Origin of the sequence: Sulfitobacter sp. 1A10359 (assembly GCF_043558145.1) — a bacterium.
Lineage (GTDB): Bacteria > Pseudomonadota > Alphaproteobacteria > Rhodobacterales > Rhodobacteraceae > Sulfitobacter > Sulfitobacter faviae.
The window spans coordinates 1-220,122 of the sequence record NZ_JBIFGB010000003.1 but is presented as its reverse complement, the minus strand read 5'-3'; the positions used below and the strand labels follow the sequence as shown (position 1 = coordinate 220,122).

233 protein-coding genes, 2 tRNA genes, 1 other RNA gene and 1 riboswitch (1 of these 237 only partly in view) are annotated in these 220,122 nt (G+C 64.3%); of the genes, 125 read left to right on the top strand and 111 right to left on the bottom strand.

Translation table 11 applies throughout. The features are described 5' to 3' along the window. Positions 1-163, top strand: a riboswitch (cobalamin riboswitch); it begins 55 nt to the left of the window's first position. Positions 164-196: 33 nt separating this feature from the next. From ACGYK2_RS09495 to cobJ, 10 genes are all read left to right on the top strand, one after another. Next, on the top strand, positions 197-367 hold the full coding sequence (locus ACGYK2_RS09495; RefSeq protein ID WP_082849519.1) for a CbtB-domain containing protein: 171 nt from the start codon (positions 197-199) through the stop codon (positions 365-367). A gap of 212 nt (positions 368-579) precedes the next feature. Then, on the top strand, positions 580-1,263 hold the full coding sequence (locus ACGYK2_RS09490) for a CbtA family protein (protein ID WP_271688498.1): 684 nt from the start codon (positions 580-582) through the stop codon (positions 1,261-1,263). Between the two features lie 11 nt (positions 1,264-1,274). Next, entirely contained in the window at positions 1,275-1,787 is a 513-nt protein-coding gene (locus ACGYK2_RS09485; protein ID WP_271688497.1) for a hypothetical protein, read from the top strand. Positions 1,788-1,859: 72 nt separating this feature from the next. After that, on the top strand, positions 1,860-2,234 hold the full coding sequence (locus ACGYK2_RS09480) for a DUF1636 domain-containing protein (protein ID WP_271688496.1): 375 nt from the start codon (positions 1,860-1,862) through the stop codon (positions 2,232-2,234). Then, positions 2,231-3,265 carry a cobalamin biosynthesis protein CobW gene (cobW, locus tag ACGYK2_RS09475; protein ID WP_271688495.1) on the top strand — a complete coding sequence of 345 codons (1,035 nt, stop codon included), beginning with the start codon at positions 2,231-2,233 and terminating at the stop codon, positions 3,263-3,265. Before ACGYK2_RS09480 ends, cobW begins: the two co-directional genes overlap by 4 nt. Before the next feature lie 6 nt (positions 3,266-3,271). Continuing rightward, entirely contained in the window at positions 3,272-6,514 is a 3,243-nt protein-coding gene (cobN, locus tag ACGYK2_RS09470; RefSeq protein ID WP_271688494.1) for a cobaltochelatase subunit CobN, read from the top strand. Then, on the top strand, positions 6,511-7,659 hold the full coding sequence (gene cobG / locus ACGYK2_RS09465) for a precorrin-3B synthase (RefSeq protein ID WP_271688493.1): 1,149 nt from the start codon (positions 6,511-6,513) through the stop codon (positions 7,657-7,659). The genes cobN and cobG overlap by 4 nt, the downstream gene beginning before the upstream one ends. Further along, positions 7,649-8,278 carry a precorrin-8X methylmutase gene (locus tag ACGYK2_RS09460; protein WP_271688492.1) on the top strand — a complete coding sequence of 210 codons (630 nt, stop codon included), beginning with the start codon at positions 7,649-7,651 and terminating at the stop codon, positions 8,276-8,278. The genes cobG and ACGYK2_RS09460 overlap by 11 nt, the downstream gene beginning before the upstream one ends. Before the next feature lie 2 nt (positions 8,279-8,280). After that, entirely contained in the window at positions 8,281-9,012 is a 732-nt protein-coding gene (cobI, locus tag ACGYK2_RS09455) for a precorrin-2 C(20)-methyltransferase (RefSeq protein WP_271690009.1), read from the top strand. Then, positions 9,009-9,743, top strand: a complete 735-nt coding sequence (gene cobJ / locus ACGYK2_RS09450) for a precorrin-3B C(17)-methyltransferase (protein ID WP_271688490.1) — start codon at positions 9,009-9,011, stop codon at positions 9,741-9,743. Before cobI ends, cobJ begins: the two co-directional genes overlap by 4 nt. On the opposite strand, the gene ACGYK2_RS09445 is transcribed toward cobJ, so the two are convergent. Next, on the bottom strand, positions 9,719-10,468 hold the full coding sequence (locus ACGYK2_RS09445) for a cobalt-precorrin-6A reductase (protein WP_271690008.1): 750 nt from the start codon (positions 10,466-10,468) through the stop codon (positions 9,719-9,721). The two genes, cobJ and ACGYK2_RS09445, sit on opposite strands and share 25 nt — an antisense overlap. Here ACGYK2_RS09445 and cbiT point away from each other — a divergent pair. Genes cbiT through cobF form a run of 7 tightly spaced genes read left to right on the top strand, consistent with a single transcriptional unit; the run spans position 10,467 to position 15,893 of the window. Then, entirely contained in the window at positions 10,467-11,648 is a 1,182-nt protein-coding gene (cbiT, locus tag ACGYK2_RS09440) for a precorrin-6Y C5,15-methyltransferase (decarboxylating) subunit CbiT (protein ID WP_271688489.1), read from the top strand. The two genes, ACGYK2_RS09445 and cbiT, sit on opposite strands and share 2 nt — an antisense overlap. Continuing rightward, positions 11,645-12,013 carry a cobalamin biosynthesis protein gene (locus ACGYK2_RS09435; RefSeq protein WP_271688487.1) on the top strand — a complete coding sequence of 123 codons (369 nt, stop codon included), beginning with the start codon at positions 11,645-11,647 and terminating at the stop codon, positions 12,011-12,013. Before cbiT ends, ACGYK2_RS09435 begins: the two co-directional genes overlap by 4 nt. A gap of 5 nt (positions 12,014-12,018) precedes the next feature. Then, positions 12,019-12,804, top strand: a complete 786-nt coding sequence (gene cobM / locus ACGYK2_RS09430; RefSeq protein ID WP_271688486.1) for a precorrin-4 C(11)-methyltransferase — start codon at positions 12,019-12,021, stop codon at positions 12,802-12,804. Continuing rightward, positions 12,801-14,123, top strand: a complete 1,323-nt coding sequence (locus ACGYK2_RS09425; protein WP_271688485.1) for a cobyrinate a,c-diamide synthase — start codon at positions 12,801-12,803, stop codon at positions 14,121-14,123. The genes cobM and ACGYK2_RS09425 overlap by 4 nt, the downstream gene beginning before the upstream one ends. Next, a complete protein-coding gene (cobA, locus tag ACGYK2_RS09420) occupies positions 14,123-14,848 on the top strand; it encodes a uroporphyrinogen-III C-methyltransferase (RefSeq protein WP_271688484.1) in 726 nt (241 codons plus the stop codon). Before ACGYK2_RS09425 ends, cobA begins: the two co-directional genes overlap by 1 nt. Further along, positions 14,845-15,147, top strand: coding sequence for a DUF1636 domain-containing protein (locus ACGYK2_RS09415; protein WP_271688483.1), 303 nt, complete (start codon positions 14,845-14,847; stop codon positions 15,145-15,147). The genes cobA and ACGYK2_RS09415 overlap by 4 nt, the downstream gene beginning before the upstream one ends. Next, on the top strand, positions 15,144-15,893 hold the full coding sequence (cobF, locus tag ACGYK2_RS09410) for a precorrin-6A synthase (deacetylating) (RefSeq protein ID WP_271688482.1): 750 nt from the start codon (positions 15,144-15,146) through the stop codon (positions 15,891-15,893). The genes ACGYK2_RS09415 and cobF overlap by 4 nt, the downstream gene beginning before the upstream one ends. A 3-nt stretch (positions 15,894-15,896) precedes the next feature. Here cobF and arfB read toward each other — a convergent pair whose 3' ends face one another. From arfB to ACGYK2_RS09380, 6 genes are all read right to left on the bottom strand, one after another. Next, a complete protein-coding gene (arfB, locus tag ACGYK2_RS09405) occupies positions 15,897-16,319 on the bottom strand; it encodes an alternative ribosome rescue aminoacyl-tRNA hydrolase ArfB (protein ID WP_067267837.1) in 423 nt (140 codons plus the stop codon). Between the two features lie 330 nt (positions 16,320-16,649). Next, a complete protein-coding gene (locus tag ACGYK2_RS09400) occupies positions 16,650-17,270 on the bottom strand; it encodes a queuosine precursor transporter (RefSeq protein ID WP_271688480.1) in 621 nt (206 codons plus the stop codon). A 63-nt stretch (positions 17,271-17,333) separates the two neighbouring features. Further along, positions 17,334-18,248, bottom strand: coding sequence for an esterase-like activity of phytase family protein (locus ACGYK2_RS09395; protein ID WP_271688479.1), 915 nt, complete (start codon positions 18,246-18,248; stop codon positions 17,334-17,336). Next, complete coding sequence (gene mepA / locus ACGYK2_RS09390) at positions 18,221-19,165, bottom strand: penicillin-insensitive murein endopeptidase (protein WP_067267832.1); 945 nt, start codon at positions 19,163-19,165, stop codon at positions 18,221-18,223. The genes ACGYK2_RS09395 and mepA overlap by 28 nt, the downstream gene beginning before the upstream one ends. Beyond that, positions 19,162-20,535 carry an MFS transporter gene (locus tag ACGYK2_RS09385; protein ID WP_271688477.1) on the bottom strand — a complete coding sequence of 458 codons (1,374 nt, stop codon included), beginning with the start codon at positions 20,533-20,535 and terminating at the stop codon, positions 19,162-19,164. The genes mepA and ACGYK2_RS09385 overlap by 4 nt, the downstream gene beginning before the upstream one ends. Before the next feature lie 103 nt (positions 20,536-20,638). Beyond that, the gene (locus tag ACGYK2_RS09380; protein WP_271688476.1) at positions 20,639-21,217 is read right to left on the bottom strand and encodes an acyl-CoA thioesterase; all 579 of its coding nucleotides are present in this window, start codon (positions 21,215-21,217) and stop codon (positions 20,639-20,641) included. A gap of 132 nt (positions 21,218-21,349) precedes the next feature. Between ACGYK2_RS09380 and ACGYK2_RS09375 the strand changes: the two genes are divergently transcribed. The 5 genes from ACGYK2_RS09375 to ACGYK2_RS09355 all read left to right on the top strand — a co-directional run bounded on the left by ACGYK2_RS09375 (position 21,350) and on the right by ACGYK2_RS09355 (position 26,210). Beyond that, a complete protein-coding gene (locus ACGYK2_RS09375) occupies positions 21,350-21,637 on the top strand; it encodes a YggT family protein (protein ID WP_067267829.1) in 288 nt (95 codons plus the stop codon). Between the two features lie 109 nt (positions 21,638-21,746). Then, the gene (gene recQ, locus ACGYK2_RS09370; protein WP_271688475.1) at positions 21,747-23,792 is read left to right on the top strand and encodes a DNA helicase RecQ; all 2,046 of its coding nucleotides are present in this window, start codon (positions 21,747-21,749) and stop codon (positions 23,790-23,792) included. 30 nt (positions 23,793-23,822) lie between these two features. Then, the gene (gene yaaA / locus ACGYK2_RS09365) at positions 23,823-24,602 is read left to right on the top strand and encodes a peroxide stress protein YaaA (RefSeq protein WP_271688474.1); all 780 of its coding nucleotides are present in this window, start codon (positions 23,823-23,825) and stop codon (positions 24,600-24,602) included. A gap of 91 nt (positions 24,603-24,693) precedes the next feature. Further along, positions 24,694-25,344 carry a DUF1007 family protein gene (locus ACGYK2_RS09360; protein ID WP_271688471.1) on the top strand — a complete coding sequence of 217 codons (651 nt, stop codon included), beginning with the start codon at positions 24,694-24,696 and terminating at the stop codon, positions 25,342-25,344. Then, positions 25,329-26,210, top strand: a complete 882-nt coding sequence (locus tag ACGYK2_RS09355) for a nickel/cobalt transporter (RefSeq protein ID WP_271688470.1) — start codon at positions 25,329-25,331, stop codon at positions 26,208-26,210. The genes ACGYK2_RS09360 and ACGYK2_RS09355 overlap by 16 nt, the downstream gene beginning before the upstream one ends. On the opposite strand, the gene ACGYK2_RS09350 is transcribed toward ACGYK2_RS09355, so the two are convergent. The 4 genes from ACGYK2_RS09350 to ACGYK2_RS09335 are packed head-to-tail and all read right to left on the bottom strand — an operon-like array spanning position 26,207 to position 32,902. After that, positions 26,207-28,249 (bottom strand): hypothetical protein, encoded by a 2,043-nt coding sequence (locus ACGYK2_RS09350; protein ID WP_276154341.1) that lies wholly within the window; start codon positions 28,247-28,249, stop codon positions 26,207-26,209. The genes ACGYK2_RS09355 and ACGYK2_RS09350 overlap by 4 nt on opposite strands. Continuing rightward, positions 28,246-31,014 carry a DUF4159 domain-containing protein gene (locus tag ACGYK2_RS09345; RefSeq protein ID WP_276154340.1) on the bottom strand — a complete coding sequence of 923 codons (2,769 nt, stop codon included), beginning with the start codon at positions 31,012-31,014 and terminating at the stop codon, positions 28,246-28,248. The genes ACGYK2_RS09350 and ACGYK2_RS09345 overlap by 4 nt, the downstream gene beginning before the upstream one ends. Beyond that, positions 31,011-31,898 carry a DUF58 domain-containing protein gene (locus ACGYK2_RS09340; protein WP_271688467.1) on the bottom strand — a complete coding sequence of 296 codons (888 nt, stop codon included), beginning with the start codon at positions 31,896-31,898 and terminating at the stop codon, positions 31,011-31,013. Before ACGYK2_RS09340 ends, ACGYK2_RS09345 begins: the two co-directional genes overlap by 4 nt. Then, positions 31,895-32,902 (bottom strand): MoxR family ATPase, encoded by a 1,008-nt coding sequence (locus ACGYK2_RS09335; RefSeq protein WP_271688466.1) that lies wholly within the window; start codon positions 32,900-32,902, stop codon positions 31,895-31,897. The genes ACGYK2_RS09340 and ACGYK2_RS09335 overlap by 4 nt, the downstream gene beginning before the upstream one ends. A gap of 70 nt (positions 32,903-32,972) precedes the next feature. On the opposite strand from ACGYK2_RS09335, the gene ACGYK2_RS09330 reads away from it, so the two are divergent. Further along, positions 32,973-33,548 carry a DUF1285 domain-containing protein gene (locus tag ACGYK2_RS09330; protein ID WP_394374289.1) on the top strand — a complete coding sequence of 192 codons (576 nt, stop codon included), beginning with the start codon at positions 32,973-32,975 and terminating at the stop codon, positions 33,546-33,548. 18 nt (positions 33,549-33,566) lie between these two features. Beyond that, positions 33,567-34,331 (top strand): hydroxypyruvate isomerase family protein, encoded by a 765-nt coding sequence (locus tag ACGYK2_RS09325; protein WP_271688464.1) that lies wholly within the window; start codon positions 33,567-33,569, stop codon positions 34,329-34,331. On the opposite strand, the gene ACGYK2_RS09320 is transcribed toward ACGYK2_RS09325, so the two are convergent. The 4 genes from ACGYK2_RS09320 to ACGYK2_RS09305 form a co-directional block, all read right to left on the bottom strand. Then, positions 34,320-34,937 carry a glutathione S-transferase gene (locus ACGYK2_RS09320; RefSeq protein ID WP_271688463.1) on the bottom strand — a complete coding sequence of 206 codons (618 nt, stop codon included), beginning with the start codon at positions 34,935-34,937 and terminating at the stop codon, positions 34,320-34,322. The genes ACGYK2_RS09325 and ACGYK2_RS09320 overlap by 12 nt on opposite strands. Positions 34,938-35,165: 228 nt before the next feature. Beyond that, positions 35,166-35,372, bottom strand: a complete 207-nt coding sequence (locus ACGYK2_RS09315) for a YdeI/OmpD-associated family protein (protein WP_271688462.1) — start codon at positions 35,370-35,372, stop codon at positions 35,166-35,168. Then, complete coding sequence (gene polA / locus ACGYK2_RS09310) at positions 35,372-38,170, bottom strand: DNA polymerase I (protein WP_271688461.1); 2,799 nt, start codon at positions 38,168-38,170, stop codon at positions 35,372-35,374. Before polA ends, ACGYK2_RS09315 begins: the two co-directional genes overlap by 1 nt. 123 nt (positions 38,171-38,293) lie before the next feature. After that, positions 38,294-38,473, bottom strand: a complete 180-nt coding sequence (locus ACGYK2_RS09305; protein WP_067263007.1) for a zinc-finger domain-containing protein — start codon at positions 38,471-38,473, stop codon at positions 38,294-38,296. Positions 38,474-38,641: 168 nt separating this feature from the next. Between ACGYK2_RS09305 and gpmI the strand changes: the two genes are divergently transcribed. Genes gpmI through ACGYK2_RS09290 form a run of 3 tightly spaced genes read left to right on the top strand, consistent with a single transcriptional unit; the run spans position 38,642 to position 42,636 of the window. Then, positions 38,642-40,159, top strand: a complete 1,518-nt coding sequence (gene gpmI / locus ACGYK2_RS09300) for a 2,3-bisphosphoglycerate-independent phosphoglycerate mutase (protein ID WP_271688460.1) — start codon at positions 38,642-38,644, stop codon at positions 40,157-40,159. Further along, positions 40,156-41,292 (top strand): murein hydrolase activator EnvC, encoded by a 1,137-nt coding sequence (locus ACGYK2_RS09295; protein WP_209216699.1) that lies wholly within the window; start codon positions 40,156-40,158, stop codon positions 41,290-41,292. Before gpmI ends, ACGYK2_RS09295 begins: the two co-directional genes overlap by 4 nt. Before the next feature lie 3 nt (positions 41,293-41,295). Further along, complete coding sequence (locus ACGYK2_RS09290; protein ID WP_271688459.1) at positions 41,296-42,636, top strand: S41 family peptidase; 1,341 nt, start codon at positions 41,296-41,298, stop codon at positions 42,634-42,636. Positions 42,637-42,718: 82 nt separating this feature from the next. Here ACGYK2_RS09290 and ACGYK2_RS09285 read toward each other — a convergent pair whose 3' ends face one another. The 4 genes from ACGYK2_RS09285 to ilvD form a co-directional block, all read right to left on the bottom strand. Then, positions 42,719-43,093: a hypothetical protein gene (locus ACGYK2_RS09285; RefSeq protein ID WP_271688458.1), complete on the bottom strand. Its 375-nt coding sequence runs from the start codon at positions 43,091-43,093 to the stop codon at positions 42,719-42,721. A 9-nt stretch (positions 43,094-43,102) separates the two neighbouring features. Next, entirely contained in the window at positions 43,103-43,876 is a 774-nt protein-coding gene (locus ACGYK2_RS09280; RefSeq protein WP_271688457.1) for a DUF6478 family protein, read from the bottom strand. Positions 43,877-43,994: 118 nt separating this feature from the next. Continuing rightward, a complete protein-coding gene (locus ACGYK2_RS09275) occupies positions 43,995-44,594 on the bottom strand; it encodes a hypothetical protein (protein ID WP_271688456.1) in 600 nt (199 codons plus the stop codon). Beyond that, on the bottom strand, positions 44,575-46,341 hold the full coding sequence (gene ilvD, locus ACGYK2_RS09270; RefSeq protein WP_271688455.1) for a dihydroxy-acid dehydratase: 1,767 nt from the start codon (positions 46,339-46,341) through the stop codon (positions 44,575-44,577). The genes ACGYK2_RS09275 and ilvD overlap by 20 nt, the downstream gene beginning before the upstream one ends. A 210-nt stretch (positions 46,342-46,551) precedes the next feature. Here ilvD and ACGYK2_RS09265 point away from each other — a divergent pair, with 210 nt between their 5' ends. The 4 genes from ACGYK2_RS09265 (at position 46,552) to ACGYK2_RS09250 (ending at position 50,017) form a co-directional block, all read left to right on the top strand. Then, positions 46,552-47,451, top strand: coding sequence for a CPBP family intramembrane glutamic endopeptidase (locus tag ACGYK2_RS09265; RefSeq protein WP_271688454.1), 900 nt, complete (start codon positions 46,552-46,554; stop codon positions 47,449-47,451). 56 nt (positions 47,452-47,507) lie between these two features. Next, positions 47,508-48,467 carry an acetyl-CoA carboxylase, carboxyltransferase subunit beta gene (gene accD, locus ACGYK2_RS09260; protein WP_136720227.1) on the top strand — a complete coding sequence of 320 codons (960 nt, stop codon included), beginning with the start codon at positions 47,508-47,510 and terminating at the stop codon, positions 48,465-48,467. Continuing rightward, on the top strand, positions 48,464-49,735 hold the full coding sequence (locus ACGYK2_RS09255) for a folylpolyglutamate synthase/dihydrofolate synthase family protein (RefSeq protein ID WP_271688453.1): 1,272 nt from the start codon (positions 48,464-48,466) through the stop codon (positions 49,733-49,735). Before accD ends, ACGYK2_RS09255 begins: the two co-directional genes overlap by 4 nt. Before the next feature lie 96 nt (positions 49,736-49,831). Continuing rightward, the gene (locus ACGYK2_RS09250) at positions 49,832-50,017 is read left to right on the top strand and encodes a hypothetical protein (protein WP_271688452.1); all 186 of its coding nucleotides are present in this window, start codon (positions 49,832-49,834) and stop codon (positions 50,015-50,017) included. An 18-nt stretch (positions 50,018-50,035) separates the two neighbouring features. On the opposite strand, the gene zapE is transcribed toward ACGYK2_RS09250, so the two are convergent. From zapE to ACGYK2_RS09230, 4 genes are all read right to left on the bottom strand, one after another. Further along, a complete protein-coding gene (gene zapE / locus ACGYK2_RS09245) occupies positions 50,036-51,094 on the bottom strand; it encodes a cell division protein ZapE (RefSeq protein WP_271688451.1) in 1,059 nt (352 codons plus the stop codon). A 228-nt stretch (positions 51,095-51,322) separates the two neighbouring features. Then, positions 51,323-52,228 carry a LysR family transcriptional regulator gene (locus ACGYK2_RS09240; RefSeq protein WP_067261147.1) on the bottom strand — a complete coding sequence of 302 codons (906 nt, stop codon included), beginning with the start codon at positions 52,226-52,228 and terminating at the stop codon, positions 51,323-51,325. Positions 52,229-52,372: 144 nt separating this feature from the next. After that, positions 52,373-53,314 carry a zinc transporter ZntB gene (locus ACGYK2_RS09235; RefSeq protein WP_271688450.1) on the bottom strand — a complete coding sequence of 314 codons (942 nt, stop codon included), beginning with the start codon at positions 53,312-53,314 and terminating at the stop codon, positions 52,373-52,375. Positions 53,315-53,390: 76 nt separating this feature from the next. Further along, positions 53,391-55,418 carry an NADPH-dependent 2,4-dienoyl-CoA reductase gene (locus ACGYK2_RS09230; protein ID WP_271688449.1) on the bottom strand — a complete coding sequence of 676 codons (2,028 nt, stop codon included), beginning with the start codon at positions 55,416-55,418 and terminating at the stop codon, positions 53,391-53,393. 181 nt (positions 55,419-55,599) lie between these two features. On the opposite strand from ACGYK2_RS09230, the gene ACGYK2_RS09225 reads away from it, so the two are divergent. Beyond that, the gene (locus tag ACGYK2_RS09225; RefSeq protein ID WP_271688448.1) at positions 55,600-56,082 is read left to right on the top strand and encodes an RNA pyrophosphohydrolase; all 483 of its coding nucleotides are present in this window, start codon (positions 55,600-55,602) and stop codon (positions 56,080-56,082) included. Beyond that, entirely contained in the window at positions 56,079-56,561 is a 483-nt protein-coding gene (locus ACGYK2_RS09220) for a hypothetical protein (protein WP_271688447.1), read from the top strand. The genes ACGYK2_RS09225 and ACGYK2_RS09220 overlap by 4 nt, the downstream gene beginning before the upstream one ends. A gap of 13 nt (positions 56,562-56,574) precedes the next feature. On the opposite strand, the gene ACGYK2_RS09215 is transcribed toward ACGYK2_RS09220, so the two are convergent. The 3 genes from ACGYK2_RS09215 to nth are packed head-to-tail and all read right to left on the bottom strand — an operon-like array spanning position 56,575 to position 58,801. Beyond that, a complete protein-coding gene (locus tag ACGYK2_RS09215) occupies positions 56,575-57,168 on the bottom strand; it encodes a GNAT family N-acetyltransferase (protein WP_271688446.1) in 594 nt (197 codons plus the stop codon). 2 nt (positions 57,169-57,170) lie between these two features. Beyond that, complete coding sequence (locus tag ACGYK2_RS09210; protein ID WP_271688444.1) at positions 57,171-58,160, bottom strand: adenosine kinase; 990 nt, start codon at positions 58,158-58,160, stop codon at positions 57,171-57,173. Continuing rightward, positions 58,157-58,801, bottom strand: coding sequence for an endonuclease III (nth, locus tag ACGYK2_RS09205; RefSeq protein WP_271688443.1), 645 nt, complete (start codon positions 58,799-58,801; stop codon positions 58,157-58,159). The genes ACGYK2_RS09210 and nth overlap by 4 nt, the downstream gene beginning before the upstream one ends. A gap of 111 nt (positions 58,802-58,912) precedes the next feature. On the opposite strand from nth, the gene ACGYK2_RS09200 reads away from it, so the two are divergent. Together ACGYK2_RS09200 and ACGYK2_RS09195 are read left to right on the top strand one after the other, a co-directional pair. Next, on the top strand, positions 58,913-59,815 hold the full coding sequence (locus tag ACGYK2_RS09200) for a bifunctional helix-turn-helix domain-containing protein/methylated-DNA--[protein]-cysteine S-methyltransferase (protein WP_271688442.1): 903 nt from the start codon (positions 58,913-58,915) through the stop codon (positions 59,813-59,815). 98 nt (positions 59,816-59,913) lie between these two features. Then, on the top strand, positions 59,914-60,570 hold the full coding sequence (locus ACGYK2_RS09195) for an OmpA family protein (RefSeq protein WP_067265672.1): 657 nt from the start codon (positions 59,914-59,916) through the stop codon (positions 60,568-60,570). A gap of 56 nt (positions 60,571-60,626) precedes the next feature. On the opposite strand, the gene ACGYK2_RS09190 is transcribed toward ACGYK2_RS09195, so the two are convergent. Further along, on the bottom strand, positions 60,627-61,664 hold the full coding sequence (locus ACGYK2_RS09190; protein ID WP_271688440.1) for an FAD-binding oxidoreductase: 1,038 nt from the start codon (positions 61,662-61,664) through the stop codon (positions 60,627-60,629). Positions 61,665-61,722: 58 nt separating this feature from the next. Here ACGYK2_RS09190 and mnmD point away from each other — a divergent pair, with 58 nt between their 5' ends. Beyond that, positions 61,723-62,397: a tRNA (5-methylaminomethyl-2-thiouridine)(34)-methyltransferase MnmD gene (gene mnmD / locus ACGYK2_RS09185; RefSeq protein WP_271688439.1), complete on the top strand. Its 675-nt coding sequence runs from the start codon at positions 61,723-61,725 to the stop codon at positions 62,395-62,397. Further along, positions 62,394-63,272 carry a DMT family transporter gene (locus tag ACGYK2_RS09180; RefSeq protein ID WP_271688438.1) on the top strand — a complete coding sequence of 293 codons (879 nt, stop codon included), beginning with the start codon at positions 62,394-62,396 and terminating at the stop codon, positions 63,270-63,272. The genes mnmD and ACGYK2_RS09180 overlap by 4 nt, the downstream gene beginning before the upstream one ends. On the opposite strand, the gene ACGYK2_RS09175 is transcribed toward ACGYK2_RS09180, so the two are convergent. Beyond that, entirely contained in the window at positions 63,237-65,201 is a 1,965-nt protein-coding gene (locus ACGYK2_RS09175) for a lytic transglycosylase domain-containing protein (RefSeq protein ID WP_271688435.1), read from the bottom strand. The genes ACGYK2_RS09180 and ACGYK2_RS09175 overlap by 36 nt on opposite strands. A 125-nt stretch (positions 65,202-65,326) precedes the next feature. Here ACGYK2_RS09175 and dapA point away from each other — a divergent pair, with 125 nt between their 5' ends. Beyond that, positions 65,327-66,202, top strand: coding sequence for a 4-hydroxy-tetrahydrodipicolinate synthase (dapA, locus tag ACGYK2_RS09170; protein WP_067265665.1), 876 nt, complete (start codon positions 65,327-65,329; stop codon positions 66,200-66,202). 60 nt (positions 66,203-66,262) lie between these two features. Here dapA and ACGYK2_RS09165 read toward each other — a convergent pair whose 3' ends face one another. The 6 genes from ACGYK2_RS09165 to ACGYK2_RS09140 all read right to left on the bottom strand — a co-directional run bounded on the left by ACGYK2_RS09165 (position 66,263) and on the right by ACGYK2_RS09140 (position 75,192). After that, positions 66,263-67,138, bottom strand: a complete 876-nt coding sequence (locus ACGYK2_RS09165; protein WP_271688434.1) for a DmsC/YnfH family molybdoenzyme membrane anchor subunit — start codon at positions 67,136-67,138, stop codon at positions 66,263-66,265. After that, positions 67,138-67,896 carry a 4Fe-4S dicluster domain-containing protein gene (locus ACGYK2_RS09160; protein WP_271688433.1) on the bottom strand — a complete coding sequence of 253 codons (759 nt, stop codon included), beginning with the start codon at positions 67,894-67,896 and terminating at the stop codon, positions 67,138-67,140. The genes ACGYK2_RS09165 and ACGYK2_RS09160 overlap by 1 nt, the downstream gene beginning before the upstream one ends. 49 nt (positions 67,897-67,945) lie before the next feature. Further along, complete coding sequence (locus tag ACGYK2_RS09155; protein WP_271688432.1) at positions 67,946-70,762, bottom strand: molybdopterin oxidoreductase family protein; 2,817 nt, start codon at positions 70,760-70,762, stop codon at positions 67,946-67,948. Beyond that, the gene (locus ACGYK2_RS09150) at positions 70,759-71,853 is read right to left on the bottom strand and encodes an acetate/propionate family kinase (protein WP_271688431.1); all 1,095 of its coding nucleotides are present in this window, start codon (positions 71,851-71,853) and stop codon (positions 70,759-70,761) included. Before ACGYK2_RS09150 ends, ACGYK2_RS09155 begins: the two co-directional genes overlap by 4 nt. 3 nt (positions 71,854-71,856) lie before the next feature. Beyond that, the gene (gene xsc, locus ACGYK2_RS09145) at positions 71,857-73,632 is read right to left on the bottom strand and encodes a sulfoacetaldehyde acetyltransferase (protein WP_394374288.1); all 1,776 of its coding nucleotides are present in this window, start codon (positions 73,630-73,632) and stop codon (positions 71,857-71,859) included. A gap of 96 nt (positions 73,633-73,728) precedes the next feature. Beyond that, positions 73,729-75,192, bottom strand: a complete 1,464-nt coding sequence (locus ACGYK2_RS09140) for a PLP-dependent aminotransferase family protein (RefSeq protein ID WP_271688428.1) — start codon at positions 75,190-75,192, stop codon at positions 73,729-73,731. A gap of 118 nt (positions 75,193-75,310) precedes the next feature. Here ACGYK2_RS09140 and ACGYK2_RS09135 point away from each other — a divergent pair, with 118 nt between their 5' ends. After that, positions 75,311-76,198 carry a BadF/BadG/BcrA/BcrD ATPase family protein gene (locus ACGYK2_RS09135; RefSeq protein ID WP_271688427.1) on the top strand — a complete coding sequence of 296 codons (888 nt, stop codon included), beginning with the start codon at positions 75,311-75,313 and terminating at the stop codon, positions 76,196-76,198. Further along, positions 76,198-77,328 carry an N-acetylglucosamine-6-phosphate deacetylase gene (gene nagA / locus ACGYK2_RS09130; protein ID WP_271688426.1) on the top strand — a complete coding sequence of 377 codons (1,131 nt, stop codon included), beginning with the start codon at positions 76,198-76,200 and terminating at the stop codon, positions 77,326-77,328. The genes ACGYK2_RS09135 and nagA overlap by 1 nt, the downstream gene beginning before the upstream one ends. Here nagA and ACGYK2_RS09125 read toward each other — a convergent pair. The 4 genes from ACGYK2_RS09125 to ACGYK2_RS09110 all read right to left on the bottom strand — a co-directional run bounded on the left by ACGYK2_RS09125 (position 77,325) and on the right by ACGYK2_RS09110 (position 82,384). Next, positions 77,325-78,086 carry a sulfite exporter TauE/SafE family protein gene (locus ACGYK2_RS09125; protein WP_271688425.1) on the bottom strand — a complete coding sequence of 254 codons (762 nt, stop codon included), beginning with the start codon at positions 78,084-78,086 and terminating at the stop codon, positions 77,325-77,327. The genes nagA and ACGYK2_RS09125 overlap by 4 nt on opposite strands. A gap of 144 nt (positions 78,087-78,230) precedes the next feature. Continuing rightward, complete coding sequence (locus tag ACGYK2_RS09120; RefSeq protein WP_209216644.1) at positions 78,231-78,494, bottom strand: glycine zipper 2TM domain-containing protein; 264 nt, start codon at positions 78,492-78,494, stop codon at positions 78,231-78,233. A gap of 207 nt (positions 78,495-78,701) precedes the next feature. After that, entirely contained in the window at positions 78,702-80,099 is a 1,398-nt protein-coding gene (locus ACGYK2_RS09115; RefSeq protein ID WP_271688424.1) for an aspartate aminotransferase family protein, read from the bottom strand. Positions 80,100-80,299: 200 nt separating this feature from the next. Continuing rightward, complete coding sequence (locus tag ACGYK2_RS09110; RefSeq protein ID WP_271688423.1) at positions 80,300-82,384, bottom strand: DEAD/DEAH box helicase; 2,085 nt, start codon at positions 82,382-82,384, stop codon at positions 80,300-80,302. A 290-nt stretch (positions 82,385-82,674) separates the two neighbouring features. Between ACGYK2_RS09110 and selD the strand changes: the two genes are divergently transcribed. After that, positions 82,675-84,846: a selenide, water dikinase SelD gene (selD, locus tag ACGYK2_RS09105; RefSeq protein ID WP_394374287.1), complete on the top strand. Its 2,172-nt coding sequence runs from the start codon at positions 82,675-82,677 to the stop codon at positions 84,844-84,846. On the opposite strand, the gene mnmH is transcribed toward selD, so the two are convergent. The 7 genes from mnmH to ACGYK2_RS09070 all read right to left on the bottom strand — a co-directional run bounded on the left by mnmH (position 84,830) and on the right by ACGYK2_RS09070 (position 90,865). Beyond that, on the bottom strand, positions 84,830-85,885 hold the full coding sequence (gene mnmH / locus ACGYK2_RS09100; RefSeq protein ID WP_271688422.1) for a tRNA 2-selenouridine(34) synthase MnmH: 1,056 nt from the start codon (positions 85,883-85,885) through the stop codon (positions 84,830-84,832). The two genes, selD and mnmH, sit on opposite strands and share 17 nt — an antisense overlap. 52 nt (positions 85,886-85,937) lie before the next feature. Beyond that, positions 85,938-86,288, bottom strand: a complete 351-nt coding sequence (locus tag ACGYK2_RS09095; RefSeq protein WP_271688421.1) for a RidA family protein — start codon at positions 86,286-86,288, stop codon at positions 85,938-85,940. 71 nt (positions 86,289-86,359) lie between these two features. Then, entirely contained in the window at positions 86,360-86,746 is a 387-nt protein-coding gene (locus tag ACGYK2_RS09090) for a rhodanese-like domain-containing protein (RefSeq protein ID WP_271688420.1), read from the bottom strand. 13 nt (positions 86,747-86,759) lie between these two features. Further along, a complete protein-coding gene (locus tag ACGYK2_RS09085; RefSeq protein ID WP_271688419.1) occupies positions 86,760-87,938 on the bottom strand; it encodes a lytic murein transglycosylase in 1,179 nt (392 codons plus the stop codon). Positions 87,939-87,951: 13 nt separating this feature from the next. After that, positions 87,952-88,860, bottom strand: coding sequence for an adenosylcobinamide-phosphate synthase CbiB (gene cbiB, locus ACGYK2_RS09080; RefSeq protein ID WP_271688418.1), 909 nt, complete (start codon positions 88,858-88,860; stop codon positions 87,952-87,954). Further along, the gene (gene cobD / locus ACGYK2_RS09075) at positions 88,857-89,810 is read right to left on the bottom strand and encodes a threonine-phosphate decarboxylase CobD (RefSeq protein WP_394374286.1); all 954 of its coding nucleotides are present in this window, start codon (positions 89,808-89,810) and stop codon (positions 88,857-88,859) included. Before cobD ends, cbiB begins: the two co-directional genes overlap by 4 nt. 80 nt (positions 89,811-89,890) lie before the next feature. Further along, positions 89,891-90,865: a glutathione S-transferase family protein gene (locus tag ACGYK2_RS09070; protein ID WP_271688416.1), complete on the bottom strand. Its 975-nt coding sequence runs from the start codon at positions 90,863-90,865 to the stop codon at positions 89,891-89,893. A 174-nt stretch (positions 90,866-91,039) separates the two neighbouring features. Between ACGYK2_RS09070 and ACGYK2_RS09065 the strand changes: the two genes are divergently transcribed. Further along, positions 91,040-91,396 (top strand): hypothetical protein, encoded by a 357-nt coding sequence (locus tag ACGYK2_RS09065; RefSeq protein ID WP_271688415.1) that lies wholly within the window; start codon positions 91,040-91,042, stop codon positions 91,394-91,396. A gap of 39 nt (positions 91,397-91,435) precedes the next feature. Here ACGYK2_RS09065 and ACGYK2_RS09060 read toward each other — a convergent pair whose 3' ends face one another. Next, positions 91,436-92,605, bottom strand: coding sequence for a MalY/PatB family protein (locus ACGYK2_RS09060; RefSeq protein ID WP_271688414.1), 1,170 nt, complete (start codon positions 92,603-92,605; stop codon positions 91,436-91,438). Between the two features lie 96 nt (positions 92,606-92,701). On the opposite strand from ACGYK2_RS09060, the gene def (ACGYK2_RS09055) reads away from it, so the two are divergent. The 4 genes from def (ACGYK2_RS09055) to fmt are packed head-to-tail and all read left to right on the top strand — an operon-like array spanning position 92,702 to position 95,155. Beyond that, positions 92,702-93,220 carry a peptide deformylase gene (gene def, locus ACGYK2_RS09055; RefSeq protein WP_067264635.1) on the top strand — a complete coding sequence of 173 codons (519 nt, stop codon included), beginning with the start codon at positions 92,702-92,704 and terminating at the stop codon, positions 93,218-93,220. Then, positions 93,217-93,714 (top strand): peptide deformylase, encoded by a 498-nt coding sequence (gene def / locus ACGYK2_RS09050; protein WP_271688413.1) that lies wholly within the window; start codon positions 93,217-93,219, stop codon positions 93,712-93,714. Before def (ACGYK2_RS09055) ends, def (ACGYK2_RS09050) begins: the two co-directional genes overlap by 4 nt. After that, positions 93,711-94,208 (top strand): peptide deformylase, encoded by a 498-nt coding sequence (def, locus tag ACGYK2_RS09045; RefSeq protein WP_168612657.1) that lies wholly within the window; start codon positions 93,711-93,713, stop codon positions 94,206-94,208. The genes def (ACGYK2_RS09050) and def (ACGYK2_RS09045) overlap by 4 nt, the downstream gene beginning before the upstream one ends. 38 nt (positions 94,209-94,246) lie before the next feature. Then, positions 94,247-95,155, top strand: a complete 909-nt coding sequence (gene fmt / locus ACGYK2_RS09040) for a methionyl-tRNA formyltransferase (RefSeq protein WP_271688412.1) — start codon at positions 94,247-94,249, stop codon at positions 95,153-95,155. Positions 95,156-95,164: 9 nt separating this feature from the next. Here fmt and ACGYK2_RS09035 read toward each other — a convergent pair whose 3' ends face one another. The 5 genes from ACGYK2_RS09035 to ACGYK2_RS09015 all read right to left on the bottom strand — a co-directional run bounded on the left by ACGYK2_RS09035 (position 95,165) and on the right by ACGYK2_RS09015 (position 98,852). Next, positions 95,165-95,788 (bottom strand): trimeric intracellular cation channel family protein, encoded by a 624-nt coding sequence (locus ACGYK2_RS09035; protein WP_271688410.1) that lies wholly within the window; start codon positions 95,786-95,788, stop codon positions 95,165-95,167. Next, positions 95,785-96,249, bottom strand: coding sequence for a ribonuclease HI (gene rnhA / locus ACGYK2_RS09030; RefSeq protein ID WP_271688409.1), 465 nt, complete (start codon positions 96,247-96,249; stop codon positions 95,785-95,787). Before rnhA ends, ACGYK2_RS09035 begins: the two co-directional genes overlap by 4 nt. Before the next feature lie 54 nt (positions 96,250-96,303). Further along, complete coding sequence (ispH, locus tag ACGYK2_RS09025) at positions 96,304-97,254, bottom strand: 4-hydroxy-3-methylbut-2-enyl diphosphate reductase (protein ID WP_271688408.1); 951 nt, start codon at positions 97,252-97,254, stop codon at positions 96,304-96,306. A 60-nt stretch (positions 97,255-97,314) separates the two neighbouring features. Further along, complete coding sequence (locus ACGYK2_RS09020) at positions 97,315-98,052, bottom strand: LuxR family transcriptional regulator (protein WP_209216623.1); 738 nt, start codon at positions 98,050-98,052, stop codon at positions 97,315-97,317. Between the two features lie 251 nt (positions 98,053-98,303). Next, entirely contained in the window at positions 98,304-98,852 is a 549-nt protein-coding gene (locus ACGYK2_RS09015; RefSeq protein WP_209216621.1) for an NYN domain-containing protein, read from the bottom strand. Positions 98,853-98,975: 123 nt separating this feature from the next. Between ACGYK2_RS09015 and folK the strand changes: the two genes are divergently transcribed. From folK to recO, 12 genes are all read left to right on the top strand, one after another. After that, complete coding sequence (folK, locus tag ACGYK2_RS09010; protein ID WP_333909900.1) at positions 98,976-99,587, top strand: 2-amino-4-hydroxy-6-hydroxymethyldihydropteridine diphosphokinase; 612 nt, start codon at positions 98,976-98,978, stop codon at positions 99,585-99,587. A gap of 70 nt (positions 99,588-99,657) precedes the next feature. Further along, complete coding sequence (gene rpoZ / locus ACGYK2_RS09005) at positions 99,658-100,011, top strand: DNA-directed RNA polymerase subunit omega (protein ID WP_067264606.1); 354 nt, start codon at positions 99,658-99,660, stop codon at positions 100,009-100,011. A 36-nt stretch (positions 100,012-100,047) separates the two neighbouring features. After that, positions 100,048-102,186, top strand: a complete 2,139-nt coding sequence (locus ACGYK2_RS09000; protein WP_271688405.1) for a bifunctional (p)ppGpp synthetase/guanosine-3',5'-bis(diphosphate) 3'-pyrophosphohydrolase — start codon at positions 100,048-100,050, stop codon at positions 102,184-102,186. 37 nt (positions 102,187-102,223) lie between these two features. After that, entirely contained in the window at positions 102,224-102,880 is a 657-nt protein-coding gene (locus ACGYK2_RS08995) for a DUF2062 domain-containing protein (RefSeq protein ID WP_067264597.1), read from the top strand. 100 nt (positions 102,881-102,980) lie between these two features. Next, a complete protein-coding gene (locus ACGYK2_RS08990; protein WP_209216617.1) occupies positions 102,981-103,733 on the top strand; it encodes a pyridoxine 5'-phosphate synthase in 753 nt (250 codons plus the stop codon). A gap of 113 nt (positions 103,734-103,846) precedes the next feature. After that, complete coding sequence (locus ACGYK2_RS08985) at positions 103,847-104,290, top strand: PA2169 family four-helix-bundle protein (RefSeq protein WP_067264591.1); 444 nt, start codon at positions 103,847-103,849, stop codon at positions 104,288-104,290. Between the two features lie 147 nt (positions 104,291-104,437). Then, positions 104,438-104,842 carry a holo-ACP synthase gene (gene acpS / locus ACGYK2_RS08980; protein ID WP_271688404.1) on the top strand — a complete coding sequence of 135 codons (405 nt, stop codon included), beginning with the start codon at positions 104,438-104,440 and terminating at the stop codon, positions 104,840-104,842. A gap of 131 nt (positions 104,843-104,973) precedes the next feature. Then, positions 104,974-105,810: a signal peptidase I gene (lepB, locus tag ACGYK2_RS08975; RefSeq protein ID WP_271688403.1), complete on the top strand. Its 837-nt coding sequence runs from the start codon at positions 104,974-104,976 to the stop codon at positions 105,808-105,810. Next, a complete protein-coding gene (gene rnc, locus ACGYK2_RS08970) occupies positions 105,807-106,493 on the top strand; it encodes a ribonuclease III (protein WP_271688401.1) in 687 nt (228 codons plus the stop codon). The genes lepB and rnc overlap by 4 nt, the downstream gene beginning before the upstream one ends. After that, positions 106,490-107,398: a GTPase Era gene (gene era / locus ACGYK2_RS08965; protein ID WP_271688400.1), complete on the top strand. Its 909-nt coding sequence runs from the start codon at positions 106,490-106,492 to the stop codon at positions 107,396-107,398. The genes rnc and era overlap by 4 nt, the downstream gene beginning before the upstream one ends. Before the next feature lie 15 nt (positions 107,399-107,413). Further along, positions 107,414-107,743: a DUF1491 family protein gene (locus ACGYK2_RS08960; protein WP_271688399.1), complete on the top strand. Its 330-nt coding sequence runs from the start codon at positions 107,414-107,416 to the stop codon at positions 107,741-107,743. Then, the gene (recO, locus tag ACGYK2_RS08955; protein WP_271688398.1) at positions 107,743-108,465 is read left to right on the top strand and encodes a DNA repair protein RecO; all 723 of its coding nucleotides are present in this window, start codon (positions 107,743-107,745) and stop codon (positions 108,463-108,465) included. The genes ACGYK2_RS08960 and recO overlap by 1 nt, the downstream gene beginning before the upstream one ends. On the opposite strand, the gene ACGYK2_RS08950 is transcribed toward recO, so the two are convergent. Then, positions 108,449-108,841 carry an META domain-containing protein gene (locus ACGYK2_RS08950; RefSeq protein ID WP_271688397.1) on the bottom strand — a complete coding sequence of 131 codons (393 nt, stop codon included), beginning with the start codon at positions 108,839-108,841 and terminating at the stop codon, positions 108,449-108,451. The two genes, recO and ACGYK2_RS08950, sit on opposite strands and share 17 nt — an antisense overlap. Positions 108,842-108,908: 67 nt before the next feature. Continuing rightward, positions 108,909-110,591 (bottom strand): acyl-CoA dehydrogenase family protein, encoded by a 1,683-nt coding sequence (locus ACGYK2_RS08945; RefSeq protein WP_271688396.1) that lies wholly within the window; start codon positions 110,589-110,591, stop codon positions 108,909-108,911. 142 nt (positions 110,592-110,733) lie between these two features. Here ACGYK2_RS08945 and ACGYK2_RS08940 point away from each other — a divergent pair, with 142 nt between their 5' ends. Continuing rightward, positions 110,734-111,498 (top strand): sulfite exporter TauE/SafE family protein, encoded by a 765-nt coding sequence (locus ACGYK2_RS08940; protein ID WP_271688395.1) that lies wholly within the window; start codon positions 110,734-110,736, stop codon positions 111,496-111,498. A 260-nt stretch (positions 111,499-111,758) separates the two neighbouring features. Here ACGYK2_RS08940 and ACGYK2_RS08935 read toward each other — a convergent pair. Both ACGYK2_RS08935 and ACGYK2_RS08930 read right to left on the bottom strand, forming a co-directional pair. Next, positions 111,759-111,834: transfer RNA gene (locus ACGYK2_RS08935), tRNA-Ala, on the bottom strand. 99 nt (positions 111,835-111,933) lie between these two features. Then, complete coding sequence (locus ACGYK2_RS08930) at positions 111,934-112,263, bottom strand: TIGR02300 family protein (RefSeq protein WP_269342735.1); 330 nt, start codon at positions 112,261-112,263, stop codon at positions 111,934-111,936. Between the two features lie 111 nt (positions 112,264-112,374). Here ACGYK2_RS08930 and ACGYK2_RS08925 point away from each other — a divergent pair, with 111 nt between their 5' ends. Then, the gene (locus tag ACGYK2_RS08925) at positions 112,375-113,061 is read left to right on the top strand and encodes a M48 family metallopeptidase (RefSeq protein ID WP_067264558.1); all 687 of its coding nucleotides are present in this window, start codon (positions 112,375-112,377) and stop codon (positions 113,059-113,061) included. On the opposite strand, the gene ACGYK2_RS08920 is transcribed toward ACGYK2_RS08925, so the two are convergent. After that, positions 113,058-114,179, bottom strand: coding sequence for an aminodeoxychorismate synthase component I (locus ACGYK2_RS08920; RefSeq protein WP_271688394.1), 1,122 nt, complete (start codon positions 114,177-114,179; stop codon positions 113,058-113,060). The two genes, ACGYK2_RS08925 and ACGYK2_RS08920, sit on opposite strands and share 4 nt — an antisense overlap. Before the next feature lie 8 nt (positions 114,180-114,187). Further along, positions 114,188-114,481, bottom strand: a complete 294-nt coding sequence (locus ACGYK2_RS08915; RefSeq protein WP_271688393.1) for a Dabb family protein — start codon at positions 114,479-114,481, stop codon at positions 114,188-114,190. Between the two features lie 126 nt (positions 114,482-114,607). Here ACGYK2_RS08915 and ACGYK2_RS08910 point away from each other — a divergent pair, with 126 nt between their 5' ends. Further along, complete coding sequence (locus ACGYK2_RS08910) at positions 114,608-115,258, top strand: GntR family transcriptional regulator (protein WP_067264652.1); 651 nt, start codon at positions 114,608-114,610, stop codon at positions 115,256-115,258. A gap of 177 nt (positions 115,259-115,435) precedes the next feature. Continuing rightward, positions 115,436-115,882, top strand: coding sequence for a GNAT family N-acetyltransferase (locus ACGYK2_RS08905; RefSeq protein ID WP_271688392.1), 447 nt, complete (start codon positions 115,436-115,438; stop codon positions 115,880-115,882). Here the strand turns inward: ACGYK2_RS08905 and ACGYK2_RS08900 are convergent. Both ACGYK2_RS08900 and ACGYK2_RS08895 read right to left on the bottom strand, forming a co-directional pair. After that, positions 115,879-116,841: an acetyl-CoA carboxylase carboxyltransferase subunit alpha gene (locus ACGYK2_RS08900; protein ID WP_271688391.1), complete on the bottom strand. Its 963-nt coding sequence runs from the start codon at positions 116,839-116,841 to the stop codon at positions 115,879-115,881. The genes ACGYK2_RS08905 and ACGYK2_RS08900 overlap by 4 nt on opposite strands. Positions 116,842-116,999: 158 nt before the next feature. Next, on the bottom strand, positions 117,000-117,959 hold the full coding sequence (locus ACGYK2_RS08895) for an L-malyl-CoA/beta-methylmalyl-CoA lyase (protein ID WP_067264541.1): 960 nt from the start codon (positions 117,957-117,959) through the stop codon (positions 117,000-117,002). A gap of 257 nt (positions 117,960-118,216) precedes the next feature. Between ACGYK2_RS08895 and dgcN the strand changes: the two genes are divergently transcribed. From dgcN to ACGYK2_RS08880, 3 genes are read left to right on the top strand one after another with little or no spacing between them, the layout of a single operon-like run. Next, positions 118,217-119,218, top strand: coding sequence for an N-acetyltransferase DgcN (gene dgcN, locus ACGYK2_RS08890; protein WP_271688390.1), 1,002 nt, complete (start codon positions 118,217-118,219; stop codon positions 119,216-119,218). Between the two features lie 2 nt (positions 119,219-119,220). Then, on the top strand, positions 119,221-120,186 hold the full coding sequence (dgcA, locus tag ACGYK2_RS08885; protein WP_271688389.1) for an N-acetyl-D-Glu racemase DgcA: 966 nt from the start codon (positions 119,221-119,223) through the stop codon (positions 120,184-120,186). Between the two features lie 2 nt (positions 120,187-120,188). Beyond that, positions 120,189-121,049: a D-amino-acid transaminase gene (locus tag ACGYK2_RS08880; RefSeq protein WP_271688388.1), complete on the top strand. Its 861-nt coding sequence runs from the start codon at positions 120,189-120,191 to the stop codon at positions 121,047-121,049. 3 nt (positions 121,050-121,052) lie between these two features. Here the strand turns inward: ACGYK2_RS08880 and ACGYK2_RS08875 are convergent, their stop codons facing one another. Continuing rightward, positions 121,053-121,496, bottom strand: a complete 444-nt coding sequence (locus tag ACGYK2_RS08875) for a DMT family transporter (protein WP_209216582.1) — start codon at positions 121,494-121,496, stop codon at positions 121,053-121,055. Between the two features lie 106 nt (positions 121,497-121,602). Here ACGYK2_RS08875 and ACGYK2_RS08870 point away from each other — a divergent pair, with 106 nt between their 5' ends. Beyond that, positions 121,603-122,061: a MaoC family dehydratase gene (locus ACGYK2_RS08870; protein WP_271688387.1), complete on the top strand. Its 459-nt coding sequence runs from the start codon at positions 121,603-121,605 to the stop codon at positions 122,059-122,061. Positions 122,062-122,147: 86 nt separating this feature from the next. Here ACGYK2_RS08870 and ACGYK2_RS08865 read toward each other — a convergent pair whose 3' ends face one another. After that, positions 122,148-122,459: a DUF1244 domain-containing protein gene (locus ACGYK2_RS08865; protein WP_067264526.1), complete on the bottom strand. Its 312-nt coding sequence runs from the start codon at positions 122,457-122,459 to the stop codon at positions 122,148-122,150. A gap of 152 nt (positions 122,460-122,611) precedes the next feature. Between ACGYK2_RS08865 and pyk the strand changes: the two genes are divergently transcribed. The 5 genes from pyk to ACGYK2_RS08840 all read left to right on the top strand — a co-directional run bounded on the left by pyk (position 122,612) and on the right by ACGYK2_RS08840 (position 126,468). Then, entirely contained in the window at positions 122,612-124,057 is a 1,446-nt protein-coding gene (gene pyk / locus ACGYK2_RS08860; RefSeq protein ID WP_271688386.1) for a pyruvate kinase, read from the top strand. Between the two features lie 26 nt (positions 124,058-124,083). Beyond that, positions 124,084-124,308: a hypothetical protein gene (locus tag ACGYK2_RS08855; protein ID WP_271688385.1), complete on the top strand. Its 225-nt coding sequence runs from the start codon at positions 124,084-124,086 to the stop codon at positions 124,306-124,308. 126 nt (positions 124,309-124,434) lie between these two features. After that, positions 124,435-124,635 carry a 50S ribosomal protein L35 gene (gene rpmI, locus ACGYK2_RS08850; protein WP_067264506.1) on the top strand — a complete coding sequence of 67 codons (201 nt, stop codon included), beginning with the start codon at positions 124,435-124,437 and terminating at the stop codon, positions 124,633-124,635. A 15-nt stretch (positions 124,636-124,650) separates the two neighbouring features. Further along, positions 124,651-125,016, top strand: coding sequence for a 50S ribosomal protein L20 (rplT, locus tag ACGYK2_RS08845; RefSeq protein WP_067264504.1), 366 nt, complete (start codon positions 124,651-124,653; stop codon positions 125,014-125,016). A gap of 255 nt (positions 125,017-125,271) precedes the next feature. Then, positions 125,272-126,468: a Hint domain-containing protein gene (locus ACGYK2_RS08840; protein ID WP_271688384.1), complete on the top strand. Its 1,197-nt coding sequence runs from the start codon at positions 125,272-125,274 to the stop codon at positions 126,466-126,468. On the opposite strand, the gene ACGYK2_RS08835 is transcribed toward ACGYK2_RS08840, so the two are convergent. Both ACGYK2_RS08835 and ACGYK2_RS08830 read right to left on the bottom strand, forming a co-directional pair. Beyond that, the gene (locus tag ACGYK2_RS08835) at positions 126,457-126,669 is read right to left on the bottom strand and encodes a hypothetical protein (RefSeq protein ID WP_271688383.1); all 213 of its coding nucleotides are present in this window, start codon (positions 126,667-126,669) and stop codon (positions 126,457-126,459) included. The two genes, ACGYK2_RS08840 and ACGYK2_RS08835, sit on opposite strands and share 12 nt — an antisense overlap. A gap of 94 nt (positions 126,670-126,763) precedes the next feature. Beyond that, on the bottom strand, positions 126,764-127,438 hold the full coding sequence (locus ACGYK2_RS08830) for a type 1 glutamine amidotransferase domain-containing protein (RefSeq protein ID WP_271688382.1): 675 nt from the start codon (positions 127,436-127,438) through the stop codon (positions 126,764-126,766). 173 nt (positions 127,439-127,611) lie between these two features. On the opposite strand from ACGYK2_RS08830, the gene pheS reads away from it, so the two are divergent. The 6 genes from pheS to mscL all read left to right on the top strand — a co-directional run bounded on the left by pheS (position 127,612) and on the right by mscL (position 134,141). Then, positions 127,612-128,685, top strand: coding sequence for a phenylalanine--tRNA ligase subunit alpha (gene pheS, locus ACGYK2_RS08825; protein WP_271688381.1), 1,074 nt, complete (start codon positions 127,612-127,614; stop codon positions 128,683-128,685). A 41-nt stretch (positions 128,686-128,726) separates the two neighbouring features. Then, positions 128,727-129,416, top strand: a complete 690-nt coding sequence (locus ACGYK2_RS08820; protein WP_271688380.1) for a hypothetical protein — start codon at positions 128,727-128,729, stop codon at positions 129,414-129,416. Between the two features lies 1 nt (position 129,417). Further along, positions 129,418-131,814, top strand: a complete 2,397-nt coding sequence (pheT, locus tag ACGYK2_RS08815) for a phenylalanine--tRNA ligase subunit beta (RefSeq protein WP_271688379.1) — start codon at positions 129,418-129,420, stop codon at positions 131,812-131,814. Between the two features lie 20 nt (positions 131,815-131,834). Next, the gene (locus ACGYK2_RS08810) at positions 131,835-132,278 is read left to right on the top strand and encodes a YtoQ family protein (protein WP_209216571.1); all 444 of its coding nucleotides are present in this window, start codon (positions 131,835-131,837) and stop codon (positions 132,276-132,278) included. Positions 132,279-132,399: 121 nt separating this feature from the next. Then, entirely contained in the window at positions 132,400-133,587 is a 1,188-nt protein-coding gene (locus ACGYK2_RS08805; RefSeq protein WP_346348275.1) for a histidine kinase dimerization/phosphoacceptor domain -containing protein, read from the top strand. 122 nt (positions 133,588-133,709) lie between these two features. After that, positions 133,710-134,141: a large conductance mechanosensitive channel protein MscL gene (gene mscL, locus ACGYK2_RS08800; RefSeq protein ID WP_271688378.1), complete on the top strand. Its 432-nt coding sequence runs from the start codon at positions 133,710-133,712 to the stop codon at positions 134,139-134,141. Between the two features lie 62 nt (positions 134,142-134,203). Here the strand turns inward: mscL and ald are convergent, their stop codons facing one another. After that, positions 134,204-135,322, bottom strand: coding sequence for an alanine dehydrogenase (gene ald / locus ACGYK2_RS08795; RefSeq protein ID WP_271688377.1), 1,119 nt, complete (start codon positions 135,320-135,322; stop codon positions 134,204-134,206). Between the two features lie 138 nt (positions 135,323-135,460). On the opposite strand from ald, the gene ACGYK2_RS08790 reads away from it, so the two are divergent. Next, the gene (locus ACGYK2_RS08790) at positions 135,461-135,919 is read left to right on the top strand and encodes an Lrp/AsnC family transcriptional regulator (protein WP_120351940.1); all 459 of its coding nucleotides are present in this window, start codon (positions 135,461-135,463) and stop codon (positions 135,917-135,919) included. A 256-nt stretch (positions 135,920-136,175) separates the two neighbouring features. Here ACGYK2_RS08790 and rpsU read toward each other — a convergent pair whose 3' ends face one another. After that, complete coding sequence (rpsU, locus tag ACGYK2_RS08785) at positions 136,176-136,382, bottom strand: 30S ribosomal protein S21 (protein WP_007118112.1); 207 nt, start codon at positions 136,380-136,382, stop codon at positions 136,176-136,178. A gap of 110 nt (positions 136,383-136,492) precedes the next feature. Between rpsU and ACGYK2_RS08780 the strand changes: the two genes are divergently transcribed. The 4 genes from ACGYK2_RS08780 to ACGYK2_RS08765 all read left to right on the top strand — a co-directional run bounded on the left by ACGYK2_RS08780 (position 136,493) and on the right by ACGYK2_RS08765 (position 139,170). Then, a complete protein-coding gene (locus tag ACGYK2_RS08780; RefSeq protein WP_271688376.1) occupies positions 136,493-137,185 on the top strand; it encodes a COQ9 family protein in 693 nt (230 codons plus the stop codon). Positions 137,186-137,257: 72 nt separating this feature from the next. Then, the gene (locus tag ACGYK2_RS08775; protein WP_271688375.1) at positions 137,258-137,992 is read left to right on the top strand and encodes an energy-coupling factor ABC transporter ATP-binding protein; all 735 of its coding nucleotides are present in this window, start codon (positions 137,258-137,260) and stop codon (positions 137,990-137,992) included. Then, a complete protein-coding gene (locus ACGYK2_RS08770) occupies positions 137,967-138,563 on the top strand; it encodes an energy-coupling factor transporter transmembrane component T (protein WP_271688374.1) in 597 nt (198 codons plus the stop codon). Before ACGYK2_RS08775 ends, ACGYK2_RS08770 begins: the two co-directional genes overlap by 26 nt. 61 nt (positions 138,564-138,624) lie before the next feature. After that, complete coding sequence (locus ACGYK2_RS08765) at positions 138,625-139,170, top strand: biotin transporter BioY (protein WP_209216564.1); 546 nt, start codon at positions 138,625-138,627, stop codon at positions 139,168-139,170. A gap of 31 nt (positions 139,171-139,201) precedes the next feature. On the opposite strand, the gene ACGYK2_RS08760 is transcribed toward ACGYK2_RS08765, so the two are convergent. Together ACGYK2_RS08760 and ACGYK2_RS08755 are read right to left on the bottom strand one after the other, a co-directional pair. After that, positions 139,202-140,308 carry a thiolase family protein gene (locus ACGYK2_RS08760; protein WP_271688372.1) on the bottom strand — a complete coding sequence of 369 codons (1,107 nt, stop codon included), beginning with the start codon at positions 140,306-140,308 and terminating at the stop codon, positions 139,202-139,204. Then, positions 140,305-141,534: a class I adenylate-forming enzyme family protein gene (locus ACGYK2_RS08755; protein WP_271688371.1), complete on the bottom strand. Its 1,230-nt coding sequence runs from the start codon at positions 141,532-141,534 to the stop codon at positions 140,305-140,307. The genes ACGYK2_RS08760 and ACGYK2_RS08755 overlap by 4 nt, the downstream gene beginning before the upstream one ends. Before the next feature lie 97 nt (positions 141,535-141,631). Here ACGYK2_RS08755 and ACGYK2_RS08750 point away from each other — a divergent pair, with 97 nt between their 5' ends. Further along, complete coding sequence (locus tag ACGYK2_RS08750; protein WP_271688370.1) at positions 141,632-142,642, top strand: NAD(P)H-quinone oxidoreductase; 1,011 nt, start codon at positions 141,632-141,634, stop codon at positions 142,640-142,642. Between the two features lie 162 nt (positions 142,643-142,804). Here ACGYK2_RS08750 and ACGYK2_RS08745 read toward each other — a convergent pair whose 3' ends face one another. Beyond that, positions 142,805-143,449: a ribonuclease T2 gene (locus ACGYK2_RS08745; protein ID WP_271688369.1), complete on the bottom strand. Its 645-nt coding sequence runs from the start codon at positions 143,447-143,449 to the stop codon at positions 142,805-142,807. A 123-nt stretch (positions 143,450-143,572) separates the two neighbouring features. Between ACGYK2_RS08745 and ACGYK2_RS08740 the strand changes: the two genes are divergently transcribed. From ACGYK2_RS08740 to ACGYK2_RS08730, 3 genes are all read left to right on the top strand, one after another. Further along, the gene (locus ACGYK2_RS08740; RefSeq protein ID WP_067268570.1) at positions 143,573-144,352 is read left to right on the top strand and encodes a DUF1013 domain-containing protein; all 780 of its coding nucleotides are present in this window, start codon (positions 143,573-143,575) and stop codon (positions 144,350-144,352) included. Between the two features lie 119 nt (positions 144,353-144,471). After that, a complete protein-coding gene (locus ACGYK2_RS08735) occupies positions 144,472-145,593 on the top strand; it encodes an endonuclease/exonuclease/phosphatase family protein (RefSeq protein ID WP_271688368.1) in 1,122 nt (373 codons plus the stop codon). 186 nt (positions 145,594-145,779) lie between these two features. Further along, positions 145,780-146,958 (top strand): type III PLP-dependent enzyme, encoded by a 1,179-nt coding sequence (locus tag ACGYK2_RS08730; protein ID WP_271688367.1) that lies wholly within the window; start codon positions 145,780-145,782, stop codon positions 146,956-146,958. A gap of 75 nt (positions 146,959-147,033) precedes the next feature. Here ACGYK2_RS08730 and recR read toward each other — a convergent pair whose 3' ends face one another. From recR to ACGYK2_RS08710, 4 genes are all read right to left on the bottom strand, one after another. Continuing rightward, positions 147,034-147,627, bottom strand: a complete 594-nt coding sequence (gene recR / locus ACGYK2_RS08725; protein WP_067268574.1) for a recombination mediator RecR — start codon at positions 147,625-147,627, stop codon at positions 147,034-147,036. Between the two features lie 54 nt (positions 147,628-147,681). Continuing rightward, the gene (locus ACGYK2_RS08720) at positions 147,682-148,026 is read right to left on the bottom strand and encodes a YbaB/EbfC family nucleoid-associated protein (RefSeq protein WP_007118099.1); all 345 of its coding nucleotides are present in this window, start codon (positions 148,024-148,026) and stop codon (positions 147,682-147,684) included. A 51-nt stretch (positions 148,027-148,077) separates the two neighbouring features. After that, positions 148,078-149,844, bottom strand: coding sequence for a DNA polymerase III subunit gamma/tau (locus ACGYK2_RS08715; protein WP_394374285.1), 1,767 nt, complete (start codon positions 149,842-149,844; stop codon positions 148,078-148,080). 77 nt (positions 149,845-149,921) lie between these two features. Beyond that, the gene (locus tag ACGYK2_RS08710; protein WP_271688365.1) at positions 149,922-150,284 is read right to left on the bottom strand and encodes a YidH family protein; all 363 of its coding nucleotides are present in this window, start codon (positions 150,282-150,284) and stop codon (positions 149,922-149,924) included. Positions 150,285-150,347: 63 nt separating this feature from the next. On the opposite strand from ACGYK2_RS08710, the gene ACGYK2_RS08705 reads away from it, so the two are divergent. Then, positions 150,348-151,181 (top strand): neutral zinc metallopeptidase, encoded by an 834-nt coding sequence (locus ACGYK2_RS08705; protein WP_209216555.1) that lies wholly within the window; start codon positions 150,348-150,350, stop codon positions 151,179-151,181. Between the two features lie 130 nt (positions 151,182-151,311). On the opposite strand, the gene ffs is transcribed toward ACGYK2_RS08705, so the two are convergent. Further along, positions 151,312-151,409: signal recognition particle sRNA small type (gene ffs, locus ACGYK2_RS08700), an RNA gene on the bottom strand. A 37-nt stretch (positions 151,410-151,446) separates the two neighbouring features. Continuing rightward, positions 151,447-153,291: a 5'-nucleotidase C-terminal domain-containing protein gene (locus tag ACGYK2_RS08695; RefSeq protein ID WP_271688364.1), complete on the bottom strand. Its 1,845-nt coding sequence runs from the start codon at positions 153,289-153,291 to the stop codon at positions 151,447-151,449. A 165-nt stretch (positions 153,292-153,456) separates the two neighbouring features. Here ACGYK2_RS08695 and nudC point away from each other — a divergent pair, with 165 nt between their 5' ends. Next, on the top strand, positions 153,457-154,425 hold the full coding sequence (gene nudC / locus ACGYK2_RS08690; RefSeq protein WP_271690004.1) for an NAD(+) diphosphatase: 969 nt from the start codon (positions 153,457-153,459) through the stop codon (positions 154,423-154,425). A 72-nt stretch (positions 154,426-154,497) separates the two neighbouring features. Further along, the gene (locus ACGYK2_RS08685) at positions 154,498-154,971 is read left to right on the top strand and encodes an SRPBCC family protein (RefSeq protein ID WP_271688363.1); all 474 of its coding nucleotides are present in this window, start codon (positions 154,498-154,500) and stop codon (positions 154,969-154,971) included. Between the two features lie 16 nt (positions 154,972-154,987). Here the strand turns inward: ACGYK2_RS08685 and ACGYK2_RS08680 are convergent, their stop codons facing one another. Then, the gene (locus tag ACGYK2_RS08680) at positions 154,988-155,845 is read right to left on the bottom strand and encodes a prephenate dehydratase (protein WP_209216552.1); all 858 of its coding nucleotides are present in this window, start codon (positions 155,843-155,845) and stop codon (positions 154,988-154,990) included. A 154-nt stretch (positions 155,846-155,999) separates the two neighbouring features. Between ACGYK2_RS08680 and ACGYK2_RS08675 the strand changes: the two genes are divergently transcribed. Next, entirely contained in the window at positions 156,000-156,500 is a 501-nt protein-coding gene (locus ACGYK2_RS08675) for a cytochrome c family protein (protein WP_271688362.1), read from the top strand. A 124-nt stretch (positions 156,501-156,624) separates the two neighbouring features. After that, positions 156,625-157,446, top strand: a complete 822-nt coding sequence (locus tag ACGYK2_RS08670) for an alpha/beta fold hydrolase (protein WP_271688361.1) — start codon at positions 156,625-156,627, stop codon at positions 157,444-157,446. A gap of 41 nt (positions 157,447-157,487) precedes the next feature. Here the strand turns inward: ACGYK2_RS08670 and ACGYK2_RS08665 are convergent, their stop codons facing one another. Beyond that, the gene (locus ACGYK2_RS08665) at positions 157,488-158,741 is read right to left on the bottom strand and encodes a GAF domain-containing sensor histidine kinase (protein ID WP_271688360.1); all 1,254 of its coding nucleotides are present in this window, start codon (positions 158,739-158,741) and stop codon (positions 157,488-157,490) included. Between the two features lie 266 nt (positions 158,742-159,007). Between ACGYK2_RS08665 and ACGYK2_RS08660 the strand changes: the two genes are divergently transcribed. From ACGYK2_RS08660 to ACGYK2_RS08645, 4 genes are read left to right on the top strand one after another with little or no spacing between them, the layout of a single operon-like run. Next, positions 159,008-160,936 (top strand): extracellular solute-binding protein, encoded by a 1,929-nt coding sequence (locus ACGYK2_RS08660; protein WP_394374284.1) that lies wholly within the window; start codon positions 159,008-159,010, stop codon positions 160,934-160,936. Between the two features lie 9 nt (positions 160,937-160,945). Further along, entirely contained in the window at positions 160,946-162,037 is a 1,092-nt protein-coding gene (locus ACGYK2_RS08655; RefSeq protein WP_067268603.1) for a microcin C ABC transporter permease YejB, read from the top strand. Beyond that, complete coding sequence (locus tag ACGYK2_RS08650) at positions 162,037-163,143, top strand: ABC transporter permease (RefSeq protein ID WP_271688359.1); 1,107 nt, start codon at positions 162,037-162,039, stop codon at positions 163,141-163,143. The genes ACGYK2_RS08655 and ACGYK2_RS08650 overlap by 1 nt, the downstream gene beginning before the upstream one ends. Continuing rightward, positions 163,140-164,720 (top strand): ABC transporter ATP-binding protein, encoded by a 1,581-nt coding sequence (locus tag ACGYK2_RS08645; protein ID WP_271688358.1) that lies wholly within the window; start codon positions 163,140-163,142, stop codon positions 164,718-164,720. Before ACGYK2_RS08650 ends, ACGYK2_RS08645 begins: the two co-directional genes overlap by 4 nt. A 125-nt stretch (positions 164,721-164,845) precedes the next feature. Here the strand turns inward: ACGYK2_RS08645 and ACGYK2_RS08640 are convergent, their stop codons facing one another. Both ACGYK2_RS08640 and ACGYK2_RS08635 read right to left on the bottom strand, forming a co-directional pair. After that, entirely contained in the window at positions 164,846-166,309 is a 1,464-nt protein-coding gene (locus ACGYK2_RS08640; RefSeq protein WP_271688357.1) for a D-alanyl-D-alanine carboxypeptidase family protein, read from the bottom strand. Positions 166,310-166,572: 263 nt separating this feature from the next. Then, positions 166,573-167,280, bottom strand: coding sequence for an HAD family hydrolase (locus ACGYK2_RS08635; RefSeq protein ID WP_276155000.1), 708 nt, complete (start codon positions 167,278-167,280; stop codon positions 166,573-166,575). 156 nt (positions 167,281-167,436) lie between these two features. On the opposite strand from ACGYK2_RS08635, the gene clpS reads away from it, so the two are divergent. From clpS to ACGYK2_RS08600, 7 genes are all read left to right on the top strand, one after another. Then, complete coding sequence (gene clpS, locus ACGYK2_RS08630; RefSeq protein ID WP_067268646.1) at positions 167,437-167,760, top strand: ATP-dependent Clp protease adapter ClpS; 324 nt, start codon at positions 167,437-167,439, stop codon at positions 167,758-167,760. A gap of 3 nt (positions 167,761-167,763) precedes the next feature. Then, on the top strand, positions 167,764-168,756 hold the full coding sequence (locus tag ACGYK2_RS08625; protein ID WP_271688356.1) for a class I SAM-dependent methyltransferase: 993 nt from the start codon (positions 167,764-167,766) through the stop codon (positions 168,754-168,756). A gap of 19 nt (positions 168,757-168,775) precedes the next feature. Further along, positions 168,776-169,576: an SDR family NAD(P)-dependent oxidoreductase gene (locus ACGYK2_RS08620; RefSeq protein ID WP_067268615.1), complete on the top strand. Its 801-nt coding sequence runs from the start codon at positions 168,776-168,778 to the stop codon at positions 169,574-169,576. An 89-nt stretch (positions 169,577-169,665) separates the two neighbouring features. Further along, positions 169,666-169,742 (top strand) — tRNA-Met (locus ACGYK2_RS08615). A 137-nt stretch (positions 169,743-169,879) separates the two neighbouring features. Beyond that, positions 169,880-170,311, top strand: coding sequence for a thioesterase family protein (locus ACGYK2_RS08610; RefSeq protein ID WP_271688355.1), 432 nt, complete (start codon positions 169,880-169,882; stop codon positions 170,309-170,311). Positions 170,312-170,386: 75 nt separating this feature from the next. Continuing rightward, positions 170,387-171,355, top strand: coding sequence for a Gfo/Idh/MocA family protein (locus ACGYK2_RS08605; RefSeq protein ID WP_276154334.1), 969 nt, complete (start codon positions 170,387-170,389; stop codon positions 171,353-171,355). Then, positions 171,352-172,287 (top strand): acetamidase/formamidase family protein, encoded by a 936-nt coding sequence (locus ACGYK2_RS08600; RefSeq protein ID WP_271688353.1) that lies wholly within the window; start codon positions 171,352-171,354, stop codon positions 172,285-172,287. Before ACGYK2_RS08605 ends, ACGYK2_RS08600 begins: the two co-directional genes overlap by 4 nt. A gap of 68 nt (positions 172,288-172,355) precedes the next feature. Here ACGYK2_RS08600 and ACGYK2_RS08595 read toward each other — a convergent pair whose 3' ends face one another. The 7 genes from ACGYK2_RS08595 to hmgA form a co-directional block, all read right to left on the bottom strand. Next, positions 172,356-174,035, bottom strand: a complete 1,680-nt coding sequence (locus ACGYK2_RS08595) for an ABC transporter substrate-binding protein (RefSeq protein ID WP_271688352.1) — start codon at positions 174,033-174,035, stop codon at positions 172,356-172,358. 235 nt (positions 174,036-174,270) lie between these two features. After that, positions 174,271-174,459 (bottom strand): DUF2783 domain-containing protein, encoded by a 189-nt coding sequence (locus ACGYK2_RS08590; protein ID WP_271688351.1) that lies wholly within the window; start codon positions 174,457-174,459, stop codon positions 174,271-174,273. Continuing rightward, entirely contained in the window at positions 174,456-176,063 is a 1,608-nt protein-coding gene (locus ACGYK2_RS08585; protein WP_271688350.1) for an FAD-dependent oxidoreductase, read from the bottom strand. The genes ACGYK2_RS08590 and ACGYK2_RS08585 overlap by 4 nt, the downstream gene beginning before the upstream one ends. A gap of 10 nt (positions 176,064-176,073) precedes the next feature. Further along, positions 176,074-176,328 (bottom strand): hypothetical protein, encoded by a 255-nt coding sequence (locus ACGYK2_RS08580; protein ID WP_271688349.1) that lies wholly within the window; start codon positions 176,326-176,328, stop codon positions 176,074-176,076. Next, the gene (locus tag ACGYK2_RS08575) at positions 176,328-177,278 is read right to left on the bottom strand and encodes an MBL fold metallo-hydrolase (protein ID WP_271688348.1); all 951 of its coding nucleotides are present in this window, start codon (positions 177,276-177,278) and stop codon (positions 176,328-176,330) included. Before ACGYK2_RS08575 ends, ACGYK2_RS08580 begins: the two co-directional genes overlap by 1 nt. Positions 177,279-177,324: 46 nt before the next feature. After that, the gene (gene fahA / locus ACGYK2_RS08570) at positions 177,325-178,578 is read right to left on the bottom strand and encodes a fumarylacetoacetase (RefSeq protein ID WP_271688347.1); all 1,254 of its coding nucleotides are present in this window, start codon (positions 178,576-178,578) and stop codon (positions 177,325-177,327) included. Between the two features lie 23 nt (positions 178,579-178,601). Beyond that, the gene (gene hmgA, locus ACGYK2_RS08565) at positions 178,602-179,963 is read right to left on the bottom strand and encodes a homogentisate 1,2-dioxygenase (RefSeq protein ID WP_394374283.1); all 1,362 of its coding nucleotides are present in this window, start codon (positions 179,961-179,963) and stop codon (positions 178,602-178,604) included. Positions 179,964-180,029: 66 nt separating this feature from the next. Between hmgA and ACGYK2_RS08560 the strand changes: the two genes are divergently transcribed. Then, positions 180,030-180,479 carry a MarR family winged helix-turn-helix transcriptional regulator gene (locus ACGYK2_RS08560; protein WP_067268636.1) on the top strand — a complete coding sequence of 150 codons (450 nt, stop codon included), beginning with the start codon at positions 180,030-180,032 and terminating at the stop codon, positions 180,477-180,479. 26 nt (positions 180,480-180,505) lie between these two features. Beyond that, positions 180,506-181,390 (top strand): DMT family transporter, encoded by an 885-nt coding sequence (locus ACGYK2_RS08555; protein ID WP_271688346.1) that lies wholly within the window; start codon positions 180,506-180,508, stop codon positions 181,388-181,390. A gap of 2 nt (positions 181,391-181,392) precedes the next feature. Here ACGYK2_RS08555 and ACGYK2_RS08550 read toward each other — a convergent pair whose 3' ends face one another. Continuing rightward, a complete protein-coding gene (locus ACGYK2_RS08550; RefSeq protein ID WP_271688345.1) occupies positions 181,393-182,202 on the bottom strand; it encodes a division plane positioning ATPase MipZ in 810 nt (269 codons plus the stop codon). A gap of 235 nt (positions 182,203-182,437) precedes the next feature. Here ACGYK2_RS08550 and ACGYK2_RS08545 point away from each other — a divergent pair, with 235 nt between their 5' ends. Continuing rightward, the gene (locus tag ACGYK2_RS08545; protein ID WP_209216530.1) at positions 182,438-183,112 is read left to right on the top strand and encodes a hypothetical protein; all 675 of its coding nucleotides are present in this window, start codon (positions 182,438-182,440) and stop codon (positions 183,110-183,112) included. Between the two features lie 186 nt (positions 183,113-183,298). Here ACGYK2_RS08545 and rpmE read toward each other — a convergent pair whose 3' ends face one another. From rpmE to ACGYK2_RS08485, 12 genes are all read right to left on the bottom strand, one after another. Next, on the bottom strand, positions 183,299-183,520 hold the full coding sequence (rpmE, locus tag ACGYK2_RS08540) for a 50S ribosomal protein L31 (protein WP_271688344.1): 222 nt from the start codon (positions 183,518-183,520) through the stop codon (positions 183,299-183,301). 11 nt (positions 183,521-183,531) lie between these two features. Further along, on the bottom strand, positions 183,532-183,915 hold the full coding sequence (gene rplS, locus ACGYK2_RS08535; protein WP_067262249.1) for a 50S ribosomal protein L19: 384 nt from the start codon (positions 183,913-183,915) through the stop codon (positions 183,532-183,534). A 272-nt stretch (positions 183,916-184,187) separates the two neighbouring features. Next, the gene (locus ACGYK2_RS08530; protein WP_082849512.1) at positions 184,188-184,349 is read right to left on the bottom strand and encodes a DUF1328 family protein; all 162 of its coding nucleotides are present in this window, start codon (positions 184,347-184,349) and stop codon (positions 184,188-184,190) included. 69 nt (positions 184,350-184,418) lie between these two features. After that, positions 184,419-185,207, bottom strand: a complete 789-nt coding sequence (trmD, locus tag ACGYK2_RS08525; RefSeq protein ID WP_271688343.1) for a tRNA (guanosine(37)-N1)-methyltransferase TrmD — start codon at positions 185,205-185,207, stop codon at positions 184,419-184,421. Next, a complete protein-coding gene (locus tag ACGYK2_RS08520; RefSeq protein WP_271688342.1) occupies positions 185,204-185,995 on the bottom strand; it encodes a hypothetical protein in 792 nt (263 codons plus the stop codon). The genes trmD and ACGYK2_RS08520 overlap by 4 nt, the downstream gene beginning before the upstream one ends. A 15-nt stretch (positions 185,996-186,010) precedes the next feature. Then, positions 186,011-186,538, bottom strand: coding sequence for a ribosome maturation factor RimM (gene rimM, locus ACGYK2_RS08515; protein WP_271688341.1), 528 nt, complete (start codon positions 186,536-186,538; stop codon positions 186,011-186,013). Continuing rightward, entirely contained in the window at positions 186,535-186,684 is a 150-nt protein-coding gene (locus ACGYK2_RS08510; protein ID WP_169306052.1) for a hypothetical protein, read from the bottom strand. Before ACGYK2_RS08510 ends, rimM begins: the two co-directional genes overlap by 4 nt. Further along, positions 186,684-187,313 (bottom strand): 5,6-dimethylbenzimidazole synthase, encoded by a 630-nt coding sequence (bluB, locus tag ACGYK2_RS08505; RefSeq protein WP_271688340.1) that lies wholly within the window; start codon positions 187,311-187,313, stop codon positions 186,684-186,686. Before bluB ends, ACGYK2_RS08510 begins: the two co-directional genes overlap by 1 nt. A 16-nt stretch (positions 187,314-187,329) precedes the next feature. Beyond that, on the bottom strand, positions 187,330-187,716 hold the full coding sequence (rpsP, locus tag ACGYK2_RS08500; protein WP_067262240.1) for a 30S ribosomal protein S16: 387 nt from the start codon (positions 187,714-187,716) through the stop codon (positions 187,330-187,332). Positions 187,717-187,759: 43 nt separating this feature from the next. Continuing rightward, on the bottom strand, positions 187,760-188,068 hold the full coding sequence (locus ACGYK2_RS08495) for a chorismate mutase (RefSeq protein WP_067262239.1): 309 nt from the start codon (positions 188,066-188,068) through the stop codon (positions 187,760-187,762). Beyond that, positions 188,065-189,576, bottom strand: a complete 1,512-nt coding sequence (ffh, locus tag ACGYK2_RS08490) for a signal recognition particle protein (protein WP_271688339.1) — start codon at positions 189,574-189,576, stop codon at positions 188,065-188,067. Before ffh ends, ACGYK2_RS08495 begins: the two co-directional genes overlap by 4 nt. Before the next feature lie 270 nt (positions 189,577-189,846). Beyond that, positions 189,847-190,431: an FMN-dependent NADH-azoreductase gene (locus tag ACGYK2_RS08485; protein WP_067262237.1), complete on the bottom strand. Its 585-nt coding sequence runs from the start codon at positions 190,429-190,431 to the stop codon at positions 189,847-189,849. 126 nt (positions 190,432-190,557) lie between these two features. On the opposite strand from ACGYK2_RS08485, the gene ACGYK2_RS08480 reads away from it, so the two are divergent. Both ACGYK2_RS08480 and ACGYK2_RS08475 read left to right on the top strand, forming a co-directional pair. Then, complete coding sequence (locus tag ACGYK2_RS08480) at positions 190,558-191,445, top strand: LysR family transcriptional regulator (protein ID WP_271688338.1); 888 nt, start codon at positions 190,558-190,560, stop codon at positions 191,443-191,445. Continuing rightward, positions 191,433-192,335 (top strand): DMT family transporter, encoded by a 903-nt coding sequence (locus ACGYK2_RS08475; RefSeq protein WP_271688337.1) that lies wholly within the window; start codon positions 191,433-191,435, stop codon positions 192,333-192,335. The genes ACGYK2_RS08480 and ACGYK2_RS08475 overlap by 13 nt, the downstream gene beginning before the upstream one ends. A gap of 232 nt (positions 192,336-192,567) precedes the next feature. Here the strand turns inward: ACGYK2_RS08475 and ACGYK2_RS08470 are convergent, their stop codons facing one another. Then, the gene (locus tag ACGYK2_RS08470; RefSeq protein WP_271690001.1) at positions 192,568-192,924 is read right to left on the bottom strand and encodes a helix-turn-helix transcriptional regulator; all 357 of its coding nucleotides are present in this window, start codon (positions 192,922-192,924) and stop codon (positions 192,568-192,570) included. Positions 192,925-193,164: 240 nt separating this feature from the next. On the opposite strand from ACGYK2_RS08470, the gene ACGYK2_RS08465 reads away from it, so the two are divergent. The 7 genes from ACGYK2_RS08465 (at position 193,165) to smc (ending at position 199,860) form a co-directional block, all read left to right on the top strand. Next, entirely contained in the window at positions 193,165-193,515 is a 351-nt protein-coding gene (locus tag ACGYK2_RS08465) for an AtpZ/AtpI family protein (RefSeq protein ID WP_067260640.1), read from the top strand. 1 nt (position 193,516) lies between these two features. Then, on the top strand, positions 193,517-194,278 hold the full coding sequence (locus tag ACGYK2_RS08460) for a F0F1 ATP synthase subunit A (RefSeq protein ID WP_067260637.1): 762 nt from the start codon (positions 193,517-193,519) through the stop codon (positions 194,276-194,278). 64 nt (positions 194,279-194,342) lie between these two features. After that, positions 194,343-194,567 (top strand): F0F1 ATP synthase subunit C, encoded by a 225-nt coding sequence (locus tag ACGYK2_RS08455; protein ID WP_007118046.1) that lies wholly within the window; start codon positions 194,343-194,345, stop codon positions 194,565-194,567. Positions 194,568-194,657: 90 nt separating this feature from the next. After that, complete coding sequence (locus ACGYK2_RS08450; RefSeq protein WP_136720208.1) at positions 194,658-195,215, top strand: F0F1 ATP synthase subunit B'; 558 nt, start codon at positions 194,658-194,660, stop codon at positions 195,213-195,215. Positions 195,216-195,230: 15 nt separating this feature from the next. After that, entirely contained in the window at positions 195,231-195,791 is a 561-nt protein-coding gene (locus ACGYK2_RS08445) for a F0F1 ATP synthase subunit B (RefSeq protein WP_209216985.1), read from the top strand. A 95-nt stretch (positions 195,792-195,886) separates the two neighbouring features. Then, complete coding sequence (locus ACGYK2_RS08440; RefSeq protein ID WP_271688333.1) at positions 195,887-196,177, top strand: hypothetical protein; 291 nt, start codon at positions 195,887-195,889, stop codon at positions 196,175-196,177. Positions 196,178-196,404: 227 nt separating this feature from the next. Further along, positions 196,405-199,860, top strand: coding sequence for a chromosome segregation protein SMC (gene smc / locus ACGYK2_RS08435; protein WP_276154331.1), 3,456 nt, complete (start codon positions 196,405-196,407; stop codon positions 199,858-199,860). 135 nt (positions 199,861-199,995) lie between these two features. On the opposite strand, the gene ACGYK2_RS08430 is transcribed toward smc, so the two are convergent. Then, positions 199,996-200,352 carry a helix-turn-helix domain-containing protein gene (locus tag ACGYK2_RS08430; protein WP_271688330.1) on the bottom strand — a complete coding sequence of 119 codons (357 nt, stop codon included), beginning with the start codon at positions 200,350-200,352 and terminating at the stop codon, positions 199,996-199,998. Positions 200,353-200,516: 164 nt separating this feature from the next. Here ACGYK2_RS08430 and ACGYK2_RS08425 point away from each other — a divergent pair, with 164 nt between their 5' ends. Continuing rightward, complete coding sequence (locus ACGYK2_RS08425; RefSeq protein WP_271688329.1) at positions 200,517-201,425, top strand: LysR family transcriptional regulator; 909 nt, start codon at positions 200,517-200,519, stop codon at positions 201,423-201,425. Between the two features lie 74 nt (positions 201,426-201,499). On the opposite strand, the gene ACGYK2_RS08420 is transcribed toward ACGYK2_RS08425, so the two are convergent. Further along, positions 201,500-203,098: a phosphoenolpyruvate carboxykinase gene (locus tag ACGYK2_RS08420; RefSeq protein WP_271688328.1), complete on the bottom strand. Its 1,599-nt coding sequence runs from the start codon at positions 203,096-203,098 to the stop codon at positions 201,500-201,502. A 379-nt stretch (positions 203,099-203,477) separates the two neighbouring features. Here ACGYK2_RS08420 and ACGYK2_RS08415 point away from each other — a divergent pair, with 379 nt between their 5' ends. Genes ACGYK2_RS08415 through ACGYK2_RS08385 form a run of 7 tightly spaced genes read left to right on the top strand, consistent with a single transcriptional unit; the run spans position 203,478 to position 208,855 of the window. Further along, positions 203,478-204,179: a response regulator transcription factor gene (locus ACGYK2_RS08415; protein WP_394374282.1), complete on the top strand. Its 702-nt coding sequence runs from the start codon at positions 203,478-203,480 to the stop codon at positions 204,177-204,179. A gap of 42 nt (positions 204,180-204,221) precedes the next feature. Then, positions 204,222-205,910: a sensor histidine kinase gene (locus tag ACGYK2_RS08410; protein WP_271688326.1), complete on the top strand. Its 1,689-nt coding sequence runs from the start codon at positions 204,222-204,224 to the stop codon at positions 205,908-205,910. A gap of 21 nt (positions 205,911-205,931) precedes the next feature. Beyond that, positions 205,932-206,360, top strand: a complete 429-nt coding sequence (locus tag ACGYK2_RS08405) for an HPr kinase/phosphorylase (protein ID WP_271688325.1) — start codon at positions 205,932-205,934, stop codon at positions 206,358-206,360. Further along, complete coding sequence (rapZ, locus tag ACGYK2_RS08400; protein WP_271688324.1) at positions 206,357-207,262, top strand: RNase adapter RapZ; 906 nt, start codon at positions 206,357-206,359, stop codon at positions 207,260-207,262. The genes ACGYK2_RS08405 and rapZ overlap by 4 nt, the downstream gene beginning before the upstream one ends. After that, complete coding sequence (locus tag ACGYK2_RS08395; RefSeq protein ID WP_067260606.1) at positions 207,259-207,651, top strand: PTS sugar transporter subunit IIA; 393 nt, start codon at positions 207,259-207,261, stop codon at positions 207,649-207,651. Before rapZ ends, ACGYK2_RS08395 begins: the two co-directional genes overlap by 4 nt. A gap of 16 nt (positions 207,652-207,667) precedes the next feature. After that, positions 207,668-207,937: an HPr family phosphocarrier protein gene (locus ACGYK2_RS08390; RefSeq protein WP_067260603.1), complete on the top strand. Its 270-nt coding sequence runs from the start codon at positions 207,668-207,670 to the stop codon at positions 207,935-207,937. A gap of 33 nt (positions 207,938-207,970) precedes the next feature. Beyond that, positions 207,971-208,855 carry a lysophospholipid acyltransferase family protein gene (locus ACGYK2_RS08385; RefSeq protein ID WP_271688322.1) on the top strand — a complete coding sequence of 295 codons (885 nt, stop codon included), beginning with the start codon at positions 207,971-207,973 and terminating at the stop codon, positions 208,853-208,855. Positions 208,856-208,934: 79 nt separating this feature from the next. On the opposite strand, the gene ACGYK2_RS08380 is transcribed toward ACGYK2_RS08385, so the two are convergent. Next, positions 208,935-209,810, bottom strand: coding sequence for a 3-hydroxybutyryl-CoA dehydrogenase (locus ACGYK2_RS08380; protein ID WP_168612495.1), 876 nt, complete (start codon positions 209,808-209,810; stop codon positions 208,935-208,937). A gap of 156 nt (positions 209,811-209,966) precedes the next feature. On the opposite strand from ACGYK2_RS08380, the gene ACGYK2_RS08375 reads away from it, so the two are divergent. Further along, positions 209,967-210,800: a DUF6473 family protein gene (locus ACGYK2_RS08375; protein WP_276154330.1), complete on the top strand. Its 834-nt coding sequence runs from the start codon at positions 209,967-209,969 to the stop codon at positions 210,798-210,800. Between the two features lie 73 nt (positions 210,801-210,873). On the opposite strand, the gene ACGYK2_RS08370 is transcribed toward ACGYK2_RS08375, so the two are convergent. From ACGYK2_RS08370 to ACGYK2_RS08340, 7 genes are all read right to left on the bottom strand, one after another. Next, positions 210,874-211,800 (bottom strand): electron transfer flavoprotein subunit alpha/FixB family protein, encoded by a 927-nt coding sequence (locus tag ACGYK2_RS08370; protein ID WP_271688320.1) that lies wholly within the window; start codon positions 211,798-211,800, stop codon positions 210,874-210,876. Further along, positions 211,800-212,558, bottom strand: a complete 759-nt coding sequence (locus ACGYK2_RS08365; protein WP_067260591.1) for an electron transfer flavoprotein subunit beta/FixA family protein — start codon at positions 212,556-212,558, stop codon at positions 211,800-211,802. The genes ACGYK2_RS08370 and ACGYK2_RS08365 overlap by 1 nt, the downstream gene beginning before the upstream one ends. A gap of 161 nt (positions 212,559-212,719) precedes the next feature. Beyond that, the gene (locus ACGYK2_RS08360; protein WP_271688317.1) at positions 212,720-213,295 is read right to left on the bottom strand and encodes a cob(I)yrinic acid a,c-diamide adenosyltransferase; all 576 of its coding nucleotides are present in this window, start codon (positions 213,293-213,295) and stop codon (positions 212,720-212,722) included. Next, a complete protein-coding gene (locus ACGYK2_RS08355; RefSeq protein WP_067260586.1) occupies positions 213,295-213,501 on the bottom strand; it encodes a twin transmembrane helix small protein in 207 nt (68 codons plus the stop codon). Before ACGYK2_RS08355 ends, ACGYK2_RS08360 begins: the two co-directional genes overlap by 1 nt. A gap of 57 nt (positions 213,502-213,558) precedes the next feature. Continuing rightward, complete coding sequence (locus tag ACGYK2_RS08350) at positions 213,559-214,392, bottom strand: SDR family NAD(P)-dependent oxidoreductase (RefSeq protein WP_271688315.1); 834 nt, start codon at positions 214,390-214,392, stop codon at positions 213,559-213,561. 57 nt (positions 214,393-214,449) lie between these two features. Next, positions 214,450-215,142 (bottom strand): SH3 domain-containing protein, encoded by a 693-nt coding sequence (locus ACGYK2_RS08345; RefSeq protein ID WP_271688314.1) that lies wholly within the window; start codon positions 215,140-215,142, stop codon positions 214,450-214,452. Then, positions 215,139-215,366, bottom strand: a complete 228-nt coding sequence (locus tag ACGYK2_RS08340) for a hypothetical protein (RefSeq protein WP_271688313.1) — start codon at positions 215,364-215,366, stop codon at positions 215,139-215,141. The genes ACGYK2_RS08345 and ACGYK2_RS08340 overlap by 4 nt, the downstream gene beginning before the upstream one ends. On the opposite strand from ACGYK2_RS08340, the gene ACGYK2_RS08335 reads away from it, so the two are divergent. After that, a complete protein-coding gene (locus tag ACGYK2_RS08335; protein ID WP_271688312.1) occupies positions 215,356-217,797 on the top strand; it encodes a DNA topoisomerase IV subunit A in 2,442 nt (813 codons plus the stop codon). The genes ACGYK2_RS08340 and ACGYK2_RS08335 overlap by 11 nt on opposite strands. A 25-nt stretch (positions 217,798-217,822) precedes the next feature. On the opposite strand, the gene ACGYK2_RS08330 is transcribed toward ACGYK2_RS08335, so the two are convergent. Next, positions 217,823-219,181, bottom strand: a complete 1,359-nt coding sequence (locus ACGYK2_RS08330; RefSeq protein ID WP_271688311.1) for a cytochrome P450 — start codon at positions 219,179-219,181, stop codon at positions 217,823-217,825. A gap of 127 nt (positions 219,182-219,308) precedes the next feature. On the opposite strand from ACGYK2_RS08330, the gene ACGYK2_RS08325 reads away from it, so the two are divergent. Next, positions 219,309-219,887 carry a hypothetical protein gene (locus ACGYK2_RS08325; RefSeq protein WP_067260571.1) on the top strand — a complete coding sequence of 193 codons (579 nt, stop codon included), beginning with the start codon at positions 219,309-219,311 and terminating at the stop codon, positions 219,885-219,887. A gap of 48 nt (positions 219,888-219,935) precedes the next feature. Here the strand turns inward: ACGYK2_RS08325 and ACGYK2_RS08320 are convergent. Further along, the coding region (locus tag ACGYK2_RS08320) for a hypothetical protein (RefSeq protein ID WP_394374281.1) at positions 219,936-220,122 on the bottom strand (187 nt) is incomplete at its 5' end.

Here is a 220,122-nt window from a genome sequence, read left to right as displayed (position 1 = left end):
AGGGAATTCAGTAAGGGGTCGCCCGACCCTGAAGCCGAAGCCGCCCCCGCGACTGTAAGCGGTAAGCCAATGCCCCTCGTGCCACTTGTCCTTTCGGACGGGGAAGGCGGGCAAAGGCCACGACCCGCGAGCCAGGAGACCTGCCAGGCAAATGAAACGCTAGATCCCGTCGGGTGTGACGGTAAGGAGATTGAAGATGACGACGATGATTAAGACCGCCGGTGCCACGCGCAGCAAACTCGTACCGGCGCTGTTTGCCGCCGTATTGGGTGTGGCTCTGATGGCGCTGACCGGCCATGTGCAGGCCGCAGCACTGCATGATGCCGCCCATGACGTGCGCCACGCGACAGGCTTTCCCTGCCACTAAGCGCCGCGTTCGGTATCACTGGGGTCCGGGCTGCCATGCCGCAGTCCGGCTGTCTGTGATTCTGCCATTTATCAATGCCTGCCTTTCGCTGTTTTGCCCGCGCCCGCCGTTCGCTGCGTCGGGAGGGCTTTGGCACATCTTGAGGCTGGCTGATGGCTCGGCCCGCGTTTCGCGCGGCGCTGAGTATCATTTCGCATCTAAGGATCATTGCGATGTTTTCACGTTTTCTGACTTCCGCCCTGTTTGCCGGGGCCTCTGCCGGCCTGTTGACCGGCCTGCTGCAACTCTATTTCGTGCAGCCCGTGCTGCTTCACGCCGAGCTTTATGAGACCGGCGCGCTGGTGCATTTCGGGGCCGACCCCGTCAGCGCGCACCCCGATTTGCCCGGTTTCGATGCCGTCCGCGATGGGTTGAGCCTGATCTTCACCATGCTGACCTATACCGCCTATGCGCTGATCCTTCTGGCCGCGATGAGCCTTGGCGAAGAGCGCGGCGCGGTAATCGATGGCCGCTGGGGCATCCTTTGGGGTGTCGCCGGTTTCGTGGCCTTCCACCTCGCGCCGGGGTTCAGCCTTGCGCCCGAAGTGCCCGGCGTCGCCGCCGCAGACATCACTGCGCGGCAGATCTGGTGGTTCGCCACCGCAGCGGCAGCGTTGGTAGCGCTTTGGCTGCTCGCCTTCGGCAAAGGCTGGGGCGCGTGGATCGGCGCGGCGGTTCTGCTGATGGCCCCCCATGTCGTCGGCGCACCCGAACCCGAAAGCTTCAGCGGCCCGGTACCGACAGAGATCGGCGCGCTCTTCGCCGCGCGTGCGCTTGGCATCGGCTTGGCCGCATGGGTGTTGCTGGGCAGTTTCGCCGGGTTCTTTTGGCAACGTGAAGGCGCGCAGAGCGCCTGAGGGAGGTCGAAATGGACAGATCACTGGCGCTTTTCGCCATTGGATTGGTCTTTGGCGGTGGCATCGGTTTTGCCATCGCCGCAAGCAACGGTGTGACCTTCGACGGCCATGACCACGGCGACCCTGCCGCCCATGGCGGCGGCGGGCATGTGGCCATGGATCACGGTGGCGCGGATCACGCGCGCATGCATGGCCAGCCCATCGCGCTGGCCGCCGAAGAGGCCCCCAGCCTTGCAATCCGCGTGACCCCCGACCCGATGTCAGGCCATAACCTTTTTGTTGAGACCGAAGGCTTCGCCTTTGCCCCCCAGAACGCCAGCGGCGAAAATCAACCGGGCGAGGGCCATGCCCATGTCTATGTCAACGGTGCCAAGATCGGGCGGCTTTATGGCCCGTGGCTGCATCTGGCTGACCTGCCCAAGGGCGAGGTCACGGTAGAGGTCACGCTTAACGCCAACGACCACCGCCCCTTGGCGGTGAACGGCGCGCCGATTACAGCCCGCGAGGTGCTGACAGTTGAATAATCGCACCGCCTCCCCTTTTCATGGCGGGCCGGAGCGCATACCCGGCACGCATAACTCGATGGGACAAGATCAATGAGCGCAACCCTACATGTCTGCAGGACCTGCCGCGCAGGCGAGGTGCTGGAGGAAGACGCCCCGCGCCCCGGTGCGCAGCTTCATGCCGCCCTCGACGCCGCAGGCGCGCCAGAGGGCGTGACCATCGTGCCAGTGCAATGTCTTTCCGCCTGTTCGCAGGGGGCCGCCGTGGCGCTGTCTGCGCCGGGCAAATGGTCCTATGTCTATGGCCGCTTGACCAAGGAAGACGCCGCCGACATCCTTGCCGGAGCCGCCGCCTATGCCGCCACCCAAGACGGGCTGGTGCCATGGCGCGAACGCCCGGTCATCTTTCGCAAGCAAAGCCTTGCGCGTATCCCCCCTTTGACCCTGCCGCAGGAGCCTACCGCATGAGCGATCTCGCCAAAATTCCCGTTACCGTCATCACCGGCTTTCTCGGCGCTGGTAAAACCACGCTCATCCGCCATTTGATGACCAATGCAGGCGGGCGCCGCCTTGCGGTTCTGGTCAATGAGTTCGGCACCGTGGGGGTGGATGGGGACATCCTGAAATCCTGCGCCATCGACGACTGCCCGGCGGAGAATATCGTCGAGCTGGCCAATGGCTGCATCTGTTGCACCGTGGCCGATGATTTCATCCCCACCATCGAAGCGTTGATGGCCCTGCCGACGCGCCCCGATCACATCCTGATCGAAACCTCTGGGCTGGCCCTGCCAAAACCGCTGCTCAAGGCCTTCGACTGGCCCGCGATCCGGTCCAAGATCACCGTCGACGGCGTCATCGCGCTGGCCGATGCCGAGGCCGTGGCCGCTGGCACTTTCGCCGCCGATGTCGCCGCCGTGGACGCGCAGCGTCTGGCCGACGACAGCCTCGACCACGAAACGCCGCTCTCCGAAGTGTTCGAAGATCAGATTTCCTGCGCCGATATCGTGCTGATGTCCAAGGCCGATCTGGCCGGTCCCGATGGCCTCGCCAAAGCCCGCAAGGTGATCGAAGAGGAAAGCCCGCGTGAGATTCCGATCCTTGAGATGACCGAAGGCGTGATCGACCCCAAGGTCGTGCTGGGCCTCAACGCCGCCGCCGAAGACGACCTCGCCGCGCGCCCTTCGCATCATGACGGCCACGACGATCACGAGCATGACGATTTCGAAACCGTGGTGATCCCGATGCCGGAAGTGTCGGATGTCGATGCGCTGGTGGCCTCGATCGAACGGCTCGCGCGCGAGCAGAACATCCTGCGCGTGAAGGGCTATGTCGCGGTCGAGGGTAAACCGATGCGCCTGTTGGTGCAGGCCGTGGGCGCGCGGGTGCGCCAGCAGTTCGACCGCCCTTGGGGCAGCGACACGCGCGCCGGGCATCTGGTGGTGATCGCCGAGCATGACGACATCGACCTTGCCAAAATCCGCGAGACTTTGGGAGCCTGACCGCCCATGCATGTCGTCTTTCGCGAAAGCCACGGGTTGGAGGATACCGACACCCCCTATGATCCGGGGCAAACCCCCGCCGATCTGGTGGTGCTGTCGTTTTCCGACAGTGACCTCGGCGCTTTCGCGGCAGGCTGGCATCGCGGCGGCGGCAAGGAGGGCAAGCTGCCCTCGCTGCGGCTGTGCAACCTCGTGGCGCTGCGGCACCCGGCCTCGGTCGACAACTATATCGAACAGACGCTGACCGGGGCCAAGGGCATTTTGATCCGCCTCATCGGGGGGGAGAATTACTGGCCCTACGGCATCATGCAGGTCCAAGACTTCGCCCGCCGCCATGATATCGCGCTGGCCGTCTTGCCGGCCGATGGGCGCGAGGATCCGGGGCTCGACGCGCATTCGACTTTGCCGGTTTCCACGCTGCGCCGTCTTGCGCATCTTTGTGATGCGGGCGGGCCGGTGGCGGCGCAGGCCGCGCTGGCGCAGATGGCGCTGGCGGCGGGCTTTTACGCCGGGCCGGTCATGGGCACGAAAACGGTGCCCGATTGCGGCTATTACGACCCCGATCAAGGGGTGCTCCCCCTCGCCGACGCGGCGGGGGAGACTGTCGCGGTTACCTTTTACCGCAGCTATCTTCTGGCCGCCGATACCGCGCCCGTCGACGCGCTGATCCGGGCGTTGCGGGCGGCGGGGCTGAACGCCATCGGGCTTTTCGTACCCTCGCTCAAATCCGATCCTGCGCGGGGCTTTCTGGACGATGCCTTGGCGGCGATGAAACCCGTGGCCATCGTCAACGCCACCGCCTTTTCGGGGCGCGGGGATGATGGCACCTCCCCGCTCGACGCGCCGGGCTGCCCGGTGTTTCAGGTGGCCCTCTCCACCGCCCGGCGGCGCGACTGGGACGAAAGCGAGCGCGGCCTTTCCCCCGCCGATCTGGCGATGCATGTGGTCCTGCCCGAGGTCGATGGCCGCATCTTCGGTGGCGTCGTCAGCTTCAAGAGCCCCGGAAAGCGCGACCCCGATCTGCAATATTCCCGCTTTGCCCACCGCGCCGAAGAGGCGCGGATCGAGGCTGTCGTCGCCCGCGTGCTGGGCTGGCATCGGCTGGCGCAGACCCCGGCGGCCACGCGCAAGCTGGCACTGGTGCTCTCGACCTATCCGGGGCGGGACGATCAGCTGGCCCATGCGGTCGGGCTCGACGCGCTGGCCAGTGTCGAAGACATGCTGATGCGTTTGGCGGGCGAAGGCTATGGCGTCACGCCTCAGATCGGCTTTGGCCGCAGCCTGACCGAAGCGCGCATCACTTGGCCCCTTGCCGACTATGAGGTGGCGCTGGCAACTTTGCCGCAGGCGTTGCGTGATGATCTGGCGCAGGCTTGGGGCGCGGCGGAGGACGATCCGCTGGCTCAGGACGGCGCCTTCCACTTCGCCGCGCAAACCTGCGGCAACGCGCTGGTCGCGCTGCAACCCGAGCGGGGCGATCTGCAAGACCGCGAAGACAGCTATCACGACCTCGCCCGCACGCCGCGGCATTCCTATGTGGCCTTCTACCTCTGGCTGCGGGCGCAGGGGCATCATGCGCTGGTGCATATCGGCGCGCATGGCACGCTGGAGTGGCTGCCGGGCAAGGCGGTGGCCCTTTCGGGCGATTGCTGGCCCGAGGCGCTGACCGGTGATCTGCCGGTGATCTACCCCTTCATCGTTAACGATCCCGGCGAAGCGGCACAGGCCAAGCGGCGCATCGGGGCGGTGACGCTCGGCCATCTGCCGCCCCCGCTGAAAGACAGTGAAACGCCCGATGGGCTGTTGCGGCTGGAACGGCTGCTGGACGAATATTCCACTGCCGACGGGCTCGACCCCGCGCGCCGCGACCGGCTGGTCGACACGATCCGGGCCGAGGCGCAGGCGGCGGGGGTGGAAGATGACCTCGGCCTCGACGCCGCCAGTTCCTCGGCCGAGGCGCTAACCCGGATCGACGCCTTCGTTTGCGACATCAAGGAAAGCCAATACGGCGATGGTTTGCACGTCTTCGGCGCGGGGGCGGGCGAATGGGACGGGCTGCTGACCGCACTGGCGGGGCGGCGCGTCACCTCCGGGCCCTCCGGCTCGCCCTATCGCGGGCGGTCGGATGTGCTGCCCACGGGGCGCAACCTCTATGCCGTCGATCCGCGCGGGGTGCCCAGCCGGGCCGCCCATGCGCAGGGGGTGAAACTGGCCGAGGAACTGCTCAGGCGGCATCTGCAAGACAATGGCGACTGGCCGCGCGGGCTGGTGATCGACCTTTGGGGCTCGGCCACCATGCGCACGGCGGGCGAAGAGGTCGCCATGGCGATGCATCTCGCCGGGATCGCGCCGAAATGGGATGAGGGCAGTGAACGGGTGTCGGGTTTCGAGGTGATCCCGCTGACCCTGCTGGACCGTCCGCGCATCGACGTGACCCTTCGCATCTCGGGCCTGTTCCGCGATGTCTTTCCCGGCCTCGCGCAGCTTTTCGAAGCCGGGGCGGCGGCATTGGCCGAACGCGAAGAAGCGCCGGATATGAACCCCTACCTCACCCGCACGCCGCGCGTTTTTGGCCCCAAACCGGGCCTTTACGGCGTGAATATGGAAGCAGCCTTGCAAGACTATTCCGACGCGGGTCGCGCCGCGGCGGGCGAGGCGTGGCTTGCGGGGTCGGAATGGGCGATCAATGCCCAAGGCGAGGCGCATCAGGACCGCGCCGCGCTGGAGGCGCAGTTGCAGCGCGCCGATGGCTTTGCTCATGTGCAGGACTTGGCCGAAAGCGATATCCTGCTCGCCTCGGACTATGCCAGCCACGAAGGCGGCTTTGCCGCCGCGATGGCGCATCTGGGCGCGCAGAAACCGGCGATGTACCACCTTGACCACACCCGTGCAGGCAGCCCCCGCGCGCGCTCCATGCCCGAAGAGATCGCCCGCGTCGTCCGCGCCCGTGCGGCCAATCCCAATTGGGCCAGCGGCATGATGCGCCATGGTTTCCGCGGCGCGGCAGAGGTGGCCGCGACGCTCGACAACCTTGCTGCCTTTGCGCATCTGACGCGCGAGGTGCCTGCGCATCTCTTCGACCTTTATTTCGACGCCACGCTGGGGCGCGAAGATCTCGTGGCCTTCATGGAGGCCGAGAACCCCGCGGCCTTGCAAGCCATGCGCGACCGTTTTGCGGCGCTGCGCGAGTCCGGCCTCTGGCTGACCCGCCGCAACTCGATCTCGGCCACGTTGGACGGGGTGACGTGAGCGCGGCCCCGGCGATCAAGGGCTGGTGCCCCGGTGCGTTGCGCCCGATGCTCTCGGGCGATGGGCTGGTGGTGCGTCTGCGGGTGCCGCAGGGGCGCTTGACCCCGGCCCAAGCCCGCGGCGTGGCAGGGCTGGCCGCGCGCTATGGCAATGGCATGCTCGACCTGTCGAACCGGGGCAATCTGCAACTGCGCGGCGTCGATCCCGCGCGGCATGAAGGGCTGATCGAGGCGCTGCGCGCGCTGGCGCTGATCGATGTGGATGAGCGGACGGAGCGACGGCGCAACATCATGGTCAGCCCCTTTTGGCAGGCGGGCGATGATACCGAATTCCTGAGCCATGCCCTCTCATCCGCCGCGCAGTCCCATGCGCTGCCGGATGTCTCCGCCAAATTCGGCTATGCGGTCGATGCGGGGCCGCAGCCGGTGTTGCAGGCCGATCCCGCCGACATCCGTTTCGAGCGGTCGGCGAAGGGGCAACTGCTACTCTGCATCGAAGGGGCGCCGCGGGGCAAACCCGTAACCCGCGCGACTGCGGTGGCCGAGGCCATCGCGCTTGCCGAATGGGTGCGCGCGCAGGGGGTGACCCGCGCTGCGCGCGCCACGGCCACGGGGGCACCGCTTCCCGCCGGTTTCGACCATCCACGGCAGACAGGGCAGGGCACACCCGCCCTCGGTGCCTATCCGGCGGGGGCGCTTGCTGCCTGTGCTTTCGGGCAGATGGAGGCCGAGACGCTTGCCGCGCTCGCCGAGCTTGGCCCGCTGCGCCTGACCCCGTGGCGGAGGATGCTGATCGAAGGTGCCACGCGGTTGCCTGATCTGTCCGGTCTTATCACCGCCGCCGATGACCCGTTGCTGCGCGTCATTGCCTGTATCGGTGCGCCGGGCTGCGCACAGAGCCGGGGCGAGACGCGCGCGCTGGCCCGCCGCCTTGCCGCCGTGGTGCCAAAGGGTCAACGCCTGCACGTCTCGGGCTGTGCCAAGGGCTGCGCCGCGCCGCGCGCTACCGACCTCACCCTGACCGCCACCGCGCCAGCGCGCTATGACCTCATCCACGATGGCCGCGCCGATGCCCCGCCTGATCTGCGCGGGCTGACCCCCGCCGCCATCGCCTCTCACCTTAGAAAGTCCGCCGATGCCCCATAGCTATATCACCGACGGTGCCGAGATTTACCGCCAGTCCTTTGCCACCATCCGCGCCGAAGCGGCGCTGGCGCGGTTCACCCCCGAGGAAGAGATCGTCGCCGTGCGCATGATCCACGCCGCGGGCATGGTGGGACTGGAGGAACACATCCGCTTTTCCGAAGGCATGGCCGTGGCCGCGCGGGCGGCGCTGGAAGACGGTGCGCCGATCCTCTGCGACGCCTATATGGTCAGCGAAGGCATCACCCGCAAACGGCTGCCGCGCGAGAATGAGGTGATCTGCACCCTGCGCGACCCCTCGGTGCCGGATTTGGCCGCGAAGATGAGCAACACCCGCTCTGCCGCCGCGCTGGAACTGTGGCGGCCCCATCTGCAAGGTGCCGTGGTGGCCATCGGCAATGCGCCCACGGCGCTGTTTCACCTGCTCAACATGCTCGAAGACCCCGATTGCCCGCGCCCGGCGGCGATCATCGGCTGTCCGGTGGGCTTCATCGGCGCGGCGGAATCGAAAGAGGCTTTGATGCAGGACCTGCCGGTGCCCTCGATGATCGTGCAGGGGCGTTTGGGCGGTTCGGCGATCACCGTGGCGGCGGTGAACGCCTTGGCCAGCAGGGTGGAATGACGATGGGCAAGGTTATCTGCGCGGGCCTTGGTCCCGGCGACCCCGAACTGATGAGTGTGAAATCCCACCGTGCCATTCGCGGCGCGCGGCATCTGGCCTATTTCCGCAAGAAAGGCCGCGCGGGCCAAGCACGCCGGATCGTTGAGGGGATGCTGCGCGACGACGTGGTGGAATATGCGATGGAATATCCCGTCACCACCGAGTTGCGCTTTGATTCGCCCGAGTATCGCGCCCAGATGGTCGCATTTTACGAGGAATGGGCCGACCGGCTAGAAGCCTTGGCGCAGGATCACGAGGTCGTCGTGCTCTGCGAGGGTGACCCTTTCTTCTACGGCTCCTTCATGCATCTGCACACGCGGCTTCAGGGCCGCGCCGAGGTTGAGGTGCTGCCCGCGATCCCCGGCATGGTGGGCTGCTGGAATGCGCTCGATACGCCCTTCACTTGGGGTGACGACGTGGTAACCGTTTTGATGGGCACGCTGCCCGAGGCCGAGTTGACCGATCACATGAAGCGCGCCGATGCGCTGGTGGTGATGAAGACGGGCCGCAACCTGCCCAGCGTGCGCCGCGCGCTGGCGGCGGCGGGCAAGTTGGAGGACGCTTGGCTGGTCGAACGCGGAACCATGCCCGACCAGCGGGTGGCAAGGCTTTCTGACGTGGCGGATGACGACTGCCCCTATTTCGCGATCGTCTTGGTCCATGGCCAAGGCCGCAGACCGGAGGCGGAGACATGAGCGGCATCCTTCATATCGCGGGCCTCGGCCCCGGTGACGACGCGCTTGTCACGCCCGAGGTGACCGAGGCCTTGGCGCAGGCCACTGACGTTATCGGCTATATCCCTTACGTCGCCCGCGTCGCCCCGCGCGACGGGCTGACCCTGCACCCCAGCGACAACCGGGTGGAGTTGGACCGCGCGACCCATGCCCTGCAACTGGCGCAGGCGGGCGCGCGGGTGGTGGTGGTCTCTTCGGGTGATCCGGGTGTTTTTGCCATGGCCTCAGCCGTGTTCGAAGCGGTGGAGCGGGAACCGGCGTTTGAAAGCGTCGACGTCCGCGTGCTGCCCGGTATCACGGCGATGCTGGCGGCGGCGGCGCGGCTTGGGGCGCCTTTGGGTCATGATTTCTGCGCGATCAACCTCAGCGACAACCTCAAGCCCTGGGCGATGGTGGAGCACCGTTTGCGGATGGCCGCGCGGGCGGATTTCGCCATGGCCTTCTACAACCCCCGCAGCAAATCCCGCCCGCATCAATTCGCCGAGGCGTTGGAGATTTTGCGCGCCGAATGCGGGCCGGAGCGGCTGATCACCTTCGCCCGCGCCGTGACCACGCCGGAAGAGGCGTTCAACACCGTCACATTGGGCGAGGCGACGCCCGAGATGGCGGATATGCGCACCGTGGTGATCGTCGGCAATTCCGCGACGCGGCGGGTCGGGCGCTATGTCTATACGCCGCGCAGCGCGGTATGATGTAGCCAATGCATCACTTCGGTCACATCATTGGCGGCCACTTCGCCCGGCAGTTTCGGCCGCTCGGCCAAGATCACCGGCAGGCCAAGGCTGCGGGCGGCATCCAACTTGGCCCGCGCGCCAGCGCCTCCGGCGTTCTTGGCGACCACATGGGTGATTGCATGGGTCTGCATCAGCGCGGTATCGCCCGCCACGTCAAAAGGCCCGCGCGCCAGCACGACCGTCGCCCGCGGCAGCGGCAGCGGGTCGCGTGGCGGATCGACGAGGCGCAGGAGGTAGCGGTGCTGCGGTTTCGCGGCGAAAAGCGCCAGCTGCTGCTTGCCGATGGCCAGAAACACCCGCGCCGGGCTGTCGGGCAGGGCGGCGGGCAGCGCGGTGAGGTCGGGCACGAAGGTCCAGTCGTCACCCTCCTGCGGCTCCCACGCGGGGCGCTCGAACCGCACGAGCGGCAGGTCTTGCCGGGCGCAGGCGACGAAGGCATTGTTGCTCATCCCCGCGGCGAAGGGGTGGGTTGCGTCGACGACATGGGTGATCGCTTCGGCTTTGAGATAGGCCACCAGCCCCGACACGCCCCCGAAGCCGCCGACGCGGGTGGGCAGGGGCTGGGCCACGGGGCTGTCGGTGCGCCCGGCATAGGAAAACACCGCGTCGATCTCGGCTTTGGCCAAGGCGCGGGCCAAGGCGCTGGCTTCGGTGGTGCCACCCAAAAGAAGGACGCGCATAATGGGTGACCCTTGGCTCAGCATCATCGGAATGCCCGACGATAGCGCGGATGCCTTGCCCCCGGCAAGCCGCGCGGCGCTGGCAAAGGCCGAGGTGATCTTTGGCGGGCCGCGTCATCTGGAGCGGGCAGGCGCAGGCGCGCGCGGGCGCGCTTGGCCGGTGCCCTTCTCGGTCGAGCCGGTGTTGGCCGAGCGCGGCAAACGCGTGGCGATGCTGGTGTCGGGCGATCCCTTCTGGTTCGGCGCGGGCGGCAGCATCGTCGGCGCGTTGCAGCCCGACGAATGGCACAGCCTGCCCGCGCCCTCGACCTTCTCGCTGGTGGCCAATGCGCTCGGCTGGCGGTTGGAGGAGGTTACCTGCCACGGGTTGCATGCCGCACCGCTGGCGCAGTTGCGCGGTGCCCTGCGTCCCAACGGGCGGATGATCTGCCTGCTGCGCGATGGGAAAGCCCCTGCGGCGCTGGCGGAGTTTCTCTGCACGCAAGGCGCGGGCACGGCCACGCTGCATGTGGCCGAACGGCTGGGCGGCCCCGATGCGCGGGTGCGAGAGGTGCGGGCGGATCGCTTCGATCTGACGGATGTGCAAGCGCCGGTGGCGGTCGGGGTCGCGCTGCCCAAAGGCATCGGCCTGCAGCGCTCCCCCGGCCTGCCGGATGACCATTTTGCCAGCGACGGCCAAATCACCAAGGCGCCGGTGCGGGCGCTGACGCTGTCGGCCCTCGCCCCTCGGCCCGGCGAGTTGCTGTGGGACATCGGCGCGGGCAGCGGCTCGGTCTCGGTCGAGTTCTGCCTTGCCGGTGGGCGCGCCATCGCCTTTGAGCAGCACGCCACGCGGGTCGAGAATATCACCCGCAACATCGCAGATTTCGGCCTGAACGCGCGTATGCAAGCGTTTCATGGCCGCGCACCAAATGTCTGGGCGGGGCAGCCTTTGCCTGATGTCGTCTTTGTCGGCGGCGGCGGGAACGCGGCGCTTTACGATGCCCTCCTGCCTGCGCTACCAGCGGGCACGCGGCTGGTCGCCAACGGTGTGACGCTGGAAACCGAAGCGCTTTTGGCGCAGTTGCAAGCGGCCCATGGCGGTAACCTGTTGCGGATCGAACTGGCGCAGGCCGCACCTTTGGGCCGGATGCGCGGCTGGCAGCCGCTGCGGCCCGTGGTACAATGGAGCGTGACACTATGAGGATGGCCGGGATCGGATTTCGGGGCGCGGCAAGCGTGGCGTCATTGCGCGACGCGCTGGAGCGGGCCAACCCCGATGGCACCAAGATCGACGCGTTGGTGACCGAAGCCGCCAAGGCCCGCGCCACCGTCTTCCGCGAGTTCGCGCAAGAGTTGGGCGTGCCGGGGCTGGGCATCACCACCGAAGACTTGGCCCGCATGATAACCCCCACGCAATCGGCCCGGATCGAAGACCGTTTCGGCACCGGCTCCCTGTCCGAGGCCGCCGCATTGGCTGCCGCCGGGCCGGGGGCGGTATTGGTTGCCGAACGCGTCGTTTCGGGCGATGCCATGGCCACCGCGGCGATTGCCGAGAGGAAAGGATAGATACCGTGACTATACATTTCATCGGGGCCGGGCCGGGGGCGGCGGATCTCATCACCCTGCGCGGGCGCGACCTGATCGCGGCCTGCCCGGTCTGCCTCTATGCCGGGTCGCTGGTGCCCGAGGCGTTGCTGAGCCACTGCCCCGAAGGCGCGCGGATCGTCAACACCGCACGGCTGTCGCTGGATGACATCATGGAGGAAATCGCCGCCGCCGATGCCGCAGGTCATGACGTGGCGCGGCTGCATTCGGGCGACCTGTCGGTCTGGTCGGCGATGGGCGAACAATTGCGCCGCTTGCGCGAGATGGGCATCGCCTATGACGTGACGCCGGGGGTGCCATCCTTTGCCGCCGCCGCGGCGGAACTGGGGGCCGAACTGACCCTGCCGGGCGTGGCGCAATCGGTGATCCTGACCCGCACCTCGGGCCGCGCCACGGCGATGCCCGAAGGCGAGACGCTGGCCAATTTCGCCCGCACCGGGGCGACGCTGGCCATCCACCTGTCGGTGCATGTGCTTGATAAAGTCGTCGAAGAACTGACCCCGCATTACGGTGCCGATTGCCCCGTCGCCGTGGTCTGGCGTGCAAGCTGGCCCGATCAGCGCATCGTCAAAGCGACGCTTGCGACCCTGCGCACCGAAGTGGGCGAGGAAATGGCCCGCACCGCGCTGATCCTCGTGGGCCATGCCATCGGGGCCGAGGATTTCGGCGAGAGCCGCCTTTACGCCGCCGATTATGACCGCCGCTTCCGCCCCGTCGGGGCCGAGCCGCGCTTTCCGGAGACCTCCTCATGATCCCGCCCGGCCTGCTGATTTCCGCCCCCGCTTCCGGCACGGGCAAGACGACCTTGATGCTGGGGCTGTTGGCCGCGCTGCGCGCCGAAGGTGTCGCGGTGCAGCCGTTCAAAAGCGGCCCTGATTACATCGACCCTGCCTTTCACACGGCGGCCTCGGGCCGGGCGTCTTTCAACCTCGACAGTTGGTCGATGGACCGCGCGCGGATCGAAGGGCTGGTCGGCAATGCCGATGGGGCCGAATTGATCCTCGGCGAGGGGTCGATGGGGCTGTTTGACGGTGTGGCCAAACCGGGGGCCTGCGGCAATGGCGCCAGCGCCGATGTCGCGGCGCTGATGGGCTGGCCGGTGGTGCTGGTGCTCGACGTATCGGGGGCGGCGCAATCGGTGGCGGCCACGGCGCTCGGCTTTCGCGAGATGCGGCCCGATGTGGAACTGGCGGGCGTGGTGTTGAACCGCGTCGCCTCCCCCCGGCATGAGACGCTGGTGCGCGCGGGGATGGAGGCTGTCGGGATCAAAGTCTTCGGCGCGCTGCCGCGCCGGGTGGAAATCGAAATGCCCGAGCGTCACCTCGGGCTGGTGCAGGCCGGAGAGCAGGAAAACCTGCCCGATCTGTTGGGGCAGGCGGCGGCCTTCGTCGCGGCCCATGTCGATGTCCCCGCCCTGCGGGCCGCCGCGCGGGGCACGTTGCAGAACCCACCCGCACCGGCGCAGATCACCCCGCCCGGGCAGCGCATCGCGCTGGCGCAGGACAACGCTTTCGCTTTTGTCTATCCGCATCTTTTGGCCGGATGGCGCGCGGCGGGGGCAGAGGTTCTGCCCTTCTCCCCGCTCGCCGATGAAGCGCCGGACGACAGTGCCGATTGCTGCTGGCTCCCCGGTGGCTACCCTGAACTCCACGCCGGCAGGCTGGCCGCCGCCGCGCAATTCCGCGACGGGCTGCGCGCCTTTGCCGAGACCCGCCCCGTGCACGGCGAATGCGGGGGCTATATGGCGATGGGCGCGGGCCTCATCGACAAAGAGGGCGCCCGGCACGAGATGGCGGGGCTTCTGGGGCTCGAGACCTCTTTCGCCAAGCGCAAGATGCATCTGGGCTACCGTCAGGCCGACCTCAACGCGCCGATCCCCGGCCATTCCGCACGGGCCGAATTGTGCGGGCATGAGTTCCACTATGCCACGATCCTTGCCGAGCCGGACGCCCCGCTGGCGCGGATCACCGACGCCAATGATCTTGAAGTGCCCGAGACCGGCTCGGTCCGCGATTTCGCGGGGGGCGGGCGTGCCACGGGCACCTTCTTTCACATGATCGCGGCGCTGTGATGGGGGGCTTTGTTTCCTTCGTCTCCTCCGGCCCGGGCGACCCGGAGCTCTTGACCGTCAAGGCCGTGGCGCGGTTGCAGGCGGCCGATGTGGTGCTCTTCGATGACCTCAGCGCGGGCCCGATTTTGGAGCACGCGCGCCCCGATGCGGACCTGATCGGCGTCGGCAAACGGGCCGGGCGCGCCTCGCCCAAGCAAGACCATGTGAGCCGCGTTCTGGTCGATCATGCGCAAGCCGGGCTAAAGGTCGTGCGGTTGAAATCCGGCGACAGCGGCATGTTCGGACGGCTGGAGGAAGAGATCATCGCCCTGCGCGCGGCGGATATCCCTTTCGAGATCGTGCCGGGCGTGACCGCCGCCTCTGCCGCCGCAGCCACCGCAGGCATCCCGCTGACCCGCCGCATGACGGCGCGGCGCGTGCAATTCATCACCGGCGCGGATGTGACCGGCGAATTGCCGCGCGACGTGAACATGGCCGCCTTGGCCGATCCGATGGCGACCACCGTGGTCTATATGGGCAAACGCACCTTTGCGGGCCTTGCTGCACGATTGATCGAACACGGGCTGCCAGGCCACACGCCCGCGCTGCTGGCCGAGGCGGTTTCGACCCCGGCGGAGAAGGTGCAGCGCTTCACGATCGGAACGCTGGCGCGCCATCTGGAGAGCACCAGCAGCACCACGCCCGCGCTGATCTTTTACGGACCATTGGCCGAGTTCGAGACGTGAAGGCGTTTGTCTGCACCTCCTGCACCGCTGATGGCGGCTTTCTGGATGTGGTCCGCGCGGGTCTGTCCGAGGTGGAGGTCGAAGGCATCGACTGTATGTCAGGCTGCACGCGGGGCCAGACCATCGCCTTTCGCGCGCCAGGCAAGGTGGCCTATCTGTTTGGAGAGATCACCGAGGCGGATATGGATGACCTGCGCCGTTTCGTGGTGCTCTACCGTGCGTCGCCGGATGGCAAATTCCCCGATGCGCGGGTGCTCGGCGGGCTGCGGCTGAAAGCGATTGCGAGGATACCGGGATGAGCGCGCTTGAACTCACTTTGATCGGCATCGGCACCGGCAACCCTGAGCATCTGACGCTGCAAGCGATCCGGGCGATGAACGCGCAAGACCTGATCTTGATCCCGCAAAAGGGCGCGGGCAAGGATGATCTGGCGGGGCTGCGGCGGAGCATCTGCGACGAGGTGTTGACCAATGAGGCGGTGCAGATCGTCGGCTTCGATCTGCCCGTGCGCGACCCGGCGATCGAGGATTACCGCGCCCGTGTCGACCACTGGCATGATGCGATTGCCGAGGCGTGGCGCGGGGCGATGGCCCAGCATCCGATCGCCCGGCGGGTGGCGCTGCTGGTCTGGGGCGACCCGTCGCTTTATGACAGCACCCTGCGCATCGCCGCGCGGCTGGAACCTGCGCCGCGCATCACCGTGATCCCCGGCATCACCTCATTGCAAGGGCTGACGGCGGCTCATGCGATCCCGCTGAATGAAATCGGCGCGCCCTTCATGGTGACCACCGGGCGGCAATTGCGCGATCACGGCTGGCCCGAAGGGGTCGATACGTTGGTGATCATGCTTGATGGCGATTGCGCGTTTCAGACGTTGGAGCCTGCGGAGGTGACGATCTGGTGGGGCGCCTATGTCGGCATGGCCGAAGAGATCATCCGCCACGGCCCGCTGGCCGAGGTTGCCGAAGACATCATCGCCACCCGTGCCGCCGCCCGCGCGGCGCATGGCTGGATCATGGACATCTACCTGCTGCGGCGCGGCTGATCCTTAACCGTCGGGATCGACCTTGCCGCGCATCGCCTTGACCTCGCCGCGTACCTTCTTGGCCTTGAGGCGGCGCTTTTTCGACCCCAGCGTCGGGCGGGTGGCGATGCGGCGTTTCGGCGGGGTGAGGGCGCGGCGGATCAACTCGGCCAGACGCTCGCGCACCAACTCGCGGTTGCGGGCCTGACTGCGGGTCTCGTCACATTGCAGCACCAATGCGCCTTCGGTCGTCCAGCGCCGCCCGGCCAGACGGCGCAGCCGGTTCTTGACCGGTTGCGGCAGGGAAGGCGAGGTCGCGGCTTCGAACCGCAATTCCACCGCCGAGGAGACCTTGTTCACATTCTGCCCGCCGGGGCCGGAGGCGCGCATGAAGCTTTCCGTCAGTTCCCAATCCTGAATGGCGATGTCATCGTTGATGTGCAGCATGGGCTCTCCTTGCCCCGCAACATGCCAGCCCGCGCGGTGAGGGTGAAGGGGGAATGCGAAATGGGCCGCCCCTTGCGGAACGGCCCAATCGAATGGTTTCAGGAGGGGGATCGGTTAGACCGACGTCCACCAGGTGGTTGCATTGCCAGGGGCTGCCCTAGCAGGAAACCCCGCTGGCTGTTCCGACACCTCGCTCCAATACCTTTCTTGACACTGGATCACCTCCTTTACATTTGTTGAACTCACCCTGAGCGTTGCACAGGTTTTGAAATTCGCAAAGCGTTTTTTTAGAGGGGTGCGGCGGCAGGGGGGTGGCCCCCTGCGCCGGTATCACGCGCGGGCGGTCAGCCGTGCGGTCAGCAGCCGGAAGGGGATCAGCGCGATCAGCGCGATGGCCAGTTTGACCGACCAATCCGCCACAGCGAGCGAGACCCAAAGCGGCGCGAGCGGGCCCGTGCCCAAAAGCGGCAGTGTCTCAGCGGCCCAAGCCACATCGGTGGCGGGGTGGATGAACGACAGGCTGGCCGAAAAGGCGATGGAGAAAAACAGCGCCGTGTCGATCGCGCTGCTGATCAAGGTGCTGACCAAGGGCGCGCGCCACCATGCGCCATCGCGGAAACGGTTAAAGATCGTCACGTCCAACAGCTGTGCCACGAGGAAGGCGGTGCCCGAAGCCACGGCAATGCGGATCGTCACCAGCGGGCCGAACTCGCCCATGATCTGCGTCCCAATGAGCGAGCAGATCAGGCCCACGACAAAGCCCACCAACACGACCCGGCGCGCGGCAGAGGCGCCGTAGAGACGGTTCATCACATCGGTGACGAGGAAGGCCAGCGGATAGGTGAAAGCCCCCCAGGTCAGCCATTGGCCAAAGAGAAACTGAACAAGGATATTCGAGGCCACGACGATGGCGGCCATGGCAAGGATGCCGGGAAGATAGGTGCGTGTCATATGTGAACCGTTTTGTGCAAGGGTGCGGCGACTTGGCCTGCGGGGATCGCAGACCGGACGGCTTTAGCCCTCGGAAGCCGGTTTGGCAAGGATCAGCTCGACCACCTCATTGCGCTGCATGACGAAGAAATTGTCGTCCGACAGCAGGGTCAGCCGGGTTTGCCCCGCCGCATCCTGCCAAGTGCTGAGCGCTTCGAGGTTGTCATACTGACCGGGGCCGGAGGTCAGCAGTGTCTCTTCGCCAAGCCCGGGCGCGGTGAGGTCGAAGCTGCGGATGCGGCTGCGAAACCCCAGCGGCGTGATCGTCCGCTCCAGCAGATAAAGCGTGCCGTCTTGGGCAAAATCGGCATCCACCGGCAGGAACGGCCCCCGGCGCGGGATCTCTGCGGTGATCGTCCAACTGCTGCCGTCAAAAGCATAGAGCGGGAAATCATCCGAGGCCGGGCCGCCGCCTTCGGGGATCGCAAAGAGCCGCCCATCGGGGTGGGCGGCCAAAGTCTCCATCCCCGCGTTTGGCTCGAACTTGGCGAAGTCGTCGTGTCTGGGCAGCGGGGTGGTGACGCCGCTCTCGGGCGACAGCCGCGCGACATGATGGTCGTGTTCGAATGAGACGTAGAGTTGCCCGCCGCCGTCACGCGCCAATGCTTCGGCATCGCGCATCTTGTCGCGCAGGGGCTTGCCATCGGCATCTTTGAGCGGCGCATCCTCCTCAATCTCAAGCGCGACCAAACGGCCCGCCTCGCGCAGCATGCGCGCTTGCACAACGCGGCCCCGGTCCGACACCGCCGTGAGGCGGGTGCCATCGGCATTCACCTCGACCCCGGAAAAGCCGCCGAACCACGGCGCCGGATGGCGCCATGTCAGCACGCTGTCCACCTGCACCACCGGCCCTGTCTGCGCGGCGGGGGCCACGCAGGCGATGAGCAGGAAGAACGGGAGGCAGGCGCGGATCAGTTTGCGTTCAAAACGGCGTTGCATTGTGCAGGCAGGTCCGCAAGCAGGATATCGCGCTTGGGCTTCGGTTTTACTTTGGGCGCATTCGGGTCGGGCTTTGGCGGGTTCAGGATATTGGCCTGCCACTGGCGCGCATCGGCGCAGCCGTCACCGGGCGGGGGCGGGGCCTGATCCACACAGCCGCGCGCGCCTTTGGGGCAGCTGATGCGGATGTGGAAATGATAGTGATGCCCGTACCAAGGCCGGATTTTGCGCAGATAGCTGCGGTCGCCTTTCTCATCGGCGCACATTTGCACCTTGGCGCCGGGGAAGACGAAGATACGCGCGGTGCGGGGGTCTTGGGCCGCGGCTTTGATCACCTCGTGATGCGCAGGGGTCCAAGAGGAATTCACATAGGCCCCGCTGGCCCGGCGCATGGAGATCGACGAGATGTTCTCGCGCTGTGCCCGGCTGAGGTTCAGGGATTTGGGCGGCAGCATCCAGATGTCGGCATCAAGCCCGATCTGGTGGCTGGCGTGACCGGTCAGCATCGGCCCACCGCGCGGCTGGCTCATATCGCCGACATAGACGCCTTCCCAACCGGGCTGCTGCGCGGCCTTGCGGCTGAGCTTTTTAACCATGTCGATCATCTCGGGGTGGGCCCAGTTGCGGTTGCGCGACAGGCGCATGGCCTGCCATGTCGGACCAGTCTCGGGCAATTGCTCGGCCCCGGCAAGACAGCCTTTGGAATAGCTGCCGAAAGCCGCCGGAGACTGCGCGGAGGCAAAGCTCTTGGCCCCGAAAAGCCGCTTGGCCTCGACCGTGCTCAATGCGCCGCCCGAAGAGCCGATGGTCGGCAGGGCGACCTTCTCACCGCTGATGTCGGTCTCGGTCCGGCCGCCCCCGCAAGAGGCAAGCGCAAAGGCCAGCGCCACGGAGGTGAGGGTGCGAAGCAGCGTCATGTGGCGAAATCTCCCTTGGGTTTGACCCAAGCTAACAGGATCAAACCGACGATGAAAAGCCCCACGACAGGGGTGATGCCAAGCCGTTGGCTGCCGGTGAGGTCGCTGGTCAGGGCAATCAGCGCCGGTGCGAGAAAGGAGGTGGCCTTGCCCGAGAGGGCGTAGAGGCCGAAAGCTTCGGTCATCCGATCGGGGTTTCCCTGCCGGGTCAGCATGTTACGCGATGACGCCTGGAGCGCCCCACCCGCCGCCCCGATAGAGGCACCGGCGACGTAGAAGAGGATATCGGGCAGGGCGGAGCCTTCGGGCAAAGAAACGCCCATGACTGAATTCGGTCCCAGCGAGATGATTAGGCAGGCGGTGGCGATGAGGATGACGCAGCAGGCCACGATCACCGGCATCGGCCCGATGCGCCGGTCGATCCGCCCGCCCAGCACGCAGAACACCGCGCCCGAGATGGCGGCGAGGATGCCGAAGATGCCGATCTCTTGGATCGACCAATCCAGCACCCCAAGCGCATAGACCCCGCCAAAGGTGTACATCCCGTTCAGCGCGTCGCGGTAGAACATCGAAGAGCCGAGATAGGCCAGCAGAGACGGGTGCTTCGGCAGCCCCCGCAGGGTGCGCGCCAAATCCGCAAGGCCTGCGCCTACGCGATACCGCACGGCGCCGGGTTTCGGCCTGTCGCGCACATAGAGAAAGAAGGGGATCATAAAGACCGCGTACCAGATGGCCGTCAGCGGCCCGACGATGCGGGTGTCGGCCTTTGTCGCCGGGTCGAGCCCGAAAAGCGGCGTCAGCCCCGCCATGGTGCGCCCATTCGCGCCGCTTTGAAACAGGGCGATCATCGCGATCAGCGCCAGCACCCCGCCCGCATAGCCAAAGGCCCAGCCATCGCCGGAAATGCGCCCCCGCTCATCCGCGTCGGGGTGCAGCTCGGGCAGGTAGGCATTGGTAAAGATCGTTGCGAACTCCATCCCGACCAAGCCGATGCCGAAAAAGAACAGCGCCCAAAGCAGAGAGAAATCCGCCGGGGCCGTCCACCACAGCGCGCCCGCGCCGACCACATACATGGCCGAGAAGAGCCTGATCCAAGGCATCCGCCGCCCCGAGGAATCCGCCACAGCGCCCAAAATCGGGGCCAGCACCGCAATCGCGACGCCCGCCAGCGCCAGACCATAGCCCCAGTATGCCTGCGCTTGGGCTTTGGCGGCGCCAAGCTCCATCCCGCCTTCGACCAGCGCATTGGTCGCGGTCTGAGCAAAGTAGGGGCCGAAGATGAAAGTCAGAATCAGGGTGTTGTAAGGCTGGCTGGCCCAGTCAAAGAAATACCATCCCCAGATGCGCTTGCGCCCGCCTGTCTGTGCCATGTTGCGCCCTTTCGCGGCCTGCCCTTTTTCAAGTTAGAGCAGGGCAGGGCGCAAGGCGCAAGCGTCAGTAAGGGCGGGGGTGAGGCAGAGGAGGGCGGTCAGCTCAGGCCGAAAGCGGCCCTGCCGCAGCGGGGGCCGGGGCCGCGTCCTGCATCGGCGGCCAAGGGCGGTGCGCATCGGCGCGGATCCATTCGGCCACCCAGCCCGGCACCTCAGGCGAAGCTTGCTGCCGTCCCATCGCTTGCAGGACCTTTTCCGGCGGGATCAGGCCGTTGCGATCCGTGACAGCGGAACGGTAGAGCACATGGCTCGCGCATTCGCCGTTCTTCTTCCACATGGATTGCTCAAGATAGATGAACTTGCCGTCCCAACACAGTGTCCGGCTGCGCATCTCGAATTTCTCAAACATGCGGATGCGGCGGCGGAACCGCGTGCTGGACCCCGCGATGGTGATCGCCCATTTGTTCTGTCGCAGCAGCGTGATCAGCCCGGCCCGCTGGGCCATGGCGGTGCGGCCCAGATCATAGAGCGACAGCGCCCGCCCGTTGTTCAACTCCATCCAGATATCGAGGTCATGCGGCCAGCAGATGTGGTGGCTGACATGGGTGTCGGTCAGATTGTCCAGCGGCGCCTGCCGCGCGGCGACGATGACGTCTTTGGCCATGCGGATGATCGGGAACATGAGGCTTTCCTTTGTCGTGACGCCGCGGATTTGCGGCGGAAGCGCAGCGCGGTCAAGCATATACGTCGCGGCACTCTTGCCCTTTGAGGGCGGGGCGCTTAACTGTCTTGCGTCAAACCAAGGGGATATTCCATGACGTCGCTGTTCCAGATCCTGATGCTGCTTTTGAACATCGTTTGGTTCATCGTCATCGCCCATGTCATCATGTCTTGGTTGATCAACTTTCAGGTGCTGAACCTGCGCCAACCGCTGGTGGCGCAGATCTGGGACGGGCTGAACCGCATTCTTGAGCCGGTCTATAGCCGCGTGCGCAATGTGATTCCGCCGATGGGCGGTCTGGACCTCGCCCCCCTGATCGTGCTGATCGCCGTTGCCATGGCGCGGATCGTGCTGACCAACAACGCAGCGGCCTTCTACTGACCCGTGCCCCAGCCCGCCCGCGCGCCGATGCCGCGGGCATCTGGCCTTGTTCACGCTTTGTTAGTGTGGGAGTCTGCATAAAAAGAGCAGACAATCTTACAGGTTCTCCATGACAGGCGCTGCCACGCTTCTTCGTGATGTTTTCGGTTTCGACGGGTTCCGCCCCGGCCAGCAAGAGATTGTTGAGGCCGTGACCGAGGGCGAAAACGTGCTGGCCATCATGCCCACAGGCGGCGGCAAATCCCTGTGTTTCCAATTGCCTGCGCTGATGCGCGAGGGCGTGACGGTGGTCATCTCGCCGCTGATCGCCCTGATGCGCGATCAGGTCCGCAGCCTGCAGGAAGCGGGCGTGGCGGCGGGCGCGCTCACCTCAGGCAACACGCCCGAAGAGACCGATGCGGTTTGGGAGGCGTTGGAAGCTGGCACGCTCAAACTGCTCTACATGGCGCCGGAACGGCTGGCGGCAGGCTCCGCCATGGGGATGCTGCGCCGGGTTGGCGTCAATCTCATCGCCGTGGACGAGGCGCATTGCGTCAGCCAATGGGGCCATGACTTCCGCCCCGATTACCTGCGCATCGGCGAGCTGCGCCGCACGCTCGACGTGCCGCTGGCGGCCTTCACCGCCACGGCGGATGCTGAGACTCAGGCCGAGATCGTTGAAAAGCTCTTCGACGGTACCCCGCCGCGCGCCTTCCTGCGCGGTTTCGACCGGCCCAACATCCACCTCGCCTTTGCCGCCAAGAACAAGCCGCGCGACCAGATCCTCGCCTTCGCCGGGGCGCGGCGCGGCCAATCGGGCATCGTCTATTGCGGCACCCGCGCCAAGACCGAGGGGCTGGCCAAGGCGCTGCGCGATCAGGGGCAGGAGGCGCTGCATTACCACGGCGGGATGGAGGCAGAGGACCGCCGCATCGCCGAGCGCCGCTTTCAGCAAGAGGACGGGCTGATCGTCTGCGCCACCGTGGCCTTTGGCATGGGGGTCGACAAGCCCGACATCCGCTGGGTCGCCCATGCCGATCTGCCCAAGTCGATCGAGGCTTACTATCAGGAGATCGGCCGCGCCGGGCGCGATGGTGCGCCGGCCGAGACGCTCACTCTTTTCGGCCCCGATGACATCCGCCTGCGCCGCAGCCAGATCGACGAAGGCCTCGCCCCGCCCGAACGCCGCGCGGCCGACCACGGGCGGCTGAACGCGCTTTTGGGTCTGGCCGAAGCGCTGGAGTGTCGTCGCAAAACCCTTCTGGGATATTTCGACGAGGCCGAGGTCACCTGCGGACGTTGCGACCTTTGCGATAGTCCGGCGGAGGTGTTCGACGGCACCACGGCGGTTCGCAAGGCGCTTTCGGCGATGCTGCGCACGGATGAGTGGTTCGGCGCGGGGCATCTAATCGACATCCTCTTGGGCAATGAGACCGACAAGGTACGCCAGCGCGGCCACCAGTCGCTGCCGACATACGGCGTGGGCGGCGAATACAGTCGCAACGAATGGCAGGCGGTGTTCCGGCAGATGATGGGCCATGATCTCGTGCGCCCGGATGCCGAACGTCACGGCGCGCTGCGCATGACCGATGCCGCCTTGCCGATCCTGCGCGGCGAGGCCAGCATCAAGCTGCGCCGCGACACGATCAAGGCCGCGGGCGCCAACCGCCGCCCCGCGGTCAAAGCCATGGTCAGCGACGAGGATGCACCGCTTTTGTCGGCGCTCAAGGCCAAGCGCCGCGCGCTGGCCGAGGCGGCCCGCGTGCCCGCCTATATCATCTTCACCGACCGCACCTTGATCGAGATGGCCGAGGCACGGCCCGCCGACCTCGACGCCATGGCGCGGATCGGCGGCGTAGGCGCCAAGAAGCTGGAAAATTACGGCGCGGCCTTCCTCGAAGTCATAAACGGCGAGGCGCAACCGATGCATAAGGCGCGGCGCAAGCTGGCGGGGCGCGAGGCGGGCAATGTCTATGACCAACTCTTGCAGGTGCAAGCCGACCTCGCGCGCGGCGCGCAGGGCACCGAAAAGCCGCTGAGCTGTTCTGCCGCGATGCTTGCGAAAGTGGCCCAACTGCGCAGCGCCGACCCTTCGGCCATTGAACGATTGCTCGGCGATAAACGCGCTGAACGCTTTGGTCCGGCCTTTCTGGACGTTCTGCGCGACGCGGGCTAGATCACCCCGAAACGCCCCAAGGAGACTGCCATGCTCGTCGTTATTTCCCCCGCCAAACGCCTTGATTGGGCTGAGCGCAATGTCGCCGTTACCCAGCCCGATTTTCAGGAAGACGCCGTGCGGCTGGCGACGACTGCGCGCAATCTCAGCTTGGGCGATCTCAAAAGCCTGATGGGGCTGAGCGACGATCTGGCGCGGCTCAACCGCGACCGCTTTCAGACGTTCGAGGCTGAGCCCACAGCCGAGGTCACCCGCCCCGCCGCGCTGGCCTTCGCCGGCGACACCTATCAGGGGCTGGAGGCCACGAGCCTTGATGCCGATGAGATGACCTATGCCCAAGATCACCTGCGCATCCTGTCGGGGCTTTACGGCGTGCTGCGTCCGCTCGACGCAATCCAAGCCTACCGGCTGGAGATGGGCAGTAAGCTAAAAACCCGCCGCGGCGGCAACCTTTATGACTATTGGCGTGACAGCCTGTCAAAGGCGTTGAACGCACAGGCCGAGGCGACCGGCAGCGATGTTCTGGTGAACTGCGCCAGTCAGGAATACTTTGGCGCGGTGGACCTCAAGGCGCTGAAACTGCGGGTGATCACCCCGCAGTTCATGGAAGATAAGGGCGATGGCAAGGGGCCGAAGATCGTCAGCTTCTTCGCCAAGAAGGCGCGGGGTGCCATGGCCCGCTACATCGTGCAGCACCGGGTGAATGACCCGGAAGGCTTGCAGGATTTCGACAGCGGCGGCTATGCCTATCAGCCCGACGCCTCGACGCCCGAGCGTCCGGTCTTTGTCCGGCCCTACCCGTCGAACTGACCCGCGGGCGGGGCGGCGATGCGCGCCTTCCCGCCGTGCGCCGCCCGCCGGGCGATTGCCGCGCTTGGCGAAGGGGCGTAGACCTAGCGCCATGAAATACCCGCTCGTCACCGCCGCTGTCATCGCCTGCGCCACGCCGCTTGGCGCGCATCCGCATATCTTCGTCGATACCGGGTTCGAGGTGATCGTTGATGCCAAGGGTCGGTTGTCCCATCTGCGGATCACATGGGCCTATGACGAATTCTACTCTCTCTTGGTGACCGAGGATCGCGGGCTCGACCCCGATTACGATGGCGTGTTGACGCAGGCGGAAGTCGCCTCTCTCAACGGATTCGACATGCAGTGGATCGAAGGGTTCAACGGCGATACGGTCTTGCTGGAGGGGGGCGAAGAGGTCGCGCTCTCGGGTCCGCAGGACGTGGAAACCCGCTTTGCCGACGGTCGGATCATCACCAGCCATCTGCGCGCGGTTGAAGGCCCGGCTCCCTCGGCGGATGGGCTGATCATCAAACCCTATGATCCGACCTATTACACCGCCTATGAGGTGACCCAGAAAGTGACCATCCAAGGCAGTGAAACCTGCCGCGCGCGGGTCAAGATGCCGGATATGAATGCCGATCTGCGCGCCCTTCAGCAAGACTTGAGCACGCTGGACGCCAATACCGATCCAAGCGATGTGGGTCTGCCGGAGATCGGTGAAGCCTTGGCCAATGAAGTGGTGATCACATGCGACGCATCATAGCGCTGGCGGCATTGGCGACCCTTCTGGCGCTGGCGGCGCTGTGGTGGTCAGGCGGGTTCAACGCCCTTGCCCATTGGGCCGCGGGGCAGCAGCGCGGGTTTCAAAACAGCATCGCCAGCGGGCTGCGCGCCACGCGGGGCGGCGATACGGCGGCGTTCTGGACGGTGCTTCTGGCGTCTTTTGCCTATGGCGTCGTCCATGCAGCGGGGCCGGGGCACGGCAAGATCGTGATCGGCGGCTATGGGTTGGCGCGCGCGGTGCCGGTGCTGCGGCTCACGCTGATCGCGCTCGCGGCATCTTTGGGCCAAGCGGTGACCGCCGTGGTTCTGGTCTATGCGGGGATCCTCCTCTTGGGTCTTGGGCGGGAGGCGCTGGTCGGCGTGACCGAAGACATCATGGCCCCGGCAAGCTATGGCGCGATTGCCCTCATCGGGTTTTGGCTGATCTGGCGCGGGCTGCGCCATGCGCGGCAGGACAGATCGGCGCATTCCGGTGAAGTATGCAGCCATTGTGGCCATGCCCATGGGCCCAGTCTGGCGCAGGTTCAGCGCGCGGGCAGACTGCGCGACGCGCTGCTTTTGATCGGCGGGATTGCCATACGGCCCTGCACCGGCGCGCTTTTCGTGTTGGTGATCACTTGGCATATGGGGATCGGCGGGGTCGGCATCTTGGGGGCCTTTGCCATGGCGCTCGGCACCGGCTTGATCACCATCGCCACTGGCTTGGCCGCAACGGGGCTGCGCGCCGGGGTCTTGGGCGGGCTGGCCGGATCGCCGAGGCTGGCCCAAGCCGCAGCGGTGGCCGAGTTGACGGCGGGCTTGGTCGTGGTGACGCTGGCGGGCGGCTTGCTGCTGCGGGCGCTTTAGCGGCGGCCCTCGCGCAGCCATGCGGCAATGATGAAGAGCGCCGAGAGCAAGAGCACCAGCCACCCTGGCAGCAGCGGCGTTTGTCGCACATCGCGCGTCTCGTAAGCGCCGCGCGGGGTCAGCCCCAGCCAGCCGCGCCCGGCGGCGGGACGGCCAAGGCGCACGTCGCGCAGGCGGGGGAGCCCATCCTCCATCCGTGCCACCCCACCGCGCAGGCTGTCGATTGCCGGGCGCAGGGCCGCGTCGCTGGCGATGGTCTCGACAAACTCGCGCGGGGCGGCGGGGCCGAGGCCGATGACGGTGACCTCATCGCCGTTCTCCAGCCGGTAGAGGCCAATCTCTTCGCCGGTATATTCCGCCTCGAACCGGCCCGGCCCGGCGGGGGCGAGGGGCAGTTCGGTCGTGCTGCCATCGGGGGCGGTGATCGTGACGGGGGGCACGGTCTCGTCCAAGGTGCGGCGGGTGATGCGCATGGTCCGGCCTTGGGCAGAGGCCATCAGCGCCTCTTCCTCAAGCTCGGGTTCCTTCATCATCCAATGGGCCAGACGACGAAGCAATTCCAACTGCGGGCCGCCGCCCTCATAGCCGCGGTTCCACAGCCATGCGTGGTCAGAGGCGAGCAGCGCCACGCGCCCCTCATCCACGCGATCCAGCACCAGAAGCGGGCGGTCGTCCGCGCCGGTCATGACCACGTCACCGCTGTCAGCCGTCACGTCGATCTGGCGCAGCCAGCGGCCCCAGTCGCCCTTGCCGGGCAGGTCTGAGGTGACGGGATGGCGCTGGCCGATGTCGGTGACGACCGGGGGGAAGGCTTCCTCCAACACCCGCGCGGTGGGGGTGGCGGGCAGCACCGTGCCGAGCGGCGACCGGTAGAGGCTGTCGGCACTGGCAAAATCCGGCCCGGCGGCGACCAGCACCGCCCCGCCCTTGCGCACATATTGCGCCACATTATCAAGGTAAAGCGCAGGCAGGATGCCGCGCCGTTGGTAGCGGTCAAAGATGATGAGATCGAAGTCGTCGATCTTTTCCATGAACAACTCGCGCGTCGGGAAGGCGATGAGCGACAGCTCGTTCACCGGCACCCCATCCTGTTTGTCGGGCGGGCGCAGAATGGTGAAATGCACCAGATCGACCGCGCTGTCGGACTTCAGCAGGTTGCGCCACGTGCGCCCGCCGGGATGCGGCTCGCCTGAGACCAAGAGCACGCTGAGCCGGTCGCGCACGCCGTTCATCTGGATCAGCGCGGCATTGTTGCGGTCGGTCAACTCCCCCTCGGCTTCGGGCAGGGAAAAGCGGATCACGTTGCGCCCGCCGTGGGGCAGGGCCACGGGCAGTTCAAGGTCTTGGTCAATGGGCACGTTGAAACTCTGCGGTTCTTCCCCTTCGACAGAGATATCAAGCTGGGTCAGCCCGCCACCCTCGGGCGCGGCGCCCAGATCGTCGATGCGCAGGGTCAGGGTCACCGGCTCTCCGATGATGGCAAAAGCCGGGGCATTGCGCACGGTCAGGCGGCGGTCCCAATCCTCGGTCCGGCCGGTTTGCAGCAGATGCAGCGGCGCGGGCAGGTCGAGCGGCAGGTCCGCATCATGCACCCGGCCATCGCTGAGCGCCAGAATGCCCGCGATCCGCGCGCGTGGCTCTTCGGCCAACGCATCGGCCAGCGTGGTCATCAGCCGGGTGCCGGCATCCTCGGCCCCATCGGGGACGGTGATCCGGCGCAGCTCGGTGTTGGGGCGGGCGGTGATGCGGGCAGAGAGCGCCTCTGCCGCCGCGTCGGTCTGCGCGGCACGGTCGGAGAGCCGCTGGCTGGCGCTTTCGTCTTCCAAGAGCAACACGATGTCCGACAGCGGCGCGCGGTCTTCGGTCTGGTAGGACGGCCCGGCGAGCGCGGCCAGAACCACCGCCGCCGCCAAGCCCCGCAGGGCCCAGCCCGACAGGCCGCGCCACAGCGCCAGCAGAAGGCCGAGCGCGGCCAGCACCGCAAGGCCGATCAGCAGCGGCAGGGGGATCAGCGGGTCGAAAAGCACGGTTCCGGTCATTGGCCTAACCTATCCAGCAGCGCAGGCACATGGACCTGATCGGATTTGTAGTTGCCGGTCAGCACATGCATGACAAGGTTCACGCCAAAGCGATAGGCCAGTTCACGTTGCCGCTCTCCGGCAAAGCCGCGCCCGATGGGCAAAAGCGGCGCGCCATCGCGGCGCACGGCCCAAGCGGCGGCCCAGTCGTTGCCCCCGATCACCACCGGCGTCACCCCGTCATTGAGGTTGCGAAAGGGCATCCCCTCAATCCGTTCGGCATCGGGCGGCGAAGCCTCGACCCAGACATCGCGGCTGCTGTAGCGGCCCGGGTAGTCTTGCAACAGGTAGAAGGTGCGCGTCAGAACGTGATCGCCCGGCAGTGGCTCCAGCGGTGGGATGTCGAGCGGCGCGGCCAGTTCCTGCAACTTGCGCCCATTCGGGCTGGCGGCACCGTAGCTGGCGATATCCGCGTCCCGCGTATCGAACAGGATCAGCCCGCCCGAGCGGAGGTAGTCGTTCAGCTTGCCATAAGCCTCGGACGAGGGCTGCGGTTGGTCGGGGGTCACCGGCCAATAGAGGATCGGAAAGAAGGCCAGTTCGTCCTGTTCAAGATCAACGCCGGTGGGCAGGTCGGGCTCCACCGTGGTGCGGAAATAGAGCGTGTCCGACAGGCCGATCAGCCCGGCGCGGGCGATCTCGTCAACGTCGCTGTTGCCGGTCAGCACATGGGCCAGCGTCACCTCAGAGGCCGAGCGTATGGCAAAGCTTTCGGGGTCATTCTCCTGCGCGTCGCCCATCTGCGGGGCGATGGCCAGCCCCAAGGCCAGCGCCAAGCTGCCAGTGGAGCGGCGCAGCAGCAGCCCCGAAAGGGCGAGAGAGGCCAGCACATCGGCCACGAGCAAGAGGATGGCGAGGCTCAGAAGCGCCCCGGCGAGTGGCTGTTCCGGCGGCAGGGCAAGGCCGCGCAGCGGCACATCGGGGGGCCATGTGGCGGCGGTGAGGGCGGTCTCGCCGGTCAGCACATTGCGCGCAAGACGCCTTTCTTCGGCGCCGTAGATGCCGGGCGGCAGGGCGGGGCCTGCGGGGGCCGAGATTAGGTCAGGCCCCGCAACGCCCGGCAGGTTGCCCGCGTCCGACAGGATGCCGAAACCGTCCATCACCCGCAGCGGGGTCCATGTGGTGCCCTCAAGGCTCTCGGCCTCGGGGGCGCTGGCACCCGATGACACGGCCAGCCGTTCCATCATCTGCACGAAAAGACCCGAGAGCGGCAGGGTGGACCATTCCGCCGTGGCGGTGACGTGGAACAGCACGATCTGCCCCTGACCCACCGCTTTGCGCGTGACCAGCGGGGTGCCATCGCTCAGCGCGGCGATCACCCGGTCGGCCAACGTCGGGTCGGGTTGCGCCACGACTTGGGCCGAAACGGTCACATCTTCGGGCACCGTCAGCCCGAAGAATGGCGACCCGTTGCGGAAAGGGGCCAGCGCCTTGGGCTCCCCCCAAGACATCGCGCCGCCGACACTGCGGCCCCCGGCGCGCAGGCGCACGGGCATCAGCGGGTCTTCGTCGATGCGGCTGACATCGCTCGCCGCCACGCGCGGCCCGGCGAAACGGATGAGCATGCCGCCCGCGTCGATCCACTCTTGCAGCGGCTCGGCCTCAGCAGGGGCGAGGGTGGCCACATCCGCCAGCACGATCACATCGGGGTTGGCGGGCAGCACCTCGGTCAGGGTGCCGTCGATCAGATCAGCACTCGGGGCCAGCGCCTGTTCGATGTAATGCAGCGGTGAGAGCAGTTGCAGCCCCTCCTGCGCCCCGCGCCCCCGGATCAGCGCGACTTCGCGGCGGCGCAGCCCGTCATCGACCAAGCTGCGCGCCCCGGCGGAACGCTGGCCCGCGATGTCGAAAGAGGTGAGCCGCGCGCGCATTTCGGCGGGCAGCGAGAGGGAGGTGCTGGCCTCGGTCGCGCCCGCCTCGAATGTCGTATTGGCGGTGGCGAGCACGCGGGCGTTGCCCGCCGGATCGCGGCCATGGGCCTGCACCACCGCCGCGCGTTCCGGTCCGGGCGCGGCGCGGCGCAGGGTCAGGTCGATCGCGCCGTCTTGGTAGACTGCGGGCGCGATGCCGATGACATTGCCTGCGGAATGATGCACCTCGACCGCGCCTTTGGATTGCAGCGCGGCAAGCAGATCATCGCGGCCCGGATAGTCCAACCCGTCGCTGAACCACAGGGTGTCGAAAGCGGGCAGGGCCGCCATGATCTCGGTCGCGCGGGCGATCTCTGCCGGGGCGGGTTGCCACGGGGCGGGGCTCAGCCCCGCCAAACGGCTGCGCCACGCATCGGCGGATTGGAAGGTCGGCACCTGCGGGTCGGTGAGGCTGAGGATGCCCACCGTCCGCTCCGCCCGTCCGGCGCGGGTGAGTTGCGCGTCAACGGCGGCCATCTGTCGGTCCCAGCCGCTGGCCCCGGCCCATGAGCCGTCGAGCAGGATCAACAAGGGGCCGCTGCCCTCTTCCGCCTCGGCCTGTGGGTTCAGCACCGGCCCGGCAAGGCCAATGATGATCGCGGCCACGGCCAGCATCCGCAGCAAAAGCAGCCACCACGGGGTGCGGTCGCTGGTGCTGTCGTCATCCGCCAACCCCAAGAGCAGCGCCACGCCGGGAAAGCGGCGGCGGACCGGGGCGGGCGGCACGGCCCGCAGGATCAGCCACAGAATTGGCAGCGCCAGCAGGGCCAGCAGCAGCCAAGGCGCGGTGAAACCGATGCCGCCGAAAACGCTCATGCAGCACTCCCCTGCCGCGCGTCCAACGCGCCATAGAGCCAGAGCAGCGCCGACTGCGCCGTGGCATCGGTGTGGTGCAGCCCGTAACGCCAGCCGGTCCGGGCGCAGAGTTGCTGCAAGGCGTCTTTGCGCGCCGCCAGCCGATCGAGATAGCGGTCGCGCAGGTCATTCGCCTTGAGCGTCTCATGGCGCAGGCTGCCGCCGACGCTTTCGAAAATGGTACGGCCCGCGAAGGGGAAGGCTTCCTCCGCCGGGTCCAACAGGTGATAGAGCACGCCACGCACGCCACGGTCGGCGGCCTTGGTCAGCGCGGTCTGCACCGGGTCGAGATCGCCCATGAAATCCGAGATGAAAACCGCCCGCGCATGGGGGATCATGCCGCGATGTTCTGGCGGGGCGTAGTCTTGGCCATCGTCTTGGCAGAGCAATTCGGCCAGTCGCAGCACCTGGGGATTGCCGCGCCGTGGGGGCAGGGCGATGCCAGTCAGGCCCACACGCTCCCCCCCGCGCAACAGCAGGATCGCCAGCGCAAGGCCCAGAAGGCGGGCGCGATCGGCCTTGTCAGGCAGCGCCTTGTCCGAGGCAAAGCGCATCGAGGCCCCCTGATCAACCCAGAGCATGACGGACTGCGCAATCTGCCACTCGCGCTCGCGCACGAACTCCTGATCGCCACGGGCCGAGCGGCGGTGGTCGACCATGCGGCGGCTGTCACCGATCTGTGCCGGGCGGTATTGCCAGAAATCATCCCCCGTCCCCGCGCGGCGGCGGCCATGGGCGCCGGGCAGAACGGCACCGGCCAAATGCTCGGCCCGCGCCAGCAGGGCGGGCAGCCGGGCCGCTTCGCCCTCGGCGCTGGCTCTGAGGGACAGGGGGCTATGGGTCACGCGGCGGCCTTTTTCCCGATCAATTGACCGGCGGTGGCGTCGATCAGCCCTTGCAGGCTTTCGCCGCGCGCGCGGGCGGCAAAGTTCAGCGCCATCCGGTGGCTCAGCACCGGGCGGGCCATGGCGAGCACATCTTCGGCAGAGGGGGCCAACCGCCCCTCCAGCAGCGCACGGGCGCGCACGGTCAGCATCAGCGCCTGCGCGGCACGGGGGCCGGGGCCCCAAGCGACGCTGTCGCGCACGGGCTGGGTGGCTTCAGGCTCATCGGGGCGGAAGGCGCGGACAAGGTCGAGGATCAGTTCCACCACGCTATCGCCCACCGGCATCCGCCGCAGCAGGGTCTGGGCAGAGAGCAGTTCTTCGGTGGTGAAGACCGGCCGCACCGTGCCCTCTTCGACACCGGTGGTGGCCAGCAGAATGTCCCGCTCGGTCGCGCGGTCGGGGTAGGCCACGTCGATCTGCACGAGGAAACGGTCAAGCTGCGCTTCGGGCAGGGGGTAGGTGCCTTCCTGCTCGATCGGGTTTTGCGTGGCCAGCACATGGAAGGGCTGGCCAAGCGCGCGGTCCTGTCCTGCGACGGTCACGGTCTTCTCTTGCATCGCCTGCAACAGGGCGGATTGCGTGCGCGGGCTGGCGCGGTTGATCTCATCGGCCATCAGAAGTTGGCAAAAGATCGGCCCTTCGACAAAGCGAAAGGCGCGGCTGCCGTCGGGCGCGGTGTCGAGCACTTCGGAACCCAGAATATCGGCGGGCATCAGATCGGGGGTGAATTGCACGCGGTTGCCGTGCAGGCCCATGACCGTGCTCAATGTCTCAACCAGCCGGGTCTTGCCCAAGCCCGGCAGGCCGATCAGCAGGCTGTGCCCACCACAGAGCAGCGCTGTCAGCGCAAGGTCGACGACCTGCTCTTGCCCGACGAAACGCCCGGTGATCGACTGCTTCGCCGCGGCGAGCTTTTCGGTCAGCGCTTCGATTTGCGCGATCAGATCATCCGCTTCGGCCATGACATTTCTTTCCCCGGAGTTATATCTTTCAGGTGTAAGTGTATCGCGACCAAAGGGAATGGCAAAACCAATGAGCGGACAAAATACCGTGACACCCATGGCAGACAGTTTGATCGAAGCCGCCAAGGCCGCAAAAGCGCGCGGAACCCCGCCGCTTGAGAAGTGGAACCCGGAATTTTGCGGCGATCTGGCCATGCAGATCAAACGCGACGGGACGTGGTTCTATCAAGGCACACCCATTGGCCGGATCGAAATGGTCAAATTGTTCGCATCGATTCTCTGGCGCGAGGGGGATGACTATTTCCTCAAGACTCCGGTGGAGAAGGTGGGCATCACCGTCGAAGACGCGCCATTCGTCGCCGTGGATTTCGAGGCCGAGGGCGCGGGCGAGGCGCAGCAGTTGCGGTTTTTGACCAATCTGGGCGATGTGGCCGAGGCAGGGGCGGCCCATCCGATCCGCGTGGTCCGCGATGAAGAGACGGGCGAACCTGCGCCCTATGTGCTGGTGCGCCGCAATCTGGAGGCGCTGATCGACCGCAAGAGCTTTTATCGCTTGGTCGATCTGGGCCAGCACCGCGATGGCTGGTTTGGTGTCTGGTCGGGTGGGCAATTCTTTGGCATCATCCCATCGGAAGACCTGCCGTAAGTCCACCGAAAGACCCGAATGCCGATCACCCCCGCCGCCAACCTATCGCTGCTTTGGCCCGAACTGCCCTATCTGGACCGGTTCGACGCAGCGGCGGAGGCGGGGTTTGGCGCGGTTGAGGTCTTGTTCCCCTATGACATGCCCGCGAAAGAGACGCAGCGCGCCTTGCTGCGCAATGGCTTAACGCTCGCCCTGATCAACGCGCCGCCGCCGAATTACACGGGCGGTCCGCCCGGTTTCGCCGCCCAGCCGGGAGGGGAGGCGCGTTTCGCCCATGATATGCGCCGGGTCTGGCGCTATGTAGAGGCGCTGCGGCCCAGAATGGTGCATGTCATGGCCGGGGAGGCCGAGGGGCCAGCGGCGGCAAAGGCTTTTGTGGCGAGCCTGCGCCATGCCGCAGCAGAGGCGCCGCCGGGGGTCACCCTGATGATCGAACCGCTCTGTCCGCAGGCCAAACCGGGGTATTTCTTGAACGACTACGCGCAGGCGGCGGAGCTGCTGGCGGCGGTAGATGCGCCGAATGTGGCGCTGCAATTCGACAGTTTTCACGCGCAGATGATCCACGGCGATGCCGTGGCGGTTTTCGAGGAATATCGCCCCCTGATCCGCCATGTGCAGCTAGGTGATGCGCCAGAGCGCGGCGCGCCGGGCAGCGGTGATGTCGATTTCGACGGGCTCTTTGCCGCGCTGCGGGCGGGCTATGACGGTTTCGTCAGCGGGGAGTATAGTCCGGGCGGCCCGACGGAGCGGTCCTTGGGCTGGGTGACCGCCTTAGGGGAATGACACCGGCGTATCCCCGGGCTGCCACTGGGGGTATTTATCCATCACGCTTTCAAAGCGGGGCGACGCGAGGAAGCGGTCGAGCCAGCCGCGCAGCGCGGGCCAGTCCTGCGCGTCGAACCAAGCGCGGTCGATAAAGGCGAACTGCCGCACGAAGGGCAGGATCGCGTAATCCGCCAGCGTGGGGCGGTCAAAGATCCAGTCCCCCAGTTGCGCGTCGAGGTCATGGAGGAAGGTTGCCGCCTTGGCGCGTTGCTCTTCGGGGTCCGCCTCGGGGTAGCGGGTAGCGTATTTGGTGCGGTCCAGCGCGTCTTTGAACGGGCCGTCGGCGCGGGCGATCCAGTCGTGGCCTTCGGGCGGCATGTCGCGCCAGCCCTCGGGATCGTTCTGGGTCAGCGCCCATTTCATGATGTCGAGGCTTTCGTCGATCGGGTCGGTTTCGGTGACGAGGCAGGGCACGGTGGCGGTGGGCGAGGCGTCGAGGAAGGCTTGCGGTTTGTCGCGCAGGACGACTTCGCGCAGATGGACAGGTGTTTGCGCGGCCGCGAGGGCGAGACGCGCGCGCATGGCATAGGGGCAGCGGCGGAAGGAGTAGAGGACAGGGGTCATGCTGCATGATTTAGCGCATGGGGGACGCGTGTACAAAGGGCCATCGCCCGAGAATGGGGCCAACCCGGAATCAAGCCGCAGGCGCCGGGCTATCGCCTGCCCGCCCCACCGGGTAGGCGATTTGGTGGGGCCGGGCGTAACCTTGAGGCCGCACATCATGGCTGAGAGATAAAGTGGCAGGAACTGAGCTTGGATCGCCAACCCGCGGGCAGGCGATGGCCCTCCACCCTACTGAAACGGCGTCGGCGGCAGCCCCTTGCCGGCAAAGCGCGCCACGTCATCCACCCGCTTTGACCGCGCCGTCGTGGTCCGCGCCGCGTCGATCCACGCCAGCGCATCGGCGCGCAGCGCGTCGCTGTAGCTGTCCCAACCGGCCTGCGCGCCGGTCTCTTCCAGCGCTTGGGCGAGGTCTGCGGGAAGGGCCGCGTCATCCATCAGTGCGCCTCCGCCCAATTGGCCCCCACACCGGCGTCGACGATCAGCTTCACGTCAAGCTTCACCACCGGGTCATTGGCATTCTCCATCACCTCACGCGCGGCGGCGATCAGTGCGTCTTCGGCACCCTTTTCGACCTCGAACAGCAGTTCATCGTGCACCTGCAACAGCATGGTCGCGGGCAGATCGGCGATCGCCTCGGGCATCCGCACCATGGCGCGGCGGATCACATCGGCAGCGGTGCCTTGGATCGGCGCGTTGATCGCCGCCCGGGCGGCGAAGCCCGCCTGCGGTCCCTTGGCGCCGATGTTGGGCGTGTTGATCTTGCGGCCAAAGAGCGTCTGCACGTAGCCGTGCTCTTTCGCAAAGGCCTTGGTGTCGTCCATGTAGGTCCGGATGCCGGGGAAACGCTCGAAATAGCGGTCGATGAAGCCCTGCGCCTCGGCCCGCGGGATGCGCAGGTTGCGCGCAAGGCCGAAGCCCGAGATGCCGTAGATCACGCCGAAGTTGATCGCCTTGGCGTTGCGGCGGATCTCAGGGGTCATCTGATCCATCGGCACGTCAAACATCTCGGACGCCGTCATGGCGTGGATGTCGTCGCCGCGGTGAAACGCCTCCTTCAGCGCGTCGATCTGGGCGATATGCGCAAGGATGCGCAGCTCGATCTGGCTGTAGTCCAGCGCCACCAGCACCTTGCCCTCGGGGGCGACGAAAGCCTCGCGGATGCGGCGGCCTTCCTCGGAGCGGATCGGGATGTTCTGCAAGTTCGGATCGGTCGAGGCGAGCCGCCCGGTCGCCGCCCCGGCGATGGAATAGCAGGTGTGCACCCGGCCCGTCTCGGCGTTCACATGGTCTTGCAGCGCATCGGTATAGGTCGATTTCAGCTTGGACAGCTGCCGCCAGTCCAGCACCCGGCGGGCGAGGTCATGTTCGGTCGCCAAATCCTCAAGCACATCCGCGCCGGTAGAGTATTTCCCGGTCTTGCCCTTCTTGCCGCCCGGCAGCCCCATTTTGCCAAAGAGGATTTCGCCAAGCTGGGCGGGGGAGCCGACGTTGAAGCTCTCGCCCGAAAACTCGTGAATATCCGCCTCCAGCCCGGCCATTTTCTGGGCAAAGGCGTTGGACATGCGGCTGAGCGTATCGCGGTCGACCTCGATGCCCGACCGCTCCATCTGCGCCAAGACCGGCACCAGCGGGCGCTCCAGCGTTTCGTAGACCTTGGTGACCTCGGCGCGGTGCAACTGTGGTTTGAAAAGCTGCCACAGGCGCAGGGTGACATCGGCATCTTCGGCGGCATAGGGGACGGCATCGGCCAGCGGCACCTTGTCGAAGGTCACGGCGGATTTGCCGCTGCCCAAAAGCGGTTTGATCGGCATCGGTGTGTGACCGAGGTAGCGTTCCGACAGCGTGTCCATCCCATGGCCGTGCAGGCCCGCGTGCATCGCGTAGGACATCAGCATGGTGTCGTCGATGGGCGCGACCGCGATGCCCAGTTGAGCGAAAATCTTGCTGTCGTATTTCATGTTCTGCCCGATCTTGAGGATCGCGGGATCCTCCAGCATCGGGGTCAGCAGTTGCAGCGCCTCTTCGACCGGCATCTGACCGGGGGCTAGCCCCTCTCCGCCGAAGAGGTCGTCGTCGCGGCTGGCTTTGTGGGTCAGCGGGATGTAGCAGGCCTGCCCGGGCTCCACGGCCAGCGAAACGCCGACCAGTTCCGCGGTCATCTCATTGAGGCCGGTGGTTTCGGTGTCCACCGCGACATAGCCCCGCTCGTAAATCCGGTTGAGCCAGACGCGCAGCGCTTCGGCGTCGCCGACCTGTTCGTATTTGCCGTGGTCAAAGGCCACCTCGGCCACCTGCGGCGCATCGGCCACGGCGGGGGCGGGCGCTTCGGGGATGGCCGGGGCCTCGCGGCCCAGCACCTCGGCAACGCGTTTCGACAGGGTGCGGAACTCCATCTCGGACAGGAAACCCAGCAGGCGGTCCGCATCGGGGTCGCGCACTTCGAGATCGTCGATGGTGAAGTCGAGCGGCGTGTTCTCGTCCAGCAGGACAAGATTGCGGCTCAGGCGGATTTGCTCGGCATGGTCGATCAGGGTCTGGCGGCGCTTGGGCTGTTTGATCTCGCCCGCCCGTTCAAGCAGCGCATCCAGATCGCCGTATTCATTGATCAAAAGCGCTGCCGTCTTAATCCCGATGCCGGGCGCGCCGGGCACGTTGTCGACCGAATCGCCCGCCAGCGCTTGCACGTCGACCACGCGTTCGGGATAGACGCCGAACTTCTCGAACACCCCATCGCGGTCGATGGTCTTGTTCTTCATCGCGTCGAGCATTTCCACCCCGTCGCCCACAAGCTGCATCAGATCCTTGTCGGAGCTGATGATGGTGCAACGCCCTCCGGCGGCGCGGGCCTGCACGGCGAGGGTGGCGATGATGTCATCGGCCTCATAGCCCTCAAGCTCTTTGCAGGCGATGTTGAAGGCTTCGGTCGCGGTGCGGGTCAGCGGGATCTGCGGGCGCAGGTCTTCGGGCATCGCATCGCGGTTGGCCTTGTACTGGTCGTACATGTCGTTGCGGAAGGTGTGGCTGCCCTTGTCGAAGATCACGGCGACATGGGTGGGCGCGTTGGGGCCGGTGTTGCCCTCTACATAGCGGTGCAGCATGTTGCAGAAGCCCGCCACGGCGCCAATCGGCAGGCCGTCGGATTTGCGCGTCAGCGGCGGCAGGGCGTGATAGGCGCGAAAGATGAAGGCAGAGCCGTCGATCAGATGCAGGTGGTGGCCTTTGCCGAATGTCATAGGAATGCTCCGCTGGGTTGGCGACCCTTTTGCCACGAAGCATGGCCCACGGCCAGACGCCAATGCGCCGCGCGGGCAGGTTCGTGCCGTCGGTTCAGTTGTTCAGATGGGGGCCGGAAAGGCTCAGACTTTGCCTTCGAAATCCGCATGGACGAATTTGCAGTCGCAATAGCCGCATTCGACCCAGCCGCGATCCTGGGGAATTTGCAGCCAGACGCGCGGGTGGCCAAGCGCGCCTTCGCTGCCGTCGCAGGCCACGCGCCAAGTGTTCACGATGCGGGTTTCGGGCGCTTGCAGGGTCATGGAGTTGGTCCTCGGCTCAGGCGAAAGTTGCCACTCGTTATGACCAAAGCAGCCGCGCGGGGCAAGGGCTCTGCGCGGGAATGGGGGGCTTGTGCACAAAGTGGTTCAAGTGCCAGCCCACAAGGGGTAAAAGGCGCTGAACAGCCACCAAGCCGGAGCAACAGTCTGATGAGCGCCCCCAAACCTGTCGTATTGTGCATCCTTGACGGTTGGGGCCTGAGCGAGGTGCGGGAAGGCAACGCGCCCCTGCTGGCCAAGACGCCAAATTTCGACCGGATCATGCAGGCGGGGCCGAAGGCGCAGTTGATCACCCATGGCCCCGATGTGGGGCTGCCGCGCGGGCAGATGGGCAATTCCGAGGTCGGCCACACCAATATCGGCGCGGGCCGGGTGGTGGCGATGGATCTGGGGCAGATCGATCTGGCCATCGAAGAGGGCAGCTTTGCCGAGAATGAGCGGCTGCGGGGTTTTATCGCTAAGCTGCAAGAGACCGGCGGCACCGCGCATCTGATGGGCGTCGTCTCGGACGGGGGGGTGCATGGGCATCTCAGCCATATGATCGCCGCCGCCCGCGCGCTGGATGCGGCGGGGCTGCCAGTGGTGATCCATGCGGTGACCGATGGGCGCGACGTGGCGCCGTCCTCAGCCCTTGGCTATTTCGAGACGCTGGAGCCGGCGCTGCCCGAGGCCGTGAAGATCGTCACTGTGACGGGGCGCTATTTCGCGATGGACCGCGACAACCGTTGGGACCGGGTCAGCAAGGCTTCGGCGGCGATCCTGCATGGCGAAGGGGAGGGGTACTCCGATCCCCGCGCGGCGGTTGAGGCGGCCTATGGGCGGGGCGAGACGGATGAATTCATCACCGCCAGCGTGATCGAGGGCTACGCGGGGGCGGCTTCTGGCGACGGATTCTTCTGCCTCAACTTCCGCGCCGACCGCGCGCGGGAAATCATGGCGGCTTTGGGCGATCCGGGCTTTGACGCCTATGACACCGGCCCGCGCCCCGAATGGGCGGCGCTGATGGGCATGGCGGAATATTCCAAGGACCACGCCGCCTATATGACCACGATGTATCCCAAGCCGGACATCAAGAACACGCTCGGCGACTGGGTGGCGCAGCACGGGCTGCGCCAGTTCCGGCTGGCCGAGACCGAGAAATATCCCCATGTGACCTTCTTCCTCAATGGCGGGGTTGAGACTCCGGCCACGGGGGAGGACCGCAACATGCCCAAATCGCCCAATGTGGCGACCTATGACATGCAACCCGAGATGTCCTCTGCCGAGGTGACGGATCAATTCGTGCAGGCGATCGAGGCGGGCTATGACCTGATCGTGGTGAACTACGCCAACCCCGATATGGTCGGCCATACCGGCGATCTGGAGGCGGCGATTGCGGCTTGTGAGGCGGTGGATGCGGGGCTGGGCCGGGTGCTGAAGGCGCTGGAGGCCGCAGGCGGCGCGATGATCGTCACCGCGGATCACGGCAATTGCGAGATGATGATCGACCCCGAGACCGGCGGCGCGCATACGGCCCATACGCTCAACCCCGTGCCGGTGGTGGCGGTGGGCGCGCCCGAAGGGGCGGCGCTGCGCGACGGGCGGTTGGCCGATCTGGCGCCCACGGTGCTTGATTTGATGGACCTGCCGCAGCCCGAAGAAATGACCGGGAAAAGCCTGCTTTCATGAAACATCTTGCCGCGGCTGTCCTTTTTGCCTGTCTGCCCCTGATGGCACAGGCGCAGGCCGATGAGGCCGCCGCGGAGGCACGCGCGGCCGCGACCGCCTTGGAGGCCGCATCGGCGCGGTTGGATCAAGCCGATGGCGCGCGCGACCGGGTGAAGGCGCTGACCGAGACGATTCAGGCGTTTGAGGCAGGTCTCGCGGCGATGCGGGCCGGGCTGCGGCAGGCCGCGATCAACGAGGCGCAGCTCAGCCGCAAGCTACAGGCGCGCGAGGGTGAGGTGGCGCAGTTCTTGGGCGTCTTGCAAAGCATCGGCGGTGACCCGTCGCCCGTGGTGCTGCTGCACCCCGACGGACCGATGGGCACCGCCCGCGCAGGCATGTTGCTGGCTGAATTGACGCCCGCGCTGAACGCCCGCGCCGATGCGCTGCGGCAGGACTATGAGGACATCAAGACCCTGCGCGCGCTCCAAACCGATGCGGCGCAGCGCCTGCAAGACGGGCTGACCGAGCTTCAGGCCGCGCGCACCGCGCTCAATCAGGCCATGGCCAACCGCACCGATCTGCCTATGCGCTTTACCGAAGACCCGGTGCGCACCGCGATCCTCATCGCCTCGACCGAGACGTTGGACGGCTTTGCCAGCGGCCTGTCCGAGATCACCACCGGCGCGGTTGAGCCTGCGCCGGTGAACCTCGACGGGCAGGTGGGCGATCTGCCATTGCCCGCGCAGGGGCTGGTGATCCGCAAGGCCGGAGAGACGGATTCGGCGGGCGTGACGCGGCCCGGTATGATCCTTGCCACCCGCCCGCGTGCCATCGTCACCAGCCCATCGGCGGCGACGATCCGTTATGTCGGCCCGCTGCTCGATCTGGGCAATGTGGTGATCCTTGAGCCGCAGGTCGACACGCTTTTCGTGCTGGCGGGGCTGGATGTGGTTTACGGCCAAGCCGGGCAGGTGATTGCCGGTGGCACCCCCATCGGGTTGATGGGCGGGCCGGAAAGCGGCACAACTTCTCAGATGTCACCAAATGGTGAAGCCACTGGCACTGACCGGACGGAAACGCTCTATATAGAAGTCAGGCAAGACAACACACCTCAGGATCCGGCAGACTGGTTCCGCACCGACAAGGATGGATAGCAGATGAAGAAATTCGTGATGGCAGCCGTTGCAGGCACGGTGGCGGGGGTGGTCGCCACCACCCAGATCGCCGGGCCGCTGCTGGCGCAAGAGGCCGAGAAGACGACCAATGTTTACGAACAACTCGATCTCTTTGGCGATATTTTCGAACGCATCCGCGCCCAATATGTCGAAGATGTTGATCCCGGTGACCTGATCGAAGCTGCCATCAACGGTATGCTGACCTCGCTTGATCCGCATTCGTCCTACCTGTCGCCGAAAGACGCCGAGAAAATGCGCGAGCAGACGCGCGGTGAGTTTGGCGGCCTTGGCATCGAGGTCACCCAAGAAGAGGGTTTTGTCAAAGTCGTCTCCCCCATCGACGGCACGCCTGCTGCTGAGGCCGGGATCGAAGCGGGGGATTTCATCACCCATGTCGATGGCGAAAGCCTGCTGGGTCTCGGCCTCGACGATGCGGTCGAGATGATGCGCGGGCCGGTGGGGTCCGAGATCCTGATCACCGTGGTGCGGGAAGGGGAGCCGGAGCCCTTTGACGTCTCCATCGTACGTGACACGATCCAATTGACCGCCGTGCGGGCCCGCACCGTGGGCGATACCGCCGTGCTGCGCCTGACCACCTTTAACGAGCAGACCTATCCGAAGATGAAGGAAGGGCTGGAGCAGCAGATCGAAGAGGCGGGCGGCATTGAGAATCTCAACGGCATCGTCATCGACATGCGCAACAACCCCGGTGGCCTGCTTAATCAGGCAATTGCCGTGTCGGATGCCTTTCTTGAGGAGGGCGAGATCGTCAGCACCCGGGGCCGCGACATCGAAGACGGTGACCGGGTGAACGCCACGCCGGGTGATCTGGCGATGGGCAAGCCGATCGTCGTGCTAATCAACGGCGGTTCGGCCTCGGCTTCCGAGATTGTCGCGGGCGCTTTGCAGGACCACCGCCGCGCCATCGTCATCGGCACCAAGAGCTTTGGCAAAGGCTCGGTCCAGACCGTGATGCCGCTGCGCGGGGACGGGGCCATGCGCCTGACCACGGCGCGTTACTACACGCCCTCGGGCCGGTCGATCCAAGCGCTTGGCGTATCGCCCGATATCGTCGTGGCCCAACCTCCGGTCACGCCAGAGCCCGAGGAAGACGACGACGCATTGTCGGCACGCCCCCTCCGCTCCGAAGCCGATCTGCGGGGCCGGTTGAACAACGACAGCCTGACCGACGATCAGATCAAACAGATCGAAGACGACCGCGAAAAGGCCCGCAAAGCGGCAGAGCTGCGCGAAGAGGATTACCAACTGGCCTATGCCATCGACATCCTCAAAGGTCTGTCGGCTCTGGGTCCGAACGAGTGATCTCTTTCACATAGATGCACAAAGCCCCGCTGGAGGCAGCGGGGCTTTTTGTTGGGCGCGGTCCTGCGGGAGGGCGTTTCGCTCATTCCGTCTCGCGGCAGTGCCGCCGAAAGGCGCGTTTCAGCATGTCGAGTTCGGCGCGCAGCAGGTCCATCTCGGCCCGTATGTCATCGCCGAGCGCTTCATCCGCGATCAGGGTCACATGACCCAAGAGCGCCCCGCTGGCCTTTTCGGTGATGACAAGGGTCTGGACCCCATCGGCAATCGCCTCTGCCGGGACCGGGAAGGAGATATGCCAGCGCCCTTCGGACCCTTCGGCCTCTAACGTGATATCCGTCACCTCCTTGCCCTCATGGGTCACGCTGATCTGCGGCGTGTCTGCACCCTCTTTGGCGGTCAGCACGCCCTGCCAGACGCCTTGGCGCAGCACGGTTTTGGTCAGGTCATATCGGCTCATCACGGGGTCCTAGATCTGGGCGCGGGGGGAGCGGGAAAAAGTGAGGTCGCGCAGCACGACTTGGTTCATCTCCGGCCCTTCAAAGATCAGGTCGATCCATGCCGCCTCGATCCGCTTTTCGTTGAGCTTGCTATAGGCCAGATCGAATTCGACGCTGATGCTTTCCTGACCCACGGGCATTTCGCGGACGATCTGTTCGGTGTTCGGACCGTGGCGGATGTTGAGCCGGGCAAAGATCTCCAGCGGGTGTTCCAATTGCACGATCGTATCCATGCGGATGACATGGCGGCGTTTCAATCCGGTGATGGCCTCGGGCGGCAGATCAACAACCAGCGACAGGAATGACCCGTCGAATTTGAACACGTCGAGTTGTAGGCCAAAGGGGGCCAGGTCGGCTTCGCGCAGGTTGCGCAATTGGCGCAGAGTCAGTTCCGACTGCGCGCAATCGTGGAACAGGGTCACCTCTTCGCCCAGTTTGGATTTCGTCGCGACCGAGGACAGCCCCGGCGTGGCAAGCGGGCCGCGCCACAACTCGGGCCGCCATGCCCAATCGGCGTTATGTGGTTTCGGGAAGCCGCTGGCCCCGATGGCAGGCAGGGCAAGGCGGTCTTCGGCGCGATGGATCAGCCGGTTCAGTTCGGCCCGCAGCAGCCGGGCGCGGCTGCGTTGGCGGCGCAGGGTGGCAAGGTCAGCCGTGGCCGCTTTGCGGGCCGCAACCGCCCAGCGTTGCAGCGCGCGGGCAAAGAGCTTGCCCTCAAGATAACCGCTGCGGAAGTTGACCATGGCCCTGCGCCTCTCGTTTGCTCGCAGTCTATGCAAGGCGGGGATTTCGTTCAAATGAATAGCCCCCGTGATTGTTTCCGGCCCCGGGCAGTGTTGCCGATTTGGAAACAAAGGCCAGTCAGCTGCCGGGGGCGGTGGGCTTTGCGCTTTTGCTGCGGCTTTGCTGGATCAGCTCTGCCACCAGCGCGCGGCCTTCTTCGGAAATGGCGCGGCTTTGCGGCGCGCCGTAGAGGGTGACGCTGGCCACATGGCCGCCGATCCGCGCCATGCCGCGCCAGTGGCGGGGGGACATGCCCTCGGCGGGCACCGGCCCTTGAGCCACAAAGATTGACGCCCCTTCGATGCGACCGGCCTCTTGCAACTGGCTTAGCCCTGCCGCCTCGGCAACCTGTTGCGGGGTGGGCAGGGGCGCGTCGGCCTCGGCTTCGATCAGCGCGAGGGTGAGAATGCCGCGCGGCGCGGCGCTGACCGCATCCGGCAGACCAAGTGCATCGCAGCGCGCCATCAGCGCAAAGCGACGTTTGAGGCTTTTGGGGTCGATGCAATAACCCTGCGGCGGCACCACCTGCACCGCGCCCCCGGCCAGAGCTGTTTGCAGCAGCGGTTTCTCGGGCGTGTCGGGGCTGCCGCCAAAGGAAAAACCCTGACCGCCTTCGCAGGCGGACAGGGTGAGCATCGCAAGCGCCGCAAGCGGGCTTTTAGAGGTCCATGTAATCATGGGTCTCCGCCTTGGCGCCGGGATGTGTTACCGCGCCAAGGTAGGTGGGGCCGACGAGTTTCGCGTATTTCCACAGCGCGCCGCTTTCGTAGTTAGTGGCACGCGGGCCAGCCCATGCCTTGCGGCGCTCGGCCAGTTCCTCGTCCGACAGATCAACGGTGATGCTGCCCTTGATGGCGTCGAGGGTGATCATGTCGCCGTTTTTCAACAGCGCGATCGGGCCGCCATGTGCCGCTTCGGGGCCGACGTGGCCAACGCAGAAACCACGGGTGGCACCCGAAAAACGACCATCGGTGATCAGCGCCACCTTCTTGCCCATGCCCTGACCGGAAAGCGCGGCTGTAGTCGCCAGCATCTCGCGCATGCCGGGGCCGCCTGCGGGGCCTTCGTTGCGGATGACGAAAACATCGCCTTCGGAATAGGCGCGGTTTTGCACCGCCTCGAATGCGTCCTGTTCGCATTCGAACACCAGCGCCGGTCCGGTGAAGACGATGTCTTCCTCGGCCATGCCCGCGATCTTCACGATGGCGCCTTCGGGGGCGAGGTTGCCTTTCAGGCCCACGACGCCGCCGGTCTTGCTGATCGGGGTCGCGACCGAGTGGATCACCTTGCCGTCGGCCTCGCGGTCGATGCGGTCCAGTTCTTCGCCGATAGAACGGCCCGTGGCGGTCAGACAGTCGGTGTGCAAAAGCCCCGCCTTGCGCAGCTCCTTCATCACCACAGGAACGCCGCCCGCGTCATAGAGGTCTTTGGCCACATAGGCGCCGCCCGGTTTCATGTCGACGAAGTACGGCGTGTCGCGGAAGATTTCGCAAACGTCTTCGAGGAAGAAGTCGATCCCGGCCTCATGGGCCATCGCAGGAAGGTGCAGGCCCGCGTTGGTGGAGCCACCGGTGCAGGCGACGATACGCGCCGCGTTCTCGAAGGCTTCGCGGGTGCAGATGTCGCGGGCGCGGATGTTCTTCTCGATCAGGTTCATCACCGCGGCACCCGAGGCTTCGGCATAGGCGTCGCGGCTTTCGTAGGGCGCGGGCATGCCCGAGGAGTTCGGCAGCGCGAGGCCGATGGCTTCGGACACGCAGGCCATGGTGTTGGCGGTGAACTGGCCACCGCAGGCCCCGGCAGAGGGGCAGGCGACGCGCTCCAGCACGTCGAGCGCGGCCTGCGACATGGAGCCGTTCTGGAAGCGGCCCACGGCCTCGAACATGTCCTGCACCGTGAGATCGCGGGTGGCGAAATCTTCCGGCACATCGGCGCCCGCAGGCGCCTTGCCCGGCAGGATCGACCCGCCGTAGAGGAAGACCGATGGCACGTTCAGCCGCAGCATCGCCATCATCATCCCCGGCAGCGACTTGTCGCAGCCCGCCAGCCCGACAATGGCGTCATAGCAATGGCCGCGCATGGTCAGCTCAACCGTGTCGGCAATCGCCTCACGCGAGGCCAGCGAAGAGCGCATGCCCTCGTGTCCCATGGCGATGCCATCGGTGACGGTGATGGTGGTGAACTCGCGCGGGGTGCCCTGTTCGGAGTGCACGCCAACCTTCACCGCCTGCGCCTGACGGTTCAGCGCGATGTTACAGGGGGCGGCTTCGTTCCAGCAGGTGGCGACGCCCACCAGCGGCTGGTGAATCTCTTCTTCGGTCATGCCCATGGCATAGTAGTAGGACCGGTGCGGCGCGCGGGCCGGGCCTTCGGTCACATGGCGGCTGGGCAGCCGGGATTTGTCGAAGCGGGGCGTGGTGGACATCGGTGGGCTCCTTGAAACGTCGTGAATGGAATAGTCGGGCGGCGGCTATGCTGCAAGGCTTTGGCGCGTATGAGGCGGGGGAACTGTTGTATTGCAGCGTGTTAGGGCATAGGTTCTGACCTTCTGGCGCGGTCGGTTCGGCCCGCCCGCAAGCGTGAAGGCCCGGTATATGCTCTGCAAGCACCACCTCCGATTTGAACGGCGCCGCTGATGAACTGGCGGCCCGATTACAGCGCCCACGCGGCCTTTGTCGCGCCCGCACGCAGCACCTCGGCACTGTGGCGGTTTTTCTTGGGGCTGTTCGTGGCCGTGGTGGCCTATGTCGCGCTGAACGAGCTTTACTTTCAAACGGTCTATGGGCTGGCGGGATCGGCGGCCCCCTCGCTGCATGGCGATCTTCTGAAAGGGGCCACGCCGCAGGCGATGTATCTGCTGCTGTTCAGCTTTGGCACCATGGCGATGGCCGTCGCCGTGACCGTGCGGATCGTGCACCGGCGCAGCGCGGGGAGCCTTTTTGGCCTGCCGGGGCGGCTCTGGCCCAGTTTTCGCGCGGTTTCCGGGGCGATGTTGCTGCTGGGCGTTGCGCTTGCGGTATTGCCGCCGTGGAGCATGGGCGGTGAGTTGACGCCGAACCTGCCCCTAAGCCGCTGGTTGCTGCTTTTGCCGCTGTCGCTGCTGGCCGTGCTGGTGCAGGTCAGCGCCGAAGAGATCGTCTTTCGCGGCTATGTGCAGCAGCAACTCGCGGCGCGGTTCAACGCGCCGCTGATCTGGATGGTGCTGCCGTCGGCGCTGTTCGCAGCGGGCCATTACCTGCCTGCCGAGGCGGGGGAGAACGCGCTAATGGTGGCGCTTTGGGCTGGGTTTTTCGGCATCCTGATGGCGGACCTCACCGCGCGCTCCGGCTCGCTTGGGCCGGCCATCGCGGTGCATCTGTGGAACAACGTCTCGGCCATTCTCATTGTCTCTCTGCCGGATGATCTTTCGGGGCTGGCGCTTTATCTCACGCCCTTTTCGATGGATGACGCGGCGGCGTTGCGCTCATGGTTGCCGGTGGACTTCGCCTTGATGCTGGTCTCATGGCTGGCGGCGCGGCTGGCGATACGCCGCTGATTGCAATTTCCCCATGCGGGGATTATCTGGGACGGAACCACAGCAGAGGCCTGCCAATGAACTGGATCACGAACTACGTCCGCCCGCGAATCAACTCGATCTTCTCGCGCCGCGAGACGCCGGACAATCTGTGGACCAAGTGCAACGAATGCGGCACCATGCTGTTTCACCGTGAGTTGGCAGACAATCTGAACGTCTGCACCAACTGCGGCCATCACATGCACATCAGCCCCCGCGCGCGCTTCAAAGCGCTGTTCGACGGTGGTATCTTTACCGAGGTGAAGGTCCCGGCGCCCACGCCCGACCCGCTGCATTTCAAAGACCAGAAGCGCTATCCCGACCGGATGAAGGCCGCGCAAAAGCAGACCGGTGAGCATGAGGCGATGCTGGTCGTGACCGGCGATATTGGTCGCACGCCGATCGTCGCCTGCGCGCAGGACTTTTCCTTCATGGGTGGGTCGATGGGCATGTATGTCGGCAATGCAATCATTGCCGCCGCCGAGGAAGCCGTGAAGCTGAAGCGCCCGCTGGTGCTGTTCTCCGCCGCCGGTGGCGCGCGGATGCAGGAGGGTATCCTCAGCCTGATGCAGATGCCGCGCACCACCGTCGCCGTGCAGATGCTGAAAGAGGCGGGGCTTCCTTACATCGTCGTGCTGACCCATCCCACCACCGGGGGCGTCACCGCGTCCTACGCAATGCTGGGCGACGTGCAGATCGCCGAGCCGAACGCGCTGATCTGTTTTGCCGGGCCGCGCGTGATCGAACAGACCATCCGTGAGAAACTGCCCGAAGGGTTCCAGCGGGCGGAATATCTGCTCGACCACGGGATGCTCGACCGGGTGACCAAACGGACCGAGATGCGCGATGAGTTGATCACCATCACCCGCATGTTGATGGGCCTGCCCCCTGCCGTGCGCGGCGACTTGCCCGCCCCCGAAGAGCTTGAGGTGGCCGAGGCCGCCGCCGCCGTTCAGGCCGCAGCGGATTTGCCCGCCGACACGCCAGAGAAGAAATGAGCACGCCTTCATCCGACGTCATCCTTGAACGGATGATGGCGCTGCACCCCAAGATCATCGACCTGACGCTCGACCGGATGTGGCGGCTGCTCGATGCTTTGGGCAATCCGCAGAACGACCTGCCGCCGGTGATCCATATTGCGGGCACCAATGGCAAAGGCTCGACCCAAGCGATGATCCGCGCAGGCCTGGAGGCGGCGGGAAAGACGGTACACGCCTATACCTCGCCGCATTTGGCGCGGTTTCACGAGCGTATCCGGGTCGCGGGGGCGTTGATCTCAGAGCCCGACCTCGCCGCCGTGCTGGACGAATGCCATGCTGCCAATGGCGGCGAAGAGATCACCTATTTCGAGATCACGACCTGTGCCGCGATCCTCGCTTTTTCGCGGGTGCCTGCCGATTATACCCTGCTCGAAGTCGGCCTTGGCGGGCGGCTCGACGCGACGAATGTGGTCGATCCCGCCTTGACCGTGATCACCCCGGTGTCGGTCGATCATCAGCAGTATCTTGGCGAAACACTGGCCGAGATCGCCGGCGAAAAGGCGGGTATCATCAAGCGGCTTGTCCCTTGCGTGGTCGGCAAGCAGGAAGAGCCCGCGCTTGAGGTGATCGAAGACCGCGCCGCGAAACTCGGGGTACCGCTCTTGGCCTATGGTCAGCAGTGGCATGTCGCGCCCGAAGCCGGGCGCGTGGTCTATCAGGATGAGCGCGGCCTGCTTGATCTGCCGCGTCCCAATCTGCCCGGCGACCACCAGATCATGAACGCCGGGGCCGCGCTGGCCGCGCTGCGCCAGCTTGGCATTGACGCAGAGGCTTGCGAGGCTGCGGTGACGCAGGCGCAGTGGCCCGCACGGATGCAGCGGCTGTCAGACGGGCCGCTTGCCCGTATGGCGCCGGAGGGCGAGTTGTGGCTCGACGGCGGCCATAACCCGGCGGCGGGGGCGGCATTGGCGGCCACGCTGGCCACCCTGCCGAAACGCCCGACGCACCTGATTTGCGGCATGTTGAACACCAAGGACATCGCCGGATACCTGCGCCCGTTGGCGGCAGAGGCGGCTAGCCTCACCGCCGTGTCGATCCCCGGCGAGGCGGCGACCCTGCCTGCCGAGGCGACAGCAAAGGTGGCGCGCGATGTGGGGTTCGAGACCGCAGAGGCCGAGACCGTCACCGCGGCGCTCAAGGCGATCATCGCCCGCGAACCCCATGCGCGTGTGCTGATCTGCGGCTCGCTCTACCTTGCCGGTAGCGTGTTGCGTGAAAACGTCTAATTAACCATATTTGGGTGTGCCGCTGCTGCGAGGTGCAGATGTGGTATATCTTGGTCCATGGAACTCTCCCCTTTCGAATTTGACCGAGGTCTCCCCATGCGCAATTTCAGCCGGTCCGCGCGTCACGATCAGGACGATGCACGGAAGTTTCAATTTATCTTCATGGCCGTAGGTCTCGCAATTATCGCGGGCGGCCTGTGGTGGCTTTATGAGGTCGAACGGCCTTACCACCCTTTCCTGCAGGGCAATGACCTGCATATGCAGCCGGTCAGTGATTCCTGATCGGTTGGCCGGGGGCGGTCAGCGCCCCCAGTCTTCCCCCTGCATCTCCCGCAGGCGGGAGGCTGTACGCTCGAATTCAAAGGTGCCTTCACCTTCGAGGTAGAGCATTTCCGGCGCGGCGGCGGCGGAACAGATCAGCCGCACCTTCGCCTCGTAAAGCGCGTCGATCAGGGTGACGAAACGCTTGGCCTCGTTAAAGTTTGACCGGCCAAGGGTGGGGATGTTGTCCAGCAGCAGTACCCGCACAGCCTGCGCCAGCGCGAGGTAATCCGCCGCGCCCAGAGGTTGGCCGCAGAGGGCGTGAAAACCGGCGCGGGCCATGGCGTTGTGATATTGCGGAATGGTCACTTCGCGGCCCTTGACGTGTAGGGTCAGCGGTTCGCCCTCGGTCCCTGCAAGATCGTCCCAGACCGCGTCCATCGCGGCCCGGCTTTCGGCATTGACGGGGGTGAAATAGACCTGCGACCCTGCCAGCCGGTCTTGGCGGTAATCGGTCGGGCTGGCCAATTCATGGACCACCATCCGCTCTTTGATGAGGTCGATGAAGGGCACGAAAACCTCGCGGTTGATGCCGTTTTTGTAGAGGTCATCGGGCAGGCGGTTCGAGGTGGTGACCACTACGACGCCCGCGGCAAAGAGCGCTTCGAACAGGCGGCCTACGATCATCGCGTCGGTGATGTCGGTGATCTGCATCTCGTCGAAGGCCAGCAGGCGGACGCTTTCCGCGACGTCGCGGGCCACGGGCGCAATGGCGTCATCCACGCCGGTCTTGCGGACCTCATGCATGGCGTTGTGGATTTCCTGCATGAAGGCGTGGAAATGCACGCGGCGCGCAGGCACGTCGGGCAGATGCGCCACGAACATGTCCATCAGCATGGATTTACCGCGCCCGACACCGCCCCAAAGGTACAGGCCCTTGGGGGGCTCTGGGGCTTTGCGGAAAAAGCTTTTCTTCGGCGGGTTGGCCAGCGCATCGCGGATGCGGTCGAACTCGGCCATGACGGTTTCTTGGGCCGGGTCGGCCTGTAGTTTGCCCTCGGCGACAAGCCGGGCGTAGGTTTCGCGCATGTTGCTCATGGCGGGAGAGATAGCGTGCTGGTGGGGGAGAGGAAAGGTGGTCTTGTGAAAGGGCCAGCGCCTGCCCGCGGGTCGGCGATCAGGCGGTATGGCGTTGCCACTTTATGGCTCAACCATTGTGTGCGTTCGCAAGGTCGTACCCAGCCTCGCCCAATCGCCTACCCGGGGGGCGGGCAGGCGATGGCCCGGCGACCGCCACTCGTTCCGGCTGGGTGGCTCTCGCGACCCTTACCAGTCCGCCGGCCCCTTCTCGGCGAACTCATGCACCAGAAAGTCGATAAACGCCCGCACCTTGGGCTGGGTGAAGCGGCCCGGCGGATAGACGGCATAGATGCCCTGCGTCTCCAGCGGCAGATCGGGGATCGCGTCCTCGACCAGACCTTTCTCCATCGCCTCGGCGTAGAGGAAGCTCGGCAGATAGGCGATGCCTAGCCCCGAGATCGCGGCGTTCAAAAGGCTCTGCCCGTCGTTGACCGACAGCCAACCGGCGGTGCGCACCTGCCGTTTCTCGCCCGAAGGGGCGGTCAGTTTCCACACGTTGCCCGAAGACTGGTTCGAATAATGCAGCAGCTTGTGATTGTTCAGATCGTCGATCTTTTCCGGCCGCCCGTATTGCTCGAAATACTTCGGGCTGGCGATCATGCGTTTGGTGGTCTCGGTCAATTTGCGCGCGCGCAGGGTGCTGTCTTCCAACTCCCCGATCCGCACGGCCATGTCGAAGCCTTCCGAGATCAGCTCGACGTAGCGGTTGTTCAGCACCATGTTCACGGTGATATCGGGAAAGTCTTGCAAGAACTCCGACAGCGCGGGGGAGAGGTGGTTCACCCCAAAGTCCGTCGCCACCGAAATGCGCAGAAGCCCCGAGGGCGCGGATTGCATCGAGGTGACCAAGGCATCGGCCTCGCCTGCGTCGTTCAGCACGCGACGGGCGCGGTCGTAGTAAGCAAGGCCAATCTCGGTGGGCGAGACGCGGCGGGTGGTGCGGTTCAGCAATCGTGCGCCCAAGCGCGCCTCAAGCGAGGAGACATGCTTTGAAACGGCGGATTTCGAGATCCCCATCTTCTTGGCAGCATCTGTAAAGCCGCCTTGATCCACCACAGTGGCAAACGCTTCCATTTCCGTAAGGCGGTCCATTGCCTGTCCCTTCGCATTGATCTTGTTGCGGTCAGGTATGGGCGTCAATTCGGGCAGGATCGGGGCGGAGGCAAGACAGTCCCGTGGTCTTTGCGGGGATCGTTCATGGCATGGAAACGGCAGAACAATCCGTTTCCCCGCCCGTCACAGCCAGCGCAGCCATTTCAACACGGCCAGCATGATGGCAGCGAGGCCGACCATGGCAAGGCAAAGGATCGCGAAGGCATGCGGATCGTCCACGCCCGGCATCCCGCCCACGTTCACGCCGAAAAGTCCCGTCAGGAACCCCAGCGGCAAAAAGACCGCGGCGGCGATGGAGAGCATGTAGCTGTGCCGCGCCTGTCGCTGCGCGACCTGGTTGTCGTGTTCGTCCTGCACCGTGACGATGCGTTCCTGCAGCGCGTCCAATTCCTCGACCACGATGGCGGTGCGGTTGGCCAGTTCGCGCAGCTTCATCGCGTCCACGCCCGGCACCAGCGGCAGGTTCAGCGTGGCTAGCCGCTCCAGCGCATGGCGCTGCGGGGCGAGGTAGCGTTCCAGCCGGATTGCGCTGCGGCGGGTCACCGGCAGTTCCTTCGGCGGCGGGGTGCTGTGGTCCTCTAGATCGGTCTCGTAGAAGGCCGTCCGATCCGCCAGCCGCGCCACTTCGACCTGCACCCGGGCGGTCAGCCGAGACACCAGCGCCTCGACAAAGGCCGAAGGCCGGGGCGGCGCGTTGTTCTCGGCGGCCAGCGCGCGCAGCTCATCTATGGCAAAGACCCGGCGCATCCGCACGGTGATCACCACCGCATCCGTCACCCACATCCGGACCGAAACCATCTGGTCGGCCTGTTGCCCTTCGTTGAGGTTGATGCCCCGCAGGTTGAGGATCAGCCCGTCGTCATATTCGTCACAGCGCGGGCGGGTTTCGGGCTGTAGCAACGCACCCGCCGGGATCTCGGGCAGGTGTTCGGCCAGCCACGGTGCCAGCGCCGGATCAGCCATGTCGTAGTGCCACCAGCGGTAGCGCCCCGGCCCGGTGAGATTGTCGTCGGAGGGCACCTTGGCTGTGCCGTCCTCAAAGATGTCGAAGACGCAAAGGGGCATGGGGACCTTGGATCGTTTTAGCAATCCTGCGGCGATCTAGGGCGCGGCGCAAGGGGGCCAAGGCCCCGCCGGTTGCCTAGAGCCCCGCTGCCAGCCGCGTGCCTTGGTTGATAGCGCGTTTCGCGTCGAGTTCCGCCGCCACATCCGCGCCGCCGATCACGTGGCAGGTCTGCCCCCGCGCCTCCAGTGCATCGGCGAGGCTGCGCTCGGACAATTGCCCGGCGCAGAGCACGATGGTGTCGGCCTCGATCACCGTGGGGTTCTCGCGCGCCTCGCCAAAGGAGATATGCAGGCCGGCGTCGTCAATCTGTTCGTAGTTCACCCCCGCGATCATCTTCACGTCGCGCATGGTGAGCGAGGCGCGGTGAATCCAGCCCGTGGTCTTGCCCAGACCCTTGCCGGGCTTGCTGGTCTTGCGTTGCAGCATGGTGATCTGGCGTGCGGGTGCTGGCGGTTGCGGCCCTTCGGGGGCAAGGCCGCTGCGGTGTTCGCCCGGGTCCGTGACGCCCCATTCGCGCATCCATTCGGGCAGGTTCATCGTGCTGCTCTCGCCATCGTGGACCAGATGCTCCGACACGTCGAAGCCGATCCCGCCCGCACCGATCACCGCGACCCGCTGGCCGACCTTCGCAGTGCCGTTCAGCACGTCGATGTAGCTCACTACGTTGTCGCGGTTCTGGCCGGGAATCTCCGGGTCGCGCGGCACGACGCCGGTGGCGATGATGACCTCGTCGAAGCCTGAGAGCGCCTCGCTCGTGGCTTCGGTCTCAAGCTGCACGGTCACGCCGTGCACGTCCAGCATGGTGCGGTACCAATCGACGAGGCCCCAGAACTCCTCCTTCCCCGCGACTTGTTTGGCGAGGTTGAGTTGCCCGCCGATCTCGCTTGCGCGGTCCATCAGGGTGACCTTGTGGCCCCGCTCCGCCGCCGTGATGGCCGCCGAGAGGCCGGCAGGGCCGGCACCGACAACGGCAATTGTTTTCGGGCTTGCGGCGGGTTCGATCCGCAATTCCGTCTCGTAACAGGCGCGCGGGTTCACGAGGCAGGTGGAGATCCTGCCGCCGAAGGTATGGTCGAGGCAGGCTTGGTTGCAGGCGATGCAGGGGGCGATGCGCTCGGCCTGACCGGCCTTCGCCTTGGCGAGGAAACCGGCATCTGCCAGCATTGGACGCGCGAGGCTGACCATGTCGGCGCAGCCCTCCGCCAGCACCTCTTCGGCCACTTGCGGCGTGTTGATCCGGTTCGAGGTGATCAGAGGGATGCCGACCTTGCCCATCAGCTTTTTCGTGACCCATGCAAAGGCCGCGCGCGGCACCGAGGTGGCGATCGTGGGGATGCGCGCCTCGTGCCAGCCGATGCCAGTGTTAATGATATTTGCACCCGCCTTCTCGACCTCTTGCGCCAGTTGCACGACCTCTTCGAAGGTCGAGCCGTTGGGCACGAGGTCGATCATCGACAGGCGGTAGATCAGGATGAAATCCTCGCCCACCGTCTCGCGCACCCGGCGCACGACTTCCAGCGGCAGGCGCATGCGGTTCTCGTAAGACCCGCCCCAGCGGTCTTCGCGCTTGTTGGTATGGGTGACGAGGAACTGATTCAGGAAATACCCCTCGGAGCCCATGATCTCGACCCCATCGTAGCCCGCCTCGCGGGCGCGCAGGGCGCAGGCGGCGATGTCGCTGATCTGTTTCTCGATGCCTTCCTCGTCCAACGCCTTGGGCGCGAACATCGAGATCGGGGATTTCACTGCGCTCGGGGCCACGCATTCAGGCGTGAAGGCATAGCGGCCCGCGTGCAGGATCTGCATGGCGATCTTGCCGCCCGCCTCATGCACCCGCTGGGTGATGATGCTGTGGTTGTCCACGTCCTTCTGGCTGACCATCATCGCCGCGCCATGGGCCACCGCGCCTTCGCGGTTCGGCCCGATGCCGCCCGTGACCATCAGCCCCACATCGCCCCGCGCCCGCGCCGCATAGAACTCCGCCACGCGGTTCCAATCGCCCGTCTCCTCCAACCCGGTATGCATCGAGCCCATCAACAGCCGGTTCTTCAGCGTGGTGAAACCAAGGTCGAGCGGGGCAAGCAGGTGGGGGTAGTCGGACATGGCTTTACCTTTCTGGGTGGGCTGGGTCACTGTGACACCATCGGAAACGGCAGGGCAAGTCACGCGAAACGCCGCGTCAACGATGCCGCTGCCGAAACGTCATAGCCGCAATGTGACCGCTTTGAGCCGCGCCTTGGTCGTGCTAACTCCCTCATGAACGCCATTCAGGAGACCTGCCCCCATGACCCCCGAAGAGATTGCCAAACTGCCCTACCGCTCTTGCGTCGGCGTGATGCTGGTGAATGCCGAGGGGGAGGTCTTTGTCGGCCAGCGGCGCGACCGGGATCAGGACGCTTGGCAGATGCCCCAAGGCGGGGTCGACAAGGGCGAGGCCGCGCGCGATGCGGCCCTGCGTGAGCTAGAGGAAGAGACCGGCATTCCCAGCAATCTGGTGCGGATCGAAGCCGAGACGACAAGCTGGCTGCCCTATGATCTGCCCCATGAACTGGTGCCCAACATCTGGAAGGGCCGCTACCGGGGGCAGGAACAGAAGTGGTTCCTCATGCGTTTTCTGGGGCAGGACGATCAGGTCAACATCCAGACGGCTGAGCCTGAATTCTCGGAATGGCGCTGGATGCCCGCAGATCAACTGGTCGCGAATATCGTGCCGTTCAAACGTGCGGTCTATGCGGCGGTTCTTGAAGAGTTTGAGGAGAAGTTATGACACGGATCATCGCCTGCGCCCTCGCCACTTTGGCCCCGCTGCCCGCGCTTGCGCTCAGTTGCCTGCCCCATTCGGTCGAGGCGACTTATCAACGCGCGGCCACGGCCGAGGAAAACTATGTCGTGGTGCAGGGGCGTCTGACCTTTGACGCCAGCGCCCTGCCAAAGGGTGGCACCATCGGGATCAACCCGCCCGAAGAGACGCCGATCCGGGCGCAGATCAGCGGCAAGGCGCTATCCGAAGGGGGCTTTGACGTGCCCTTTGACCAGCCCTTGACGCTCAACGTTCAGTGTTTCGGCCCTTGGTGCGGCTCCGCCGAAGAGGGGGATGTTCTGGCCTTCCTCGAACGCAAACCGGATGGGGCCTATGCGCTGGAAAGCAACCCCTGCGGGGGCGATCTTTTCGGCTCTCCGAAGCCTGCCATGGTGGATAAGGTGATCGCCTGTTTCCAAGGGGCGGAGTGCACGCCGGTTCGGTGATCCGGCGGCAGTCTTATGCCTCGATAAGCGGCACTTGCGGTGCGGCATCGCGGGGCAGCAGCCCTGTGAGACGCGGGTCGTCGTCGATCTCAACCTGGCGGCGCACTGGGATGAAACCTGACCGCACATAAAAGCCAAGCGCCTGTGGGCTGTCGTTGGTGCAGGTATGCAGGTGCAGTCGGGTGATCGGCTTTTCCCATGCCAGCGTGATCGCTTGGTTCATCAGATACCGCCCCGAACCGCTGCCGATCAGCGCAGAGGTCAGCCCGAAATAGGCCAGCTCGCAGCTGCCGTCTTCGGGGAAGTTCAACTCAAGCAGCGCCTCGTCCTTGCCATCGCGGGTCAGCGTATAGAAGTCCCGCGCCGGGTCTTGCAGCAGCGCGCAGAGGGCCGTGTCATCCAATTTGAGCCGCCCGTACCAGAGCCAATCCATCCCGACGCGCCGGAAAATGCCCCGAAACCAGTCGGGCGTCGGTGAGACCTTTCGAAAGGTGACACCCTCGGGCAGGGGCACCTCCCGCAGGCTGGGTTTGGCGTCCATCTCAAGATGGGTCACCACCACGGCGAGTTTGCCGGGCGGGACATCATGAAAACCGTTCTCGATCATGGTCAGACCAGCCCTTCGGCCTTGAACAGGGCCATGATGTCAGTTTGGGGGCGGGGGCCGATGTGGCGGATCACTTCGCCCGCGCAGATGTTGCCCATGCGGCCACAGGTCTCAAAATCGCGGCCCGTGGCGAGGCCATAGAGGAAGCCCGCCGCGAATTGATCGCCCGCGCCCGTGGCATCCACCGGCACGACCTTTTCGACCGGCACGTCGACCCGTTCCTCGCCCCGCACCAGCGTGACACCGTCGCCCGACCGGGTGCAGACCACCAGCGGGCAAATCTCGGCGGTCTTGGCCAGGGCGGCTTCGGTGTCGTCGGTTTCCCAAAGGGCGCGAATCTCGGCCTCATTACCGATGACATAGCCCAGATCGTTTTCGATCAGCGCGAGGAAGTCGTCGCGGTGACGCTCCACGCAGAAGGGGTCGGATATGGCGATGCCTGCCATGCCGCCGCCCGCCGTCGCGGCCCGCGCGGCTTCGCGAAAGGCGGTTTTGCCCGCCTCGTGGTCGAAGAGGTAGCCTTCGAGGAACATCAGCTTGGCCTTCTCCGTCACCGCCTGCGGCACATCGGCCGAGGTCAGCCCGGTCGAGATGCCGAGGTAGGTGTTCAGGGACCGCTCCCCATCGGGGGTGACGAAGATCATGCAACGCGAGGTTGGGTTCTCGCCCTCCGCCACGGGGGCGTTGACGAAATCGATCCCGATATCGGTCATCGCCTTGGCATAGAACTGGCCCAACTCATCATCGCGCACCCGCCCGATAAAGGCGGTCTTGAGGCCCAGCGCGCCCGCGCCCGCGACGGTATTGGCGACCGAGCCGCCCGGCGTCTGCACCCGGTCTTGCATTGCGGCATAGAGGTCTTCGGCGCGGTCACGCTCGATCAACTGCATGATGCCTTTCTCGATACCGTTGTCGGCAAGGAAACTGTCATCGGCATGGGAGATCACGTCGACGACGGCGTTGCCGATGCCAACCACTTCGTATTGGGTCATTCTGTCTTGTCCTCGTATTGGCACAGGTCACGGATGATGCAGGTGCGGCACAGGGGTTTGCGGGCTTTGCAGTGATAGCGGCCATGCAGGATCAGCCAGTGATGGGCATGGCGCTGGAAATCGGCGGGAATGTTGTCCTCGATGGCGCGCTCGACCGCGTCGACCGTCTTGCCCGGTGCGATCCCGGTGCGGTTGCCAACGCGGAAGATATGCGTGTCCACCGCCTGCGCGGGCTGGCCCCACCACATATTGAGCACGACATTCGCGGTCTTGCGCCCGACACCCGGCAGCGATTGCAGCGCGGCGCGGGAATTGGGCACCTCGCCGTCGTAATCGTCGACAAGGATTTGGCTCAGCTTGATGACGTTCTTGGCCTTCTGACGGTAGAGGCCGATGGTCTTGATATGGCCGATCAGCCCCTCAAGCCCCAGATCGAGCATCTTTTGCGGCGTGTCGGCGATTTTGAACAGCTCGCGCGTCGCCTTATTGACACCCGCGTCGGTCGATTGCGCGCTCAGCGCCACGGCCACGACGAGCGTATAGACATTCACATGCTCCAACTCGCCCTCGGGCTCAGGCTCTGCCTGTTGGAAGCGGGCGAAGATCTCGCGGATGGTATGATAATCAAGTTGGCGGGCCATGGCTCAGGGTATGCGATGAATGGCGCGGCAGGGCAAGCGGGGGCGGGGCGTGGGGTGCGATGGCGCAAGAAACGGGTCGCACGGGGGCAGGGGCGCGGCTAATCTGGTGGCATGACACAGATCGCACAGCTCTCTCCCGCGCCCGAAGATCAGGGGTACCACTATCAGGTGATGCGCCGCGCCATCGCCCTGATTGACGAGGCCGAGGACCCCAAGCAACTCGATTGGATCGCGGGCGAGATGGGCATGTCCGCCGCGCATTTCCAGCGGCTGTTCTCACGCTGGGTGGGGGTCTCGCCGAAGCGATACCAGCAGTATCTGATGCTGGATCAGGCCAAGGTCATGCTGCGCGACCGTTTCACCACGCTGGCGGCGGCGCATGAATTGGGGCTGTCGGGCAGCGGGCGATTGCATGACCTTTTCCTGCGCTGGGAGGCGATGAGCCCCGGTGAGTTCGCCCGCAAGGGCGCGGGGCTGACGATCTACTGGGGTTGGTTCGACAGCCCCTTCGGCCCGACACTGGTGATGGGCACCGACAAGGGCATCTGCGGGCTCGCGCTGTCGTCGGAAGTGGGGGAGGATGCGGCGATGGCGGATCTTTGTAGCCGCTGGCCGCTCGCCGATTTCAAGGAGGCCCCCGCGCGGTTGCAGGCATGGGTTGACGCCGCCTTTGGGCGGCGGAAAGACCCCGAGGCGAAGGCGCCGCTCTACCTCATCGGTGCGCCCTTTCAAATCAAGGTTTGGGAGGCGCTGCTGAGCATCCCCTCGGGGCAGGTGACCACCTATTCCGAAATCGCGCAGAGCATCGGCAGCCCCCGTGCCGTGCGCGCCGTGGGCACGGCGGTTGGGCGCAATCCGGTGAGTTGGCTGATCCCCTGTCACCGGGCGCTGCGCAAAAGCGGGGGCTTGGGCGGCTACCACTGGGGGTTGCCGGTGAAACGCGCAATGCTCGCCTTCGAGGCGGCACGGGCAGAGGCGCAAACAGCCCCCTCTGGGCGGGTTTCTGCCGAATAGCGGTTATATGTAATGTTTTTGGGAACTTTGCGTGCCTATATTGCGTTCACGTCAAGATGCCCCGCCCGAACGGGGCCGCAAACATGAAGGCAGTAGACATGATTTCTTCGAAGATGACTTTGGCCGCCGCTCTGGCTGGCGCGATGACACTGGGTGCCTGTACGCAGCCGATGCAGCCGGGCAATGGCGATCCCAACCAGCGGACCAAGAATGGCGCTTTGATCGGTGCGGGCGTCGGGGCCCTTGCCGGTGCGATTTCCGAAGGTGACGGCAAAGGCGCGCTGAAAGGCGCTTTGATCGGCGGCACGATCGGCGCGGGCGTCGGCTATTCGCTCGATAAGCAAGAGGCAGAGTTGCGCGCCGCGATGGACAGCCGTGTGGTGATCACCAACACCGGCGACCGTCTGATCGTGACACTGCCGCAAGACATCCTCTTTGCGACCGACAGCACCAGCGTATCGCCCGCCCTGCGTGACGATCTGGCCGCGCTGGCGCAGAACGTGAACATCTATCAGAACTCCACCCTGCAAGTCGTGGGCCACACCGACAGCGATGGCGAAGCGGCCTACAACCAGCAGCTTTCCGAGCGTCGCGCGCAGGCCGTGGGCAACATCCTTCTGTCCAACGGCGTGCCGCAGCAGCGTTTGCAGACATTCGGCCGTGGCGAAAGCCAGCCCGTGGCAAGCAACCTGAGCGCCGCTGGCAAAGCGCAAAACCGCCGGGTCGAGATCGTGATCCTGCCCAACGCGCGCTAAACGGCAGGTTGAAAGTGACAGAGAACCCCGGCCAGTGGCCGGGGTTTTTTGTTGGTCTAGAGGTTGTCCTCGACCCTGAAACCCTTGGGGATGGCATCGCGCCCTTCGAGCAGAAGATCGGCCATAACCTCTGCCACTTTGGGGGCCATGCCGAAGCCGATTTTGAAGCCGCCGTTGGCGATGTAATGCCCCGGTCTGCCCGGCCACGGGCCCAGCATCGGCGCGCGGCTACGGCTGCGCGGACGCAGCCCGGCCCAGCGTTCGACGACCGGCGCGTATTGCAATGCGGGGACCGCCGCGCGGGCCTTGGCGATCACCGCGTCGAGCTGTGCATCGGTGCTGTCGGGGCTGTCATATTCTCGCTCAGTGGTGCCGCCCACAGCCACCGTGCCATCCAGATGCGGGATCACATGGACCCCATCGGCAAAAAGCTGCGCCGCGCCGCCCCGGTCCAGCCGCAAGAGCGCGGCCTGCCCTTTGATGCCCGCGCCAACCAAACGCGGATGGCCCGCATTCAGCGCCTCCAGCCCCGCGACCCCAGTGGCCCAGAGGGTCAGACCTATATCGGGGGCCTCGGCCACGATCTCAACGCCTTTGGCCGCCAGCGCCGCGACGAGGGCGGCACAGGCGTGGCGCGGGTGGACGAGGGCGCTTAGCGTGTCGCGGATCAGCCAGCCGGTGGGGCTCTGCGGGGCCCAATCGCGGCTCTCGGCGCGGATCAACTCCCACCGGGCGCGGCCTTGCCAAAGCGCGGCTGCCGTGTCCTGCCGTTGCCGCGCCAGCGCGAGGGCCGCGTCATCCGCCACCGGCTGCAACCGCCCGCTGCGGATATAGCCGGGCGCGCGACCGCCCTCGGCCTCGACCTCGGCCCAGAAGGCTTCGGCGCTGAGCAGGCTCTCAAGCTGAAAGGCTTTCTTGGTGTTCCAATTCTCTGGCACATGCGGCGCCAGCGCGCCCACGATCCCGCCCGAAGCCCCCGCTGCCGGTCCTGACGGATCGACCACACGCACCACAGCCCCGCGCCGGATGCAGGCCCAAGCCACCGACAGGCCAAAAATCCCGGCCCCTCTTACGGTTACATCCACCATTGCCATTCCCCGCCAGCTTGCGCAGTGTCTGCGCGACTTCTTTCCCCCTCTAGCAGGACGTGCCGTGCCAGACCAGAATGCCCAGATCACTTGGCGCGCGGGCCAAGTGCCCGTCTCGACCCAGTTCGATGACCCCTACTTCAGCTTGGAAGATGGCGCGGCTGAGACGGCCTATGTCTTTCTGGCGGGCAATGACCTGCCCGAGAGGTTCCGCCCCGGCTTTCACATCGCTGAACTTGGCTTTGGCACCGGGCTGAACCTGTTGCTGGCTTGGGATGCTTGGATGCGGGCGGGCCATGACGGGCCGCTGCATTTCACCAGTTTCGAAGCCTACCCGATGCACCGCGAGGATATGGCGCAGGCCCATGCGGCCTTTCCCGCGCTCGACGGGCGGCGCGATGCGCTGACAGCGGCGTGGGATGGCGCGGGTGGCGTGTTGGAACTGCCCGGCCTGCGGGCCGAGATCATCATTGGGGACGCGCGCGAAACCCTGCCCGCATGGCAGGGGCAGGCCGATGCTTGGTTCCTTGATGGGTTTTCACCGGCCAAGAACCCCGAGCTTTGGGGCGATGATCTGATGGCCGAGGTGGCACGCCATACCGCACCGAGCGGCAGTGCGGCGACCTATACCGCCGCGGGCTTCGTGCGCCGGGCCCTCGCCGCGGGCGGTTTCGAGGTTTCCCGCATCCCCGGCTATGGCCGCAAACGCCATATGACCCGCGCACGGATGCCCGCATGAGCCAGTCTAACAATATCCCGCTCGGCATCATGCTGATGATCGCCACGACGATGGTCTTCGCCGTTCAAGATGGGCTGTCGCGCCATCTTGCCGAAAATTACAATGTGCTGATGGTGGTAATGATCCGCTATTGGTTTTTCGCGGCCTTCGTGATTGCGCTGGCATTGCGCAAGGCAGGCGGCATCCGCCGCGCCGCCGCCACAACACAGCCCGCGGTGCAAATCCTGCGGGGCGTGCTGCTCTCGGCGCAGATTTGCACGATGGTGCTGGGCTTCACCATTCTGGGGTTGGTGGAGAGCCATGCGGTCTTTACCTGCTACCCGCTTTTGGTGGCGGCGCTGTCTGGCCCGATCTTGGGTGAGAAAGTCGGCTGGCGGCGGTGGGCCGCGATTGGTGTGGGCTTTGTCGGGGTGCTGGTGATCTTGCAACCCGGGCTTCGGGTGGTGGACCCTGCCGCTGCGATCCCGCTGGCAGGGGCGGCGATGTTTGCGGTCTATGGCCTGCTGACCCGCTATGTCGCGCGGCGCGACACGACGGCGACGAGTTTCTTTTGGACAGGCGTGACCGGTGCGGCGGTCATGACGGCAGTCGGCATCTGGTTTTGGGAGCCGATGACCCCGGGCAACTGGCTGTTGATGGGCACGCTTTGCATCACCGGGGTCACGGGCCATTGGCTGCTGATCCGCTGCTACGAGGTGGCCGAGGCCAGCGCGGTGCAGCCCTTCGCCTATACCCAGTTGATCTTTACCGTGATCATCGGCCTGTCGGTCTTTAACGAAGTGCTGCGCCCCAGCGTGGTGCTGGGCGCGGGTATGATCGTGGCGGCGGGGCTGTTCACCCTATGGCGCGAACGCCTTCAACGTCGATCCGGTTAACTCTTCGCTAAAGGGGATCGGCAGCGGGTCTTTTCCCAGACGGGCGCGATAGACGGGCAGGCTTTCGGTCACCCGCATGACGTAGTTCTGCGTCTCACGAAAGGGGATCATCTCGATCCAATCGACGATGTCGATCTCACCCTTGCGCGGGTCGCCATAGGTCGCCATCCAGCGCCGCGGGCGGCTGGGGCCCGCGTTATAGGCCGCCGACATCATGGAGACATTGCCGTCGAAAAGCCCCGCCATCTGCGACAGATAGGTCGCGCCAAGCCGCGCGTTGTAATCGGGGTCGGCGGTCAGGCGGTCCGTCGTGTGTTGGCCTGAGATGTCAAGATCGCGCGCCACGTCCCGCGCCGTGGCAGGCATGATCTGCATCAAACCGCGCGCGCCGACGCCGCTTTGCACATTGGGATCAAATTCGCTTTCACGCCGCGCGATGGCGAGGGTCATTTCGGTCGCCATCGGCAGGTCTTTCTCCACCAGACTGTGCAGCGCGTAATAGGGGGCGGGCACCTCCAGCCCCCGCTGCGCCGCGCGTTTGCCGATCATCACCGCGATATGCGGCTGGCCCACGTCGATGGCGGCTTGCCCCAGCAGGGCGATGTCTTCGGGGACGAGTTGTTCAGCCAAATGGGTCCAGAACCGCTCGGCGGTGGACAGCTCGCCCGAGGCTTGCAGCAGCAATCCGGCCTCAAACAGGGGCGCACGGGCCAGCGGAGAGCTGCGCCAGTCTTGCTCAGGTGCCGCGCCTGCGAGCTTTTCGTCAAAGGGGATGCCGCCCCGTTCGGCGGCCAGCAGCCCGTAGAAGGAGGTTTGGTATTCCGCCCCCATGGCATAGGCTTTCGCCGCGCCTTGGGCATCGCCCATCGCCTCTAACGCGCGGCCTTGCCAATAGCCCGCGCGGCCTTGGCTGATGGGGGATTCCACGGCGTTGTCGTGGTTCTGGAAATGGCCCAGAGCGGTGGTGGGGTCGTCCAAGAACCGCAGCGCGATATAGCCTGAGAGCCATTCGAGATCGGCATAGTTCGAGCCATCGGTCAGGAAATGCTGCGATGCCAACCGGTAGGCCGTCCGCGCCTCGCCATTGCGCATTTCATCCCGCGCCAAGGCACGGCGGCGATTGGCCCATGCGGGGGGCTGTCCGAGATCGGCAGCCGAGGTCGAGCGCGCCAGCATCAACTCTTTGGCGTCTTCGCGTAGGCCCTTTCGGATGCGCCATTCAAAGCGGTCATGGGCCAACCCCGGCGCATCGGCCTTTGAGGCGGGCAGGGCGTCAATCTTGGCGTTCACATCGCTTTCCAGCTTTTGCAGGGCGATGCGGGTCTCGGCCAGCGCCTTGTCGGCGCTTGAAACCAGATCGAACATTTGCCGCGCTTCGGAATGTTCGCGCTGCCAGAGCATCTCTTCCAGCCGCGCCGCGTGATGTGGGGCCAGAAGGCTCCCGTGGGCCTCGGTGAAAAGGGCCTGACTGCTGGCGTTCATCGGCATGGTGCGCCACGCCAGAACGAGGTTCGCCTCGGCCTCACCGCGCTGGCCGCTGTTGATCAGCGCCTCGGCGTGGGCCAGCACGCCGCGCGGGGTCTGCGGGGCCATGGCCGAGAAGAAATCCAGTATCTCGCTCTCACCCTGTTTGATGACCGCCGCTTCGCTCTGCCGGCGCAGATACGCCTCACCGGGCCAGTCGGGTCTGCGGTTCAGGAAATCGCGCGTGTCGGCATAGGAGCCGCGCCCGGCGCGCAGCCGGTGCCATTCGATCACATCGGCGGCGACCTGCCCGTCACGGGCGGCCAGCGCCGCAGCCGCGTCCCAATTGCCGCTGCGCATCGCATCCATCGCCCAGCCCAAAGGCCGCGGGCGCTGCGCTTCCGCAGGCACGGTCAGGACAAAAACACTCATGAGGATCGCCATCAGGCGCGTCATCGCTTGCATTTCCCACGTCTCCGAGGCTAGAGCCTTGCAACATATGGCTCGGGCGCCGTTTATCAAACCGTAGCGCCCGCAAAAGCCCTCATCCAGTCCGGTTTTCCGCCGGCCAGCACTTAAGGAGCGTGCACATGTTCAAAGGCTCTCTGCCTGCCCTCGTCACGCCGTTTCGCAACGGCGCGCTGGATCTGGATACGCTCAAGAAACTTATCGAATGGCACATCGGCGAAGGGTCGAGCGGGCTTGTCCCCGTCGGCACCACTGGCGAATCCCCAACGCTGAGTCATGCCGAGCATGAGACCGTCGTAGAAGAGGTGGTCAAAGCCGTCGCGGGCCGCATTCCGGTCATCGCGGGCGCCGGGTCGAACAACACGGTCGAAAGCATCCGCCTTGCCCGCCATGCCGAGAAAGTCGGCGCGGATGCGCTGTTGGTGGTGACGCCCTATTACAACAAGCCGACGCAGCGCGGGCTGGTGGCGCATTTCACTGCCGTCCATGACTGCTGTGAGTTGCCGATTATCATCTACAACATCCCGGGTCGTTCGGTGGTGGATATGATGCCCGAAACGATGGGCGAACTGGCCCAGTTGCCGCGCATCGTCGGCGTCAAGGACGCCACCGGCGATCTGGCGCGCGTCTGCGATCAGCGCATTACCTGCGGCCCGGATTTCTGCCAACTCTCCGGCGAAGATGCCACGGCGCATGGGTTCAACGCCCAAGGCGGCGTCGGCTGCATCTCGGTCACCGCCAATGTCGCGCCGCGCCTTGTGGCGCAGATGCAGGCCGCCTGTCTTGAGGGCGATTATGCCAAGGCGCTGGAATTGCAGGACCGTCTTATGCCGCTCCACAAGGCGATCTTTACCGAACCGGGGCTTGTGGGTGTGAAATACGCCATGTCGCGGCTCGACCTCTGCTCGGACGAGGTGCGTCTGCCGCTCACGGAACTGACCGACCCGACCAAGGAACTGGTCGATGCGGCCCTGCGCCATGCGGGGCTGATGAACTAAACCTAATGTAAACAGGTTGGCCGATACGAAGAGGGGGTGAAGACACCCCCTCTTTTGCGTTCAGCGTTTGCCGTAATAGAGGCCGACCACATGTTCGGCTTGGGCAAAGAACAGCCAGCGCGCGGTCAGCACCCCTGCCGCATGGCTGAGCACCGCGAGACCGGCGGCAAGGTGGTGGAACACGGGCGAGAGCAACAGCAGCAGCGGCAGCAGCACCATCAGCGCAATCGCGATCACCCGCAGTTTCAGCGCATGTTTGCGCCCGATCTGATAGACGAATTCCCGCAGCAGATAGTTGGTGCCGGTATGGGGCGGCTCCAAGGCGCGGACGCTGCCATGTTCCCCCAGCCGCGTCGCCGTCGCGATATCGCTGCCCGAGGTTGCAAGCGCCCGATCCCCGCGCCACCATGTGGCGATCTGCACCACCCCCGCCAGCGCCAGCAGGATCATCGCCGCCGTCACCTGCCCCGCCAGCAGGGCACCGCCCGCGATGCTGAGCGACAGGAAATTCAGCGGCGTCATCACGCTGTGCCAGCGCGGCACGGTTTTCATCTGGGTATAGATCATCGCCGTGGTCAGCACCGTCAGCAGCGACAGCGCCGCACCGATCACCCCCAAGGGCCAAAGCCGCGTGTCGTAAAACACCAGCCCCGCGCCATAGGCGGCCATGGTCAGCAGCGCCGCGACCGAGGCCCAAGCCTCTCGGCTGAGCCAAGAGCTGCGCCATTGGGTGAAGGCTTTGAGCGCACGCTCCGGGTGGCCGAGGTGGAAGGTCGAGGCGATGAGCCCGCCCACGGCCAAAAGATAGGCCAGCGCGAAGAAGACGAAAGCGACCCAGCCGGTCACCGCAGGCAGGCCGATCCCGAGCCATGCAAGCAGGCCAAATCCCATGCCCGACAGGCTGCTGAACAGAATAACGGAAGGCGCCGGATGCATCAGAGCTTCTCCAAAGTGCGGTCGAGCCAGCCGAGAAAGCCCTTCGGCCCCTCGTCCACCGGGGCGAGGAAGGGGGAGAGCACGTCGATCTCGCCCTCGGGAGGGCCAAGCGTGTCACGCGGGCGCGGCGGCAGGTATTTGTTGACCGGTTTGGTGCCCTGCTCGGGCATCAGGTCCACGCCGCCACGCTCTGCTACCAACTGGCTGACAGCGCTGTCGGGATCGCCCAGATCGCCGAAATGCCGTGCGCCCGCGGGGCAGGTGCGCACGCAGGCGGGCTGGCGGTCTTCTTCGGGCAGGTTCTCGTTGTAGATCCGGTCGACGCAGAGGGTGCATTTCTTCATCACGCCGGCTGCCTGATCCATCTCGCGCGCGCCGTAGGGGCAGGCCCAAGCGCAGAGGCCGCAGCCGATGCAATCGCTTTCGTTGACCAGCACGATGCCGTCCTCGACCCGCTTGTAGCTGGCCCCCGTCGGACAGACGGTGACGCAGGGCGCGTCTTCGCAATGCAGGCAGGATTTGGGGAAATGGACCAGTTGCGCCGCACCCGCCTCGGGCTGGACCTCGTAGCTGTGCACGCGGTTGAGGAAGGTGCCCGAAGGATCGCTGCCATAGGCGTCTTGGTCCGACAGGGGCGCGCCGTAATTCTCGGTGTTCCAGCCCTTGCAGGAGATCACGCAGGCATGACAGCCGACGCAGGTGTCGAGGTCGATCACGAGGCCGAGTTTGCGCTCGGTTTGGTCGGGAAGGGTGGTCATGTCTGGCGGTCCTGAAGGGTCGTTCTCGCGGCGCGGGGGGCGAAGGGGGTCATTTGCCCACCTTCCACGCGATGTCGCGCGGCGCGGGCGGGATAGGCGAGCGTTGCGGCGGTATTTCGGGCTGGGCCTCGGCGGGGGCCTCGGTCTTTTCGATGTGGACCTTGAGGTCGAACCAAGCGGCCTGTCCGGTGATCGGGTCGGAGTTGGACCAGCGCAGCCCGTCGCCCTTGGGCGGCAGAAGCTCATGGATGAGGTGGTTCAGCAGGAAGCCGCGGGTCGCTTCGGGCGCGTCTTTGTCGAGCGCCCAGGCCCCCTTGCGCTTGCCGATGGCGTTCCAGGTCCAGACGGTATGGGGGTTCAGCGCCGCCATTTCCTGCACCGGCACGGTGATGCCGCCGTGCGGAGAGGTGACGCGGGCCCAATCGCCGTCCCGCAGGTCCTTCTCGCGCATGATCTTGGTGGGCAGGTAGAGCGGATTGTGCCCGTGCAACTGCCGCAGCCAGGCGTTTTGGCTGCCCCATGAGTGATACATCGCCATCGGGCGTTGAGTAAGCGCATGGACGTCGTAGCCCTGCGCGCCTTCGGGATCGCTCTCGTACCAATGCGGAAGCGGCGTCATGCAGCGTTTGATGCGGTTGCGCAGATGCTCGGGGGGCTGGCGGTCGCCGTGGCCCTCGGCGGCCAGTTGGAAGCGGCGCAGCGGCTCGACATAAAGCGAGAAGAGGTAGGGCTGGGCTGCGTCGAAGAGGCCCATGCCCACGGCCCAATCCTGATAGGCAGCGTTCCAGGGCTTGTAGTATTGCGCCTCGGCGGGGATGTGGTGGGTCGAGAAGCCGCCGTTTTCAATGTAGCGGTCGATCTGCTCGGGGTTCGGGGCGCCGCGGCCGCTTTGGGTGCCGTCCTCTCCGCGGAACCCCGCCAGCGGGCCGATGCCGGGGCGGCGTTCGTGGTTGGTGATGTAATCGGCGTAGTCGCGGTACTTTTGACTGCCGTCCTCGTTCACGAACCCGGGCAGGTCCAGCCGCGCGCCAAGATCGCAGAGCACCGACTGGAAGCCGCGCACGTCGCGGTTCGGCTCAACGACCGGCCAGCGGATCGCATCGGCGGCGGCGTCGGCCTCGCTGATCGGGCGGTCGAGGAGCGAGATGCAGTCGTGACGCTCCAGATAGGTCGTGTCGGGCAGGATCAGGTCGGCATAGGCCACCATCTCCGACGAATAAGCATCGGAATAGATGATGCGCGGGATCACGTAGTCGCCGTTCTCATCCGTGTCGGTCAGCATCTCCATCACCCCGCCGGGGTTCATGGAGGAGTTCCACGACATGTTGGCCATATAGAGAAACAGCGTGTCGATCTTGTAGGGATCGCCCGCATGGGCGTTGGAGATCACCATATGCATCAGCCCATGGGCCGACATCGGGTTTTCCCAAGTAAACGCCTTGTCGATCCGCGCGGGGCTGCCATCGGGGCACAGCGCCAGATCGTCGGGGCCTTGCACGAAGCCCAAATGCGGCCCGTCGAGCGGCCCGCCCGGCGTGGCCTTGCAATGGGGCTTGGGATGCGCCGTGGCGGGCTTGGGGTAGGGCGGTTTGAAGCGGAAACCGCCCGGCACCTCCACGGTGCCGAGGAGGATTTGCAGCACATGCAGCGCGCGGCAGGTCTGGAAGCCGTTGGCATGGGCCGAGATGCCGCGCATGGCGTGGAAGGACACCGGGCGGCCGGTCATCTTCTCATGACGCTCGCCGCGGAAATCGGTCCAGGGCTGGTCGATCTCGAAGGCCTCGTCGAAGGCCACCCGCGCCAGTTCGGCGGCGATGGCGCGGATGCGCGGCGCGGGGATGCCGCAGCGTTCCGCCACGGCCTCGGGGGTGTAATCCTCGCCGAGGTATTCCTCGGCCATCTTGTGAAACACCGGGCGGTGCGTGATGCCGCCCGCGCGGTAGGTGGCCGACAAGTCGGGGCGCACGCCGGGTTGGTCGAAGGGGGTGAGCTTGCGGGTCTTGCGGTCGATCACCAGTGCCTTGCCGTCCGCGTCGCGCAATTGCAGGCCGAATTCGGGCGACTTCGGGTCGCTGTTCAGCAGCACCGGCGCGTCGGTATAGCGCGCGAGGTAGTCCAGATCGATGCGACCGGCCTTCATCAGGCAGTGGATCAGCGACAGGATGAACAGCCCGTCGGTCCCGGGCGTGATGCCGACCCAATCGTCGGCGATGGCGTTGTAGCCGGTGCGGATGGGGTTCACCCCGATCACCCGCGCGCCGCGTTTCTTCAGCTTGCCCAGCCCCATCTTGATCGGGTTGCTGTCGTGATCCTCGGCCACGCCGAAAAGCATGAAAAGCTTGGTGTGGTCCCAATCGGGCTGGCCGAACTCCCAGAAGGCGCCGCCCATGGTATAGATCCCCGCCGTCGCCATGTTGACCGAGCAGAAGCCGCCATGCGCCGCATAATTCGGCGTGCCGAAGGCCTGCGCCCAGAGGGAGGTGAAGCTTTGCGACTGGTCGCGCCCGGTGAAGAAGGCGAGTTTCTCTGGCGCCTCATGGCGTAGCGGGGCAAGCCAGCCGGTGGCGATCTCAAGCGCCTCGGCCCAGCTGATGTCCTCGAATTCGCCCGAGCCGCGGGGGCCCACGCGTTTCATCGGGTTGCGCAGCCGCGCCGGGGAATTGTGCTGCATGATCCCCGCCGAGCCCTTGGCGCAGAGCACGCCGCGGTTCACCGGGTGGTCGCGGTTGCCCTCGATATAGGCGACCTTGCCCTTCTTCATATGCACGTTGATGCCGCAGCGGCAGGCGCACATGTAGCAGGTCGTGCGGCGGACCTCGTCCGAGACCTTGGGCGACAGATCGAGCGGCGGCTGGGAATGCGTCATGAGGGGGCGGGGGCTTTCAGCAGGGCAAGCGCTTGGCGCGCGATATGTTTCTCTTCGGCGGCGGGGATGACCCACGAGGGAATATTTCCCGCCCAGCGGAGGTTTGCAAGAACCTTTTCCCTCACCGCGGAATCGTTCTCGCCAATCCCGCCGGTGAAGGCGATGCCGTCGATCCCGCCCATGGCGGCGATCATCGACCCGGCCTGACGGGTGATCCAGTAGCAAAAGTGGGCGCGGGCGAAGCGGGCGGCCTCGCTGTCGCTCTCCGCCAATTGCCGCATGTCGGCGGTCTGACCCGACAGGCCGAGCAACCCGCTTTCATGGTGCAGCAATCTCTGCGCGGCTTCCAGTCCAAGATCGCCCACCAGATGCAGCACCGCGCCCGCGTCGATCTCTCCCGCGCGGGTGCCCATGGTCAGCCCGCCCAAGGGTGAGAATCCCATGGTGGTGGCGACCGAGCGGCCCTCGCGGATCGCGCAGAGGGAGACGCCGTTGCCCAGATGCAGCGCCAAGAGGCGGTCGGGCAGGGGGGCGCCGGTTTGGGCGGTGAAATTCCGCGCGAGGCTCTCGTAGCTGATCCCGTGGAAGCCGTAGCGGCTGAGGGCGGCGGTCTCGGGCTTCTCGGGCAGCGCGTAGCGGCGCGCCACGTCCGGGTTGGTGCGGTGAAAGCCGGTGTCGAAAGCGGCGAATTGCGGCAGCTCCGGCATCAGCGCTGCAAGGGCGTCGATGGCGCTGAGGTGATGCGGATTGTGCAGCGGGGCCAACGGTTGCGCCGCGGCGATGGCGGCGCGCACGGCGGGGGTGACTTCTGTCGTCTCGGTCAGGTCCGGGCCACCGTGCACCACGCGATGTGCTGCAATGCTAAGGTCGGATGTCGCGATACCTGCGTCACGCAGTCCCGCAAGAATGGCGGTGAAGGCGGTGCGGTGATCGGGCAATGCAAGAGGCTGTCTCGGAGCGCTTCCCACACGTAGGGCGCCAGTCTGGCCGATGCCCTGCGCCTCAATCCGCAGGGTTTCGGACAGCGCGCCGTCAAAGACCGCCGCCTTGATCGACGACGAGCCTGCGTTGACGACGAGCACCAGCGCCATGGCTCAGACCCGTTGCGGGCGCATGTCATCCCGGCTGATCCCGGCGATGGAGACCGGTTTCTTCATCGCGTCGCGGCGGAAGGGCTCGCCCAGTTCCTGGTTGAGCAGCACCTCAATGAAGGTCGTCTTACCGTCATTCATCTGCGCCTTGATCGCGCGGTCCAACGCCTCGGTCAGTTCCTCCATCGACGAGACCTGCACCCCCTCGACCCCGCAGGCCTTGGCGATCCCGGCATAGGAGACTTCCTGCGCCAGTTCGGTGCCGACGAAGTTGTCGTCGAACCAAAGCGTCGTGTTCCGCTTCTCGGCGCCCCATTGGTAGTTGCGGAAGATCACCATGGTCACGGCGGGCCAGTCGTCGCGGTTCACGCTCACCATCTCGTTCATGGAAATGCCGAAGGCCCCGTCGCCGGCAAAACCCACGACGGGCGTGTCCGGGCAGGCGATCTTGGCGCCGCAGATCGCCGGGAAACCGTAACCGCAGGGGCCGAAAAGCCCGGGGGCGAGGTATTTGCGGCCCGCCTCAAAGGTCGGGTAGGCGTTGCCGATGGCGCAGTTGTTGCCGATGTCGGAACTGATGATCGCCTCGGTCGGCAGCGCCTTCTGGATCGCGCGCCATGCCATACGGGGCGACATTTTCTCGGGCTCGCGGTCGCGGGCGCGTTCGTTCCACGTGGTGCCGGGGTCGTCGTCTTCGTGGTCCATCGAGGTCAGTTCTTGCGCCCATGCGGATTTGGTCTGGGCGATCAGGTTGCGCCGTTCGTCGCGGCCCGCATCGCCTGCATCCTCGGTCAGCCGGTCGAAAATGCTCCGTGCCACCTTGCCCGCGTCGCCGACGATACTGACGCTGACCTTCTTGGTCAGACCAATGCGGTCGGGGTTTATGTCGACCTGAATGATCTTGGCGTCCTTGGGCCAATAGTCGATGCCATAGCCCGGCAGGGTTGAGAAGGGGTTGAGCCTTGTGCCGAGCGCCAGAACCACATCGGCCTTGGCGATCAACTCCATCGCTGCTTTGGAGCCGTTGTAACCCAGCGGCCCGACCGAGAGCGGGTGCGAGCCTGGGAAGGCGTCATTGTGCTGATAACCGCAGCAGACCGGCGCATCGAGACGCTCGGCCAGTTGGCGCGCGTCGTCGATCGCCCCACCGATCACCACGCCCGCCCCGTTCAGGATCACCGGGAATTTCGCCTTCGAGAGCAGTTCAGCCGCCTCGGCAATCGCCGTCTCCCCGCCCGAGGGGCGTTCAAACTCGACAATGGCGGGCAACTCGATGTCGATCACCTGTGTCCAGAAATCGCGGGGGATGTTGATCTGGGCGGGCGCGGAGTGACGCTTGGCCTGAAGGATCACGCGGTTCAGCGTCTCGGCGATGCGGCTGGGGTCGCGGACCTCCTCCTGATAGGCGACCATATCGCGGAAGAGCGCCATCTGCTCGACCTCCTGAAAGCCGCCCTGACCGATGGTCTTGTTCGCCGCCTGCGGGGTCACCAGCAAAAGCGGCGTGTGGTTCCAGTAGGCGGTCTTTACCGGCGTCACGAAGTTGGTGATGCCCGGCCCGTTCTGGGCCACCATCATCGACATCTGCCCCGAGGCGCGGGTGTAGCCATCGGCCATCATGCCAGAATTGCACTCATGCGCGCCGTCGTAAAAGGTGATCCCTGCGGCGGGGAAAAGGTCGGAAATCGGCATCATGGCCGAGCCGATAATGCCAAAGGCCGTGTCGATCCCATGCATCTGAAGGGTTTTGACGAAGGCTTCTTCGGTGGTCATTTTCATCGCGCGATCCTTTGGGCATGGGGCAAAGCTATCGGCAAATTACGGGCAGGTGCAGGCCGGGGTTAGGGCCAGAAATGCGCCAGCCCTAAGGCCAGATCAGCGCAGGCGGTCAATCTCTTGCGCGATCAGCCCGAGGCCCTCTTCGATCCGCGCGGCGGGGATCGAAGAATAGGCCAGCCGGTAGTAATTCGTGGCCTTCTCAGCCCCGGCGAAAAAGCCATGTCCCGGCTCCAGCAGCACATCCTGCGCGCGCAGGTTTTCGGCCAGTTCCGCCGTGTCCACGCCCTCCGGCGCGCGCATCCAGAAAGACGAGCCGCCATAGGCCCCCCGGCCCGACACGCGCAGGCCATGGGTCTCTAGCGCCGCGTCCATGACCCGGCGGCGTTCGTGCAGCGCCAGCCCCATGCGGCGGATCTGGGCGTCGTAATGGCCAAGCGACAGGAAATAGGCGGCGGTGCGCTGGATATGCCCCGGCGGGTGCCGCAGGACCGAGGCGCGCAGCGCGCGGGCCTCGCGGATGAAGGGTTCGGAACCCACCAGATACCCCAGTCGCAGCCCCGGAAAGAGCGATTTGGAGAAACTGCCAACATAGATCACTCGCCCCTCGTCATCGAGCGATTTGAGCGCGGGCGAGGCGGGTTTGAGAAAGGACATCTCGAACTCATAGTCATCCTCGACGATCAGCGCCTCCAGCGCGCGGGCGCGGGCCAGCAGCGCGCGGCGGCGGTCCATCGGCATGGTCGCATTGGTCGGGCATTGGTGGCTGGGGGTTGCGAAAATCACATCCGTATCGGGGGGGATCGCCTCGGGCGGGAGGCCGTCTTGATCCACCCGCACGGGCGTGATGTGGCAGCGGGATTGGCTGAGAATACCGCTGAGTGCCGGATAGCACGGGTCTTCGAGCACGGCGCGGCGGCGTTGGGTCAGCAGCACCTGCGCGGTCAGCCAAAGCGCGTTTTGCGCGCCGAGGGTGATAAGGATCTGCTCGGGCCGGGCCGAGACGCCGCGCCGGGGTAGGATGTGGCGGGCAATGAACTCGATCAGCTGCGGGTCGTCCTGATCGTAGTAATCGGTCGTCATTGAGGTGAAATCGCGCTGGCCGAGGGCTTGCAAGGCGCAAAGCCGCCAGTTGGCGTGATCAAAGAGCGTCGGGTCGGCTTGGCCATAGATGAACGGGTAGCGGTAGCTGGCCCAATCCTGCGGTTTGGCGGCCAGCCCGTTGGCGCTGAACCGCTGCCCGATGGCGCGGGTCCAGTCGATGGCGTCATCCGCCTCGGCCCGGGGGGCGAAGGCGGGCGGGGCGGGCGCATTGTCCGAGACGAAATACCCCGACCGCCCGCGCGAGGTGAGGTAGTCATTCGCCAAAAGCTCGGTATAGGCGATGGTCACGGTGATCCGGCTGACGCCGAGATGCGCGGCGAGTCTGCGGGTCGAGGGCAGCTTCTCCCCCCGCTGGAACCGGCCCGAGAGGATGCCTTGGGCGATCATCTGCTGGATCTGCTGTTGCAGGGTGCCTTGCGCATCGGGGCGCAGGAAAAAGGTTTCGACGGGCAGGGCCATGGGGCGAAGGTTAGGCTGGCCCTAGGGGGAGTTCAATCTGGCATTACGGCTGGACGAATTTATCCTCGGGGCCGCGCCCGCACTTCCGTTCGCCCGGCCCCTCGCCTAGAACGATCGCATGAGCATTTCCGCCCCTCTTTTGATCGCCGTGGACGGCGGTGGCACCGGCTGCCGTGCGGCCATCGGCACGCAGCGCGATGGTATCCTTGGCCGGGCCTCTGGCGGGCGGGCGAATATCGGCAATGACCCGGACCAGACCCTGATCAATATCCGCACCACGGTCGAAGCGGCGGCGTCCTCGGCGGGGCTGCCTGCCGAGGCGCTTGCCGGGGCCACCGCCTTTCTCGGCCTCGCCGGGATGAACGTCGCGCGGGACGCAGCGCGGCTGCGCGCGGCGCTGCCCTATGCCCGGATCATTGCGGAGGATGACCGCCCCGCCTGCGTGGTCGGCGCGCTTGGCGAAGGCGCGGCGGGCTGGGTCTTGGCCATTGGCACCGGCACGATCGTGGCCGCGACCGATGGCACGGCGTTTCGCTATGTCGGTAGTTGGGGGTTTCATCTGGCGGATCAGGGATCGGGCGCTTGGCTGGGCCGCGGCGCGCTGGATCTGGCGTTGCAATCTCATGACGGGGTATTGCCCCACACCGACCTAATCCGCGCATTGTTGGCGGATTTCGGAGATGATCCTGAGGCTTTCGTGGCCTTCAGCCTGACGGCGCAGCCGGGGGATTACGCGGCATTCGCGCCCAAGGTTATCGCGGCGGCTGAGGCCGGGGACGATCACGCGCAGGCGTTGATGCGGGAGGGCGCGGCCTATTACACCCGCGCGTTGAAGGCGCTGGATTTCGCGCCCGGCGATCCGCTCTGTCTGCTCGGCGGGGTCGGCCCGCATTACGCGCCTTTCCTGCCGGAAGACCATTTGGCAGGACGGATCGTGGCGCGGGGCACGGCGCTGGACGGGGCGTTTCATCTGGCCTGCAAGGCCGCGGCGGAGGAAGTTCAGTGATGAGCGAGATCGCGAAGGTTTTCACCGGGGCGCAGATCCATGACGGCAAGCGGTTGCACCCCGGCAAGGTGCTGGCGCAGATGCAGGACGGCAGCCGCCGCATCCTCACCGCCGAAGAGGTGCCGCAGGGCATCGTGGCGGAGCCTATGACGGGCGGCGTGCTTTGCCCCGGCTTCGTCGATCTTCAGGTTAACGGCGGCGGCGGGGTGATGTTCAACGACAGCCCCGATCTGGCGACCCTGCGGCACATGGCCGACGCGCATCGCAGCACCGGTGTCGCGGCGCTCTTGCCCACATTGATCACCGACACGCCCGACAAGACCGAAGCCGCCATCGACGCCGCTGTCGACGCCATCGCAGAAGGGGTGCCGGGCATCATCGGGCTGCATCTGGAAGGCCCGCATCTGGCGCTTTCGCGCAAGGGCGCGCATGACGGGGCGCTGATCCGCCCGATGCGTGAGGCGGACCTCGCCTTGATCCTACGCGCCGCCGCGCGTCTGCCGAATCTCATGGTCACCGTCGCGCCAGAGAACACCAGCACCGCGCAGATCGCCGCGATGGCCAAGGCGGGGGTCGTGGTCTCGCTCGGCCATAGCGATGCGGATTACGAGACCTGTATGGCGGCCTTCGACGCGGGCGCGTCCTGCGTCACCCATTTGTTCAACGCGATGAGCCAGATGGGCAACCGCGCGCCGGGGCTGGTCGGGGCGGCGCTGTCGCGAGAGGGGGTTCATGCCGGGCTGATTGCCGATGGCATCCATGTGCATCCGGCGTCCATGCGCAACGCGCTGGCGGCCAAGGGCGACGGTATTTTCCTCGTCAGCGATGCCATGGCGACGGCGGGGTCGGATATCACGGGCTTCACCCTCAATGGGCGGGAGGTTTACCGCGCTGAGGGGCGGTTGACCTTGGCCGATGGCACGCTGGCGGGGGCTGATCTGAAAATGGGCCGCGCGGTCCATACGCTGACCCATGCGGTGGGAGAGCCGCTGGAGGTGGCCCTCGCGCGGGCGATCTCGGGGCCGGTTGCGCTGTTGCGTGATGACATGGGGCTGGGCCGGATCGAAAGCGCGACCCACCCCTTGGTGCTTTTCGATCCCGAAAGCGGCGCGGCGCGGGTGGTGGGTTAGCCTGCCACGAGCCGCCAGAAAAACACCGCGCTCATGCCGAACCCGATGGCCGCGATCAGCCAGCGCACGGTCTCTTTCGGCAAGGCCCGCGCCAAGGGCGCCCCGGCATAGCCGCCCGCCGTGGCCGCCAGCATCATCAGCAGCGCCTGCGGCCATGCAACCAGACCGGCCAAGGCAAAGACCGCCACGGAAATCGAGGAGAGCACGAAGCTCAGCCCGGTCTTGAGGCCGTTCATCCCGTGAAGATCGGTCATTCCCCAAAGCGCGAAAAGGGCCAGCAGAACGATGCCCAAACCCCCGTTAAAATAGCCGCCATAGACACTGACCGCAAAGAGGCCGAGCGCGCCTTGGGGCGTCACGGCGCGAGCACGGGCGGCGGCGAAAGCGCGGATGCGGTCGCCCAGCAGAAACACCAGCGTCGCCGCGAGCAGTAGGAAAGGCACGACAACGGAAAACGCCGCGTTGGAAGAGATCAGAAGCAAACCCGAACCGACCACACCGCCCGCCAGCGTGATGAGGGACAGCCGCAGCAGCGCGCGGCGGTCGAAGCGGCCAAGCTCGTTGCGAAAGCCAAGAGCGCCTGCAAGGTAGCCCGGAAACACCGCCACGGCGCTGGTCGCATTGGCGGCCACGGGGGGCATGCCGGTAAAGACCAGCGCGGGAAAGGTCAGAAAGGTGCCGCCCCCGGCGATGGTGTTCAACACCCCCGCGCCGAAGGCCGCGATCAGCAAGATCGCGATATCGCTTAAAGTTGTCATGGTTCCTCCCCGCGCCCTTGGGGCGCTTGACCCCTGTTAGGATCAAATCATGCCGGTGCCAAGGTGGGGGAAGGGCGGAAACGAAAAAGGGCTCCGACCTATGGTCGAAGCCCCGATAACGCGAAAACGCGCGAAGTCAGCCGTTTATGGGCAAGCCGCGACGTAGCGCTGGCCGTTGGCGTTCTGGTAAACGCATTTGCCGGACTGTGTCTGGCCGATGTAGTTGCCAGCCGCCGCACCTGCGAGACCGCCGATGATTGCGCCTTGAACCTTGTCGTCACCGCCTGAAACGGCAGCACCGGTGGCAGCTCCGAGAGCCGCGCCAGTCAGAGCACCTTGGTTCGAGGTGGTGCCGTCACAAGCGGCGAGACCGGCGATCATCGGAATTGCGATAAGAAACTTCTTCATGTCTTTCTCCCAGTTTACTCATTTGCCAACGCGGGGGGATTGGAAGAGGTTCCCGCGAAGGCGCTACATTTTCAGAAAAATCCCGCGGGTTTCGATCTGCGGCGATCTTTCGGTGCGATGTCATGTTCGGGCAAGACAGGGGTTTAGATAGACGAAGGCGGCACCGGGTCAACCGATGCCGCCTGTCGCATGCCGCAAGACGCGGTTTTACGCCGAAGTGAAGACCCGGCCCAAGGCGCCATCGACTGCTGTGATGATCTCATCAATATCATCGCGGGTGGCGATCAGCGCGGGCGAGAAACACAGCGTGTTGTTCTTGCCGGGCAGGGAGCGGTTGGTAGCGCCGATGATCACCCCTTGGGCCATGCAATCGCCCACCACGGCCTGAATGCGCTTTTCCTCAACAGGGGCGCGGCTGTCGCGGTCCGTCACCAGTTCGGCCCCCAGAAACAGCCCTTTGCCGCGCACATCACCGATCACCTTGTGCTTGTCGGCCAGCGCGTGAAGCTGCTCTAGCATGTAGTGGCCCATGTTGGTGGTGTTCTCCAACAGGTTCTCACGCTCGATGATGTTCATGTTTTCGATGCCCGCGGTCGGCCCCGCGGTGCAGCCGCCAAAAGTCGAGATGTCGCGGAAATAGTTCAGCGGATCGCTGGCATCGTCCTTGAACATGTCAAAGACCGCATCGGTCGTGACCAGACAGGCGATTGCGGCATAGCCCGAGGCGACGCCCTTGGCCATGGTCACCATGTCGGGCTGGATGCCGTAGTGCTGATAGCCGAACCATGTGCCGGTGCGGCCCACGCCGCAGACGACCTCGTCAATGTGCAGCAGGATGTCGTATTTGCGGCAAATCTCTTGCACGCGTTCCCAATAGCCCTCGGGCGGGCAGATCACGCCGCCGCCCGCTGTGACCGGTTCGAGGCAAAGCGCGCCCACGGTTTCGGGGCCTTCGGCGAGGATCACCTTTTCGATCTGATCGGCGGCCCAGACACCGTAGTTTTCCTGCGGCGCGCCGTCCTGTTCAAAGCTGCGGTATTCAAGGCAATGCGGCACCCGCACGAACCCCGGTGCGAAGGGGCCGTATTGCGCATTGCGCTCGTCCTGACCGCCCGCCGAGAGGCAGCCAAGCGTGGTGCCGTGGTAGTCGCGGTCGCGGTAGAGGATCTTGTGCTTCTTGCCGCCATAGCGCTTGTGCGCGATCTGACGGACCATTTTGAAGGCTTTCTCGTTCGCCTCGGAGCCGGAGTTGCAATAGTAGACGCGGTCCAGCCCCGGCATCTTGTCGAGCAATTTCTCGGCGAAATGGGAGCCGGGGATCGAGCCTGCGGAACCGGCGAAATAGTTCAGCTTGATCAATTGGTCGCGCACCGCATTGGCGATGCTCTCGCGGCCATAGCCGACGTTGACCGTCCAGACCCCGCCCGAGACGGCGTCGAGGTGCTCTTTGCCCTTTTGGTCCCAGACCCGGATTCCCTTGCCTTCGACGATGATGCGCGGGTCGGTGGTTTCATAGGGTTTGTGCTGGCTCAGGTGGTGCCAGATATGCGCGCGGTCGGCTTCGACAACGCGGGAGATGTCGTTCTCGTTGAAATTGCCGTCCATGGGGCAAACCTTTCTTTACGGGTGGGCGAGCCCACGAATGAAGCCCGCGCAAAGGCGGGGTAAACTGTTCCAAGAACACCGCGAATAGGCAAGATCCAGTAGTGCCAGTTTGCCCCCTTTGGTGAGGCCAGAGGGGGCGATTTCTTTAAAGAAATGACGCCGGATGCAAAAACGCCGGGGTGAGGCCCCGGCGTTTGGTCTTATTTCGATTTCGGGCCACCCTTGCCGCCCTGTTTGCCGATCTTATTCGGCGGGGTGAAGCGTTTCGACGGGTCGGAGGCCCGTTTGTAGGACTTCTCTCCGCCCGGCGTGGTGGCCGAGGTGGTCGGTTTGCCCTTGCCCTTGCGCGGGGCGTCGCCCGCGGGCTTTTCCTTTTTCCAAACGGCCTTTGCCTTGGGCTTGCCGCTCGTGTCGCCGCCCGATTTGGGCTTGGGCGTCGCGCCGGGTTTCATCGGGCTACGCTCGGTCTTATGCGACTTCGGCGGGCGTTCGCCCTTGGGCGCGCGGGGTTTATCGAATTTCGGCTTGTCGTATTTCGGCTTGTCGAAAGACGCAGCACCGGGGCCGTCGCTGGATTTCGCGCGGGGTTTGCGCGGGGCGGGGGCGGCATCCGGGTCATAATCGCCGCGCGGTTTGCGGGGGCCGCGGTCGCCTTTGAAACCGCCGGGTTTCGGGCCACGTTTGCCGCCGGGCTTGGGGCCGCGCGGCAGATCGGGCGCTTTGTCCAGCTTGGTCAGCACCACGCCGTCTTCCAGTTTCATGTCGCCGCCCAGCGTGTCGAGCAGACCGGGCACCGAGGCTTCGGCCACCTCCACGAAACTATGGCTGTCTTGCACGCGAATCGCGCCGATGTCGTCCTTGGTCAGGTCGCCGCGGCGGCAGAGCATCGGCAGCAACATGCGCGGCTCGGCCCCGTCTTTGCGCCCGGTGGAGACCGAGAACCAGACCGATGGGCCAAAGTCGCGGCGCGGCTTGTCCTCGCCCGGCGCGCCGGGGTCGCTCAGCTCTTCCGGGGCGGACTGGCGCTTGCGGTAGAGGTTGACGAAAGCGGTGGCCAATTGCTCGGCGCTGAATTTCTCGACCAGCGAGGTGACGAATTCCGCCGCATCCTCGGGCGCAGGCTCCACCCATGCGGAATCGGCCAGCAGGCGGGCTTCGTCAGCGGCGTTGACCTCGGCGGCGGAGGGCGGTGCGGCCCATTCCACTTTCAGCTTGGCCCAGCCCAGAAGCCGGTTTGCCTTGCTGCGCATCTTGGGCGGCACGATCAGCGCCGAGACCCCCTTGCGCCCGGCGCGGCCCGTCCGGCCCGAGCGGTGCAGCAGCGTGTCGGAGTTGCTGGGCAGGTCGGCGTGGATCACCAGTTCGAGGTTCGGCAGGTCGATGCCGCGTGCAGCCACATCCGTCGCGATGCAGACACGGGCACGCCCGTCGCGCAGCGCTTGCAACGCGTTGGTGCGCTCGGACTGCGTCAGTTCACCCGACAGCGCCACGACCGAAAAGCCGCGGTTGGTGAACCGCGTGGTCAGTCGCGCCACGGCGGCGCGTGTGTTGCAAAAGACGATGGCGTTCTTGGCCTCGTAGAAGCGCAGCACGTTAATGATCGCGTTCTCGGTGTCGCGCGGATGCACATTCAGCGCGCGGTATTCGATGTCGCTGTGCTGTTTGGCCTCGCCCACGGTGGTGATGCGCTGCGCGTCGCGCTGGTAGGATTGCGCGAGCTTGGCGATGGCCGCGGGCACGGTGGCCGAGAACAGCAGCGTGCGGCGTTCCTCGGGGGATTCCGACAGGATGAACTCGAGGTCTTCGCGAAAGCCGAGGTCGAGCATCTCGTCAGCCTCGTCCAGCACCACGGCGCGCAAGGAATCGAGGTCGATGTTGTTGCGTTTGATGTGGTCACACAGACGCCCCGGCGTGGCGACGACGATATGCGCGCCGCGGTCCAGCGCCCGGCGCTCGGTCCGGGTGTCCATGCCGCCGACGCAGGTGGTGACCACCGCGCCCGCTTTGCCGTAAAGCCAGGTCAACTCGCGGCTAACCTGCATGGCCAATTCGCGCGTCGGCGCGATGATCAGCGCCAGCGGCGCGCCTGCTTGGCCGAAATGCGTGTCCTCGCCCAGAAGCGTGGGCGCGATGGCAAGGCCGAAGCCCACCGTCTTGCCCGACCCGGTTTGGGCCGAAACCAGAAGGTCTTGATCGTTCAGCGCGGGGTCTGTGACGGCCTCCTGTACGGCGGTAAGTGTTTCATAACCCTGTTGGGCAAGGGCATCGGCAATAGTCTGGATCACGAAGGCTGTCCTGTCTTGAACGTTGTGCGGGGGGCGGGCACGTGGGGTGCTACCAGCCACGGCAAAGGAATCCGGCCGTCGGTAGAGGGTCGGGGATGGAATGTACATGGGGGTTTTGTGGCGAATTGTCACCCTTTTTACCGGTTTGGCGGCTTTCCGGGCCCGAATGGGCGGGGAAGCGCCATTTCCGCGCTGATCCGGCCCGCTCACATCTCGGTCAGGCCGATGGCGCGGGCGGGCGGCTTGGGGTAGCTATGATCCAAAGCGGAAAGAGAGAGTGAGGCTATCTGGTGCAAAGCGATCTGCCCCTGACGCGGGATTTGGTGCTGGTGGGGGGCGGGCACGCCCATGCGCTGGTGCTGCGCAAATGGGGGATGGACCCGCTGCCCGGCGCACGGCTGACGGTGATCAACCCCGGCCCCACTGCGCCCTATACCGGCATGCTGCCCGGTCATATCGCCGGGCATTACGACCGCGATGCATTGGAGATCGACCTCATGCGCCTTTGCCGTCACGCCGGGGCGCGGTTGATCCTTGGGGCGGCGACGGGGATCGACCGCGCGGCGCGGGAGATCACGGTCGAAGGGCGCGGGGCCGTGGCCTATGATGTGGCGTCGATCGACATAGGCATCACGGCCAAGATGGATCCGCCGGGATTTGCCGAGCACGCGGTCGGGGCCAAGCCGCTCGATCTCTATGCCGCGCGTTGGCGGGAGTTTCTCGCGGCGGTCAAGGCGGGGGAGCAGCCGCCCGAGGTGGCGGTGATCGGCGGCGGTGTGGCGGGCTGCGAGCTTGCCATGGCGATGGCCTTTGCCCTGCGCGACGCGGGGGGGCAGCCTGCGGTGACGGTGGTGGAACATGGGCCGCAGCTTTCCGGCATGGCCCCCCGGACCGAGGCGATGGTGCGGCGGCAGATGGCGGAGCTTGGGGTGACCGTGGCGCTTGAGGCCAAGGTCACGCAGATCACCGACCGGCAGGTGCTCTTGGCGGATGGCGCGCCGATCCCTGCAGCGCTTTGCGTGGGGGCTGCGGGGCCGGTGCCGCAGGGCTGGCTTGCCCAGACCGATCTGCCGCTGCACGCGGGGTTCATCCGCGTCGGGGCCGATCTGGGGGTGGTAGATGATGACAGGCTCTTCGCCGTTGGCGATTGCGCACATATGGAGGCCAGCCCGCGCCCCAAGGCCGGTGTCTTTGCCGTGCGGGCGGCACCGGTGCTGCACGACAACCTGCGCGCGGCGCTCAGCGGCGGGGCACGGCGGGCGTTCAAACCGCAGCGGCATTATCTCAAGCTGATCTCACTCGGCAAGAAAGCCGCCGTGGCGGAGCGGAATGGGCTGGCCCTTGACGGTGGGCTGCTGTGGCGGTGGAAGGATCGGATCGACCGGAAGTTCATGGACGGGCTCGATGACCTGCCCGAGATGAAGACCGATGCGCTGACGGGCCCGGTGGCCTCGGGCGTGCAGGAGGCGCTGGCGGGCAAACCGCTTTGTGGCGGATGCGGGGCCAAGGTGGGCGGCGCGGTGCTGGGCGATCTTTTGGCCGAGGTGCAGCCGCCCGTCTCGGGCGATGTGCTCACCGGGGCGGGCGATGATGCGGCGGTGCTACGCCAACCGGGCGGTGGTTTTCAGGTGATGAGCACGGATCATCTGCGCGGCTTTGTCGAAGACCCCGCAATGATGGCGCGGATCGCGGCGGTGCATGCTTTGGGCGATGTCTGGGCCATGGGGGCCACACCGCAGGCGGCGCTGAGTTCGATCATCCTGCCGCGCATGTCGCCCGAATTGCAGGCCCGGACCCTGCGCGAGATCGCGGTGGCCGCGCAGGAGGTGATGGCGGGTGCAGGCGCGCAGATCGTGGGCGGCCATACGACCATGGGCGCGGAACTGACCATCGGCTTTACGGTCACCGGTACGCGGGACGCGAGGCCCATCGGCCTCGGTGGCGCGCAGCCGGGCGATCTGCTGATGCTGACCCGGCCCATCGGGTCGGGGGTGATCCTTGCAGGCCATATGGCAGGGACCGCGCCGGGGCGGGTGGTGGCCGAAGCGCTCGGCGTCATGGCCACCCCGCAGGCGCGGGAGGCGGAGATTTTGAGCAAGGCCCATGCGATGACGGATGTAACGGGCTTTGGCCTTGCCGGGCATGTGCAAGCGATCTGCCGCGCCTCGGGATTGGCGGCGGAGCTTTGGGGGGAGGCGGTGCCGATCTACCCCGGCGCGCAGACGTTGTCGGATCAGGGGGTGGCCTCTTCCCTGCTGGCGGTCAATCAGGCAGATGCCCCGATCGCGGCGGCAGGCCCGGTGAACCCGCTTTTCCACGATCCGCAAACCGCCGGGGGGCTGCTGGCAGCCTTGCCCGAGGATGCCGCGAAAGCGGCGCAGGCGCGGTTAAAGGCCGAAGGCTTGGCGGGCCATATCATCGGGCGGCTTGAGGCGGGGGCGACCTCTATCCGCCTGCGGTGAAACGGCTGTGCAGCGTGGCGGCGGTTTCGGCCAATGTGCTGTCATCAAGCCGGTCGAGCGTCAGCCGGGCGCGCGGGGCGGGGTTGCGGCTGGCGGCCTTGGCATAGCGCGGATCGTAGTGTTGGCCGATCAGCCCTTCGGCGAGGCTGGCCCAATCACCCGCGCGGGCTTGGGTCTGCCACTGGGTGATCGTCTCTCCGCTATGATAGGGCCGCAGCTTGTCGATGCGGTTTTCGAGCATGGCGGGGTCGGTGGTCAGGTCATCATAGGCCCGGCACAGAAAATCCGCCCGCGCGGCCAAGGGGGCGGCGATCTCAACCCGCGCGGCGTCGCGCATCGCGGCCCAAAGCGCAGGCGGAAGGGTGATGTCGCCGATCTTGCTGCTCTCGGCTTCGACCCATGTCACCTGCGCGGGGTCGAGCGGCAATAGCGCTTGGGCGAGCCGAGATTCGAACATCTTTTGATGCGGCTGCCCGCCGTCCACCGCACCGAAAAGCGAGCCGCGGTGCTGCGCCAGCCCTTCGAGGTCAAGCACCTGCGCGCCTGCCTTGGCCAGATGGTGCAACAGCCGTGTCTTGGCCGTGCCGGTGCCGCCTTCGATCAGCATCAGCCGATGCGGCAGGGGCGTGTCGTAGAGCGCCGCGACCACCAAGCGCCGGTAGCTGCGATAGCCGCCGCGCAGCAGTTGCACGCGCCAGCCGACCTGATCGAGGATCGTCGAGAACGCCCCCGACCGCTGCCCGCCGCGCCAGCAATAGACCAGCGGTTGCCAGCTGCCGTCTTTATCCGCCAGTGCCGTTTGCAAATGGTGGCCCGTGTTCTGCGCCACCAGCGCCCCGCCGATCTTGCGCGCGTCGAAGGGGCTGACCTGCTTGTAGATCGTGCCCACTTCGGCGCGCTCCGCGTCCGACAGCACGGGCAGGTTAATGGCACCGGGCAGATGATCCTCGGCAAACTCCATCGGCGCGCGCACGTCGATGATTGTGTCGACGTTGAGCGTGGCGAGGTCCGACAGGGCGGTGAGGGTGCAGGGGGTCATCTGGGGGTCCGGCAAAGCCCCGCGCCCCGTGACAGGGCGCGGGGGGAATGGCTCAGGCCTTGGCGGCGATTACCAGCACTTCGACCAGATATTCCGGCGTGGCGAGTTTGGATTCGCCGCAGGCGCGAGCGGGGGCTTGGCCCTCGGGCACCCATGCGTCCCAGACGGCGTTCATGGCTTCAGAATCGGCCATGTCGGCCAGCCAGATGGTCGATTGCAGGATGCGGGTCTTGTCGCTGCCGACTTCGGCCAGAAGTGCGTCGACCTTATCAAGGCAATCTTGGGTCTGCTGGGCCACATCCGCCCCCGCCGTGCCGACCTGACCGGCAAGGTAGATCACATCACCATGCTCGACGATTTGGCTCATGCGGCTGTTGGTGTGGTGGCGTTTGATCTCGGTCATTCTGTCTCTCCTTTGACGTTGCAAAACTTGTGGCAGCTTTACGTGGGGGAGGCCAGATCAAAGCCTGCGCTTCAGGACCTCTCGATCGGGCCGCCCACTTTTTCCCAGCCGCCGAAACCGTCCTTCAGGTGAGCCGCGTCAAAGCCCATGTCTTGCAGCGTCGCGACCGAGATGGCCGAGCGCCAGCCAGAGGCGCAGTGAAAGACGAACTTCTTGTCTTGGGCAAAGACCTCTTTGAAATAGGGGCTGTCGGGGTCGACCCAGAACTCCAACATGCCGCGTGGGCAGTGGAAGGCACCGGGGATGAACCCGGTGCGTTCGCGTTCGCGGGGGTCACGCAGGTCGACGAATTGCACGTTTTCGTCCTCCAGCATGGCGATGGCCTCAGCGCTGTCGATCTCTTCGATCCGGGCGCGGGCCTCGGCGACCATTTGCGCGGCGGTTTTCTTGAGGGCCATCGGGGTCTTCTCCTTACAGTTGGTTCAGCAGGTCGGGCGTGGGCCAGCCATCGACGGGCATGCCAAGACGGGCCTGTTCCGCGCGTACGGCGGCTCGGGTGCCGGAGCCGAGGATGCCATCCACATCGCCCACGTCATAGCCCTTGGCTTGCAGTTTGCGTTGAAGCGTTTTCATCGCCTCGCCGCCAAGGCCGGGGGCCGGGTTGCCCGCATCATAAACCTGCGCGCCCTCAAGCCGTGTGGCGAAATAGGCGGCGGTCATGACGTAGGTAAAGCTCTGGTTCCACTCGAAATAAACGCGGAAGTTCGGATAGGCGATGAAAGCAGGCCCGCCGCGTCCCTGCGGCAGCAGGACAGAGGCGGTCAGCCCCTCGGCCAGCGGCCCGTTGCGGGGGGAGACACCCATGGCCTGCCATTCGCTGACGGGTTTTGTGGTCTCCAGCCCGGTTTGCGACCAGTCGAAATCCTGCGGCAGGGTGACCTCGGCCAACCAAGGCTCGCCCGCGCGCCAGCCGAGGCTTTGCAGCATCTTGGCACCCGACAGCAGCGCATCGGGGGCAGATGTCTTGAGCGAGACCGCGCCGTCGCCGTCGCCATCCACCCCGTTCTCTAGGATGTCGCGCGGCAGCATTTGCACCATGCCGATCTCACCGGCCCAAGCGCCGGTGGTGGTGGCCGGGTCGAACGCACCGCGCTCGAAAAGCTCCAGAGCGGCGAAAAGCTGTGGGCGGAACAGTTCGGGGCGGCGGCAGTCATGGGAAAGGGTCGCCAATGCGTTGGCAGTGTTAAAGTCGCCTTGGAACGCGCCGTAATCCGTCTCAAACGCCCAGAAGGCCAAGAGCACGCCACGGCTGACGCCATACTCGGCTTCTACCCGGTCGAAGACGGCGTCGTATTTCTCGGCCATGGCGCGGCCCCGGTTGATCCGGTTTTCCGAGATTAGGCGGCGCGAGAATTCGATGAAGGGCTTTTGAAACACCCCTTGGGCCTGATCGGCGCGCAGCACGGCGGGGTCTTGGCGCAGGCCGGAAAAGAAACGCTCGGCCTTGGCGGGGTCCGCGCCGTTCGCCACGGCCTCGGCTTTGGCATCGGCAATGAAACTGGAGAAATCCCCGCCGCATTTGGCTTGCGCATAGGCGCTGGCGGGAAGGGTGAGCGCCGCGAGTGCGGCGGCGAGAAACGTGGGGCGCATGGTTACCTCTTTGTCACAGACAGGCCAGAACTAGGGCGATTGCCCACATCACCAACCATGCCTGCCAGAGGCGGGTGATGGCCGCATCGATCTCCAAAGGTCCGATGACGCGCGCCCCCGCGCCATGCACCCAAGGAAACTGCTGCACCTGCCCATCATAACTGCGCGGACCGGCGAGGGCCACACCTATGGCCCGCGCCATGGCGGCTTCCGGCCAACCGGCATTGGGCGAGCGGTGCAGCGCCGCGTCGGCCTTGATGTCGCGCCAAAGGTGCAGCACCCCGCCGGGCAAGGCAATCAGCAGGGCGGTCAGCCGTGCGGGGGCGAGGTTCAGAAGGTCATCCATCCGCGCCGCGGCCCAGCCGAAATCGGCATAGCGCGGGGTGCGGTAGCCGATCATACTGTCGGCGGTGTTGACGATTTTATAGACCAGCAGCCCCGGCAGCCCGCCTAGCAGGAACCAAAAGGCAGGGGCGATGATCCCGTCGCTGAGGTTCTCCGCCCCGCTTTCGATGGCAGAGCGGGCGACGGCCTCTGGCGGCATCGCGGCGGTGTCGCGGCTGACGATCATCGCCACGGCGCGGCGCCCTGCGGGCAAGGACTGGCGCAGCCCGTCGGCCACGGCGCGCAGGTGCTCGACGAGGGAACGTTGCGCCAGCAGGATGGCGGTGAGGATGATCTCGACGAGGGGGCCAGCAAGGCTGAGCGCCCAGCCGAGCAGCGCGGCCCCGATCATCAGGGCCAGCAGCAGCGCCACGCCCTTGGCGCGGCGGGCTTGGCCGCGGTTCAACCGACGATCCCCCCAGCCGATCAGCCGCCCCATCAGCACCGCCGGATGCGGCAGGCGACGCCAGAGCCAATCCGGCTCTCCAAGCGCGGCATCGAGCAGCATGGCCAGCGCGAGGATCGCCGCCGTGCTCATGCCAGCGCCTGCTCCAACCGCGCCCAACCTATCGAGGGCGGCAGGCCAAGGCGCAGCCAGCGCGGATTGTAGGGGAAGACGCGGCTCCAGATCTGGTGCCGGGCGAGGCGGGTTTGCCAAGCCTGCGCGTCTTCGACCTCATAGAGCCGGAAAAGCGGGGTGCCGCCGACGATCTCTGCGCCTGCTGTGGTCATCAACCCGTCGAGGCGCGTGGCCTCGGCCCCCAGCCGCGCCCGCGTGGCTTCGGCCCATGTTTCGTCCCGCAGCGCCGCTGCACCGATATGCAGCGCGGGGCCACTGACCGGCCACGGCCCGAGCATCTGTTCAAGCCGCGCGACCAAGGCCGGATCGCCTATCACGAACCCCAGCCGCAGCCCGGCCAGCCCCCAAAATTTGCCAAAGCTCTTGAGGATCAGCGTGCCGGGCACCGTGGCCTGCACCATCAGGGTGGCGTCGGGCGTGATGTCGCAAAAGCTCTCATCAACGATGCTGAGCGGGGCTGTCGTCTTTGCCATAGGCCAAATGCGCCCGTCGGGGTTGTTGGGATGGACGTGAACGGCGGCTTCGGCCTCGCCCGTCTCGACCACTTGCCAGCCGTTCTCGGCGAAGCTGGCGGCATGTTCGTTATAGGTCGGCCCGGGGATGCGCACGCGGCCCTTCGGGGCCAGCGCCGGGATTCGCGCGATGGCCGAGGAGGCCCCCGGCACGGCGAGGATCGCGGCCCCTTCGGGCACCTTCCAAAAGCCGCGGGCGGCGGCCAGCAGCGCGTCTTGCGCCGCGGCGTCGGGGAGGGCAGACCATGCGCCCGCAGGCAGGGCAGGTATTGGGTAGGGCGCGGGGTTGATCCCAGTGGAAAGGTCGATCCAATCCGACCGCTGCCCGCCGAAACGCGCCGCTGCCGCATCGACACCGCCGCCGTGGTCGCGCTGGTCTGGCTTTTGCATGATCATCCCCCTGCCGTCGTCGCTGCGGTGAAAGCGCAAAAGCGCTGCGCGATCAAGCGCCTTCCACGCGGCAGGGGGAGGGGAGGTCAGCCGCGCCCGTGCGGCGCGTCGAAGTCCAGCACCGGATTGATCGGGATGATGCGGTGCGGGTTAATCGTGTCATGGCTGTAGTGATAGTGCCGCACGATATGGTCGAAGTTCACCGTCTCGGCCACGCCCGGCACCTGATAGAGTTCGCGCGTATAGGCCCAGATGTTCGCGTAATCGACGATCCGGTGGCGGTTACATTTGAAGTGCAGGTGATAAACCTTGTCGAAGCGCACCAACGTGGTGAAAAGCCGCCAGTCGGCCTCGGTCATCCGGTCGCCCGTGAGGTAGCGGTTCTGCGACAGGATGTCTTCGATCCAATCCAGCGTGTCGAAGAGCGGATGCACGGCGGCGTCATAGGCCTCTTGCGTGGTGGCGAAGCCAGCTTTGTAGACGCCGTTGTTCAGCGTGTCATAGACGCGGGCGTTCACCTTTTCGATGCGGTCGTGCAGCTGCGCGGGGTAATAGTCATCACTGTTGCCGGTGATCGCGTTGAAGGCGCTGTTGAACATGCGGATGATCTCGGCGCTCTCATTGCTGACGATGGTCTCGCGCTCTTTGTCCCAGAGGATCGGTACGGTAACGCGGCCGGTGAACTTGGGATCGGCGCGGGTGTAGATGTCGCGGGCATAGGGCAGGCCGAAGAGCGTGTCGCCCGTGGCACCGGGGAAATCCGTGTCAAAGGTCCAGCCCTCGCCCAACATCTCGGGATGCACGACGGAGACGCCGATGTGATCCTCAAGCCCCTTCAACTGGCGGAAGATCAGCGCGCGATGCGCCCATGGGCAGGCATAGCTGACGTAGAGGTAGTAGCGGCCCGATTCTGCCTTGAACCCGCCTTCTCCGCTTGGTCCGGCGCTGCCATCGGCGGTCACCCAGTTACGAAACTTGGCCTCGCTGCGCTCAAACTTGCCGCCCGAGGATTTGGTGTCATACCATTTATCTTGCCATTTACCGTCGACCAATAGGCCCATCTTGTTCTCCTTTCCGCGTTTGAGGGTATATTTAGGGCAGGGCGCGGGGGCCGCCCAATCTTCATAGGCGCGCAGCCGCTCTGCGCTGATGCAGACTGCCCAAACGTCACCAATTCTTAACTTGAATTTTCTACGCTTTCCGCCAGCTTAGAGGCATCAGCGGGGGAATTGCGCATGGAAGAATTTCTGTCGAAAGAAATACAGGCGGGGCTGGATGCCGCGCGTATGGCAAGCCTGCGCAAGGGCGCGCGCCTGCGGCTTGAGGCGGGGGGTGATGTCTACCGCGTGCTGCGCATGTGGAAGACTGGTTTCTCCGTCGATGCACAGGATGCGCCGAAGCTGCGCGGGCTGGTCGATCTCTATGACGGCAGCCTGCATCTGTTCCAATGTCTGATCGTGGCGAGCGAGGAAGAAGCGGGCGAGATGCGCTATGAGTTCAAACGCGCCACCGCCGTGGCGGACCGTCCGCCGCTTGATTTCGAACGCCCCGCCGATGCGCCGCTGGGGCTGATCGAAGACGGCCGCACCTGATAGGGCGGCACGGCGGGGCTGCCCCGCCGCGCCGTTTCGTTACTGCAAATCACTGAAGGCTTTGGCGAGCCGGTCGCAGGCTTCCTCGACCCGTGCGCGCGGGGTGGCGAGGTTGAAGCGCATGAAGCTTTCGCCGCCGGTGCCAAATGTCGCGCCGTGGTTGGCAGCGATGGCGGCGCTTTTCTCGACACGGTCCTGAAACTCCGCGGGCGCCATGCCGGTGCCCGAAAAGTCCACCCAAGCCAGATAGGTCGATTCCAGCGGCATCGAGCTTAGCCCCGGGATCGCGTTCACCGCCTCGTCGAAGATCTGCCGGTTGCCGTCGAGATAGGCGGTCAACTCATCCACCCAAGCAGCCCCTTCGGGCGAATAGGCGGCGGTCGCCATGATCAGCCCGAAGGAGTTTGCCGAAACACCCAAGGCCGCCATGCGCCGGGCAAAGCGCTCACGCAGCTTGGGGTCGTGGATGATGACGTTTCCGGTATGGCCGCCCGCGATGTTGAAGGTCTTGGTCGTGGCGGTCATCATCACCAGACGGTCTTCGATCCCGTCGATCTGGGCCATGGGGATATGCTTGTGCCCCGGCATCACCAGATCGTGGTGGATCTCATCCGAGACCAGCACCAGATCGTGCCGCTTGGCGAAGTCGGCCACGCCCTGCAGTTCCTCACGGCTCCAGACCCGCCCGCCGGGGTTATGCGGCGAGCAGAGGATCACCATCTTCTCATCCCCGGTCATCAGGGCGTCATAGGCATCGAAATCCATCTCGTAACGGCCCGAAGCATTGGTCAGCGGGCATTCCACCACCCGACGCTCGGCGGCGTTAATCACGCGGGCGAAGGCGTGATAGACCGGGGTGAACAGCACCACCCCATCGCCGGGCTGGGTGAAAGCATCGACGCACATGGCGGTGCCGTTCACCAAGCCATGCGTGGTAAGGATCGCCTCGGCGTCGACCTTCCAGCCGTGGCGATTTTCCATCCACCACTGGATCGCGGCAAGGTATTTGCTGTCATCGCCGAAATACCCGTGCACCCCGTGATCAATCTGGGCCTGAAGCGCGTCCTGCACCACTTGCGGGGGGCGGAAATCCATGTCGGCCACCCACATGGCGATGCCGGTATCCGCGGGCACGCCATAGATCGCTTCCATCTTGTCCCATTTCGCACAATGGGTGCCGCGCCGGTCGATGATGTCGTCAAAGCTCATGCTGGTCTCTCCTGATATTGCGGCCAAGCTAACGGCTGCCGCAGGCGCTGCAAGCCCCCGGTTGCGCGATGCACGGGCATGGCCTAAATGAGCGGGATGAAACGCCCGATCCTTTTGCACCCCGATCCACGGCTCAAGAAAGCCGCAGCCCCCGTCGCCGATCTCAGTGACGAGCTGCGCGTGCTGGGCGATGATATGTTGACCACCATGTATGATGCGCCGGGCATCGGCCTTGCCGCGCCGCAGATCGGCGTGTTGAGCCGGGTGATCGTGCTGGATTGCGTCAAGGAAGAGGGCGAAGCGCCCCGGCCCTTGTTGATGTTCAACCCCGAAATCGTGGCTTCTTCGGACGCGCTTAACACCTATGAAGAAGGGTGTCTCAGCATCCCCGACCAATATGCCGAGGTGACCCGCCCGGCGGAGGTTGAGGTGCGTTGGCTCGACCGTGATGGGAAAGAGCAGCAGGAGGCCTTTGACGGCCTTTGGGCGACCTGCGTGCAGCATGAGATCGACCACCTCGATGGGAAGCTTTTTATCGACTACCTCAAGCCGTTGAAGCGCCAGATGATCACCCGCAAGATGGTCAAGCTCAAGCGCGAGCTGGCGCGCGGATGAGCGTGCTGGAGGTTCTCCGCTGGCCCGACCCGCGACTGGCCGAGATCTGCGCCCCGGTCGAAGAGATCACGCCCGAGATCGAACGCCTTGCCGCCGATATGCTGGAAACGATGTATGCCGCACCGGGGCGTGGCCTTGCCGGGCCACAGGTGGGCGCGATGCTGCGCATCTTCGTGATGGATGCGGGCTGGAAAGAGAATAAGTCCGACCCGCTGGTCTGCATCAACCCGATGTTTCAAGAGATCGGCGAAGAACGGGTGACCAATACCGAAGGCTGTCTTAGCATCCCCGGCATCAGCACCGATATCTCGCGCCCCGCTCAGGTCCAGATGGTTTGGACCGGTCTGAACGGGGGCCGCTATGTGCAGAGCATGGAAGGCGCCGCCGCGCTAATCGCGCAGCATGAGATGGATCACCTTGATGGCGTGGTGACCTTCGATCACCTCGACGCGGAGACCCGCGCGGCCAAGATTGCGGAGTTCAACGCACAATGACCCTACGCCGCTATGTTCCATGGCCCGACAAACGCCTGCGCAGCCCCGCCGAACCCATCGATGCGGTGACGGATGAAATCCGCACCCTCTGGGACGACATGATCGAGACGATGGACGCCATGCCCGGCGTCGGCCTTGCCGCGCCGCAGATCGGGGTGATGTTGCAGGTCGCCGTCGTCGATGCCTCGGAAGCGCGCAACAAACGCATCCGGCTGGCGAACCCGGTGATCGTCGATGCCTCTGCCGTGTTGCATCCTTACGAGGAAGCCAGCCCCAATCTGCCCGGTTTCAGCGCCGTGATCCGCCGCCCGCGCGGGGTGAAGGTACGGTTCCTTGACGAGACGGGGGCCGAGGTGGAGCGTGATTTCGTCGGGCTGGAAGCGGTGAGCGTGCAGCACCAGATCGACCATCTGGCGGGCAAGATGTATTTCGATAACCTCAGCAAAACCAAGCGCGACATGCTGTTGCGCAAGGCGCGCAAACAGAACGGCTGACAGCGCTCTCCAAGGCGCTGTCCGGCAGGAGTGAACAGATGCGACTGATCTTCATGGGCACGCCCGATTTTTCGGTGCCGATCCTCGATGCGCTGGTGCAGGGCGGGCATGAGATCTGCGCGGTCTATTGCCAGCCGCCCCGCCCCGCCGGGCGCGGCAAGAAGCCCCGCCCCAGCCCGGTGCAGCAACGCGCCGAAGCGCTTGGACTGCTGGTGCGCCATCCGGTATCGCTCAAACATCCTGAGCCGCAGGAAGAATTCGCCGCGCTTGAGGCCGATGCGGCGGTGGTCGTGGCCTACGGTCTGATCCTGCCGCAGCCCATTCTCGACGCGCCGAAACATGGCTGTTTGAACATCCACGCCAGCCTGCTGCCGCGCTGGCGCGGGGCGGCGCCTATTCACCGTGCAATCATGGCGGGCGACGATAAGACCGGCGTGTGCATCATGCAGATGGAAGCGGGGCTTGATACCGGGCCGGTGCTGCTCTGTGAAGAGACCGAGATCGGCGCGGCAGAAACCACGGCACAGTTGCACGACCGGCTGAGCACCATGGGCGCGGTGGCGATCAACAAGGCGCTGTCGCAACTCACCGATCTGACACCGCAGCCCCAGCCCGAAGAGGGCGTCACCTATGCCGCCAAGATTGACAAGGCCGAAGCGCGGATCGACTGGACCCGCCCGGCGGTCGAGGTGGACCGGCTGATCCGCGGGCTTTCGCCCTTTCCGGGGGCATGGTTCGAGATTGACGGCCAGCGCGTGAAAGTCCTCGGCTCGGTGCTGGACGAGGGCACCGGCGCGCCGGGTGAGGTGCTGTCGGACGCGCTGCGCATCGCCTGTGGCGAGGGGGCGGTGCGGCTGACGCGGCTACAGCGCGCGGGCAAGGGCGTGCAGGATGCGGATGTGTTTCAACGCGGTGCGCAGATCGCAGTGGGTGCGCGTCTTAGCTGAGGCCGAGGTTCAGCTTTTGGGCGGGGTGCTTTTGTAAACCGGCAGGTGCCAGCCGAAATAAAGCGACCCGGCGCGCAGCACCCAAGTCGTCGCAGCGCAGGCCAGCAGCGGGTAGAGCGTGCCATCGAAATAGGGCGACAGCAGCACGGCAACGGCGGCACCTGAGAGCGCTGCGGTGGCGTAAAGCTCGCCTTGGGTCAGCACCAGCGGCAACTGCCCCACCACCACATCGCGCATCAGCCCGCCCATACAGCCGGTGATCATGCCCATGACGATGATGATTGGCGCCGATTGCTCTTGCGCCATCGCCACACCGACACCCGCCGCGACAGCGACGGCGAGCGCCAGACTGTCGAGCCAGATCAGAGTGCGAAAGCGGCTTTCGAGCAGGTGGGCGGTGAAAAACACCACCAGCGCCGCCACGATGGCCACGCCGAGCATGCTGGGCGTCTCGATCCAGAAGATCGGGTTGCGGTCGAGCAAGAGGTCGCGGATCGTGCCGCCGCCCACGGCGGTCAGGCAGGCGATAAAGGCAAAGCCCACGATATCAAGCTGCGCCCGGCTGGCGACAAGCGCGCCGGTGATGGCAAAGACCAGCACGGCGGCATAGTCCAGCAGGGCCAGCAGGGTCACTTCTTGCTGCCCGGTTTGAAGGGGGCCATGCCCGCGCGGGCTAGTTCATCGGCGCGCTCGTTCTCGGGGTGGCCAGCGTGGCCCTTGACCCATTTCCACGTCACATTGTGCCGCGCATTCGCGGCGTCCAGCCGTTGCCAAAGCTCGGCATTCTTGACCGGCTTCTTAGCCGCGTTCTTCCAACCGTTCTTTTTCCAGCCGAAGATCCAACCGGTGATGCCGTTTTTGACATAGTTACTATCGGTCACCAGCGTGATCTCGGTCGGGCGGCTGAGCGATTCCAAGGCCGAGATCGCGGCCATCAACTCCATGCGGTTGTTGGTGGTCTGCGCCTCGCCGCCCTTCAACTCGCGTTCCTTGACGATCTTATCGTCGTCCATGGCGCGCATCAGCACGCCCCAGCCGCCGGGGCCGGGATTGCCCGAACAGGCACCGTCAGTATAGGCGTAGAGGTCAGGCATGGGTATCTCCGGCAGTTTCCAGCGCGGTTTAGGCGGCTGGCGCGCGGCGGTCAATCAGGCGGGTTGGCGCAGAACGCGCGGCACTTTGAATTCGACGTTCTCCTGCGCGGTTTCGACCAGATCGGTGGTCACGTCATAGCGCGCTTTGAAGGCTTCGATCACCTCATTGATGAGCACTTCGGGGGCCGATGCGCCCGCCGTGATGCCGATGCTGCCGATGCCCTCCAGCGCGCGCCAGTCGATGTCATCGGCGCGCTGCACCAGTTGCGCATAGGCGCAGCCCGCGCGGGCGCCGACTTCGACCAGCCGTTTTGAGTTCGAGGAGTTGGGCGCGCCCACCACGAGCATCGCGTCGCATTTCGGGGCCATGGCTTTGACCGCTTCCTGACGGTTGGTCGTGGCATAGCAAATGTCTTCTTTATGCGGGCCGATAATGGCGGGGAAACGCGCCTGTAGGGCGGCCACGATATCGGCGGTGTCATCAACGCTGAGCGTGGTCTGGGTGACATAGGCCAGACGCGCGTCATCGCGCACGGCGACTGTGGCCACATCCTCAGGCGTTTCGACGAGCAGCACATCGCCTTCGGGCAATTGGCCCATGGTGCCGATCGTTTCAGGGTGGCCCGCATGGCCGATCATAATGATCTGAAGGCCCGCATCTGCGTGGCGCTGCGCCTCGATATGCACCTTGGAGACCAGCGGGCAGGTCGCGTCGACATAGATCATGTTGCGCGCTTGCGCCGCCGAAGGCACGGATTTCGGCACGCCATGGGCCGAGAAGATCACCGGGCGGTCGTCGGGGCATTCGCTGAGTTCTTCGACAAAGACCGCGCCCTTGTCGCGCAGCCCGTCGACGACAAACTTGTTATGCACGATCTCATGGCGCACATAGACCGGCGCGCCCCATTTCTCGATCGCCATTTCGACGATCTTGATCGCCCGGTCCACGCCCGCACAGAATCCGCGCGGCGCGGCGAGGTAGAGGGTAAGAGGCGGTTTGGTCATGGCGAAGTCTCCGGACGGTTGGCGCAGAGGTAAGGGCTTGGGCCCGCTTCGTCCAGCCCGTCAGTCCGACTTGGGCGCAGGCTCGCCCGCTGTGGCGTGCACCAGCGCGGCGGCCTGCGCCCGGTTGCGGATGCCGAGCTTGCGGTAGCCAGATTTCGCATAGTCCGACACGGTGTGGATAGAGAGATTGCAGCGGTGCGCGGTCTGCTGCCGGGTGTAGCCATGGGCCAGCAGATTTACCACTTCGGCTTCGCGCGGGCTGAGTTTGTCGAAAGCCGAAGGGTTTTCGGGCAGGGGCAGGGGCGCGGTGCCGGTCAGGTCTTCGATCCGGCGGTGCATCAGCAGGCAGAAGAGGCGCAGATCCTCGGCAATGTCGCTGAAGGCGCGCTCGAACTCTTCGGCCTCCATCCCGTTACCGACGATGAAGCCGCCAAAGCGTTCGGAGCCCTTCAGCCGCATGGGCACGGCAAAGGCAGCATGCAGACCTTCGCGCCCCGCGCGGGCGATCAGCGAATGCTCGGACGGGGTGACATCGGGGTAGAGGTGTACGAAGGCTTGGCCGATCGTCAGCACATCATAACTGTTGCACGAGTGGTGCAGGAATGGGTCATCCTCGGGCGGGAGGTCATCGTAAAGGTCGGGTATGGTCGACAGAAACTGAGCGTCTTTGAAATCCGCACCCACGCTGATGTGGATGGCGTGGGTAAAGCCGGTCTTTCGAAATGTCTTTACGATCCCATCCCAAAGCGCGCTAACATCTTGCAGCTTTTCCAAACGTACAGCGGCATCGAACAGCATCTTCCCTCACTTTTACCCCCCTTTTTCGGGGGATCGTCTACTTCTACGGGAGCAGGTAGTGTGGGATCAAGGGGAACGCATGGTTTCATGTGCTGTATTGTATCTTCCCTGGGGTATTTTAGAAATTTCACAGGCCAGTGACGCCACAGTCGCTGGCCTGGTATTCGTTCGCCCATCACCCAGACACTGCGCACAATAAGACCGCTGCCGCACGGGGCGGCATGGTTCTGCGCGAAATGGGTCTATGTCGTTCAGTCCTGCGGTGCGGGGTCGCGCGGCGGGCGGCCGATAACGTCACGCAGATCGTCAAGCTCGATAAAGTTGTCGGCTTGGCGGCGCAGATCATCCGAGATCATCGGCGGCTGGCTGCGGATCGTGGAGACGACGGAGACGCGCACGCCTTGGCGTTGCAGGCTTTCCACCAGCGGGCGGAAATCACCATCGCCAGAGAAGATCACGATATGATCGACACGCGGTGCCAGTTCCATCGCATCAACGGCCAGTTCGATGTCCATGTCGCCTTTGACTTTGCGGCGGCCCATGCTGTCGGTGTATTCCTTGGCCGGTTTGGTGACCATGGAAAAGCCGTTGTAGTTCAACCAGTCGACAAGCGGGCGGATCGGCGAATATTCATCGTTTTCCAAAAGCGCGGTATAGTAGAAGGCGCGCAGCAGCTTGCCGCGGCGCATGAACTCTTGCCGCAGCAGCTTGTAGTCGATGTCGAAGCCCAGCGTCTTTGCCGCGGCGTAGAGGTTGGAGCCATCTATAAAAAGCGCCAACCGCTCATCTTTGTAGAACATTAAACTATCCTTTCGGCAGGCTTCGCCGTATTCCCGGTTTGAACTGTAATCGCCGCGGATTAATAAATCCGTGACCTCTGGCGATGCCCCCACATCAGGGTGCATAACTAAGGCTTTTTAACGATGTCGCAAGACCCCGAGGGTATGGAATTAAGCAGTAGAGACCCTATACGAAAGTATAGTCTTCTGGTTGCGCTCGGCGGTAACCTTGCATCTTCTGTGGGTAAACCTCAGGAAACGCTAAAATCGGCTTTAAAGCTATTGCAGACGTCCGGCGCGGTGATTCGCGCCACGAGTGCATTCTATCACACTCCGGCCTTTCCCGCAGGGGCGGGGCCAGACTATGTGAATGCCGCCGCCTGGCTTGAAGCACCGTGGGATCCGCAGACCGCGCTTGGCGTCTTGCACCGGATCGAGGCGCAGATGGGCCGTGAGCGGGTGCAACGCTGGGGGCAGCGGACCTTGGATTTGGATCTTTTGGCCTGTGATGATATCGTGTTGCCAGACCGTCAGACCCACAAGATATGGCGCGAGTTGCCTTTGGAGGCACAGATTGGCCGCACGCCGGATCAATTGATTCTGCCTCATCCCCGGCTACAGGATCGCGCCTTCGTCTTGGTGCCGCTGGCCGATGTGGCCCCCAATTGGGTGCATCCGCTGCTTGGAAAGCCCGTGCGCGCCCTGCTTGAGGCCCTGCCTGAGCGGGATCGTGCCGAGGTGCGGCGGCTGCAATAACGGCTTGTAAATCTGCCCGAGGCGGCTTAAATACGGCACTTCTGGCAGCAAATGAGATATTGGAGGCTTCATGGCCCGCGTCACCGTCGAAGATTGTGTGGATAAGGTTCCGAACCGTTTCGAACTCGTCATGCTGGCCGCACATCGTGCCCGCGAGATCTCTGCCGGATCGCAGTTGACCGTTGACCGTGACAACGACAAGAACCCCGTCGTGTCCTTGCGCGAAATCGCTGAAGAAACACAGTCGGCCGATGATCTGCGCGAACGTCTGATCGAAAGCAACCAGAGCCAGATCGAAGTCGACGAGCCCGAAGAAGACGCCATGGCGCTTTTGATGGGTGCCGAAGAGGACAAGCCCGAAGAAGACAGCATGTCCGAAGAAATGTTGCTGCGCCAGTTGATGGCCGCACAGGGACAGGGCTAACCCCCGCGCCCCGGCCGGGGCTATGAGGCAGATGGCATGAACAGCGCCGACATCACTGCCGACGACCTGATCGCTCTCGTTCAAGGCTACAATCCGCGTACCAACGAACCCCTGATCCGCGCCGCTTTCGACTATGGGGCGCGGATGCATGAGGGGCAGTTTCGCCATTCCGGTGAGCCCTATTTCACCCATCCCGTCGCCGTCGCTGCGATCCTCACGGAACAGCAGCTTGACGATGCGACGATCATCACCGCCCTGCTGCATGACACGATCGAAGACACCAAAGCGTCTTATGCCGAGGTGCAAAGCCTCTTTGGCGGAGAAGTGGCGGAATTGGTCGATGGTGTCACCAAGCTGACCAACCTTCAGCTAAACTCGACCGAGACCAAACAGGCCGAGAATTTCCGCAAGCTTTTCATGGCGATGTCCAAGGACTTGCGCGTCATCCTCGTCAAGCTCGCCGACCGTCTGCACAACATGCGCACGATCAAATCCATGCGCCCGGACAAGCAGATCAAAAAGGCGCGGGAGACGATGGACATCTATGCGCCGCTGGCGGGCCGCATGGGCATGCAGTGGATGCGCGAAGAGCTTGAAGACCTCGCCTTTCGGGTGCTCAACCCCGAGGCGCGCGCCTCGATCATTCGCCGCTTCATCACCCTGCAACGCGACACCGGCGATGTGATCCAGCGCATCACCGGCGATATGCGGGTAGAGTTGGAAAAGGCGGATATCGAAGCCGAGGTCTTTGGCCGGGCCAAGAAACCCTATTCGATCTGGCGCAAGATGGAGGAGAAGGAGCAGAGCTTCTCTCGCCTGTCTGACATTTACGGTTTTCGCGTGATTACCGCTTCTGAGGAAGACTGCTACCGCACCCTCGGCGCGATCCATCGCCGTTGGCGCGCGGTGCCGGGGCGGTTCAAGGATTACATCAGCCAGCCCAAGACCAACGGTTATCGGTCGATCCACACCACCGTCTCGGGCCGTGACGGCAAGCGGGTGGAGGTGCAGATCCGCACCCGCCAGATGCATGACGTGGCCGAGACCGGCGTTGCCGCCCATTGGTCCTACCGCGACGGTGTGCGCAGCCGAAACCCCTTTGCCGTCGATCCCGCCAAGTGGATCAGCCAGCTGACCGAGCAGTTCGACGCCGAGACCGATCACGAGGATTTCCTCGAAGCCGTGAAGCTTGAGATGTACGCCGATCAGGTGTTCTGCTTCACGCCCAAGGGCGATGTGGTGAAACTGCCGCGCGGGGCCACGCCGATTGATTTCGCCTATGCGATCCACACCCGTATCGGCAACGCCTGTGTGGGGGCCAAGGTCGACGGGATGCGCGTGCCGCTTTGGACCCGGATCAAAAACGGCCAGTCGATTGAGATCACCACCGCGCAGGGCCAGACGCCGCAGGTGACATGGCTCGACATTGCCACCACGGGTAAAGCCAAGTCGGCGATCCGGCGCTCCCTGCGTGAGGTCGACCGCGAGCGCTTTATCAAACTGGGCCGTGAATTGGCGCGTTCGGCCTTTGCGCAGGTCGGTAAAAAGGCCACCGATAAGGTGCTGCATACCGTGGCCAAGAACATGCGGCTGAATGGCCCTGATGAGGTGCTCGCCCGGCTTGGCAGTTCGGAGCTCACGGGCCGCGAAGTGGTGGAATGCGTCTATCCCGACCTTGCCCCGCAAAAGGGCGAACAGATCGACGTGCGCCGCGCGGTCGTGGGGCTAGAGCCGGGGCAGAGCTTTGACCGCGCCCCCTGCTGCACCCCGCTGCCCGGTGAGCGGATCGTCGGCATCACTTTCCGCGGCAAGGGCGTGACTGTCCACGCCATCGACTGTGACCGCCTCTCGGAATATGAGGACCAGCCCGAACGCTGGCTCGATTTGCGTTGGCATGACGGCAGCCATCCGGCGGTCTATACCTGCGCGCTGGACATCACCATCGGCAATGGCGCGGGCGTACTGGGGCGGGTCTGCACCTTGATCGGCGAAGCCTCGGCCAATATTTCAGATCTGGAGTTTGTGGAGCGCAAGCCTGACTTTTACCGGCTGGTGGTCTATGTGGATCTCAGAGACGTGAGTCACTTGCATTCGCTGATGTCCACGCTCGAAGCTGAGAGTGAGGTCGCCGATGTCAGCAGGCACCGCAATATGAGCATGGGAAAGACCGCCTGACCCCGCGCAGACGAAACGCCGATACTGGACCTGAGACTTGATTTTCAAACGCCGCGATCCGAAACCGACCCTGCGCGCGCTGGCCGAGTTTCTGTGGCCGCGCGGCGGTTGGACGCGTGCGTTTCACTATGTCAAACACCGGATGCGGCGGCTGCCCGACAGTCCCGAGCGCATCGCGCGCGGCATTTGGGCCGGGGTCTTTACCACCTTTACGCCCTTTTACGGCCTGCACTTCATCGTCGCCGCGCTGATCGGGCGGGTGATGCGGGCCAATATCCTTGCTGCGCTGATGGCGACCTTCTTTGGCAATCCGCTGACCTATGTGCCCATCGGCATCGCGGCCCTGCAAACCGGGCATTGGATCCTCGGCGCGCCCGTGGCACCGACGGCGCACCGCTCTTTCGGGGGGAAGTTTCTCGACGCCGGGCGCGATCTGAAAGAGAATTTCGTCGCGATCTTTACCGATACCCAGATGGATTGGACCGGGCTGACGGTGTTTTTCCATCAGGTCTTCTACCCCTATCTGATCGGGGGCATCCTGCCTGGGATGATCTGCGCCTCTATCGCCTATTACATCTCGGTCCCGGTGTTGCGCGCCTATCAAAAGCGGCGGCGCGGCATGATCAAAGCCAAGTTCGAGGCGCTCAAACATAAGGCGGCGCAAAAGGCCGACGCCAAGCGCCACGCCGACTGATCCTGTCGCGCCATCAATTTTCGGGAAAAACCGCTTCTCCCTATGGGGTTGGCGAAAGTTCCGACCTATGGTCGGGGCAAGTGATGCAAGGGGAATCGAGATGGCGGATCAACCAAAGCTGAGATTGGGCGTGAACATTGACCATGTGGCGACGGTGCGCAACGCACGGGGCGGCGCCTATCCCGACCCGCTGCGCGCGGCCAAGATCGCGGAAAAGGCCGGGGCCGATGGCATCACCGCGCATCTGCGCGAAGACCGGCGGCATATTTCCGACGCCGATATCGAAGGCTTGATGGAGGTGCTGTCGGTCCCGCTTAACTTCGAGATGGCCGCGACGGATGAGATGCAAAAGATCGCCCTGCGCCATAAGCCCCACGCGGTCTGCATCGTGCCCGAAAAGCGCGAAGAGCGGACCACCGAAGGCGGGCTGGAAGTCGCCCGGGAAGAGAACAAGTTGGCCCATTTCATCGCGCCCCTGCGCGAGGCAGGCAGCCGGGTGTCGATCTTCATCGCGGCAGAACGCGCGCAGATCGAAGCTGCCAACCGCATCGGCGCAGAGGTGATCGAATTGCACACCGGCGCCTATTGCGATGCCTTCGCCGAGGGCCGTTGGGATGAGGCGGATGTCGAACTCAACAAGCTGCGCGAGATGTCGCGTTTCGCCGACTCTCTCGGGCTTGAGGTGCACGCGGGCCACGGGCTGACCTATGACACCGTCACCCCGATCGCCGCTTTCCCCGAGGTGCGGGAACTTAACATCGGGCACTTCCTGATTGGAGAGGCGATCTTCCTCGGGTTGGAGCCCGCGATTGCCGAGATGCGCCGCCTGATGGATGAGGCCCGCGAGGGCTGAACCTGCCGCCCGCCGGTGGCGGAAAATCTCTCAAAGGGTGCCTCCCTCTGGACCTAAAGCGGCCTTGGTCGCGTTGGGCCGCCAGACTGGTTAACGAACCTAAGGAGGCACCAATGAGCGACCATATCGACACGCTAAAGAAACTGCACACCCGCCTGATCGACAGTCGCGACGGCTATCGCGAATCCCGCAAGCAGGTCTCGGACGAAGCGGCTTTTGTCGGCTTCTTCGACCAGCGCATCGCGGAACGTGAGAAGTTCCACACAGAACTGCACCGCCAGCTTGGCGTCGACGGCGTGGATGTATCCGAAGAAGGCTCTGCCGCCGCATCGGCTCACCGCGGTTGGCTGAAGCTGCGCGACGCAGTGACCGGCGACAACGAAGCTGTCTATGACGAGATCATCAACGGCGAATCCGCATTGGTCGAAAACTACGACGATGCGATCAAAGCCACTGCTGGCCGCCCCGGCTATGAGTTCCTGACCGAACAGCGCGCCGCCGTTCAGCGCGCCATCGACGAGGCGAAAGCCGAGAAGGCCCGCCACGTCGCAGCCTAAGCGCCACGCCCTGTGGTAAATTCAACGCCGTCCCGTTCCCGCGGGGCGGCGTTTTCGGGTCGGATTGCCGCTTTTCCTCGCTTTCGCCGCGTGATCTATTGAGGGCAAAGGGCCATCGGCCCCGTCACGCGGCAAGAATGGCACTCAATGATCCTCGGCATCGGCACTGATCTGGCAAATATCGAGCGTATCCAAGGCACGCTCGACCGTTTCGGCGACCGGTTTCGCAACCGGGTGTTCACCGAGGTCGAGCAACGCAAGGCCGAGCGGCGCCATGATGTTGCGGGCACCTATGCCAAACGTTGGGCCGCGAAAGAGGCATGTTCAAAGGCGCTTGGCACCGGGCTGCGCATGGGCATTGCCTGGCGCGACATGGCGGTGAGCAATCTGCGCACCGGTCAGCCGGTGATGGAGGTCACGGGCTGGGCCGCGGACCGTCTCGCCGCGATGACCCCGCCGGGGCATGAGGCGATCATCCATGTCACCCTGACCGACGATCACCCTTGGGCGCAGGCTTTCGTGGTGATTGAAGCGCGCCCTCTTGCCGATTAGGCTGCATAGGCTGGCGCGCCCCGCCGTTTCGCGTCATATGCACGCGGGGCAGGCCGATCCGGCCCCGCGTCACTTGACTTGGCCCGCACGGCCCCGCATGTAACCCCAAACCTATATGTCAGGAGCGCCGCATGGCCGCTAAGGAAAAAACCGGCAACGCCTTTGTCGAAACCATCAAGACAATCTTTTGGGCGCTGATGATCGCCGGTGTCTTTCGGACCCTGTTCTTCCAGCCCTTCTGGATCCCCTCCGGCTCCATGAAAGAGACGCTGCTGATCGGTGATTTCCTCTTCGTGAATAAGATGGCCTACGGCTATTCCTACGCCTCTTGCCCCAGCCTGATGCTGCCCGGTGTCGGGATCGAGATTGACGCCAAGGATGTCTGCGGTGTCTTCGATGGCGATAACGAGCGCCTCTTCGGTTCTGAGCCTGAGCGTGGCGATGTGGTCGTCTTCCGTCATCCTGTCTCGGGCCGCGACTATATCAAGCGCCTGATTGGCCTGCCGGGTGACAAGGTGCAAATTAGAAATGGTGTGATCAGCCTGAACGGCACCCCGGTCGAGGTCGAAGATGCGGGCACGTTTGAAGAGGTCATGGCCCCCCAAGGCCCGCAACAACTGCGCCCGCGCTGCGAGAACGGCCCCGTGGGCCAAGGGGCGACCTGCGTGAAAAGCCGCCAGATCGAAACCCTGCCCAATGGCGTGTCCTACCCGACCCTGAACATCACCAATCAGCAGTCGGACAACACGGGCGTCTATACCGTGCCCGAGGGGCATTACTTCTTCATGGGCGACAACCGCGACAACTCCGCTGACAGCCGTCTGGCGCAGCGCGCCGGGGGCGTGGGTTTCGTGCCCTTCGAAAACCTCATTGGCCGCGCGGATCGCATCATGTTCAGCTCTGCCGGGCGTTCGATGCTGTTCTTCTGGACATGGCGCGGCGACCGCTTCTTCGAAGCTGTCAGATGAAACTGAGCGGAGACCTCAAAGCCTTCGAGACGCGGATTGGCCATCACTTTGCCAAGCCGGAGCTGCTGGTGCGCGCGGTGACCCATGCCTCCATGTCCTCGGCCAATCGCGACGACAACCAGCGGCTGGAGTTTCTGGGCGACCGGGTGCTGGGCCTTGTCATGGCCGAGGCGTTGCTGGCACTTGACCCGGGCGCCAGCGAAGGGCAACTCGCGCCGCGCTTCAACGCATTGGTGCGCAAGGAAACTTGCGCTGACGTGGCGCGTCAGATCGATCTCGGCAAGGTGCTGAAGCTCGGCCGGTCCGAGATGATCTCGGGCGGGCGGCGCAAGCAGGCGCTTCTGGGCGATGCCATCGAGGCGGTGATTGCCGCAGTTTACCTCGACAGTGGCTTCGAGGCCGCGAAGGAGTTGGTCCTGCGGCTCTGGGGCGACCGGCTGAAGACCGTCAAGGAAGACGCGCGAGACGCCAAGACTGCGTTGCAGGAATGGGCGCAAGCGCGCGGGCTGAACCCGCCGCGCTATGTGCAGACCGGGCGCAGCGGCCCGGATCACGCGCCCGTCTTTACCATTACCGCGCGGTTGGACAACGGGGCCGAGGCCGCCGCCACCGCGCCGTCGAAACGCGCCGCCGAACAGGCCGCCGCCAGCACGCTGCTGCGGCAATTGGAGAGCAATACATGACCACCCGTGCCGGATTCGTCGCCCTGATCGGAGAGCCCAACGCGGGCAAATCCACCCTGCTGAACCGCATGGTCGGGGCCAAGGTCTCGATCGTGACGCATAAGGTCCAGACCACCCGCGCCCGCATCCGCGGCGTGGCGATGGAGGGCGATGCGCAATTGGTCTTCGTCGATACCCCCGGCCTGTTCCAGCCGCGCCGCCGTCTGGACCGCGCCATGGTCGCCGCTGCTTGGGGCGGGGCGGCGGATGCCGATGTGATCGTGCTGCTGATCGAAGCGCACCGTGGCGTGACCGAGGGTGTGGAACGCATCCTCGAAGAGCTTGGCAATATCGCCAAGGGCCGCCGCGTGGCGCTGGCGATCAACAAGATCGACCGCGTCGAGGCGCCGGTCCTGCTGGGACTGGCCGAGAAGATGAACGCGGCCTTTGACTTTACCGAGACCTTCATGATCTCCGCCGAACGCGGCCACGGCGTCGACACATTGCGCGAATGGCTGGCGGGCGAGGTGCCGGAAGGCCCGTGGCTCTATCCCGAAGACCAGATTGCCGACCTGCCGATGCGCAACATCGCCGCCGAGATCACGCGCGAGAAACTGACCCTGCGCTTGCATCAGGAGCTGCCCTACCAGCTCACCGTCGAGACCGAGAACTGGGAAGAGCGCAAGGACGGCTCGGCCCGGATCGACCAGCTGGTCTATGTCGTTCGTGACGGCCACAAGGGCATCGTGCTTGGCAACAAGGGCGAGACCATCAAGGCCGTGGGCAAGGCCGCGCGCGAGGAACTCGAAGAGTTCCTTGGCCGCAAGGTGCATCTGTTCTTGCAGGTAAAGGTCCGCGCCAACTGGCTGGAAGAGGCCGAGCGCTATTCCGAGATGGGCCTGGATTTCAAAGATGGCAATGACTGACGCCAAAGGTCTGCCATGGCCCGCCTGACCGCGCGCTTCTGGGTCGATGCCTATCTCGCGCGGCTCAGGTTGCAGGACATCCCCGCCTTCGTCGTGGCCCATGGCGATGACACCGGCGGCGCGGTGCTGGTGAAGCTGGCAACGCTCGATGGCCGCGCGGTGCTGTTCCAGCGTTCCTTCGATCTGATGAGCGGCGCGCGTAAGTGGGTCGAACTGGCCGCGGGCGACGAGGGGGAGGTCGATGCCGCCGTCTCGCGCCAGCGCGGCTTCGATCCTGACCTCTGGGTGATCGAGGTCGAGGACCGCGCCGGGCGGCACCTTCTGAACGAGCCGGGGCTGGCCTGATGGAATGGCGCGATCAGGGCATCCTGTTGAGCGCGCGGCGACATGGCGAGACTTCCGCCATCATTGAGGTCTTCACCCCCGCCCAAGGCCGCCACGCCGGCGTCGTCCGCGGCGGCACCAGCCGCAAGATCGCGCCCAGCCTGCAGCCCGGTGCGCAGCTTGATCTGGCGTGGCGCGCGCGGCTTGAAGACCATATTGGCGCCTTCACCGTCGAGCCGCTCCGCAGCCGCGCCGCCGTGGCCATGCAGGACCGTCTGGCACTGGCGGGGCTGAACGCGGTCACCGCGCTTCTGGCCTTCTGCCTGCCCGAGCGCGAGCCGCATCCGGCGCTTTACCAGCGGACTGAGGCGCTACTGGATATGCTGGGGCAGGGCGATGTCTGGCCGCTGGCCTACCTCAAGTGGGAACTGCGCCTTTTGGAGGAAATGGGCTATGCGCTCGACCTCGACGCCTGCGCGGTGACGGGGGCGACCGAGGGGCTGATCTATGTCTCGCCCAAGACCGGGCGCGCGGTCTCGGCCAAGGGGGCGGGGGAGTGGGCGGATCGGCTTTTGCCCCTGCCGCCCGTGCTGCGCGGCGGCGCAGGCAGCGATGCCGAAGTGGCGCAGGGCCTGCGAACGACGGGGCATTTCCTGACCGTCCATCTGGCGCGGGATTTGGGCGGCAAACCCCTGCCGGAAGCCCGCGCGCGCTTTGTCGATGCCTTTAGTCGGCGGCTTTGAAAACCAGACGTTCGCCGCTGTCATCCGACAGGATCATCGTGTCGCCCAGCACGTCCGAAATGGTCACCTCGGTCAGCGCGTCCAAAAACGCCGTCTCGCTCGCGAGGTCGGGGCAGGCGCGGCGAGTGGCGGCGATATGGCCCGCGGCGAACCACGGGTAGGGCACCGTCATCGGGGCGCTATAGGCGTTGCAGGGGGCTTGCCCCGCGATCTTGCCGGTCTCAGGGAAGGTCAGCGTGGCGCGGGCGTCGAAGGGCTTGCCGTCCAATTCCACCAGATGCCATGTCTTGTCGCCTGCGCCATAGGCACGGACGGTTTCATCGCCTTGGCATTGCGGCAGAGCGCTGAGGGCGGCGAGGATCAGAAAGCTGCGCATGGGCTGTCCTTTGGAGTGAAGCGCCGCCTATGTCCCTGACATCGGCAGCGCTTGCAACCCCGGCAGATCAGCCCAGAAGGCGGCGGGCAATAACCTGCGCCTGAATCTCGGCAGCCCCTTCGAAGATGTTGAGAATCCGCGCATCGCAGAGGACGCGGCTGATCTTATACTCCAGCGCGAAGCCGTTGCCGCCGTGGATCTGCAAACCGTTGTCTGCCGCCGCCCATGCGACCCGTGCGCCCAGCAGTTTGGCCATGCCCGCCTCCACATCGCAGCGGCGGCCGGCGTCCTTCTCGAAGGCGCTGTAATAGGTCAGCTGCCGCGCCACCATCAGTTCCACCGCCATCATCGCCAGCTTGCCTGAGACGCGGGGGAAGTTGATAAGCGATTTGCCGAACTGCTTGCGGTCTTGGGCGTATTGCATCGAGATATCGAGCGCCGATTGCGCCACGCCGATGGCGCGGGCGGCGGTCTGGATGCGGGCGCTCTCGAAGGTCTCCATCAACTGTTTAAAGCCGCGCCCCTCTTCGCCGCCGAGGAGGTTCTCGCCCTTCACCTCGAAACCGTCGAAGCCAAGCTCATATTCCTTCATCCCACGGTAGCCCAGCACCTCGATCTCACCGCCAGTCATGCCGGGGGTGGGGAAGGGATTGGCATCATCGCCGGGGGTCTTTTCGGCGAGGAACATCGACAATCCACGGTGATCGCTGGTTTCGGGATCGGTGCGCGCCAGCAGGGTCATCACATGGGTGCGCGCGGCATGGGTGATCCATGTCTTGTTGCCGGTCACCTTGTAATCATCCCCGTCCTTAACCGCGCGGGTGCGCAGACTGCCAAGGTCTGAGCCGGTGTTGGGCTCGGTAAAGACCGCCGTCGGCAGGGTCTCGGCGCTGGCGATGCGGGGCAGCCATTTCTCTTTCTGCGCGTCGGTGCCGCCGCAGAGAATCAGTTCGGCGGCAATTTCCGAGCGGGTGCCGAGCGAGCCGACCCCGATGTAGCCGCGCGACAGCTCTTCGCTGACCACGCACATCGACGCTTTGGTTAGGCCCAGACCGCCGTATTCTTCGGGGATGGTCAGGCCGAAAACGCCCATCTCGGCCAGTTCCTCGATCACCTCCATCGGGATCAGTTCGTCCTTGAGGTGCCAGTCATGGGCGTGCGGCTCGACCTTTTCCACCGCGTAGCGGCGGAACTGGTCGCGGATCATCTCAAGCTCTTCATCCAGCCCGCTCACGCCAAAAGTCACATCGGCGCTGCGTTCCTGCATCAGTTCGACCAGACGGCTGCGCGCGGCTTGGGTGTTGCCCGCGCGAGTCAGGGTAGTGATCGCAGGATTATCGAGCGCGGCCTCATCCTCGGCGCTCAGCCCCAGATCTTGCAGGCGCAGCATCTCCCCTTGGTTCATCTGGATGCCGCCGCGGATCTGGCAGAGGTATTCGCCAAAAGCGATCTGCTGCAGCAGTTGCTCCACCTCTCCAAAGCGCCCTTCGCTTTGCAGGCGTTCGGCCCAAAGCTGCATCTGACGCAGGGCTTGGACATAGGTGGCGAGCCAAGCAAGCCCGTGGGCGGCGGTCTGATTGGCCTCGATCAGCTTGGCCGAGACGCGACCGCCGTCGCTCACCTGCGCGCGGACCGCGGCGGTGGCGGTTTCGAGCAGTTGGTCGAGCGGCGGCAGGGCCGCGCCGGTCTGCCCGATCAGATCGTCGAGAATTACGCGATGCATCGTCATGTCCTGACCGTCATGTGCCATGGGCTGTCCTTTCTTGCTTGGGACAGGCATAGACCTTTCGCAGTCGCAGCACAACAAAGATACGTTTCGCTGCGGCATTTTGTTCTAATATTGCGCGATCATTTTTGGCGTGCGGCCCCGGAGGAGGGTGCTATGTAACGGTATGAACAGTATTTTCCCCTTTCTCACCCCGTTCGAATTTTATGCTGCACTTGCAATCGGTCTTTGCGGTGGCTTCGTCAAAGGCGTGGTGGGCTTCGCCCTGCCACTGGTGCTGATTTCCGGCCTCACGACATTCATGGCGCCCGATCTGGCCTTGGCGGGGCTGATTCTGCCCACGGTGCTGGCCAATGCCTTTCAAGCGTTGCGGCAGGGGCCGCAGGCCGCGCTGCGGTCGATCAAGCTGTTTTGGGTGTTTCTGCTCTGCGGCGGCGTGATGCTGGTGCTCTCCGCCCAGATGGTGCGGCTGGTGCCGGCAACGGTGATGCTGCTGATGATCGGCGTGCCGGTGGTGCTGTTTGCGCTGCTGCAACTGTCGAAACATCAGTTTCACCTGGCCCAGCGGTCGACGAAGGTCGAGGCGCTGGTGGGCGGATTTGCCGGGGCCGTTGGGGGGATTTCCGGCATCTGGGGGCCGCCCACGGTGGCCTATCTCACCGCGCTCGGGACCGCGAAACATGATCAGATGCGGATCCAAGGGGTGATCTACGGGCTGGGCGCGGTGGCGCTTCTCGTCGCGCATATCGGGTCGGGCGTTCTGAACGCGCAGACCTGGCCCTTCTCGGCGCTGTTGATTCTGCCGGTGATGCTGGGCGTTTGGCTGGGCAGCAAGGTGATGGACCGTGTTGATCCGGTGCTGTTTCGCAAGATGACTTTGGTGGTCTTGATGGTGGCGGGGTTGAACCTGATCCGGCGGGCGATTTTTTAATGGCTTCGGGATTGCCACCGGCCCGGAAACAAGTCGCAGGCGCCGGGCCATCGCTTGCACGCCCGTCACGCCAGAGGCGTGCCGTCGTATTGGGGCGCACCTTTGGTGCGACCGGGAGGACGATGACCCTCAGGAAACGATCGCGACGCATCGATTTCGGCTAATCGCTAGCATTGTCCGATTTTGAGTAGGCTGGTCTAGCGCTCTCATCGCTTCTTCGAAGCGACTGCCGCGCGACGCCTTTTGCTTTGCAAAAGGCTTGGTGGAGCCTAGCGGGATCGAACCGCTGACCTCCTGCATGCCATGCAGGCGCTCTCCCAGCTGAGCTAAGGCCCCATCGTGGATCGTGATCGTGTGATCCGGGTCGTTCTGTGGCGCTGTCTAGGCGCTGGCGGAGGCGGGATCAAGCGGAAAATTGACCCCGCCGCCGATTAATTAATCCTCGTCGTCCGAGGCCACATCGGCCAGATCGTCGAGCGGAACTGTATCGTCATCATCGTCGTCGTCATCAAGGATATCGTCATCCAGATCCACGTCGACCGCGTCATCGTCATCGACCAGCGATTCGTCGTCGGCCTTGTCGCCCTTCTTGGCTTTGGCTGTGACCGCATCCTCGGCATCCGCCGCGATCATGCGCGACTTGGAATTGTCGACCTCGACCTCTTCGCCCGTGTAGGGGCTGATGATCGGATTCTTGTTGAGGTCATAGAAGCGCTTGCCCGTAGTGGGGCACAGGCGCTTGGTTCCCCATTCTTCGTTGGGCATGAAACACCCCTTTATAATATTGCTGTTGCGTGTAGATGATTCCGGCCAAGTGCCATATGAGGGGGGCACTGTCAAAGGCTTTGGCCTCTATCTAGGGACGTTGCTCCGGTAATGAAAGACCCTGTGCTGCCCGGCAACCCGCCGATTCCGCTGATCCTTCGCCGTTCGGCGCGCGCGCGGCGCATCTCACTGCGCATCTCGCAACTGGACGGGCGGGTGACCCTGACGATGCCGAAACGGCTGGCGGAGCGTGAGGCGCTGGCCTTTGCCGAAAGCAAGCAAGACTGGATTCGCCAACACCTCGCCGCGCGGGGCGAGGATGTGATCGTGGCCCCGGGGGCAGAGCTTCCGGTGGGCGGCAAGCTGCTGCGGGTGCGCGGGGGGCAGGGGAGGGGTGTGCGGATCGGCCCCGAAGAGATCCTCGTGCCCGGCCCAGAGGAGAGCCTGGGCAAACGTCTGGCCGCACACCTGCGCGAGGTGGCGCGCGACCGCCTCGCCGGGGCTTGCGACGATTATGCCGCGCTCCTGGGCAAGCCCTATGCCCGCATCACCCTGCGCGATACGCGCTCCCGCTGGGGGTCATGTTCCAGCGACGGGGCGCTGATGTTCTCTTGGCGGCTGATCATGACCCCGCCCGAGGTGCTGGACTATGTCGCCGCCCATGAAGTCGCGCATCTGGCGCAGATGAACCATTCCCCCGCCTTCTGGGCCGAGGTTACGCGGATCTACGGCGATTATCAGGCGCCGCGCCAGTGGCTGCGCGACCATGGCGGCGGGCTGCACCGCTATCGATTCTAGGCCAGCGTGGCGAAACGCGCCTTCAGCAGCGCTTCGGCATATTCATCCTCGGCCGTGCTGTCATGCACCACGCCGCCGCCCACGTTCAGCCGTAGCCGCCCCTCTGGGTGACAGGTCGCCGTGCGGATCGCCACGTTGAACTGCATCGCACCCGTGGGGGCGATCCAGCCCACCGCCCCGCAATAGGCATCGCGCGGGGCCGGCTCCAAAGCGCGCAGGATCTGCATCGCGCGGATCTTGGGGGCCCCGGTGATCGAGCCGCAGGGAAAGAGCGCGTGAAAAAGGTCGGTCAACCGCTTTCCCGGCAAGACCTGCGCCGTGATGCGCGAGGTCATCTGATGCAGGGTCTCATAGGTCTCGATCTCGAACAGTTTCGGCACCTCGACACTGCCCACCTCGGCGATCCGGCTGATGTCGTTGCGCAAAAGGTCCACGATCATCAGGTTCTCGGCCATGTTCTTTTCCGAGGCCGCAAGGTCATCCCGCAGCTTCGCGTCCTCCGCAGCATCCCGCCCCCGCCGCGCCGTGCCCTTCATCGGGCGGGCGGTGAGCTGCCCCTCGGCGGTGAGCGCGAAAAACAACTCCGGCGAGCGTGACAAAAGCACAGGGCCGCCAAGATCGACGAAAGCCCCATGGGCCACGCTTTGCCGCTGGCGCAGCCGGGCATAAAGCGCCTCTGGCGTCCCGGTAAAGCGCCCCTCCATCCCAAAGGTCAGATTGGCCTGATAGATGTCCCCCGCGCTGATGAAGTCCTGCACTTCAGCAAAGGCGGCCTGATACTGCGCGAAATCCCAATCCGACGTGAGCGCCGACAGGCTGGCATCACCCGCATCTTCGGCAAAACCATAAGCCTCAGGCGCATCAAAAACGCCGAAGCGCAGCAGGGGCAGCCCGCGCGCCGCGGGCATCAACGCACGCAGCTTGTGCGATCCAAGATAGCCCAACTCATAACTTGCATAGCCTGCCAACCACGCGCCGCTTTCCTGCGCAGCTTCAAGTGCTGCAAAGGCCGCAGGCACCTCAGCCGGGGTATCGGCACTGATGATCTGCCGCGGCGCGGTGAAGGCCGTGCCGTACCCCAGCGGGCCAGTGTCGAAAAGAACGCGCGGGCCAGCCATAGCGCGCCTTAAAAGTCCGCAGGCACGCGCATATCGCGCAGTGGCCGCACGATATCGATGGATTCCTGGTAGAGCGGATGCGCCTTATAGGCGGCCAGCGCCTCGGCATCCGGGAATTCGGCATAGACGACCACATCCACATCCCCCGACAGCGCATCAACACGGGTGTTCTCGCAGATCTCGAAAGTCGTCGAATGCGGAATGTCGGCCAGTTTCCAAAGCCCCGCCACGATCGTCGGAATGTCCTTGGGGTCCTTGGCCGAGAAAAAGACCACATGACGGATGAAGTTTCGTTTGGTCACGGCGCGTCTCCTTAAGGCAGTTTGACCTCCGATAAATCGCCGCAAGGCTCGCGACAACGGGTGATCGCGTCTTGGCTGCAAAATGCCGCGCTTGACGGGTGGCTGGTTTGTGATCACAACCGCATCATGAACCTGACCCCACGCCCTGTCGAGGCCACGCCGCTGGCCCATGATCGTGTCTACCGCCGCCTGCGCGCGCGGATCATGCATGGCGATTTGCCGCCCGGCCACGCGCTGACCCTGCGCGGCATCGGCAAGGAATATGAGGTCTCGATGACCCCGGCCCGCGAAGCGGTGCGGCGGCTGGCGGCAGAGGGGGCGCTGACCATGTCGACCTCCGGACGCATCTCCACCCCCGAGCTCAGCAATGAGCGGATCGAGGAATTGGCCGCCCTCCGCGCGCTCTTGGAGGTCGAGCTTGCCTCTCGCGCCCTGCCACGCGCCCATATGGCGCTGATCGAGCGGATGCAGACAATCAACACCAATATTGCCGAGGCCGTGGCCCACCGCGATGCGGTCAGCTACATCCGCACCAATCTCGAATTCCACCGCACGCTCTACCTGCGTGCCCAAGCGCCCGCTATGCTCGCCATGGCAGAAACGGTCTGGCTGCAACTCGGCCCCACCATGCGCGCGCTCTATGGCCGCCTGCGCCGGACCGAGCCGCCGCATTTTCACCGTCTGATCATCGCGGCCCTGCGCGCGGGCGATGAGCCGGGGCTGCGGCTGGCGGTGCGTTCGGATGTGACACAAGGTCTGCGCATGCTGGCCAGCTGATCCCGCCCATGGCTTGACAGTAGGGGAGCAGCAGCGCATCAAAGGGATATGGAAAAGACCAGCTTCACATCTGTCTATTACCCCCGCTCCTGATCGGCGCGGCACTCATTCCCATATGCACAAGCCGCCACAGCGCGGCTTATCCTGTCTCCCTGTGGCCTCACAGAAAGAGACGACATGCCCCCCATTCGACCCGCCGCGAAATCCGACCTGCCGATGGTGCTCGATCTGGCCCACGCGCTGGCCGCCTACCACGGCGACACCGCCACCGTGACGCGCGCCGCGCTGGAACGTGACTGCTTCGGCCCCACACCCTGGGTGACCCTTCTGGTGGCCGAAGGCGCCACCGGCCTACATGGCTATGCCGCGCTCTGCCCGCAGATGCAGTTGCAATTCGGCGCAAGAGGGATGGACCTGCACCATCTCTTCGTCTGCGACACGGCCCGCGGTCGCGGCATTGGCCGCGCGCTGGTCAAGGCGGCGCTGGACCACGCCCAGAGCCAAGGATGCAGCTATGTCACTGTGGGCACGGATACAAAAAACCGGCGCGCGCAGGGGTTCTACCGCGCCGCCGGTTTCGACCAAATCACGCCTGATCCGCGTTTTCGGCGGCGGCTGGCTTAGGCCGCCAGCCCCTTGCGCCCCATCTCAAGGAACTTGGTCCGGCGTTCCTGAACCAGCGTCTTGCCGTCCTTGCCGTCAAGCTCCTTGAACATCGCTTCAATCGACTTGCCCACGGCCGTGATCGATTCTTCGGCATGGCGATGCGCACCCCCCATCGGCTCAGGGATGATCTGGTCGATCACGCCAAGCGTCTTGAGCTCATCGGCTGTCAAACGCATCTGTTCGGCGGCCTCGCGCATCTTCTCGCTGTCTTTCCACAGGATCGACGCACAGCCTTCGGGCGTAATCACGGAGTAAACCGAATGCTCCAACATCGCGACACGGTTCGCCGTGGCGAATGCCACCGCCCCGCCAGAGCCGCCTTCGCCCACGATCACGCTGACCAAGGGCACGCCGATTTGCAGACATTTCTCCGTCGAACGGGCAATCGCCTCGGACTGGCCGCGCTCTTCGGCGCCCTTGCCGGGATAGGCGCCGGGCGTGTCGACGATGGTAACCACCGGCAGGTTGAACTTATCCGCCAGTTCCATCAACCGCACCGCCTTGCGATAGCCCTCAGGCCGCGCCATGCCGAAATTACGCTCGATCCGGCTCTTGGTGTCATTGCCCTTCTCATGGCCAATCACCACGACAGGCGTATCATTGAACCGCGCCAAGCCGCCCATGACGGCCAGATCATCGGCAAAGTTCCGATCCCCCGCCAAAGGCGTGAACTCGGTGAAAAGCGCCTCGATATAATCCTTGCAATGGGGCCGCTCCGGATGGCGCGCCACCTGACATTTCCGCCAAGGCGTCAAAGAGCCATAGAGGTCTTCGAGCATCCCGGCGGCTTTCTTATCCAGCGCGCGGGCCTCATCGGTGATGTCCATCTCTTCATTGGACCGGGCCAACGCCCGCAGCTCTTCCGCCTTGCCTTCGATCTCGGCCAGGGGTTTTTCGAAATCCAGATATTGGGTCATTGCATGCTCCGGCTTGTTGCCTGTGTATATGGAGCGCCGCGCGCCGGTTTGCAACGCGGGTTTGCAAGGCAGGCAAGCCCACGCCCCTCCCTCTTCATCCTTTTTCAAATACCCTCGGGGGTCCGGGGGCAGGGCCCCCGGCGGCTTGCCAAAAGCGCTCAGCCCCCGGCGATCATCTCGGACTGGCGCACGATCACCTCCGCCTGTTTGATGCTGGCGATGTCCACCAAACGCCCCTTATAAACGGTGGCCCCTTCGCCCTTGGCCTTGGCCTCTTCCATCGCCGCGAGGATCTCGCGCGCTTCGGCCACAGCCTCTTCCGACGGGGTGAACACCTCGTTGCTCAGCGCCACCTGCTTGGGGTGGATCGCCCATTTGCCGACCATGCCCAGCGTGGCCGAGCGGCGCGCCTGTGCGCGGAAACCCTCGTCGTCCGAGAAATCGCCGAAAGGCCCGTCGACGGGGAGCACGCCATGGGTGCGGCAGGCGGCGACGATGGCGGCCTGCGCCCAGTGCCAGGGGTCCGACCAATGCTTCTGCTCGCCACGCTGCATATAGTAGTTTTCCTGCGTGCCGCCGATGCCGGTGGTCTGCATGCCCATGGAGGCGGCGAAATCCGCGGCCCCCAGCGACATCGCCTGCAAGCGGGGGGAAGACGCGGCGATCTCTTCCACATGGGCGATACCGGCGGCAGATTCGATGATGACCTCAAAGCTGATTTTCTTTTCGCGGCCCTTGGCGGTCTCAACCGCCGTCACCAGCGCGTCGACGGCATAGACATCCGCCGCGCAGCCCACCTTGGGGATCATGATCTGATCAAGCCGCGGCCCGGCCTGCTCCAGCAGTTCCACCACGTCACGATACCAATAGGGTGTGTCGAGCCCGTTGATCCGAACCGAAAGCGTCTTGTTGCCCCAGTCGATCTCGGAAATCGCCTTAATGATATTGGCGCGCGCGCTGTCCTTGTCCGAAGGTGCCACGCTGTCTTCGAGGTCGAGGTTGATCACATCGGCATCCGACGCTGCCATCTTTTCAAAGATCGCCGGGCGGGAGCCGGGGCCGAACAATTGGCAGCGGTTCGGGCGGGCAGGGGCGGCAGGCTGAATGCGGAAGCTCATGGGGCACCTATGGGTAATATTGTTTCATCGAGTGTCTCTATTCTGGTATGAAATTGCGTCGCCAATCGCAAGGAGGTTTTCGCAGCCGCAGCATTTCGAAAGGCCCGCCCTTCGACGAAAGCCGCGCACGAATTTTGCGCAGCCAGCGGTAATTCGCGGGAAATGCCGCGCATTTGCATGCAGATGCGTCGACAACGCCACGCACTTGCGTATTCTCGCGCGCAATATGCGGACAAATTCAATGCCGGAGGCTTGCCATGATCAAAACCCCCTATCTGCTCTTTCTGGGCGACGCGCCTGACTCTCTGTCCGCCAAGGTCGCCCAAGGCATCAAGGACTGGCGTCCCGACAATGCGGTCGGTCAGTTCCGCATGGAGGGTTGCATGGCCGATCTCGGTCTGCAAGACATGACGCTGGCCGAAGCGCGTGAGGCGGGGGCCGAGACATTGGTCATCGGGGTTGCCAACCGTGGCGGCAAGATCAGCGCGGCATGGAAAGAGGTGCTGATCGAGGCGCTGAACATGGGCTTCGACATCGCCTCGGGCCTGCACAACCTGCTACGCAACGAAGCCGATCTGGTGGCGGCTGCCGAGGCCAACGGCACCACATTGCATGACGTGCGCGTGCCCAGCGTCGAATACCCCATCGCCGACGGCAAGAAGCGCAGCGGCAAGCGGGTTCTGGCCGTGGGCACCGATTGTTCGGTCGGGAAAATGTACACCGCCCTCGCGCTGGACGAGGCGATGCGCGAAAAGGGCATGAAAAGCACCTTCCGCGCCACCGGCCAGACCGGCATCCTGATCACCGGCGAAGGCGTGCCGCTGGATGCCGTGATCGCTGATTTCATGGCCGGGTCGGTGGAATATCTCACCCCCGCCAATGACGATGACCATTGGGACATCATCGAAGGGCAGGGCAGCCTGTTCCACGTCTCTTATTCCGGGGTGACTATGGCGCTGATCCACGGCGGCCAGCCCGATGCGCTGATCCTGTGCCATGAACCGACCCGGACCCATATGCGCGGCCTGCCGGAATACAGCCTGCCCAGCCTCGAAGCGGTGCGCGACATGGCGCTGACGCTGGCGCAGGTGCCGAACCCAGACTGCAAAGTCGTCGGTATCTCGGTCAACACCTACCATATGTCCGAGGCCGAGGCGGATGCCTATCTGGCCGAGGTTGAGGAGCGTCTTGGCCTGCCTGCGGTTGATCCTTTCCGCCAAGGGGCGGCGCGACTGGCCGATGCGCTGGCGGCGCTGTGACCATGCAGATCGACGTTACCGCAGATACGTTCAAACTGGCGCAGGTCTTTACCATCAGCCGCGGCTCGCGGACCGAAGCCAAGGTGCTGACCGTCCGCGTGACCGAAGGCGGCGTCACCGGCTGGGGCGAATGCGTGCCCTACGCGCGCTATGACGAGACCCTCGAATCGGTCACGGCTGAGATCAACGGCCTGCCGGGTGATATCACCCGCCAAGCGCTCTATGATCTGCTGCCTGCCGGGGCCGCACGCAACGCGGTCGACTGCGCGCTATGGGATCTAGAGGCCAAACGCGCAGGCAAGCGGGTGTGGGAACTGGCCGGGCTGACCGCGCCGGGGCCAGAGATCACGGCCTATACCCTCTCGCTGGACGAACCCGAGGCAATGCGCGCGCAAGCGGCGAAACATGCGCATCGGCCACTGCTGAAAATCAAGCTCGGCACGCCTGACGACATGCCGCGGCTCGAAGCGGTGCGCGCCGGGGCGCCCGATGCCACCATCATCATCGACGCCAATGAGGGCTGGTCGGCTGAGGTCTATGCCGACCTCGCCCCGCATCTGCTCCGTCTTGGGGTGGCGCTGGTCGAACAGCCTCTGCCCGCTGGCGAAGACGACGCGCTTTTGGGCATGGACCGCCCCGTGCCCGTCTGCGCGGATGAAAGTTGCCATGACCGCGCCAGCCTGCCGGGCCTCAAGGGCAAATACGATGTGGTGAACATCAAGCTCGACAAGACCGGCGGTCTGACCGAGGCACTGGCACTGCGCGATGCAGCGCGGGCCGAGGGGTTTGAGGTCATGGTGGGCTGCATGGTTGGCTCGTCGCTGGCCATGGCCCCGGCGACACTGGTCGCGCAAGGGGCAAAGGTGGTGGACCTTGACGGCCCGCTGCTTCTGGCAGAAGACCGCGACAATGCTTTGAAATTCGACGGCGCGGGCGTGCATCCCCCCGCCGCAGCGCTCTGGGGGTGACCATGCGAACTGTCTATGTAAACGGCGAATACCTGCCCGAGGATGAGGCCAAGGTCTCGATCTTTGACCGAGGTTTCCTGATGGCCGATGGGGTCTATGAGGTGACGAGCGTGCTGGATGGCAAGCTCATCGCCTTTGACGGCCATGCCGAGCGTCTGACCCGCTCGATGAACGAGCTTGACATGCGCGCGCCTGCGACGACCGAAGAACTGCTGGAAATTCACCGCGAGCTGGTGCGGCTGAACGACATCAAAGACGGGCTGATCTATCTTCAGGTCACGCGCGGGTCGGATGGCGACCGCGATTTCGCCTTCCCCGATCCCGACACCACCGCGCCCTCGCTGGTGTTGTTCACCCAGTCCAAACCGGGTTTGGCCGACAACCCTGCCGCCCGTGACGGCATCCGCGTGATCAGCATCGAAGACATCCGTTGGGGCCGCCGCGATATCAAAACGGTGCAGCTGCTCTACCCCTCGATGGGCAAGATGATGGCCAAGAAAGCCGGTGTCGAAGACGCGTGGATGGTCGAAGAGGGTTTCGTGACCGAAGGCACCTCGAACAACGCCTATATCGTCAAGGACGGCAAGATCGTCACCCGCGAAACCTCCAGCGACATTCTGCACGGCATCACCCGCAAGGCGGTGCTGGAACTGGCCCGCGAGGCGCAGATGCAGGTGGAGGAGCGGAACTTCACCATTGAAGAGGCGCAGCAGGCGGATGAGGCCTTTGTCACCTCGGCCAGCGCTTTCGTGACGCCGGTGGTTGAGATCGACGGTGCCAAGATCGGCAGCGGCACGCCGGGCAAGCTTGCGCCCCGTTTGCGTGAAATCTATCTCGAAGAGATGCGCAAAACCGCGATCTGAGTTTCAGAACCGCGACAAGACCAGCCCCGCCGCCACCAGCGCGGCGGCGGCGATGCGGGTGGGGGTGATGGCCTGCACCGACAGCCCCAAGAGCCCCGTGGCATCGATCACCAGCGCCGCACTCAACTGCCCGAGGATCAGCGCCGAGATCACTGTCAGCGCCCCCAGCGTCGGGATCGCCCAAAGCACCGACCAGACGTAGAAGGCCCCCAACACCCCGCCCAGCAGCAAAACGGGAGAGGCCGAGGCCGCGCGGGGCAGCGCGCTCAACTCGCCCCGCAGCAGCAAGACCCCCAACAGGATCGCAAAGCCGACGCCAAAGGACACCGCCGCCGCAGCGACGCCGCTGCCGATGTTGCGCCCCAAGGCGGCATTGATCGGGGTTTGCAGGGCCACGGCGGCCCCGGCGATGGCGACGGTGATAAGGGCAAGGATGGGGGTGTTCATGGCGGCTCCGCTCTGCTTGGCCCCAGCATGAGAGATGTCGCGCCGGGCGCAAGGGCTTTCGCAGCGAGCGCCCGCGCGGCTAGACTGGCGCAAAGAGGAGGCCGCGATGCGCAGAGAGATTGACCGGGCAGAGATGGAAGCCGCCGTGGGCCGTGAATTGGGCGTCTCGCCGTGGTTCATGATGGATCAGGCGCGGATCGACGCCTTTGCCGATGTGACCGAGGACCATCAGTTCATCCATGTTGAACCGCTCCGCGCGGCCAAGACGGATTTTGGCGGCACCGTGGCGCATGGGATGCTCACCCTGTCGATGATGTCGGGCATGGCTTACGGCGCGCTGCCGGTGGTGGCGGGCACGAAGGCGTCGATCAACTACGGGTTCGACAGCGTGCGCTTCATCGCACCTGTGCATTCCGGCAAGCGGATTCGGGGGCGGTTCACGCTGGCCGAGGCGCAAAGGCGGGGGCGGGGTGACCTGATGACCCGCTTTGCCGCAACGGTAGAGATCGAAGGCGCCGCGCGGCCTGCGCTCAAGGCGGATTGGCTTGTGCTCTATCAGTTCTAGGCGAAGCCTTTGAGCACGCTTGGCCGAGGTAAAGGGGGGCGCACAGGGATGCGCGCCCGCTTTGTGGGTTCATTCAAGCGGGTTGCTCAACCCTTTCCGACATTCTCTTCAAAAGCCGTTTTGAATGCCTCTTTCTGACTGTCGTTCGCATCGGTCTGATAGTTGGCTTTCCATTCGTCCATCGTCATCCCGTAGAACAATTCGCGCGCCTCGTCCTTGCCCATCTCGATCCCGCGTTCGTTGGCGGCCTCTTGATACCAGCGCGACAGGCAGTTGCGGCAAAAACCGGCGAGGTTCATCATGTCGATGTTCTGCACATCCGTCCGATCTTCCATCAGGTGTTTCTGCAACCGGCGAAAGGCGGCGGCTTGCAGTTCGATCTCTTGTTGGCTGGGCATGACAGCTTCCTTCTCATATCACTGGACGGGACCGCGATGGACCGTCATTCTGATGAAACCTTTGACAGGCACTCATGGGGGCGCTAGGCCACCGGACAGGCGATGTTATCGTTAACATTCGCTCTGGGGACATAGGACACGAAGGAACAGATATGAGACGTTTGCGCAATGTAAAGATCGTGGCCACGCTTGGGCCAGCCTCCGAAACCCGAGAGGTGATCGCGGCATTGCACAACGCCGGGGCGGATGTTTTCCGCCTGAACATGAGCCACGGAAGCCACGAAGAGATCCGGGAAAAACACCGGATCATCCGCGATATTGAGAAAGAGACCGGCGGCGCGATCGGCATTCTGGCGGACCTTCAGGGGCCGAAACTGCGGGTCGGCGTGTTCGAGGGCGATGGGCCAACCTTGGAAGAGGGCGCGTCTTTCCGGCTCGATCTTGACGAGACGCCGGGCGATGCGACCCGCGTCTGCCTGCCCCATCCTGAGATTTTCGCGGCGCTTGAGCCGGGCGCGTGCCTGTTGGTCAATGACGGCAAGATCCGCCTCAAGGTGCGCGACTGCGGCCCGGATTTCGCCGATTGCGAAGTGGTGACGGGCGGTGTCATCTCAAACCGCAAGGGCGTGAACGTGCCCGACGTGCTGCTGCCGCTGGCCGCGCTTTCCGAGAAAGACCGCGCCGATCTGGAGTTCGTCTGCGAATTGGGGGTCGATTGGCTCGCCCTCAGCTTTGTTCAGCGGCCCGAGGATGTGACCGAGGCGCGCGATCTGGTCAGAGGCCGGGCGGCGGTGCTTTCAAAGATCGAGAAGCCCGCGGCGGTGGAGCGGTTCGAGGCGATCTTGAATGTCAGCGACGGCATCATGGTGGCGCGGGGCGATCTGGGCGTGGAGCTACCGGTGCAGAACGTCCCGCCGATTCAGAAACGTCTGGTGCGCAAATGCCGCGCGGCGGCCAAGCCGGTGATCGTGGCGACACAGATGCTCGAATCGATGATCGAAAGCCCAATGCCGACTCGCGCCGAAGTCTCGGACGTGGCCACCGCAATTTATGAAGGCGCCGATGCCGTGATGCTGAGCGCTGAATCTGCCGCCGGGGATTACCCGCTGCAGGCCGTGGCGACGATGGACAACGTGGCTCAAGAGGTCGAAGCCGATGCGACCTATACGCAGATCATCGAATCCTCGCGCACGGCGGATCGCACCACCGTGGCCGATGGCATTGTCGCCGCCGCGCGTGAGATTGCCGAGACGACGGACATCAAGGCGATCTGCTGCTTTACCCAATCGGGCACCACCGCCCTACTGACCGCCCGCGAACGGCCCCGCGTGCCGATCATCGCCCTGTCGCCACTGGTCAACACCGCGCGCCGTCTGGCGTTGAGCTGGGGCACGAATTGCATCATCACCGATGGGCATGACCGGTTTAAACTGGCCGTGCTGAGCGCCGCGCGGGCCGCCTTGTCAGAGGGGTATGCGGGGCCGGAGGATCATATCGTCGTCACCGCCGGGGTGCCCTTCAACGTGCCGGGCAGCACCAATATTCTGCGCGTCGCGCCCTGTGACGAACGTTTGATTTACGCCTCCGATCCAGAGTAGCCTTTCCCCAGATAGGGGGATGTTGCGTGGACTCTGACTTGGCAATGGTGGTGGGCATCGTTCTGGCGGTGCTGTCGATCCCCTCGATCCTGTCTGCGGTGACCGACCGTCGGTCGCCGCGCGCCTCGGCCATCACGATCTTGATCGCGGGCGGGTTGATCGTCTTTGCGCTGCGCGAAAATCCGCGGCGCTATTCCTTTGAGAACCTGCCGGAGGTCTTCGTCTCGGTCGCGGCGGACTTCTTGCCCTGAGGGGCCGTGCGAAACCTCTTGCATCCCCGACCGAGCGCGCCTATACGGCGCATCTTAGCCTGCACGACCGGCCTCAAGTGGCATGCCGAGTCGTGTTTATACCGAACTCAAAAGACGGAGACGGAAATGCCCAAGATGAAGACGAAATCGAGCGCCAAGAAGCGCTTCAAGGTCTCGGCGACCGGCAAGGTCATCGCCAGCCAAGCCGGCAAACAGCACGGCATGATCAAGCGGACCAACAAGTTCATCCGTAACGCACGCGGCACGACAACCCTGTCGGAAGCCGATGCAAAGATCGTCAAGGGCTTCATGCCCTACGCCCGCTGATTAAGGAGAGCCGAGATGTCCCGAGTTAAAGGTGGTACAGTCACCCACGCGCGTCACAAGAAGATCATCAAAGCCGCAAAGGGCTACTATGGTCGGCGCAAGAATGTCTTCAAGGTCGCCACGCAGGCGGTCGACAAGGCCAACCAATATGCAACGCGTGACCGCAAGAATCGCAAGCGCAACTTCCGCGCCCTGTGGATCCAGCGGATCAACGCCGCCGTGCGCAGCCACGACGAGGCGCTGACATACAGCCGCTTCATCAACGGTCTGACGCTGGCTGGCATCGAAGTGGACCGCAAGGTTCTGGCCGATCTGGCCGTGCACGAGCCCGAAGCCTTCGGTGCGATCGTCAAGCAAGCGCAGGACGCGCTGGCGGCCTAAGCCGAGATTGCTTTGAATTTGCGAAAGCCCTGCCGGATGGCGGGGCTTTTTGCGTTTGGGGCAACTGCGTTTCGGGCCGTCGTGCGGGGCCTGCCATAATCTTGCCCCGATAATCCCTTGCCACGGCCTTGCCTGCTCCTCACCCCCCATGGACAATCTGCCCCAACGACAGGTCACTGTGCAGCCTATCTGCACCGGTGCCGCAGCAATTGGCGCTGTTTGTCGGCATGTTATTTGTAAAAGGTGGGGAGGTTTATGCCCGGAATTGTAATCAATAGGTTGGACGAAGACCCCCATGAGACGGTCTATGGTATTCGCGATGATACCAGTTCACGCGGCGTTGATCTTGAGGGCGCGCGGATCACGCTGACCTATGCCGATGGCTCGGTCGAGACGCTGACGTGGCACGCAACGGATCCCTATACGAATGGCGCGGCGGTGGGCGAGGATACGCAGATGTCCTTCGGCTATGACTGGCACCATCTTGAGACGACCAAGCCGCTCGCCACGATGGAGATTGACCTTCAGTCCGCCAGTTCCGTTTTCGACACCACCACCACGGCGGATGACGACCCCAATGGTGGCTCGACCCCTACTTCGCTTGAGGGGTTTCCCTTCCGCGTGGAGTCCGGTTCGCGGGATTTGGCTGGCGATATAGAGGTGACCTACTCCGGCATCGTCAATCTGGCGGGCAGCCCGGCTGCGGGCGATCTTTTCACGACCATGACCGTCGATTTCTCAGACCTGCCCGAGGGCGGGTTATTGGGGAATCTGGCGTGGAAATCCGACATCGACACGATGCGCGAAGAGGGCGATCTGGTCTCGACCGGTGTGGCCTGTTTCGCGCGCGGCACGCTGATCACCACCGAGGCGGGCGATCTCCCGGTCGAGGCTTTGGCCCCCGGCGTGCGCGTGCTGACCCAAGGCCACGGCTATCAGGAACTCGTCGCCGCGCTGCGCCGCAGGGTCGGGGCGGGGGAATTGGCGAAGAACCCCAAGCTCTACCCCATTCGGATCAGTGCCGGGGCCTTGGGCGCGGGGCTGCCGAAGCGTGACCTCATGGTCTCAAGACAGCATCGCATGGTCGCGCGTTCAGGCATCGTCAAGCGGATCTGCGGCGCGATGGCTGTGCTCGTCGCCGCGATCCGGTTGACCGAACTGCCGGGGGTGCATGTGGATGAGGGCATCTCACAGGTGGAGTATTTCCACTTGGTCTTTGAAAAACACCAGATCGTTTATGCCGAGGGCGCGCCGAGCGAGAGCTTTTTGCTGAATGCCGACACCGTGAAAACCCTCGGTCAGGCGCAGCGCGAGGAGTTCGCGACGCTCTTCCCCGCTTTGGTTGAGGGTGACGGCTTCGGTGCCCCCGCGCATCAGATCCCCGCGGGCCCCGTGCAAAAGCGGTTGGTCGCGAAGCACAAGAAAAATGGCCGCGCCCTGCTATCGGTTTAGGGTGTCGGGGTCATAGGGATTGTGGCTGGCGGCGGATAGATTGATCCCATCCTGTGCCGCGCGATGTGCAATCGCCTCTTCGCTGCGGTTCAGTTGCACCGCGATCACGCTGGTCGCCGTGCCCTCTGCCGCAAGAATGCGAAGCTGTTCGATGTCTTCGGCGCTCCATGGGGCGCCGGTGCTGCGGTCATAATCTGCCATGTCGGAGGCTCCTTTCACTGGCAAAACACGGCGCGACCAGCGGCGGTTCCTCCCATGGGGGAGAGGGGGCGCGGACTTGCGCCCCCACCTGCCGTCACTTCAAGAGCGCCAGCATCTCTTTCGCCGCTTCCTCGGAAGAGGCGGGGTTCTGGCCAGTGACCAGCTTGCCGTCGACCAGCACATAGGACGCCCAATCGTCGCCCTTGCTGTAGTCGCCGCCGTTTTCCTTCAGCATGTCTTCGACCAAGAAAGGCACCACATCGGTCAGGCCAACGCCCTCTTCCTCGGTATTGGTAAAACCGGTGACGCGCTTGCCGGAAACCAGCGGCTTGCCGTCGGCTTGGGTGTCCTTGAACACGGCGGGCGCGTGGCAGACAGCGCCAACGGGGCGGCCCGTGGCCCAGAAGGTTTCGATCAGGCGTTTGCTGTCGGCGTCATTCGCGAGATCCCACAGTGGGCCGTGGCCGCCGGGGTAGAAGATCGCATCGAAACCGTCCGCATCCACATCGCCCAGCACTTTGGTCGAGGCGAGCGCTTGTTGCGCGGCATCGTCGTCCTTGAAGCGGCGGGTGGCGTCGGTCTGCGCGTCTTCGCTGTCGCTGTTGGGGTCAAGCGGCGGCTGCCCGCCTTTGGGCGAGGCGAGGGTCACATCCGCGCCCGCGTCTTTGAAAACGTAGTAGGGCGCGGCGAATTCTTCGAGCCAGAAACCGGTCTTGTTGCCGGTGTCGCCCAATTCGTCATGCGATGTCAGAACCATCAGGATTTTCATAGGTCTCTCCTTTCGGGGGAGGTTGGGCGCGCCGCTGGGGACAGGGCGCGCCGAGGGGATGCGGCCTAACGCTTTGCGGAGGTGGTGGTTCCCCCATGGCGCCACAACCCCTACGGCTTGCATTCGAGGGGCGAGAGGGCTAGCAGGACGGGGTATTATTCCAAGGGCCTGTCATGGACGATCTGAAGCAAAAGTACCTGAGCCAAATCGCCGATGCTGGCGACGAATCCGCGCTGGAAGACATCCGGCTGGCCGCCGTGGGCAAAAAGGGCGAAGTCGCGCTGAAAATGCGCGAGCTGGGCAAGATGACCCCCGAGGAGCGTCAGGTCGCGGGCCCCGCGTTGAACGCGCTGAAGGATGAGATCAACTCGGCCCTCGCCGCCAAGAAGGCCGGCCTTGCCGATGCCGCGCTGGACGAGCGCCTGCGCAGCGAATGGCTCGACGTGACCCTGCCCACGCGGCACCAGCGTCAGGGCAGCATCCATCCGGTCAGCCAAGTGACCGAAGAACTGACCGCGATCTTTGCCGAGATGGGCTTTTCCGTCGCCGAAGGCCCGCGCATCGACACCGATTGGTACAACTTCGATGCGCTGAACATCCCCGGCCACCACCCCGCGCGGGCCGAGATGGACACCTTCTATATGCACCGGGCTGAGGGGGACGAACGCGCCCCCCATGTGCTGCGCACCCATACTTCCCCGGTGCAGATCCGCACGATGGAGGCCGAAGGCGCGCCCCTGCGCATCATCTGCCCCGGCGGTGTGTATCGTGCGGACTACGACCAGACCCACACGCCGATGTTCCATCAGGTCGAAGGGCTGGCGATCGACAAGGATCTGTCGATGGCGAACCTGAAATGGGTGCTGGAAGAGTTCTTCTCGGCCTTCTTTGAGATCGACGGCATCAAGACCCGCTTCCGCGCCTCGCACTTCCCCTTCACCGAGCCTTCGGCTGAGGTCGACATCCAGTGTTCCTGGGTCGACGGCCAGTTGCGCATTGGCGAGGGCGACGGCTGGATGGAGGTGCTGGGCTCCGGCATGGTGCACCCCAAGGTGCTCGCCGCGGGCGGGATCGACCCGAATGAGTGGCAGGGCTTTGCCTTCGGCATGGGGATCGACCGGATCGCGATGTTGAAATACGGGATTCCGGATCTGCGGGCGTTTTTTGATTCAGACCTGCGCTGGCTGCGGCATTATGGGTTTGCGAGCTTGGATCAGCCGAATTTGCATGGTGGGTTGTCGCGGTGAGTATCTGCGAAATTTTCTTGGGTTGGCCTCCAGCAGTTCAGTTGGGTTTGACCGTCTTGGCAGGTGCCGGATGTTCAGCTGCAATTGTACAGGGCCGAATAATTTATGGAAAGAACAAGGCCAAAAAAGACGGATTTCGCGCACTTAAGGATCGGCTTGATGATTATGCACTGATGCAAAACATGAACCCGACTGATCATGGCGATAATTTCATGCACGGTCGGCTGCCCATACGGTCTTCAAGGCCAATTCTTAGCCCGGGTTCGCATAAAATCTTGTTAGGTGTGCTGAAAAAGATTGAAGCTAAAAATGCTGTAGCCATGGGGGTCGTATTCCTCTTATTAGGAGGGATGTGGTCAATTGCGGGAGACGTAAGAGACTACGATCCATGGTTGTCATTCGCCTTTGCCGCAATCATTGGTTTCTTAGTTGGTCCCCTGTTTGCGGGTCTCGACGGAGTTGGGCACCTAGGGCAGTCACACTACCTCAAACTCGAGAAGGAAAACCGCAAGAGAGAACCTCGACCAGAATGGTATATGGCGCAGAAAATGCAACACCGCTTGATGTTGGACTTGGTGGCTAAAGAGTACGGGTTTCAGGCAAAGATTTTTTCTATTGCCCTCGCCGTTTTTGCCGTGATTGCTTTGGTGATTTTTTCATTTTCAGCGGAATCAAAAGAAAAACGGCCATTGTTGACGATAGAGGTCAGCTTCGAAAGCGAGGACGCATAGCATGAAATTCACCCTCTCCTGGCTCAAGGACCATCTCGACACCACGGCGTCGATTGATGAGATCACCTATGCCCTGACCGACCTCGGCCTCGAAGTCGAAGGCGTCGAGAACCCGGCGGCGAAGCTTGCTGACTTTACCCTCGGCTATGTGCAATCGGCGGAAAAACACCCCGATGCCGACCGGCTGAACGTCTGTCAGGTGGAAACCGACGAGGGCGTCATGCAGATCATCTGCGGCGCGCCGAACGCGCGGGCGGGGATTACCGTCGTTGTGGCCAAGCCGGGCGTCTATGTGCCGGGCATCGACACGACCATCGGCGTCGGCAAGATCCGCGGCGTGGAGAGCTTCGGCATGATGGCCTCTGAGCGCGAGACGGAGCTAAGCGAAGAGCATGACGGCATCATTGAGCTGCCCTCGGGCAAGCCCGGTGACCGTTTCATCGACTGGCTGGCCGAGAATGACCCGGCGAAGGTCGACCCGGTGATCGAGATCGCCATCACCCCGAACCGCCCCGATGCGCTCGGCGTGCGCGGCATCGCGCGCGACCTCGCCGCGCGGGGTCTGGGCAAGCTCAAGCCGCGCGATTCCGATGCCGTGGCGGGCAGCTTTGCCTCGCCGATCAGCGTCAGCATTGATGACGACACGCTGGACGGCTGCCCTGTGTTCTATGGCCGCTTGATTAAAGGCGTGAAGAACGGCCCCAGCCCGCAGTGGCTGCAGGACCGGCTCCGCGCAATCGGGCTGCGCCCGATCTCGTTCCTCGTGGACGTGACCAACTTCTTCACCTTCGACCGCAACCGTCCGCTGCATGTCTTCGACGCCGACAAGGTCAAAGGCAATCTGCGCGTGCACCGCGCCAAGGGCGGCGAGGAGATCGCCGCGCTCGACGAGAAGACCTACACCCTGCAGGAGGGCCAGATGGCCATCTCCGACGATAGCGGTGTGGAAAGCATCGCGGGCATCATGGGCGGCGAGGCGACCGGTGTGACCGAGGAGACGGTGAACGTCTTTGTCGAGAGCGCCTATTGGGACCCGGTGCAGATCGCCTATACGGGCCGCGCGCTGAAGATCAACTCGGACGCGCGCTACCGGTTCGAGCGCGGCGTCGACCCGGCCTTCACGCCCGAGGGGCTGGAGCTTGCTACGCATATGATCCTTGATCACGCGGGCGGCGAGGCTTCCGAGGTTGTGGTCGCGGGGCAGGTGCCGGACACGTCGCGCGCCTACAAGCTCGATACCGCGCGGGTGCAGTCGCTCGTCGGCATGACGATCCCTGAGAGTGACCAGCGTGAGACGCTGACCGCGCTCGGCTTCCAGCTCGACGGCGACATGGCACAGGTGCCAAGCTGGCGCCCGGACGTGCAGGGCGAGGCCGATCTGGTCGAAGAAGTCGCGCGTATCGCCTCGCTGACGCAGCTCGAAGGCAAGCCCCTGCCGCGCCTGACCACGGGCGTGCCGCGCCCGGTGCTTTCGCCCATGCAGCGCCGCGTGGTGACGGCACGGCGCACGGCGGCGGCGCTCGGCTACAACGAATGCGTGAGCTACAGCTTCATCGACCAAACCTCGGCGGCGCTATTCGGCGGTGGCACCGATGCGACGCGGCTGGAGAACCCGATCTCCTCGGACATGAGCCACATGCGCCCCGACCTGCTGCCCGGCCTGCTGCAAGCTGCCGCCCGCAATCAGGCGCGCGGCTTTGCCGACATGGCGCTTTTCGAGGTTGGCCCCGCTTTCTCCGGCGGGGAGCCGGGCGAGGAACAGGTCATGGTTTCCGGTCTTCTGGTGGGTCGCACCGGCCCGCGGGACGTGCATGGCGCGGCGCGCGCGGTGGATGTCTATGACGTGAAGGCCGATGCCGAAGCAGTGCTGGCCGCCATCGGCGCGCCCGCCAAGGTGCAGATCCTGCGCGGGGCTGATGAGTGGTGGCACCCGGGCCGCCACGGCAAGATCTGCCTCGGCCCCAAGAAGGTGCTCGGCGTCTTCGGCGAGGTGCATCCGCGCGTTCTGGCGGCGATGGACGTGAAAGGCCCGGCGATGGCCTTCACCCTCTATCCCGCCGAGGTGCCGCTGCCGCGCAAATCCGGCGCCACGCGCCCGGCGTTGCAGATCAGCGACCTGCAAGCGGTCGAGCGTGACTTCGCTTTTGTCGTCGATGCCGATGTCGAGGCGCTGGCGTTGGTCAATGCCGCCAAGGGTGCCGACAAGACCCTGATCGAAGATGTCCGCGTTTTCGACGAGTTCATCGGCGGCAGCCTTGGCGAAGGCAAGAAATCCCTCGCCATCACCGTGCGGCTCCAGCCCAGCGACAAGACGCTGAAGGATGCAGACATTGAAGCCGTGGCTGCTAAGGTGGTCGAAAAGGTGACCAAGGCCACCGGCGGCGTGCTGCGCGGCTGAACCAAGGAAGGACGGAAGCGATGAAAGTCTATCTCTCCGGTGAAATTCACACCGACTGGCGCGAACAGATCACCGAAGGGGCCAAGGGTCTCGACGTGACCTTTACCGCACCCGTCACCGACCACGCCGCCAGCGACGATTGCGGCGTGGCGATCCTCGGCGCGGAGGACGACAAGTTCTGGCATGACCGTAAGGGCGCACAGATCAACGCGATCCGCACCCGCAAGGCGATTGCCGAGGCGGATGTCGTCGTGGTGCGTTTCGGTGACCAGTACAAGCAGTGGAACGCGGCCTTCGATGCGGGCTATGCCGCAGCACTTGGCAAATCGCTGATCATCCTGCACGGCCCCGACCACGCCCATGCGCTGAAAGAGGTCGACGCGGCGGCGCTCGCCGTGGCCTCCGAGCCTGCGCAGGTGGTTGAGATTCTGCGCTATGTCTTGACCGGTACGCTGCCGGGGTAACGCGGCAGCGGGGCTAGCCGCGTTAAAATTTAACATCTATCAAGGGTTTAAGCGCGAATCGATTCGGCAGCGTGCTGGACGCCGCTGCTTTGCGGACTAAACCTTCACTAGCTGGAGGTTCATCAGCCGTGATCTGCCCCCCGAAAGGCAGGCCATATCCGACCCCCGCTGTCGTGCCATAGTCGCGCGGCGGGTTAACTTTGGAAGGAGAAGGTCCATTTTAGCCGACACGCCCGCAGAGCAGGACGAGCGTCTAGAGACGCTCTATTCCTATGATGTTCTTGATACCGAAGCCGAAGCGGATTTCGACGATATTGTCGAGCTCGCGTCCAAAATCTGCGAAACGCCCGTCTCTCTGATCAGTCTGGTGGATGAAAAGCGCCAATGGTTCAAGGCGCGCGTCGGGTTCGAGCCGCATGAGACGGCCCTTGATCAATCGGTTTGCTCTCATGCCATTCTCGACGAGGGCTATACCGAGATTGCGGATATGGGGGCGGATCCGCGCACCTCGGACAATCCGCTCTATGTTGGCGACCCTCGGGTGAAATTCTATGCCGGTGCCAATCTTGTCGCGCCGAACGGCCAGCCGATTGGCACGCTTTGCGTGCTGGATACCAAGCCGCGGACCCTGAATGATTTTCAACGCCAAGCGCTGCAAACCCTCTCGCGCCATGTGATGATGCAGTTGGAACTGCGCAAGAAAATCCGCATCGAAGCGGCGCTGCGCGCCGAGATGGACCACCGGGTGAAGAACTCGTTCCAGACCATCGCCTCATTGCTGCGCATGGCGACGCGCAAGGTGCAAGACCCCGACGCCAAGGATGTGCTTGCCCTTGTCGAGCGTCGTTTCGGCGCGGTGGCATCGCTGCACAGCGAGTTGATGGGGCAGGGTGGCCGAAGCAAGGTGCAAACCACCTCCTATCTCGAACAACTGAACAAGCTTCTTGCCGCCAGCGCGCCGGACCACGTTACTATCTTTTGTGCGGCTGAGCCGGGCGAGTTGCAGGCCGTGCAGGCCTCAGCCCTCGGCATGATCGTGAGCGAATTCGTGGCCAATTCGATCAAACACGCCTTCGCCGGGGACCGGGCAGGGGAGATCAAAATTTCCCTACGGCGGCAGGAGGGGGCCGAGGGCTGGCTTTTGGAATGCCGTGACAATGGCTGCGGCCATGCCGGTGCCGTCTCGGGGGCCGATAGCACGGGGCTGGGGCGGATGTTAATGGCCACGGCAGCCGAGCAGTTGAACGGGCGTCTGACGACCGATTTCAGCCCCGAGGGCGCGCTTTTGCGGGTCTGTTTTCGGGATTGAACGGGCGCGGGCCGTAAAACGCGCGATTTACCGTAAAACTTTATTGACCGTTCTATGTGCCAGTCCGCACTATCGACCGTGATGGCGGGGTTATCGGCGCGCCTTAGAATAGGGACAGAACTGTGATTCAAGAATTCAAGGATTTCATCGCCAAGGGCAATGTCATGGACATGGCCGTTGGTATCATCATCGGCGCGGCCTTCACGGCGATCGTGTCGTCACTGGTGGCCGATCTGATCAATCCGATCGTCGGGCTTTTCACCGGCGGGGTGGATTTCACCAACAACTATGCCGTGCTGTCGGGCGATGTGCCTGCGACCGCTTCGCTAGAGCAGGCGCGGGAGGCGGGGGCGTCGGTCTTCGCCTATGGCTCGTTCCTGATGGCCGTGATCAACTTTTTCATCATCGCCTTCGTGGTCTTCATCCTGGTGAAGATGGTGAACCGGGTGAAGGCGGCTGCAGAAAAGCCGGATGAGGTGGCACCAGAGGTCAAGACCGGCCCATCGCAGCTCGATGTATTGTTGGAAATTCGGGACGCTTTGAAGACGCGCTGAGCGCTGCTTTCGAAATGGAAAGGCCCGCCAATCTGGCGGGCCTTTTGTTTGGCCGCTGACGTTCAGCCCGCGATGGCCTGATCCGCGGTGATGCTGTCGATCCCAAGCGCTTCGCCCACGGCGGCATAGGTCAGCTTGCCCGCGTGGACGTTCAGCCCGGCCTTGAGGTGCGGGTCATCCGCGCAGGCCTGTTTCCAGCCCTTGTCGGCCAGCGCCAGCATGAAGGGCATGGTGGCGTTGCCAAGCGCGATGGTCGAGGTGCGCGCCACCGCGCCGGGCATATTGGCCACACAGTAGTGCATGATGCCGTCGACCTCATAAACCGGGTCTTGGTGCGTCGTCGCCTTGGAAGTCTCGAAGCAGCCGCCTTGGTCGATGGCCACGTCGACCAGCGCCGCGCCGGGTTTGAGTTCGGACAGTTGCGCGCGGCTGATCAGTTTGGGGGCCGCGGCCCCGGGGATCAGCACCGCGCCGATGATCATATCGGCCTCACGCGCCAGTTCGATGGTGTTGCCCGCGCTGGCATAGGCGGTTTTGAAGGTGCCGCCATAGATGTCATCGAGATAGCGCATCCGGGGCAGGGAGCGGTCGAGCACGGTCACATCCGCGCCCATGCCCGCGGCGATGCGGGCCGCATGGGTGCCGACGACGCCGCCGCCGATGACCATAACCTTAGCCGGGCCGACACCGGGCACGCCGCCCATCAACACGCCGCGCCCGCCATTGGCCTTTTGCAGCGTCCATGCTCCGACCTGCGGGGCCAAACGGCCCGCGACCTCGGACATTGGGGCCAGAAGGGGCAGGCCGCCATTGCGGTCGGTCACGGTTTCATAGGCAATCGCCGTACAGCCCGAGGCCAGCAGGTCGTGGGTTTGATCCGGGTCGGGCGCGAGGTGCAGATAGGTAAAGAGCAATTGCCCTTCGCGCAGCATCTTGCGTTCGCCCGCCTGCGGCTCCTTGACCTTGACGATCATGTCGGCTGTGGCAAAGATCTCCTCGGCCGTGTCGATGATGGTGGCGCCTGCGGCGGTGTAGTCAGCGTCTTCGAAACCCGCGCCGACCCCGGCCCCCGCCTGCACGATAACCTCATGCCCATGGGCGATGGCTTCTTGTGCGGCATTGGGCGTCAGGCCGACGCGGAATTCCTGCGGTTTAATTTCTGTCGGGCATCCGATTTTCATGGGGGTTCCTCCTCCTCCGTAGTGGGACAGGATTATCATATCCGCCGTGCATATCGCTGCCAAATTGGGGTCGCCAAAGGGCGCATCCTTCGAATATAATCGCGCTGGGTTGCTTCCTCACGCGAAAGTATTGCGCATATGGCCTTGGATGAGATTGATCGGCGTGTTCTGCGGGCTTTGCAGCGCAATGGGCGGATGTCCAATGCCGAACTGTCAGAGGTGGTGCATCTGTCGCCCTCGGCCTGTCATCGCCGTGTACAGCGGTTGGAGAAGGAAGGGTATATCCGCGATTATGTCGCCCTCTTGGACCCGCGCAAGCTGGATATGCCGACGACGGTCTTTGTTGAGATCACTTTGCAGGCGCAGGCCGAAGAGGTGTTGGAGGCTTTCGAGAAGTCGGTCTCGCGCATTCCCGATGTCCTGGAGTGTCACCTGATGGCTGGCACGGCGGATTACCTGTTGAAGATCGTGGCCGAGAATACCGAAGATTTCGCCCGTATTCACCGGCAGCATTTGGCGCGGCTGCCCGGCGTGGCGCAGATGCAGTCGAGTTTTGCGCTCAGGACGGTGTGCAAGACCACGGCGCTGCCGGTGTAGTTGGAAAGCCCGGAATCAAGGCCGTGAGGCCGCCGGGCAGCGCCAGACCGCTCGGACGGGCTGGCGCTTTTGCTGAGGTCGTGCCGTCCTGAAGTATTTCTCAAGCGCAGCTACCATAAACTGCCTAATTGAAGGGATTTCGAGCGCCTTCCCGCGGTCTGGCGCTGCCCGGCTCGGTTGCGCTCCCCCGCAAAACAAAACCCCCGCTGCCATGGGCACCGGGGGTTCTATATCTGTCGCGTGTCGCGGGGATGATTTACATCATACCTTCGCGTTGCGCTTTTTTGCGTGCCAGCTTACGGGCACGACGGATCGCTTCAGCTTTCTCGCGCGCTTTTTTCTCGGACGGTTTCTCGAAATGTTGCTTGAGCTTCATTTCACGGAAAACGCCTTCGCGCTGGAGCTTTTTCTTCAGAGCCCGGAGGGCCTGATCGACGTTGTTGTCGCGAACACTAACCTGCATGTGGTTGTCACCACCTTTCTAGGATAAAGTTGCAAGGAATTGCAGGAAGTGGGCCTATAACAGCCTATATCACGTTTGTCCACCCCATCACGCCCCGATAGGAGCCCGCCATGACACCGCCCAAGGCCGACCCAAAGGACCAATTGCTGGATGCCGCATTGATGCATGTGCCGTTTGACGGCTGGTCGCCCGCGACCTTCAACGCCGCGATCAAGGACAGCGGTCTGGACCCGGCGCTGGCCCGTGCGGTCTGCCCGCGCGGTGCGGTCGATCTGGCGGTGGCCTATCACCGGCGCGGCGATGCCAAGATGGTCGATGGCTTGGCGCAGGCCGATCTGTCGGCGCTGCGCTTCAGGGACCGTATCGCCAAGGCCGTGCGCCTGCGGCTCGAAGCCGGGGATCGTGAGGCGATCCGCCGGGGCAGCACGCTTTTCGCCCTGCCGCATCACGCCCCCGAAGGGGCCGGGCTGATCTGGGAGACCAGCGATAAGATTTGGACCGCGCTTGGCGATACCTCGGAGGATGTGAATTGGTATAGCAAACGGGCCACGCTGTCGGGGGTCTATTCGGCCACGCTGCTCTATTGGCTGGGGGATGCCAGTGAGGGGCATCAGGCGACATGGTCGTTCCTCGACCGGCGCATCGACGATGTGATGCAGATCGAAAAGCTCAAATCCCATGTGCGCGAAAGCCCGACGCTGAGCCGTCTGATGGCCGGGCCGAACTGGCTGTTGAGCCATATCAAGGCCCCGCGCGGGCAAGGTGACCCCGATCTGCCGGGCCGTTGGACGCCGCCAAGCTGAGGCGCGCTGCGGGCTTCCCCGCCCGCGCGGCAGGTGGTAGGGCGGGGCACCCGGTTTTACCACAGGCGCCCGATGACCAACGCGACCCTTCCGCTCATCGATATTGACAGCATCAGCTACACCCCCGGGGGCACGCCGGTGCTGCGGGATGTGAGCCTGAGCTCCGATGTCGCGCGGATCGGCATCGTGGGCCGCAATGGCTCGGGCAAGACCTCTTTCGCGCGGGTTCTGTCGGGGCTGGTGGCCGCCGATGAGGGGCAGGTGCGGATTGCCGGGGTCGATGTGGCCCGTGACCGCCGCCGCGCGATCGGGGCGGTGGGCATCCTGTTTCAGAACCCGGACCATCAGATCATCTTTCCCACCGTGGAAGAGGAAATCGCCTTTGGCCTGCGGCAGATGGGCCAATCCAAGGCCGAGGCTGCGCGGGGCGTGGCGGCGATCCTTGGTCAATTCGACAAGCGCCATTGGGCGCAGGCATCGATTCACCAACTCTCCCAAGGACAGCGGCAGTTGGTTTGCCTGATGGCAGTCTTGGCGATGCAGCCCCGGGTGGTGGTGTTGGACGAACCCTTTGCCGGGCTCGACATCCCCACGCGGTTGCACCTTGAACGGGTTTTGGCGGGGCTGGATCTGACGCTGGTCCATATCACCCACGATCCGGCGGCGGTGGCGGCATACGATCACGTTCTCTGGCTGGAGCGCGGCGAGGTCGTCCAGCAAGGCAGCGCCCGCCCGGTGCTGCGCGCCTTTGAGACGCGGATGAAGGAATTGGGGGCGAGCGATGATCTCTCTGACCTCGCCGGTTGAGACCCGCGCCCATGGCTGGCCCGCCGGGGCCAAGCTGGGGGCGCTCTGCCTGGCCACGCTGCTGCTCTTCGGGGTGGAGGAGCCGGTTTGGCAAATTCTCTTCGGTGCCGGGGTGCTGCTGCTCTATGCCCTGCCGGGGCGAGCATTCCTGCGGGCTGGGTTGGGGCGTCTGTGGATGCTTTGGCCTTTCGTCGGGCTGATCCTGCTGTGGCATGTCTTGACCGACGATGCGGAGGCGGGGCTTGTGATCGCGCTGCGGATGGTCACCGCTGTGGGGCTTGCGAACCTCGTCACCATGACCACGAAGCTCAGCGATATGATGGGGGTGGTGCATTGGCTCGCCGCCCCGCTGCGCCGTTTCGGGCTGCGCACGCGCAGCCTTGAGTTGGCCGTGGCGCTGGTGGTGCGCTTTACCCCCGTACTGGCGGTCAAGGGGCAGATGCTGTCGCTGGCGTGGCGGGCGCGGTCGCGCAGGCGGGCGGGCTGGCGCGTGGTGATGCCCTTCACTGTTCTGGCCATCGATGACGCCGAACATGTGGCCGAGGCGCTGCGCGCGCGGGGCGGTCTGTAATGCTTGACCGGGGCAGGGGGGTGGCCTAGGCAATGGAAAATTCAACCCAAGGATCCTTCCAATGGAACGCAATCTGACCATGATCGCCCTTTTTGCCGCGTTGATCGCGGCGCTGGGCCTGATTCCGAAATTCACGCTTGGCTTCGGCGTGCCGATCACGGCGCAGTCGCTGGGTGTCATGCTGTGTGGCACGGTGCTGGGCGCATGGCGCGGTGGCCTTGCGGCGCTTTTGTTCGTGGCGCTGGTGGCGCTGGGCCTGCCGCTTCTGGCCGGGGGCCGTGGCGGTCTGGGCGTCTTTGCCTCGCCGACCGTGGGTTTCCTCGTCGGCTTCCCGATCGGGGCTTTCGTGACCGGCTTTATCATGGACCAGTGGCGCAGTGCCCCGGTGGGTCTCGCGGCTGGGGTGTCGGCGGTCTTGGGCGGCATCCTCGTGGTCTATGCCTTCGGCATCTTCGGCATGATGATGACGCTGAACAAAACGCTGGTCGAGGCGACCTTGCTGGTCCAAGCCTTCATCCCCGGTGACCTGATCAAAGCCGTGCTGGCGGGGTTCATCACCTCCGGTCTGGCCAAAGCGCGCCCGGCAAGCCTGCTGTCGCGCAGCTAAACGATTGGCCCGCTCCTCAAGGGGCGGGCCGCTACAGCCGCATCAGCGCGGCAGAGCCGATCCCCCCGGCGGCGGCAATCCCCGCCAAGCCGATGCCTGATCCCCGCGCCACCAACTCATGCCACAGCCGCACCGCATTGATCGCGCCTGATGCGCCAATCGGATGCCCGCGCGCCAAAGCGCCGCCACCTCTGTTGACGATCCGCGGCGCGATCCCCGCGCCGGTGACGCAGGCGATGGCCTGCACGGCATAGGCCTCCATGATCTCGGCGCGGTGCAGGTCGTTGGCTTCCAATCCGCTTTGACGAAAGACTTCTCCGATGGCCACCAATGGGGCCAGCCCCGGCTCTTCGGGGCGGCTGCCCTTCGTCGCCGCTGCGATGAGTTCGACTGTCGGCAGGGCGAGGTCTGCTGCCACCCGCTCTGACACGACGACGCAAAAGGCCGCGGCATCGGCGGCGACGGCGGCATTGGCGGCGGTGATGTCGCCGGAAAGCACCTTGGCCCGGCTGCAAAGCGCGGGGGTGAGCCGGCGGGTGAAGGCATCGGTTGAGACGCCTGCGAGCGGCACCAGTTCCGCTTCGGTTGGGGGCTGTGCGCAGGCCTTCGCATGGCTTTCCACGGCCCAGTCATCCTGTGCTGCGCGGGAAATGCCTTGGGACCGACCAAGCGCCGCGGCGGCCTCCGCCATGTCCGGGTCGCGTTCGGGCCATGGGGTGAAGGGCGCTTGGGTATAGGCCTCAGCCGGGCGGCCATCGGCGAAGGTGCGGTAGCGCAGCGGCTGGCGAGAGTAGCTCTCGGCCCCGCCCGCCACGACGATATCCGCCGCGCCGCTGAGGACCATCTGCCGCGCCAGCGCCAGCGCATCCAAGCCCCCCGCGCATTGCCGGTCAATGCTCAGCCCCGCGACATGTTCTGATAGTCCTGCCGCCAAGGCGATGCTGCGCGCCGGATTGCCGCCGGGGCCAAGGGCGGTGCTGCAGATCACCTCGTCGACCTGCGCAGGCGTAAGCCCCGCACGGCTGAGGGCGGCGGAAAGCACAGGCGCGGCAAGGTCGGGTAAAGACAGATGCGCCAGCGCGCCGCCGCGCGGGGCGACGGGGCTGCGGCAGGCAGAGACGATATAGGCGCGGGTCATGTTTGGCCCTCTACCCAGTCCGAGAGGGCGCGCAGGTCGGGCTTGCCCGAAGGTAACAGTGGCAGGTCGGCGCGGAAATAGACGCGCCGGGGCGAGGTGAGGGGCCCAAGCGTCGCGCGGCAATGGGCAATGATCTCTTCGGCGGGCGGCTCTCCTGCCGGGGCTTCGACCACCGCGACCAGATGCTGCCCTCGCAGCGCATCGTCTCGGGGCAGAACCGCGCAGGGCAGGCCGGTTTCGGCGCTGATCACGGCCTCCACCGTTTCGGGGAAAATCATCTGGTCGGCGATCTGCACCATGCGCTGCCGCCGCCCCTTGATCCAGAGGTTGCCCTTGGCATCCAGCGCCCCCATCTCACCCACGGTCACGAAGCCCTCCTGCCAGCGGGTCTCTTCGCTGGGGCCCAGGGCGTAGCCATCGAAGAGGTAGGGGCTGCGCACCCAGATCTCACCAACATCAGTTGTGGGTTCACCCTCAGCATTCATCAGACGCAGCTCGACACCGGGGTAGGGGCGGCCCACCGCGCCTTCGGGCGTATCGGCATCGGCCAGCGTGATAAAACTTGTCTCTGCCGCGCCGTAGAAAACATGCACTGCCGCTTGGGGGCAGAGCCGCCCCACCGCCGCCCGGGTCGCCGGATCGAGCGCGCCGCCGCCGCAAAGGACCAAGCGCAGCGATGGCAGCGGGGCGGCGGCAGCGCGGGCAAGCAGGCGCAGCTGCGTCGGCGTGGCGTAGAGGATCGTCGCCCCGGCTTCGGCGATCCGCTCTGCCTGTCGCCGGGGAACGTGATCCGCCAGCACATGCGCATCGAGGCCAAGATGCAGCGCTTCCAGCACGGCATAGAGCGATAGCGAATGGCTGAGCTGCCCCAACACGGCGACGCTGTCGCGGCGGGTAAGGGCGAAACGGTCGGCATTGACCTCAAAACTGGCGATCCAAGAGGCTTGGCTGCGGCGGACCGCCTTGGGCCGCCCCGACGCGCCGCCGGTCAGGGTGAGAAAGGCAGCAGGCGGGCAGGAGATGTCATCGGGCAGGGGCCGGTCGCTGAGGCAAAAGGGGGCCTGCTGGGTAATCGCTGTGGTTAGGGCGGCCAGCGCATCAAAGGCCGGAGTGGCGGGCAGGGCGCGGAAGCTGTCGTGCTGGCCTTCGGGTGCGCGGGGCAGTTCCTGTTCCCCTGCATAAAGCCGTGCGGCCTCATGCCATTTGAACCTGTCTTGCCCGCGCATCCGCCTCTCCCTCTTCCGTCGGGTCTCAAATTCCGGGTGCACGCCGCGGGGCCGCCCGTTAGGCTGCGGCGAAACCAGACCCGAGGATACTTCAGACATGACAGAGACCATGCGTGCAATCGAAATCACCGAACCCGGCGGTCCGGACGTTCTGCAAGGCACCACCCGCCCGCGGCCTCAGCCGAAACACGGTCAGGTCATCATCAAGGTCGCCTATGCCGGGGTGAACCGCCCCGATGCGCTGCAACGCGCGGGCCGCTACGCGCCGCCCGCCACCGCCAGCGATCTGCCGGGGTTGGAGGCCTCGGGCGAGGTGGTCGAAGTCGGGCCGGGGGTGACAACGCTGGCCCCGGGCGATCTGGTCTGCGCCCTGCTGCCCGGCGGCGGCTATGCCGAATATGTCGCCACCCCCGCGGCGCATTGCTTGCCCATTCCCGAAGGCATGGGGCTGAAAGAGGCCGCTTGCCTGCCTGAGACCTTCTTCACCGTCTGGTCGAACCTTTTCATGCGCGGTGGGCTGAAGGCCGGGGAGAAAGTGCTGATTCACGGCGGCTCTTCCGGCATTGGCACCACGGCGATCCAACTGGCGCGTATCTTGGGCGCGCGGGTCTTCGTGACCGCGGGCACCGATAGCAAATGCGCGGCCTGTATGAAGCTGGGGGCCGAGGTGGCGATCAACTACCGGGACACGGATTTCGTCGATGTCGTGCAGGCCGAGGGCGGCGCAGATGTGATCCTCGACATGGTGGGCGGCAGCTATATCAACCGCAACCTCAAGGCTTTGGCCGAGGACGGCAGGCTGGTGCAAATCGCCTTCCTGCAAGGGGCCAAGCAGGAGGTGAACTTCGTCACGCTGATGACCCGCCGCCTGACCATGACCGGATCGACCCTGCGCCCGCAGAGCGATCTGGCCAAGGCCCGGATTGCAGAGGAGCTTTTGCAGAATGTCTGGCCCCTGTTGGAGCAGGGCCGCGTCGCGCCGGTGATGGACAGCACCTATGACCTGTCCGAGGCGAATGACGCGCACCGCCGGATGGAAGCCAGCGGTCATATCGGCAAGATCGTCCTGAAGGTGGGCGGTGAACTGCAAGGCGGAGAAGATCAGTAAAACTTGAGACAGTAACGAATTGTTAACCAGTAATTCGTTTACTGAAGGCACGGGTGGCCGGGACGCTGACCACCCGTGTTGGAGAGAGAGCCGAAAGGCATTGAATGCGGGGGAGGAAATTACGCCTCTCCCGCTTTCGCCATACTATCGGCCCGGTTGGGTCTAGCGCAGAGGGGTGAACAGCGCGTTATCAAGCGTGCAGTCCCGCCGAACGTCCGGTCCGCAGGGGATGAACTCAAGGTCGCGAGACAGGCAGATGCGCGCCTCTTGGATGTGCCCTTGCTTGCAGGTGATGGTGATCCCCCGCGCGGTCAGGTCCGGGTTCGCTTTTAGGAAGGCCTCTTCCACTACCGCGGCGGGGAGGGACACGGTGCGGTCGAGCTTGCGAAACACCTCGGGGCGCTTGATGCGGGCGTAGGCCTCCTGTGAGAGGGCAAAATAATCCGCCGGGTCCAACCCGCTGCAAGACCCGTGTTTCTTCCACTGGTGCCATGCCAAGCCACCGGTGCCCATGATATCGGCCATCGCCCCGGTCTGGGCGCGGCTGGGCGGGCGACGGCCACTTTGGCAATAGGACGGGTATCCCCGTGTGAACTGTGGCCAGAGGCCATGTAGGGTCCAACCGTGGTCTTTCGCGGCGTCGCATTGCGGAGATTGCCGCGCGTCGCCGGTCAATTCGCACCAATTGGGCGACCATGACAGGGACATGACGTAGTAGTCGAACTCGCCCGAACGCTCCCCTTCGGCCAGCGTGGCGGTGGGGGCGATCAGCCCGAGGATCAGCAGACAGGCGCGCAGTGGCCGCATTGGGTCTTCCCTTATGACGTTTGAGCCAGTATACAGCCGCCAACTTCCCCGACAATGGAGCCCGTTCTGCCAAGCAGGACAGCCTTTCAGGCGACGGGAAAATTGCGTTTTTAGGAGAGTGACATGGCAAAACCGATTATGGCCAAAGCCACCGCCGTCTGGCTCGTGGACAACACCACCATCAGCTTCAAGCAGATCGCCGATTTCGTCGGCATGCATGAACTCGAAGTGCAGGGCATCGCCGATGGCGACGTGGCGCAGGGGGTGAAGGGTTTTGATCCGGTTGCCAACAACCAGCTAACGCAGGAAGAGATCGACGCGGCGCAGGACAACCCGCTGCACAAGCTGAAGCTCAAGTTCAACGCTGCCGCCGAGGGCGAAGAGAAACGCCGCGGCCCGCGCTATACCCCGCTCAGCAAACGTCAGGACCGTCCGGCGTCGATCCTGTGGCTGGTCAAGTTCCACCCCGAGCTTAGCGATGGTCAGGTCAGCAAGCTGGTGGGCACCACCAAGCCGACGATCCAAGCGATTCGCGAGCGCACACACTGGAACATCGCCAACATCCAACCGATCGACCCGGTCGCGCTGGGCCTGTGCAAACAGTCCGAGCTTGACGCCGCCGTGCAAAAGGCTGCCGCGAAAAAGGCCGCCGCGGGCGAGGTGATGAACGACGATGAGCGCCGCAAACTCGTCTCGACCGAGCAGAGCCTCGGCATGGAGAGCGAGCCGAAAATCCCCACGGCCATCGAAGGGCTGGAAACCTTCACCCTTTCCGGCAACAGCACGGATGACGAGGAAGAAGAGAGCCACACCAAGGGCGATTACTCTGACGCCGACAGCTTCTTCTCGCTGCCCGACAGCACCGATGAAGACGACGAGGACGAAGACAAGGCCAAGGGCTAAGCCCCCTAGGGGCGGTGTGGCGAAAGGAACTTTCGCCGTAAAGATGTGTTAGAATGACAGGGCGTCGGGTATTCCGGCGCCCTGTTTTGCTTTGTACAAAAGGCGCGGCGCGCCGGGGGATGGATTTGGAAACGGCATTGGACTTGGTGATCTGGGGACTGGCGGGGCTGCTGATACTGGGCAGCCTGCTGCCGCTGAGCAAACTGCCCTTCGGGGCGATCCGCGGGCTGGCCTTTCCTCGGGAACAATTCCTCGGCTTGGCACTGTTGCTGGCAATCGGGTTCGCCCTGTCGCAGGGGGTGACGACACCCTCGGGCATGGCCGGGATCGCGTTGATGTTGGGGGTCGCCGCGCTTCACGCGCTTTACATCACCAAGTTCACCCCGCTGTGGCGCAAACAATCCTTGGCGGCCTCGCCCGAGTTGCGCCGCGCGACGGACCGCCATTTCAGCCTGCTGGCCGCCAATGTCAAAATGTCCAACCGCGACTATGGCAAGCTGATCGCACTGGCCGAGGCGCGGGTGCCAGATATCTTCATGGCGATCGAGGTGGATCAGGCGTGGATCGACGCGCTGGATGACGGTCTGGGCAAGAACTACGAGCATCGCGTCGACGTGCCGCTCGACAATGGGTATGGGCTTTGCCTCATGTCGAAACTCCCGCTGTCGGAGGTCGAGGTGCGCGAGTTGGTCACCGAAGAGGTGCCCTCCATCCGCGCCCGTGTACACCTGCCGGTGGGGGAGGATTTCCGCCTCTACGTCGTCCACCCCGAACCGCCCGTGATCGAACATGACACAAAGGGGCGCGACAGTGAGATCGCTTTGGTCGGCATCGAGGCCGAGAAGGATCCGCTGCCTGCCGTTGTCTCGGGCGATCTCAACGATGTGGCTTGGTCCACCACGACCCGACGCTTTCAGCGGCTTTCGGGTCTTTTGGACCCGCGGGTGGGGCGCGGCATGTACAACACATTCAGCGCGACAATGCCTTGGATGCGCTGGCCCTTGGATCATCTCTTCCACGATCCGCAGTTTCGTCTGCTAGAGATGGACCGCTTGGACAAGATCGGGTCGGACCACTTCCCGATGTGGTTCGTCCTCGCCATGGCCGAGACCGAAGCCGCCGAGAGCGACCCCGAAGAAACCGACCCCGAAGAAGAGCGGGAGGCCAAGAATATGATCAAAGAAGAACGGAAAAGAGACCGCGACCCCATCGGCAGCGATTGGGAAGACGAGGAAAACTAACAAATTGCCGTGGGGGTAATTTTACCCCTTGTACGAATCCCAAAACGGCGTATGTGGCGCGTTACAGACGCCAACGCACGCGCCTCTGGCCGGTCAGTTCCCACTCTGACTGACCCGCGTTTATGTAGCGACGGTAACGTCTCTTGAAACGACACGCGGGGAACCAGCCCCACCTGCTCTTTGGAGATGACCATGAATGCTACAGTCCCCGGCGCCCTGCGCGCCGCACCGTCCTTTCACGCCGACCCGGCTGCGGCCTATATCGCCGTCAACAGCTTTGACAAGCCAACGCTGGTGATCAGCCGTGACCGTGTGGCCGCGCAATATGACGCGCTGCACAAGGGCTTGGGCGCGGTGCATATCCACTACGCGGTCAAGGCGAACCCGGCCCCCGAGATCATCCGTCTGCTGGTCAAGAAAGGCTCCGGCTTCGACGCGGCTTCGCGGGCCGAGATCGAACTGTGCCTGAGCCAAGGGGCGAAGCCCGAAAACATCTCTTTCGGCAACACCATCAAACGCGCTTCGGACATCGCCTTCGCCCATTCGGCGGGGGTGACCCTGTTCGCAGCCGACAGCGAAGCGGAGCTCGATAAGATCGCCGCCCATGCGCCCGGCGCGCGGGTCTATCTGCGGCTGATCGTCGAAAACTCCATGGCCGACTGGCCGCTCAGCCGGAAATTCGGCTGTGCCGGTTCGGCGCTGCCCGCGATGCTGAACCACGCGGTTGCCGTGGGCCTCGTGCCCTTTGGCCTGTCGTTCCACGTCGGCTCGCAGACCCGCAAGGCGGAGTTTTGGAACCCGGTGTTGGATCAAGTCGCGCCGCTGTGGCACGCCGCGCGTGCCGATGGCCATGACCTGCAACTGCTGAACCTCGGCGGCGGTTTCCCGGCCTTCTATGGTGAGGATATCGAGGGCCCCCGCGCTTATGCTGCCGCTGTGATGCGCGCCGTCAAAGCCCGCTTTGGCGACGTGCCGCAGGTCATGGCAGAGCCGGGCCGTGGTCTGGTGGCCGAAGCCGGGCATATCGCCGCCGAGGTTATGCTGGTCAGCCGCAAGTCTGCGGATGATTTGCACCGCTGGGTCTATCTGGATATCGGTCGTTTCTCGGGCCTGGCCGAGACTGAGGGCGAAGCGATTCGCTATCAGATCGTCACACCGCATGACGGCGAAGAGACCGGACCCTGCGTTTTGGCCGGCCCCTCCTGCGATTCGGCGGATATTCTTTACGAAAAGCGCCCGATCCACCTGCCTTTGGCCCTGCGCGATGGCGATAAAGTGATGATTCGTGCTTGCGGAGCCTACACAAGCTCGTACAGTTCGGTTGGGTTCAACGGATTTCCGCCGCTTGATGTGATCGTGCTCTGACAGCACGATCTGCGTCGCCCCGGAAAAGGGCCGTCTGCTTTGGGAGGAGCGGGCGGCCCGCTTTGATTCTGGGGGTTAAAGCGACTTGCGCGCCTGCATCGCAGCGGTGATCGTCCCGTCGTCGAGGTAGTCCAACTCCCCGCCGATCGGCACACCTTGGGCGAGCGACGTCAGCCGCACGCGGTCTTCCAATTGATCCGCGATGTAATGTGCCGTTGTCTGCCCGTCGATCGTGGCGTTGAGCGCGAGGATCACCTCGGTCACCCCTTCGGTATCAATCCGGTCCACAAGGCGCGGGATGCGCAATTCCTGCGGGCCAATGGCGTCGAGCGCCGAGAGCGTGCCGCCCAGCACATGATAGCGCCCTTTGAACACGCCGGAGCGTTCCATCGCCCAGAGGTCGGCCACGTCTTCGACCACGCAAAGCTCTCCGTTCGCGCGTTTTTCGGAGGTGCATATGTCGCAGATGTCGGCGGTGCCGACGTTGCCGCAGTTCAGACATTCGCGTGCCGTGGCGGCGACGGTCTGCATCAAGTCGGACAGGGGCGTCAGCAAAAGCGCGCGTTTGCGGATCAGGTGCAGCACTGCCCGCCGGGCCGAGCGGGGGCCAAGGCCGGGCAGTTTCGCCATCAGCTCGATCAGGGCGTCAATATCGCGGGTAGAGCTCAAGAATGGCACCTATGGGCGTTGAAAGAGGGGCGGGACCGGCCCGCCCCACCGGGATCAGAAGGGCAGTTTCATGCCCGCGGGAAGGCCCATGCCTTCGGTCAGCTTGCTCATCTCGGCCTGCGCGCGTTCCGAGGCTTTGCTCTGCGCATCCTTGATGGCGGCGAGGATCAGGTCTTCGACCACTTCCTTCTCGTCCTTGTTGAAGATCGACGGGTCGATATCGAGGCCCTTCAACTCACCCTTGGCGCTACAGGTCGCTTTGACGAGGCCCGCACCGGATTCACCTTCGACGGTGATGTTGTGCATCTCCTCTTGCAGTTCGGCCATCTTGCCCTGCATTTCCTGCGCTTTTTTCATCATCCCGGCCATATCGCCGAGGCCGCCTAATCCCTTGAGCATCTGGGTCTCCTTGTTGCGTTGTCGTTTATATGTGGCGCGGGGGCCGGGGGATCAACCGTCCTCGAACGGATCCCATTCGTCTTCGACTTCGGGCAGCGCCTCTGCCGTGGCGGCGGCGGCGATGTCTTCGGGGGTGCGGATCGCGGTGATCCGGGCCTTGGGGAATTGTGCCAGCACCGCCTGCATCATAGGGTGGTCCTCGGCCTGTTTCTTCAGCGCCAGTTCACGCGCATCGCGGACCTGCGCGATGGTCTCGGCCCCGCCTTCGTTCACCAGTGAGACGGCCCAGCGGTTACCGGTCCAGAGTTGCAGTTTCTGCCCCAGCCGCTGCGCCAGATCGCGCGGCGCGTCGTCGGTGGGGACAAACTCGATGCGGCCCGGCTGGTAGGCGGCAAGTTGCACGCAGGTTTCCACCTCGACCAGCAGCTTCACGTCGCGGTTCACGCGGATCAACTCGACGACATGTTCGAATGTCGGAAAGCGGGCCAGCGCAGCGTTGAGGTCTTGCACCAGTGCCGTGGTCTGCCCCTGCGGGCCGGGGTTGGAGGCCATCCGCTGCTGCGCCTGTTGCACGGCCTGCGCGCCGGTGCTGCCCTGCGCGGCGCCATTGCCCCCGCCGTTGCCGCCACCGCCAACGGGGCCGGGGGCCGGGGGCGGACTGCTGTTTTGCAGCTTGCGCACCAGTTCCTCGGGCGAGGGCAGATCGGCCACATGGGTGAGGCGGATCACGGCCATTTCGGCGGCCATCATGGCGTTGGGCGCGGCTGCGACCTCGTCCAGCGCCTTCAGCAGCATCTGCCAGAGCCGCGTCAGCACCCGCATCGGCAGGGTCTCAGCCATCTGTTGGCCGCGGGCACGTTCTTCAGGGGCGATGGTGGGGTCTTCGGCGGCATCGGGCGTGATCTTCACGACCGAGACCCAATGGGTGATCTCGGCCAGATCGCGCAGCACCGCCATCGGGTCGGCCCCATCGGCATATTGCGCCGAAAGCTCGGTCAGCGCGGCACCTGCATCGCCGCGCAGCACCATGTCAAAGAGGTCCAGCACTCGGCCACGGTCCGCCAGCCCCAGCATGGCGCGCACCTGTTCGGCCCCGGTCTCGCCCGCGCCGTGGCTGATCGCTTGGTCCAGCAGCGAGGTGGCGTCGCGGGCCGAGCCTTCGGCGGCGCGGGTGATCAGCGCCAGCGCGTCATCGGTGATCTCGGCACTCTCGGCGGTGGCGATCTTGCGCAGGAGCGCGATCATCACCTCGGGCTCGATCCGGCGCAGGTCGAACCGCTGGCAGCGCGACAGAACCGTCACCGGCACCTTGCGGATCTCGGTGGTGGCAAAGATGAATTTGACGTGCTCCGGCGGCTCTTCCAGCGTCTTGAGAAGCGCGTTGAACGCCCCGGTCGAGAGCATGTGTACTTCGTCGATGATATAGACTTTGTACCGGGCCGAGGCGGCGCGATAATGCACCGAATCGATGATCTCGCGGATGTTGGCGACGCCGGTGTTCGATGCCGCGTCCATCTCCATCACGTCGACATGGCGGCCTTCCATGATGGCGGTGCAATGTTCGCAAACGCCGCAGGGGTCGGTCGTCGGCCCACCGTTGCCGTCAGGTCCGATGCAGTTCATCCCCTTGGCGATGATCCGCGCCGTCGTCGTCTTGCCGGTGCCGCGGATGCCCGTCATCACAAAGGCCTGCGCGATCCGGTCGGCGGCAAAAGCGTTTTTCAGCGTGCGCACCATGGCGTCTTGGCCGACGAGATCGGCAAAGGTTTCGGGCCGGTATTTGCGGGCCAGAACGCGGTAGGCGGATGTATCTGTCATGGTGCCCCAGATCGGATTCGGTCAAGGCCGTAAACTATGCGCTCCGCGCCGTGGCGTCTACCGTGCTTGCGGAAGGCTCAGAGCATCCAAAGGATCGCCCCGACCCCGGCAGAGGCGAAGGCGAGCAGGATCGCCAAGACTTTCATGCGGCTGTTGGGCTGGGCATGGGCGTGATGGTCGCTCAGCCGCTTTTGGGTTTTCGCCGCCGAGGCCTGCGCGGCCCAATAGACGTAGAGCGCGGCAAAGATGAACACCGAAGCCACGGCTTTCGCCACCCACGTCGGCTCGAACTCACCGAAAACGGCGCGCAGACCGATGGCCACGGCGACGGCGGCCATGCCGGTGCGCATCCAGCCCGCAAAGGTGCGTTCATTGGCAAGGATCGTGCGATCCTCGGCCCAGTCGGTGCGGTCTTCGGCCAGGTCATTCTTATCACTCATTGAACCAAACTGCGCCTTGCGCGTTCATGTGGCAATAGGCTTTGACATAACGAGGGACGGTTCATGCGGTTGGGTGGAATTGGGCGGAGCAAGAATGTCATCCGCCGCAGCGGACGGGCCGGCAAGGCGGGGGGGCTGGGACTCGTCGGCGTTTTGGCGGTCATGGCGATTGGCTATTTCACCGGGATCGACGTGACGCCGCTGTTGACCGGCCAAGGCGGCGGTCAAGTCCAACAGTCCCGCCCGCTCAGTGACAGCGAAGACCCGCAGGTCGATTTCGCCGCCCGCGTGCTCACCACGACCGAGCAGGTCTGGAGCCGTATTTTCCAAGAACAACTGGGTGAAACCTATACACCGCCCAAGCTTGTGGTCTTTGAGAATGTGACGCAAAGCGCCTGCGGCGGGGCCTCGGGCGCGACGGGGCCGTTCTACTGTCCGGCGGACAATATGGCTTATCTTGATACCGCCTTTTTCCGCACGCTGGACCAACGTCTCGGTGCCGGGGGCGATTTTGCGGCTGCCTATGTGATTGCCCATGAGGTCGCGCACCATGTCCAGAACGAAATCGGCGTTCTGCCGCAGGTGGCCCGGATGCGGCAGCAGTCTTCCGAGGTTGAGGCGAACGCCCTGACCGTGCGGCTTGAGCTGATGGCCGATTGTTTCTCGGGCATCTGGGCCTCGAACGTCGAAGGCTTGATGGAGAAGGGTGACCTTGAAGAGGCGCTGAATGCTGCGCGGATGATCGGGGATGATCATTTGCAGCGACAGGCCGGTCAGGTGCCGCAGCCGCATACTTTCACCCATGGCACGTCAGAGCAGCGCGCGCGTTGGTTTGAGCGCGGGTTTGAAAGTGGCCAGATTGCGGCCTGCGATACGTTTGAGGCGGATCGGTTGTGAGGCGATGCCCGTGGTGCCCACGGGCGGGGCGTCTCGCCTATCGAATGCATCATTTATTAAGAGAAGGTACCCCTCTCATCGCTTCTGCGAAGCGACCGCCGGGGCGTTGCATTGCTGCGCAATGCGACGGTGGTGAGAGGCTGATAACGACCCAAGCGGGGCTCGTTACGGCTGCTTCCTTCCGGATCTGACCGGGTTGGCGAGGCGCTTGCCCGCACCAACCTCTCAAGGCCCATATAGGAGGGCATGGAACGAAGTGCAAGCCTCACAAGCGGATCGCGATTTGGGCGAAGCCCGAGGCGGTCATCCCCCGCGGGGTGGGCGACAAATGGGCGATGTCTTGCAAGAAGGGCAGGGCCTCGGGCGAGGTAAAGAGAACCGCCTGCGCCCCCGCCGCATCGAAGCGCCATGGCAGCGCATCGGACCATGGACACGGCTGCGGCGTAGCGAGAGCGGCAATCAGCGCGTCCGACAGCGGAAGCGGGCTGCGCAGGGCGACGTCATCCCCCGCCGCGCGGTCAAACCCGCCGCCGCCTGCCGCGCGGAACTGGTTGGTCGCGAGTAGAAACTTTTGGTCCGGCCTCACCGGTGCCCCTTGCCGTGACAGCGCAGTGATCCGTCTGCCGCGGGGGCGGCAGGGGTCAATGGCGTAGGTAACGCCAAAAATCGTGTCGCAGTGAAATGGCGGGCGGCAGGGGTCGAGTAGCGGGCCGGGGGTGCTGTCGAGCGGGGCAAACACCTCTGCCGCTTTTTCCAAACGCCGTCGCAGGGCGGCACCGGTGAGGCGCAGCGCCCAGACCGCGTTTTGATAGGGAAGCAGCCCGGCGATATGGCGGCGTTGCACCGCGCCGGGCGGGATATGCAGGAAATGCCCCGGCCCGCCGCGCCCGCCTGCCGTATGCGCCGCCGTGGCGGCGAGGATCGGGAGTTCGCTATCCGCCGTGCCCGCGACCCCTTGGCGGATCACCTCGGCCTGCGCGCGGGCGCTCAGCGCGTCGATGGGGGTGGGCATGGCGAGGGCAAAGTAGTTGTGCAGCGCGGTGTCGGTATGGCCGACCACCTCCTCCAGATGCCTCCGCACGCCGATGTGGCTGACCCGTGCTGCGCTCAGCACCGTGGGATCGGCCAGCGTTTGTGTGCTGTTGTCGCGCAGGTGGCTTTGATGGCCCGACACCGTCCAGCGCCCCTGCGCATCCCGTTCAAGAGCCAGATCCAGCACCGCCAAATCGGACCCCCCAAAGCCCGGCATCGCCGCCGGACGGTCGGACAGCGTGCCGGCCTGCGTATCGACCCCCTCGCGCGGGCCGTGGTCCTCTCCGGGAAAACGAAGATGGGTGTGGCCGGTGATCACCGCGTCGATCCCGTCGATCTGGGCCAAAGTGCAGATGTCTTCCTCGGTGGTGATTTCACCTTCATGGGCGATACCCATATGGGCCAGCAGCACGGTCAGATCGGCCCCCTCTGCCCGCAGCGTTAGTGCGGCGCTGCGCAGGCTTTCGAACGGGCAAATGATCTCGGCCTCATTCTCCAAAACCTCGCGGTTCCAGATCGCGGTTCGGCCCGGCAGGACGGAAAGCAGGCCCACCCGCAGCCGAGAAGAGGGATGCCCCGCAACGGCAGGCAGCAGGCAAGAGACGACGGCCCAACGGCGCAGCGGGCCGGGGTCGGTCAAATGCAGATTGGTCGAGATCAGCGGCATGTCCAGCGCCCCGGCCACGGCGCGCAGATAAGGCAGCCCATGGTCGAGGTCGTGATTGCCAAGGCCCAGACCATCATAATGCAGATGGTTCACACAGGCGACAAGCGGATGCGTTTGGGTGACCGGCATCTGCGCCAGTTGATCGCCCAAGGCATTGCCCTGCAACAGATCGCCATTGTCGAGCAGGATACAGGCGGCCCCCTGTTCCGCCGCCTCTGCCCGGGCGGTGCGGATCAAGGTGGCGATTCCGGCCAGCCCGTGATGCCCCACCGAACGGTCGCCCACATAGTCATGCCCCACGATCTGCATATGCAGGTCCGTCGTGGCCAGAATGCGCAGACGTGGCTTGGCCGGGATGCCACCCTCAGGGGGAACGACACCGGTCGAGGCATATGTGCTGCGCCTGTTCACCGAAAAGGTAAGTACTCGTTAAATTTTGCAACTTAAAGATGTTTTGATATGACCAGATTTCAACCGATCTGGCAAGGGGGCTTGGGATTGCCAATCTCGCATGTGCCGTGGCATGGCTGGGCAAAACGCCAAAAGCCTGTATCGGGCCTGTATCGGGAGAGCGCCATGCGTCACGCGGAGACGGTAACCTTTGGAGGCTCGGCCCTTGATCGGGCGGGGGAGATACGCGGCAATCCGGAAGCCTTGGCGCAGTTGCGTGCCGACCCGGCGGCGCGGGCGGTGGTCTTTTGGCGCGGCAAGCCGCTGATCGCGCCCGAATGCCCCGCCGCTTTGGCGCGATTGGCGATGGATCACCCCGTCTTGCAAGAGGCCGAAGGCACGGCGATCTTGCTGGGGCGCGAGGATGGGGCGCCGCGCTTTGCCGTGGATATCTCTGACTGGGAACCCGCCGATCTGGATCAATCGCAACTGGGCGCGTTCCTTGACCCCAGCGAACAGCGCCATCCGCTTTTGGGCGATGACATGGCCTTTGCCGAATTGCGGCGGGTGATGACATGGCTTGATCCGCGCGATGCCGAACTGGCCGCCAGCGGCAAGGCGATCCTTGGCTGGCATGAGACCCACCGCCATTGCGCGCGCTGTGGCAGTGCCACCGATCTGGCCCAAGGTGGCTGGCAGCGGGTCTGCCCCGACTGCGGCAGCGCGCATTTCCCGCGCACCGATCCGGTGGTCATCATGCTGATCACCCACGGCAATTCCGTGCTCATGGGCCGTTCCCCGGGTTGGCCCGAGGGGATGTATTCGCTGCTTGCTGGCTTTGTCGAGCCGGGCGAAACGGTAGAGGCCGCCGTGCGGCGGGAGGTGTTTGAGGAAGCGGGCGTGCAGGTCGGCGCGGTGAGCTACCTCTCCAGCCAGCCATGGCCCTTTCCGGCGTCCCTCATGCTGGGCTGTGCGGGGCAGGCGCTGAACCGGGAGTTGACCATCGACCCGGTTGAGATCGAAGACGCGCTTTGGGTTACCCGCGAAGAGATGATGGAGGTCTTTGCCGGAAGCCACCCGCGGCTTCTGCCTGCCCGCCGCGGTGCCATCGCGCATTTCTTGCTGGAAAACTGGCTTGCGGATAGACTGACCTGACACACCGCGCTGACGGGCCCGGACAAAGCGGCGCGGGTGGCAAATGCGAGCAGAAGAATTGGAACGGACCGAATGAAATTCTCCACCAAAGAAGACGTCGAAGCGCCGATTGAGGCGGTCTTTGACATGTTGTGCGATTTTGAGAGCTTTGAGCGGGCGGCGATGCGGCGCGGGGCCGAGGTGCAGCGCGCCGATGCCCTGCATCAGCCCGGCGTTGGGATGACATGGAAGGCGGTCTTCCCCCTGCGCGGAAAGCGGCGCGAGTTGACGCTAGAGATGGTGACCTTCGACCGGCCCAACGAGATGGTGATCGACAGCATGTCGCAGGGGTTGGCGGGGCAGATGTCCTTTGAATTGATGCCCCTGTCGCGCAACAGCACGCGTGTCTTGGTGGCGCTTGAGGTAAAACCGCTGACCCTGTCGGCACGGCTTTGGGTGCAATCGCTGAAACTGGCCAAGACGACATTGACCAAGAAATACAAAGATCGCGTGGCGGAATATGCCCGTGGGATGGAAGAGCGCTACGCGGGCGGCGTCAAGGTCTAAGCCCGCGCGGCCAGACTTACATCCCGGTCGGCGCGCCCCGGCCGGGATGGGCGGGGTAGGCGCCGAGAATTTCCAGCTTGTTGGTGAAATACCCCAGTTCATCCAGCGCGCGTTTCACCGCCGGGTCTTCGGGATGGCCTTCGATATCGGCGTAGAACTGCGTTGCGGTGAAGGAGCCGCCGACCATATAGCTTTCCAGTTTGGTCATGTTGACGCCATTGGTCGCAAAGCCCCCCATCGCCTTATATAGCGCGGCGGGAATGTTGCGCACCTCGAAGACGAAGGTGGTCAGCATCCGCTCGGCCCGGCGCGAAAGGTCGATCTTAGGCGCCATCAGCAAAAAGCGAGTGGTGTTATGGTCCATATCCTCAATATCGCGGGCCAGCACGGTGAGGCCGTTGATCTCTGCCGCGACCTCGCCTGCGAGAACGCCATCGGTGCTGCCCTCGGTCGCGGCCAGTTCGGCGGCGGCCCCGGCGGAATCGGCGGCGGGTTCGGAGGTGATGCCATGTTGCTGCAAAAAGCTGCGTGCCTGCGGCAAAAGCACCAGATGCGCGCGGACATGTTTGATGTCTTCCAATGCCACGCCGGGGCGGGCCATCAGGGCGATGCGCACCCGCACGAAGGCTTCGCCGATGATATGCAGCCCGCTTTCCGGCAGCAGGCGGTGAATATCGGCCACCCGGCCATAGGTCGTGTTCTCGACCGGCAGCATGGCCAGCTCGGCGCGGCCCTCGTTTACGGCCCGGATAACGCCTTCGAACGATTGGCAGGGCACCGGTTCCATGTCGGGGCAGGCCTGAAGGCAGGCCTCGTGACTATAGGCGCCAAGGGCCCCTTGGAAGGCGATGCGCGGCGTGGTCTGGGCGGTCATGGATCGTATCCTGCTGCAAAAGGCGCGGAGAAGGGCAATTGGTCGCGGTAACTACACCTTGCCTGCGCCAAGGGAAAGCAATAGATACGCGGGCAACGATGCCAAGAACCATGGCGCGCCCATGGTGCCAATACCAAGTGATGGACCCTGACGCATGTTCGATACAATGACCCTGACCAAAATCGCAGCCGGCGTATTCGGCGCCTGGTTGGTACTTCTGCTGGGCAAATGGGCGGGTGAAGAGATTTACCACGCCGATGCACATGGGGAAGCGTCCTATGTCATCGAAGTGGCTGACGCCGGTGGTGACGATGGCGGCGAAGAGATCGATTTTGCAGCCGTGATGGCCGAAGCCGATGCCGACAGCGGGTCGAAAGTGTTCCGCAAATGCGCCGCTTGCCACAAGGTTGACGGGTCCAACGCTGTTGGTCCGCACCTCGACGGTGTCGTCGGTCGCGATATCGCCTCGGTTGATGGTTTTGGCTATTCCGGCGCGCTGACCTCGCTTGAAGGGGATTGGACCCCGGAAGAGCTGAGCGCCTTCTTGGAAAGCCCCAAAGGCTACGCGCCCGGCACCACCATGGGCTTCGCCGGTCTGCGTAAGGTCGAAGACCGCGCCGACGTGATCGCTTACCTGCAAAGCGTTTCCAACTGATATCCCGCGCCATCGCGTGAGAGAAAGCCGCCCTCGGGGGCGGCTTTTGCGTTTGGGCGGGGCGGAACGTCTTATCCGTGCAGGTGTTGGGCCATGAAACGTCCACACCGAAAGGAGACGCGCCATGCAAAGCCACAGAACCACGGTCGATGGAATCGAAATGCGGTGGGAAGAGACGGGGGCGGGGGATCCTGTCATCCTGCTTCACGGTATTCCCACATGCCCCGCGCTTTGGCGGGATGTCGCGCCCAAGCTCACGGGCCGTCGGGTGCTCGCTTGGGAGATGCCGGGCTATGGGGCCTCGATCCCGCAGGGCGAGGGGCGCGATATCTCGGTCGCCAAACAGGCGGACTATCTGGTCGCTTGGATGCGCGATCAGGGCATCACGCGCGCGATCCTCGCGGCGCATGACCTCGGTGGCGGGGTCGCGCAGATCGCGGCGGTGCGTCACCCTGAGATGATCAGCGGGCTGCTTTTGACCAATGCGATCAGCTATGATTCGTGGCCCGTTCCGCTGGTCAGCGCGGTGGCCAAGACCGGCGGCGTGGCGAAACATGCGCCCGATGGCTCATTCCACCAGTTGCTGAAGATGATGTTCTCGAAGGGGCATGAGACCGACGCCGCCGCCGAAGCGGCCTTTGACGCCCACGCCCCGCATTACGCGCAGCACGGAGAGGCCGAAGCCTTTGTCCGGCAGGCGCAGTCGCTGGACGTGGAAGACACGAAAGCCATCGCGGACAAGCTGCCCACCCTCAACATCCCCGCGCGGATCGTCTGGGGTGCTGCGGATGACTTCCAAAAGATCGAATATGGCGAGCGGTTGGCGAAAGACCTGAATGCCCCCCTGCGACGGATCGAAGGGGGCAAGCATTTCACGCCGGAGGATCACCCCGGCGTGCTGGCGGATGAGATCAACGCGCTGATCCGCATGGTCGACGGGCAGTGATCGAAGGCGGGGCGCGGCACAGTACGCGCCCCGTTTCGACTTTACTGAGCGGCGATCACCGGGGCGGTGGCATTCGCGGCGGCAATCCCGCCGATGTCGCAGCGCCAAGCGGGCAGGCGGATCACGGCGCGGCTTTGGCCCGCTTCCACATGCACCTCGAAATCCCCACCGTGCATTTCGATCAGCTTACGGGTCAGCGGCAGGCCAAGGCCGAGCCCGCCCTTGGTGCTGCGGTGCTCCATCATGCCGCCGACGACGAAGGGTTTGTAAAGCTCGGCCAGATCGACGTGCTCATCGAATGAGCCGTTGTCGACGATCGAAATCTCGATATTGCCCTCGGCGTCTTTGAACGTCTCTAAGGCGATCTCACTGCCGCCATGCAGGACGGAGTTCAAAACCAGCGCCGTCACCGCCAATTCGATCTGGTCGCCGTCGATATGCATCTCTTCAAGCGGGAGGCTGTCGCGCAGCGTGATGGTCTTGGCCGTCGCATCCGTGGTGGCGAAATGCAGGGCAGAAACCGATTGCAGAAGGTCGCTCAGGTTGCATTTCCGCTCGTTCAGGCGCAGCTCGCCGGTGCTGACATTGCTGTAGGAAATGATCGTCTCGATCAGGGCGCTCAGATGGTCGACAGACCGGCGGGCCGAGCGGATCAGTAGCGGATTGACCCCCTGTTCGGCCTTGGCCTCCAACATGCGCAGGCTGCCGAAAAGAACCGTCAGCGGAGTGCGGAGTTCGTGGCCCACCAGCGTCAGGAAAGTGGCTTCGGCGCTGTTGTCGGCCTTTTGCTCGGACGCGTCCGGCTGGCAGCGTTCAAGGGCCGCGACCACCATGCGGCCCATATCTTCCAATAGGGCGATCTGCTTCTCAGAGGGCGCCTCATGCGGTTGCAGGTCCAGCGCGCACAGGCTTCCAAAGCGGTGGCCCGACGACAGGATCAGCGGCACACCGCAGTAATAGCGCGCCGCGGGGCCGCCCTCGGCGACCATGGGGTGACGCGCGAACCGGGGGTCTTTGCTGAGGTCGGGCACCACCAGCGGCGCGTCCGACATGATTGTATGGCTGCAAAACCCGGTATCTTTCGGCATCGGCCCCAGCGGGTAGCCGACCACGGATTTGTACCATTGGGTATCTGCCTCTACGACGCTGATATGCGCGATCGGACAGTCAAGCAGGCGGCGCGTGGCCTCGCAAATGGTGTCGAACAGTGCTTCGTTCTCGGCCGTGAGGCCGGGCACATCGAAAACGGCGCGCAGACGGGCTTCTTCGTTAAAGGGAATCGGGTAGGTTCTCATGCTCAGCTCCAGTTTACGCATCGTTAACCTGAGTGAAGAATCTGTTAACTTTAGGGCGAGAAACGGGCCGGGCCGCGAAGATACAGGGGCAGCGGGCTACACTTTGTCGCGAGCGGGGGCGGGGGAAGCCGCCAATCCACGGGGCATGCTTTGCGGTGGACCGCCCGTGCGGGGCAACCTTACATATTCGCAACTTGTATCTTGGCGTCGCACAGCGTTAGCCTAGATGACGCCTATCCGGACTACGCCACGCCAAGGAGTGACCTATGCCCCGTGCCCAGACCCGCGCCGCGACCCGTCCTTCGGTCCTTGATGACCTGCCGCTCTGGCTCGCGACGCTGACGCTGATGGTGGCGGCCCTGCTGGCCGGTGCCGCCGCGGCACAGGAGCAGAAGATCATCAAAAGCCACGGTTATTCCTTCTACGGCGATCTGACCTATCCGGCGGATTTCGAGCATTTCGACTACGTGAACCCGGATGCGCCCAAGGGCGGGGAAATCTCGATCCCCTTCGTCGGTACGCTGGATTCGATGAACCCCTATTCTGGCAAGGGCCGCGCGCATCTGTTCTCGATCTTCGGTTTCGAGAGCCTGCTGGGGGAGGCGCCCTCGGGTGAGCCGCTGCCGGCGGATGTCTATGGCGAGAGTTACTGCCTGCTCTGCGAAAGCCTCGAATACCCCGAGGACAAGTCTTGGGTCACCTTCCACATGCGCCCCGAGGCGCGCTTCTCGGACGGCACGCCGGTGACGGCGCATGACATCGTATTTTCGCACAACCTGCTGCTGGACGAGGGGCTGAAGTCCTACGCCGACGCGGTGCGCAAGCGCATTCCCAAGGTCGAGGCGTTGGATGATCACACGGTGAAGTTCTACTTCGCCGACGGCATCTCGCGCCGCAGCCTGATCGAGACGGTGGGCGGCGTGCCCGCATGGCCGCAACATTGGTTCGAGGAGACCGGTAATACCCTCAAGGACAGCTGGATGGACCCGCCCCCCGGATCGGGCGCCTATATGGTCGAAAGCGTCGACCTGACCAAGCGTATCGTGCTGAAACGCAACCCGGACTACTGGGGGAAGGACTTGCCGATCAACCGCGGCCGCATGAACTTCGACCGCATCCGGTTGGAAATCTTCAGCGACGACACCTCGGCTTTCGAGGCCTTCAAGGCTGGCGAATACACCTTCCGCGCCGAGGGGGATTCCAAGAAATGGGCCACGGGCTATGACTTCTCCAAGGTGAGTGAGGGTGCCATCGTGAAGGCCGAACTGCCCGACGGCTCGCCGCCCACGCCTTCGGGCATCATCTTCAACTTGGGCCGCGAGACGCTGCAGGACCGCCGCGTACGCGAGGCCGTGGCGCTGATGTTCAACTTCGAGTGGACCAACGAGTCGCTGCAATACGGGCTGTTCAACCACCGCGCCTCCTTCACGCAGGATACGCCGCTGATGGCGCAGGGCGCGCCCGAGGGGGCCGAGCTGGCGCTTCTGGAAAGCCTCGGCGATCTGGTGCCGGACGCGTTGCTGAACGAGCCCGCCGTGGTGCCGCATAGCTCCGACCCCGCGCGCCTATTGGACCGTCGCAACGCGCGCCGCGCCTCCAAGCTGCTGGAAGAGGCCGGCTGGACCGTGCAGAACGGCATGCGCGTGAACGAGGCAGGCGAGCCCCTGCGGCTGAATTTCCTGATGAACTCCGCCGGGTCGCCGACGATCTCAGCAGTGATCGAGAACTTCGTCGGCAACCTCACCTCCATCGGCATCGACGCCCGGCTCGAGAAGGTGGACAGCTCGCAATACACCGCCCGCGAACGCGACCGCGACTACGACATGATCTATGACGCCTATGCGGCCTTCCTCAGCACCGGCACCGGTCTGGCACAGCGCTATGGCTCGGAGGCGGCGGAGTTCTCGCTCTTCAACCCGGCAGGGCTCGCGAGCCCCTTGGTGGACGCGATCATCGAGGCATCGCTCGATGCAGAGACCGCCGAGGAGGAAGACGCCGCCCTCATGGCCCTCGACCGGGCGCTGCGGCACGAGTTCTTCATGATCCCGACGTGGTACAACGACAGCTACTGGGTGGCCTATTACGACCACTACGACCACCCCGAGATCCCGCCCTACGCCTTGGGATACCTCGATTTCTGGTGGTACGACGAAGAGGCCGCCCAGCAGTTGCGCGCCTCGGGCGCCTTGCGGTAAGGCCTCCACATGGGTGCCTATATTCTCCGACGGCTTTTGCTGGTGATCCCGACCTTGTTCGGCATCATGCTGGTCAACTTCGCGCTGGTGCAATTCGTGCCCGGTGGCCCGGTTGAGCAGGCCATTGCCCGTATTCAGGGTGGCGGTGACGTCTTCGGCGGCTTTGCCGGGGGCAACAACGATGCGGGCGTCGACACCATGGCGCGCGGGTCCGACAGCACCTATGTCGGCGCGCGCGGCTTGCCGCCCGAGTTGATCGAGGAGTTGGAGAAGGAATTCGGCTTCGACAAACCCCCGGTGGAGCGGTTCTTTCACATGCTTTGGAACTACATGCGGCTCGATTTCGGCGAAAGCTATTTCCGCGCCATCAGCGTGATCGATCTGATCAAGGAAAAGCTGCCGGTGTCGATCACGCTTGGGCTCTGGTCGACGCTAATCGCGCATCTGGTCTCGATCCCGCTGGGCATCCGCAAGGCGGTGCGCGACGGCAGTAGGTTCGATACCTGGACCTCAGGGGCGATCATCGCGGCCTATGCGATCCCCGGGTTTCTCTTCGCGATCCTGCTATTGGTGCTCTTCGCCGGCGGCTCTTACTGGCAGATCTTCCCGCTGCGCGGCCTGACTTCGGATAATTTCGACAGTCTGAGCCCCTTGGGCAAGGTGGCTGATTATTTCTGGCACATCACCCTGCCGGTGCTGGCCTCTACGATCTCGGCCTTCGCCACGCTGACGCTTCTGACGAAGAACAGCTTTCTCGACGAGATAAAGAAGCAGTATGTCATCACCGCCCGCGCCAAGGGTCTGTCCGAGAGCAAGGTTCTCTACGGTCATGTCTTTCGCAACGCGATGCTGATCGTGATCGCCAGTTTCCCGGCGGTCTTCATCTCGGTCTTTTTCGGCGGGTCGATCATCATTGAGACGATCTTTAGCCTCGACGGCCTTGGGCGCTTGGGCTTTGAGGCGGCAGTGGCGCGGGACTATCCGATCGTCTTTGGCACGCTCTTCATCTTCGGCCTGATCGGGCTGGTCGTCGGCATCCTGTCTGACCTGATGTATGTGCTCGTCGACCCGCGCATCGACTTCGAGAAGAGGGAAGGCTGATGGCGCTGTCTCCGCTGAACCAGCGCCGTTGGCGCAATTTCACCGCGAACCGGCGCGCCTATTGGTCGCTGTGGATCTTCGCGATCCTGTTCGGCATCTCGCTGCTGGCCGAGTTCGTGGCGAACGACAAGCCGATCCTCGTCAGCTACCGTGGCGAATATTACACGCCGATCTTCAACTTCTACCCCGAGACCGCCTTCGGCGGCGACTTCCAGACCGAGGCCGCCTACCGCGATCCGGAGGTGCAGTGTCTTATCGCCACCGGCGGGCTGGACCTTTGTTTCGACGATCCTGAGGGTTACATCCTCGACGCCGAGGATGGCGAGGTCGAAGGCGAGGCGATCGAGACAGGCTGGGCGCTCTGGCCCGTCATTCCCTATTCCTACGACACCGCCGTGGACCGCCCCGGTGCCGCACCCCTGCCGCCCAACGGGCAGAACTGGCTGGGGACCGACGGCACCAAGCGCGACGTCATGGCCCGCGTGATCCATGGTTTCCGCCTGTCGGTGGTCTTTACCCTGATCGTGACCGGGGCGGCCTCGCTCATCGGTATCCTCGCGGGCGCGGTGCAGGGGTTCTTCGGCGGCTGGCTCGACCTCATTTTCCAGCGCATCATCGAGATCTGGTCCTCGACCCCGTCGCTCTACGTCATCATCATCATGTTCGCCATTCTGGGCCGAAGTTTCTGGCTTCTGGTCGTGCTTTTGGTGCTGTTCTCATGGACCGCGTTGGTGGGCGTGGTGCGGGCCGAGTTCCTGCGTGCCCGCAACCTCGAATACGTGCGGGCGGCCCGGGCGCTTGGCGTTGGCAACGGCACGATCATGCTGCGCCACATGCTGCCCAACGCCATGGTGGCGACGCTGACCATGCTGCCCTTCATCATCACCGGCACGATCTCCACGCTGGCGACGCTCGACTTCCTTGGCTTCGGCCTGCCGTCCTCGGCCCCCTCGCTGGGTGAGTTGACGCTGCAGGCCAAGCAGAACCTTCAGGCGCCGTGGCTCGCCTTCTCGGCCTTCTTCACCTTTGCCATCATGCTGTCGCTTCTGGTCTTCATCTTCGAGGGCATCCGCGACGCATTCGACCCCAGAAAGACCTTCTCGTGACTGCATTGTTGGACGTCAAAGACCTGCAAGTCTCCTTCCGGCAGGACGGGCAGCTGATCCCGGCGGTGCGCGGGGTGAGCTTTGCCGTGAACCGTGGCGAGACGGTGGCGCTGGTGGGCGAAAGCGGCTCGGGCAAGTCGGTCTCGGCACTGTCGACCGTGTCGCTGCTGGGCGAAAGCGCTGAGGTGAGCGGGTCGGTCACCTACAACGGCCAGCAGATGATCGGCGCCGACGACAAGCTGCTGCGCGACGTGCGCGGCAACGACATCTCCTTCATCTTCCAAGAGCCGATGACCTCGCTCAACCCGCTCCACACGATCGAGAAGCAACTGGCGGAATCGCTGGCGTTGCATCAGGGGCTGCAAGGTCAGGCGGCGCGGGCGCGGGTGCTGGAACTGCTCCAGCAAGTCGGCATCAACGACGCCGAAAGCCGCATGGATGCCTATCCGCACCAGCTTTCGGGGGGGCAGCGGCAGCGGGTGATGATCGCCATGGCACTGGCCAACAAGCCCGACATCCTGATCGCGGACGAGCCGACGACGGCGCTCGACGTGACCATTCAGGCCCAAATCCTCGACCTGTTGAAGGATCTGAAAGACGAGATGGGCATGGGGCTTTTGTTCATCACCCATGACCTCGGCATCGTGCGGCGCATCGCCGACCGGGTTTTCGTCATGCAGAAGGGGCTGGTGGTCGAGGAAGGCCCGACGGCGGAGATTTTCGACAATCCGCAGCACCCCTACACGCGCAAACTGCTCGGCGCCGAGCCCACCGGTGCGCCCGCGCCCGTGGCCGAAGATGCGCCCGAAGTGCTGCGCACCGACAACCTCAAGGTCTGGTTCCCGATCCAGAAGGGCCTGCTGCGCCGGACCGTGGGCCATGTGAAGGCCGTCAACGACACCAGCCTGTCGATCCGCGCGGGCGAGACCCTGGGCATCGTCGGCGAAAGCGGCTCGGGCAAGACCACGGCGGCGCTGGCGATCATGCGGCTCATCGGCTCGGAAGGGGAGGTGACCTTCCGCGGTGAGGACCTGCGCAAATGGTCGACCAAGAAGCTGCGCCGGCTGCGCGCCGACATGCAGATCGTCTTTCAGGACCCCTTCGGCTCGCTCAGCCCGCGGATGACCTGTTTCCAGATCATCAGTGAGGGGCTTGCGATCCACAAGATCGACAAGGGGCGCGACAAGCGCGAGTTGGTCGCCGAGGTGATGACCGAGGTCGGGCTCGACCCCGCGACGATGGACCGCTACCCGCATGAGTTCTCCGGCGGACAACGCCAGCGCATCGCCATCGCCCGCGCCATGGTGCTGCGCCCGAAGCTCTTGGTGCTGGACGAGCCGACCTCGGCATTGGACATGACCGTGCAGGTGCAGATCGTCGATCTTCTGCGAGATTTGCAGGCGAAATACGGGCTGGCCTATCTCTTCATCAGTCACGACCTGAAGGTGGTGCGGGCCATGTCGCACAAGGTGATGGTGATGAAACGCGGTGACGTGGTGGAATATGGGGACGTCGACGCGCTTTATGACAATCCGCAGACGGAATACACGCGGAGCCTGTTGCAGGCGGCAGGGTAAGCGGGCGTTGCATTTGCGGAGAGGGTAGGGGGCGCTGCCCCCATCGCGCCGGGGGCGCGATTCCCCCGCGGTATTTTTTAAAGGATGAAGTTGATTTGGTGGCGCTTTGGCCGCCCGGTGGTGGTTTAGCCTTCGCTGGGGCCGATCATGAAGCAGCTGACGTTACGCGCGGCCAGACGGCGGCAGGCGAGGTCGGCGCTTTCGCGGGACATGCCGAGGAAGTTCGCGTCAAAGCCTTGTGGGCGGCGCACCACTTTGCGCAGCGTGCCATCGAGGGTCGACATTTCGGCCAGGGCGGTTTTCAGCAGGACCTTCTCGGCGGCGTAGCGGCTGGGGAAACGGCCCACGTTCACGCCCCAGTGGCGCCCGCCGGAGGTGGAGACGCGGGTCACGATCTCTTGCTCTACCGCCTGTTGTACCGCCAGCTTCACATCCTGGGGGCGCGGTTCGGGGCGGGGGGAGGCTTTGGCGGCGGCGATGACGACCTCGGCCTCATTGGCCTCTGGGGTGGGCGCGGCGGCGGGCGGGGTTGGTGGCGTCTCAACCGCTTCGCGCAGCGCTGCTGTGATATCGCTGTTGGAGACCACGCTGGTTGCCTCGGGCGCGGCGGCGGTGGCCACGACGACGACATCGCTGCGGGGGCGCAGTTGCGGGCGTTTGGAGGTGGTGACGGCGCCGACGAGGCGGATCGTTTTGCCTGCGGCGCCGGGGGCGGTTTCCACATCGGCGTAGACGGGCGGGACCGGTTTGCGCAGCGGCGCGGAGGAGGGCGCGCGGCGGAAGCCGAGGTCCATAAGCTCGGCCACTTTGGCGTTGCGCGAGGCGGTGGATTTGCCGCCGAAGACGGTCACGATGATGCGCTCATTGCCCCGTTCGGCCGAGGCGGTGAGGTTGAAGCCAGCGGCGCGGGTGTAGCCGGTCTTGATGCCGTCTGCCCCTTTGTAGGATCCCAGAAACCGGCGATTCGTATGGGAGACCTTGCGCACGCCCGCATCGGCGGTGATGCGCGAGAAGAGGTTGTAGTATTGCGGGTAATCATAGAGCAGGTGGCGGCCCATGCGGGTCATGTCGCGGGCGGTGGAGAGGTGGCCGCTCTCGGTCAGCCCGTGCATGTTTTTGAACGTGGTGCGCGTCATGCCAAGCTGTTTGGCGGTGCGGTTCATCCGGCGGGCGAAGGCGGCCTCAGAACCGCCAATGGCCTCGCCGATCGCGGTGGCGGCATCATTGGCGGATTTCACGGCGGCGGCGCGGATGAGATAGCGTAGGGCGATCTTTTGGCCCGGGCGCATGCCCAATTTGCTGGGCGGCTCGGAGGCCGCGTTTTTCGAGATCGTCACTTGGGTATCGAGAGAGATTTCCCCCCGTTCCACCGCTTGGAAGGCGATATAGAGGGTCATCATCTTGGTCAGCGAAGCCGGGTGCAGGCGGGTATCGGCATTCTCGGCGTGGATTTCTTTGCCGGTGCGGGCGTCGATGACATAGGCGGCGTAGGGGGCAGCGATCGCGCTGAGGGGCAGGAGAACCAGAACCCAGAGTGCTGCGAATAGAAATAGCCCGTAACGGGCCGGCTGAATGCGCCGAGCCTTCATATTTGCCTGCCTTTTACTGCCTCAGGTCGCCGATTTCTGGCTGACCATTTATTAATTGGTTCAAGGCTAGCATAGGACGCCGCATCGCGGAAGCCGTCGAATCCAGTGAACAGGGGAAAAAGGGGCGGATCTCTCCTCCAATATGTAGAGGCTTGCGCACATCAACCCACTATAAGCGCGAATAAGGCAAGAATTGGGCGGAAATTGGCCGGCAGTGCGGCATTTTCGGCGATGTGTCAGAACGACTCAGGCGCGGGGCCGAGTCACCCCGACACGATCTTTTTCACTGTCTCCGGGAGGCCTGAGAGGTCGCTGATCTGGGCAAAACGGGGGGAATTGGTTGGCGCTTCGGCATGTTCCATTGCCCATGTGAGGTCGTGAGGCACATAGACGCCCCAGCCGCCTGCCGCGATCATCGGGCGCACGTCGGAGGCCATCGAGTTGCCAACCATCAGCCCCCGTTCGGCACCTTGGCCATGCTGCTCAAAAATGTGGCGATAGGCGGTTTCGGTCTTGTGAGAGACGATTTCGACCGCGTCGAACCTATCGCGCAGGCCCGATTGGGCCAGTTTGCGCTCTTGGTCCAGCAGGTCGCCTTTGGTCACCACGATGAGCCGGTAGTCGCCGCGTAGGTTTTCCAGCACGTCTTCGACATGGGGCAGCAATTCGATGGGATGGTCCAGCATGTCACGCCCGGCGGCGAGCAGATCGTTGATCACCTCGGCGGGGACTTTGCCCTCGGTTACCTCGATCGCGGTCTCGATCATCGACAGGGTGAAGCCTTTGATCCCATAGCCGTAATGCGGCAGATTCCGCCGTTCGGCCTCCAGCAGCCGGGCCATCAGGTGGTCGCGTTCACTATGTTCGGCGAGAAGGGCTGCAAAACGGTCGTGAGAGAGTGCAAAGTAGCGTTCATTATGCCACAATGTGTCATCCGCATCGAAACCGATGGTGGTGAGTGCCCCGCCCATATGTGCTGCCTCTTTCCTAAATTGGTTCAGGGGTTATATAGACGGCTGCACGACGAACAAGCTCTACCCCCAGCCGCAGGAGCAGCAATGCACCGTGACGACGTGAAAGCAGATTGGACGATCCAGCCCGCAGGCCGGTCCGCGCCGGGCGCGTGGATGATGGCCGACGGCCCCAAGGATGACGACGACAGCGAGTTGCTGACCAAGACCCGCCCCAAGACCAAACGCCCGCCGCTCTACAAGGTGATGTTGCTGAACGACGATTTCACCCCGATGGAATTCGTGGTGCATGTCTTGGAGCGTTTCTTTGGCCTGAACCACGCGCAGGCGTTCGAGATCATGTTGACGGTTCACAAGAAGGGGCTGGCCGTGGTTGGCGTCTTTAGCCACGAGATCGCGGAGACGAAAGTGGCGCAGGTGATGGATTTTGCCCGGCGTCACCAGCATCCGCTGCAATGCACCATGGAAAAAGAAGAATAACACGTGATTGATCCGCGACTGGAACTGGCCCTGAACGGCGGTGGGCTAGACCTGCCCGAAACTGGGGTGATCGCTGTCTTTCAGCCCCCCGTGGATGCGGATTTGGCCGGTCTTCCGCCTGAGCGTTGCAAGATCATTCACGATTTCAAACCTGCCTATGACGCGTGGACGGCGCGGGGCTATGAGGCGGCGCATTCGATCGAGGGGCGCTATGCTGCGGCCATCGTCTGTCTTCCGCGTGCCAAACATGAGGCCCGCGCCTTGGTCGCCCAAGCTTGCGCCGTAAGCGATGGGCCGGTGGTGGTCGATGGGCAAAAGACCGATGGCGCGGATTCCATCCTGCGCGAGATGCGGGCGCGGGTGACGGTGCAGGGGCCGATCTCCAAGGCGCATGGCAAGCTTTACTGGATCGACGCGGGCGCGAGCGATTTTTTCACCGATTGGGAGGCTGGTCCGGCCCAGACCGAAGGCGGCTTTTGGACCGCGCCGGGGGTGTTCTCTGCCGATGGGGTCGATCTGGCCTCGGCGCTTTTGGTGGATGTGCTGCCTGATAACCTCGGGGCTGAAGTGGCCGATCTGGGGGCGGGCTGGGGGTTCCTTTCGGCGCATATCCTGACGCGGCCCAAGGTGAAGACGGTGCATTTGGTCGAGGCCGGGCATATGGCGCTGGAATGCGCGCGCCATAACGTGACCGACGACCGCGCCGTGTTCCATTGGGAGGATGCCACCGAATGGCAGCCCCCGCACCGGATGGATACCGTGGTGATGAACCCGCCTTTCCACACAGGCCGCGCCGCTGAGCCGCAGATCGGTCAGGCCTTTGTCGCCGCGGCCGCGCGGATCCTTTCGGGGCAGGGCGATCTGTGGATGGTGGCCAACCGGCATCTGCCCTATGAGGCGGAACTGAAGAAACGCTTTGCTCAGGTGGCCGAGCTTGGAGGCGATGCGCGGTTCAAACTGTTCCACGCCACACGCCCGCTGACCCGGCGCCGCTGAGCCAAAAGGGGGTATCCCGATGTCATTCTCGATCTCTGGTAAAACAGCCATCATCACCGGCGCGGCGGACGGGATCGGCCTTGCCATCGCGCGGCATCTGGCCGACCGGGGCGCCAATGTGATGTGCGCCGATTCCAACGAGAAAAAGCTGATGGAAGAGCTGGGCGACACGCCGGACGACGGCAATATCCGCGTCTTTGCCGGTGATCTGCGTCAGCGGCTGACCATCGCCAACCTCGTCTCGGCCACGATCGACGCCTATGATCAGGTCGATATCCTCGTGAATGCCTCGCGGCAGGTGATGCCGACCGATCCGCTGGATGTGGAAGACGGCTCGGTCGAGACGCTGTTGCAGCAAAACCTGATGACGGCGCTGCAATTGTCGCAGCAGGTGGCGCGGCGGATGATCAAACAGGCCGAGGGCCAGACGGAGGGGCAGGTGGGGTCGATCATCAACCTCAGCTCTATCGCGGCACAGCGCCACCAGCCGGATATGATGGGCTACGCCATCGCCTCGGCGGCGGTGCAGCAGATGACCCGCTCTCTGGCGCTGGTGCTGGCGCCGCATCGGATACGGGTGAATGCGATCTCTTTCGGTTCGGTGATGAGCGCGTCCCTGCGCGCTGCCGTGGCCGAAAACCGCGACTGGCGCGACGACATCCGCGCGCATACGCCGCTTGGCCGGATCGCCGGGCCGAACGAGCTTTGCGAGGCGGTGCAATTCCTCGCCGCTGAAAGTTCGGGCTTCATGACGGGCGAGATCATGACCATCGACGGCGGGCGCACGCTGCTCGATGTGGTCTCGGCCCCCGCGCATTGAGGGCGGGCAGCAGTTTTCTGCGGCAAAAGTGAAATCATCCAGATTTCGCCCTTGACCCCAATGCCAAGCTGCCTTATCCGACGCGCCACGGCGTTATAGCTCAGTTGGTTAGAGCGAACGACTCATAATCGTTAGGTCCCTGGTTCAAATCCAGGTAACGCCACCATTATCCCCCCTTTGTTTCAGATGAACATCCGGCGTCTGCGCTGCTGCGTGTGCTCCGCGCTTGGGTTGCGCATGGGGCTGGAAGGGATAGAAGATAGCCCATGCCCCGCGCGGGTTTGAGCAGATGAAAGCAGCCTTATGACCACGGATAACTTCGTTCACGAGATCAATGTCACTTGGGGCGATTGTGACCCGGCGCAGATCGCCTATACCGCGCGGCTGCCCTATTTCGCGCTGGATGCGATCAACGCGTGGTGGGAGGCCCATTTCGACGGTGACGGCTGGTTCCAGCTTCAGATCGACCGCAATATCGGCACGCCTTTCGTCAACCTGTCGATGGATTTCCGCAGCCCGGTCACCCCGCGGCACAAGCTGATGTGCGAAACCTATCCGACCCGGCTTGGCAACAAATCCATCACCTTCGGCATGAAGGCGCGGCAGAACGGGGTGCTCTGTTTCGAAGGGTCTTTCACCTGCGTCTTTACCATCGCGGATGTGTTCAAAAGCCAATCCGCGCCCGAAGAACTGGCTCGTGTGATCAAACCTTTGGTCCGCGCCGACCTCGCCTGAGGCAATTGCGCCGCGCGCAGTTGAAGTTCCCCCGATTGCAGCGTCTTATCGCGCAGCACATTGAGGGAGACGAAGATGACGATCAGGACTGCGGTAATCGGATTAGGGATCATGGGGCGGCGCATGGCCGAGAACATGGTGCTGCACCCTGACTTCACGGTCACCACCATGTGGGATCCCGACCCCGCCGCCTGTGCCGCCGCGCAAGAGGCCGCGCCGGAGGCGGTTGTCTCCGCCACGGCGTCCGAGGCGATGGCCGATGTCGATCTCGTCTATCTCGCCTGCCCCCCGGTGCCGCGCAAAGCCTATGCGCTTGAGGCCGCGGCGGCGGGTAAGGCGATCTTCCTCGAAAAACCGCTTGGCGTGGACATTGCCGAGAGCCGCGCCTTGGTGGCCGAGTTGCAGGCCGCGGGCGTTCCGGCGGCGGTCAACTTTACCCAAGCGGCGGGGGCGGCGCTGACCGATCTGACGCGGTCGATCGAAGAGGGCGCGCTTGGCGATCTTTGCGGCATCGACATCATCGTGACCTATCCGGCATGGCCCCGCGCGTGGCAGGTGGATGCCGATTGGCTGCGCTTTGCCGCTGAGGGGGGCATGACGCGCGAGGTGATCTCGCATTTCCTGTTCTTGAGCGAGCGGGTGTTGGGGCCACTGACCCTGCAATGGGCTCATGCGGAATACCCTGACGACAAGCTCTGCGAGACCCATGTTGCGGCGCGGCTGGTCAATGCCGAGGGCTTGCCGGTTTCGATCCTCGGTTCTGTCGGCGGCGCGCAGCCGGACCGGCAGGAGGTGACGGTGAAAGGCGCGAAGGCCAGCCGTCGCATCTCGGAATTCTCTATCGACACCGTCTCGACCGGGGAGGATTTCGCGCCGACCAGCGACGTCCCCGCCGACACCCGGGCGACCAGCCTTAAGGCGCAACTCGATGATATGGCGCTGCTGATGGCGGGCAAGACCAGCCGTCTGGCGACACCAGAGGAAGCGCTGCGGGTGCAAGAACTGATCGAAGGCATCTTGGCCAACCGGGGGGTGCAGTCATGACCGCCACGCTGCAATCTTCGCCCGAGACCTGCCATTGGGGCTATTTCGAGGCCAGCCGCCCGCCTGCGCTGACCATCCAAAGCGGCGAAGAGGTGATAATCAACACCGTCTCTGGCGCGCCCAATTGCCTGCCGCCCGAGGGCTTCCACGTCCCACCCGAACTCTACGACATCCACAAGGCAGGCCCGCCGCCGATGCCGGGCCATATCCTGACCGGGCCGGTCGCCGTCGAAGGTGCGATGCCCGGCGATGTGCTGAAGGTCGAAATCCTCGATGTCGCGCTGCGGCAGGACTGGGGGTATAACTTCATCCGCCCCTTGGCGGGCACGCTGCCGCAGGATTTCCCCGAGACCTATCACAGCAACATCCCGCTGGATGCAGAGCGGGGCGTCGCCCGGCTGCCTTGGGGGCTGGAACTGCCCTTGGCCCCGTTCTTTGGCGTGATGGCCGTGGCGCCGCCGCCCGAATGGGGCCGGATCGCCACCATCGAGCCGCGCAAACATGGGGGCAATCTGGACAACAAGGAACTGGGGGCGGGCAGCACGCTTTACCTGCCGGTCTTCAACGAAGGGGCGCTGTTTTCCTGCGGGGACGGGCATGGCGCGCAGGGCGATGGGGAGGTCTGCGTCACGGCGATTGAGACGGCACTACAGGGGCGTTTCCGTCTGACCGTGTTGAAGGACCGCACAGTCAGCTATCCGCAGGCCGAAACGCCGAGCCATGTGATTACCATGGGCATGGCCCCCGACCTCGACCGCTGCGCGGAGATGGCCCTGCGCGACATGATCGCATTGGTGTCTGCACGCGCGGGGATCAGCCGCGAGGATGCCTATGTGCTCTGTTCGCTGGCCGGTGATCTGCGGATCACCCAGACGGTGAACCGTGAGAAGGGCGTGCATATGATGATGGCGAAAGAGTTGATCGGCGGTTAACGCCGGTGCCGCGCAAAGAAAAAGGGCCGCATCGCTGCGGCCCTTTCGCGTGTCTAGCTAGCGGCAGATCATTCTTCCGCCCAAGCCATCCGCGCCGGGTGATATTCGAACCCGATGTGATGCGCGGCACCCACCAGCCCCTCGCGGGTGTGGTTGTAGAGCGAGCGCCAGTAGGGCTGGATCGTGACGCCATCGTCTTGCAGCATCTTCTCACCCTTGGCCATGATCTCGCGGCGCGCTTCGACATCCGCCGTGGCCAGCGCCTCTGACAGCAGGGCGTCGAACTCGGGGCTGGCATAGCCGAACTCGTTCCACGCCTCGCCCGAGCGATAGGCCAGCGCCCAGATCTGCACGCCCAGAGGCCGCGCGTTCCAGTTGGTGGAGGAGAAGGGATATTTCACCCAGTCGTTCCAGAAGGTGGAGCCGGGCAGGATGGTGCGTTTGACCTTGATGCCCGCGTCACGCAGCTGGGCTGCCACGGCATCGGTGGTGTCTTTGCGCCATGCATCGTCGATCGAGAAGAGTTCATGCTCGTAATCTGCCATGCCCGCCTCTTCCATCAGCGCGCGGGCGGCTTCAGGGTCGGTCTTGGGCGGCTCGACTTCAGCGTATTCGGGATGCATCGGGCCGACGTGGTGGTTCTCGGCGACGAGGCCGCGCCCGGCGTAGCCGAGTTCCAGCAGCACGGCATTGTCGACCGCGAGTTGCAGCGCGTTGCGCACGCGCTTGTCTTCATAGGGTTTCATGCCGTCGACTTCGGCCAGTTGGTTGGGGCGGATCACGATGGTCGCCGCTGTGGCGATTTCATTCTCGACCCAGCCGTCCAGCGTGCTCATCACGTCGATATATTCGCCTTCCATGGAGTAGAAAGCGTCAACCTCTTCGGCCTCGGCTGCGGCGATCCATGCGGAAGGATCAGTGCCGTAGTCGATATATTCCAAACGGTCGATATAGGGCCCGCCGAAGACCTCAGTGCCCCACCATGTGTGATCGGGGTTCTTCACCAGCACGCTTTTGACGCCAACTTCGAGCGACTCGGGCAGGTAGGGGCCGGTGCCTTTCGGGTTTTCGAGCATTGTGTCGGGGTCGAACCCTTCGGGCGTGATCGCGGCGGGGTAGTCGGCCATGCCGGGGATCAGCGTGATGTCGGATTTGGGCAGCGTGAGCTTGACGGTGTGGTCGTCCACCACCTCGATCGCGCCTTCGATGGCCTTGCCGGTTTCCTCATCCACCAGTGTGGCGAAACGGCCCGCCATGGAGTTGCCTTCGAGCGACTTGTCGCACCAGCCTTCGATGTTGCGCGCCACGTCCTGCGCGGTGAAGGCGGTGCCGTCGTTCCATGTCACGCCCTTGCGGACGTTCAGCGTGTATTCGGTGGCGTCGTCGTTAATCTCCCAACTTTCCAGCAGGCCGGGGGTGAAGGTGCCGTCATTCTCCCAGATGGCGAGGTATTCCAGCCAGCCGCGGCTGAAGTTGGCGATCTGCGACCAGTCAAAGGTGCGCGGGTCTTTCAGGGCACGCACCTCCATCTGCATCCGCACGGTGCCGCCTTCCTTGAGGTTGGCATGGGCCGCCGCACGCGCAGGCGCGGCCATGCCAAGCATCCCGTAGGCTGTGGCGGACGTGGCCCCGAAGGCGCTCGCAATCGCCAGAAACTCGCGTCTGCTGACGGGGTCTTTCTTGGCGTTCTCGGCTGATGTCAGCACGGATTGCGGCAGCGGTTTTCCGGTGCGTGTCAAAAATTCCATGATTTTCCTCTCTGTTGGTGCGTTGGCCGGGCCATCGCGGATCCCCACTTTTCACGGTGGGGCAGGTGATGCAGTTGACCTGCTTTTGTCGCCTCTTGAGGTGGGCGCGGGGTGTTTAGTCTGCCGATCAGGCGCGTTGCGTCAAGCCTGTCGCGGGAAGTTGAGCAGCAAGCTAGCGCAGGAAACCGGCCCGGCAAGCGCGGGCATGGGGGAAAAGTGCTGTGAGGCTGGCGGGTTAGGCCAGATCGCGCGCGGCTTTGAAAAGCGCCGCAAGCCGGGCCGGGACGCCGAGTTCATTGGCCAGGATCAGAACCAATCGGGCGTTGAGGGCGTGGCTTTCCGCCTCGCTCAGCCCTTCGTGGGCGGCCATGAGGGCGGCATAGACGCTGTCGCCCTCGGCGCCGAGGTTGTCTTCAAGGATCATGCGGTGGCTCCTTTCGCACGGTCATAGGCGCGGGCAATCGCGGCGCTGTCGGGCTGGTCGAAGACGGCGCAAACATGGCCATCGGGGCGCAGCAGATAGAGGAATCCGCTGCCATAGCGCCGCTGCGCGTGGTCGTCCTTACCTTGGAAACAGGGGTAAGCATCATGGGATTGATCGATACCGATCCGGGCAAGGCCGGGAAGGTCGGGGGCGGTGATCTCGCCCACGGCGAGGAGGGCGAACTGGCCCTGAACCGCACCCAACAGCCAGCAATCCCCCGCAGGCCCGACCAACGGCGCGTCGATCAATGCGCTGCCGGGGCGCAGGGGTGCGTCGCCTGCGGTTTGCAGCGGGCTATGGGCCAGCGTGCAGGGCTGCGACAGCCGGCCGGAGTTGATCAGTTTGCGCGCGAAAGGGTGCTTTGCTGCGAGGGTTAGCACCTCGTTGCGAAACAGGGTCTCGATGGGGGATTTCGGCGTCATGAAATTGGTCGCGCGGGCGGAGTTGCGCATGTTCTCATCCGCGCCATGGCCGCGTTCGAAGTCATAGCTCTCAATCAGGCTTGGCGGCGCATCGCCCTGCACCACAGCGGCCAGTTTCCAGCCAAGGTTGTCGACATCCTGCACCCCGCCATTGCCGCCCCGCGCCCCGAAGGGGCTGACCACATGGGCGCTGTCGCCGACAAAGACGACGCGGTCATGCACGAACCTCTCCAGTCGTGCGCAGCGGAACTTATAGACGCTCATCCAATCCAGCCGGAACGGCGCGTCGCCGAGCATCTGCTTCAGCCGCGGCACGACCTTCTCTTCGGTCGCCTCGGCCTTCGGGTCGGTCTCTGGCCCCAGTTGCAGGTCGATGCGGTAGATGTTGTCGGGCTGTTTGTGCAGCAGGGCGGATTGGCCGTTGTGAAAGGGTGGGGCGAACCAGAACCACCGCTCGGGCGTGTCATGGTCGCCGAAGGGGGAGGTCTCCATCTCTACATCGGCAATGAGGAAGTGTTCGTCGAAGGTCTGCCCCTCGAAGGGCAGGTTCATCCGTTTGCGCGTGGCCGAGCCTGCGCCATCGCAGGCGATGTACCAGTCGGTCTCAAGCCGGTAGGGGCCATCCGGCGTCTCGATCGTCAGCTCAACATGGTCGGCGTGGCCCTTGTGATCGGTGACCTTATTGAGAAAGCGCAGGTCGATTTGGTCGGGGAACTCCTGCGCGCGTGCAATGAGATATTCTTCGACGTAATATTGCTGAAGGTTCACGAATGCCGGGTATTTATGCCCCGGTTCCGGCAGCAGGTCGAAGTTATAGACCTCCTGTTCCCCGTGAAACTGACGGCCCACTTTCCATGTCACGCCCTTTTCCAGAATCCGCTCGCCGATGCCGAGCCTGTCGAAAATCTCCAGCGTCCGTTTCGCCCAGCAAATCGCGCGCGAGCCGAGGGAGACGACGTTGTTGTCATCCAACACGACCGATCTGACCCCGCGCAGGGCCAAGTCCACGGCCATCGACAGGCCGATAGGGCCAGCGCCTACGATCACCACCGGGTGCCGCGGCTCGGGCGCGGTCAGGCCGGGTGGGGGGCTGTAGGGGAAGGGGGTGTAGGCATAGGCCATGGCGGTATCCTCAGAGAAAGGCGCGCAAGAGCAGCAGGGCCAGCAAGGCCAGCGACACCAGCGCCACCCGGCGGCGCGCACCGCGGTATTCGGGCGCGCCCAGCATCTTTGACCAAACCTGCGCTGCATCGCGCAGCCCGGCGTAGGGCTGCCCGCTGCGGCGCGCCGCATGGCGGCGGTGCTCCATCACCAGCGCGAAGACCAGATAGAACCAGAGCGCCAGCGCCAAGACGATCAGGGCAGGAAGAAGCGCGGGCAGGGACATCAGTCCGACAGCGCCTCCCACATCTCTTTGTCGCGCGCCGCCGTCCAGATGCGCGGCGTGTCGATGTCCAGCGCCTCGTCATAGGCGCGGGCGACGTTGAAGGGCAGGCAGTGCTCATAGATCGCATAGTCGCCGAACTTGGGGTCGCATTCGGCGCGCACGGCGTCCCAAGCCTCTTTCAAGGTGCCGCCACGCAGGGCCACGCGGGCCGCCGGGCGGTAGGTGGAGCGCACGAAGTCGGCGGTGCTGTCAATCGCGGCATTGACCATCTCGCGCCCCACCAGCGCGTCGCCCCGGCCCGGCGCGATGGCGTCGAGGTCGAAGGCGCGGAGGCGTTCCAGCGTCTCGGGCCAGTCGTGGAAATGCCCGTCGCCGCAGTAGCAGGCGGAGTGATATTCCACGATGTCACCGGTGAACATGACGTTCTGATCGGGCACATAGACCACCGCGTCACCCGCCGTATGGGCGCGACCCAGTTGCATGATATCGACCCGGCGTTTGCCGAGGTAGACGCTCATCCGCCCGTTGAAGGTGGTGGTGGGCCAGGTCAGCCCGGGGATGCTCTCATGGCCTTCGAAGAGGCGGGGGAAACGCTCGAATTCGCTGTCCCAATCCTCTTGCCCGCGCTCGGCGACCATGGCGCGGGCCTTCTCAGACATGATGATCTGCGGCGCGCCAAAGGCGGAGGCCCCGAGCACGCGCACGGCGTGGTAATGGGTCAGCACCAGATGGCTGATCGGCTTGTCGGTGACCGAGCGGACGCATTCGATGACCTTATTCGCCAGTCGCGGTGTCGCCTGTGCTTCGATGATCATCACGCTGTCGTCGCCGATGATCACACCAGAGTTCGGGTCTCCCTCGGCGGTGAAGGCGTAGAGGCCCTCGCCCACCTCGGTAAAAGAGATCTCTTTCTCGGTCATGTCGCCTTGTGATGCGAATTGCTTGGCCATGTGTTGTCCTTCTGTCTTGCTTCGCCAGCGCGGTTACGCGGCCTGTTCAGGAAAAGTCGATTGCCGGGCGGATCTTGCCGGTGCAGGCGCCGAAACCCACGCGGAAGCCGTCGCCCTGCGCGTGGCCGGTGAGGGTCAGCGTATCGCCGTCTTCGACAAAGCTTCGGGTGCTGCCGTCTGTGAGGGTGATCGGCTCTTTGCCGCCCCATGACAGTTCCAGCAGCGACCCGCGCTCCGATTTTTCGGGGCCGGAGATCGTGCCGGAGCCGAGCAGATCGCCCGCGTTCATCGCGCAGCCGGAGGAGGCGTGATGCGTCAACTGCTGGGCGGCGGAGTAATACATCTCGCGGTAGTTGGTGCGGGCGATCTCCTCGGCCTCGCCGCCCTCGGGCTGGAGCGTCACGGAAAGGTCGATATCATAGAGACCCGGTTTGCTTTCGCGCAGGTAGGGCAGCAAGTCTTTCTCACGCTCTGGCGTCGAAGTGCGGAACGGCTCAAGCGCGTCACGGGTCACGATCCACGGGGATATTGACGTGGCGAAGGCCTTGGCCTGAAACGGGCCGAGCGGCTGGTATTCCCACGCCTGAATGTCCCGCGCTGACCAGTCGTTGAGCAGGACATAGCCAAAGATCATCTCGTCCGCCTCAGTGATACTGACGGGCTGGCCCATCTCGGTCGAGGTGCCGACGATCGCGCCCATCTCCAACTCGATATCGAGTTTCTGGCAGGGGCCGAAATGCGGCGTTTCGGCCTCGGGGGCTTTCAACTGGCCATTGGGCCGCGTGATCTCAGTCCCCGAGACGACGACGGTGGAAGCGCGGCCATTATAGCCGATGGGGATGTGCAGCCAATTCGGCGGCAGCGCATTTTCGGCCCCGCGAAACATGGTGCCGACATTCGTGGCGTGATGTTTGCCCGCGTAGAAATCGGTATATTCGGAAACCATCATCGGCATGTGCAGCTGCGCGGCCTCCATCGGCACGAGATGGGGCGCCACAGCCGCCTGATCGGGCGCATCGGCGCTGAGGAGTTCGATCAACCGGGAGCGCAAGGAAGCCCAAGCCGTAGGGCCAAGGTCCATCACATCGTTCCAATAGGGCACATCGAACACCGGCTCTTCAGCGAGGGTGATCAGCCCCTCTTCCTCCAGCGCGGCCATGTCGAGGATCTGATCGCCAATCGCCACGCCGCAGCGCGCCTCTAGCTGATTGGTCGAAAAGACGCCGTAGGGCAGGTTGTTCAGCGGGAAATCGGTGGTGGCCGAATTGGCGCTTTCCACCCAAGAGGTCATCAGGGTCATATTGGTCCTTTCGCGGACAGCGGTCACCTCTTGCCCGGGGTGCCGTCGAATTTCTTCTCAAGGCTCTCCCAGCAGTCGATGTAATCGTCCTGCAACGGCGCTTCCTTGGCGGCGAATTCGGTCAGATGCTGCGGAAAGCGGGTCTCGAACATGAAGGACATCGTGTTGTCGAGCTTATGGGGTGCCAACTCGGCATTCGACGCGCCCTCGAAGGCGTTCCGGTCCGGCCCATGCGGCAGCATCATATTGTGCAGGCTCATGCCCCCGGGAACGAAGCCCTTGGGCTTGGCGTCGTACTGGCCGTGGATATTGCCCATCAGCTCGGACATGATGTTCTTGTGATACCATGGCGGACGGAAGGTATCCTCGGCCACCATCCAGCGGTCGCGGAACAGCACGAAGTCGATATTGGCAGTGCCCTCGACGCCCGAGGGGGCGGTCAGCACGGTAAAGATCGACGGGTCTGGGTGGTCGAACAGCACCGCGCCCACGGGGCAATAGGTGTTCAGGTCGTATTTCACCGGCGCGTAATTGCCATGCCATGCCACCACGTCGAGCGGCGAATGCCCGATCTTGGTCTCATGGAACTGGCCGCACCATTTGATGATGACGGTGGAGGGCACCTCGCGGTCCTCGAAAGCCGCCACGGGGGTTTTGAAATCACGCGGGTTCGCCATGCAGTTGGCGCCGATCGGGCCGCGCGCGGGCAGGTGGAACTTCTGGCCGTAGTTCTCGCAGACAAAGCCGCGCGCGGGGCCGTCCAGCACCTCGACCCGGTAGACCAGCCCGCGCGGGATGATGGCGATCTCCTGCGGGGCGATATCCATAACGCCCAACTCGGTGCAAAAGCGCAAGCAGCCCTCCTGCGGGACGATCAAAAGCTCGCTGTCGGCAGAGTAGAAATAGCTGTCCACCATGCTCTCGGTCACCAGATAGATATGGCTCGCCATGCCGACTTGGGTGTTCACATCCCCCGCCGTGGTCATCGTGCGCATGCCGGTCAGCCAAGTCAGCGGCGTGTCGGAATGCGGCACCGGATCCCAACGGTATTGGCCAAGGCTGGTCACATCCTGCGGCTGATGCGGCGCGGACTTCCAATAGGGCAGGTCGATCCGCGTGTAGCGCGACGAATGTTTGACCGAGGGCCGGATGCGGTAGCACCATGTACGCTCGTTCTGATGAGAGGGCGCGGTAAAAGCCGTGCCGGAAAGCTGTTCGCCATAGAGGCCGTAGTTGCATTTCTGCGGGGAGTTCATGCCCTGCGGTAGGGCGCCGGGCAGGGCTTCGGTTTCGAAATCATTGCCGAATCCCGGCATATAGCCCGGATGCGTGCCCGATGTGGTGGCCGCGGTTGTCATCGTCGATGGCTTGGACTGGCTGGTCATCTGTGCCCCCTTGCAGAATCTGTTACAAGCGTAATAGTTGGATTTGTAACTAACAAGCGGCGCAGCATGGCGGACGGTGACTTTCAGCTTCAGTATTTCCTGCCCTACCTGCTGAACCAAGCGGCGGAGGCGTCATCGCTTGAGTTTCAGCAGATCTACAAAAGCCGCTATGGCATGCTGCGCACCGAATGGCGGGTCTTGTTCCACCTCGGCCTCTACGGGCAACTCACGGCAAGCGAGATCGGACAGCGCGCGCGGATGCATAAGACCAAGATCAGCCGTGCCGTGCACCGCCTGACCGAGCGGCGCTTCGTCACCCGCAGCCGCGATCCAGAGGATCGGCGGGTGGAGCATCTGTCGCTGACGCGGCAGGGCCAAGCGGCCTATGACGATCTGCGCGCCGTGGCGCAGCGCTACAATGCCGCGCTGATGGATGCGCTCGACCCTGCCGAGGCGGCGGTGCTGCGGCGGGCGCTGCTCAAGCTGTCGGATGTGGGGCAGGGGGGCTTTACTTAGCCCGTAGAAACCGCCACCGATGGCGCATGACCGATCAGACCAAAGGCCTCTTGCTCACCTTTCTTGGGGTGATGTGCATCGTTCCCGAAGCGCTTTTCGTGCGCGTCATCGACGCGCCTATGCTGACGCTTGCCTTTTGGAAGGTGACCCTCGTGGGCATGGCGATTGGCGCGGGCCTGCTGCTGGCCCAAGGCACCGCCCCCTTCCGCGCCCTCAGCCGCGCCGGATGGGCGAGCGCCATCTACATCGGCGGCGTGGCCTGCGCCGGAGTCGGCTTCGTGCTGGCCGTGCGCCTGACCTCGGTCGCGAATGTGGTCTTCATCCTCGCCTCGCTGCCGGTCTTTGCCGCGATCTATAGCCGGGTCTTTCTGGGCGAGCCGATCAGCCGGCGCATGTTCTTTACCATCGCGGCGGTGCTCGCTGGCTTGGCCGTGATCGCCTTCGGCTCGGGCGAGACCGAGAATGCCTCGCGCGCGGGCGATCTGCTGGCCTTGTCGATCTCGGCCATCTTCGCCGGAGCGCTGACAGCGGCGCGCCATGCGCGCGCAGTGTCGATGGTGCCCGCGGTCGCATTGGCCTATCTGCTGGCCGGGGCGGTGCTGCTCCCCGTGGCGCGGCCGCTGCACATGCCCACCGCAGAACTGCCGCAGATGCTGCTCTACGCGGCGTTCATGGCTGCCAGCGCCGGGCTCATCGCCCTTGGCCCGCGCTATATCTCAAGCGCCGAAGTGGGCCTGCTCGTTTTGTTGGAATCTGTGCTGGCGCCGCTGCTGGTCTGGGCGGTGCTGGGCGAAGACCCCGGGATCTATGCGCTGATCGGCGGGGGGATCGTCGTGGGCGCGCTGTTTCTGTCGAACCTCATCGCCCTGTCGCGCCGCCGCCGGGTCGTGCCCCCGCTGCCGCGCCACTAGGATCAAAAGTCGGGGCTGACGCCCGGCAACTCCAACGCCTTGATCAGCTCACGCAACTCCTGCCGCGCGGCGATGTTCGAGATATTGAGCTGTTTCACCCCGATATCCTTGAGGTCCAGCAAGGTCAGACCACGCGGGAAAAGCTCCCGAAAGATCACCCGCTCATTGAACCCCGGCGCGGTGCGGAAACCGATCCGTTTACTGAGGTTGTTGATCGCGCGCTCCATCTTCTCCTTGTTGACCATGCGCTGCGCGCCCAAACGGTTGCGCACCACGATCCAATCAATCGCCGACAACCCGGCCTGCGCCCTGAGCTGCCGCGCGTTCCAAACCATCTCGGAATAGACGGAGGGGCCGGTGATCTTTTCGCCATTGGCGTCGATATGGGCCAAAAGATCAAAGTCGATGAAACTGTCGTTCAGCGGCGTGATCAATGTGTCCGCCAGCGAATGGGCCACCTGACTGAGCCGCGTGTGCGATCCGGGGCAGTCGATCAGAATGAAATCATTGTCCGGCTCCAGCGCGGCCACGGCGGCGCTCAGGCGATGGTCATACATGTTCTCGCCGGGGCGCAGGCTGCTGGCCTCTACATCCGGCAATTCGCAAAGCGTCGGACTGGCCAGCGTCAGGCCGGACTCGCGCATGAAGGCACGGCGGTTCTCGATATAGCGCCCAAAGGTCCGTTGCCGCAGGTCGAGGTCCAGCCCGCTGACCTTATGGCCAAGCCGCGCCAGCGCCGTCGCCACATGCATGGAAACGGTTGATTTGCCCGCGCCGCCTTTTTCGTTACCGACGACGATGATATGCGCCATACTGCTGTCCCTTCGCGCCTGCCCTTCAAGGCAGGATATTGTTGAGCCGCACTATATGTAGGGTTCACGCCTTTGGAAAGTGGCGAGGCCGCTTGTTCAGCCCGACCGTGGCAGCCCTGCCGCGTTTGGACATCGCTGACATTCGCGCTATTTTCACCGCTTAAGGCACCGTGTAACACCGCGCCTTACCGCGCGCTCGCGCACCCCAACGAACCGCTCAAGCAAGGTCTCCCCCATGCCAGATCACCACCCCACCACATCGAAACAGACAACAGTCCGCGGCGTGCTGCCGTCTCTGGGCATGGTGATCGCGGAATTCGCGCTGGTTTGCCTGCTGGTGGCGCTGGTGCCGGTGACGGTCTACCTCGATACGGCCGTTCTGGGCGAGGGCGTCACCGAAGACTCGCTGACCGAACATATGCACAACACCCTGCTGGCCATCGCGGCTGGGATTTTCATGATGGGCGCTTATCAACATGTGGGCATGCGGGGGTATCTCACGCTGGCGGCCACGCTCTTCGCTTGCATGTTCCTGCGCGAATATGACGCCGCGCTCGACCGTATCCAACACGGGTTCTGGATTTACCCCGCCCTTGTGACACTGGCAGTGGGCAGCTTCATCGCATGGCGCAATCGCGGCACCACGCTGCTGCCCATGCTGCACCACCTACAAACCCGCTCCGCCACCTTCGTCTATATCGGCGTGGTGCTGCTGCTCTTCTTCTCGCGGATTTTCGGCACCGGCGCCCTGTGGGAGGCCGTCATGGGCGCAGCCTATGACCCGCAAATCAAAACCACCGTCCAAGAGGGCACGGAACTGCTCGCCTATCTGCTGATCGCCTATGGCGCGGTGCTGTCCCACCTGCACGGCTACGGCGCCCAAGCCGCCCTACAAGAACGCCGCCTCTAACCCGGCCTCCCCCATGCGCGCCGGCCCCCACCGGCACGCACACCCCCTTAACTTCATCCTTTTAAAAATACCTCCACACCGCTTGCCGCACGCACCCGGCCTAGGCCCCATCCACTGCCCCATCCCCCAAACGCAAAAGGCGCGACCCCGAGGGGCCGCGCCTTTATCTCGCAATTTCTGTAAGGCTTAGAAGCCCAGACCTGCGTATTTGTTCTTGAACTTCGACACGCGGCCGCCGGTGTCCATGATGCGGCCAGTGCCGCCGGTCCAGGCAGGGTGCACGGAGGGGTCGATGTCGAGCGACAGATGGTCGCCTTCTTTGCCCCATGTCGATTTCATTTCCACAACGGTGCCGTCGGTCATCTTGACGTTGATGATGTGGTATTCGGGATGTGTATCGGTTTTCATCGACCAGTCCTTTATGCGTTCGCGCCGGAAAGCGGCTTGTAGTGGACGTTTTCGGCGATCCGTGCGGATTTGCCGCGACGGCTGCGCAGGTAGTACAGCTTTGCACGACGGACGCGGCCGCGGCGCACGACGGTGATGCTGTCGATGTTGGTCGAATGCAGCGGGAACACACGCTCCACGCCTTCGCCAAAGGAAATCTTGCGCACGGTGAAGGACCCGGCGATGCCGTGGCCGTTCTTGCGCGAAATGCAGACGCCTTCGTAGTTCTGCACACGGGTGCGGGTGCCTTCGGTGACTTTAAAGCCAACACGAACGGTATCACCGGCACGGAAGTCGGGGATCTCTTTCCCCAGTTCGGCGACTTGTTCCGCCTCGATTTCTGCGATCAGGTTCATCTGACCATTCTCCTATGATGTTCGCGGTATTCCACGAAATTATGTCGCGACCCAGAGCTTCGGGTTCTATCGGGCAGCGCTGCAATCGTTTCCGATCAAGGGCCCCCGCCGGAGGTATCATCGTCATTACTTAGTTTCTTGCGTAAAACGCAAAGCACCGGAGCCGCCAAAGCGATTCCGGATGCGCGGGGTATAGGGGGCAAAAGCGATAGGATCAAGGGGGCTGTGGCCACCTTGATCCCCAGTGTTTCAGACCTCTGCGGGCGGGCGCGTCAGGCCAGTGCGATCACGCCCAAGACAACGAGCAGGAACAGCACCAGCACGATGCCGATCAGCACTTTCGCCCCGGTCATCGCGGCACCCGATACGCGGCCAAAGCCCAAGAGGGCAGCAACGGCGGCGACGATCAACAGAATAAGAATAAGTTCAAGCATTTGGATTCTCCCTCCGATATGGGAGATCAACGCGCCGCGCGGGGGCGGGTTCCGTATCGGGGCGCGGGCTCAGTCCTTGCTCTCGAACGCAGCCCACATGTCGGGGCGGCGTTTGCGGGTCAGCTCTTCGGCCTGCGCCTGCCGCCATTTCGCAATCTCGCCGTGGTTGCCCGACATCAAAACGGGCGGAATCTCGCGCCCTTCCCATTCGGCGGGGCGGGTATATTGCGGATGTTCCAGCAGGCCCGAGGCGTGGCTTTCCTCTTCGATGCTCTCGGCATTGCCCAGCACGCCGGGCAAGAGGCGCACAGTGGCGTCGATCATCGCTTGGGCGGCCAGCTCGCCCCCCGTCATGACAAAATCGCCCAGGCTGACCTCGGTGATGCCGAAATGCTCGATCACCCGCTCGTCGACCCCCTCGAATCGCCCGCAGAGCATTGTCACCCCCGCGCAGCTTGCCAGATCGCGCGCCATGGCCTGATCGAACCGCCGCCCGCGCGGCGACATGTAAAGGATCGGCCAGCGCCCATGGGCGTGGCTTTGCGCGCGCGCCAGCGCCGGGCCGACCACATCGGCGCGCATGACCATGCCCGCCCCGCCGCCTGCGGGGGTGTCATCGACATTGCGGTGCTTGCCGATGCCAAAGTCGCGCAGGTCATGGGTGTGCAATTGCCAACGCCCTTCATGCAGCGCCTTTCCGGTCAGGCTGGCCCCCAGCACACCGGGGAAGAGGTCGGGAAACAGCGTGACGATCCTTGCCTGCCAGACATCCGAATAATCCGGTGCATCTTGCATCAAGGCGCGGGGTTTGAGGCTGGGCCGTGCGCTTTGACGTCCGTGAGAGCGGGTGGGTTTCATGCGGTTCCTGCCTGTTGCAATAGGGCGGTCTTGGCGCGGCGGCGCGCCTCGGGGTCATCGGCGTGTTGGCGGTTGGCGTCAAGCAGAGCCTGCAAAAGTTCCGCAGGCAAACGCTGGTTCTCGGGCGGGGGCACGGTCATCTGCGCCAAGACCTCAGGCGGCAATGCGCAAAGGTCCAAGAGCGGCGTCGCGGGTCCAAGCGGCAGGTCACGGCAGGCCTCCAGCCGCGCGTGATGCACCGGGCAGGGCAGACGCCGGGCCATCGTTTCGGCCACCGCATCCAAATCTGCCGCTGGGGCGTAGCGGGATGTGAACTGTGCAAGGTCGAGCGTCATGGAGGAGGCTTTGACATGCTCCCAATAGGCCGAAGTGATCCAATCCGCCGGATCGCGGGTCGAGAGGTAGACCATGACCTCCGCCCGGGGGAAACGGCGGCGCAGGCTGTGGGTAAAGGTCTCCAGCAACACGGGCGCGGCGCTGTAATCGGCCAGAGCGCCCCGCCCGGGCATGTGACCGGCCAGTTCCTCGGCCGAGAGGACCAGCGTCCGGCGCGGCATCCGGGGTAGGGCATCGAGAAGGGCGTCGAAGCGGTATTCGGCCTTGAGCAGCGTGAGCGGGTCGCGCCATGTGGAATAGCCGCGCGCGGCATGCAGCAGCTCTTTCATCTGCCAGCGCAGGCGCAGGGCAACATGGGGCTTCAGCAGGGCGCGGTTGGCGCGCAGGGTGGCTTGAACGGAACTGGTCCCGGTCTTGTGAAAGCCGGGATGCAGGATGATCCGGCGGGGCATCATCCGGCTCCGGTCTCAGCCATCCTTGCCCTCGGGCAGCACGCCCAAAGGCGGGTCGGCGATGATCCGGCCCGAGGCAAGGTCGACCGTCGGCACGGCGGCTTTGGTGAAGGGCAGGAAGGTGGTGGCCGAGGTACCTGCAAGTTGCAGTTCCAACAGATCGTCCGCCCCGTGGTTCTGCACCGTTTTAACGCGCCCCAGCAACACGCCGCCGGTGTCATAGACCTCAAGCCCGATGAGATCGGCGTGGTAGAATTCGTCATCCGGCAGGCCCGGCAATTGATCCCGCGCGGCAAAGAGCGAGACACCGCGCAGATCGTCGGCCTCTTCCTTGGTGGTGATTTCGGCGATGCGCGCGGCAAAGCCGTTTTTGACCGGGTGCAGCAAGGCAAGGGTGAACTGGCGGCTGCCGTCCTCGGTGCTCAGCGGGCGGTAGTTTTCGATGTCTTCGGGCACGGCGCAGTAGCTTTTCACCCGCACTTCGCCGCGCACGCCATAGGCGCCCGCGATGGCACCGACGCAGATCAAGTCTTGGTCACTCATTGCAACAACTCCGAATTCACGCAGATCGTCCCGGTCCATTCACCGGCCCCGGCTTTGCATTCATCCTGCATTAACTGCCGATCATAGCGGATGCCAAGGACAAAGCCGAGCACGAGCACGGACAGAAGGAACAGTAGCTTTCTCATTAGCGGGTCTCGACCTTAAGGCGGGGGGCGCGGGTCTCCCAACCCTTGGTTTCCAGTTCCGGCGTCAGGCTGTTTTCCTCGGGCCAGCCCATGCAAAGATAGGCCACCAGCGACCAATCCTCTGGCACCGCAAGGTCACGGTTCAGCTTTGCCGGGTCGAGCACCGAGACCCAGCCTAGCCCGAGGCCATGGGCGCGGGCGGTGAGCCATAGGTGGGTGATCGCCCCCACCACCGAATAGCGCCGCATCTCGGGCATGGTGCCCGCGCCGAGACCGCTTCCCTTTTTGGTGCTTTCATCACAGTAGATCGCCAATTGCTCGGGCGCGTCACTCATGCCCGAAAGCTTGAGCCCTGCATAGCGCTCGGCCTTCTCGCCGTCGTATCCGGCAAGGGCGCGGGCATTGGCTGTCTGGAAATTCTCAAGCGCGGCTTGGCGCGCGGTGTCGGACGTCACGCGGATGATCCGCCATGGTTCCGACAGGCCCACAGAAGGGGCGAGGGTAAAGCTGTCGAGGCAGGTTTGCACCAGTGCCTCGTTCAGCGGGTCTGTGCGAAAGCGGCGCACGTCGCGCCGCCATCGCATCAGGTCGTGCAGCCCGGCACGGAAGTCATCAGAGAATGTATCCATGCCGGGCGCTCGAAGCTTATTCTGCGGAAGCTTCTTCGGCAGGGGCGTTGGCAGCTTCGGCAGCGGCAGCGGCCTTGTCGGCTTTCTCCTGCGCGCGCTCTTGGGCTTTCTTGCCCGGTGCGCCCTTCTTGGGGTTGTTACGCTCGGTCTTTTCGCGGATGCCAGCGGCTTCCAGCATGCGAACGACGCGCTCGGTCGGCTGGGCGCCTTTGGCGATCCATTCCTGAACCTTTTCAACGTCCATTTTCACGCGGTCTTCGCTGTCTTTCGGCAGCAGCGGGTTGTAGGTGCCCAGCTTCTCGATGAAGCGGCCATCGCGCGGCATGCGGCTGTCGGCGGCCACGATGCGGTAGAAGGGGCGCTTTTTGGAACCGCCGCGGGCGAGACGAATTTTCATTGCCATGGTGTTTAATCCTTTAGGTTGGTTGGGGGGACGGGAGGCCGTCCTATTCTTGGTGGGTTTTGTGGTGCCGAATGACTTCGGCGATGATGAAGTTCAAGAACTTCTTGGCGAAGACGGGGTCGAGGTCCGCCGCTTCCGCCAAATCTTCGAGCCGCTCGATCTGGGCCGCTTCGCGGGCCGGATCGGAGGGGGGAAGGTCGTGCGTGGCCTTGAGTTTCCCCACGGCCTGCGTGTGTTTGAACCGCTCGCCCAGCGTATAGACGAGGATCGCGTCGAGCCGGTCGATCGAGGCGCGGTGCTCTTTCAACAGCTCGGCGGCGCGGGCGGCGGTATCCGTGAGGGGCTCGGTCATTTCTTCTTCCCGAAACCGCTGAGGCCGCCGGGCAGGCCCATGCCGCCGCCGAGGCCACCGCCCATGCCACCCAGACCGCCGGGCAGCTTGCCGCCCATTTGCTTGGCCGCCGCTTCCAGCGCCTTGGGGTCCATCTGGGAGGGGTCCATGCCGCCGGGCATGCCGCCCTTGCCCATCATGCCCTTCATGGCCTGCTTGAGCATACCGCCTTTGCCCATCTTTTTCATCATGTCGGACATCTGGCGGTGCATCTTCATCAGCTTGTTAAGGTCAGAAACCTCCATGCCGGCACCCTTGGCGATCCGCTTCTTGCGGCTGGCCTGAAGCAGAGCAGGGTTGGCGCGCTCTTTTTTGGTCATGGACTGGATCAGGGCGATCTGCTGCTTGAGGATCTTGTCGTCGAAACCGGCGTCTTCGACCTGTTTCGCCATTTTCCCCATGCCGGGCATCATGCCCATCATGCCCTGCATGCCGCCCATCTTGATCATCTGCTCAAGCTGCATCTTTAGGTCGTTCATGTTGAACTGACCCTTGGCCATGCGCTTCATCATCTTCTCGGCCTGTTCGGCCTCAATGGTTTCCTGCGCCTTCTCGACCAGCGCCACAATGTCGCCCATGCCGAGGATGCGGCCCGCGATACGCTCGGGCTCGAAGGTCTCCAGCGCGTCCATCTTTTCGCCCAGACCAACGAATTTGATCGGCTTGCCGGTCACGGCCCGCATCGAGAGCGCAGCACCGCCACGGCCATCGCCGTCCATCCGGGTCAGCACGACGCCGGAGATGCCGATACGCTCGTCAAAGTTCTCAGCCGTGTGCACGGCATCCTGACCGGTCAGGCCGTCGACGACCAGCAATGTTTCACGTGGATTGGCCACGTCGCGCACGGCTTCGACTTGGCTCATCAACTCTTCGTCGATGGACAGGCGGCCCGCGGTGTCGAGCATATAGACGTCATAACCGCCCAAACCCGCCTGCGTTTTAGCGCGTTTGGCGATCTGCACCGGGCTTTCGCCCTTGACGATCGGCAGTGTGTCGACGCCGATCTGCGTGCCGAGGATCGCCAATTGCTCCATCGCCGCGGGGCGGTTCACGTCGAGCGAGGCCATCAGCACGCGCTTGCCGTCGCGGTCTTTCATGCGCTTGGCGAGTTTCGCGGTGGTGGTGGTCTTACCGCCGCCCTGCAAACCGACCATCAGGATCGGCGCGGGCGGGCTGTCGATCTTGAGCGAACCGGGTTCGCCTTCGCCTTTCAGCACATCGATCAGCGCGTCATGGACAATCTTGACGACCTGCTGGCCCGGCGTCACCGATTTGGTCACCGCTTGGCCCGTGGCCTTTTCCTGCACCGTTTTGACGAATTCACGCGCCACGGGCAACGAAACGTCCGCTTCCAACAGGGCGACGCGCACTTCGCGCAGGGCGGTCTTGACGTCCTCGTCGCTGAGCGCGCCTTGTTTGGTCAGGCGGTCAAAGACACCAGAGAGCCGTTCGCTTAGATTTTCAAACATGGGCACAGGGCCTTTCGGGTCGGTTGCACTTGCCCCTATTTAAGGACGCGCGCGAAAATGCACAAACGCCCCAGTGGGCGCAACGCGCTGACTGGGGGCGATCCCGACGACAGGCCGGGACCGGAAGGCAATGCTTCCGGAGATCGGTTGGCGTTTACGCGCTGCGGGGGTGCGAGTCAAGCCGCGTGGGGTGGCTGGCGAAAGGCCGCCATGCAAAAGCCGCGCCCCCGGTGTGGAGACGCGGCTGATTTGGAGGAGAGGGCGGGGCGCTTAGGCCGCGTCGCGCAGCGCGTCGATCTGCGCATGGGCGCGGGCGATGGTGCCTTCGGCGTCCACGGCCAACTGGTCCGCTGCGACGAAGGTCACATCGGTGATGCCCAGAAAGCCCAGCACGAAGCGTAGGTAGCCGCTGGCGAAATCGGCGGCGGAATCGATGCCCGTGCCGCCCGACGCAAAGGCGACGATGACGCGTTTGTCCTCCAGCAGCCCTTGGGGGCCGTCTTCGGTGTAGCGGAAGGTCACGCCGACGCGGGCGATCAGGTCAATCCATGCTTTCAGCGAGGCGGGAATGGTGAAGTTGTAGATGGGCGCGCTGATCACGATCGTATCGGCGGCCTGCACTTCAGCGACCAGCGCGTCGGAGAGGGCGAGGGCTTCTTGATCCAGCTCGGTGCGCTCTTCGGCGGGTTTCACCCGGGCGCTGGCCCATGTCGAATCGATCAGCGGCAGGGGTTCGCTGGCGATGTCACGGGTGACGACGTCGCTGTCGCCCAGGGTTGCGATGATCCGGTCCGTCAGTTGGCGGGTGACGGAGTTTTCGCGGTTCACCGAGGTTTCAATGCGCAATGTGGCCATGGTGTTGATCCTTGTTCCAAGGGTAAATCTGATGGCGTGGAATTGGCCATTGTGCTCGCGAACGCAACTGCCAGAATGAGCGTGACCATGTTCGTAAATGCACAAGTCGGGAAGGCGAGGTGAACAATGGACAATTGGGATGAGATCAGGACCGCCTATCAGGTCGCACAGCTTGGCACCGTCAGCGGCGCGGCAGAGGTGCTGGGCGTGCACCATGCCACCGTGATCCGTCATATCGACGCGCTGGAAGGGCGGCTTGGTGTGAAGCTGTTTCAGCGTCATGCGCGGGGCTACACGGCCACCGAGGCGGGGGAGGACCTGCTGCGGGTGGCGCGGGCGACGGACGACCAGTTCAGCCAATTGGCCGGGCGGATAAAAGGGCGCGGCAGCGATGTTTCGGGGGAGTTGGTGATCACCTCGCTCGATTTCCTCGCCCCGCAGCTTGCGCCTTTGCTGACCGAGTTCCAGCGCCAGAACCCCGAACTGGTGGTGCGCTATCTGATCGGAGACCGCTTGTTCCGGCTGGAATATGGCGAGGCGCATGTCGCCATCCGTGCCGGGGCCGCGCCGGATCAGCCCGACAATGTGGTGCAGCCCTATGCGCAGCTGGCGGTGGGGGCCTATGCCAGCCGGGACTATGTGGCGCAGTACGGCATCCCGCAGGGGCCGGAGGATTATCACAAGCACCGTTTCATCGCCGCCGACAACCGCGACAGCCGCGCGCCCTATCACAAGTGGCTCTGGGCCACGGTGCCAGAGGAAAGCGTGACATGGCGCAGCACCAGCGGCACGGCGATGGAGGCGGCGCTGCGGGCCGGGGCCGGGATCGGCGGCCTGCCCGCCGCCATGGGGCGCAATGATCCGCAATTGGTCGAGATTCACGCGCCGCGCCCCGATTGGGGCAGTGCGCTTTGGCTGGTCACCCATGTCGATCTGCACCGCACCAGCAAGGTGCAGGCGGTGCTGCGGTTCCTCAAGGAACATGCCGAGGATGCGGTCACATGTCCCGAATAAGTGCCGCGGCGCAGGGGCATCTGGCGATGCTTTGCTTCTCGGCCTTGGTGGCCGGTTCATTCTCGCTCGGGGCGCAGGTGGCGAACGAGATCACGCCGACAGCGCTGAACGCCCTGCGTTTTGTCTTGGCGACGGTCCTGGTCGGGGTCTTGGCCTGGGGGCGAGGCGATATCAGCCGGGCGGGCTTTGCAGCACCTTGGCGCTATTTCGTGCTGGCGGGGCTGTTCACGCTCTACTTCGTCTTGATGTTCGAAGGGTTGAAGACCGCGCCCCCGGTGGCTGCGGCGGCGGTCTTTACCCTCGTGCCGGTGATGGCGGCGGGGTTCGCCTGGCTGTTGATGCGGCAGGTCATGACAGGGCGCATGGCGCTGGCGCTGGCCATCGGCGGGGCCGGGGCGCTTTGGGTGATCTTTCGCGGCGACCTTGCGGCGCTTTTGGCCTTCGACATCGGGCGGGGGGAGGCGATTTATTTCGTCGGCTGCATCAGCCACGCGCTTTATACCCCCATGGTAAGGCGGCTGAACCGCGGAGAAAGCGCGGTGATGTTCACCTTTGGCACCCTGTTGGCGGGCACGGTGCTCTTGGGGCTTTACGGCTGGAAAGACCTCCGCGCGACCGATTGGAGCGCGCTGCGCCCCTTGGTCTGGATCACCATCCTCTATGTCGCGGTCTTTGCCACGGCGGCCACGGTGGTTCTGTTGCAATTCGCGGCGCTGCGGCTGCCTTCGGCCAAGGTCATGGCCTATACCTATCTCACGCCCAGCTGGGTAATCCTGTGGGAGTTGGGCTTTGGCAATGCCCTGCCGGGGGCGCTGGTCTGGGGCGGGGTGCTGCTGACGATCCTCGCGCTTTCGCTGCTGCTGCGCGGGGATGACGAAGAAAAATCATAAAAATTCAGAAAGTTGCGGAATCGGTGGAACCTTAGCGCGACGCCCGGCGTTGGGCGTGAATTAACAGTGAAGGACACCACCATGCGTAGTATTATTTACCTGATCGGGTTGATCGTCGTGGTTTTGGCTATTTTGCGTTTCGCATTCGGCGTCATCTGACCGTCGATTGATCCTCCCCTTGTCTTATTTACCTCGCGGCAAGGGGGGATCACTCTATCTATATATGTATCACCTACTCTGACCCTGAGCGCATCTCGCCTTCGCCGCCCTCAGGCAGTTCGATTTCCAAAAAACGTTCGAAGGCATCAAGGTTCACCGGCTCGAATTGCCCGAACCCCTGCATCCAGACCGACGCATCGCGCAGCGCATCCGGTTCCAGTTTGCACCATTTCACCCGCCCCCGCTTTTCCTGACTGATCAGCCCCGCCGCTGTCAGAACGCCTAAATGTTTCGAGATCGCGGCAAGCGACATCTCGAAGGGCTCGGCGACATCGGTAACGGCCATATCATCCTCCAACAGCATGGCGAGGATGGCGCGACGCGTGGGGTCGGCGAGAGCGGCAAACACCTGATCGAGGTCTTGGGTCATACGTCTGAATAGCGCGGGGCGCGCACAGGCGAAAGCGGGCATTGCGGCTAACTTAACCGCTGAGTTGAATAACCCTTCGGCGCGATTTCCTTGGGGTTTGCCGGGCCCGTTTCAAGTGTGGGTTGCCTCCGCCTCCCGTAAGCCCTTGTAAACTCGTGAAAACCCGCGGCGGCCAAGGTTGTTGACTCTAACCCGCCCTGACAGTAGCACCGCAGCAGATATTCCTAAGGGGATTTTGGTGTGACCAGCCCGGACCAACGGCAGCAGATGGAGCAGCTTGAGGCCAGACTGGCGGCTGCGAAAGAACGCGGCGCACCCAAGCCCCGGGCGGATGAACATTACTCGCAGGCCAATATGGCATGGCGGATGGTGATCGAACTTGTGGCCGGTCTTGGGATCGGTTTCGGCATCGGATACGGGCTGGATGTGCTCTTTGGCACGCTGCCCATTTTCATGGTGCTATTCGTAATGCTGGGCCTTGCGGCGGGGGTGAAGACGATGCTCCGCACCGCTGAGGAAATCCAGGGTAAACAACAGGCCGAACCGGCCGAACAGGATACGCCCCATTCGGGCAAGGACGAGGGAGCCTGAGATGGCAACAGAGACACACGGCGCTGAAACAGGCGGTCTGGAATTCCACCCGATGGACCAGTTCATCGTATCGCCGCTCTTTGGCGACGATGCTTCCGTTGCTTGGTACACCATCACCAACGCGACCTTCTGGATGGCGCTGGCGGTTCTGGCCACTTTCGCGATGCTCGTTCTGGGCAGCGCGCGCCGCTCGGTCGTTCCGGGCCGTATGCAGTCTGTGGCTGAACTGGCTTACGGCTTCATCCACAAGATGGTCGAAGACATCTGCGGCAAAGAGGGGCTAAAGTTCTTCCCCTATATCATGACCCTGTTCATGTTCATCGTCATGGCCAACTTCCTCGGCCTGATCCCGACAGCCTTCACCCCCACCGCGCATTTCTCGGTGACCGTGGTGCTGGCGCTGGCGGTGTTCATCACTGTGACCGTCGTCGGCTTCGTCAAGAATGGCGCGGCGTTCCTGAGCCTCTTCTGGGTGTCCTCGGCGCCTCTGGCCCTGCGCCCCGTGCTGGCGATCATCGAACTGATCAGCTACTTCGTGCGCCCAGTTAGCCACTCCATTCGTCTGGCGGGCAACGTCATGGCGGGCCACGCGGTGATCAAGGTTTTCGCCGGTTTCGCCGCCATCGCTGTCATCTCGCCCGTTTCGGTCGTCGCGATCACCGCGATGTACGGTCTCGAAGTGCTGGTGGCCTTCATTCAGGCCTATGTCTTTACCATCCTGACATGCGTGTACCTCAAAGACGCGCTGCACCCGGCACACTAACAACCCCAACAACGGCGGGGTTTCCCGTCAAAGTTTTAACTTCCAATCGTAAGGAGATACCCCAATGGAAGGTCAACTCGCACATATCGGCGCAGGCATCGCAGGTCTCGGCACAGGCATCGCAGCCCTGGGTGTCGGCAACGTTGCCGCCAACTTCCTGTCCGGCGCACTGCGCAACCCCTCGGCAGCCGCAAGCCAGACAGCGACCCTGTTCATCGGCATCGCTTTCGCAGAAGCTCTGGGGATCTTCTCGTTCCTCGTCGCTCTGCTGCTGATGTTCGCTGTCTAAGCTCTCGGAACTGTAATCCTTACGAGCGGGCAGGCGCGCATCGCCGTGTCTGCCCGGCTGTAACGGCAAAGTTTCCAAGGAGAAGCCACGATGGCAACTGTAACAACCAGCGACGGGCTGGCCGACGCGACCGGCATTGCGACCCATGCTGCCGAAACGCCGGGCATGCCGCAGCTGAACTTCGATCACTGGGGCAACCAGATTTTCTGGCTGATCCTGGCGCTGATCGCCACCTACCTGATCCTGTCGCGCGTGGCTCTGCCTCGTATCGGTGCGGTTTTGGCTGAACGCCAAGGGACCATCACCAATGACATCGCGGCTGCCGAAGACCTTAAGGTCAAGGCGCAGGAAGCCGAAGCCGCCTATGACAAGGCCCTGATCGACGCCCGTGCCGAGGCACAGCAGATTGTGGCCCAAGCAAAAGCGGACATGCAGGCTGATCTGGATGCCGAAATGGCCAAGGCCGATGCCGAGATTGCCGCGCAAGTGGCGGAATCGGAAAAAGCCATCGCCGAAATTCGCGCGGGCGCCATGGACAACGTACAAGCCGTTGCCAAGGACACCGCCGAGGCCCTCGTCGCCGCTCTGGGTGGCACGGCCGATACCGCAACCGTCAGCGCTGCCGTCGACGCGCGGATGAAAGGATAAGCCATGACCAAATCCATGCGCCTGACACTTTCGACCCTGCTCGCCGGTCTCGCCGCTTCGCCGGCGCTTGCCGCCACGGGGCCTTTCTTTTCGCTGCGCAACACCGATTTCATCGTGTTGCTGGCCTTCCTGCTGTTCCTTGGGATCCTGATTTACTTCAAGGTGCCAACGCTTTTGATCGGCATGCTCGACAAACGCGCCGACGGCATCAAGACCGAGCTGGAAGAAGCCCGCGCCCTGCGTGAAGAAGCGCAAACCCTGCTGGCCTCTTACGAGCGCAAGCAGAAAGAGGTGCAGGACCAAGCGGACCGGATCGTGTCTTCCGCCAAGGAAGACGCCCGTCTCGCCGCCGAACAGGCGCGGGCGGATATGGCCAAGTCGCTTGAGCGTCGCATGGCCGCCGCGAAAGACCAGATCAGCTCGGCCGAGGCCGCCGCTGTAAAGGAAGTCCGCGACCAAGCCGTGACCATCGCCGTGGCCGCCGCGCGCGACGTGATCGCCAAGCAGATGACCGCCGCACAGGGCAACAAGCTGATCGACAATGGCATCGCTCAAGTCGAAGCCAAGCTGCACTAAGCCAGCGCCTTATAGATTTTTGAAAGCCCCGGCCCCGCCGGGGCTTTTTCTTTTGCGTTAGGCTTTTGTTAACTCTGCGGGGGCAGGGTTGCGTCATGCGGTTGCTCATCATCATTGCAGTCTTATTCAGCCTCGCGGCCTGTACGGCGCCCAGTCGGGAGTTCCGGGGGCTGCCGGCGCAGCGGATCTCCGTGGAGGGGTCGGTGTTCGATGTGCGCGTACGGGGCGAGCGGGCAGAGGCGGTGCGCGTAAACACCCAATACGCGCCGCGCTTTGGCCCCATCCGCGCGCGGGCCGGGCGCGCGATGGCACTGGTTAGCGGCTGTGAGGTGAAGGAGGTTCTGGGCGATCAGGCGCTGGCGCTTGGGGTGCTAGACTGCGATTAGGCCGGGCTTTGTATTGCGGCATCGCATGAGGCGAGGGCCGCGGAATGGGCGAAGCGTGCTATCGACCCGCTCCGACTAGGCGCCCCGTGGGCAAACACGCCGATCAAGACAATATCTTGTGGATAACCGCCGACCGCCCCCTCTCCCTTGGGGCTTTTGATTGACTCGGACCCATGCCAAACGGCAAGTTCGCCGCTCAGGCGAGAATCAATCACGGCAGGGCTAACTTGCGCTTTTCCAAACTCAGATTAACCGGCTTCAAAAGCTTTGTGGACCCGACCGACCTCGTCATCTCCGACGGGTTGACCGGGGTCGTGGGGCCGAACGGCTGTGGCAAATCCAACCTGCTCGAAGCGCTGCGATGGGTGATGGGCGAAAACCGCCCGACCGCCATGCGCGGCGGCGGCATGGAAGATGTGATCTTCGCCGGAGCCTCCTCCCGGCCCGCACGCAACTTCGCCGAGGTGGCGCTGCACCTCGACAACAGTGACCGGTTGGCGCCTGCGGGGTTTAACGAGCAAGACGCGCTTGAAATCGTACGCCGGATCACCCGCGATGTCGGCAGCGCCTATAAGGTGAACGGCAAGGATGTGCGCGCCCGCGATGTGCAGATGCTTTTCGCCGATGCCTCGACCGGGGCGCATAGCCCCGCTTTGGTGCGGCAGGGGCAGATTGCCGAGTTGATTAACGCCAAGCCGAAGAGCCGTCGCCGCATTTTGGAAGAGGCCGCTGGCATCTCGGGCCTGTATCAGCGCCGCCATGAGGCCGAGTTGAAACTCAACGGGGCGGAGCAAAACCTCGCCCGCGTAGATGATGTGGTCGAACAACTGGCCGCGCAATTGGCCACGCTGGCCCGGCAAGCCCGGCAGGCGGCGCGGTATCGTGCGATTGGCGAAGCATTGCGCCATGCCGAAGGCTTGCTGTTGTATCGCCGCTGGCGCGAAGCCGATGAGGCGCGTGCGAAGGCCGAGGGGGACTTGCGTGCCCGTGTCGCCGCCACGGCAGAGGCCGAAGCGCAGGTGCGCCGCGTGGCCGAAGGGCGGGAGGAGGCCGAAGCCGCCTTGCCACCCCTGCGCGAGGAAGAGGCGATTGCGACTGCGATTCTGCAACGTCTCACCACGCAGCGCGACACGCTGACCGAGGAAGAAGCACGGGCGGCGTCGCTGATCGAGACCCTGACCGGACGAATTGCCCAGCTGACCCGCGACATCGAACGCGAAGGCGGGCTGAACCGCGACGCGGAAGAAACGATCGCGCGGCTCGAAGAGGAAGCGGCAGACCTCGCCAAGGCGGATAAGGGGCACGACAGCGCGGTTGAGGCGGCGGAACAGGCCGCGCGCGAGGCAGCCGAAGTCTTGCAAACCCGCGAGGCCGATCTTTCGCAGCAGACCGAAGACGTGGCCCGTTTGGCCGCGCGCCACAGTTCGGCGGAACGCCTGCTTCAGGACAGCCGCAAGACGTTAGAGAAGTCGGAGGCCGAGGCCCGCAAGGCCCGCGATGCGGTGGCCCAAAGCCAAGCGACCCTCGACAAGGCCGGGCTAGATTTCGCCGCGGCTGAGAAGGCCGAAGCCGCTGCCGTCACCGCCTCGGCGGCGGCGGATGCCGCCCTTTTGGCTGCCGAAGAGACCCGCGCCGACACGCAATCGCGCGAGGCCGAGGCCCGCGCGGAGCGCTCTGAGGCGGAGGGCGAGGCCAAGGCCCTGCGCGCCGAGGTTGGCGCGCTGGCAAAGTTGGTGGAGCGTGACAGCGCCGAAGGCGGGCAGGTTCTCGACCGGTTGCAAGTGGAACAGGGCTTTGAGAAAGCGCTCGGCGCAGCCTTGGCCGATGACCTGCGCGCGCCTGAGGTAGAGGCCGATCGCCCCTCAGGATGGGCGCATTTGCCGAGCTACCCGGTGCCGCAGCCACTACCCGCCGAAGTGACCCCGCTCACGCAGCATGTCACCGTGCCGCGGGTGTTAGAGCGCCGAATGGCCCAAGTCGGGCTCGTTGACGCCGACGCGGGCGGAGAGTTGCAGGCGCAGTTGCAGCCGGGGCAGCGCTTGGTGTCGAAGGAGGGGGACCTCTGGCGGTGGGACGGTTTCCGTGCCATGGCCGAAGATGCGCCATCGGCCGCCGCGCTGCGCTTGCAGCAGTTGAACCGGTTGGAAGTCCTTAAACAGACGTTGGAACAGGCGAGCGCCCGTGGCGATGCCGCGCGGGCGGCGCATGAGACCCTCCAGCAGCAATTGGCCGAACAGGCCGAGGCCGACAAACGGGCCCGCGAGGCGCGGCGCGATGCGGACCGGCAGGTCGCCGAGGCGGGCCGCGCGTTAAGTCGGGCAGAGGCGGATCGCAACCTCGCCCAAAGCCGGTTGGAATCCCTCGGCCTTGCCGTGAAGCGCCATGAGGAAGCCGCGATCACCGCGCGGGCCGAGGTGATGGACGCCGAGCGCACGCTGGCGGGCTTGGATGACCTCTCCGCCGCCCGTGCGACGGTTGAAGATGTCCGCATGACGGTCGAGGCGTCGCGGATCACCATGATGTCGCGCCGCTCGGCCCATGACGAATTGCGCCGCGAGGGCGAGGCGCGCAGACGGCGGCTGCAAGAGGTCGCGAAAGAGGTCAGCGGCTGGCGGAATCGCTTGGAAACGGCGGGCAAGCGCAGCGCTGAATTGGTCGAGCGCAAGACCGCGTCGGAGGCCGAATTGACTGAGGCGAGCGCTGTCCCGGCGGAGATCGCGGCGAAGCGGGAAGACCTGTCGGGCGCGATCACCTCTGCCGAAGCCCGCCGCACCCATGCCGCGGAAACGCTGGCCGCCGCGGAGGCCGCCCTGAAAGCCGCGACGGACGCCGAGCGCGACGCGGAGCGGCAGGCATCGGATGCGCGGGAGGCCCGTGCCCGGGCCGAGGCGCGCAGCGATGCCGCCCGTGAAACGGTGACCCATGCGGCAGAGCGCATTCAGGACGAACGGCAAAGCACGCCCGAGGCGCTGCGCGATGCGCTTGATGTCGAGACGGATCAGATTCCACCGGTGGAAACGCTTGAAGAGGACGTGAACCGATACAAGCGGCAGCGGGATTCCTTGGGCGCAGTGAACCTGCGCGCCGAGGACGATGCCAAAGAGATACGCGAAGAGCACGAAGCGCTGCTGACTGAGAAGGCCGATCTGGAAGAGGCGATCAAAACCCTGCGCAGCGGCATTGCGGGCCTGAACCGCGAGGGGCGGGAGCGGCTGTTGACCGCCTTTGATCAGGTGAACGCGAATTTCTCGATGCTGTTCACCCATCTCTTCGGCGGCGGTGAGGCGAACCTTGTGATGGTCGAAAGCGACGATCCCTTGGAAGCCGGGCTGGAGATCATGTGCCAGCCGCCGGGCAAGAAGCTGAGCACCCTCAGCCTGCTGTCGGGTGGAGAGCAGACATTGACCGCGATGGCGCTGATCTTTGCCGTCTTCCTCGCCAATCCGGCGCCGATCTGTGTGCTGGATGAGGTCGACGCGCCGCTTGATGACGCAAATGTGACCAGGTTCTGTGATCTGCTGGATGAGATGTGCCGTCAGACCGACACGCGCTTTCTGATCATCACGCACCATGCGGTGACGATGGCCCGGATGGACCGGCTCTTTGGCGTCACTATGGCGGAGCAGGGGGTGAGCCAGTTGGTCTCTGTCGATTTGAAAAAGGCGGAAACGCTGGTCGCGTGAAGGTGGGAGACGCCGGTAATTTGGACCGGCCCTTAAAGCGGGTGCGCATCAGTTTGCCGCGGGCTTTCGTAGCCGTTGGTCAGGTGGTGTGAGCCGTATGGCCCTAGGGAGTTTCGCGTGAATGACGGACTGTGATCAGCCTTTGCGCGCGACGGTGACGCCGGCAACATCCTCAATAAACGTTAGAATTCGGGCCTTTACCGCATCATCCTTGATGGAGCCGATGGCGTTTACGATGTCGAGCGAGGGGTCGTTGCTGGCCTCGGGGTTGTCGTCATCCAGCCCTTCGAAGAAATAGCCGGGGGTGACGTTGAGTATCCGGGCCAGCTCATGCAAACGGCTGGCGGCGATCCGGTTGGAGCCGATTTCATACTTCTGAATCTGTTGAAACGACAGTTTGAGTTCGCGTGCCACATCGGTCTGGGATTGCCGTCGCAGGGTGCGTGCCTGCTTGAGCCGACGACCGACGTGAACGTCTACGGGGTGGGACATGGTTCAATACCTCAGGTTGAGTACAATATATTCACTACCCGCAATGTATTGAGGATCAATTGCCTAGATCTGGCCTCTTTGCGTTAACCAATTCACCCTAGCTGTATGGATTATATTGCGTTACCGGGTGATTCATGTACCATCCCTTGCCTATGAACCAGCATATGTCCGATATTGAGCCGGGCGCACCCGTGCCCCAGACCTTGCAAAAGGACCCCGCTCCGGCCCTTTTGTTCGAGATGATGCGCTCTTTCGTGACGCTGGCGCATACTTTGAACCTCAGCCATGCGGTGGCCGAATTGGTCAGCACACGGCAGACGGTCCGGCGGCATATCCAGCAGTTGGAAGAGGCGATGGGCGCGCCGCTGTTTACCATCGAAAATCGCCGCTATTCCCTGACCAAGGTCGGCCTGGAAGCCTTGCCCGAGGCACGCGATATTCTCGATCGGGGCAAGCTGTGGCTGGATGGCAAAACGCGCCATGCCGATGGCATGCTGCGCCTTTCGCATGAAGAGCCGAACGGTTGGTGTTTTCACCAACAACAGCAGCCTCTGTCGCTGATCTGGGACGGTGGCTCTGCCATGCTTCAGGCCGTGTTGCAGGCGTGGAGCTTGAGCCGGGGTGAGTTGGAAAGCGAAGCCTTTCGCGCCATGCGCCCCTATGTGTTGGTGTATCGCGATTCGCCCAATGGATGGATTTGTACCGAAGTGGGGGAGAAATCCTTTTACACGCAATGGTGGGGCTGGACCAATGCGCGCAGCAGCATCGGGCGGCCCATCAAACTCTTCCCCGGCGGTCCTGAGTTCGAGAATATGCTGAACTACCCCTTTCGGGAGGTTGAGTCGACCTGTGGCGTTCGCTTGGACGAGGTGGTCACTGAAATCCCGCGGGAGGAGGGGGGCGCGCCGGTGCCTTTGGCCTATAAACGTTTGCTGATGGCCGGGCGCTATCCGGACAAGAGCTTTGCCCTGATCGCGGCGGTTGATCGGTCGACTTCGGTCAATATCGTCGGCGTGGATGACAGTTTCCTGCGCGAGATGCCTTTGGATGCGAAGGTGACTTTCGCAGGCTAAGGGCCACGGAGCGTGAGATGCGAAAAGGGCCGCCCAACAGGGGCGGCCCTTTCTTTTTGTCCTTGGCGAAAAGCTTAGCTGATCGCCGCGGCTTTCACGTCGTCGTCGATATGGGGCAGGTACTGCTCGAAGTTGTCCGAGAACATCTTGACCAGTTTTGCCGCTTGACGGTCATAGGCTTCTGGATCGTCCCAGGTCCGGCGCGGGTCGAGCAGGATGTCGGCGACGCCGTTCACCTCGACAGGGACATCGAAGCCGAAGTTCGGATCCTTACGGAACTCGGCATCCGCCAGACGGCCTTCGAGCGCGGCGCTGAGCAGGGCGCGGGTCGCCTTGATCGGCATCCGCGAGCCGGTGCCGTATGCGCCGCCGGTCCAGCCGGTGTTCACGAGCCAGCAGGTGGCGCCGTGCTGGGCGATCTTTTCGCGCAGCAGGTTGCCGTAAACCTCGGGGCGGCGCGGCATGAAGGGGGCGCCGAAACAGGTGGAGAATGTGGGCTCCGGCTCGGTCACGCCACGCTCGGTTCCCGCCACCTTGGAGGTGAAGCCCGACAGGAAATGATACATCGCCTGCGCCGGGCTCAGCCGCGCGATCGGGGGCAGCACGCCGAAGGCATCACAGGTCAGCATGATGATGTTTTTCGGGTGGCCGCCGACGGCCTTCTCACTTGCGTTCGAGATGTAGTGCAGCGGGTAGGCGGCACGCATGTTGGCGGTGAGCGAGTCGTCGTCGAAGTCGAGTTCAAAAGTATCGGGATCGAAGACCATATTCTCGATCACGGTGCCGAATTTGGAGGTCGTTGCGTAGATCTCCGGCTCCGCCTCGGGGTTGAGGTTGATGGTCTTGGCATAGCAGCCGCCTTCAAAGTTGAAGGTGCCGTTGTCAGACCAGCCGTGCTCGTCATCGCCGATCAGCGTGCGCTCGGGATCGGCGGAGAGGGTGGTCTTGCCGGTGCCCGAGAGGCCGAAGAAGACGGCGGTGTCGACCGGGTTACCATTGGCGTGGTTGGCCGAGCAGTGCATCGGCATGATGCCTTTTTCGGGCAGCAGGTAGTTCAGCAGGGTGAAGACCGATTTCTTGTTCTCGCCCGCGTATTCGGTGCCGCCGATGAGGATCATCTTGCGGTCGAAGTTCATCGCGATCACGGTCTCGCTGCGGCAGTTGTGCTTGGCCGGATCGGCCTGGAAGCTGGGGCAGTTAATGACGGTGAAATCGGCAGTGAAGTCCTTCAGCGCTTCGGCGTAGGGGCGGCGCAGCATGGTGCGAATGAAAAGCCCGTGCCATGCCAGTTCGGTCACCATGCGCACGTTGATCGCATGTTTGGGGTCCGCACCGCCGACGAGGTCCTGCACGAAGTAGTCCTTGCCCTGCATGTGGGCGATCATGTCGTCGTAGAGCGCGTCGAAGCCTTCGGGCGACATCTCGGCGTTGTTCTCCCACCAGATGCTCTCGGCCACGCTGTCGGTCTTGACCACGTGTTTGTCCTTCGGCGAGCGGCCGGTGAACTTGCCAGTGGTGACCAGGAAGGCGCCGCCCTTGCCGAGGCTGCCTTCGCCGCGCTTCAGCGCGGCTTCGACGAGCGCGGGCTCGGTCAGGTTGTAATAGACATCGCCCAGCCCGGTGATCTGCTGATCCTTGAGGCTGAACTGCGGGTTTACCCGTCCAAATGTCATATGATGTCTCCTGTGGTAGCGCGTGAGCAGCGCAGAACGTGTCCGAGCGGGCGCAATTGCCCTGGGCGTCGGGGGCCTTGAGAGCCTCTTAACACGGGCGTTTTCAGGTTGAACAGGCAGCTTTGTCACAGTTAGCGCCATCATCTAAAACTTTGTTTCTGAGCGCTTAGAACCCGCCCCAAAGCGGTGGATGCTGCCGCGTCTTCACCTTGGGCGGGGCCAGTCAAAGTGCGGCAATTTAGCCATTCCTAACCAAATTATGACGGAATTGGTGCATCTCAGAGGCACGATTCGCACTTAAGGATTGATTCGATCTGTAATATTGGAGATCACTGACTCCAAAAATAAGAACGAATTGAGCAGCATAAGGAAGCAGGCAATGTCAAAGATCGCATTGGTAGACGATGACAGGAACATCCTGACATCCGTTTCGATGACTCTTGAAGCTGAAGGTTTCGAAGTGGAAACCTATAACGATGGCCAAGCGGCGCTGGACGCCTTCAACAAGAAACTGCCCGATATGGCGGTGCTGGACATCAAGATGCCCCGTATGGACGGCATGGATCTGCTCCAACGTCTGCGCCAGAAAACCGCGATGCCGGTGATTTTCCTGACCTCCAAGGACGATGAGATCGACGAGGTGCTGGGCCTGCGCATGGGGGCCGACGATTACGTCAAAAAACCCTTCAGCCAGCGCCTGTTGGTCGAGCGTATCCGCGCCCTTCTGCGCCGCCAAGACGCGGTCGAGACGAATGAGGTCGGCGATACCGAAGAGACCAAGGTGATGGAACGCGGCGATCTGCGGATGGACCCGCTGCGCCACGCGGTAAGCTGGAAGGGCAAGGATGTGTCGCTGACCGTGACCGAATTCCTGCTGCTGCAAGCCCTCGTGCAGCGCCCCGGTTTCGTGAAATCGCGCGACCAACTGATGGATGTGGCCTATGATGATCAGGTCTATGTGGATGACCGCACCATCGACAGCCACATCAAGCGCCTGCGCAAGAAGATGCGCAGCGCTGATGACGAATTCTCGGCGATCGAGACGCTTTACGGCATCGGCTATAGATATAACGAAGAGTAAACCCGTCGGTTAACGCGGGTCGAAAGGAAGCTTGTGCGGGACATGGCTGCTGGCAGGGACGGTGATGTTGTATTGGGGGATGATTGGGTCACCCCCGACAGTGCCGCGCCGGATGAAATTCGGGTCAAGCGTGAACGGCGGGGGCTGTTCTCGCTCCGCTCCTCGCCGCTGACGCGCAAGATCATTACCTTCAACCTGATCGCGCTCAGCGTTCTGGTTGCGGGGATCCTCTACCTCAATTCCTCGCGAGACAGTCTGGCGCTGCAACGCGCCGCGGCACTGGTGTCTGAGACTGAGCTGATCGCCGATGTGATCGAGGCCCAACTCCCCGCAGGCGCGCCGGTGAACCTGACCACTGGCGATGGTGTCGATGTGGCTGCCACGCTCGACGGGCTGGATCTGCGCGGCGGCATCGAAGTCTTTGTCTATGATCCGGCGGAAACGCTGGTCGCCCGCACCGCAGGCAGCCTTACCGTGGCCGAAGCCCTCGCCGCGTCCGAGGCGGGTGAGCGGACCTTGCTGAACGACGGGTTGAATTGGCTTTGGGACCGGGTTTCGGCCCCCTTCAGCACCGATGAGGTCACCGCCACCCCGCCGCTCGAAGAGCAATTGCGCGGCATGGTCGGCACTAGCGTGACCAGCGGCACCCGGCTGGAAGGCACGCTCGCCATCGAAGGCGGCACGCTTTTCAGCGTGGTGACTCCCATCATGCAGGGCGAGGCCCCGGTCGGCGTGGTCGCCGTGGCCAGTGCTGCGGGAGAGATCGACCGCCTTGTGCGCAGCGAACGCGAGCGCGTCTTGCAGATTTTCGTCATCGCGACCCTCGTCTCCATCGGCCTCAGCCTCGTTCTGGCCTCGACCATCGCCAATCCGCTGGCCGACCTCTCTGCCGCCGCCGAACTGGGCCGCGACAAGGACGCGCGCAAGATGAACCCCGGCCGTATCCGCATCCCGGACCTGACCGCGCGCCCCGATGAGATCGGCCGCCTATCGGGCGCCCTCCGCGGCATGGTCTCGGCGCTCTACAATCGGATCGACGGCAACGAACAATTCGCCGCCGATGTGGCCCATGAGATCAAGAACCCGCTCGCTTCGCTCCGGTCTGCTGTGGGCACGCTGCGAATGGTCAAGCGCGACGACCAGCGCGAGAAACTGCTGGATGTGATCGAACATGACGTGCGCCGCCTCGACCGTTTGGTGAGCGACATTTCCAATGCCTCGCGGCTCGATTCCGAACTGGTCAAGGAAGAGGAAGAGCCCTTCGACCTGCTGCAAATGCTGGGCAATCTGGGCCAGTACCTCGGCGAAGATGCGAAATCCAAAGGCATCGATTTCATCACCGATCTCCCCGCTGCGCCGATCACCGTGCATGGGTTGGAAGCCCGTTTGGCGCAGGTCTTCGTGAACCTGATCACCAACGCGATTTCCTTTTGCGAAGACGGCGACGCGATCCGGGTCTGGGCCCGCAAACGTGCCAATCGCGTGTTGATCGTCGTCGAGGACACCGGCCCCGGCATCCCCGAGCAGGCGCTCGGCAAAATCTTCAAACGCTTTTACTCGCAACGCCCGGAAGAGCATTTCGGCAACAATTCCGGCCTCGGCCTCGCAATCTCCAAGCAGATCGTCGAAGCCCATGGCGGCGTGATTTGGGCCGAGAACATCCGCCCGACTGAAGCCGACATTACCTCCGAACCGCTCGGCGCGCGTTTTGTCGTGGGGCTGCCCACCTAAATCCCGGGCGCGGGGCCTGATATGACCGTCGAGCGCGAAAACCTCCACGCCAGCTGCGTGGCGATCAATGGGCGCGGGGTGCTGATCCTTGGCCCGTCCGGTGCGGGCAAATCGGCGCTCGCCCTGCAACTGATCGCCCTTGGCGCCAAGCTGGTGGCCGATGATCGCACCGATATCATGCGCGAGGGGGATCAGGTGATCGCCAGCGTCCCCGAGCCGATCCGCGGCCTGATCGAAGCGCGTTATGTCGGCATTCTGCGGGCCGAGGATCACGGCCCCGTGCCGCTGGCCCTCGTCGTCGATCTGGCCCGCACCGAAGACCAGCGTCTTCCCGAAGGGCACAGCCATATGCTACGGGGTGTCACGTTGCCCTGTTTTCACAAATGCGATAGCGCTCATTTTGCGGCAGCAATTCATCTGTATATGTCAGGTGTGGAAGAACCGAATTGATCAGTCAGACCTCATCAACAGACCCCGCCCCGCGGCGGTTGGTTCTTGTCACCGGCCCTTCGGGCGCCGGGCGGTCCTCTGCGCTCAACGTGCTTGAAGATGCGGGGTTCGAGGCGATCGACAACCTGCCGCTGCGGCTGCTGCCCGCGCTGCTTGACCGCCCCGGCGATGCGCAATCGGTGGCCTTGGGGATCGACGCCCGCAACCGGGACTTTTCCACCGAAGGCGTGCTGGAGCTGATGGGCCGCCTGACGGCTGAGCCGGGGTGGCGCGCGGAACTGCTCTATCTCGACTGCGCCCCCGATGTGCTGCTGCAACGCTTTTCCGAAACCCGCCGCCGCCACCCGCTGGCCCCGGCTGACCGCCCAGTCGACGGGATCGCACGCGAGCAGGAACTGCTCCACCCGATCCGCGCCCGTGCCGACGTGTTGATCGATACGACAACGCTGAACGTCCACGAGTTGCGCGCCGAGGTCGAGCAATGGTTCGCCCCCGGCGGGCAGCGCCAACTGACGGTCTCGGTACAAAGCTTTTCCTACAAACGGGGCCTTCCGCGCGGCGTTGATGTGGTGCACGACTGCCGCTTTCTGAACAATCCCTATTGGGTTCCTGAATTGCGCAGTGGCGACGGGCGCGACCCTTCCGTCGCGGCCCATGTGGCGAGCGATAAGCGCTACGCGGATTTCGCCGACAAGGTGCTCGACCTCAGCCTGCTGCTGCTGCCCGCCTACCGCGAGGAGGGCAAATCGCATATCTCCATCGCATTCGGCTGTACGGGCGGGCAACACCGCTCTGTCGCCATGGCCGAAGATCACGCTTTGCGCCTTGCAGAGCAGGGCTGGCAGGTGTCAATTAGGCATCGAGAGCTGGACCGTCAGCATCGTGAAGGAAGCAAGCCGTGATCGGGATCGTCATCGTCGCACATGGGGGGCTGGCGCAAGAATATCTTGCCGCCATCGAACATGTCGTGGGATCCCAATTCGGCGTGCGCGCCATCGCCATCGAAGCCGACCATGACCGCGCCGACAAAGAACGCGAGATCTGCGGCGCCGCCGATGCGGTGGACCAAGGCGCCGGTGTGGTGGTTGTCACCGATCTTTTCGGCGGCTCCCCCTCGAACCTCAGCCTCTTGGCTTGCCGCCCGGAAAACCGCCGGATCATCTACGGCGCGAACCTGCCCATGCTGATCAAACTCGCCAAATCGCGGCATATGGATGTGCCCGATGCCGTGCGCGCCGCGCTCGAAGCTGGTAAGAAGTATATCGACAGCCAGAATGTCAGCGCAGGTTAGAAGGCCCCAAGACGTCATGCCCGAATTTTCTTTAAAGATCGTTAACGAAAAAGGCCTGCACGCGCGCGCCTCCGCCAAATTGGTCGAGGTGGTCGAGGCGTTTGATGCCCGTGCCGAAGTCAGCAAGGATGGCATGTCGGCCTCGGGCGACAGTATCATGGGGCTCTTGATGCTCGGCGCGTCGCGCGGCACCACCATCGATGTCCAAACCTCCGGCCCCGATGCCGAGGCCTTGGCCGAAGCTTTAACCGCCCTCGTGGCGGATAAGTTCGGCGAAGGGTTTTAGGCCCGCCAAGCGGGAAAAGGAACCGCCGACCCCATGGATGACGTGCAAAACATCGCGGCTGAGCCGGCCCAGACAGGCGACGGCACGGTGACCTTCACCAAATACGACCGCCGCAGCCTGTCCTATGCCTCGACCTTCGATGACCCATGGAAGGCGCGAGTGATCTCCGCGATGGAGCTTTTCACCGGCAAGCTCAAAATCCTGCGGCTAATCCGCAAGTTCGAACAACGCGGCACCCCCTCGGGCCAAGCCTTTTGGCGCGCAGCGCTCGACACGATGGGCATCGACCTCACAACCCCGCAAGAGCAGTTGGACCGCATCCCGAAAGAAGGGCCCGTCGTAGTCGTGGCAAATCACCCCCACGGTATGGTCGACGGTATGATTTTCGCCGATCTCATCGGCCGCGTGCGCCCCGATTACCGTATCCTCACCCGGTCGCTGCTCACTTCCATTGACGAGGTGGCAGGCAGCTACATGATCCCGGTGCCCTTCCCACATGACCCGGATGCGCAGCGCAAAGGCGTGGAAATGCGCGCCAAGGCCATGGCCCATCTCAAAGAAGGCGGCGTCGTGGCGCTCTTCCCCTCAGGCGTCGTCGCGGCCTCGGAAAGCTGGTGGGGCCCGGCGGTCGAAGCGGAATGGAACGTCTTCACCGCCAAGATGATCCGCCGTTCCGGTGCGCAGGTGGTGCCGATGCGCTTCCCGGGCCAGAACAGCCGCGCCTATCAGATTGCCAACAGGCTCAGCCCGATGCTGCGCCAAGGGCTCTTGCTGCATGAGATCGCCCACGCCTGCGACAAACCCCAAGGCCCCATCGTCGGCCACCCGCTCGCCCGCCAAGAGATTGACCGCTGGGCCGACGACCCGCGCGGTTTCATGGCTTGGCTGCGCGCCCATACTCTGGCGCTCACCAACTAAACTTCATCCTTTTAAAAATACCCTCGGGGGAATCGCGCCTCTGGCGCGATGGGGGCAGGGCCCCCAACACCCTCGCAACTCAGCGCGTCGGAACGGGCTTTTCGCCCCGGTAATCATAGAACCCACGCTGCGTCTTGCGGCCCAACCACCCGGCTTCGACATATTTGGTCAGCAGCGGGCAGGGGCGATATTTCGTATCCGCCAACCCGTCATGCAGAACGTTCATAATGGCAAGGCAGGTGTCGAGACCAATAAAGTCCGCAAGCTCCAGCGGCCCCATCGGATGGTTCGCCCCCAGCTTCATCGAACTGTCGATCGACTCGACGTTGCCGACCCCTTCGTAGAGCGTATAGACCGCCTCGTTGATCATCGGCATCAGGATGCGGTTCACGATAAAGGCTGGGAAATCCTCCGCCGAGGCGGCGGTCTTGCCCAAACGGTCCACCACGGCTTTGCAAGCGTCATAGGTCTCGCTGTCCGTGGCGATGCCGCGGATCAATTCGACCAGCTGCATCACCGGCACAGGGTTCATGAAGTGAAAGCCCATGAATTTCTCGGGCCGGTCGGTGCGGCTGGCAAGGCGGGTGATCGAGATCGAGGAAGTGTTCGAGGTCAGGATCGTCGTCGGCTTCAGATGCGGGATCAGGTCTTCAAAGATCGCCTGTTTCACCGTTTCGCGCTCGGTCGCGGCTTCGATCACCAGATCGCTTTGGCCCAGATCGCTTAGCGTCTGCGTCGTGGTGATGCGCGCCATGGCGGCGTCCCGGTCGGCGGCGGTGATCTTTTCGCGGCTGACTTGGCGGTCCATATTGCCGGTCACGGTTTTCATCGCTTTGGCCAGCGCATCGGCGCTGACATCGTTCAGCAGCACGTCGTAGCCCGCCAGCGCCATGACATGGGCGATCCCATTGCCCATTTGCCCCGCTCCCACGATACCGATTGTCTGGATGTCCATGGCCTGTCCTTTGCTTGAGTTCGGCGCACAATAGGGCGCGTGGCGGGGGTGCCGCAAGGGCAGCTGTTTACGAAATCTCACGACAAATTCGCCCATTAACAGAATCGCAGCCCCTGTTGTGCAATCTGGCTTTGGGTGAACAAAAAGGTGGGTTCGATGACCTATGATGCAGTGGGGCCAGCGCCTCTGGACTATTTGCCATGCCGCTACGGCACGTCAAAGCTGATGTTTCGCGGCCCGCGCCGCAGGTTGGAGGCGCCCTATATCGCCTTTCTCGGCGGGACGGAGACCTATGGCAAATTCATTGAAGAGCCGTTTCCCGCGCGGGTCGAGGCCGAGATCGGCAAGACCTGTGTGAACTTCGGCTTTCCCAACGCGGGGATCGACGCTTTTGCCCACGACCCTTTCGTCGCGCAGGCCGCCTCGCAGGCAGATGTGACGGTGGTTCAGGTCATGGGGGCGCAGAACATGACCAACCGTTTCTATTCCGTGCACCGGCGTCGGAACGACCGTTTCGTCGGGGCCTCCGCGCTGTTGCAGACGATCTACCGCGAAGTCGATTTCTCGCAGTTCCACTTCAACCGGCACATGCTGACGCACCTCATGCAGGTCTCGCCCGAACGGTTCGAAGCGGTGCGCGCGGAGCTTCAGCAGGCGTGGATGGCGCGCATGCGTTTGATGTTGGGGCAGATACAGGGGCGCACGCTCCTGCTTTGGCTGGCTGACCGCCCGCCGGTCGCCACAGCAGCGCAGCCGGTGAGAGAGTTGGGCCATGATCCGCTTTTCGTGACACGCGAAATGTTGGACGCGGTGGCCCAACACGCCACGGCCAAGATCGAGGTCGTCTCTCCCAAAGACCCCTCAGGGGCGCCGACCGCTGGCATGGTGGTCAGTGAATTCGAGGCGCAGGCCGCGTCGGAAATGCTGGGCCCGATGGCTCATGCCTCTGCCGCCGCCGCTTTGACCGATGCGCTGCAAAGCATGTCCTGACGCTCCCGGTAGGGGCATGCACGAAAAAGGCCCGCCGAGAACGGCGGGCCTTTGGTGTTTCAGGTGAAAAGCCTTACAGCTTTTCGATCAGTTCCGGCACCGCGTCGAAGAGGTCTGCCACGAGACCGTAGTCGGCAACTTGGAAGATCGGCGATTCTTCGTCTTTGTTGATCGCGACGATGATCTTGGAGTCTTTCATCCCGGCAAGGTGCTGGATCGCGCCCGAGATGCCAACCGCGACATAGAGGTCAGGGGCGACCACTTTGCCGGTCTGGCCAACTTGCCAGTCGTTCGGAGCGTAGCCCGAATCAACCGCCGCGCGGGACGCGCCAACGGCGGCGCCCAGTTTGTCGGCCAGTTTCTCGATCAGGGCGAAGTCCTCTTCCGAGCCGACGCCACGACCACCGGAAACCACCACGCCCGCGCTTGTCAGCTCGGGGCGGTCCGATTCGGCGACCTTGTCTTCGACCCATGTGGACAGGCCGGGGTTCTCGGCAGCCGAGATGGTCTCGACCGAGGCGGAGCCGCCTTCGCCTGCCGCATCGAAGGTCGATGTGCGGAAGGTGATGACCTTCTTGGCGTCGTTCGACTTCACGGTCTGCACCGCGTTGCCCGCGTAGATCGGGCGCTCAAAGGTATCGGCATCCACAACGCCGGAGGCATCCGAGATTACCATGACGTCAAGCAGCGCCGCGACGCGGGGCATGATGTTCTTGGCGTCCGTGGTGGCGGGCGCGACGATGTGGTCGTAGTCACCGGCAAGGCTGACGATCAGCGCCGCGGTGGCTTCGGCCAGACGGTGGCCCAGCATCTCGTCCTCGGCAACCAGCACCTTGGAGACGCCATCGATCTTGGCCGCCGCTTCGCCAGCCGCCGCAGCAGAGCTGCCAGCCGCCAGAATGGTCACGTCGCCCAGTTGCTTGGCCGCGGTCACCGCCTTGGCGGTTGCGTCCATCGACAGTTCGCCGTCGGAAATCTCTGCAATCAGAAGAACAGCCATTACACAGCCCCCGCTTCTTTGAGTTTCGCCACAAGCTCGTCGACCGAGCCGACCTTGATGCCAGCGGCGCGTTCCGCGGGCTCTTCGGTCTTCACGACTTCCAAGCGGTTGGAGACGTCGACGCCGTAGTCCTCGGCGGTCTTCTCATCCAGCGGCTTTTTCTTGGCCTTCATGATGTTGGGCAGCGAGGCGTAGCGCGGCTCGTTGAGGCGCAGGTCCACGGTGACCACGGTCGGCATGGTGACTTCGATGGTCTGCAGGCCGCCGTCGACTTCGCGGGTCACTTTCGCCTTGTCGCCTTCGATGGCGATGTCGGAAGCGAAGGTGGCCTGCGACCAGCCCATCAGCGCCGAGAGCATCTGCCCGGTGGCGTTCATGTCGTTGTCGATCGCCTGCTTGCCGCAGAGCACGAGGCTCGGCTGCTCTTCGTCGACGACGGCTTTGAGGATCTTGGCCACGGCCAGCGGTTCGATGTCCTTGTGCACATCGTCCGAGGCCACCACGAGGATCGCGCGGTCGGCACCCATGGCGAGGGCGGTGCGCAGCGTTTCCTGCGCTTGCTTCACACCGATGGAGACGGCGACGACCTCTTCAGCCTGGCCGGCTTCTTTCAGACGAATCGCCTGTTCGACGGCGATTTCGTCGAAAGGGTTCATCGACATTTTCACATTGGCAAGATCAACACCCGATCCGTCCGCTTTGACACGAACTTTCACGTTATAGTCGATCACGCGTTTGACAGGCACCAGTACCTTCATGAGCGGTCTCTCTCCTCAGTTTGCGACGCGGGCTGGTGGCCCGGTCTCCCTAATTCTCCAGACGGGTGTAACGAAGCGGATCGGATCAAAACAGGCCAAAATCGGCAGGTTGGCAGTTTTGAACGCGGCGTTTTCCCGGTTTTTCGTCTGTTAGCGCTATTTTACGCCCGGTTCGCCCCCGGCACCCAAAGCACGTCTTCCTTGCCCGCGTTATTGGCCATCCGTGCGGCGACGAAGAACCAATCGCTCAGCCGGTTCAGATAGGTCACGCAGGCGGGGTTCACCGCCGTTTGCTCAGCCAGCAGCACCGCCAGCCGCTCGGCTCGGCGCGCGACGGTGCGGCAGACATGCAGATGCGCCGCCAGCGCGCGGCCACCCGGCAGGATGAAGCTGCGCAGCGACTCCAACTCGGAATTCATCACGTCGATCTCACGCTCCAGCCGGTCGACCTGTTCTTGAGTGACCCGCAGGGGCGGGTATTCCGCATCCTTATCGGCTTCCATATCGGGGCGGCAGAGGTCGGCGCCGAGATCGAAAAGGTCGTTCTGAATGCGCGCCAACGCTTCGTCGGTGGCGCCCGTGGCTTCAAGCCGTGCAACGCCGACAAAGCAGTTCAACTCATCCGAGGTGCCATAGGCCTCGACCCGCGCGTCATGTTTGGCGACACGGTCGCCATTGCCAAGGGCGGTGGTGCCCTTGTCCCCGGTGCGGGTGTAAATCTTGTTCAGTACAACCATTAGATCGTGCCCCCTCGGAAATAGACATAGGCAAGGATCAGCAGCACGGCGATGAACTGCGCGATGATCCGCCAGCGCATCAGCTTATTAGCGTTGCGTTTGTTGAATTTGCCCCCGGTGGCAAAGCCGCCCAGCCCCATCAGGAGCACAACGGCGACCGCCACGACAGAGATCAGGACGATCACGAAAAACGGATCATTTGGCATGGGCTGTCCTTTCGTTGGCCTGAGATGTAGCGGCACCGTGCAGCCGCGCAACCAAAATCAGCGGCTGGTGACCCAGTCCAGCGCCCGCGTCGGCAGGATACGCCGTAAAATACCGCCGATATGCGTTGGGGTTGTGACGAAATAGCGCGGGCGGGCCCGGGGGGATTCGACGGCGTGGACCAGCTTCTCGACCACCGCCTCGGGCGGGAGTTCGAAGCGGTCCTTCTTGCCGCTGTCGTCATAAAGCCGGGGGCGCATTGTGCTTTCATACTCCGCCGCGCGGGGGCTGCTTTGCCAGTCGATCCAACGCTCGAAACGCGGGATGGCCTTGGTCCGCAGTTTCGAGGTGACAGGGCCGGGTTCGATCAGGATCACCGCGACCCCGGTGCCGCGCATCTCAAGCCGTAGGGTATCGGTCAGCCCTTCAAGGGCGAATTTCGTGGAGTTATACGCCCCGCGCCACGGCATCGCCACCATGCCAAGCACCGAGGAACATTGCACGATCCGCCCGTGCCCCTGCTTGCGCATCACCGGGATCACCGCGCGGGTCAGGCTGTGCCAGCCAAAGAAATTCGCCTCGAATATCTCGCGCAGGGCATCGGTGGGGAGGTCTTCGACCAACCCGGGCGTGGCGTGGGCACCGTTGTTGAACAAAGCGTCGAGCGTGCCGCCGGTTTGGTCCAGCACATGGGCAAGCGCCGCGTGGATGCTGGCCTCATCGGTGTAGTCAAGGCGCGGCGCGTCGAATCCTTCGGCTTGCAGCCGGTCGCAATCCGCTTGTTGGCGGCAGGCAGCGAAAACGCGCCAGCCCCGGGCGCGCATGCCGTGCGCGGCGGCATAGCCGATGCCGCTGGAACAGCCGGTGATGAGGATGGAGCGGGTCGCAGACATGCAAAGGGCCCTTCGTGTGAAAGGCCCTTCATCGCGCGATGCTATGAGATTGGCAAGTTAGCCGTTGTTGAGCAGGAAGTCGGCCATCCAGCCGGATTCGCTGCCGTCGACGCTGCGGAAACGCACCCAGCCTGCGCCATTGTCTTCGATCACTTCGACAGCGTCGCCTTTGCCGAGCTTGCCGACCACGCCGAAGTTGGTGCCCGGACCGCCGCGGACATTGACGCGGGTGCCGTTGACTTCGCGAATGTCGGCCTGGGTCGTGCTGACAAAGCTCGCGCCGTTGTCAGCGCCTTCGATCAGGCTCGGGATGACAGCGGGCGCATTGGCGCTTGGCGTCGTGTAAGCGGCCTTTTCCACTTTGGGGGCAGGGGTGCTGACGGCCTTGGCCTTCACCACTTTCGCCCCGGCACGGTCCGCAGGGGTGGCCACGGCCTTTTGCACCATCCCGTCATTGGCCTGCGGCAGGTCGCTTAGCGTCGTGAGGTTCAGCGCCACGCGGGTCGCTGTGGCATCACGCGCAGGGGTTCGTTCGGCGAAGGGGGTGATCGGGCTTTCCGCCTTGCGGGCCGCGTTCGCGGCGGTGGCAGTGACAAGGTTGGAAGAGGGGTTGGCGCTGGCGATCAGGGCTGCCTCAGCCGCTTCGGCGCTGGCCGTTTGCGAGCCTGCGGGCACGAAGTCGGCCCCGCCGCTCATCTCGTAGAATGCCCAGCCCATGAAACCAAATGTCAAAAAGATGAACCGTTTCATTTTTGCTGTTCCTCGTCCCGTGTCAAACCATGTTGTTGTTGAGAGACCAACGCGAAACTTCGCGAATGGTTCATTTCTGACTGGCAAGAATTCGCATAGCCGAAAAGTATTGCTTTTTTCTCACTTGAAACCGTGCCAGCGGCCATTTTAACGAGTCGTTTGCCGGTAATCTGTCGCTTGCCCGCTCTGGCGTGCTTGGCTAAAAGACCCGTCATGTCAGACACAAGCACACCCCCAGAACTCGACCCGAATGACCTGTCCGAGCCGCTGCGCCGCGCCTTGGGGGATCGTTACCTGACCTATGCGCTGAGCACGATCATGCACCGGGCGCTGCCCGATGCGCGCGACGGGCTGAAGCCGGTGCACCGCCGCATCCTCTACGCCATGCGCGAGCTGCGGCTGTCGTCCACCGGGGGCTTCCGCAAATCGGCAAAGATCTCGGGCGACGTGATGGGTAACTACCACCCGCACGGCGATGCCGCGATTTACGACGCGATGGCGCGTCTGGCGCAGGATTTCAACGTGCGCTACCCGCTGGTCGACGGGCAGGGCAATTTCGGCAACATCGACGGCGACAACCCCGCGGCCTCGCGCTACACCGAGGCGCGGATGACCGCCGTGGCCGAGGCCATGCTCGAAGGGCTGAACGAGAACGCCGTCGACTTCCGCGAAAACTACGACGGCACGCTGACCGAGCCTGCGGTGCTGCCCGCGCAGTTCCCGAACCTTCTGGCCAATGGCTCCTCGGGCATCGCCGTGGGCATGGCCACGAACATCCCGCCGCATAACATCGCCGAGCTTTGCGACGCCTGTATCCACCTGATCAAGACGCCGGACGCACGCGACGACACGCTCTTGAACTACGTCCCCGGCCCGGATTTCCCCACCGGCGGCATCATCGTCGAGCCGCCCGAGAACATCGCCAATGCTTATCGCACAGGCCGCGGCTCCTTCCGGCTACGCTGCCGCTGGGGGGTTGAGGATCTGGGCCGTGGCGCGTGGCAGATTGTCGTCACCGAGATTCCCTATCAGGTCCAGAAGTCCAAGCTGATCGAGAAGATCGCCGAACTGATCCAGACCAAGAAGATCCCGATTCTCGCCGACATCCGCGACGAATCTGCCGAAGACATCCGCATGATCATTGAGCCGCGCTCGAAGAACGTCGATCCGAACGTGCTCATGGGGATGCTGTTCCGCAACTCCGATCTAGAGGTGCGCTTCTCGCTCAATATGAACGTGCTGATCGACGGGCAGACGCCCAAGGTCTGTTCGCTCAAGGAAGTGCTGCGCGCTTTCCTCGACCACCGGCGCGAGGTGCTGCAACGCCGTTCTCGGCACCGGATGGACAAGATTGACCACCGGCTTGAGGTGTTGCAGGGCCTGATCACGGCGTTTTTGAACCTCGACCGGGTGATTGAGATCATCCGCTACGACGAAGACCCCAAGGCCGCGTTGATGTACGAGGATTGGAGCCGCGCGCATCAGGAAACGCTGACCCGCGCCATGGACGAAACCGCTTACGTCTCGCCGCTGGCGGGGGTCGATGTCTCGAAACTGGCGGTCATCGCCGATGCCGAGGCGCAGGCCACCGGCGTGCTGGCTGAAAGTGGTGAGACCCGCGCGATCCCGCACAGCTACGCGGGCCGCGAGAACGGGCTCTCGGACGTGCAGGCCGAGGCGATTCTCAACATGCGCCTGCGGTCCTTGCGGCGTCTGGAAGAAGATGCGCTGGTGGCCGAGCGTGACGCGCTGATGACCGAACGTGCGGGGCTCGAAGACCTGCTGGAAAGCGAGGACCTGCAATGGTCCACCATCGCCGACCAGCTGCGCGCGACGAAAAAGCAGTTCGGCAAGGATTGGGTGATCGACGGCGTGAAGCGCGGCCAGCGTCTGACCGAATTCGACACCGCTGGAGAGGTCGAGGACGTGCCGATCGAGGCGATGATCGACCGCGAGCCGATCACCGTGGTCTGCAGCCAGATGGGCTGGATCCGCGCCATGACCGGCCATATCGACCTGAACCGCGAGTTGAAGTTCAAGGACGGCGACGGCCCGCGCTTCATCTTCCATGCCGAGACGACGGATCGGCTGCTGGTCTTTGGCTCGAACGGGCGGTTCTATACCGTCTCCGCCGCCAACCTGCCCGGCGGGCGCGGCATGGGCGAGCCGCTGCGCCTCATGGTCGATCTGCCCAACGAGGTGCAGATCGTCTCGCTCTTCATCCACCAGCCGGGGCGCAAGCTTTTGGTGGCCTCCACCGCGGGCGACGGTTTTGTCGTGCCTGAGGATGACGTTGTAGCCCAGACCCGCAGCGGCAAGCAGGTGCTCAACGTGCGCGGCGAGGGGGTCACGGCGCTGGTCTGTCACCCCGTCACCGGTGATAGCGTCGCCACGGTGGGCGAGAACCGCAAGGTGCTGGTCTTCGGCCTTGATGAGCTGCCCGAGATGGGCCGGGGCAAGGGCGTGCGGCTGCAGAAGTTCAAGGACGGCGGCCTGTCGGACGCCATCACCTTCACGCGCGAGGCGGGTCTCACTTGGCAAGACCCGGCGGGCCGCACGCGGACCGAGGCCGATCTGGCCGAATGGACCGGCAAGCGCGCAAGCTCGGGCCGCATGGCCCCCCGCGGCTTCCCGCGCGACAACAAGTTCACGTGAAACACCCGCGCCCTTCGGGGCGCGGTCAGTCCAGCGGCTCGGCGGTCATCCAGACGCCACCCTCGGGGCGCAGGGTCAGGATCATCACCGGCTCCGGGTCGCGGCCCGGCACCGGGGTGAATTTGAACCGCCCCAGCAGGGTGGCGAGGATGATCACCGCCTCCTGCAGCGCAAAGCTCGCCCCGATGCAGATGCGCGGACCGTCCCCGAAGGGCAGATAGGCGTAGCGGTCGATGGCCTTGCGATCGGCGAAGCGCTCAGGCCGAAAGGCGTCTGGGTCCTCCCAAAGCAACGCGTTGCGGCCGAGCGCGTAGATCGGGACCATCACCGTGTCCCCGGGTCGGATCTCGCGGTCGCAGAGCCTGTCGTGTTTCTGCGCCGTGCGCGAGATGATCCCGGCGGCGGGGTAGAGGCGCAGCGCCTCGTCGATGATCATCCGCACCAGCGGCAATTTATCCACGTCCTCGCCGGTACAGGCGCGGCCTTGAAGCACGGCGTGCACTTCGGCGCGGGCACGTTCTTGCATCTCGGGGTCAAAGCCCATCAGATACATCGACCAGGCCAGCGTCAGCGCCGTGGTTTCATGGCCCGCGACAATGAAGGTCAGCAGGTTGTCGCGTAACTCTCCGGTGTTCATCTGGCGCTTGGTCTTGGGGTCTTCGCCCTCCAGCAGCAGGTCCAGCAGATCGGGCGTGCCGTCATGGCCGCGCGCCACCCGCGCTTCGATCGCCTGATCGGCCATCGCCTTCATCTGCTTCAGCGCTTGGCCAGACATCATCCGCCCCGGGCGCGGCAGCCAGTCGGGCAGGCCGAGGATGTCGAAAAGGCTGATCTTGCCGGCCTCGGCGATATAGTCGTCGATGGCGCCATGCACCTTGTCGCGGTCGAAGGTGCCGTCGCCCGAGAAAGTCACGTCGCCGATCACGTCGAAGGTCGTCGTTACCATCTCGTCGAGCATGTTGACCGCGCGCGGCCCGGCGGCGGCGATGCGCTCGGCCGAGCGCGCGGCGGCGGCGCTCATGACGGGGGCGAGGTTGCGCACGTTGCGCTGCGAAAAGACGGGGGCGGCGGCGCGGCGCTGCCAACGCCAATGCGCGCCCTCGGCGATGAAGAGCGACTCACCGATGGCCGGGCGCAGCAGGTTCTTGGTGACGTCGGACTTCGGGTAGTCCTCCAACCGGTCGAGCAGTATCTGCCGGATCGCGCCGGGGTCCATCACCATATGCCAGCGCTTGCCGGTCTTGCCCGAGACCATGGGCTGCGTCGTGGCGATCTTGGGAATGATGCTCAGCACGTTGCGCCGCGCCATCTGCAGGCTGCCGAGCATGCCGACAGGCTCGGTAACGAGCGGCACGCGAACGGGCAGGGGGCGGGCTTGGGTCATCTTGCTGTCCTCACTCTCAGTCCAAGATAGACCGGCCCGGGGACTGCGCAACTGCGGCAAATGATTGCGCCCCTTGGGCCCATCGGCTACCCCTTTTCGAAACCTTAACACCCCTGAGGGATCGCCCATGCTGAGAGTTCTTGCCCTGTTGACCTTCGTCGCGACGCTGGCCGCCTGCAACGGGGCATCCGACCTCGACAAGGCGCCGACCCCGCTGGGGGATTTCAATCTGCACCACAATATCGTGGTGGCGCCCAAGGCGCAGAAGGGGCCGCTCAGCCGCGAGGTGAGCAAGGAAGAACTGGCCGAGGCCGTGCGCGCCGCCACCGCCGAACGCTTTGATCGCTACGAGGGCGAGCGGCTTTACCACTTCGGCATCAGCGTCGAGGGCTACGTGCTGGCCCAGCCGGGCATCCCGCTGGTCTTTGCCCCCAAATCGATCCTGATCCTCAACCTGACGGTCTGGGACGACGCCAAGAACAAAAAGCTGAACCCCGAGCCGCATCAGATCACTGTCTTCGAATCCCTCGATCAGGGGCCGGTGGTGGGCTCGGGCTATACCAAATCCGCCGAGGAGCAGCTGAAGAACCTCAGCCAGAACGCCGCCAAGGCGATTGAGACCTATCTGGTGAAGCAAAACCGCGAAGAGGGGTGGTTCAACGGCGGCACAGCCCTGTCCCCCGCCGGGGAGCCGGAGGATAAATAGACCATAGCCGAGGCGCGCCCGACCGATGCGGCAGGCCCACGGTGGGCTTTAAGTGGCGCCAAGACGCAAGTCTCGCTTGATTTTACCGCTCGAACCCAATACATCGCCCGCCAGATAGGGTTCGGGTCCCCGTTGGGGCCCCTCAATTAAAAGGGCGCCACCATGGCAAAGGCAAAGTTTGAACGCACCAAACCGCACGTCAACATCGGCACGATCGGCCACGTTGACCACGGTA

Coding starts and splice junctions, on each gene's coding strand:
- cobF (WP_271688482.1), top strand. CDS start 15,144: ATGAGCGCGCTTGAACTCACTTTGATCGGCATCGGCACCGGCAACCCT.
- xsc (WP_394374288.1), bottom strand. CDS start 73,632: ATGAAAATGACCACCGAAGAAGCCTTCGTCAAAACCCTTCAGATGCAT.
- ACGYK2_RS09195 (WP_067265672.1), top strand. CDS start 59,914: ATGATTTCTTCGAAGATGACTTTGGCCGCCGCTCTGGCTGGCGCGATG.
- cobN (WP_271688494.1), top strand. CDS start 3,272: ATGCATGTCGTCTTTCGCGAAAGCCACGGGTTGGAGGATACCGACACC.
- ACGYK2_RS08595 (WP_271688352.1), bottom strand. CDS start 174,035: ATGGAATTTTTGACACGCACCGGAAAACCGCTGCCGCAATCCGTGCTG.
- ACGYK2_RS09085 (WP_271688419.1), bottom strand. CDS start 87,938: ATGCGCCCCACGTTTCTCGCCGCCGCACTCGCGGCGCTCACCCTTCCC.
- ACGYK2_RS08840 (WP_271688384.1), top strand. CDS start 125,272: ATGCCCGGAATTGTAATCAATAGGTTGGACGAAGACCCCCATGAGACG.
- rpmI (WP_067264506.1), top strand. CDS start 124,435: ATGCCCAAGATGAAGACGAAATCGAGCGCCAAGAAGCGCTTCAAGGTC.
- ACGYK2_RS08530 (WP_082849512.1), bottom strand. CDS start 184,349: ATGCTTGAACTTATTCTTATTCTGTTGATCGTCGCCGCCGTTGCTGCC.
- ACGYK2_RS08520 (WP_271688342.1), bottom strand. CDS start 185,995: ATGCCCCGCCGGATCATCCTGCATCCCGGCTTTCACAAGACCGGGACC.
- ACGYK2_RS08650 (WP_271688359.1), top strand. CDS start 162,037: ATGGCGCTGTCTCCGCTGAACCAGCGCCGTTGGCGCAATTTCACCGCG.
- ACGYK2_RS08770 (WP_271688374.1), top strand. CDS start 137,967: ATGATCTCTCTGACCTCGCCGGTTGAGACCCGCGCCCATGGCTGGCCC.
- ACGYK2_RS08925 (WP_067264558.1), top strand. CDS start 112,375: ATGAAAGACCCTGTGCTGCCCGGCAACCCGCCGATTCCGCTGATCCTT.
- cobA (WP_271688484.1), top strand. CDS start 14,123: ATGGGGGGCTTTGTTTCCTTCGTCTCCTCCGGCCCGGGCGACCCGGAG.
- ACGYK2_RS08360 (WP_271688317.1), bottom strand. CDS start 213,295: ATGGTTGTACTGAACAAGATTTACACCCGCACCGGGGACAAGGGCACC.
- ACGYK2_RS09180 (WP_271688438.1), top strand. CDS start 62,394: ATGAGCCAGTCTAACAATATCCCGCTCGGCATCATGCTGATGATCGCC.
- ACGYK2_RS09295 (WP_209216699.1), top strand. CDS start 40,156: ATGAAACATCTTGCCGCGGCTGTCCTTTTTGCCTGTCTGCCCCTGATG.
- ACGYK2_RS09225 (WP_271688448.1), top strand. CDS start 55,600: ATGACCCCCGAAGAGATTGCCAAACTGCCCTACCGCTCTTGCGTCGGC.
- rimM (WP_271688341.1), bottom strand. CDS start 186,538: ATGAGTGACCAAGACTTGATCTGCGTCGGTGCCATCGCGGGCGCCTAT.
- bluB (WP_271688340.1), bottom strand. CDS start 187,313: ATGGATACATTCTCTGATGACTTCCGTGCCGGGCTGCACGACCTGATG.
- ACGYK2_RS08510 (WP_169306052.1), bottom strand. CDS start 186,684: ATGAGAAAGCTACTGTTCCTTCTGTCCGTGCTCGTGCTCGGCTTTGTC.
- ACGYK2_RS08450 (WP_136720208.1), top strand. CDS start 194,658: ATGGCAACTGTAACAACCAGCGACGGGCTGGCCGACGCGACCGGCATT.
- ACGYK2_RS09320 (WP_271688463.1), bottom strand. CDS start 34,937: ATGACCCCTGTCCTCTACTCCTTCCGCCGCTGCCCCTATGCCATGCGC.
- ACGYK2_RS09345 (WP_276154340.1), bottom strand. CDS start 31,014: ATGAGCGTTTTCGGCGGCATCGGTTTCACCGCGCCTTGGCTGCTGCTG.
- ACGYK2_RS09495 (WP_082849519.1), top strand. CDS start 197: ATGACGACGATGATTAAGACCGCCGGTGCCACGCGCAGCAAACTCGTA.
- accD (WP_136720227.1), top strand. CDS start 47,508: ATGAACTGGATCACGAACTACGTCCGCCCGCGAATCAACTCGATCTTC.
- ACGYK2_RS08920 (WP_271688394.1), bottom strand. CDS start 114,179: ATGGCTGGCCCGCGCGTTCTTTTCGACACTGGCCCGCTGGGGTACGGC.
- ACGYK2_RS08575 (WP_271688348.1), bottom strand. CDS start 177,278: ATGGCCAAGCAATTCGCATCACAAGGCGACATGACCGAGAAAGAGATC.
- ACGYK2_RS08750 (WP_271688370.1), top strand. CDS start 141,632: ATGACAGAGACCATGCGTGCAATCGAAATCACCGAACCCGGCGGTCCG.
- ACGYK2_RS09280 (WP_271688457.1), bottom strand. CDS start 43,876: ATGGTCAACTTCCGCAGCGGTTATCTTGAGGGCAAGCTCTTTGCCCGC.
- ACGYK2_RS08870 (WP_271688387.1), top strand. CDS start 121,603: ATGCGCAGAGAGATTGACCGGGCAGAGATGGAAGCCGCCGTGGGCCGT.
- ACGYK2_RS08715 (WP_394374285.1), bottom strand. CDS start 149,844: ATGACAGATACATCCGCCTACCGCGTTCTGGCCCGCAAATACCGGCCC.
- ACGYK2_RS08670 (WP_271688361.1), top strand. CDS start 156,625: ATGCAAAGCCACAGAACCACGGTCGATGGAATCGAAATGCGGTGGGAA.
- ACGYK2_RS09240 (WP_067261147.1), bottom strand. CDS start 52,228: ATGGACCGCCTTACGGAAATGGAAGCGTTTGCCACTGTGGTGGATCAA.
- ACGYK2_RS09350 (WP_276154341.1), bottom strand. CDS start 28,249: ATGACCGGAACCGTGCTTTTCGACCCGCTGATCCCCCTGCCGCTGCTG.
- ACGYK2_RS09315 (WP_271688462.1), bottom strand. CDS start 35,372: ATGGATGACGCGGCCCTTCCCGCAGACCTCGCCCAAGCGCTGGAAGAG.
- rplS (WP_067262249.1), bottom strand. CDS start 183,915: ATGAACCTGATCGCAGAAATCGAGGCGGAACAAGTCGCCGAACTGGGG.
- ACGYK2_RS09155 (WP_271688432.1), bottom strand. CDS start 70,762: ATGACGCATTCCCAGCCGCCGCTCGATCTGTCGCCCAAGGTCTCGGAC.
- ACGYK2_RS08590 (WP_271688351.1), bottom strand. CDS start 174,459: ATGATCCTTGAAGACAACCTCGGCGCCGAGGGCGACAGCGTCTATGCC.
- ACGYK2_RS08990 (WP_209216617.1), top strand. CDS start 102,981: ATGGCGGATCAACCAAAGCTGAGATTGGGCGTGAACATTGACCATGTG.
- ACGYK2_RS08685 (WP_271688363.1), top strand. CDS start 154,498: ATGAAATTCTCCACCAAAGAAGACGTCGAAGCGCCGATTGAGGCGGTC.
- ACGYK2_RS09255 (WP_271688453.1), top strand. CDS start 48,464: ATGAGCACGCCTTCATCCGACGTCATCCTTGAACGGATGATGGCGCTG.
- ACGYK2_RS08775 (WP_271688375.1), top strand. CDS start 137,258: ATGACCAACGCGACCCTTCCGCTCATCGATATTGACAGCATCAGCTAC.
- ACGYK2_RS09090 (WP_271688420.1), bottom strand. CDS start 86,746: ATGGCCCTCAAGAAAACCGCCGCGCAAATGGTCGCCGAGGCCCGCGCC.
- mepA (WP_067267832.1), bottom strand. CDS start 19,165: ATGACGCTGCTTCGCACCCTCACCTCCGTGGCGCTGGCCTTTGCGCTT.
- ACGYK2_RS08790 (WP_120351940.1), top strand. CDS start 135,461: ATGGCCTTGGATGAGATTGATCGGCGTGTTCTGCGGGCTTTGCAGCGC.
- ACGYK2_RS08445 (WP_209216985.1), top strand. CDS start 195,231: ATGCGCCTGACACTTTCGACCCTGCTCGCCGGTCTCGCCGCTTCGCCG.
- ACGYK2_RS08910 (WP_067264652.1), top strand. CDS start 114,608: ATGAACCTGACCCCACGCCCTGTCGAGGCCACGCCGCTGGCCCATGAT.
- ACGYK2_RS08765 (WP_209216564.1), top strand. CDS start 138,625: ATGGAACGCAATCTGACCATGATCGCCCTTTTTGCCGCGTTGATCGCG.
- ACGYK2_RS09305 (WP_067263007.1), bottom strand. CDS start 38,473: ATGACCCTGCAAGCGCCCGAAACCCGCATCGTGAACACTTGGCGCGTG.
- ACGYK2_RS09400 (WP_271688480.1), bottom strand. CDS start 17,270: ATGACACGCACCTATCTTCCCGGCATCCTTGCCATGGCCGCCATCGTC.
- ACGYK2_RS09230 (WP_271688449.1), bottom strand. CDS start 55,418: ATGTCCGACTACCCCCACCTGCTTGCCCCGCTCGACCTTGGTTTCACC.
- gpmI (WP_271688460.1), top strand. CDS start 38,642: ATGAGCGCCCCCAAACCTGTCGTATTGTGCATCCTTGACGGTTGGGGC.
- arfB (WP_067267837.1), bottom strand. CDS start 16,319: ATGCTGCACATCAACGATGACATCGCCATTCAGGATTGGGAACTGACG.
- clpS (WP_067268646.1), top strand. CDS start 167,437: ATGATGGCCGACGGCCCCAAGGATGACGACGACAGCGAGTTGCTGACC.
- dgcN (WP_271688390.1), top strand. CDS start 118,217: ATGATCAAAACCCCCTATCTGCTCTTTCTGGGCGACGCGCCTGACTCT.
- ACGYK2_RS09265 (WP_271688454.1), top strand. CDS start 46,552: ATGAACTGGCGGCCCGATTACAGCGCCCACGCGGCCTTTGTCGCGCCC.
- ACGYK2_RS08710 (WP_271688365.1), bottom strand. CDS start 150,284: ATGAGTGATAAGAATGACCTGGCCGAAGACCGCACCGACTGGGCCGAG.
- def (WP_067264635.1), top strand. CDS start 92,702: ATGAAACGCCCGATCCTTTTGCACCCCGATCCACGGCTCAAGAAAGCC.
- ACGYK2_RS08410 (WP_271688326.1), top strand. CDS start 204,222: ATGGCTGCTGGCAGGGACGGTGATGTTGTATTGGGGGATGATTGGGTC.
- ACGYK2_RS08350 (WP_271688315.1), bottom strand. CDS start 214,392: ATGTCTGCGACCCGCTCCATCCTCATCACCGGCTGTTCCAGCGGCATC.
- ACGYK2_RS08740 (WP_067268570.1), top strand. CDS start 143,573: ATGGCAAAACCGATTATGGCCAAAGCCACCGCCGTCTGGCTCGTGGAC.
- ACGYK2_RS08345 (WP_271688314.1), bottom strand. CDS start 215,142: ATGAAACGGTTCATCTTTTTGACATTTGGTTTCATGGGCTGGGCATTC.
- ACGYK2_RS08620 (WP_067268615.1), top strand. CDS start 168,776: ATGTCATTCTCGATCTCTGGTAAAACAGCCATCATCACCGGCGCGGCG.
- ACGYK2_RS08865 (WP_067264526.1), bottom strand. CDS start 122,459: ATGCCCAGCCAACAAGAGATCGAACTGCAAGCCGCCGCCTTTCGCCGG.
- fahA (WP_271688347.1), bottom strand. CDS start 178,578: ATGACCCTGATGACCTCTTGGGTGGAAAGCGCCAATTCGGCCACCACC.
- ACGYK2_RS09070 (WP_271688416.1), bottom strand. CDS start 90,865: ATGGGCCTATTGGTCGACGGTAAATGGCAAGATAAATGGTATGACACC.
- ACGYK2_RS08545 (WP_209216530.1), top strand. CDS start 182,438: ATGCCAGATCACCACCCCACCACATCGAAACAGACAACAGTCCGCGGC.
- ACGYK2_RS08660 (WP_394374284.1), top strand. CDS start 159,008: ATGCCCCGTGCCCAGACCCGCGCCGCGACCCGTCCTTCGGTCCTTGAT.
- ACGYK2_RS08830 (WP_271688382.1), bottom strand. CDS start 127,438: ATGAAAATCCTGATGGTTCTGACATCGCATGACGAATTGGGCGACACC.
- ACGYK2_RS09490 (WP_271688498.1), top strand. CDS start 580: ATGTTTTCACGTTTTCTGACTTCCGCCCTGTTTGCCGGGGCCTCTGCC.
- ACGYK2_RS08415 (WP_394374282.1), top strand. CDS start 203,478: ATGTCAAAGATCGCATTGGTAGACGATGACAGGAACATCCTGACATCC.
- ACGYK2_RS08585 (WP_271688350.1), bottom strand. CDS start 176,063: ATGGCCTATGCCTACACCCCCTTCCCCTACAGCCCCCCACCCGGCCTG.
- ACGYK2_RS08835 (WP_271688383.1), bottom strand. CDS start 126,669: ATGGCAGATTATGACCGCAGCACCGGCGCCCCATGGAGCGCCGAAGAC.
- dgcA (WP_271688389.1), top strand. CDS start 119,221: ATGCAGATCGACGTTACCGCAGATACGTTCAAACTGGCGCAGGTCTTT.
- cobW (WP_271688495.1), top strand. CDS start 2,231: ATGAGCGATCTCGCCAAAATTCCCGTTACCGTCATCACCGGCTTTCTC.
- rpsU (WP_007118112.1), bottom strand. CDS start 136,382: ATGCAGGTTAGTGTTCGCGACAACAACGTCGATCAGGCCCTCCGGGCT.
- ACGYK2_RS08895 (WP_067264541.1), bottom strand. CDS start 117,959: ATGAGCTTCCGCATTCAGCCTGCCGCCCCTGCCCGCCCGAACCGCTGC.
- ACGYK2_RS09000 (WP_271688405.1), top strand. CDS start 100,048: ATGAACAGCGCCGACATCACTGCCGACGACCTGATCGCTCTCGTTCAA.
- ACGYK2_RS09360 (WP_271688471.1), top strand. CDS start 24,694: ATGAAATACCCGCTCGTCACCGCCGCTGTCATCGCCTGCGCCACGCCG.
- ACGYK2_RS09380 (WP_271688476.1), bottom strand. CDS start 21,217: ATGTTCCCGATCATCCGCATGGCCAAAGACGTCATCGTCGCCGCGCGG.
- ACGYK2_RS09215 (WP_271688446.1), bottom strand. CDS start 57,168: ATGATCGAGAACGGTTTTCATGATGTCCCGCCCGGCAAACTCGCCGTG.
- ACGYK2_RS08755 (WP_271688371.1), bottom strand. CDS start 141,534: ATGCGCGGGCAAGACAGGTTCAAATGGCATGAGGCCGCACGGCTTTAT.
- cbiB (WP_271688418.1), bottom strand. CDS start 88,860: ATGAGCACGGCGGCGATCCTCGCGCTGGCCATGCTGCTCGATGCCGCG.
- def (WP_271688413.1), top strand. CDS start 93,217: ATGAGCGTGCTGGAGGTTCTCCGCTGGCCCGACCCGCGACTGGCCGAG.
- ACGYK2_RS08365 (WP_067260591.1), bottom strand. CDS start 212,558: ATGAAGGTACTGGTGCCTGTCAAACGCGTGATCGACTATAACGTGAAA.
- ACGYK2_RS08390 (WP_067260603.1), top strand. CDS start 207,668: ATGCCCGAATTTTCTTTAAAGATCGTTAACGAAAAAGGCCTGCACGCG.
- ACGYK2_RS08405 (WP_271688325.1), top strand. CDS start 205,932: ATGACCGTCGAGCGCGAAAACCTCCACGCCAGCTGCGTGGCGATCAAT.
- ACGYK2_RS08325 (WP_067260571.1), top strand. CDS start 219,309: ATGCTGAGAGTTCTTGCCCTGTTGACCTTCGTCGCGACGCTGGCCGCC.
- ACGYK2_RS08550 (WP_271688345.1), bottom strand. CDS start 182,202: ATGGCGCATATCATCGTCGTCGGTAACGAAAAAGGCGGCGCGGGCAAA.
- ACGYK2_RS09065 (WP_271688415.1), top strand. CDS start 91,040: ATGGAAGAATTTCTGTCGAAAGAAATACAGGCGGGGCTGGATGCCGCG.
- ACGYK2_RS08705 (WP_209216555.1), top strand. CDS start 150,348: ATGCGGTTGGGTGGAATTGGGCGGAGCAAGAATGTCATCCGCCGCAGC.
- ACGYK2_RS08720 (WP_007118099.1), bottom strand. CDS start 148,026: ATGCTCAAGGGATTAGGCGGCCTCGGCGATATGGCCGGGATGATGAAA.
- pheT (WP_271688379.1), top strand. CDS start 129,418: ATGAAATTCACCCTCTCCTGGCTCAAGGACCATCTCGACACCACGGCG.
- ACGYK2_RS08470 (WP_271690001.1), bottom strand. CDS start 192,924: ATGACCCAAGACCTCGATCAGGTGTTTGCCGCTCTCGCCGACCCCACG.
- ACGYK2_RS08930 (WP_269342735.1), bottom strand. CDS start 112,263: ATGCCCAACGAAGAATGGGGAACCAAGCGCCTGTGCCCCACTACGGGC.
- nagA (WP_271688426.1), top strand. CDS start 76,198: ATGAGCGAGATCGCGAAGGTTTTCACCGGGGCGCAGATCCATGACGGC.
- rplT (WP_067264504.1), top strand. CDS start 124,651: ATGTCCCGAGTTAAAGGTGGTACAGTCACCCACGCGCGTCACAAGAAG.
- era (WP_271688400.1), top strand. CDS start 106,490: ATGACCACCCGTGCCGGATTCGTCGCCCTGATCGGAGAGCCCAACGCG.
- nudC (WP_271690004.1), top strand. CDS start 153,457: ATGCGTCACGCGGAGACGGTAACCTTTGGAGGCTCGGCCCTTGATCGG.
- ACGYK2_RS09060 (WP_271688414.1), bottom strand. CDS start 92,605: ATGAGCTTTGACGACATCATCGACCGGCGCGGCACCCATTGTGCGAAA.
- ACGYK2_RS08580 (WP_271688349.1), bottom strand. CDS start 176,328: ATGTCCCTGCCCGCGCTTCTTCCTGCCCTGATCGTCTTGGCGCTGGCG.
- acpS (WP_271688404.1), top strand. CDS start 104,438: ATGATCCTCGGCATCGGCACTGATCTGGCAAATATCGAGCGTATCCAA.
- ACGYK2_RS09425 (WP_271688485.1), top strand. CDS start 12,801: ATGATCCCGCCCGGCCTGCTGATTTCCGCCCCCGCTTCCGGCACGGGC.
- ACGYK2_RS09325 (WP_271688464.1), top strand. CDS start 33,567: ATGCCGATCACCCCCGCCGCCAACCTATCGCTGCTTTGGCCCGAACTG.
- ACGYK2_RS09250 (WP_271688452.1), top strand. CDS start 49,832: ATGCGCAATTTCAGCCGGTCCGCGCGTCACGATCAGGACGATGCACGG.
- ACGYK2_RS09020 (WP_209216623.1), bottom strand. CDS start 98,052: ATGCTGTTCGATGCCGCTGTACGTTTGGAAAAGCTGCAAGATGTTAGC.
- cbiT (WP_271688489.1), top strand. CDS start 10,467: ATGGGTGACCCTTGGCTCAGCATCATCGGAATGCCCGACGATAGCGCG.
- hmgA (WP_394374283.1), bottom strand. CDS start 179,963: ATGACCAGCCAGTCCAAGCCATCGACGATGACAACCGCGGCCACCACA.
- ACGYK2_RS09115 (WP_271688424.1), bottom strand. CDS start 80,099: ATGGACGGCAATTTCAACGAGAACGACATCTCCCGCGTTGTCGAAGCC.
- ACGYK2_RS09140 (WP_271688428.1), bottom strand. CDS start 75,192: ATGGCCCTGCCCGTCGAAACCTTTTTCCTGCGCCCCGATGCGCAAGGC.
- ACGYK2_RS09480 (WP_271688496.1), top strand. CDS start 1,860: ATGAGCGCAACCCTACATGTCTGCAGGACCTGCCGCGCAGGCGAGGTG.
- ACGYK2_RS09330 (WP_394374289.1), top strand. CDS start 32,973: ATGAGCGGACAAAATACCGTGACACCCATGGCAGACAGTTTGATCGAA.
- ACGYK2_RS09275 (WP_271688456.1), bottom strand. CDS start 44,594: ATGATTACATGGACCTCTAAAAGCCCGCTTGCGGCGCTTGCGATGCTC.
- ACGYK2_RS08380 (WP_168612495.1), bottom strand. CDS start 209,810: ATGGACATCCAGACAATCGGTATCGTGGGAGCGGGGCAAATGGGCAAT.
- ACGYK2_RS09135 (WP_271688427.1), top strand. CDS start 75,311: ATGAGCATTTCCGCCCCTCTTTTGATCGCCGTGGACGGCGGTGGCACC.
- ACGYK2_RS09095 (WP_271688421.1), bottom strand. CDS start 86,288: ATGACCGAGATCAAACGCCACCACACCAACAGCCGCATGAGCCAAATC.
- ilvD (WP_271688455.1), bottom strand. CDS start 46,341: ATGTCCACCACGCCCCGCTTCGACAAATCCCGGCTGCCCAGCCGCCAT.
- yaaA (WP_271688474.1), top strand. CDS start 23,823: ATGCTCGTCGTTATTTCCCCCGCCAAACGCCTTGATTGGGCTGAGCGC.
- ACGYK2_RS08900 (WP_271688391.1), bottom strand. CDS start 116,841: ATGACCCAATATCTGGATTTCGAAAAACCCCTGGCCGAGATCGAAGGC.
- mnmH (WP_271688422.1), bottom strand. CDS start 85,885: ATGACCCCCTGCACCCTCACCGCCCTGTCGGACCTCGCCACGCTCAAC.
- ACGYK2_RS08425 (WP_271688329.1), top strand. CDS start 200,517: ATGTCCGATATTGAGCCGGGCGCACCCGTGCCCCAGACCTTGCAAAAG.
- ACGYK2_RS09355 (WP_271688470.1), top strand. CDS start 25,329: ATGCGACGCATCATAGCGCTGGCGGCATTGGCGACCCTTCTGGCGCTG.
- ACGYK2_RS09290 (WP_271688459.1), top strand. CDS start 41,296: ATGAAGAAATTCGTGATGGCAGCCGTTGCAGGCACGGTGGCGGGGGTG.
- ACGYK2_RS09165 (WP_271688434.1), bottom strand. CDS start 67,138: ATGCATCCGGCGCCTTCCGTTATTCTGTTCAGCAGCCTGTCGGGCATG.
- ACGYK2_RS08420 (WP_271688328.1), bottom strand. CDS start 203,098: ATGACATTTGGACGGGTAAACCCGCAGTTCAGCCTCAAGGATCAGCAG.
- ACGYK2_RS09120 (WP_209216644.1), bottom strand. CDS start 78,494: ATGAAGAAGTTTCTTATCGCAATTCCGATGATCGCCGGTCTCGCCGCT.
- ACGYK2_RS08635 (WP_276155000.1), bottom strand. CDS start 167,280: ATGGGCGGGGCACTCACCACCATCGGTTTCGATGCGGATGACACATTG.
- trmD (WP_271688343.1), bottom strand. CDS start 185,207: ATGAAACCCACCCGCTCTCACGGACGTCAAAGCGCACGGCCCAGCCTC.
- ACGYK2_RS08330 (WP_271688311.1), bottom strand. CDS start 219,181: ATGACCCAAGCCCGCCCCCTGCCCGTTCGCGTGCCGCTCGTTACCGAG.
- folK (WP_333909900.1), top strand. CDS start 98,976: ATGTCGCAAGACCCCGAGGGTATGGAATTAAGCAGTAGAGACCCTATA.
- ffh (WP_271688339.1), bottom strand. CDS start 189,576: ATGTTTGAAAATCTAAGCGAACGGCTCTCTGGTGTCTTTGACCGCCTG.
- recO (WP_271688398.1), top strand. CDS start 107,743: ATGGAATGGCGCGATCAGGGCATCCTGTTGAGCGCGCGGCGACATGGC.
- ACGYK2_RS08600 (WP_271688353.1), top strand. CDS start 171,352: ATGACCGCCACGCTGCAATCTTCGCCCGAGACCTGCCATTGGGGCTAT.
- ald (WP_271688377.1), bottom strand. CDS start 135,322: ATGAAAATCGGATGCCCGACAGAAATTAAACCGCAGGAATTCCGCGTC.
- nth (WP_271688443.1), bottom strand. CDS start 58,801: ATGGCCCGCCAACTTGATTATCATACCATCCGCGAGATCTTCGCCCGC.
- ACGYK2_RS09190 (WP_271688440.1), bottom strand. CDS start 61,664: ATGGCAATGGTGGATGTAACCGTAAGAGGGGCCGGGATTTTTGGCCTG.
- ACGYK2_RS09485 (WP_271688497.1), top strand. CDS start 1,275: ATGGACAGATCACTGGCGCTTTTCGCCATTGGATTGGTCTTTGGCGGT.
- ACGYK2_RS08780 (WP_271688376.1), top strand. CDS start 136,493: ATGACACCGCCCAAGGCCGACCCAAAGGACCAATTGCTGGATGCCGCA.
- ACGYK2_RS09220 (WP_271688447.1), top strand. CDS start 56,079: ATGACACGGATCATCGCCTGCGCCCTCGCCACTTTGGCCCCGCTGCCC.
- rnhA (WP_271688409.1), bottom strand. CDS start 96,249: ATGCCTGACCTCTACGCCTATACTGACGGTGCCTGTTCGGGCAATCCC.
- ACGYK2_RS09375 (WP_067267829.1), top strand. CDS start 21,350: ATGACGTCGCTGTTCCAGATCCTGATGCTGCTTTTGAACATCGTTTGG.
- fmt (WP_271688412.1), top strand. CDS start 94,247: ATGCGACTGATCTTCATGGGCACGCCCGATTTTTCGGTGCCGATCCTC.
- ACGYK2_RS08960 (WP_271688399.1), top strand. CDS start 107,414: ATGGCCCGCCTGACCGCGCGCTTCTGGGTCGATGCCTATCTCGCGCGG.
- ACGYK2_RS09160 (WP_271688433.1), bottom strand. CDS start 67,896: ATGACCACCCTTCCCGACCAAACCGAGCGCAAACTCGGCCTCGTGATC.
- ACGYK2_RS08560 (WP_067268636.1), top strand. CDS start 180,030: ATGGCGGACGGTGACTTTCAGCTTCAGTATTTCCTGCCCTACCTGCTG.
- ACGYK2_RS08385 (WP_271688322.1), top strand. CDS start 207,971: ATGGATGACGTGCAAAACATCGCGGCTGAGCCGGCCCAGACAGGCGAC.
- ACGYK2_RS08730 (WP_271688367.1), top strand. CDS start 145,780: ATGACCATGAATGCTACAGTCCCCGGCGCCCTGCGCGCCGCACCGTCC.
- ACGYK2_RS09235 (WP_271688450.1), bottom strand. CDS start 53,314: ATGCCCCTTTGCGTCTTCGACATCTTTGAGGACGGCACAGCCAAGGTG.
- ACGYK2_RS09125 (WP_271688425.1), bottom strand. CDS start 78,086: ATGACAACTTTAAGCGATATCGCGATCTTGCTGATCGCGGCCTTCGGC.
- ACGYK2_RS09210 (WP_271688444.1), bottom strand. CDS start 58,160: ATGACCCAATACGAAGTGGTTGGCATCGGCAACGCCGTCGTCGACGTG.
- ACGYK2_RS08945 (WP_271688396.1), bottom strand. CDS start 110,591: ATGGCACATGACGGTCAGGACATGACGATGCATCGCGTAATTCTCGAC.
- ACGYK2_RS08745 (WP_271688369.1), bottom strand. CDS start 143,449: ATGCGGCCACTGCGCGCCTGTCTGCTGATCCTCGGGCTGATCGCCCCC.
- rpoZ (WP_067264606.1), top strand. CDS start 99,658: ATGGCCCGCGTCACCGTCGAAGATTGTGTGGATAAGGTTCCGAACCGT.
- ACGYK2_RS09395 (WP_271688479.1), bottom strand. CDS start 18,248: ATGCAACGCCGTTTTGAACGCAAACTGATCCGCGCCTGCCTCCCGTTC.
- pyk (WP_271688386.1), top strand. CDS start 122,612: ATGAGACGTTTGCGCAATGTAAAGATCGTGGCCACGCTTGGGCCAGCC.
- ACGYK2_RS08610 (WP_271688355.1), top strand. CDS start 169,880: ATGACCACGGATAACTTCGTTCACGAGATCAATGTCACTTGGGGCGAT.
- ACGYK2_RS08760 (WP_271688372.1), bottom strand. CDS start 140,308: ATGACCCGCGCCTATATCGTCTCTGCCTGCCGCAGCCCCGTCGCCCCG.
- recQ (WP_271688475.1), top strand. CDS start 21,747: ATGACAGGCGCTGCCACGCTTCTTCGTGATGTTTTCGGTTTCGACGGG.
- ACGYK2_RS08640 (WP_271688357.1), bottom strand. CDS start 166,309: ATGAAGGCTCGGCGCATTCAGCCGGCCCGTTACGGGCTATTTCTATTC.
- ACGYK2_RS08370 (WP_271688320.1), bottom strand. CDS start 211,800: ATGGCTGTTCTTCTGATTGCAGAGATTTCCGACGGCGAACTGTCGATG.
- polA (WP_271688461.1), bottom strand. CDS start 38,170: ATGACATTCGGCAAAGGCCACCACCTGCATCTGATCGACGGCTCTGCC.
- ACGYK2_RS08810 (WP_209216571.1), top strand. CDS start 131,835: ATGAAAGTCTATCTCTCCGGTGAAATTCACACCGACTGGCGCGAACAG.
- ACGYK2_RS08875 (WP_209216582.1), bottom strand. CDS start 121,496: ATGAACACCCCCATCCTTGCCCTTATCACCGTCGCCATCGCCGGGGCC.
- zapE (WP_271688451.1), bottom strand. CDS start 51,094: ATGAGCAACATGCGCGAAACCTACGCCCGGCTTGTCGCCGAGGGCAAA.
- ACGYK2_RS08335 (WP_271688312.1), top strand. CDS start 215,356: ATGTCAGACACAAGCACACCCCCAGAACTCGACCCGAATGACCTGTCC.
- ACGYK2_RS09015 (WP_209216621.1), bottom strand. CDS start 98,852: ATGTTCTACAAAGATGAGCGGTTGGCGCTTTTTATAGATGGCTCCAAC.
- ACGYK2_RS08475 (WP_271688337.1), top strand. CDS start 191,433: ATGTCCCGAATAAGTGCCGCGGCGCAGGGGCATCTGGCGATGCTTTGC.
- pheS (WP_271688381.1), top strand. CDS start 127,612: ATGGACGATCTGAAGCAAAAGTACCTGAGCCAAATCGCCGATGCTGGC.
- cobJ (WP_271688490.1), top strand. CDS start 9,009: ATGAGCGGCATCCTTCATATCGCGGGCCTCGGCCCCGGTGACGACGCG.
- ACGYK2_RS08985 (WP_067264591.1), top strand. CDS start 103,847: ATGAGCGACCATATCGACACGCTAAAGAAACTGCACACCCGCCTGATC.
- cobD (WP_394374286.1), bottom strand. CDS start 89,810: ATGATCATGCAAAAGCCAGACCAGCGCGACCACGGCGGCGGTGTCGAT.
- ACGYK2_RS08455 (WP_007118046.1), top strand. CDS start 194,343: ATGGAAGGTCAACTCGCACATATCGGCGCAGGCATCGCAGGTCTCGGC.
- ACGYK2_RS08375 (WP_276154330.1), top strand. CDS start 209,967: ATGACCTATGATGCAGTGGGGCCAGCGCCTCTGGACTATTTGCCATGC.
- ACGYK2_RS08605 (WP_276154334.1), top strand. CDS start 170,387: ATGACGATCAGGACTGCGGTAATCGGATTAGGGATCATGGGGCGGCGC.
- rnc (WP_271688401.1), top strand. CDS start 105,807: ATGAAACTGAGCGGAGACCTCAAAGCCTTCGAGACGCGGATTGGCCAT.
- rpmE (WP_271688344.1), bottom strand. CDS start 183,520: ATGAAAACCGATACACATCCCGAATACCACATCATCAACGTCAAGATG.
- ACGYK2_RS09335 (WP_271688466.1), bottom strand. CDS start 32,902: ATGGCCGAAGCGGATGATCTGATCGCGCAAATCGAAGCGCTGACCGAA.
- ACGYK2_RS08665 (WP_271688360.1), bottom strand. CDS start 158,741: ATGAGAACCTACCCGATTCCCTTTAACGAAGAAGCCCGTCTGCGCGCC.
- def (WP_168612657.1), top strand. CDS start 93,711: ATGACCCTACGCCGCTATGTTCCATGGCCCGACAAACGCCTGCGCAGC.
- ACGYK2_RS08655 (WP_067268603.1), top strand. CDS start 160,946: ATGGGTGCCTATATTCTCCGACGGCTTTTGCTGGTGATCCCGACCTTG.
- ACGYK2_RS08940 (WP_271688395.1), top strand. CDS start 110,734: ATGAACAGTATTTTCCCCTTTCTCACCCCGTTCGAATTTTATGCTGCA.
- dapA (WP_067265665.1), top strand. CDS start 65,327: ATGTTCAAAGGCTCTCTGCCTGCCCTCGTCACGCCGTTTCGCAACGGC.
- ACGYK2_RS09460 (WP_271688492.1), top strand. CDS start 7,649: ATGCCCCATAGCTATATCACCGACGGTGCCGAGATTTACCGCCAGTCC.
- ACGYK2_RS08735 (WP_271688368.1), top strand. CDS start 144,472: ATGGATTTGGAAACGGCATTGGACTTGGTGATCTGGGGACTGGCGGGG.
- ACGYK2_RS08495 (WP_067262239.1), bottom strand. CDS start 188,068: ATGACCGAGCCCCTCACGGATACCGCCGCCCGCGCCGCCGAGCTGTTG.
- ACGYK2_RS09385 (WP_271688477.1), bottom strand. CDS start 20,535: ATGGCACAGACAGGCGGGCGCAAGCGCATCTGGGGATGGTATTTCTTT.
- ACGYK2_RS09435 (WP_271688487.1), top strand. CDS start 11,645: ATGAGGATGGCCGGGATCGGATTTCGGGGCGCGGCAAGCGTGGCGTCA.
- ACGYK2_RS08355 (WP_067260586.1), bottom strand. CDS start 213,501: ATGCCAAATGATCCGTTTTTCGTGATCGTCCTGATCTCTGTCGTGGCG.
- ACGYK2_RS08430 (WP_271688330.1), bottom strand. CDS start 200,352: ATGTCCCACCCCGTAGACGTTCACGTCGGTCGTCGGCTCAAGCAGGCA.
- ACGYK2_RS08675 (WP_271688362.1), top strand. CDS start 156,000: ATGTTCGATACAATGACCCTGACCAAAATCGCAGCCGGCGTATTCGGC.
- ACGYK2_RS08950 (WP_271688397.1), bottom strand. CDS start 108,841: ATGCGCAGCTTTCTGATCCTCGCCGCCCTCAGCGCTCTGCCGCAATGC.
- ACGYK2_RS08460 (WP_067260637.1), top strand. CDS start 193,517: ATGGCAACAGAGACACACGGCGCTGAAACAGGCGGTCTGGAATTCCAC.
- rpsP (WP_067262240.1), bottom strand. CDS start 187,716: ATGGCAATGAAAATTCGTCTCGCCCGCGGCGGTTCCAAAAAGCGCCCC.
- ACGYK2_RS08440 (WP_271688333.1), top strand. CDS start 195,887: ATGCGGTTGCTCATCATCATTGCAGTCTTATTCAGCCTCGCGGCCTGT.
- ACGYK2_RS08480 (WP_271688338.1), top strand. CDS start 190,558: ATGGACAATTGGGATGAGATCAGGACCGCCTATCAGGTCGCACAGCTT.
- ACGYK2_RS08880 (WP_271688388.1), top strand. CDS start 120,189: ATGCGAACTGTCTATGTAAACGGCGAATACCTGCCCGAGGATGAGGCC.
- lepB (WP_271688403.1), top strand. CDS start 104,974: ATGGCCGCTAAGGAAAAAACCGGCAACGCCTTTGTCGAAACCATCAAG.
- ACGYK2_RS08680 (WP_209216552.1), bottom strand. CDS start 155,845: ATGACCGCCCAGACCACGCCGCGCATCGCCTTCCAAGGGGCCCTTGGC.
- cobI (WP_271690009.1), top strand. CDS start 8,281: ATGGGCAAGGTTATCTGCGCGGGCCTTGGTCCCGGCGACCCCGAACTG.
- ACGYK2_RS08555 (WP_271688346.1), top strand. CDS start 180,506: ATGACCGATCAGACCAAAGGCCTCTTGCTCACCTTTCTTGGGGTGATG.
- ACGYK2_RS08485 (WP_067262237.1), bottom strand. CDS start 190,431: ATGGCCACATTGCGCATTGAAACCTCGGTGAACCGCGAAAACTCCGTC.
- ispH (WP_271688408.1), bottom strand. CDS start 97,254: ATGACCAAACCGCCTCTTACCCTCTACCTCGCCGCGCCGCGCGGATTC.
- ACGYK2_RS09175 (WP_271688435.1), bottom strand. CDS start 65,201: ATGCAAGCGATGACGCGCCTGATGGCGATCCTCATGAGTGTTTTTGTC.
- ACGYK2_RS09200 (WP_271688442.1), top strand. CDS start 58,913: ATGACACAGATCGCACAGCTCTCTCCCGCGCCCGAAGATCAGGGGTAC.
- ACGYK2_RS08905 (WP_271688392.1), top strand. CDS start 115,436: ATGCCCCCCATTCGACCCGCCGCGAAATCCGACCTGCCGATGGTGCTC.
- ACGYK2_RS09150 (WP_271688431.1), bottom strand. CDS start 71,853: ATGGCGCTGGTGCTCGTCGTCAACGCAGGCTCGTCGTCGATCAAGGCG.
- ACGYK2_RS09285 (WP_271688458.1), bottom strand. CDS start 43,093: ATGAGCCGATATGACCTGACCAAAACCGTGCTGCGCCAAGGCGTCTGG.